Origin of the sequence: Sphingomonas kyeonggiensis (assembly GCF_014196745.1) — a bacterium.
Classification (GTDB): Bacteria; Pseudomonadota; Alphaproteobacteria; order Sphingomonadales; family Sphingomonadaceae; genus Sphingomonas; species Sphingomonas kyeonggiensis.
On sequence record NZ_JACIEH010000002.1, the window covers coordinates 804,880 to 1,035,565 of the forward strand.

Genomic DNA, 230,686 nt, shown 5'->3' on the forward strand with positions numbered 1-230,686 from the left:
ACCACGCCCGAGAAGGTCGCGAAGTTGCCGCTGGTGACCTTGACGGTGTCGCCGATGTCGTAATCGACCTTGACCTTCGCCTTGGGCGCGGCGGTGGCCGCCTCGTCCTTGGTGTTCAGGATGCGCGCGGCCTCGGCCTCGCTGATCGGCTGGGGCTTGCCCGACGAGCCGAGGAAGCCGGTCACCTTCGGCGTGTTCTTCACCAGGTGATAGACGTCGTCGTTCATCTCGAGCTTGGCGAGGACATAGCCCGGGAAGAACTTGCGCTCGGACTGGATCTTCTTGCCGCGGCGAACCTCGGTGACGGTCTCGGTCGGCACTTCGACCGATTCAACCAGGCGATCGAGGCCCATGCGGGTAGCGTCGGCCAGGATCTGGTCGCGGACCTTGCCCTCGAAGCCCGAATAGGCGTGGATGATGTACCAGCGCGCCATGCGTTCGTTCTTTCCCTAGTTTCTGTTCTTAGCCGCGCTGCGACAGGCGCAGCAGCGAATTGACGATGAAGTCGAAGATGGAATCGATGCCGAAGAAGAACACGCCGAGCAGCGTGGTCATGATCATCACCATCACGCCGGTCATGATCGTCTCGCGGCGCGACGGCCACACGATCTTGCGCGCTTCGGTCTGCACCTGCTTCACGAATTCGGTCGGACTGGTCTTCGCCACTGGGGCCATCCTCGCTTCAAAGTTCGCCGGCCGCGGGGCACGGGTCCGCTGCCCGGTCCTTCCTGAAGGAACCGGTGCTTTCCCACCCACGCTGTCGGATTGGGTGCTGTATCTAGCGAGTCGCGAGCGAGGGTGCAAGCTGGCGCTGAGAGGAAAAGAAACCGGCGGTTCCGCTCAGAACAGCGCGACTGCCACGAAGCCCAGCACGATCAGCGCCAGGAAGCCCCAGGCGAACAGGTCCAGCCGCTTCTCGACGAATTCCTGCACCGGCGCGCCGAAACGCTTGAGCAGCGCCGCGACGAGGAAGAAGCGCGCCCCGCGGGTGATCGTGGCGAGCAGCACGAACAGCGCGAAGGGATAGTGCGACAGGCCGCTGGCGATGGTCACCAGCTTGAAGGGGATCGGGGTGAAACCCTTCACCAGGATGATCGCCCAGCCATATTTGTTGTACTGGGCGGTGAATTCCTGGAACGCGTTGTGCTTGAAGAATTCGAGCACCTGGTTGGCGAATTCGGTGAGGAAATAGCCGATCGCATAGCCGAACATGCCGCCGACCACCGATCCGAGCGTGCAGACCGCGGCGATCATGTAGGCGCGGTCGCGGCGGGCGAGCACCATGGGCATCAGCATCGCGTCCGGCGGGATCGGGAAGAAGCTGGCCTCGGCGAACGAGACGCCGAACAGGGCCGGCAGCGCGTGGCGGTGGTGCGCCATGCGCAGCACCCAGTCGTACAGAGGTCGGAACATCGGGACCGGGCAACTCTCAGGCGTGAGGGAGGAGGCCGACCTTTATGGGCGGCGCCGGAACTTGTCCATGCCGGGCCAATAGGGTGCGTCACACCGGGCCGTTTCGGGGATAATTCGCGGCGTCTTGCTGCGACCGCGAGGAACTTTCGGGCGACGAGCGGGTTGGTGAGCGGGGTCAGAGACTGGCTCTCTGACTGTTGCGCTGCGTGGGGGAGCGGGTTTGACGCGATTTCGGCATGTCTCGATCCTGACTGCGCTAACCTCCCTCACAATTGCCTGTGCCCCAGCCGCGCATTCGTCGCGCCCGGTGCAGGCAGAGGCGAGCTTCGCGCCGCGCGGCGATCCGGCATTCGGCGATGCAGCGCCAGCGATCCGGCGGCTGCTCGCCGAGGCTGCGCCGCACCCCAAGGGTCCCCAGCATTTCTGCGCGATCGGTTATCGCGGTCCGGAGGGGGCCACGGGCTGGGTGCATTGGCGCGAGGGTGAGCGGCTGATCCTCTGGCTGGGCCGGGGCGACGGCAGTGACTCCGCGGATGCGCTGCTCCGCTCGAACCGCAACCTGAACCTCAAGACCGACGTGGTCGCCACCGAGGCCGATGTCGCGGGCAGCACCTATCTCGTCACCCGCGCCTGGGTCGCCGCGAAGCTCGCCGACTGCGTCGCCAAGGGCGACAAATACACGATCAGCGCGTCCTGAACGGCAGGCGAGGGGAAAGCAAATGGCCGATCTGCAATGGTTGTCCGGACAGTCCGTCGCGACGCCGATCGTCGCGGTGGCGGGCAATTCCCTCAAGCTGAAGGTGTTGCCCGGCCCGGGCGAGAGGCTTCCGCTGACCATCGTCTCGTCCACCCCGGCGGTCGCCGCAGGGGTCGAGGTCAACAACCGGATGGGGCCGAACTTCACCACCTTCATCCTGCACGCAGTGCTGGCCGGCCAGACCAACCTCTCGATCCGCTCGGGCGACGGGGTCGTCTATGGGCCGGTGCCGGTGCAGGTGCAGCCGGTGCTGACCCTGCCCGATCCCACCACGGATGCGGGGCTGCTCGCCCGTCTGCTGCTCGCCGAGGCGCCCAATCCCACGTTGGTGGCGGCCAACGCCCAGGCGCAGCTCGCCGAATCGATGCGGCTGATGCGCGTCGTGGTCGAGAACCGCCGGGCCAAGCCGTCGAACCGCTGGGGATCGCAGGGCGCGACCAGCCTGGGCGACGTGATCCGCGCGCCGGGCCAGTTCCACGGGCTGGGCAGCTATCCGACGATCGCGGGCGACGTCTCGTCCAACATCGCCAATATCTTGCGCCTGGCCAACGAGGCGGGTGACCAGCGCCAGCCGGTGCTGCGCGCGCATGTCGAGGCAGTGCTTCAGATCGCCCGCGGGCCGCGTCCACCCGACCCGACCGGCGGCAAGCTCTACTGGTGGCGCACCGCCGGCAGCGGGGCGCCGAGCAGCGATGTGGTGCTTTACAAGACGCTCGCGGGAAACAGTTTCTATCAGGAGCGTTGAATGTTCCGGTCTCGACACAAACCTGAAAGATTAACTTACTAACAGTTGTGCAGATATCGGGTTATCGCATAGTAAAATAATAATAAATCATAATAGAATCGCGGATTTCGCGGTCGTGGGTTCGTGCGTTCAACAGTGGCGCCTCTCGGGTGTCACAGGCGTTCTAAGGGGAAGCGCGGCGTGCATCGTTCAGGGTGGTTCTATCGTAATGGTTGTGGTGCGAGCGCCTTGCTGGCTGGCCTGCTGTGGAGCGGCGCGGCCGCGGCGCAGACCAATCCGTCGCAGCAGAGCCTGCCGTCGCCCGAGCAGGTGACGCCGCCGACGCCGGAGATCCAGAAGCGCTCGAGCGTCAATGTCGACTCGCGCGGCGCCTTCCAGGCCGAGACCTGCCCGTTCGACGATTCCCCGTTGCGGCTGGATTTGAAGAAGGTCGAGTTCTCGCGGCCCGACGGTTCGGCGCTGCAGCCCGAGATCGCGGCGGCGATATCGGACCTCAAGCTGCCGAGCGGCGACCAGTCGATCCGAGTGGTCTGCGAGCTGCGCGACAACGTCAACGCGGCGCTACGCCGGCGCGGATGGATCGCCTCGGTGCAGATTCCGGCGCAGGAGATCACCGACGGGGTGCTCCGGCTGCAGATCGTCACGGCGCGGATGGTCGAGACGCGAGTGCGCGGCAATCCCGGGCCGTACGACAAGCTGCTGCGCGAGCGGCTGGCCCAGCTCCAGGCCTATGACCCGCTCAACGAGCGCACCGTCGAGCGGCTGCTACTGCTCGCCGGCGACGTGCCCGGGCTCGACGTGCAGCTGGCGCTGCGCCCGGCCGGTGGCAAGCAGGGCGACGTGATCGGCGAAGTGACGATCAATTATCGCCGCTTCACCGTGCTCGCCAATGCGCAGAACTACAATTCGAAGGTGCTCGGCCGCGAGACCGCCTATGTGCGCGGCGAATATTACGGCCTGACCGGCATGGCCGACCTGACCTATTTCGGCGTGTCGAGCACCGCCGATTTCCAGGAGCAGAAGATCCTCCAGGCCGGCCACATCATCGGCCTGGACGGCAAGGGCACCACCTTTGGCGGGCGGGTGAGCTATGCCTGGTCGCGTCCTGATCTCGGCGCGCTCGACTATCGGACCGACACGCTGATCGCCGGTTTCGACCTCACCCGGCCACTGGTCCGCTCGCTCAACACCAATGTCTCGGTGGGTGCCGGCTTCGACTATATCGACCAGTACACCAACATCTATTCGGGCGACGCCAAGCTGCCGCTGACCCGCGACAAGATGCGGATCGTCTATGCCAGCATGAGCGGCGACATGCGCGATCTCCGGCTGGACGGCAGCGTGATCTGGTCGTTGCGGACGGCGGTGGAGTTGCGGAAGGGATTCGAAATCCTCGGCGCGTCGAAGACTGGATTCGTCGATGGGCACGTCCAGTCGCGCATCGACGGCAATTCGGCCGCGTTCGTCGCGCGCGGCAGCGTCGAGGGGATCGTCGGGCCGAGCCCGTGGTTCCGGCTGATCGGCAAGGGCCAGGTACAGTGGACCGACGTCTCGCTGCTCAACTACGAGGAATTCTCGCTCGGCAACCTGACGATCGGGCGCGGCTACGACCCGGGCGCGAACAGCGGCGACCGGGCAGTGGGCCTGAGCGCCGAGGCGGAGTTCACCCTGCCGATCTCGCAGCGCTTCACCGTGCAGCCCTTCGGCTTCTACGACTTCGTCTATCTCGACAATCTCGACCGCGGCGCGACCGAGCGCAACCGCAAGCTCTCCAGCTTCGGCGGCGGCGTGCGGCTGACCCTGCCCGGCATGGCGCTGCTCGAGGTCACCTATGCCCATCCCAAGGACAAGGCGCTGACGATCGACCAGCGGCGCCCGTCCGACCGCCTGCTTTTGTCCCTGTCGCTGCGGTTCAGCGACACCGCCCGCTGATTTTCGCCGGTAGTTCGAGGAGCGTATCATGACGACCAACCCCGGCCAGGCCCGCACCGCGCGATCCTCGACCCTGCGGGCGCTGGCATTGTCCACCGCGCTCGCCGGCAGCATGACGCTGCTGCCGACGGCGGCGCGCGCGCAGAACAACACGCCGGCCAATCCCGGCACCATCACCGTGGGGCCCGGCGGCTCAGCCCCGGTCTTCACCGGACCGACCAACGGCTCCTCGACCAACATGAACGTCGATCTGCGCGCGCAGAGCACGATCATCGAATGGCAGCGGTTCAACATCGCCCAGGGCTCGAGCGTGACCTTCGGCACCGGGCTGGCGGGCGACGTCGCGGTGCTCAACCGCGTGACCGGGGGCTCGCTCAGCACCATCGCCGGCGCGCTCAATTCGGATGCGAACGTCAGCGTGTTCCTGGTCAATCCCAACGGGATCATGGTCAGCGGCACGGGCAGCGTATCGACCGGCTCGTTCGTCGCCTCGACCCGCGACATCTCGAACAGCGATTTCATCAACGGCGCCTACCAGTTCTCGGGCAATGGCAGCAGCGGGATCACCGTCAACGGCAGCATCACCACGCGCGGCACCGGCATCGGCCTGATCCTGCTCGGCGCGCAGGTGGTCTCCAACGGCACGCTCGATTCGGGCACCCAGGACGTCGCGCTGGTCGCCGCCGATGACGTGACGCTGAACTTCACCCCGGGCAGCCCGCTCGGCATCCAGATCACCCGCGGCACCAATGTCAGCCAGGCGATGCAGATCGTCGGCGGATCGATCCAGGGCCGCAACGTCTATTTCGCGATGGCGACGCGGGGTTCCGCGACCAACTCGCTGCTCCGCATCGACGGCGATGTCCGCGCTGTCGCGGGCGACAAGGGCATCGTCATCGTCGGCGGCCAGTCCTCGATCGACCCGGACATCCAGGCGACCGGCATCAACACCAACAACGATGTCGGCGTCACCGTCGGCGGATCGCTGACCTATACCGGTTCGGCCGCCAATGCCGGCGTGCATATCGGCGGAACCGATACGGTTACCGTCGCCGGCACGGTCAGCAGCGGCGGCGACTACAAGGTGCGCGGGCCGAGCGTGACGCTGGGCAAGGCCAGCACCACCTTGCTCCAGCAGGCGCAGGGCGGAGTTTCGATCACCGCCTATGACGGCGACATCACCGGCCTGGGCTCGCTGACCCTGATCGCCGACCGCTCGGGCGCGGGCGGCAGGCCGCTGGTGCTCGATGCCGATGGCGACATAGATTTCGGCAGTGGTACCACGCTGAACGCGGGCGGCTCGAGCCTCGCCTCGGCGGTCAACATCTTCAGCGGCAGCCGCAATGGCAATGTCCGGCTCGGCGACGTCAGCGGGTTGCGGATCGATGGCGGCCTGTCGGGCGGCGCGCTGGAAGGCAAGCTGGTCCGCGCGGCGAATATCCTGGGCAATGGCGGCGACATCACGCTCGGCAACGTGACCCTGGCGGACGCGGCGACGATCGAGGCCGACGACCTGACCCTGACCAGCCTGACCGCGCCGGGCGCGGTGTCGCTCAAGGCGGCGAACGCGCTGCGCGCCGGATCGGTGCGCTCGACCGGCGGCACGGTGACGATGGAGGCCAGCACGCTGAGCGGCGTGCCGGCGGGCAGCCGGGCGAACGTCTCGGCGACGGGCACGGCCACCATCGATGTGAACGGCAGCGCGCTGCTCGGCACGGTGGAGTCGATCGGCGACCTGGTATCGGTCACGGCGGGCTCGCTCGATGTCTCCAGCGTGAGTGCGGCGACCGGGGCAACGCTCATCACCAACACCGGCGACGCGCGGGTCGGCGGGATCAGCGTGTCGGCCGGATCGGCATCGGTGAACGCCGATGACGACGCCTTCGTCACCGGTGCCGTGACGGTTTCCGGCAGCTACAATGTCACCGGCGACGCGGTGACGCTGGCCGGCACCCAGGCGGCGGGCGGCGCGGTGACGATCACCGGCCGCAGCAACGGCACGATCGGCAACAGCGGCTCGCTGAACCTCACCGCCAATTCGGATGGCGTCGGCGCCGAGGCGCTGACGCTGCAGGGGCGGATGAACCTGAACAGCACCAGCACGCTGAATGGCGGCAGTGCCCGGCAGTCGGCTGTGGTGATCTCCACCCCCGCGAACAGCGACATCTCGCTCGGCAACGTCAACGGCGCCTCGCTGGCGATCGCGGGCGGCGCCAACCTCACCGGCGATCTCGTCCTCGGCAACGTCGACACCACCGCCGACTTGAGCTTCGTCTCGAGCCAGTCGATCAGCGCCGGCAACCTGACCAGCGGTGGGCTGGTCAGCCTGCAGGCACCGGTGCTCGTCACCGGAGATATCCAGGCGGCGACCAGCGTGGCGCTGAGCGGCCGCCAGATCGACTTCGGCGCGATCAACGCGGCCAGCGCGACGCTGGCGACGACCGGCACCAGCGGCACGCGGCGCCTCAACGGCCTGTCGATCACCACCAGCGGCGCGGTGACGCTGACCAGCGCGAGCGGCGCGATCACGGTGGATGCGATCACCGCCGGCGGCGGGCTGGGCGTGACCTCGGCCGGTACGGTCTCGTTCAATACCGTGGGCGTGACCGGCGACGCGACGATCACCACCACCGGCGCGAACGATATCGGCCTGACCTCGCTCACTGCGACCGGCGCGGTCTCGCTGACCAGCGGCGACGACATCGCCGCCGGATCGGTGACCAGCAGCGGCGGCACGGTGACGATCAACGCGGCGGACGACCTGACCGGCGTCGGCGGCGGACGGGGCGCCTTGAGCGCAGCCGGCGCGCTGGCGGTGACGGCGGGCGGCGACGCCCGGCTCGGCACGGTCAGCGGCAACACGGTCAACGTCCAGGCAGTGACGATCGATGCGGGCGCGGTGAGCGGCCCGGCGGGGATCACGCTGAACGCGACCGGTGGGACGCTCGATCTCGCCGGCTTGTCGACCACCGCGGGCAATGTCAGCGTCACGGCGAGCGGCGCGGTGACGGTGGACGGGCCGGTTTCGATCACTGGCGATTACGTGGTCAACGGCAGGGGTGTCACGCTGGGCGGCGTCCAGGGGGCGACCGGCGCGGTCGACATCACCGCAAGCGGCGCTGGCAACACCATCTCCAGCCTTGCCGGGCTGCAGCTCACCGCCAATTCCGACGGTTTGGGTACCGAGGCGCTGACCCTGCACGGCGGCGCCAATCTTGGCGCGGACAGCCTGTTGCGCGGCGGGCCGGGCCGCCAGTCGCAGGTCGTGATCGATTCGAGCGCGGCGGGCAATTTCCGGCTGGGCGACGTCGATGCCGGCGGGCTGGTGATCGCAGGCGGCGCACCGCTGAGCGGCAGCCTGACCTTCGGCAACGTCATCACCACGGGCGCCGTGACCCTGGTCGTCGATGGCGGGATCACCGGAGCCGGGATCACCAGCACCGGCGGCGCGGTCTCGCTGAGCGGCGCGGGCGGCGCGACCGTCGGCACGCTGTCTGGCTCCACCGTCGATGTGGCGATGCAGGGCAATGTCAGCATCGACAGCTTCACCGCCACGGCGGGCGCGGCGAACCTGGGCTCGACCGGCGGGATCGTGACGCTGAAGTCGGGCTCCGCGACCGGCGATGTGCGGGTCCAGGGCCTGGGCGCGGTATCGATCGCCGATGCGATCACCGCGGGCGGCGACTACCGGGTGCGCGGCGCATCGGTGGCGCTGGGCGTGGACAATGGCAATGAGATCCAGTCGGCCGGCGGCACGGTGGACATCACCGCCACCAGCGGCGCGATCACCGGCGGCACCGGGCTGACGCTGCGCAGCGGCACCGGCGCGCTGATCCTCGACGGCGCGGGCGGGATCGATTTCGGCGCGGGCGTGCTCCAGGCGGGCGCGAGCGGCACCGGGCAGCTCGGGCTGCGGGCGGGCAATGGCCAGACGATCGACCTGGGCGACAGCGTCAAGGTCGGCACGATCGGTTCGGTCGATGCCGGGCACACGGCGATCGCTGCCGCGCTGACCCATAACGGCAATCTGCGCTTCGGCACGCTCGACGCGGTCAATGCCGTGGACATCCGCCTGACCAGCGGCAACCTGATCGGCACCGCGCTGAACGGCGCGGGCACGGTGGCGATCGATACCGGCAGCGGCGGGATCGACCTCGGCACGCTCCACGGCACCACGCTGACCGTGAACGGCGGTGCGCTGACCGGCGGCTCGTGGACCGCGAGCGGCAATGCAGTGCTCACCGGCGGCACGATCGCCCTGGTCACCTTCGACAGCACCGGCGGCGCGGCCAGCGCCACCACCAGCGCGGGCACGCTCTCGATCGACACCGCCCATGCCGCGACCGACCTGACACTGACCGCCAATGGCGGCGGAGACCTCTCGGTGGGCACCGCGAGCGCGGCCGGCAACGTCACGCTGGTGGCGCTTGGCGGCGACATCCTCACCGACAGCGCCACCGCCGGCGCGACGCTGACGCTGAAGTCGGGTGGCGACATCCTCGGGCGCAGCGGCGCCAATCCGGGTCTGTCGGGCACCGATGTCGTGCTCGAGGTGGTCGGCAACCTGACCACCGGCAGCATCACCTCGCCGGGCGGTCTGAGCATCACCTCGGGTTCGATGAACATCGGCAGCGTGAGTGCCGGCACCGCGCTCAGCCTGACCGCGTCGAACGGCGCGATGACGCTGGGCAGTGCCAGTGCAGGCACCGCGATCAGCCTGACCGCGAGCGGCGCGATCGATGTCGGCACGCTGACCAGCGGCGCGGGCGCGACGCTTGGCGCCGGCGGTGCGCTTTCGGTGCACCAGCTGACCGCGCCTGGGGCGGTGACCGCCACGGCCGGTGGTGCGCTCACGCTCGACACGGTGCAGGCGGCGAGCCTGGCCACCCATGCCGCCTCGGCGACGCTCGGCACGCTCACCCTGGGCACGCTGGCGCTCACGGGCGGATCGGCCAGCATCACCGACGCGACGGTGAGCGGTGCGGTGACCAGCGACCTGACCGGCGCGCTCGACATCGGCACGCTGGGCGCCGCCGACGTGACGCTCAAGGCGGGCAGCGTCCGCGCCGACAGCCTGACCGCCGGCACGCTGGGCGTGACCGCGGGCAGCATCGACCTGACCGATGCCGTCGTGACCGGCACCGCCACGCTGACCGCGAGCGGTGCGCTCGATGTCGATACGCTGAAGGCAGGCAGCGCGGTGCTCCAGGCGGGCAATGCGACCCTGGGCACGCTGACGCTGGGCACGCTCACCCTGACCGGCGGATCGGCGAGCATCGCCAATGCGACAGTCACCGGCGCGACCTCGGCGGACCTGACCGGGGCGCTGGCGATCGACACGCTGACCGGCGCCGGCGTGACGCTCAAGGCGGGCGGCATCACCGCGAACACGCTCACCGCCAGCGGCGTGACCACGCTGACCGGCGGCACGGGCGGCGTCGATCTCGGCCAGCTCAAGGGCACCGGGGCGATCACGATCGGATCGGCGGGCAATGTCTCGGTCGATGGCTGGCAGGCGCCGGCCGGGCTGACGATCACCGCGACCAACGACGTGGCGCTCGGCACCGGCACGGCGAGCGCGCTGACCGTGACCGGACGCGGCATCACCGTCACCGACGCCACGATTGCCGGCGCGGCGACGCTCACCGCGAGCGGGGCGCTGAACGTGCAGGCGCTGCGCGGCGGCAACCTCGCCTTCCGGGCGGCGAGCATCACCGCCGACGGGCTGACCGCCACCGGCACCGCGTCGCTGACCAGCACCACCGGCACGATCGACCTCGGCACGCTGAGCGGCGCCGGCGCGATCACTCTGGGCTCGGCGGATGGCGTCGTGATCGATAGCTGGCAGGCACCGGCGGGGATGACGATCACCGCCGCCAATGCGGTCAATCTCGGCACCGGCACGGCGAGCGCGCTCACCGTGACCGCGGGCAGCATCCAGCTCGCCGACGGCAATGTGACGGGCGACGCCAATCTCACCGCGAGCGGCGCGCTGGGCATCGGCAAGCTGCGCGCGGCCAACGCGGTGCTGAAGGGCGGCAGCGCGACGCTGGGCACGCTGACCCTGGGCGGGCTGACCCTGACCGGCGGATCGGCGACGATCACCGACGCGACGGTGAGCGGAACCGCTTCGATCGACCTGAGCGGCGCGCTCGGCATCGACAAGCTGACCGCCGCCACCGCGACCCTGCTCGCGGGCGGCACCGCGACGCTCGGCAACATCACCGGCACCAGCGCGCTGACCGTACGAGCGGGGGACCTGGTGCTGAACGGCACGCTCAAGGCGCCGACCGTGACGGTGGGCAGCCGCGATGCCGCGGGCGGCCTGCGCCTCGGCGCCGCCGCCGATGCCGCGGGGCCGGGCCTGGGGCTGAGCGAGAGCGAGATCGCGAAGATCGACGCCGATCGCGCGGTGTTCGACGGGGGCAGCGGCGAAGTGCGGGTGGGCACGCTGAAGTTCGGCGCGCAGACCGGGCGCAGCCATGTCGACATCCTCACCACCGGCGACCTGAAGGTGGTCGGCGTGGTCGAAGGCGAGGGGGCCGGGCGGCTGTTCCGCTTCGGCGGCACGGCGACCGACAATACGCTGGCGAAGACGATCCAGATCCTCGCCACCGCCGATGCGGGCGGGCGGCTGTTCTTCGGCAATGCCGACCTCGAGCTGCGCGGCGCCAAGATCGCGCTCGGCCAGAGCGGGCTGCTCGACCTGTTGTTCGCCAATGGCGGCGCCTCGGCCGACCAGGCGGCGGGGCTGATCGGCAATTCCAACTCGCCGCTCTACAGCGCGCTGGCCGGCGGATCGCCCTATGTGCAGGGCGAGGAGACCACGCTCACCGCCGGGCGGCTGACGGTGCGGTTCGACGACTTCGCGCTGTTCCAGAACACCGGCACCCGCGGGTTCAACACCGGCGTGGCGCTGGGCGGCAGCACGAGCGGCGGGGCGACGCTCAGCCTGATCGGTCCGGGCGGCGGCAAGCGGACCGCCTTCGCGATGTTCGGCACGATCAACGGCATCGGCGGCACCTCCACCGCGGTGCTCGGCAACACGGTGATCAATTCCACCGGCATCGACCTGGTCAATGCCCGGGTGAACGGCTGCGTGCTCGGCACCGCGGCCGGCTGCCTGACCACGACGATCTCCCAGCCGACCCTCAACGTGTTCGACCCGGGCCGTCTGGTGGTGTTCCGGGCCGAGGCCGACTTCACCCTGCCGTTCGATCCGGTGATCGGCAGCAACAACGAGGCGCTGTTCGCCGGCGTCGGCTCGATCGCCGAGCCCGGCGAGCCGGGGATCGAGCCCCAGCCCATGCCCCAGGAGCAGAAGTGACGATGCGCATGCCCCATGCCCGCACCCGGCTGGCCGCCACCACCGCGATCCTCGCGATGCTCGCCGGATGCGCGTCCGAAGGTGGGCGACCGCGGACCCAGCTCGACAGCCTGAGCCTGGGCCGCAACACCGCCGACGAGCCCTGCGTCGCCAGCCGCACCTGGCGTGACGCGGGCGCCAAGGACCTGTTCGACAGCGCCTATCTGATCACCTGCCGCAACGTCACCGCCAGCCGGCCGCTCGGCGCGATGCGGGTGGTGCGCGACACCCCCGATGCGCTCAAGGCGGTCGATGCGCTGTTCGATTGCGGCGCCGAGGCGGACGTGACGATCGCCGGGGCGCCGGCCCGGGCGCGACGCTGCACCGACAAGACGCTGGGCATCGAGACCGTGCGCGTGGACGTGCCGATGGGCCGCGACCGGCTGATCGCCAATGCCACGCCTTCGCTGCTCGGCCAGCTCGAGGAAGGCGTCGGCATGCTCACCGGCCGCCGCAAGCTCGACGGCGATCCCCGGCGCGACGTGAAGGCGACGATCGACCTTGCCGCGCTCCCCGCCGGCCCGGACACCGCGCCCGTCGTCGCGGATAGCGGCGGTGAGGCGTTCGACGCCGCCGCCTCGCTGCGCCAGGGCATCCAGCTCAACCACAATGGCCGCTATGCCGAGGCCTCGCGCCTGCTCAACGACGCGATCAGCCGGCTGCCCCAGGGCAGCGATCCGGCCACGCGCACCGAGCTGCTGCTCGAGGCCGGGCTCGCCGATTCCAACGTGTCGTTCAACGACAGCGCCCAGCAGCGCTTCTCCCAGGCCGATGCGCTGATCGGGCAGAGCGAGGGCGAGCGCGCCGCCTATCTGCAGCGCAAGCGCGACGCCTATGTCGCGCTCGACCAGCTCAACCGCCGCCAGTTCGCCGCGGCGCTGACCACGCTCGACCGGCTCGTCTCGGTCGAGGCGCGGGCCGACCAGCCGCTGATGGACGTCTCGACGATCCGCCAGCTCAACCAGTCGCGCCCCGGCAAGGTGAGCAATGCGGTGGCGGTGCCGGATACCCGCCAGCTCTCGCAGCTGGTGATCGATGCCCAGGCCAATTGGGCGCGCAGCGTCGCGCTGCTCGCGCTCGGCCAGGACGACCGCGCCACTGCCGCACTCGACGCCTCGACCCGTGCCTATCGCGCGCTGCTCGGCGAGCCGATCGATCCGACCCAGTCGCTCTGGCTCGGCGCGCGCATCGAGCGCCAGCGCGGCCGTCTCGCCGCACGGCGCAAGGACTGGCCGGTGGCGCTCGCTTCGTTCGACCGGGCGCTGCAATATCTCCGCCGCAGCGCGGTCGGCTCGCTCGGCACCGGTAGCGAGCCGGCGATCGCCGAGGCGCAGCTCGAGCGCGCCGGGGTGCTAGCGCGCAGCGGGGCCTCGGCCGCGCAGATCCGCCAGGAATATGCCGTCGCGGTCGATGCGCTGGTCGCGTCGAACAGCACGGGCAGCATCCTGCCGACGGGGCTGGAGAACTATCTCGACGTGCTGGTCGCCGAGGCGAAGGCCAAGCCGCGCGCGGACACCTATGAGCTGTTCTTCCGCGCCGTGCAGTCGGGCGGGCAGCCGGGCGTGGCGCGCCAGCTCAACCAGCTGCAGAACGTCGTCTCCGCCGATCCCGAGCTGGCCGATCTGGTCCGCAGCCGCGCCTCGCTCGAGCGCGAGATCACCCGGCTGCGCTATGCCATTGCCGACAAGGCGGCGGCACCGGGCGAGACGATCGGCGATCTCAACGATCAGCGCCAGCGCGCCGAGGGGCAGCTGCTGGTGGTCAACGACCAGCTCTCGCGCAACCAGCGCTTCCGGGCGGTCGACGACACGCCGGCGACCGTTGCCGCGATCCGCGAGGCGCTGCGCCCGGGCGAGGGCTATCTGAAGCTCTACCAGCTCAGCAACCGCGTCTACGGTATCTACATCACGCAGCAACAGACCTTCATCTATCCGGTCGTCGCTAGCGCCAAGGAACGCGCCGAGCTGGACGGACTGGCGGACACTGTGCGCCGCTCGATCGACGGGCGCCTCGTCGACGGGCAGCTGGTGCCGTACGACGCGGGCGGTGCGCACGTGCTGTTCCGCCTGATCGCGGGCCCGGCGCGCGAGGCGATGCTCAAGACCGGCTCGCTGGTGGTCGATCCGGCCGGGCCGCTGACCATGCTGCCGATCGGCGCGCTGGTGACCGATTATGATCCCAAGGTCGTCCACGAGGATCCGTTCGACTTCTCGCAGACCGCGTTCCTCGCCGCGAAGACGACGATCTCGACCGCGCTGTCGCCGCGCTCGTTCCTCGTTTCGCGCGGGCTGCCGCAATCGACCGCGCGGCATGCGCTGCTCGGCTTCGGCGCACACATCCCGCCGGTGCAGAATGCCAGCGTCAACCGGATGGTCGATGTCGGCTTCGGCTGCACCGTCGGCTACAACCAGCTCGCCTCGATCTCGCGCGGCTTCGCGCCGATCGACAAGAGCGAGCTGGTCACTGCGGCCCAGGCGCTGGGCGATCCGGACGCGCCTCTGGTCACCGCTGCCGCCTTCACCGACACGGCGATCGAGCAGCGCGGCGACCTGGCCGATTACCAGGTGATCCACTTCGCCACCCACGGCCTGCAGGAAGGGCAATGGGGCTGCAACAAGTCGCCGCCGGCGCTCGTCACCTCGTTCGGCGATGCAGGGTCGGACGGGCTGCTGAGCTTCTCGGAGATCGCCCAGCTCCACTTCAACGCCAATCTCGTCGTGCTTTCCGCCTGCGACACCATCAGCGGCGTGCGCGACCAGAGCCTGGCGCGTGCATCGGGCCAGGAGGAATCGGGGACCACCCTTGAAGGCCTCGTCCGCGCCTTCCTCGCCGCCAATGCGCGGTCGGTTATGGCGACCTATTGGCAGGTCTCGGCCGAGCAGGAATCGCAGGACCTGATGCGCACCTTCTACGGCGCGGCACGCACCCAGACGATCGGCCAGGCGCTGCGGAGCGCGCAGCAGAGCCTGATGCGCGACCCGAAATACTCGCATCCCTTCTACTGGGCGCCCTATTTCATCGTCGGCGACAGCACCAAGATGATGCTGTCGGCCGGCCCCAAGGCACCCGTGGTGGCTCGCCGCTGATGGCCGGACCCGGCACCGGCATGCGCGAACAGATTGCGGCGGCGGGATCGCTGGTGGCGGGGCTCGGCCTGATGGCCGCGATCCTGCTCGCCGGCCCTGGCCTGGTCGCGCCGATCGTGCCGGCGGGCTGGTCGCAAGCCGGGCAGGAGACCGCGTTCGTCCTCCTGCTCTACGGCGCGATGGTCGTCGTCGCGCTGGCTGCCGGTGCGGTGCTGCACCACAAGGTCGTGGCGCTCGGCATCAGCCCGGGCTGGCGGTTCGCCGCCGGGTTGAGCCTTGGCCTGCTCGGCATCTGCCTGGCCACTACCTTCGCGACGATCGCGGGCGGACTGCGCTTCGGCGAAGGTGGCGGCGGCGCGACCGTGCTGCTCCTCGGGCTGGTGCTGGTGTTCTTCCAGGCCGCTGCCGAGGAACTCTATTTCCGCGGCTGGATCCAGCCGGTGCTGGCGCGTGCCTGGGGCGTGCTGCCGGCGATCGGGGTGACCGCGCTGGGGTTCGCCGCGCTCCATATGCTGGGTGCCGCCGTCGCGCCGCTTTCCTTCCTCAACCTGCTGCTCGGCGGGCTGTTCTTCGGCACCCTCGCCGCGCAGGGCGGGGGACTTGCCGGCGCGATCGGCGCGCATTTCGCCTGGAACGGCACCGAGCAGCTGGTGCTCGGGCTAGATCCCAATCCCGGTATCGGCAGCTTCGGTAGCCTGTTCGATCTCGACCTGGCCGGCCCTGCCGCCTGGGGCGGATCGGCCGAGGGGCTCAACGCCAGCCTGGCGATGGCGATGGCGCTGGTCGTCGTGCTGGTCCCGCTCGCGATGCTGGCGCGCACCGCCGCGCCTGCGCCCGCGGTCAGTTCGAGGTAGCGGCGCGTTGCTGGTCGATCCGATCCCGTTCCTTGCGGAAAGCCGCGAGCGCCTTGCCGGACAGGGATTGGCCGGTGCCGGTCGGGATCGTCATGGGATCGACCGGCTGGCCGTCGATATGGACTTCGTAGTGCAGGTGCGGCCCGGTGGAGCGGCCGGTGGTGCCGACCTCGCCGATCTGCTGGCCCTGCGAGACGTGCGCGCCGGCGGTGACGCCGGGCAGGATGCGGTTCATGTGCAGGTACAGCGTCTCCCAGCCATTGTCGTGGCGCAGGCGGACGAAATTGCCGTTGGCGCCCTTGGGGCCGGAGAACTCCACCACGGCGCTGCCCGAGGCGAAGATCGGCGTGCCGGTGGGCGCGGCGAAATCGGTGCCGCGGTGCATCTTCTGGTAGCCCAGGATCGGATGCTCGCGCATGCCGAAGCGCGAGGTGATGCGGGCGGAATCGACGGGCGTGCGCATCAGCGAGCGGATGGTGCTGAGGCCGTTGCCGTCGAACCAGCCGGCCTCGCGCTCGCCGGGCGGGGTGAAGCGGTAGAGCGCACGCGACTTGGCCGCGGTGCGCAGCGAGACATAGACCAGCCGCGGCACGCCCACCGCCTCGCCGGCGGGGTTGTAGGCCTGTTCGAACCCGGCCTCGAAGATGTCGCCGGGCGCCACTTCGCGCTGCATGTCGAAATCGAAGCTGAAGGCGTTGGCGAAGTCGCTGATCAGGCTGTCGGTCACGCCCGCCGCGACGGCCGAGCTGTAGAAGCTGTTGCTGTCCAGCTCGCCGCGCACGACGGTGACCCGGGTCTTGAGCGCGGCGGTGAGCTTCTTCGCGTCGAAGCTGCCGTCCGCGGCGCGGCGCAGGACCAGGCCCGCGCCATCGGCCCGGGTCGCCTCCAGCGAATCCAGCTGTGCCGCACCGGGCTCGCCGTGCAGGTCGAAGATCAGCCGGATTTCGCCGGGGGCGGTGCCGAGCGCCTCGCGCGCGTGGCGGGCGGCTTGGCTCGCCTCGGCCGGAACGATGCCGCCGGAGCGCAGCGTGTCCTCGATCTCTGCCGGGCCGGCGAGGACGAGGGTGCGCCGGCTCGACGTGGCGAGCGGCTGGGCGGGCAGGGCCGCGCTCGCCTCGGCCTTGGGCGGTGCGATCTGGGTGCTGCGATTGGCGAAGGCGATCACCGCCCCGGCCAGCGCCAGCGCCGCGCCGGTGCCGAGCGCGATGCCATAGCGGCGGAGGTTCGGGTCGATCGGCGCGCGCGGGGGCCGTGGCGGCGCGGGGGGCGGAGTGGGGCCATTGCCCCAGCTGCGCACGTCGAACGACGCGTCCTGCGCGGCGGCGACCGGCCTGCCGGAGCCCCAGGTCCTCGGGTCGAACGAAGGCTCGTCACGATCCTGCATCTACGCGCCCTGTCTCACGCGCGGGCGCCGCTGCCCGCAGGGGCACCAGATAACCTTGCTTTATGGGAATCGGAAGCTGTGCTTAAACAAAGCCCTCTGCTCGAAGGAGTGGGATATGGCCGGAAATAACCGCGTCGCCTGGCGCGAGGGCATGTTCCTGCGGCCGCAGCATTTCCAGGCGCAGGACCGCTATATCGACGCGCTGGTGCGCGCCCGGGTGGGCAGCGTCTCGCCCTGGCCCTGGGGCTTTACCGAGCTGGTGATCGACGAGGATCTGGCCAGCCTCGGCAAGTTCGGCGTGGTCCGCGCGACCGGGGTGCTGCCCGACGGCACGCCCTTCGCCATCCCCGACGACATGCCGCCGCCCGAACCGCTCGACGTGCCGGCCGAGGCGCGCGATTCGGTGATCTACCTGACGTTGCCGGCGCACCAGGACGGCGTCACCGAGTTCCGCGATGCCGAGACCAACGCGCTCGACGCGCGCTTCCTGGTCGACGAGCGCGAGACGGCCGACGCCTTTTCTGACGACCGCACCACCGAGGGCATCGACTATGGCCGGCCGAACCTGCGCTACGGCATATTGCGCGACCAGATCTATGGCCGGGTGACGCTCGGCGTCGTGCGGGTGCGCGAGGTCCACAACAAGCGCGTCATGTTCGACGACCGCTTCATCCCGCCGACGCTCGACAAGAACGCCTCGCAGCGCCTGCGCGGGGCGGTGACCGATATTCTCGGCCGCGCCGAGCAGCGCGCCGAGGAGCTGGCGATCCGTGCGGTCGAGGCGACCGATGGCGGCGCCGAGACCTTCGGCAGCTTCCTGCTCCTCCAGTCGCTCAACCGCTGGGTGCCCGTACTCCAGCATGCCGAGCGGCTGCCGATGCTCCACCCCGAGCGGCTCTACGAGAATTTCGTCGCGATGGCCGGCGAGATCGCCACGATGATCCGCCCCGAGCGCAAGCCGCCGCCCTTGCCGCGCTACGATCACGAGCATCCCCAGACCTGCTTCGATCCGGTGCTCGACCTGCTCCAGTCGATGCTGGCGGCGGTGTTCGACCGCTCGGCGATCCAGCTCCCGCTCGATAATGCCGGGCCCGGCGCCTACGTCTCGAAGATCACCGACCACAACCTGTTCCAGAACGGCTATTTCTACCTCGCCGTCGCCGCCTCGGCGCCGTTGGAGGAGATACGCGGCCTCTTCCCCTCGGTCGCCAAGATCGGCGCGATCGGCAAGATGCGGCAGATCGTCGACAGCGCGCTGCCCGGCGTACCGCTGCGCCACACCCCCACGCCGCCACCGCAGATCCGGGTGCTGCCCGGCTTCGTCTATTTCGAGCTCGACCGCGGCGCCGCCGACTGGCGCGACGTCACCACTGCGCCGGCGCTCGGGCTGCACGTGGCGGGCGACTGGCCGCAGCTCAAGCTCGAACTGTGGTGCGTGAAGAGGTCCGGCCGATGACCAACGGCAACGGAGATAATGGCGACGGCAACCGCACCGTCTTCCGCCCCTCGCCGTTGCAGGGGTTGCGCGGCAATGAGGGGCAGGGCGGCTATGATCCCGCTCCGCCGCTCTCGCGCACCGGCCAGGGCCAGCAGGGCGTCCGTCTCGATCCCTCGCGCCTGGCCGAGGACGACGTGCCCCGGCCCGCGAAACCGCGCGCCGTCCGCAACGTCATGCTCACCGAGGCGGCGCCGGTGCTCGCGCTCGCCGCCGGCATCCGCTCGGGCCGGGTCCGCGCGCCGATGCCGCAGTTCCACCGCGAGGCGACCCAGCTGATCGCCTCGTTCGAGCGCGCGATCGCCCAGCATTACCCCGAGGAAGTCCGCCAGCGCGCCAAGTATGCGGTCTGCGCGACGATCGACGACATCGCCCAGAACCTGCCCAATATCGGCACCGACGGCGCCGAATGGGCGCGCCGCTCGATGGTCGTCCAGTTCTTCCAGGAGAATATCGGCGGCGACCGCTTCTGGCAGCTCACCGACGACATGCTGCGCGCGCCGGCCGACAATCTCGACATCATCGAGCTCTACCATGCCTGCCTCGCCGCCGGGTTCGAGGGCCGCTTCCGGGTGATGCCCGACGGCAAGCGCCGGCTGCACGAGATCATGGCCAAGCTCCAGGGCGCGCTCACCCACACGCGGTCGCTCTCGCAGACCGAGCTGGTGCCGCATTGGCGCGGCGTTGCCGCACCACTCAAGCGCCTCGGCCTGTGGAACCTGATCGCGCTCGCCGCCGCCGGCGCCGCGGCGCTATTGCTACTCGTTTTCATCATTCTGCGCCTGATCCTGATGTCGAGCGGCGAGGCGCCGTCCTCCGCGCTGGCCTCGGTCTCCCCCGGCGCCCCGCTGACCCTGTCGCGCCCCGCGGCCGCGCTCCCGTCCACCGGCAGCGCCCAGGCCGAGGGGCTGCGCAAATTCCTCGAGCCCGAGATCCGCGAGCATCTCGTCACCGTCGAGGAAGACGCCCAGACCGTCCGCGTCCGCACCACGGTCGGCCAGCTCTTCCAGTCCGGCTCGGACCAGCTCGAAGCCGGTCGCGAGACGCTGTTCAGGCGGATCGGCGACGCGATCGAGAAGGAGAAGGGCGCGGTCACGATCGAGGGCCATGCCGATAGCGACCGGGTCGCGACGCTGAGCTTCCCCGACAATATGGCGCTGTCCCAGGCGCGCGCCGAGACGGTCGGCACGATCATCCGCGCGTCGCTCAGCGACCCGAACCGCGTCACCACCAAGGGGCTCGGCGAAACCGTCCCGATCGCGTCGAACGACACGGCGGCAGGCAAATCGAAGAACCGGCGCGTCGAGATCATCGTGCCGCGGCGTTATTGAGCGGAGCAGAGCGAATGCGTCGTCTCTTCAAGAACTGGTGGTTCGTCACCATCGCCTGCGCGCTGATCGTCGCGCTGCTGCTCGCGCTCGGCCTGCCGATCTTCGTCAAGTTCCTGCGCCCGCTCTGGGTGCGGATCCTGTGCGTGGTCGTGGTCGCGTCGATCTGGGGCCTGTTCGCGTATCTCCGCCATCGCCGGCACAAAAAGGCCGCCGATGCAATCGCCGCCGAACTCGCCGCGCCCGACCCGGCCGGCGAGGAGAGCAAGGCCCTCGGCCAGCGGATGCGCGAAGCCGTCGCCCAGCTGAAGTCCGCCTCGGGCAAGCAGCGCAACTATCTCTACACGCGCCCCTGGTATGTGATCATCGGCCCGCCCGGCGCCGGCAAGACCACCGCCTTGCTCAACTCCGGCCTGCGCTTCCCCTTCGGCGACACCGCGATGAAGGGCGTGGGTGGCACCCGCAACCTGGATTTCTGGTTCGCCGACGAAGCGGTGATGGTCGACACCGCCGGCCGCTATACCACCCAGGATTCGGACTATCAGGTCGACAGCCGCGGCTGGACCTCGTTCCTGTCGCTGCTCAAGAAGAACCGCCCGCTCCAGCCGGTCAACGGCGTGATCGTCGCGATCGGCGTGGACGAGCTGCTCGCCAGCGATTGCGCGAAGATCGACGCGCACGCCGCCGCGGTCCGCCGCCGGCTGGTCGAGGTGCGCAAGACGCTCGAAGTCGCCGCCCCGATCTATGTCCTGCTCACCAAGGCGGACCTGCTCGCCGGCTTCACCGAATATTTCGATGATCTCGACGTCGAGGGCCGCCGCGCCGTGCTCGGCCACAGCTTCGATCAGCCGCGCGGTCGCCCCAGCGCCGATGACGTCGCCAGCGCCTTCGACGAAGTCACCCAGGCCGTCGCGGATCGCCAGGCCAAGCGCCTCTTCGACGAAGTCGATCCGCTCCGCCGCGCGCTGCTGCTCGGCTTCCCCGCCCAGCTCGGCTCGCTCCGCGCCCGGGTCGCACGCTTCCTCGAAGGCGCCTTCACCAGCGGCGACGAGCCGAGCGGCCAGCTGCGCGGCTTCTACCTGACCAGCGGCGTCCAGCAGGGCGCGCCGCTCGACCGCATCCTGGCGGGCATGGCGGACATCTATGACCGTCCCGCCCAGCCGGCGCAGGGCAGCGGCAGCTCGGGCCGTGCCTATTTCCTCAACCGGCTGCTCGGCGACGTCATGTTCGGCGAGGCCGGGCTGGTCACGATGGACCCCGCCGCCCGCCGCCGCCAGCGCGCCCGGCTGGTCGCGGGGCTGGTCGGAATCACCGCCGTCGTGCTGCTCACCTTCACCGCCTGGGGCGTCAGCTTCGCCAATAATCGCGGTTTCCAGAACGACCTGCTCGCCAAGACCGAAGCCGCGCGCGCCCAGTTCCGCGAAGCCGGCATCGACCTCCAGCAGGTCCGCGAAAGCGACGGCGACCTGCGCGCCGCGCTGCCCGGCCTCAACGCGCTGCGCACCCTGCCGCGTGGCTATGCCGATCGCCAGAAGGGCGGCCCGCCGCTGATGATGACCTTCGGCCTCTACGAAAGCGGCCTCAGCAGCCAGGCCGAGGAGACCTATCGCGAGGCGCTGCGCCGGGTGATGCTCCCCCGCCTGATGCTGCGGATCGAGCAGTATATGCGCGGCCATGGCGGCGACGCGATGGCGCTTTACGAGCCGCTAAAGGTGTATCTGATGCTCGGCCAGCAGGGCCCGATGGACGCCAAGACGGTCAAGCGCTGGATCACCACCGACTGGGCGACCGAAGTCTATCCGGGCTCGGACAGCAATGCCGAGCGCGGCCAGCTCGCCCGTCACCTCGATGCGCTGCTCGAGGACAGGAACCTCGCCGGCGTCTGGGCCGATCGCAAGCCGCCGCTAGACGGCGCGCTCGTCGCCAGCGCCCGCGCCGCGATCGGCACCCTCTCGCTCGCCGACCGCGCCTATGCGGTGATGAAGCAGAAGGCGGCCACCGCCGGCGCCGATTGGGAAGCCGCCAATATCCTGTCGCAGGGCGATGCCATCGCCTTTGCCGATCGCGAGAAGGTGCTGTCCACCCGCGTGCCCTATTTCTTCACCCGCGACGGGTTCGAGAAGAGCTATACGCTCGGCCTCGCCACCGTGCAGGAAGACCTGAAGCGCGATCTCTGGGTGCTCGGCGGCGATGCCGATACCGGCGGCGTGCGCGACGAGATGAGCAATATCCGCCCCGGCGTCGCAGGCCTCTATGCCAAGGACTATATCGCCGCCTGGGAAGGCGTGATCGCGGCGATGCAGCCGGCGGACTATTTCCGCGATCCCTCCGCGTTCGGCGCGATGACCAAGAGCCCGTCGCCGATCAAGCGTGTGCTGCTCGAGTTGCGCAAGAACACCATCTTCGCCGGGGGTGCCCAGGCGGTCGGCAAGCGGGTCGTGCAGGACCGGATCAACCGCTCGCGCTTTGGCCGTTATGCCGGCGACGCCACCAATGGCCGTGCCGCGGGGCTCGATGCCGGCGAGGAGATCACCGCCTATTTCCAGCCGCTCCACGACTATGTCGGCGACGGCAAGGGCTCGGCCCCGATCGACGAGTTCGTCGCCGCGGTGAAGCAGGCCGGCCAGGCGGTGATCGCCGCCCAGTCGGTCGGCGGCGGCGGCGGATCGGATGCGACCCAGGCGCAAATGGCCACTGCCATGGCCTCGGTGAAGGCGGCCGCAGCGGGCGCACCGCCCCAGCTCCAGGGCTTCGTCAACGCCGCGGCCGGCGGCGGATCGGCGGCGCAGATCAGCGCTGCCAAGGGCGCCGTCTCCGAAGCCTATGCCCAGGCGGTCCTCCCGGCGTGCCAGGAGGTCGCGCAGGAGCATTTCCCTTTTTTCGGGGCCGCCGCGGCCAAGGATGCCCCGGCGGTTGATGTGCTCCGCGTGTTCGGCATGGGCGGCACGCTCGATGGCTTCGTCCAGCAGCGGCTGAAGCCGCTGATCGATACCAGCGGCCCGGTCTGGCGCTGGAAGCAGGACGATCCGATCGCGCGCACGCTCGATCCCGGTAGCCCCGAGCAGCTCGCCAAGGCCGCGCAGATCCGCGACCTGCTCGCCGGCGGCCTGCCGATCAAGGTGTCGATGGCGAGGTTCGGCCCCGGCGTCACCGCGGTCGAAGTCTCGAACGGAGGCTCCACCTACAAATTCGACGCGACCAACAACCTGCCCAAGCCCTTGCTCTGGTCGGTCTCGGGCGGCCTGCCCGAAGCTTCGGTTGTGTTCTACCAGGCCGATGGCAAGGAGTTGCGTCGCTTCGAGGCGGAGGGTCCCTGGGCGCTGTTCCGACTGATGGGCCAGGCGCAGGTGGAGAATGCCGGCGCCCAGGCGATCCGCGCCACCTTTGGCGAAGGCACCGGCAGCGCCACGCTGGCGATCCAGCTGCCCAGCCAGCGCAACCCGTTCAGCCGCGGCGACCTCTGGTCGTTCCGCTGCCCGGCGGCGCTATGAGCGGGACGGTGAGTGGCGCCCGCCTGTTCGGCAAGCTGCCAGCGCATGGCGATTTCGTCGCGCGCGGGCTCGGTGCGGCGGAGCGCGACGCGCTCGATGCCTGGCTGTCGGGCGAGATGCTCGCGGCGCGCGCGGCGCTCGGTAGTGATTTCGAGGAGCGCTATGACCGCGCGCCGCCCTGGCGCTTCGCCGGGCCGGACGGGGCCGGGGTGCTGGTCGCCTCGGTCGACGGGGTGGGGCGCCGCTTCCCGCTCTACCTGGCGCTGGCCGGCGCAGGCGACGACACGACCGAGCAGGTCGAGGATCTCGTCTACCGGGCGTTCGGTGAAGGCTGGGATGTGGATCGTCTGGTCGCGGAAGTTGGCACGCTCGTTCCGGCGGGCGAATCCGGCGCTTCGGCGTCGCGCTGGTGGACGCTTGGCGGCGAGGGCTTCATGCCTGCGTCCTGCGAGGGCGAGCGTCCTGAGGGATTGCTCGCCAAGATGTTGAGTTCCGAGGTGAATGCATGAGCGCGCAGCTGCGTCTCGACGGGGTGGGCGGCACCCATGTCGGCCGGGTCCGGACCAATAATGAGGACAGCTATGCCGTCCGCCCCGAACTCGCCTTCTGGTCCGTAGCAGACGGTATGGGCGGGCATGAGAACGGCGAATGGGCGTCGTCCGCGCTGACCGAGGCTGTGGACGCGCTCGACCTGCCCGCGGATTTCGACCAGGCCTGCACCGCGATCGCCGACATGATCCATGCGACCAATGCCCGCATCCACGAAGAGGCGGTGCAGCGCGGCATCCAGATGGGCTCTACCTTCGTCGCGCTCCATTTCAACGAAACCGCCTTCGCTTTGTTCTGGGTGGGGGACAGCCGCGGCTATGTGCTGCGCGACGGCGTGCTCCACCAGCTCACCCGCGACCACAGCCAGGTCCAGGCGATGGTCGATCGCGGGCTGATCCGGCCGGAAGAGGCAGCAGGCCATCCGATGTCGCATGTCCTCGCGCGTGCCGTGGGGGCGCAGAGCGAGGTCGAGGTCGATGTCATCGTCGATCAGGCGCAGCCGGAGGACGTGTTCCTGCTGTGCAGCGACGGCCTCACCAACCGCGTCTCCGATGCCGAGATCGCCGAGGCGCTGGACGGGCACGGCCACCGGGAAGCGCTGGACTGGCTGATCGCGCTCACCCTGGAACGCGGCGCGCCGGACAATGTCACGGCGGTCATCGTCGGCGTCAGCGAAACAACCCAGCTAAGCTTTGCCTCTACCGGTATGGCGCGATGAGCGACCCGAAGGACGATCCCAAGACGGTGTTCGTGCCGTCCACGCCCGAGCCGGCGCCTGAACCGGCGCCCGAACCGGCGACTGCGTTCCAGCCGGGCGCTCCGGCCGAGCCCGCCACCGAGTTCCAGCCCGGTGGCGCGGGGACCGGCTTCGCGCCGCGCGGCGAGGGGACGACGATCCAGGTCGGCGACGTGCTCAACCACCTGTTCGAAGTGAAGCGCTTCATCGCCCGGGGCGGAATGGGCGAGGTTTTCGAGGGTGTGAACATCAACACCGACGAGCGCGTCGCGATAAAGGTGATGCTCCCCGCGCTCGCCAAGGATCCGAACGTCGTGTCGATGTTCCGGCGCGAGGCGCAAACTTTGCGCCGGCTGCGGCATGATGCGCTGGTCCACTACATCGTGCTCGCTGAGGAGCCGCAGCTCGGCGTGCTCTACATCGTCACCGAATTCATCGACGGTGCAAACTTGTCGCTCCAGATGAGACAGTTGAGTCCACAACAGGATGAACTGGTCGCGTTGTTGAAGCGCCTGGCCGCCGGACTCGACACCGCGCACCGCCTTGGCGCCATCCACCGCGACATCGCACCCGACAATATCCTGCTCGAGGACGGCAAGCTCGACCGCGCAAAGATCATCGACTTCGGGATCGCAAAGGAGATGGATCCCGGCACCGCGACGATCGTCGGGGAGGGGTTCGCGGGCAAGCTCAACTATGTTGCCCCCGAGCAGCTCGGCGACTTCGGGAGGTCGATCGGTCCGTGGACCGACGTCTACAGCCTCGCCCTGGTGATCCTCGCCCTGGCCCAGCGCGGCGACGTGAAGATGGGCGGCTCGCTGGTCGATGCGGTCGACAAGCGCCGGGCGGGTCCGGACCTGAGCGCGGTCGAGGAGCCCCTGCGCGGGGTGCTGGCCAGGATGCTCGCCCCCGATCCGGCCCAGCGCCTCCCGTCGATGGAGGCGGTGCTGGCCGAGGTGGCGAAGATCGAGGCCGTAACCTCTTCAAAAGCCGACCCGAAACGCTGGTGGCTGATCGGCGGCGGGGTCGGAGCGCTGGCGGTGGTGCTGGCCGGTGCGGGCCTGATGCTGACGCCGCGCGGGCCGGCGCCCACGAAGACCGAGACTGCCACCGCCGCCTCGAACGATCCCGTTCAGCTCGCTCGCGCGGCCATCGACGCGGCGCTGCCGTCGGTCGGCTGCACCTGGCTGCAGATCGTCGAGGTGACGCCGGGCAAGCCCGGGCCGATCGCCAAGCTGACGGGTGTCGCGGGCAACCCCTCCGCGGCGCAGAACGAGATTTCCCAGGTACTTGCCCAGCGCAAGATCGAGGGCGCGAGCATCGATTTCAGCGAAGTCGCCCAGATCACCCAATCGGGCTGTGCTGCGCTCGACACCTATCGCCAGGTCCGCGCGCCGGACTCGCACCAGCTCGGCGTGCCCCAGCGCAAGTTCGAGATGCGGATGCAGCCGGCGGATCCGTCGCTGAGCGGCTATCCCGGCGAGAATGCCGCGAACGTCGTCCTGCAGATCGCCATCGCCAATCCCAAGGACGATATCGCGCTGATCGGGCTCGAGCCCTCGGGCGTGATCGATCCGGAATTCTCGGGCCCCGGCACCGGCGTGTTGGGCCGCGACGGGCTGAAGAAGCTGGCCGGGCAGACCCGGATGGTCACCGATCGCGGGGGCGACCGCTTCCAGATCCAGCTCGACGTCAACCATCCCGGCTGGTCGGGCGTGCTCATGATCAGCGGAAAGGGACCGTTCGACCAGACGCTGATCGCCCCGCCGCTGGGCGGGCGTGGGCCGGAATGGACGAACAAGTTCGTCTCCCAGGCGGCTGCGAACGGCTGGCAGACCCAGATGGTGTGGTTCAAGGTGGTGGACGAGCTGAAGGAGTGATCAGCGCTGCCGCTGCGCGCGCGACTGCTCCTCATAGGCGCGGCGGAATTCCTTGGCGAAGACGTCCATGAACGCTTCGTCCGATCCTTGCGCGACTCCGCCGAACTCCTTCTCATAGGCCTGCCACAGCGCGGCATCGCGTGCGCCGGGCAGGATCCTGGCGAGCAGCCCGCCACTCTCCGCACGCTGGCGGATCGCATTGGGGGAGAAGCGGTCGAGCGTCGCCCGCAGCGCGCCCTGCATCGCCCGCAGGGTGGCGATCTGGTGCGATTGCAGGTCGAAAAAGGCATTCTCGATCGCCGGGCCGGCATCCTGGAAGCCGCGTGCGGGCGGATTGAGCAGGGCGGCGATCGCCTCTTCGGGGGTGCGGGCGAACTTGATCGGGTTGTTGCCGTCGACTTCGAACGCAGTCGATTCCGCGCCCATCTGCGACTTGGCGCGCGCCCGCGCCTCCAGCATCACCACCAGCCCGGCGACGAGGCGGTGCAGCACCTGGCCTGCGCGATCGAGCAGGGCCGGGTTGCGCTGCTTCACGCTGCCATCCACGCCGGCGGCGCGCAGGAATGCCTCGACCAGGGCATAATCCGGGGCGGGAGCCGAGGGTGGCGGCGCCACCGGCGGCTGCGGCTGGGTCGCGCCATTGGCTCCGGCGACATGGGTCGCGGGCATGGCGAAATGCTGCTCTGCCACCGGCGCGCCGATCGGCGTGGGGGCGGGGATGTCGCGTGCGCCGAAGGGGCGGGCGGGGGCGACGCCGAGCGCCTGTTCGGTGCCGACCGGACGGATGCCGAGCGGGTCGCTGTTCTCCTGGATCGGCTGGCCGAAGCCGCCGCGTGCCCAGTCGACCACGTTCCCCTCGGCGAGCCTGCCCCAGATGTCGTCAGGCGCCGGCGCGGGCGGGCGGTCCGGTGCGGCGCTCGACCAACCCGAGGCGGGCTGCGCGTCGGGCGTGGGGCTGTGCCAGGCGGAGGCGACCGGGTCCTCGCGCTCGGCTGGGGCGGGTGCCCAGCCTTGCGCGCTGTCGGAGCGCGGGCCCCAGCTGTCATTGTCGCCCGGTGCCGAGGCGATCGGCGCGGCACCCCAATTGCCCGCGGCGGGTGGCGGGTCCCAGCCGGTGGCGGGCTTGTGCTGGTCGCCGTTCGCCGGCGCGGGAAGCGGCGTGGCGGGCGCGGGCGTGTTGCCCCAGCCGTCCCATTGCGAGGTCGCATGGGCAGAGGCATGGACCGGCGCGGCGGCGCCCAGTGTCGCGCGGACCTCGTAGCCACCGATCGTCAGCACGTCGCCGTCCGCCAGCCGGTGCGGCTGGGTGAGGCGTTCCTGGCGGCCGTTCACGAAGGTGCCGTTCATGCTCAGGTCGCTGAGCAGATAGGCGCCGTCCTGATAGCGGATCTCGCAGTGGCGCGACGAGATGTGGTTGCGCGGATCGGGCAGGCACCAGTCGCAATTGGGCGAGCGGCCGATCAGCGCGCCGCGTTCCTGCAGTACGATCTCGGCGGGCACGCCATTGTCGAGTGCCGAGCGGCCGAGATTGGCGATGGCGAGGCGAAGCGTCATTTGCTGGGCTGGATCCCGTGCTCGGCGATGGCTTCGGCGCGTTCGAGCGCCTGGGCGAGGAAGCCCTTGGGGTCGGTGCTGCGCCAGGCGGCCTGGACGACCGCGACCACCGCGAGCCGATTGGCGAGGCCTGGGGCGGGCTGGACGGGCGCGACGCCCTCCGGCGCGATCGAGCCCCCGCTGTAGAAGATCGCCGTCGCCAGCGACCGTTCGGGTGCCTCGCGGTCGGCGGACTGGGCCGCGGCATAGGCCTGGCGGCGCTTGTCGTCGTCGGGTGCATCCAGCCAGAGACGTGCGCTATCGAGCGTGGCGCGTTCGGCGGGGGCGTTCTCGCTCAGCTTCGGATCGATCAGGCCGGCCGCCCAGTGGATGGCCTCGCGCCGGGGCAAAGCGTGGCCGATATAGGATACCGCCTTGGAGGGATTCGAAGCGCGCAGCGTCTCGTAGTGCGCGCGCACGGAAATATCGGGGGAAGGGAGCTCCGCGCCGCGCAACTCCATCAATTCCCCGACCTGCCGCGCCTTGGTGAGATGCACGCTACGCCACGGCTCCATTGCCGGCCCCCTAGTTGATCTTCACCAAACCCCCGGTGAGCGTCAGCGTTCCCTTGCCATCGACCGAAGTCTCCGGCGAATTCATCGTCACCGAGCTGTTGCCGTTCACTTCGATCACCGGCGAGGTCATCGAGATCGAACCCGGCTTCATCTCGATCTTCGAATTGCCGACCTGCAGCACGATGCTGGTGTTGGCGGTGAGCTTGAACGACTGGGTGACGTCGACGATGTCGTCCTTGCCCACCTTGCTGTGGCGCTGGGCGACGATGGTGAGGTTCTGGTTGTTGCCGATCTCGACCGTCTCGTCATTGACCACGCCGCGGGTGCGGTCGTGCCCGACATTCACCGTCTGGTCCTGGCCGACATGGTGCGTCTCGGCCAGGCGGATGCGCGTGTTCATGTCGCGCTCGGCATGGACGTAGATCTCTTCCGCACCGCCCTTGTCCTCGAAGCGGATTTCGTTCGCGCCGGGCGCGCCGCTGTCGAGCGGCTGGGCATTGGGATAGTCGCCGGTCTCGCCATAGCGCTTGGTACGCCACAGCGCCCGGGTCTTGTTCCCGGGCAGGTCGTAGATCGGCATGTGGTTGGCGTTGAACACGCGGCCCACCACCACGGGGCGATCCGGATCGCCACCGAGGAAATCGACCAGCACCTCGTGCCCCACACGCGGCAGGATGAGGTTGCCGAGGCCGCCGGTCTGCGAGACGCGGATCCAGCAGGTGGCGGATTCGCCCGGGGTCGGGCCGCGGTCCCAGTGGAAGCGGACCTTCACCCGGCCGTACTTGTCCGTGTAGATTTCCTCGCCCGCCGGGCCGGCGACGATGCCGGTCTCCAGCCCCTGGACCACCGGGCGGGGAGTCGACTGGGTCGGGTGGAAGCGCGTCTCGGCCGGGATCGCCTCGAAGCGCACGTTGAACGACGTCTCGCGTGCGCTCTGGCCGCTGCGATAGCTCTCGGCGACGATGCTGTGATAGGCCGAGGTGATCAGATAGTCGCCGTTCATCCGGCCGACGTGATGGTTGGCCACGCTGACCTTGAAGCCGGTCGACAGGCCCGCCGATTGCGAGGAGCCGGTGAACACCCGCCGCTGCGCGCGCGCGCCTGCCAGCATCGTGTCGCTGCGCTCGCCGCCATGCGTCTCGACCGAGCCCGGATCGATCGACTCATGGTAGAAGCGGCCGGGATAGACATAGATTTCGCGGTCGTCCCGCTCGTGCTGGCCTTCGCTTTCCGACTTGGCCTCGACGAAGCGGTTGGGTGCGCGGAAGTCCCAGTCGCGCACCGTGACCTTCGAGCCCGCCTGGGTGCTCACCCGCTCGTGCCAGCTCTGCAGGTAGAATTTGCCCTGGCTGGCGCGCTCGCCGGAATCGGCGGAGAAGACCGAGACCGAATTGGGCGCATAGGTGATGCTCGGCGGGTTGCCGACGGTGTGCGACGACGGGGCGTCGCAGATCACCATCACATGGCTGTCGGCCGAATGGCGGAAGAAATAATACCAGCCCTCCTCCTCCATCAGCCGGGAGGCGAAGGCGAAGTCGCTTTCCTGATACTGGACGCAATAGGTGCGCGGACGCGGCGTGCCGGACAATTTGAATTCGAAATCCGAGATGCCGGCGTTCTGGAACACCTGCTTGATGATGTCCTGCGCGGTCAGATCCTGGAAGATCGCCATCGATCGGCCCTGCGCCAGGAAGAAGCTCCAGGGCTTGAGCACCAGCCGGTAGCGGTGCCCGGTGGGCGATTCGTCGATATATTCGCCCGAGATCACCAGCCCGTGGAAGTGGCGGCGCAGCTCGCCGTCCTCGCTCACCTTCAGGCCGCAGGGTTTCCCCAAATGTGGCTGAATGTCGACCTCTAATGGCGAGAATATGTCGACGGTTATGGTGAAAGGAGAACTAAGGGTCTCCATGGAGTCGATTCGTTCGAGCTCAACCTGCTCGTCCCCCAAATCGATCGTCATTTCGGAAAGTCTTGACGTGCCTGACAACGCGGCCTCCGACCTTACTCTTGCCCAATGCTCTTACGCTTGGGACGCGAAACGGTTCAAGTCTGAGTGATAAACCGTTCCACCTTCATTTCGACCGTTCTATCGTAACGGCCCGTCGGAAGCCGGCTTGTGAACGTTACGGACCCATTTTAGAGTTCATGCGTTCTCCGGGGGTAGGGGTAAGCCAGCGAGGACGTGCATGCGTATTGCGTACCTGTCGACGATTGCCGGCACTGCGTTGCTCATGGGCGCTCCGCCCGCGGCTGCGCAGCAACAGGCGGAGCCGACCGTCGAGGGATATCTCTGCACCTTTGCCGGGAAATGCGGAAACGCGCCGGCAGTCGAGCAGCCGACTCGGGCTGCGCCGGCGACCAAGGGATTCCGCATCGCGCGGCCGGGTGCGCCCGCGGCTACCGCGACAAAGCCCGCCGTCCGTGCCGCCAGCAGCGACTATCGCGCCCCCCGTGCGAACGTGGCGCCGCCGCGTCGTGCCGGTGCCGGCTATTCGAGCTACACCCCGGCCTCGCGCGTGTCCGAAGGGCCGCGCGCCGATCTGATGATCGGGTTCGAGCTCAATTCCGCGCGGCTGACCGCCGACGGCATGGCCAAGGCCCGGATTTTCGCGCGTTCGCTGGTGATGCCCGAGCTGCGCGACAAGCGCTTCCTGATCGAGGGACACACGGATTCGCTGGGCGGCGTGCCGTTCAACATGGAGCTGTCGCGCCGCCGCGCCGAGGCGGTGGCGGCCTATCTCTCCAGCCAGGGTGTAGAGCGCAGTCGCGTGGAGATTCGTGGTTTCGGGCCGAGCATCCCGCTGCCCGGACGCCGGGCCGACGACCCGAATAATCGTCGTGTGGAGGCCAAGCTGATTTCCTGATCCCGTTGCGGCTTTCGTTTGATTTCGAAGGAGAGGGATTTGTCGGGAATGCGCAGGTGTTGATGCCGATTGGCGAGCTGCTCGCCCCCGTCTCGGAGGAGTCTCCGGGCGGGCTGGACCTCTATGACGATCCCGAGCGCCAGCAGATCGAGCAGGCGTTCGAGGAGGAGCCCTCGGGCGTCGACTGGCGCGAGATCGTCTCGAAGATCGAGGCGCAGAGCCAGCGCACCAAGGATCTGTGGCTGGCCGTCTATCTCGCCCGCGCCGGCGCGCGGATGGGCCGGCTCGACGTGGTCGTCATCGGTTGCGAGATGCTGGCCGGGCTGCTGGAGTCCTATTGGGATGTCCTCCATCCCTCGCTCGACGAATATGGCCTGCAGGGGCGCAAGGCACCGTGCGAGTCGCTCACTCGGATCGGCACATTCCTGGGGCCGCTCAAGCGGATCGCACTGATCGAGCATGCGCGGCTCGGCGACTATAGCGCCGAGGATCTCGAGCGGTTCGAGAATGAAGGGGAGGGTGCCGACGGGTTCGGCATGTTCCGCCATGCGGTGAGCGAGCTGCCGGCTGATGCGCTCGCGGGCACGATGGTATCGCTGCGCGCGATGCGATCGGCGATCGAGCGCGCGGACCAGGCGCTGATGGCGCATGCCGAAGGCGATACCGGCACGGACTTCAAGCCGGCCTATCAAGTTATCGATAACATGCTGAGATGGATAACGCCTTATTCGGCAAATCCTGACGAGGAGGCGTCCGCGGCGGACATCGATTCCGGAAACGAATCGGACACTATTTCCGCACCGCAGCGAAGTTTCGGGCGGGTGGAATCGCGCGAAGACGTTGCGCGTGCGCTGGACGCAATCGTTGAATATTACGCACGCAGGGAACCAACGAGCCCGATACCCGTTGCACTCCGTCGAGTACGGGGGTGGATAAACATGGATTTCCTCGCAATTCTACGGGACATCGCGCCGGGCGGCATGCACGAGGCCGGTTCCGTATTGCTTGCGCGTCCGGAGGAAGAAAACTCCGGATACTGAATAGATCCCTCAAATCCCTGACTTTTTTGGATGGTGCCCGAAAAGGGCGACGAAAGGCGGATCCGATGGTTGCTAAGAGTGGACAGCGTTTCATCAAGGAGAACCGGGCGCCGCGCGTCCATATCGAGTACGAGGTCGAGACCTACGGCTCGCGGCAGAAGATCGAACTGCCCTTCGTGATGGGCGTGCTCTCCGACCTTTCGGGCAAGAGTCATGTCGAGAAGAAGGATCTGTCGAAGCGCGACTTCGTCGAGTTTGACATGGACAATTTCGACGAGCGCATGGAGGCGATCGCGCCGCGCGCGGCCTTCACCGTGCAGAATACGCTGACCGGCGAAGGCAAGTTCGGCGTCGACCTGACCTTCAAGTCGGTCAACGACTTCACGCCCGGCGAGGTCGTCAAGAACGTGCCGGCGCTCGCCCAGCTGCTCGAGGCGCGCCAGCAGCTCCAGGACCTGCTGATCTACATGGACGGCAAGGAAGGCGCGCAGGACCTGCTCGAAAAGGTGCTGAAGGACCCCGCGCTGCTCTCGGCCCTGAGCTCGGCCAAGGCAGCGGCGAATGACGAGACCGTGAGCGCCGCTCCGGTCGAGCAGGCTTGAAAGGGAAGATAGGCAATATGGCGCAAGAGGCACTTCAGCAGGCGCAGCCCCAGGCCGAGGCCGTCCAGTTCGACGAATTTTCGGCACTTCTCCAGAAGGAGTTCAAGCCCGCCGACGACATCCGCAAGAACCGGATCGAGGAAGCGGTGCAGACGCTGGCGCAGCAGGCGCTGCAGGACGCGGCGATCATCGGCGACGACGTCTATGCGACGGTCGACGCGATGCGCGCGGCGATCGACCGCAAGCTGACCGAGCAGGTCAACCAGATCATCCACCAGGAGGAGTTCCAGGCGCTCGAGAGCGCGTGGCGCGGCCTCCACTACATGGTGATGAACACCTCGACCGGTAAGGACATGAAGATCCGGGTCATGAACATCTCGAAGGAGGAATGTCGCAAGATGTTCCGCCAGTATCGGGATGCGGCCTGGGATCAGAGCCCGCTGTTCAAGAAGGTGTACGAGAGCGAGTTCGGCCAGCTCGGCGGCCAGCCCTATGGCGCCTTTGTCTGCGACTATTATTTCGACCACACCGCGCCGAACCTGGAAGTGATGAAGGGCCTCGCCAAGATCGGCGCGGCGGCGCACGCGCCGTTCATCGCTGCCGCGGCGCCGCCGCTGTTCGGCATGGAGAGCTGGACCGAGCTCGCCAATCCGCGCGACCTGGGCAAGCTGTTCGACGCGCAGGAATATATGGCGTGGCGCTCGTTCCGGAATTCGGAAGATGCCCGCTACATGGCGCTGACCATGCCGCGCTTCCTCGGTCGTCCCGTCTATGGCGCGAAGACCGAGCCGGTCGACGAGTTCGACTTCGAGGAAGAGACCGAAGGCGCGCACGACCAGCATCTGTGGCTCAACGCCTCCTATGCGATGGGCACGCGGATCACCGAGGCGTTCAACACCTATGGCTGGTGCACCCGCATCCGCGGCGTGGAATCGGGCGGCACGGTCGAGGACCTGCCGACCGCGACCTTCCCGACCGACGAGGGCGGCATCGACCAGAAGTGCCCCACCGAGATCGCGATCTCGGACCGGCGCGAGGCCGAGCTGTCGGCGGCGGGCATGCTCGCGCTGATCCATCGCAAGAACACCGACCAGGCGACCTTCATCGGCGCGCAGACGCTGCACCGGCCGAAGAACTACGAGAATGTCGACGCGACCGCGAACGCCAATCTCTCGGCGCGCCTGCCGTACATCTTCGCGAGCTGCCGCTTCGCGCACTATCTGAAGTGCATGGTGCGCGACTGGGTCGGCGGCAATCGCGAGGCGGACCAGCTGCAGCGCGACCTGCACAACTGGGTGCTCCAATATGTCGACGGCGCCCCGAACTCTTCGAGCGAAGAGACCAAGGCGCGCCTGCCGCTCAAGGACGCCAAGATCGAAGTGACTCCGGATGAAGAGAATCCGGGTTACTACAAGGGCAAGTTCATGTTCGTTCCGCACTATCAGCTTGAAGGAATGGATATTGCTCTGAGCATGGTTTCCAGACTCCCACGGGCCAACTGAACTTTAGGTCATTTGGTCGCTGGGGCGTTGTACTGAAACGTATCTGCAATAGTGCAAGTAAATATACGTCACGCAAGTCCGCGTATCTATGGAGGTAGGTGATGGCAGTTGATTTGTTCCTGAAGATCGATGGCATCGAGGGTGAGAGCCAGAAAAAGGGCCATGAGAAGGAGATCGACATCGTGTCGTTCAACTTCGGTGCGGCCCAGCATGGCTCGTTCCACACCGGCGGTGCTGGCGGTGGTTCGGGCAAGGCCGAGATCCGCGACATCTCGATCGTCAAGGAAGTCGACAAGTCTTCGCCCAAGCTGTTCAGCGCCTGTGCTTCGGGCAAGCACATCAAGGAGATCATCATCTACTCGCAAAAGGCGGGTGATGATCAGCAGCCGCTGACCTATTACAAGATCAAGCTGGAAGACGTGATCGTCTCCTCGGTCGACAACCAGGGCGCGAGCCATGGCGATGCGATCATGGAATCGATCGTGTTCAACACCGCCAAGGTGACCTTCGACTATCAGCCGCAGGGCAAGTCGGGCGCCAAGGATGGTGGTGTCGTCACCGCCAGCTACGACATCCGGCAGAACATCGCCGCCTGATCCCGAAAGGTTCAGCGACGATGTCGGATGCCGACACGCTGCTTCGTTCCGGCGATCTCGACGGTGCGCGCTCCGCGCTCGTCGAGACCGTCCGGGCGGAGCCCGCCAACCAGCAGGCACGTATGTTCCTGTTCCAGCTGCTCGCCGCGGCGGGGGAATGGGACAAGGCACGGCGCCAGCTCGACACCCTCGCACAGCTCTCCGGCGAAGCGCAGATGCTCGCAGTGGCCTATGGCCAGGCGATCGATGCCGAGCGTGAGCGTGCGGAGGTATTTGCCGGCCGTGCCCGCGCGCGCCAGCACGTCGCCAGCGACTGGCTCGAAGGCGTGATCGACGCCATCGAGCATTTCGCCCAAGGCCGCATCGCACAAGGCGAGGGCGCGCGCGACGTTGCCTTCGATGCCGCGCCAGGTGTCGCGGGCAGCTTCAACGACATTCCCTTCGACTGGATCGCCGACGCCGATGCGCGCTTCGGGCCCAGCTTCGAGGCGATCATCGGCGGCCGCTATGGCCTCCAGGCTTTCGACCAGGTGGCCAGCATCACCAGCGAAGGGCCGCGCGACCTGCGCGACCTGATCTGGTATCCGGTGCAGATCGCCTTCCGCTCCGGCCAGTCGGTGGCCGGCTTCCTGCCTGCCCGCTATCCCGGTTCCGAGACCGCGAGCGACGTCTCCGAGCGGCTCGGCCGCGCGACGTCTTGGCGGGATGCCGAATGGGGGCAGGCGGGATCGGGCCAGCGGCTCTGGACCCTGTCCGATGGCGAGGATCAGGCGCTGCTGTCGCTGCGCGCGCTGAGCTTCGGCTGAGCCGATGGCTGTCCGCCAGCGCCTCACGCCCACTTTGTTCGACAAGCTGGTCGCCGATATCGAGATATCGGGGCTGCGCGACATGGAATCCGAGACGCCGCAGGTCTCGCGCGAGAAGTTCCGCCATTATGCGGTGCCGAAGCTCGACCGTTTCAACGAAGCGGCACTGCGCGCGACGATCCGGCGCGAGCTGGCCTGGCTGCTCAACACCACCAATGTCGAGGCGCTGCACGACCTAGAGCCCTATCCGCAGGTACAGAGTTCGGTGCTCAACTATGGGCTTAGCGACCTGGCGGGCAAGGCGCTGACCCGGCGGGCGATCCTCCAGCGCGCCCGCGAGATTCGCAAGGCGATCCGCCGGTTCGAGCCGCGGCTGGCCGGGGAGACGCTGACCGTCGAGCCCGCCGAGAATCCCGACAAGCCGAACACGATCACCTTCGTGATCCGCGGCGACATCACCGCTGCCGCGCATGCCATGCCGGTCAAGTTCCGCACCGAGGTCGATCCCGAGACCGTCGCTGTCGACGTGACGGAGTAGCGCGCAATGGATCCGCGCCTGCTGCGCCATTACAATGACGAGCTGGCCTATTTGCGCGAAGCCGCGCGCGAGTTCGGCGAGGAGCATGAGGAAGTCGCGGGCCGGCTGGGCCTGAAGACGCCGACCGATCCCGATCCCTATGTCGAGCGCCTGCTCGAGGGCGTGGCGTTCCTGGGCGCGCGGGTGCAGCTCAAGCTGGCCGACCAGTATCCCGAGTTCACCTCGCACCTGCTCCACGCGATCCAGCCGCATTACCTGGCGCCGATGCCGTCGATCTGCGTCGCCGGCTTCGATCCCAAGGAAGGCGACCAGGTGCTGCTCAAGGGCCACAAGGTCCCCCACGGCACCCAGCTGACTGCCTTTGCCGCCGGGCAGGACAATGCGCCGGTGATCTTTCGCACCGGGCACGACGTGACCTTGTGGCCGATCAGGCTGGCCGAGGCGGAGTATCTCTCCACTCGCGCGGCGGTGGCGCCCTATGCGGCTGCGGCCAATGTCCGCGCCGAGGCCGGTCTCCGCCTGCGCTTCGTGGCGACGCCGGGCGCGGAGCTGCCCAAGGTGCCGGTCAAGGAACTGCCGCTCTATCTCCACGGCGCGGAGGCGGTGCCGAACGAGCTCTATCGCCAGCTGATCGGCGAGACGCTGGCGGTGCTCGGCCGCTCGGCGGATGCGGTGCCGAATGCGCCCTGGGTCTCGCTGCCGGTGCCCGAGCAGGTCGGCTTCTCCGACGAGGAGGCGCTGCTTCCTGCCGACCAGCGCGCCTTTCGCGGCTATCGGCTGCTCTCCGAATATTTCGCCTGCCCCGAACGGTTCCTGTTCGCGAAGCTGCGCGATCTGCACCGCGCCTTCCAGTCCTCCCCGCGCGCCTGCGACGTTGTCCTGCTGTTCGGCCGCTCCTCGCCGGCGCTGGCCCGGGCGGTGGACGCGAGCAATTTCAAGCTGTTCGCAGCGCCGGCGATCAACCTGTTCGAGAAGCAGCTCGACCGCGTCCAGGTCCGCCCGCACGAGCATGAGCTGCACGTCATCCCCGATCGCACCAAGCGCTACGATTTCGAGGTGTTCCGGCTCACCGAAGTGAAGGCCTATGCCCGCGACAATGTCGATGCGCGCACGGTGGCGCCGCTCTACGCGTTCGGGGCGCTGCTCTATGACTGGCGCGAGGCGCTGTTCTATTCGACCCAGCTGCGCCCCCGTCGCCTATCCACCCGCGAGCAGCGCCTGCGCCGGCGCAGCGAATATGTCGGCACCGAGACCTGGATCAGCCTGACCTCGCCCGGCGACGCGTCGCGGCTCGACGACGTCCACGAGCTGGCGGTCCGCGGGCTCGTCACCAATCGCGAGCTGCCCGAGCTGCTCACCTTCCGCGGCGACAAGCATTTCACCGTCTCTGGCGTGCCCGCCCGCGCCGTCTCGGTGCTCCGCGCGCCGACCCGGCCGCGCCCGCCGCTCGGCCTGGGCGACGCCGCCTGGCGGGTGATCGCGCACCTGACCCCCAATTACGTCACGCTCGCGCCCGAGGATCATGACGATCCCTCGGCGCTGCGTGACCATCTCGCGCTCTATGGCCGCCAGGACGATGCCGTGCTCCGCCGCCAGATCGATGGTGTGCTGGGCATCAGCTCGTCCAAGGTCATGCGCCGCGTGCCGGGGCTCGACCGCATGGCGCTCGCCCGGGGGCACAAGATCCGCATCAAGCTGGACGATGCCGCCTTCGACAAGGGTGGCATGTTCCTGTTCACCGCCGTGCTCGAGCGTTTCATGGCGGAGTTCGCCAGCATCAACGCCTTTACCGAGTGCAGTTTCTTCAGTCCGAACGAAGGGGAATTCGCGCAATGGCCGCCGAGGATGGGGCGCCAGCACAACATCTGAGCTTCCTGCGCCGCGTCGGCGAGCAGGCACGGAAGTTCGGAATGTTCCCCGCGGTTCGTGGGGCGGAGGCGCGTGCTCCCCATCTGCCGCGCCTCGGTCGCGCGCGCCGGCCGAACCAGAGCATCGTCGACCTGGCCCAGGTGCCGGCGATGCACTTCCCGGCGCCGACGCTGCATTCGGCCGAGCCGCGCGGCGAGCGCATCCAGCTCAACGGCTATTGGCTGGGGCTCACCGGTCCCAACGGCCCGTTGCCGATCCACCTCACCGAATTCGCGACCTTCGAGCATCGCTATGCCAAGCAGCGGCCGTTCGGGCGCTGGCTCGACGTGCTGGCCAACCGGATGCTGCAATTCTTCTACCGCGCATGGGGGGATTCGCAGCCCGTCGTCCATGCCGATCGGCCTGCGGACGATCGCTTCGCCGCCTATCTTGCAGCGCTCTCCGGGGCGACCGAGGGCGTGTCGCCCAAGGCGTTGTTCACCGGTCCGGCCCGCGTCCATTATGCTGCCCTGTTCGCCTCGCGGCGCAGCGCGATCGGCATCGAGGATGCGCTGGGCCATCTGCTCGGCCAGCCGGTGCAGGTGATCGAGTATCGCCCGAGGTGGCGCGACATCCCGACGGAAGATCGCAGCCGGCTGGGTCGCAGCTTCGCGACCCTGGGTGGCGACCTGGTGCTGGGCGACCGCATCCGCATGGCCTCCGATGCATTCAGCGTGGTGATCGAGGCGCGCTCCTTCGCCGAGTTCGAGAAGCTGCTGCCCTCGGGCCCGCGCTTCGCCATCGCTTCGGAAGCGCTCGATGCCTTCGCGCCGAGCCATCTCGAATGGGACATGCGGATCGAAATCGCCGAGCGGAACGTTCCAGCCGCGCGGCTGGACGGACGCACGCGACTGGGCTGGACGGGCTGGATAGGCCCGCAGCCGAGCGACCGCATCCGTTCGGACGCGCATCTGCGGCGGCTCAAGCCCGCCCATGCTGCTCTTGGGGGACTTTGATGACGGAAATCAGCCGCTCTGCACTGTTCGGTCGCCTCGGTCCGGTGCCGCTCAAGGCGATCGAGACCGCGACCAGCTTCTGCAAGATGCGCGGCAATCCCTATGTCGAGCTGGCGCACTGGATGCACATCCTGCTCCAGGATCCCCGCAATGATGTCGCCGCGATCCGTACCGCCTTCGGCCTCAATGACGGCAAGCTGATCGAGGACACCGTCGCCGCGCTCGACGCACTGCCGCGTGGCGCGACCGCGATCTCGGACTTCGCGCCGCAGATCGAGGAAGCGATCGAGAAGGGCTGGCTCTACGCCTCGCTCCAGTTCGGCGCGGGCCGGGTGCGCAGCGGCCATCTGCTCTACGGCATGCTCAAGACGCCGACGCTGCGCAATGCGCTGTTCGCGCTGAGCGCGGAGTGGCGCAAGGTCCAGGCCGAGAAGCTGGGCAGCGACTTCGATCTGGTCGTCCAGTCCTCCGCCGAGACCACCCAGCGCGACGCGGCTCCGGCCGCCGCAGGTGGTGAAGACGCCCCCGCCAGCACCGGCGTCGCCGGGCCGGGCGAGGCGCTGGGGAAGTATTCGATCGACCTCACCGCCAAGGCGAAGGCGGGCGAGCTGGACAAGATTGTCGGTCGCGACGCCGAGATCCGCCAGGTGATCGACATCCTGCTGCGCCGCCGCCAGAACAATCCGATCCTGGTCGGCGAGGCCGGTGTCGGCAAGACCGCGGTGGTCGAGGGCTTCGCCCGCCGTATCGCCGATGGCGACGTGCCGCCGGCGCTGCAGGGCGTGGCGCTGCGTACCCTCGACATCGGCCTGATGCAGGCCGGCGCCAGCGTGAAGGGCGAGTTCGAGAAGCGCCTGCGCCAGGTGATCGACGAGGTCGAAAGCTCGCCGACCCCGGTGATCCTGTTCATCGATGAGGCGCACACGCTGATCGGTGCGGGCGGCCAGGCGGGGACGGGCGATGCCGCCAACCTGCTCAAGCCTGCACTGGCGCGCGGCCGGCTGCGCACGATCGCGGCGACCACCTATGCCGAGTACCGGCAATATTTCGAGAAGGACCCGGCGCTCACCCGTCGCTTCCAGACCGTCGATGTCGGCGAACCCGAGACCGACAAGGCGATCGACATGATCCGCTCGGTCGCGCCGATGATGGAGGCGCATCACCGGGTGGTGGTGCTCGACGAAGCGGTGTCGGCGGCGGTGACGCTGTCGCAGCGTTACGTCCCGGCGCGCCAGCTGCCCGACAAGGCGGTGAGCCTGCTCGACACCGCCTGCGCCCGCGTCGCAGTGTCGCAGCACGCCACGCCCGCCGCGGTCGAGGATCGCCGCCGCAAGGTCGAACTGCTCGAGGTCGAGCGCGAGGTCGTCGCACGCGAGGCGAGTGGCCAATATCGCGCCGACGATCGGCTGGCGAAGATCGACGAGGAACTGGCCGAGGCGCGGGCATCGCGCGATGCGGTCGAGACCAAATGGAAGCGCGAGGAAGAGGCGCTGGCAAGCGTCGTCCAGGCCCGTACGGCCCTGCGCGATGCCCGTGCCGAAGCCGCGGGCGAGCCGGCCAACGAAGCCGAACTGCGCGATGCGCTCGACGTTGCGATCGCCACCCTGCGCGAGGCGCAGGAGGATACGCCGATGGTGTTCGGCGTGGTCGATGCCGATGCGGTTGCCGCCGTGGTCGGCGACTGGACCGGTATTCCCGTCGGGAGAATGGTCAAGGACGAGATCCAGAGCGTGCTGACCATCGCCGACAAGCTCAAGGCGCGGGTCGTCGGCCAGGATCATGCGATGGACGCGATCGCCAAGCGCATCCAGACCAGCCGCGCCAAGCTCGACAATCCCAACAAGCCGGTCGGCGTGTTCATGCTCTGCGGCCCTTCGGGCGTCGGCAAGACCGAGACCGCGCATGCGCTGGCCGAATTGCTGTTCTCGGGCGACGATTCGCTGATCGTCATCAACATGAGCGAGTTCCAGGAGGCGCACACCGTCTCCACGCTCAAGGGCGCACCGGCGGGCTATGTCGGCTACGGCCAGGGCGGCGTGCTGACCGAGGCGGTGCGGCGGCGGCCCTATTCGGTGGTGCTGCTCGACGAGGTCGAGAAGGCGCATCCGGACGTCCACGAGATGTTCTTCCAGGTGTTCGACAAGGGGTTCATGAACGACTCCGAGGGGCGGTTCATCGACTTCAAGAACACGCTGATCCTGCTCACCTCGAACGTCGGCACCGACCTCGTCATGAACCTGTCCGAGGATGACGAGATGAAGCCCGAGCCGGAGGGGCTGGCGACAGCGCTGCGGCCCGAGCTGCTCAAGGTGTTCCCGCCGGCGCTGCTCGGGCGCCTGCTCGTGTTGCCCTATTATCCGCTGAGCCCGGCGATGCTCGCCGGCATCGTCAAGCTCCAGCTCGGCCGCATCGTCCGGCGCCTGGCCGACAATCACAAGATCCGGTTGAGTTTCGCGGACTCGGTGGTCGACCTGATCGTCTCGCGCTGCAACGAAGTCGCCTCGGGCGGGCGCGTGATCGATGCGATCCTGACCAACACGATGCTCCCCGAAATGTCGATCGCGCTGCTCGAGCGGCAGATGCGCGGCGAGGATGTCGAGGCGATCCATGTCGATGCCGGGGCGGACGGGTTCAGCTACGGTTTCGAAAGCGGGCGCGATAAGAAGCCGCAGTCGATCGACCAGAATAACGATGCGGTGGAACGAGTTCCGGAAGCGGTGAATGAGGGTTGAGTAACATTTCGTGCAGTAGATAGTCATGTCACTGCAAGATAACGCAAAGAAGCATATCTAATAATGCCATCGGCATTCAGTAGGGAGTAGGGGTATGTCAGCGGCTCTGCAGGGTTCGGTCGGATTGAATGGCAATAATGCGCGCGGCGATACCATCGCGGTGCAGAGCCTGCTCACCCGTGCCGGGATGAAGCTCGGCCTGATCGACGGTCGATGCGGGCCCAAGACGATCTCGGCCATCGTCAACTATCAGCGCAACCTGATGCGTAATCCCGATGGTCTCGTCGAGCCCAATGCGACGACCTGGAAGCATCTGACCGGGCAGGGTAGCGCGGCGCGTACTGCTGCGCCGGGTCCGACCCGCAACGTCACGCCCGTCCGCACGCCACCGCGTGTTGCGGCCAATGGCGGTGGCGGTGCACCTGCGATCGTCGGACGAGCAGCGCCGCCGGTTGCTGCAGCGCCGACCCCGGGGAACAGCTCGACTTCGTACACGACGCTGGTGCCGCGCCCGGATCGCACGACGCTGAACCGTGGGCTCACCTCGCCGTCAAACCGCGTGCTGCTCGCCAAGCTCGGCGCCCCGCGCGAGAATTACAGCCAGAACGACCAGCCGATAACCAATGCCAAGCTGGCGGCGATGATGAGCACGGAATCGGTCGGCCCGTTCCGCGTCACCGGCCTGCGCCCGGCGGTGGCCAGCCTGCGCGAAGTGATGCTCGACGTGCAGCGCTCGATCCCCGATCTCTACAATTCGCTCAGCTCGGCGGGGATGAAGGTGGTCCGCAACGTGCGCGGATCGTCGACTTCGATCTCGAACCACAGCTGGGGCACCGCGATCGATCTCAAGATCAACGGCAAGCTCGACGTCCGCGGCGACAACAAGGTCTATCACGGACTGGTCCTGCTCGCTCCCTTCTTCAACGCCCGCGGATGGTATTGGGGGGCGGGTTTCCGAACGGAGGATGCAATGCATTTCGAATGTGGCGCCGCACTCATCGCGACTTTCCCCAACCCATGAGCGCGCGTCTCCTGTTCGGCGGCATCGCCGCCATCGCGCTGCTCGGCTGCCATCCGGTCGTCGCTTCGGGCAACGATCAGGCACCGGCGAACGTCGCGGAAGCCTCCGTTGCAGCCGTGCCGGCAAACGCATCGGCCGCTACTGACGGCCAGTTGGTCTGGTCTCAGGACCCGGGCAGCAAGTGCCGCTTCGTCGCGCCCAAGTCGCTGACCGCGGGGCCGACCAACTGGATCGGCGAATGCCCGGCCGGCAAGGCATCGGGCCTGGGCGTTCTGGTGCGCCGCGATGGTGGCAAGGCGACCGCCACCTTCTATGGCGAGCTGCGCGACGGCGTGCCGGTGATCGGTGCGATCAATGTCGATGGCGGCTATGTCGTCGGCAAGTTCACCGGCGACGACCTGGTCCAGGGCGATCTCGAGCCGCAGGTGCGGATCGACTCGTTCAACGTCGCGGCCAAGGCGGCGCGTGCGGCCAGCGCACGGTTCCAGGCCCAGAAGAACGCCGCCTCGGCGCGCTTCTATGCCGATGCGGCCAAGCAGCTCGACCTGCAGGTCGAATGAGCGAAGCCGCGCCCACTGCCTATGACGCGGTGGCCTATCCCAGCGCGATCTTCAGCCAGACGGCGCCCGACCGTCTGGCGGTGATCGCGCGGCTGGCCGGCTTGTCGCCGCCGCCGATCACCCGTGCACGCGTGCTGGAGATCGGTGGGGGCGACGGGATGAACCTGCTCGCGCTCGCCGCGGCCTGGCCCGAGGCGCATTTCACCAATTTCGACCTGGCACCCACCGCGGTTGCGCGGGGTGAGCGCTGGCGGGCGCTCGCCGGCATCGAGAATGCCGAGATGCGGGTGCTCGACATCCTAACCGCCGCCGAGCATCTCGACGGACCGTACGACTATATCGTCGCGCACGGCGTCTATGCCTGGGTGCCGCCTGCGGTGCGCGAGGCGACGATGGCGCTGATCGGCAAGCTGCTGTCGCCGGACGGTGTCGCGTTCGTCAGCTACAATGCGATGCCGGGCGGCCATATCCGGCTGGTGCTGCGTGATGCGCTGCTGCTCCAGCTCGAGGGACTGGAAGGCGCCGAGCGCTGGCAGGCCGCGCGCGACTATCTGACCGCACTCGCCGCCGAGCCCGAGGGGCGCGAGAACCCGGCCCAGGCGGCGCTGCGCGATGCCGCGAAGCACACGCTCGACAAGCCCTGGTCGGTGCTCTGCCATGACGAGCTGGGCCCGTTCTTCCATCCCCAGTCGCTGGCGGATGTCGTCTCCGCGGCGGCCGCCAATGGCCTGCAATTCCTCGGGGATGCCGATCGCGAGCGAATGGGGGACGCCTTCCTGCCCGACGAGGTCGCCGCCGAAGCCGACGCGACGCGGCAGCTGGTCCGGCTGCTCCAGGCGCGCGACTTCCACGACTTCCGCTTCTTCCGCCAGACCCTGCTGGTGCGCGACGGCGTCCGGCCGAAGCGGCGCATCGATCTCGACGCGCTGGGCACGCTCTATGCCGTCACCCGCTGCCACCGCGATGTCGAGGGCATGTTCCGGATGAACGCCAATGTGTTCGAGGTGCAGGACGCCCCGCTCGCCGAGGCGCTGGGCCGGCTGGTCGATGCGCGGCCGGCGCGGATCCGGGTGGACGAACTCGTCGATACCCCGGCGCGCAAGCTGGCGCTGTTCGAGATGTTCGACGCCGGGCTGATCGACCTGTGCACCACCCCGGCGCCCTATGCCGCCGAGGTGAGCGAGCGGCCGCGTGCCAGCCCGCTGATCCGCGCGATGCTGGGCGAGGGGCTGGAGAATATCTGCACGCTGGACCATCGGCTGATGACCATTCCCGAATTCGGCCCGCGCCATGTGCTCGCCCATCTCGACGGCACTCGCGACCGTGCCGCGCTTGCCGCCGTGGCGCGCGAGGCGGGGCTCGACAGCGACGAGGCGCTCGACAAGGGCCTGCGCACCTTGGTGACCGAGGGGCTGATCGCGGCATGATCCTGACCGCGCTTCTCGCCCTGGCGCTGACGCCGCAGACCCTCCCGAGGGAGGTCCGCGCCTATGTCGCGCGGCGGGACAAATGCGACCATTTCCGCGGCGAGGACTCGCCGGACGAAGCGCGGCAGAAGGAAATCGAGGCGGCCACGATACGGTTCTGCACCGGAGCGGACCGGCAACTGGCCCGCCTGAAGCGCATCCACGCGCATAACCGCGCAGTGCAGCGCCGGCTCGGCCGCTACGACCCGCGGATCGAGGACTGACCGTGCCGATCACCGGATCCGTAGGCCGTGGCGGCGCCAATGTTCCCGCCGATGTCGCGCAGGTGCAGGAGCTGCTCAACCTGCGCGTCGGCGAGATGGGCGTGCAGCCGCTGCCGACCAATGGCGTGATCGACAACGCAACCATGGCGGCGATTGGCCGCTACCAGTCGCTGGTGCTGGGCGGCCGATCGGACGGGCGGGTCGATCCCAATGGCCGGACCTGGACCGCGCTGGCGGATACCCAGCCGACCTCGCTGCTGCGCGACCGGTTGCGTGCCCAGGCGGCGCTGCCCAGGCTCAGCGGTGCGGCCTGGTTCAATGCCAATGAGGCGCGCTTCCCCAACAGCGACCGGGTGGCCGATCTCGCCCCGGCCTTCGCCACCCAGGCGAGCAGCTTCATCGCCGCGCTCCAGCGGGCCGGTGCGACCGTCAGGGTGAGCGCGACGCTGCGCAATCGCAACCGCGCCTGGATCATGCACTATGCCTGGCAGGTCGCCCACGGCGCGGTGCAGCCCGGCGCGGTGCCCGCCAATCCGGAAGTCGACATCCTCTGGGATCACGGCGACCCGACCGTCTCGCGCCGCGCGGCCCAGGCGATGGTCAACCTGTTCCACATCGCCTTCAAGCCCTCGCTCACCTCGAACCATATCCAGGGCACGGCGATCGACATGACGATCGGCTGGGACGGGCCGATCGATATCCTCGACGCCGCCGGCCAGACGCACCGCATCGACCAGCCGCGATCGGGCAACACCAACGCCGATCTCCACGCCGTGGGTGCGACCTATGGCCTCCTCAAGCTCGCGAGCGATCCGCCGCATTGGTCCGCCAATGGCCGTTGAGCGTTCGTACCCCGTCCCGCGTATCTGGGAGTAAGATCATGCCGCCCGCCGCACGGATTACCGATACCGAAGCTTGCCCGGTCAAGAACAAGGGCACGATCATGACCGGCGAGAAGTCGGTGCTGATCGTCGGACTGCCTGCCGCGCGCAAGGGCGACACGCTCGATTGCGGCAGCCCCAGCCAGATCGAGAGCGGCTGCCCGACGGTGAAGATCGGCAACAACGAAGCGGCCCGGATCGGCGACAGCACCTGCCATGGCGGCAAGATCGCCACCGGCGCGCCGACCGTGCTGATCGGCGACGGCGCCAAGGCGCGCAGCTCCACGCTGGGGAGCGCGCACGACAGCGGCGCGCCCTTCGTCACCGAATAGCGCATGGCCAGCGCCGCGCCCCCGATCCTGTTCGCGCCCGTCGCCGCGCGCGACGTCGCCGGCTGGGCGGCGGCGGGGCAGCTCTATGCGCTGGTCGATGGCTGCATCTCGCCCGACATTCCCGCCATGGCCCAACAGGCGGGGCAGGGCAGGGCGGCCTGCCTCTATCTCGGCCGCGCGGCGATCAACTATCGCGAGCAGGCGCCGTACCTGTTCCGGGTCGATCCCGCCCAGGCCGAGGCACTGGCGACGCGTTTCGATGGCGCGCCCTGGGGCGTGTTCCTCCTCTCCAGTGCAGGCTTCGACGCGACCCGGCGGCACCTGCGCCGTTTCCTCAAGGTCCGCTCGCCCGAAGGGGCGGGCTGGCTGTTCCGCTTCTACGATCCGCGCCTGCTCCCTGCCTTCCTGCGCAGCTCGACCCCGGAGGAGCTCAACAGCTTCTTCGGGCCGGTCCAGGCCTTCCTGACCGTCGATACCCGTGGCGACGGGATGATGGCATACCGCGCGCCGGAGATCGTCCGCGCCGCGCCGCGCCCCGCCGTGGGCGCCCGGCATCGGATAAGCGAGGCCAATGTCACCGCCTTCCGCCGCCGCGCGCTCGGCGACCGGATCGCGGAGAGCTTCGAGGGCACACCGCAAAAGGCACGGCGCGAGCCGCAATCGGACGATGTGCTGGTCACCAACCCCGATGGCGGTGTCATGCGGCTGGGCTTCGGGGCGAGCGGCATGCTCGACCGCGTCACCAGCCCGCTCGGGCGGCAATGGCGGGTGGCCAGCAACGAGCGCGGCCAGCTCAAGGGGATGAAGCTGCCTTCGGGGCTGGCGCTCGGCCTCGACTATGACGCGGCAGGGGACATCACCCATGTCTCGCGGGGCGGCGAGACCCGGTTCCGCGCCGGCTATGACGACCAGCACCGGCTTACCCGCATCGACTTCCCCGACGGCAGCTTCTCCGGCATCCGCTACCGCGACACCGGCATCGAGGCGTCTCGCGACACCCGGGGCAAGTACATCACCGCCCAGCGCGACCGGGTCGGGCGGGTCGAGCGCTACGACTATGACGGCGACACGCTCGTCGCGATGATCGACGGCAACGGCAATGCCACCCGCTTCGACTATGGCGCCGGCGAGCGGCCCGAGGCGCTGGTCCAGGCCGATGGCAGCCGCGAGGCCTATGCCTTCGATCCCGCCGGCCGGCTCCAGCAGATCACCCGTGCCGATGGGCATGTGCTCGATGTCATCCAGGACGAGACGGGCCGGGTCACGCGGCTGGCTACCCCCGATGGGGACGTCGCGACCTTCACCTATGACGAGAAGGGGCTGCTGGTCGCCGCCAAGAACGGCGATGCCGCGCTCGCCTGGGCCTATGACGAAGGCGGCCGGCTGATCGAGGAGCGGCAGGGCGACCAGAACGTCGCCTATGTCTATGACGATGCCGGCACGCTGACCGGCCTGACCTACCCGACCGGCGAGACGATCCGCTACACGCGCGACGCCGACCTTCGCCTGTCGAGCATCACCGACTGGGCAGGGCGCCGCCACGCGATCGACTATGCGCCCGAGGATGCCGGCTGGCGGCTGACTTCACCGGAAGGGCTGGCCACCAGCAGCTTCCAGAACCCCATAGGCCTCACCACCGGCGTGCGGGTCGAGGCGGCGGGCAAGCCGGTGTTCGAACAGGGCTTCGCCTGGGATGGCGACGACCGGCTGGTCGAGCAGCGTGACACCCGGCTGGGCGCGACGCGCTTCGGCTATGATGCGGAAGGGCAGCTGCTCGCGGTCGAGCGCTCGAACGGCGCCGGCGAGGCCTTTGCCTATGACGGCGCCGGCAACCGCGTCTCGGGCCCGGCCGGGACTGCGCAGTTCGACTCGCTGAACCGCATGATCGGGCAGGGGAGCGAGCGGTTCGACTATGACGGGCGCGGCAACTGCATCGCCCGCAGCGGCGGTGCGCATGCCTGGCGCTATGCCTATGACGGGTTCGACCGGCTGGTCCGCGCCGAGGACGATGGCGGCCGGGTGGTTCGCTTCGGCTATGATCCGCTGGGGCGGCGGATCTGGAAGGAAGTCGGCCAGGGCGGCGAACAGCGCATCACCCGCTATGTCTGGGCCGGCGAGCAGCTGATCCGCGAGATCGAGCAGGTGCACGGCGATGCCGGCTCGGACTGGCAGGGCGGCGGCCCCGAGCGCACCCGCGACTATTGCTACTGGCCGCAGACCTGGAAGCCGCTGTTCCTGCGCGAGGGCGGCGCGATCCACCAATATCATTGCGACCCGCTGGGCGTGCCGATGCGGCTCACCGATGCGGGCGGCCGGGTTGTGTGGGAAGCCGAGCGCAGCGGCTTCGGCGCTATGGCCGCGCTGCCCGGCGGGATCGACCAGCCGCTGCGCCTGCCGGGCCAGTATCACGACGCCGAGACCGGGCTGCACTATAACCGCTTCCGCTATTACGACCCGGCGCTCGGCCGCTATCTAAGCCGCGATCCGATCGGGGTGGCGGGCGGGCTCAATTGCTATGCCTATGCCGGCAATGATCCGGTCAACCGCGCCGACCCGACCGGCCTGTGGTGGAAGGCCGCGCTGGCGATCGTCGCCGCGGTCGCCGTCGCGGCGATCGTCGTCGCCACTGCGCCGATTTCGGGACCCTTGCTGATCATCGCGGCGGGTGCGGCCGCGGGTGCAACGGGCATGATGGTCAACGAGGCGCTCAACCAGGAGCATTTCTGCCTCTCCTGCATCCTGCTGGCGGGCCTGAAGGGCGCGGTGGTCGGGGCTATCGCCGCGGTGCCTTTCGTGTTCCTGCCGGCGACCGCGGGGATCGCCGCCTTTGCCGGGGTCGGCGCGGGCAGCGGCTTCCTGAGCTATGCCGCCGACTGGGGCATCGACCGGCTGATGGGCAAGGACCGGCCGTGGAGCTGGAAGGATGCCGCGATCGCCACCGGCATCGGCGCAGTCACCGGCGGGCTCGGCCGCTTCATCAGCGGCAGCGGCGGCATTCCGCCGGGCTCGTTCCGCATGCCGGTGCCCCAGCCGGCCTATGCGGGCATCCCAGTGGCAGCAGAAGGTGCTGCGATCACCACGCCGGGCGTCACCGCCGCGCAGATGGCGGCGGCGGGCAGCGGCGTGTCGGCGGCGAGCGGCGCCGCCGGTGCGACCGCCGCGACCGGCGGTGGAGGCGGGGGCTCGAACAACGACGATGATGACCAGGAGCCGGATGACGACTGGCAGAAGCCCAAGGACCAGGGCGATGCCTGGAAGAATCCGCCCAACCCGGACAAGTGGCGTGCCAAGGGCGGCAAGATCTATCCGCAGGAAGACGGCTCGACCATCTATGAGAACGCCTCCGGCACGCGTGTTACCTATAGCGCTGACGGCTATCCCGATTTCGGGCCTTATACGGTGAGCGAGACCGAGCTGCCGGGCGGATTCCAGGGGCGCAGCCAGGATTTCCGCGCGGCGAACAACGCAACCGGGCGAAGCGAATATGGCGACAAGTCGCCGCCGGGCTATACATGGCATCACCACGAGAACGGCACGACGATGCAGCTTGTCCCGCGCAGCATCCACAAGCAGTTCACCCATGCGGGCGGCATCGCCGGCACACATTGAGCAAGGACCCCGATGGACTATCGATCCCGCATGATGATGGCGAACCCCCCGGCCAGCGAGGCGGACATCGATGCGCTCTCGGCCCATGTCGGCGCGGCCCTGCCCGAGGACTACAAGGCGTTCCTGCGCCAGGCGAGCGGGGGCCGGGTCCGTGACGACAAGGTAAGCGTACCGAAGAGCGGAGACACGGTGCTCAACGACCTCGCTTCGGCGACGCCCGGGACCGAGCCCAATATCCTCGAAGACTATGAGATGCTGCGCGACATGGATCGCATCCCGGCCGCGAGCCTGCCGATCGGGGACGATCCGGCGGGAAACGCCTTCCTGCTCAGCCTCGAGCCGGACAGCCATGGCGCGATATTCTTCTGGGATCACGAGCGGGAAGCGCCCGATGGCGGGAGCCGCTTCGCCGATTTTTCCAATGTCGAGAAGATCGCCGGGTCCTTCTCCGACTTCATCAACGCGCTGCGTGCCTGAGGATCGCCGAATGACGCTTGCCGACTATCTCGCTTCCCTTCCGCGCCGCACGGCACAGGCCGAGGTGCTGCGCCAGAGCGAGGCGCTGGGCGCCGCGCCGCGCCACGCCCGCGACACCGGGGATGGCGGGAAGGTGATCGAATATTACGGGTTCGACGCGCTCGCCACCAAGGTGTTCCTCGAAAAGGGCGTGGTGAGCGGGATCCGCTACAGCAGCGGCTTTCCCGATGCGGTGCGCGGCGTGCGCATCGGCATGCACGGGCGCGAGGTCGTCGCGGTGCTCGGCCGGGCCCAGCGTCCCTGGCCGATGCCGCATCCGAACATCATCCTGCTCTATGACAAGCCCGAATTCCTGCGCATCGACGTGGATCGCGACAGCGAACGGGTGATCGACATCTATCGATAGGCCGCGGGCTCGCCGCCGCCAACACCGTCATGGAAGCGCGGATTTACGGCCTCTGAGGCACGCTCGCGGCCCCTTACGCCCAAAATAGAGGGCCCGCCTTCCGGAGAAGACGGGCCCAGGGGCTAGTCGTGAAAAACTAGATCAGAAGTTGATCGTGGTGCCGATGGCGACCTGGCGACCCAGCGAGTCGTAGCGGGCCGACAGCGTGTTGTTGCGCGACAGGCCGTAGTTGTACGAGTTCGGCAGGATCGGCGGGGTCGTGTCGAGCAGGTTGTTGACCGCGAGACGGACCGAATAGGCCTTGTTCACGCGCACCGCGAGCGACAGGTCGAAATAGTCCTGCGCGTCGATGCGGTAGAAGGTCGCGCGGTTGTCGCCCGGGTTCCACTGCAGGTTGGGATCGTTCGAGTTGGTCACGTTGGTCAGCGGACCGAGGTGACGCCAGTTGAACGATGCGCTGAAGATGTCGTCAGCGGTCGTGTAGGTGGTGCGCAGGTTGTGCGACCACTTCGGGATCAGCTGACCGCAGCCCGAGCCGTAGTAGCCGGCGCAGTTGTACTTCTTCAGGATCGGCGAGTCCTGGCCACCGGCATAGGTGGTCAGCGAGGCCGAGAAGTCGAAGCCGAGCGTACCGACCTTGGCGAGGTTCAGGTTGTACTGGCCCTGGAAGTCCCAGCCCGCCGACTTGCTGCGATAGTAGTTGGTGGTGCCGCCGCGGATATAGCCCGAGGTCGGGTTGCTGTTCGGCGTGCTGAACAGCGTGCCGTCGGCGTTACGGACGAACTTCGAGCAGAAGAACTCGCTGCCGGTCTGGGCGCAACCATTCGAGAAATAGTCGTAGCCGTTATAGCCGATCGAGTCCTTCAGGTTGATGATGAAGCGGTCGGCCGAGAAGGTGAAGCCCTTCAGGAAGCGCGGCTTCAGCACCAGGCCGAAGGTCTTGGTGTAGGCGGTTTCCGGATCGACCGGGAAGCCGCCGCTGCGGAAGGTGCAGCCAGCCTGGCCGGCCGGGAGCGTCGCACCGTCGCCGCACAGCAGCGTCGCGCTGCCGTACAGATTGTCCGCCAGGCCGGTCGCGCGGCAAGCCTCACGCGATGCCACCGGCGCGCCGTAGGTCACCGGGCCGCCGGGCGTCGTGCTCGGGATCACGGTCGGGGCGCAGATGTCGTTATAGGCGGTGGTGATCCGGCTCCAGCTCGAGTTGCTGCCCTGATAGGCCTCGACGACCGTCGGGGCGCGCTGGGCGCGGTTGATCGATGCGCGGAAGGTGATGTCCGGGATCGGGGCCCAGATCGCCTCGCCCTTCCAGGTCGAGAACTTGTCCGGGTTGCTGCTGTACTTCGACACGCGGTACGCGCCGTTGAGCTGCAGCAGGTGGGCGAACGGCTTGCGCTGTGCGAGCGGCGCCTGCACTTCGACGCTGCCTTCCCACACATGCTGGCCCAGATTGGAGTCCGTGCCGCCATTTTCCGCGCGGTAGATATCGTCGGCAAAGCCGCGCAGCTTGTCCTCACGATATTCGGCGTTGAACGCCACGGCCAGGCCGTCTTCCGCGAACGGGCTGGTGATGCCGTACTTGCCGAGATCGCCCTGCACGGTCGCGATCGCGTTGTAGAGCGTGTTCACGGTCGTGGTGGTGCCGTTGCGGCCGGTCAGCAGGTAGTTGGCGAGGGCGGCGTTGTTGTTGTTCGCGCTGAACGCATCGAACGGAACGCAGCTCGGGTCGGTGCCATCGACCACCGACTGGCAGGTCGGGGTGCCGTTGACGTTCACGACGTTCAGCGAGCGGTTGATCTTGGCGAAGTCAGGGAAGTTGCTGCCGGTATAGTCCTGACGGTTGCGGGCGTAGACGCCGCCGACGTCATAGCTCCACGCCTCGGCGAAGTTGCCGCGGATGCCGGCCGAGATGCGGGTACCCTGGTTGAGGTACACGTCTTCGGCCTGGGCCAGGCCGTTGAAGCGGTAGCGAACGTCCAGATCCGCCTTGGCGGTGGCGCTGCCGGCGTTGACGCCGCAGAGCGCGGTGGCCTGCGAGGTGGACAGGAACGGGTTGTTGCAGTTCACCTGGTAGGGCGTGCTGCCATAGGCGGTGTAGCTGTAGACACGTGCCGGGAACGGGTTGCTCGAGCGGTCGCGGAACCACATGCCGTTCACATAGAGCTCGGCAGCGTCCGACAGGTGGAGCGAGGCGAAGCCGCCGGCATTCCAGCGCTCGTTCTCGCGCTGGAACGAATAGCCGTCATACGGATTGGCGGCGTTGCCGACACCAGCGCCGTACGGCACGAAGGTGCGCGTGCCGTTCGGGTTGTTGACATACTGGGTGCCGCTGTTCGGGCCGCTGCGCGGCGAGACATAGCCGCTCGGCGAATAGGTCGACACCGAGCAGGTCAGCGGGCCGTCCTTGACGCTCTCGACCAGCTGGCAAGCCGAAGTCTCACGCGCCGAATAGGGCACGAGCTCTGCCTTGCGGTAGTTGACATAGCCGTTGAGGCTGAGGTTGCCGTCGAAGAACTTCTTGCCGGCGGTCAGCGAGATGTCGGCGCGGCCACCGTCGGTGGTCAGGCCCTTGGGCGTGCCGAAGGCATAGGGGCCGGCGACCTTCGAGACGAGGCCCGGCTTGTTCTCATGCGCGTAGAAATTGTAGTTCGCGTTGAGCTGAAGGCCTTCGAAGTCCTTGTTCATGATGAAGTTCACGACGCCCGCGACCGCGTCCGAGCCGTAGACTGCCGAGGCGCCGCCGGTCAGCACGTCCACGCGCTGGATCAGCGAGGTCGGGATCATGTTCGCGTCGAGGCCGTTCATCGTGCCGAGGCGCTTGCCGTCGACCAGGATCAGCGTGCGCTCGAAGCCGAGGTTGCGCAGCTTGATGCGCTGGCGGCCGTCCGAATCCTGATAGTTCTGCTGGCTGTCCGGCGCGACCTGCGGGATGCGGTTCATCACTTCTTCGATGTTGACCGCCGCCTGGGCGCGGATCGACTCCGAGGTAACCGAGGTGATCGGCGATGCCGCCGTGGTGTTCGGCCGGTTGATGCGGCTGCCGGTGACGATGATCGCACCGGTGTCCTGCGTATCCGCAGCCGCTGCTGCGGTGCTGTCCTGTTCCGCTTCCTGCGCCATGGCAGGCGCAGCGATCAACACCGCGAAACAGGTGGAACTCAACAACAAGGCATTGAACTTCTTCATTAATTCCCCCTTGGAAAACCAGGAATGGGTGAGGATTACTTGGAGGCCGCGGGCTTCTTTAAGCTCTCGGAGGCCAGGACTTGGGTTCGTCCCTCGAGGTCGGTCACTGCGTAGGTGAAGCCGGGCTGGAGCGCGAAGGCGCCGATCTCGCCGCGATGGTTGATCGCCAGGAAGCCGACCTGCGCGTCGCGCACGGCGTCGCCGCGCAGCTTGAGGATGTGGAGCACGGCTTCGCGGCAGGCGGCCTGGGGCGACATGCCGGCGCGCATCGAGGCGACGACGCGAGCCGATCCGGCAATGCGGGTGACTTCCTCGCCCACACCGGTGGCGGTGGCGCCGCCGACGCCGGCCTCGACGAACAGGCCGGAGCCGGCCTGGGGCGAATCGCCGACGCGGCCGCGCAGCTTGAACGCCATGCCCGAAGTGGTGCAGGCGCCAGCAAGCTGGCCGTCGGGTGCGCAGAACAGCATGCCGATCGTATCATGGTCGAGCGCCGAGCCGCGCTGGTTCTCGATGTTGACGATCGGCTTGTACTTGGCGGTCTTGAGCCAGTCGCGCCACGCCTTCTCGGCCTCGGCGGTCGGCATGGCGACCTTCTCGAAGCCTTCGGCTTCGGCGAACTGGTGCGCGCCTTCGCCGACCAGGAAGGTGTGCGGCGTCTTCTCCATCACCCGGCGCGCGACGGAGATCGGATGGGCGAAATCCTCGAGCGCGGCCACCGCGCCGACATTGCCGCGATCGTCCATGATGATCGCGTCGAGCGTCACATGGCCGTCGCGGTCGGGATAGCCGGCAAAGCCGACCGAATGATTCTTGGGATCGGCCTCGGGCACGCGGGCACCGGCTTCGACCGCATCGAGCAGGCTTCCGCTCTTCTTCCACTGCGCAAAGGCCGCGGCATTGGCGGGCGCGCCGAAATCCCAGGTCGAGAGAATAAGGGTACGGTTAGCGGGGCGGGCGAGCGCCGGCGCAGCAACGCCGAGGGCCGCGCCTCCGATTCCCAATCCCATAGCGCCGCGGCGAGACGTTTTCATCGACAAGCACCACCCAATGACCCGGCCGCCTGAAGGCGGTCTCCATGTGTCCGGGTCTTATCTGCAGACCCTCGACTGCAATGAAGTTGTCATAGGTGAAAAATCACTTCAATACCAAAAACGCATTTGGTGCTATGTGTCGTGAGCATCTTGCGTACCAGTTGCAAAATTACGTCACTCCGGCGCGGCGCGCCTGGCTCACAACGCACAACGCGCCACAGGACGAGCGGGTTGCTCGCCATGTGACGCGTCGTGCGGCTTGGTTGAGAGGGGTTAGCGGGCGGGCGTGAAGCCGCCGATGCCCGCGATCGCGAGACGGCCGGCCGGCACCGCAGTCTCGGCGAAGCTGATCCGCAGGTAGCGCGAGAGGCGCGGCTTCGCGAAGGCGATCCGCTGGGTCGAGAGCGCATAGGCGATGTTCGAGAACTCGCCGCTCGCCGCTGGTTCCCAATTGGTACCGTCGCGGCTCGTTTCCGCGACATACCCACGTGGCGGCGCGGCGCCGGTCATCACCTGGCGCGAAGGCGTGAGGCTGAAGCCGGCGAGATCGGCGTCGCCGCCGAGATCCACCGTCACCCTGGCGGGCTTGCCGGCGGTGGGGCTGGGCTGCACCCAGATCGTGCTTGCCTCATTGTCGAGCAACTTCTCGGCACTGGGGGCACTCGCCTCGACCACCTTCCATTTGGTCACGTCGAGCACGGTCGGGTCGGTCGAGACGATCACCGGTACCGGCACCGGCGCGACCGAGGCGAACAGGGCGAACTCGCTGATCGCCGGGCAGGCCGGCGCCTCGAGGATGCGCAGACGCACCCGGCGCGGGGCGATCGGGGCGGTCAGGCGGATAACGCGCTGGGCCGAGATGCATTCATGCTCGGCCAGCGTCTTCCAGACGCCGCCGATCTCGGCATCGACCGCGAAGCGGGTCACGCGCACGCCGAGCGGGAGATACTCGCGCAGCCGGATCACGTCGAAGCGGGTGCCCGGCTTGAGGTCGAGCGTAAGGCTGGGCGTGGTCGCCTGGTCGGGCGTGGTCCAATAGGTCTCGCGATTGCCGTCGAGCACCCGCGCCGGCGCGAAGCCCGGACGGGCGTGGCTGGCATGCGCCACGGCACCCTTGGCGAGATCCTTCGCAAAGGTCGCACGGATGGCGTCGCCGAACGACTTGAGGATCTTGAAGTCCTGGTCGGGAATCCGGCCGCGGCGATCGGGCGGGAGGTTGAGGTTCAGGTTGGTGCCACGGCCCACCGACTCGTCATACAGGCGGATCAGCCGCTCCGGGCTCTTCACCTTGGAGTCCTCGTCGGAATGGTAGAACCAGCCCGGACGGATCGAGACGTCGGTCTCCGCCGGCCACCAGATCGCGCCGCCGCGCACGCCGGCATTGCCGTTCTTCTGGTCATAGGGCTCGTCCGGCATGGTCGGCCAGCACGGATCGCCGGCGACGCCGTCCTCATTGCCTACCCAGCGGATATCCGCGCCGAGCGGATCGAAGGTGCAGGCGTTCGGCTGGAGCTTGTGGACCAGCGCGACGATCGACGGCCAGTCATAGTAGCGCGGCGCATCGATCTTCCGTGCCTCGCGCGCGCCGCCATAATAGCCGTCGCCGCCATTGGCGCCGTCGAACCACACTTCGAACAGGTCGCCATAGCGGGTGCACAGCTCGGTCAGCTGGGCGCGGTAATAGGCGACATAGGCCGGGCGGCCATATTCGGCATGGTTGCGGTCCCAGGGCGACAGATACAGGCCGAAGGGCAGCTTGGCGCGGCGGCAGGCATCGGCCATCTCGCGGACGATGTCGCCCTTGCCGTTCTTGTAGGGGCTGTTGCGGATGCAATGCTCGGTGAGCATCGTCGGCCACAGGCAGAAGCCGTCATGATGCTTGGCGGTGAGGATCAGCCCCTCGAGCCCGCCGGCCTTGGCCGCCGCGACGATCTGGTCGGCGTTGAAATCACTCGGGTTGAACAGCTTGGGGCTCTCGTCGCCGAAACCCCATTCCTTGTCGGTGAAGGTGTTGATCGAGAAATGGACGAAGGCGTATTGCTCGCGCCCGTGCCAGCGCCACTGGCGCGGGCTGGGCGTAGCGCCGAAGGGCTTCGGCATGTTGGCAGGCGCGGCGGCCTGGGCGGGAACGGCAGGCAGCGCGCCGGCGGCGAGGCCGGTGGCGAGCAGGGTGCGCCGGGACAGATCGGTCATCATTCTCTCCAGGATCAGGCGGGGCTGCGGCCGAACGACGGCGGCCGGTCGGCGCGCGCGCGGCCAAAGGCGCGGTTGGGTTTTGCGGACATGGTGAAGCGCAGCGTGCCGCCGGCGGCGATATCGCGGTGCGAGATCCAGCTCTTGCGCCACGGGCGGCCGTTCCACGTCACCGCGGCGACATAGGGGGTGTCGGCACGGTTGCCGGGGGCCTCGACCACCAGCTTGCGGCCCTTGCCCAGCTGCATCTCGGCACGCTCGAACAGCGGCGAGCCGAAGACATAGACGGCCTCGACCGGATCGACCGGGTAGAAGCCGAGCGAGGAGAGGACGAACCAGGCGCTCATCTGGCCGCAATCGTCATTGCCGATGATGCCGTCGGGGTCGTTCTTGTACATCTCGGTGCATAGCCGGCGGATCATCGCCTGCGTCTTCCAGGGTGCGCCGACATAGCTGTAGAGATAGGCGGCGTGCTGGTCCGGCTCGTTGCCATGGGCGTACTGCCCGACCAGCCCGGAGATGTCGGGCGGCGCATTGTCTGGCAGGGTCGAGGGTGCGGTGAACAACGCGTCGAGCTTCGCTTCGTACGCGGCGTCGCCGCCCATGTGCGCGATCATGCCATAGATGTCGTGCTGGTTGAGGAAGGTCGCCTGCCAGCCATTCGCTTCGGTATAATCGCGCCACCACGGCTTGGGCATGTGGCCGAGCTGGACGGGATCATAGTCCTTCCACCACTGGCCATTCTCGAAGCGGGGGCGGGCGAAGCCGATCTTGCCGTCGATGACGTTGCGCCAGTTGCCCGAGCGCTTGTGCAGCCGCTCGGCATCCTCGGTGGCACCGGCCACGCGTGCGAGATGCGACGAGGCCCAGTCGTCATAGGCATATTCCTGGGTACGGCTGACGCTCTCGAACACCTTGTCCGCCGGGACATAGCCGAGCTTGTCGTACAGGTCGCGGCCAAGGCTGTTGTCCTTGTCCGGTGCCGAGAAATCGAAGCTGCACTTGCGGATCGCCGGCCAGGCCGCGGCATAGTCGGCGGGGATGCCCTTGGCATGCGCCTCGGCGAGCGGGACGACGCCGTGCCAACCGATCATCGTGCCGGTTTCCTTGCCCTGCAGCGGCCAGACCAGCGGGCCGAAGCGCGACTGCGCCGTCTGGCGGATCATGTCGTCGATGAGCAGCTTGGTCTGATCGGGCGCGACCAGGGTGAGCAGCGGATGCAGCGCGCGATAGGTGTCCCACAGCGAATAGGTGCTGAACGCCGCACCGCCCGCGGGCACGGTCTGCGTCTTGCCGTCCATGCCGGGATAGCGGCCATCGACGTCGGACACGAGCGTGGGCGCGAGCTGCGCGTGATAGAGCGCCGAGGAGAGGATCGTCCGCTGGTCGGGCGTGCCGCCCTCGACCTTCACGCTGCCCAGCGACTTGCTCCACAAGGCAGCGGCGTCGCGGCGGACCCGGTCGAAGTCCCAATGCTTCGCCTCGGCGGCGAGGTTGGCGCGGGCGCCATCGGCATCGACCGCGGAGATGCCGCAGCGGATCACCAGCGGCGCGCTGCCCGCATCGTCATAATGGAGCACGGCCTTGAGCCGCTTGCCCGCGACGCGGGTGGTGCCCGCCGGCTGGGCGACATCGTCGTCGCCGATGAAGGTGATGCGGTCGGGCTTCCGCGACAGCTGCATAGCGAAGAAGATCCGCCGGCCCTTGGCCCAGCGGAACACGCGGCGCGTGCCGCTGAGCGTGCCGTCCGCGGCGAGCTCCAGCAGCGCCTCGTCAACCAGCGGCGGCGAGTCCGACTTGTCGAGGATGAGGTGCGACAGGTCGATCAGCACATGGCCCTTGCCCGCCGGGAAGCGATAGCGGTGCCAGCCGGTGCGCTCGGTGACGGTCAGTTCGGCCTGGACGCCGGTTTCCAGCGCGACCCGGTAATAGCCCGGCTCGGCATGCTCGCCCGAGAAACGCTGGCGATAGCCTGCGTCGGGGTTCTCGGGTGTGCCGGGCTGGAGCTGCACCGGGCCGGTTGCCGGCACCACCAGCACATCGAGCATGTCGCCGATGCCGGTGCCGGAGAGATGGGTGTGCGAGAAGCCGAGGATCGAGGTGTCGGTCTTGTAATAGCCCGAGCAGGTTTCCCAGCGCTCGACGCCCGTATCGGGGCTGAGCTGGACCATGCCAAAGGGCAGGGTGGCGCCGGGATAGGTATGGCCGGTGCCGCCGGTGCCGATGAACAGGTTCGGCTCGACCGGCGGGGCCGGCAGGCGGGCATGGGCGGGGAGGGCCGCGGTGGCAGCAAGGCCGAGGCCGGTGGAAGCGAGGAGTTGGCGGCGGGTGGGGTTCACAGCGTTTCTGCCAGCAATTGGGGACGGGTATCGGCGAGGTGGACGATGAGTTCGCCGAACAGGCCATTGGCCCAGGCGAACCACTCGCGGGTGAATTTGGCGGGATCGTCCTGATCGACCGCCTCATGGATGAAGCCGGTGCCGCCATCGCTGTCGCGGATCATGCGCAGGCACTGGCGGATCGTCGCGTCGTCCGAGGAGGAGAGCGCGCGCATCACCAGCGACATCGGCCAGACCTGGCCGAGCCCGACATGCGGGCCGCCAATGCCTTCGACGACCTTGCCGCGCGACCAATAGGGGTTGTTGTCGCTCCACGCCGCATCGGCGGTGCGGCGCCAGAGCGGGTCGGTCGCCGCGAAGCAGCCGAGATAGGCGAGGCTGGAGAGCGAGGGGACGTTGGCGTCGTCCATGAAGATCGTATTGCCGAAGCCGTCGACTTCGAACGGGATCACCTCGCGCCCGTCGGGCAGGCGCATGCGGGCATATTGGCGCAGTGCCGCGTCGACTTCATCGGCCAGCGCTACGGCGTCGGTAGCCAGGGCTGCGTCGCCGCGTGCGGCATTCGCGACCACCGCCAGTTCACGCAGGGCGGTCACCGCGAAATAGTTGGACGGGATCAGGAAGGGATAGACGCAGGCGTCGTCCGAGGGACGGAAGCCGCAATGGATCAGCCCGACCGAACGCGAGGGCGCGCCATAGCCGTCGAGCATCAGCGATTCGGTGGGGTTGTTGCTCCTGCGCTGGAAGCGATAGGGGCCCTTTCTATCCTTGCGCTGCTGCTCGCGGAAGGTCGCGATGCTCAGGCGCGCGGCTTCCGCCCAGAGCGCGTCGAACGGCGTTTTGTCGCGCGTCGCCTGCCAATAGCCATGCGCGAGACGCATCGCATAGCAGAGCGAGTCGATCTCCCATTTCCGCTCGGCGACCCCCGGCTTGAGCGGGAAGCGATCGTCGAGCGACCAGCTCAGATTGGTCCTGGCGGCGGGATCCTCCATGAACGCATTGGCATAGGGATCGATCAGGATCGAGCGCGACTGGCGGGCGATCAGGCCGTGATAGAGCCGGCGGAGGTCGGCGTCCTCCTTCGCGAGATGCAAATACGGCTTCACTTGCGCCGAGCTGTCGCGCAGCCACAATGCGTTGATGTCGCCGGTGCGCACGAACGCGTCGGGCGCGCCATCGATGGTGCGCATCGCCACCGTGGTGTCGAGCGTGTTCGGATAGCAGTTGCCGAACATCCAGCGCAGCTTCGGATCGCCGATCTTCTTCGAGACGCGGACGATCTCACGCTCGACCGACTTGCTGACGAACTTGCGGTCCGCAGGCGCGGGGCGGTGGCTGACGAAGCCGGTTGCCTTCTGGGCGAGGGCCGGTGTGGCGACGAGCGCGATGCCGGCGCCGATCATCGTACGACGGTCGATCATTCCCTTGGCGCTCATTTGGGCAGCTCCTGCGCTTCGCCGGTCAGGGTGAAGTCGGTCCATAGCCCCGGCGCGGTGCCCGGCTGGCCGCCGCCGATCCACAGGCGATAGGCGCCCGGGACCACCTGGCGGGTGCCGTCGCGCGACACGGAGCTGATGCTGCGCGGATCGAGGCTGAAGCGCAGCGTACCCGCCTTGCCCGGCTTGAGCGCGATGCGCTGGAAGCCGACCAGCTCGCGCTGGAGCACCGGGGTGGTCATACCGTTGCCGCGCGCCTTGCTCGCCGGCGGCACCAGATAGGCCTGGACCACTTCCTCGCCCGGCCGCGCGCCGCTGTTGCGCACCCGCACAGTGACGTCGACCGGAGCCGCGGTGCTGCCTGCCTTCGCGCTCAGCTGGTCATAGGCGAAGCTGGTGTAGCTCAGCCCGTGCCCGAAGCCCCAGAGCGGCGTGCCGGTGAAGAAGCGATAGGTGCGCTCCTTCATGCCGTAGTCGATGAAGGCGGGCAGGTCGTTGGTCGACTTGTAGAAGGTGACCGGCAGGCGGCCCGACGGGTTGTTGAGCCCGGCCAGCGTCTCGGCGATCGCCGTGCCGCCGCTCTCGCCCGGATACCAGGCGGCGAGGATCGCATCGGCGAGCGAGGGATCGACCGAGACCGCGCTGCCGCTGGTCAACACCACTACCACCGGCTTGCCGGTATCGCGCAGTGCCTGGAGCAGCCGCTGCTGGACGAGCGGCAGGGCGATGTCGGTGCGGTCGCCACCGACGAAGCCGGGTACGGTCACCTGCAGAGCTTCGCCTTCGAGGTCGGGCGAGAGGCCGAGCACCGCGACGACCACGTCGGAGTCCTTCGCTGCGCTCACCGCCTGAGCCAGCAGCGGCTCGGCGGGCGGGAGCCACATCAGGCGCAGGCCTTCATCCTCGCCGGCATGGTCGATCTCCATGCGGAAGGCGTGGCGGTTGCCGTCGCTGGTGAAGGGCAGTTCCACACGGCCCTTGCCGAGCAGGCCTTCATGCAGCGGCTTGTCGTCGATCCACAGCCGCACGCTGTCATGCGTCTTGCAGTCCTTCCAGCAGGCCGGGATGTCGATCGCCAGCGTGTAGCGGCCAGGCCCTGGCGGCACGATCTCGCCCGACCAGCGGACGGCGAAGCCCTTTGGATCGAGCTGCGGCAGAGGCGCGACGCGGGTATAGTTGAAGTCGATCCGGCGATCCTGGCGCGTGACCACGGGCGTGCCGGTCACGGTCGGGCTGGCGAAATATTCGGCCTTGAGCCCCGGCTTGCCATCTGCGGAGAACGCCGTCTCGGGCATTACGACGGGCGCGCCATCCGCGAGCACCGATCCCTGCGCATAGACGATGTTGGCCGCGCCGAACTGGCGGCGGATGCCGTCGAGCGGGGTCACCGGCGCCTGCGCGGTACCGTGGTAATTGCCTTCGAGCACGCCGAGATCGTCAGCGTCGGCGCCGATCACCGCGATGCGGCTGCCGGTCTTGAGCGGCAGGCGATCGGCATCGTTCTTGAGCAGCACGATCGCCTTGCGGGCGGCGTCGAGCGCCAGTGCGCGGTGCGCCGGCGTGCCGACTTCGCTTGGCTTGATCTGGCTCCATGGGCTGGTCGCGCCGAAGATCGTGCCCAGCGCCTGGCGCGCCGAAAGCGAACGGGTCAGCGCGGTGTCGATCTCGGCTTCGGTTACCAGGCCGCGCTTCACCGCCTGGGGCAGTGCGGCGTAGGTGGTGCCGCAGTTGAAGTCGTTGCCGCCCTTGATCGCCGCTGCCGCTGCTGCGGCAGCGTCGAGCTTGTAGTGGTGGAACATGTGGATGTTGGCGACGGCATCGCAGTCCGAGACGGTGAAGCCGTTGAAGCCCCAGTCCTTGCGCAGCCGCGTGTTCATCAGGTCGGACAGGGCACAGGCCGGGGTGCCGTGGATCGAGTTGTACGCGCACATCAGCGAGCGCGCCTTGCCCTCGGTCACCGCGAGGCGGAAGGCGGGGAGATAGGTGGATTCCAGATCCTGCGGGCTGGGATCGACGTCGAAGCCGTCGCGCCCCGCTTCCGGCCCGCTATGCACCGCGAAATGCTTCGGAGTGGCGATCACCTTCGGATATTTGGGATCGGGCCCCTGCAGCCCCTTGATGAAGGCGACGCCGAGATGGCCGGTGAGGTACGGATCCTCGCCATAGGTTTCCTGGCCGCGGCCCCAGCGCGGATCGCGGAAGATGTTAATGTTGGGCGACCAGATCGTCAGCCCCTCATAGATACGCCGATTGGCGCCCATCGGCTTGGCGTTGAACTTGGCCCGCGCCTCGGACGCGACGACATCGCCGACCTGGTTCATCAAGTCCACGTCCCAGGTCGCGGCAAGGCCGATCGCCTGGGGGAAGACAGTGGCATAGCCATTGCGGGCGAGGCCGTGCAGGCCCTCGTTCCACCAGTCATAGGCGGGGATCTCCGCCTGGGTGTCGGCCGGCGCGGTGCTCTGGAGCTGCGCGGCCTTCTCCTCGACCGTCATGGTGGCAATCGCGCGGGCGACCGCATCGGGATCAGGGTCGGCGGCGGCGAGAAGCAGGAACGGAATCATTTACTTGGTCCCCAGGGTACGCAGGGTCAGGGCATTCTGCAGCGCTTCGGCAGAGGCATCCGATCGAACCTCGATCGTGACGCTCTCGCCGGGCAGAAGGTCGAAGCCGTCATCGCTCGGATGCGCAGCGATGGTGCCGAAATCGAGCATGACGGCGCGGGCCAGCGCGCTGGCGGTGATCGTCACTCGCTTGCCGTCCCAGCGCGTGCTGAGGCCGGGAGCGGGATAGGCCATATCCTTGGGCAGGGCGCGCTCGACGATCGTGCGCGACACTGCGCGGCCGTCGATCAGCAGCTCGGCGACGGCATAGCTGGCCCCCGGAGCGGCGCCGGCGAACAGGTCGGCATCGGCGATGCCGGCAGCTTCCTGCGCGCCGAGCGGGGTGAGCGAGACCCTGTCGCCGCGTTCGCCCAGCGGCTTGCCCGCCATGTCGAAGGCGCGGATCCGCCATTCGGCTGCGATCGGCGTAGTCGCATCCGAGACCAGTGCGACGCGGGTGGCGCCGTCCTTGTGCTCGGCAACGATCGCCTGGGGCGCGAAGAAGCGCTTTGCCGCATATTGGAGCAGCTTCCACTGGCCATCATAGGAGATGCTCGCCCAGGAGATTGCGGGCCAGGTGTCGTTGATCTGCCAGTAGAGCGAGCCCATCGTCACCGGACGGCAGGCGCGGTGATGGCGCGCGGCCATGTCGATCGCCTGGGCCTGGTTGACCTGGGTGAGATAGACCAGGTCGGCAAAGTCCTTTGCCGGGCGCAGCCGCTGGTCGAGATAGAGCTGCAGCCGGGCATTGCCCTCGCCCGCGAGGAAGCGCTGGTGCGCCTTGAGCACCGGGCTGTCGATCGCGAGTGGCCCGTCACCCGCGAAGTCGCGGATCGTCGACAGGTCCGGCATCGCCTGGAAGCCATATTCGGACATGAAGCGCGGGCAGGAATCGAGATAGCGTTCGACCGGCTTGGAGCCGGACCAGACGTCCCAGAAATGGCGGTCGCCATCCTTGTCGGTGTCGGTCGGAGCCTCATAGTCGGTGGCGGGCGAGTTGTTCCAATAGGGCGTGCCGGGCGCGCGGGTGATCACTGCGTCACGCAGCACGCGATCGAACAGCACCGCCATGCCGACGCCGATCCGCTCCTGCTCATCGGCACCCACGCGCCGCTTGAACGCCTTGCGATCGGACCAGTTCTCCCAGCCGGCCAGGATCTCGTTGCCGCCCGACCAGGCGATCACCGACGGGTGCGGCTGCAGACGCTCGACCTGCTCCTCCGCCTCGATGCGGACATTGTCGCGGAACTCGGCATCGGGGGGCGTGATCGATCCGCCGAACATGAAGTCCTGCCAGATCATCAGGCCGAGCTGGTCGGCGATCTCGTAGAACGCGTCATCGAGATAATAGCCGCCGCCCCAGACGCGGATCATGTTCATGTTGGTGTCGCGGGCGCTCTGCAGCACCTGCTGCATCTGGGCGCGAGGCACACGGCTGGGGAAATTGTCGAACGGAATCAGGTTGGCGCCCTTGGCGAAGATCGGGATGCCGTTGACCTTGAAGCCGAAGCTGCCGTCCTTGCGGATCAGCTCGACGGTACGCAGGCCGGTCTTGCGAGCGATGCTGTCGGCGGTGCCGCCGGCATCCGAAAGCTGGCCAGAGACGTCGTACATCGGCTGCGCGCCATAGCCGACGGGCCACCAGCGGCGCGGGGATGCGACGGTCAGCGGAACGCTGACCTCGTTGACGCCGGGTGCGACGGTGAAGCTGCGGGCAACCATCTGCTTCTTGCCGTCCGGGCCGGCAAGAGTGGTGCGCAGGGTCAGCTTGCTGCTGGCGCCCGCGACGATGCGATAGCGGGCGACCAGCCGGGCCTCGGTGTCGTTCAGTGCTTCCTGATCGACGCGCAGATTGTCGATCCGGGCATTGTCCCAGGCTTCGATCCGGGCGGGGCGCCAGATGCCGATGTTGACGAGGCGGGGACCCCAGTCCCAGCTATACTGGTATTTCGGCTTGCGGATGTAGGGCGAGGTCTGCTTGCCCTTGGGCTCGTCGCCGAACTCTGAATCATATTCGCCGGGCAGCGGATTGGCCTGCGCGAGGACCATCGGCTGGAGCGTGCGGATCGGCGAGGCGATCGCGATCACCAGCTCGTTGCGGCCGAGCTTGAGCGCGGATTTGGCGTCGATCCGCCAGCGGCGATGCGCGTTGGCGGTGGTGAGCAGCTTCTGCCCGTTGAGCGAGACGGTGGCGAAGGTATCTAGCCCGTCGAACACCAGGTCGAGGTGATCGCGCTTGAGCATCGCCGGGGTGACCTCGATCACCTTGCGGAACTGCCAGTTGGTGAGACCGGCCCATTGGATCGGCGCCTGGTTGATCCCCTTGAACGGATCGGGCGCGCGGCCGGAGCCGATCAGGTCCTGCTGGACGCTGCCGGGCACGCGCGCGGCGAACCAGCTCGCTTCGCGCGGATGTGCTTTTGCAGCTTCGGCGTCGGTGGGGTCGATGCGGACTTCCCAGGCGCCGTCGAGCGACACCGTGTCACGCGGGCCGGCCCAGGCGGCGGTGCTGGCGAGGAGCAGTGGCAGCAGCAATGCACGCTTCACTTGGTGGCCCCCTCGGTCAGCACGACCTTCTCGACGGTGTAGAAGGGGGCGGATACCGGCGAAGTGAACTGGAAGCACAAATCCTCGTCTCCCTGCATCTGCGGGAATGTACCCGAGAAGCTGAACTGGGTGGGCGCCGTGGCGGGATCGGGCAGCGCGAAGCTGCCGATCACGATCGGCTTGATGGTCTTGTCGTTGGCGGCGGCGGTGCAGCGGGCGGTGATCACCAGTTCGCCATGCATGGTCGCCGGATACTGGTCGCGGCGCTTGCCGGTCTCGTGCGCCAGGCCCCAGTGCCGGGCGAGGCGCGCGACGCTGACGGTGAAGCCCCGGGCGATGTCGAGCGGCGCCGCGGGATAGGCGGTGCAGGTGTTGAACAGGTCGATATTGTAGACCGGCGCATTGGCGGTCGCGTCCGGCGTGAGCGGCACGCGCAGATAGAGCGAGCCACCCGGGCAGGCCGTCATTTCCGAGGTGGTGCGCGTCAGCAGCGCGGCGCGGCTGGTGTCGAAGGCGCGGGCCGCCGCGGTGAGGTTGCCGCTCTTGTCGAACGCGGCGGCGCGGATCGTGACGCCCGGCTTGAGCGTGAGCGGTGCGCTATAGGCTGGCGACTTGGCGGTCGGTTCGCGGCCATCGAGGGTGTAGCGGATCGTGCCATAGGGCGCCTGGGTCGCCAGCGCGACCGTGGCCTTGTTGGCGCGCAGCGCATCGCCGCGGCTGCCCTGTAGCGTATAGCCGACCGCGAACGCGCCGTCGGCCACTTCCATCCCCGAGCGGCGCCAGCGTGCGATCTGCGGCTGGACGCGGTCGAGGAAGCTGGCGAAGTCGCGCCGGTCCTTGGCCGACCAGGTCATCTCGGCGATCGCCGCGGCGCGCGGGAAATAGGCGTGCTGCACCTGCTGCGGCGTGATCAGATACTCGCTCCAGGCATTGCCCTGCGCGCCGAGTACGTGCTTGGCCTTTTCGGCATTGATCCCGGCGGGCACCGGCTCGTATTTGTAGATCTTCTCGAGCGACTGCACCGCGAGGCGGCCGTTCAGCTCGTCGCCCAGGTTGCTCTGCAGCTGGTCGAGATAGAGCAGGGGGGCGGGGCTCAGCACCACGTCATGCCCCTGGTTGGCAGCTTCCACCGCGCCCTTCTCGCCGCGCCACGACATCACCGAGGCCGAAGCAGGCAGGCCGCCTTCGAGGATCTCGTCCCAGCCGATGAGGCGGCGGCCCTTGCCGGCGAGGTAGGTGCCGAACTGGTCGATCATCCAGCTCTGCAGCTGGTTCCCGGTCTGGAGGCCGAGCGCCTTGATCTGCGCCTGCACCTTGGGCGAGCGCTCCCACTGGTCCTTGATCGCCTCGTCACCGCCCAGATGGATATAGGTGCTCGGGAACACCTCGATCAGCTCGTCGATCACGTTCTTGATGAACGCAATGCCCTCGGGCGCCGGGTTGAACAGATAGGGCATCACGCCCCAGTCGTGGCCCACCTCGGGCGAGTCCGCGAACACGCTGAATTCGGGATAGGCAGCGGCGAGCGCCTGGGCGTGGCCGGGCAGGTCGATTTCGGGGACGATCGTCACGCCGCGTTCTGCGGCATAGGCGACCAGCGCCTTGAGCTGGGCCTGGGTGTAGAATCCGCCATGCCTGGGCCCGACCGGGCCGCCGCTGGAAGGCGGCGTGCGCCAGGCGCCCACTTCGGTGAGCTTGGGATAGCGTTTGACCTCGAAGCGCCAGCCCTGGTCGTCGGTGAGGTGGAGGTGCAGCGTGTTGAGCTTCACCGACGCCATCTGGTCGATGACCTTGTAGACTTCCTCGATCGGCTGGAAGTGGCGGGCGACGTCCATCAGCAGCCCGCGCCAGTGGAAGCGGGGTGCGTCCTCGATCGTCGCGGCACGTACCCGGACGGGCTTGCCGTAGGCGCGATCGGGGCTGAGCAACTGGGCCAGCGTCATCGCGCCATAGACCAGGCCGCTGTCGCTGGCGGCGGCGATACGGACGCCCTTCGCATCGACGGTGAGACGATAGGCTTCGTCACCGGCAACCGATGCGTCGCGGATCAGCTGGATAGCAGCGGCACCCGGCCGGGGCGCGAGGGTGATGCCGCGCTCGGCCTTGACATGGGTGGCGAGAAGGCGGGCCGCGGAAGCGGCGCCGGCATCGCCTTCGGGTATGCCGATCGCGGCGCCGTCGCGTACGGTGAAGTCGCCGGTCCCGAGCGTGACCGAGGCGGGAAGCGGGGTGATCGGAAGGTCCTGGGCGAAGGCTGCGGGTGCTGCCAGCAAGGCTGCCCAGGCAAGGTGGCGCGTCCGCCGAACCGCTAGCTTTTCCATCTCTTCCTCCCGCTCGTGCCGCTGATTGCTGTCAAAGCGGTGTAACCAATATAAGTCCTGTGGCACAATAGCGTCGTTTGCGCGGAGGCCGTAGCGTCAGGTTATGGGGGATCGGCAGACGCGCAAAAATCCGGCTCTCCTTGGCGTTCTCCGCATTGCCGGGCGGTGACCAGCGGGCGGACGAGACATTCCAATTCCATTAGATACCAATATAAATCCACATCATGCCATTGCCCCGGCAAGACGGGTGCGATAGTTTTGCCGCCAACGGAGCGTGCAGGGGACGCAGCCGGGGAGGATTAATTGGGATTTTCGGACCAGCTAGGGCGTTTCCGCAAGGACAATCCCGCCCCGCTCTACCTCCAGTTGCAGCAGCTCATCCGCGATGGGATCGGCTCGAACGTGCTCGGCCAGGGCGACGCGATCCCGCCGGAGCGGGACCTGGCGATCGAATATGACGTGTCGCGCATCACCGTGCGCAAGGCGATCGGCGGGCTGGTCGAGGAGGGGTTGCTCACCCGGCGCCGCGGCGCGGGCACCTTCGTCGCCGGGCGCGTGGAGAAGAGCTTCTCCAAGCTCTCGTCCTTCACCGAGGACATGGCGGCGCGTGGGCGCAAGGCGAGCAGCAGCTGGATTTCGCGCGCGCCGGGCCAGGTGAACCCCGAGGAAGCGATGATGCTCGGCCTGTCGCCGGGTGCGCCGGTGCTGCGTTTCGCACGCATCCGCTATGCCGATGACGAGCCGATGGCGCTCGAATTCTCGACCATCGCCGGCTATTGCCTGTCCTCGGTCGATGCCGTGAAGGACTCGCTGTACGGCGCGCTCGACAAGGTCGGCAACCGCCCGGTGCGGGCACTACAGCGGCTGCGTGCGGTGCCGTTCGGGACCGAGCATGCCAAGATGCTCGGGGTCGATCCCGGCCATGCCGGACTGCTGATCGAGCGTCGCGCCTTCCTGCGCGATGGCCGTCCGGTCGAAGTCACGCGCTCCTATTATCGCGGCGACGCCTATGACTTCGTGGCCGAGCTGAGCGACATCTGACCCTTCCTGCCCATTGCCATCGGGCCGGCCAGCGCTGCGGCCCCAGTCGGAGTATTGCCATGGATCGTCGTCAACTCCTGCGGGGGAGCGTCGGCGTCGGCGCGATGCTGGCGGCTCCGATCGGTACGGCAGAGGCTGCGACCAAGGGCCCAGGCGATGGCGATGGCTTCCCGATGCCGCAGCCGCTCGCCACGCTGGCGCCGCGGCTGCCCGAGGGCGATCCCTCGCGCACCCTGCTCGAGCTCGGCTGGCGCTTCCATGAGGGCGATGTGCCCACGCCGGAGCCGCAGGGACATCACGAGACTTATCTGAGCGTCAAGGCGGGCAATGCGCTCGGCGCGGCGGCGATCGCCTATGACGACAGCGACTGGCGCGACGTGCGGCTGCCGCACGACTGGGCGGCGGCGCAACCCTTTGTCGAGACCGCCAATGTCTCGCAGGGCTATCGTCCGCGCGGGATCGGCTGGTATCGCCGCAGTCTGCGCCTCGACCCGACGGACCGGGGCAAGACGCTCGAGCTGCATTTCGACGGCATCGCCACCAACGCGACTATCTGGATCAACGGCAGCACGGTCGCGCACAACTGGTCGAGCTACAACAGCGTCTATGTCGACCTGACGCCGTTCGCGCGCTTCGGCGACGAGACCAATGTGATCGCGATCCGCGTCGATGCCGATGCCAAGGAAGGCTGGTGGTACGAAGGCGCGGGGCTCTATCGCCATGCCTGGCTGGTGCGCCGCGCGCCGGTGGCGATCGTCAGCGACGGGGTGCACTGCGATCCGCGCTTGGTCGATGGGCGCTGGCAGGTGCCGGTGACCGTGACGCTGGGCAACGTCGCCCGTTCGGCGGCGGCGGTCACGGTCGAGACGGTTTTGCTCGGTCCCGACGGTCGCGAAGTCGCGCAGGGCGAGACACAGGTTACCGTGCCGGTGCTCGACAGCGCCGATGCCGTGCTTCGGCTCGATGCGGGATCGCCGCGGCTGTGGTCGGTCGAGGAACCGACGCTCTACACCGTGCGCACCCGGGTGCTGCAGCAGGGTTTGGCGATCGACGAACGGCGCACCGCGATCGGCTTCCGCACGATCCGCTTCGATGCCGAGCAGGGGCTGTTCGTCAACGACAAGCACGTCAAGCTGAAGGGCGTGTGCCTGCACCAGGACCATGCCGGCGTGGGCGTGGCGGTGCCGGACTCGCTGCACCGCTGGCGGCTCGAGCGGCTGAAGGACATGGGCTGCAACGCTATCCGCATGTCGCACAACGCACCGACCGCCGAGCTGCTCGACTGGTGCGACCGGATGGGCTTCCTCGTCATGGACGAGAACCGCCTGTTCAACCCGGCCCCCGATTACATGGCCCAGCTCGAATGGCTGGTCCGGCGCGACCGTAACCACCCGAGCGTGATCCTCTGGTCGGTGTTCAACGAGGAGCCGATGCAGGGCACCGGCGCGGGCGTCGAGATGGTCCGGCGGATGATTGCGGCGGTGAAGAAGCTCGACGACAGCCGGCCGGTGACTGGGGCGATGAACGGGTCTTTCTACAACGAGGTCAGCGTTGCCGGCGAGTTCGACGTGATGGGCTTCAACTACTACCAGGCCGATTACGACAAGTACCACAAGCTCCACCCGAACCAGCCGATCACCAGTTCGGAGGACACCAGCGCCTATGAGACGCGCGGCGCCTTTGCGAGCGATCCGGCCAGGCACGTCATCACCTCCTACGACACCGAGGCGACGAGCTGGGGGGCGACGCATCGCGACACCTGGAAGAACATCGCCGAGCGACCGTTCGTCGCCGGCGGGTTCGTGTGGACCGGGTTCGACTATCATGGCGAGCCGACCCCCTATGCCTGGCCGACCATCGCCAGCTTCTTCGGCATCCTCGACCTGTGCGGTTTTCCCAAGACCGCGTTCGACATCCACCGTGCGCACTGGATCGACGACCAGGACGTCGTGGCGATCGCGCCGCACTGGACCTGGCCGGGCCGCGAGGGCGAGCCGATCAAGGTCTTCGTCAGCTGCAATGCCGAGACCGTCGCGCTACGGCTGAACGGGCGCGAGCTCGGCGTGCAGAAGGTCGAGCGCATCATGGGCAATGAATGGACCGTGCCCTATGCCCCCGGCCGGATCGAGGCGGTGGCGATGCGCGGCGGCAAGGTCGTCGCCCGGGCGGTGCAGGAGACGGCGGGGGCACCGGTCGCGCTGCGGCTGACCCCGGCGCGCAGCGTCATGGCCGGCGACGGCGAGGAGTGCCAGGCGATCACCATCGATGCGGTCGATGCCAAGGGGCGGCACGTGCCGACTACGAACCTGATGACCCGCTTCACCGTCGAGGGCGCGGTGATCCTGGGCGTCGGCAATGGCGACCCGAACAGCCATGAGGCGGAGCAGGTCGCGCCGGGCGCCGGATCGCGCTCGCTGTTCAACGGACTGGCGCAGCTGCTGGTCCGTGCCGGCACCGACCGGGGGCGGATCACCGTGCGGGCGCAGGCCGAGGGTCTGTCGCCGGCGGTGCTGACGATCGCGCGGGCCGATGTGGCGCCGCGGGCGCAGGTGGCGGTGGTGCCGCAGGTCCAGGATCTGCGCGACTGGCGGCGCTCGCCGTTGCTTGCCGAAAAGCCAGCACCGACGCTGGCGCCGGCGGACGGCGACAACAACAGCTGGGACTTCGTCCGCAGCGGCGTGGCGACCCCGGCCGAGGTGCGGCCGGGCTGGCGGGTCTATCGCACCCGGGTGACGCCGTGGAAGCGGGTTGCGGCCGAAGGCGGCATGATCGCCTTCGAGGCGATCGGCGGCAGGGCCGAGCTTTGGGTCGACGGCAAGCAACTGGCGACGAAGGCAACCGCCGCGCCGGGGCCGCTCAGTGCGACGCTGCCGGCGGGCAAGGGGCCGCGGGTGGTGGTGCTGCTGGTCGATGCCGCGGCGGGGACGGCTTCGGGGGTGCTCGGCACGGTGTCGATCACGACGCGCTGAGGCGACGAAGAACGCGAGGGCCACGCACGGCGCACTTTCCTACAAAGTGCGCCGGGGCGCTTCGCCAAAGTTCACTAAGTTCGTGCCCAGCGCGGATTTTCGCCGCGCTGAAGTTTGCCAAGATTGCGGGGAACCTGCGTATCGCGCGCGCATGCTTGCGCCCGCCTGATCCTATCTTTCCTACCGGGTCAAAGAGCAGCCGGGCCGGTGACTCGGCTGCGTGAGCCAAGCAGGCGAAATCCTACATTGCAATGGCTTCGGCAATGCAGGTGGCGGCATGGAACCCCCGGGCCCCGGCTTTCGCCGGGGAACCGAAGATGGTCAGGCCGCGAGCAGGCCCTTTGCCGCGCCCGACGCGAGCAGCAGGTGGACCACCCCCTCGGAGGGATGCGCGACGGTACGGACGCCGAGCGCGGCCAGCGCCGGCTCGCCCAACTTTGCGGGCTCGCACAGCTCGACGCGCAGGCGCGTGCCGAGCAGGCGGGCGCCTAGGACGTTGTCGGCACCGCCGAGCGCCGCCAGCGCGGCGGGGGTGAGCTGTGCCTGTTCGGCGGGGGCCGCGATGGGGGCCGGAGCGAGGGCAGTGCCACCCATCGCCAGCGCGTCGCGGATCTCGACCGCGACCGAGTCCGCGATCGGGCCGAGCACGACCTGGAGCGCGTTGGCCGAGGGGCGGATGACGCCGCGCGCGCCGAGCGCCTTGAGCGCGGGCTCGTCGACCTGGGCATGATCCTTGACCATCAGGCGCAGGCGGGTGGTGCAGGCATCGATGCTGGTGATGTTCGCCGCGCCGCCGAGCGCCTGGGCGAAGTCGGCACCACGCTTGCCGGTGGCGGCGATCGAGGAGGGTGCCGCTGCCGCCTCGGGCTCGCGGCCCGGGGTCTGGAGGTTGAAGCGGCGGATCACGAACGAGAAGATACCGTAATAGAGCCCGAAATAGACGATGCCGACCGGGATCAGCAGCAGCGGGTTGGTCGCCTTGCCGTAGTTCAGGACATAGTCGAACAGGCCTGCCGAGAAGCCAAAGCCGAGCTTCACGTTCAGCAGATCCATCACCACCATAGCGATGCCGGTCAGCACCGCGTGCACCGCGAACAGCGCAGGCGCGAGGAACATGAAGCTGAATTCGATCGGCTCGGTGACGCCGGTCAGCGCCGAGGTGAGCGCGAGGCTGAACAGCATGCCGCCCACAGCCTTGCGGCGCTCCGGACGCGCCGCGCGGTACATGGCGAGGCAGGCGGCGGGCAGGCCGAACATCATCACCGGGAAGAAGCCGGCCATGAAGGCGCCCGCGCTGGGATCGCCGGCGAAGAAGCGACGGAGGTCGCCATTGGCGCCGTGATAGTCGCCCTGGACGAACCAGAAGACGTTGTTGAAGATGTGGTGGAGGCCGGTGACGAGCAGCAGGCGGTTGATCAGGCCGAACAGGAACAGGCCGATCTCGCCCGCGCCGGTGATGCCGTGGCCGAGCCCGTCGATCCCGGCGCTCAGCTGGGTGAAGCCCAGGCCGATCAGGCCGGCGATGAGGACGCCTGCAAACCCGCTGACGATCGGCACGAAACGGCGGCCGCCGAAGAATGCGAGATATTCCGGCAGCTTGATCGTCGAGAAGCGGTTGTAGAAATTGCCGCCGATCAGGCCCGACAGGATGCCGATCGGCACGTCCAGCCGGGCGATCGCCTTGGCCTTCCAGGCGGCAGTGGTCAGCTCGAGCAGCGGACCGTCCATGCCGGCGATCACGTCAGCGGGCACGGTGAGCAACACCTTGGCGGACTCGGTCGCGACCAGGAAGCAGGTAATGCCGGCGAGCGGCGCAGCGCCATTGCCGTCCCGGGCATAGCCGGTGGCGACGCCGATCGCGAAGAGCAGGCCGAGATGCGAGAAGAGCGCATCGCCCGCGGCGCTGATGAAGGCGATGTTCAGCAGGTCGGGCTGGCCGAGGCGGAGCAGCAGGCCGGCAACCGGCAGCACCGCGATCGGCAGCATCAAGGCGCGGCCCAGCGGCTGGAGCAGTTCCAGGATCGACTTCATGCGGTGAACTCCCGGGCAAGAGCGCGGACATCGGCAGCGGTCGCGCAGGCGAGCGCGGCCTGGGCATGGGCACGGACGGCGTCGAGGGTAAGGCCGGAGACCAGCGCCTTGATCTCGGGGACCATGGCGGCGGTGGAGGACAGCTCGGTGACGCCGAGGCCGATCAGGATCGGCACGGCGAGCGGATCGGAGGCGAGGCCGCCGCACACGCCGGTCCAGCGGCCCTTGCTGGCAGCACCGCGGCAGGTGTCGGCGATCAGGCGCAGCACGGCGGGGTGGAGCCCGTCGATCGCGCTCGCCACGCTCGCATTGCCGCGGTCCATCGCCAGCGCATATTGGGTGAGATCGTTGGTGCCGACCGAGAGGAAATCGGCCTCGGCGGCGAGCAGGTCGGCGGTGACCGCCGCTGCCGGGGTCTCGACCATCACGCCGAGTTCGACCTTCTCGGTGATGCCGAGTTCGGCGCGCACCCGATCGAGGACTTCGCGGACGCGGCGCAGCTCGTCGACGCCGGCGATCATCGGGATCATGATGCGGCACTGGCCGATCGGCTGGACGCGCAGGATCGCGCGGATCTGATCCTCGAGCAGCTGCGGATGGGCGAAGCCGACGCGGATGCCGCGCAGTCCGAGCGCCGGGTTCTCCTCCGCCGGGATCGGCAGATAGGGCGCCGGCTTGTCGCCGCCGACATCGAGCAGGCGGACGATCAGCGGGCGGCCGGCAAGCGTGTCGGCGATCGCCTGGTAGTCGGCAGCCTGTTCGTCGACGCTGGGTGCGGAGCCGCGGTCGAGGAACAGGAATTCGGTACGCAGGAGGCCCGAGCCCTCTGCGCCATTGGTGATGGCCAATTCTGCGTCTGCCTGCGAGCCGAGATTGGCGAAGACTTCGATGCGCGTGCCGTCGGCCATGTGGCAGGGCCGGGCGGCGGCGGCGAGCGCGGCGGCGCGGCGCTCGGCACGTTCGGCGACGGCCTGGTGCGCCTCGGCGAGTGCCGCTTCGTCAGGGGCGACATGGAGCCGGGCGAGGCCGGCATCGAGGATCAGCGTGGTTTCCTCGTCGATCTGGCGCAGCACCGGGCCGAGCGAGACGAGCATCGGCAGGCCGAGCCCGGCGGCGAGGATCGCGACGTGCGAGGTCGGTCCGCCGCGCTCGACGCAGATACCGACGACCTGGGCCGGATCGAGCGCCATCAGCTGCGAGGGAAGCAGGTCCTCCGCGATCAGGATGGTGCCGGGCGGAAGGACCAGCGGGGCGTCTTCGCTGCCGGCGAGGACGAGCAGGACGCGGCGCTCGAGGTCGCGCAGATCGTCGGCGCGCTCGGCGAGGCGGGTGTCGCCCGAGGCGGCGAGTGCCTCGGCCTGGGGCGCGATCACGGCGCGCCAGGCCTGGCCGGCGCTGGCGCCGCCCTGGATTGCGACAGCGGCGGCGGCGAGGAGGCCGTCATCGTCGAGCATCGCGCTGTGCGCCTCGGCGATGGCGCGCTGGGCGCCATGGGCATGGCCGATCTCGCCGTCGAGCCGCGCGGCGAGGGTGGCACGGGCGGCGTCGAGCCGAGCCTGCTCCTCGGCCGCGCCCTTGCTGACCGTGTCGACCTGGACTTCGGGAAGGCGGAAGCGACGGGCCTGGCCGACCGCGAGGCCGGGAGCGGCGGTGACGCCGCTGAGCTTGCCGTCGGTGGGGAGGGTGGTGGTCTGCGGCGCGGGGGCGACGGGCGCGGCCGGCTTGGCGCCGGCATGGCCCTTTTCGCCCATGCCGCTCTCGATCAGCGCGGCGAGCGCCGTGGCGGCCTGCTCCGCATCCGGGCCGGTGGCGGTTATGCGGACTTCGTCTCCGAACGCGATCGCAAGTGTCAGCAGCCCGACCGGGCTGCGCGCGCTGGCAGTACGGTCCTGCTTGGTCAGGGTGACTTCGGCGTCATGGTCCGCGAGCAGCTCGCGGATGCGCGCGGCGGGGCGGGCATGGATGCCGTGGACGAGCGGCACGGTGACGATGCGCTCGACCGTCTCGCCGGTTTGCGGCGTGGCGGCGGGCGTATCGGCGCCGAGGCGGGGCTCCAGCGCGAAGATCGTATCGCCGACCTGGATCGGGCCGTCCGCACGGGTGCGGACCAGCGCGTGATTGGGGGTCTCGAGCAGCAGCACCGGCGTGATCGCCGAGGGGGTCGCGCAGACGATCGTGTCGAGATCGAAGCGGATCAGCGGATCGCCTTGGGCGACGCGGTCGCCGACCGCCACACAGGGGGTGAAGCCCTCGCCCTTCAGCGCCACCGTATCGAGGCCGATGTGCATCAGGATCTCCACGCCTTCGGCGGCGCGGATCGTGATCGCGTGGCCGCTCGGCTGGAGCACGGCGACTTCGCCGTCACAGGGCGCGTGCAGGCAATCGCCGGTCGGGTCTATCGCGATGCCGTCCCCCAGCATGCGCTGGGCGAAGACGGGGTCCGGAACTTCGTCGAGACCGGAAAGCCAGCCGGCAAGCGGGGCCGCGATGGCGATGTGCCCCGCGGGAGTGTCGTCGAGCGGCGGCAGCGATTGCGTGGGCAGGGCTTGTCTCCCGAGGATCAGGCGATGCGGGTTCCGGCGATCCAGGTGCCGACGGGCGCGAGATCGCGCGTCAGCTGGACCCAGTCGGCGACCAGTCCGGGGGCGAGCGCACCGCGCTCGTCGCCCAGGCCGAGAAAGGCGGCGGGGCTGGTCGCGGCCATCATGGCGGCGTCCGCATGGGACAGGCCGATCCGCTCGACCGCGTTGCGGAAGGCGCCGGCCATGTCGAGCGAAGAGCCGGCGAGCGTGCCGTCCTCGCCCAGGCAGCGCCCACCCTCTACCAGGATGCGACGGCCGTGCAGGTCGAACTCGGCGACGTCGGCGCCGACACAGGGCATCGCATCGGTGACGAGCAGGAAGCGGTCGTGCGGCCGCGCGCGCATCGCGATGCGGACCGGGGCGTCATGGACGTGGAAGCCGTCGAGGATCAGCCCGCAATAGATGCTCTGGTCCTCCAGCGCCGCGCCGACCACGCCGGGCGCGCGGTGGAGCAGGGGGGACATGGCGTTGAACAGATGGGTGACGCCGGTCATGCCCGCGGCGATCGCGGCCTTGGCGACGTCGTAGCTGGCATCGCTATGGCCGATGCTGAGGATCACGCCGGCTGCGTGGAGCCGGGCGATGTCCTCGAGCGAGACCATCTCCGGCGCGAGGGTGAGCATCACCTTGCCGCGGCGCGGGCGGGTGAGCAGCGCGAGGAAGTCCTCGTCGAGGCGGCGGAACTTCTCGGCGTCGTGGATGCCCTTGCGGGTGACGCTGATGACCGGGCCTTCGATATGCACGCCGATGACGCCGGGCACGCCGGCCTCGATCGCTGCGTCGGTGGCGTCGAGCGCACGGGCGACGATCTCGACGGTGTCGCTGATCAGGGTCGGCAGGAAGGCAGTGGTGCCGTAGCGGGCATGCGCCCGGCCGATCGCCGCGATGCCGTCGACATCGGGCGAATCGTTGAACAGCACGCCGGCGCCGCCATTGACCTGGGTGTCGATGAAGCCGGGGACGATCCAGCCGCCGTTGAGGTCGATGGTCTCGTCTGCCGGGCCGTCAGGGGAGATCGCGGCGATGCGACCGCCGGCGACCGTGAAGGTCGCGCGATCGAGCATGCCGCCGGGCGTGACGATGTGCCCGTTGGTGAAGGCGAAGGCAGTCATCGCGTCTCGGTCACCTTCTTGAGGTAGAGCGGGCGATCGGGATCATGGCCGCGCGCCAGCGAGAGCGCATTGGCCATGTGGTAGAAGCTCTGGACCATCAGGAGCGGCTCGATCGCCGGGTGGCCGGCAAGCGCGGGCAGGCTGCCGCTGCCCTTGGCGTCGGCCAGGCAGATGCGGGCGCCGCGCTCGGCGAACTCGGCGGTGGCTTCGCGGACGCTGTCGCCCGCGGTGTCGGAGGTGGCGAAGGCGAGGATGGGGAAGCCTTCCCCGACGATCGCCATCGGGCCGTGACGGACTTCGGCGGCGCTGAACGCCTCGGCATGGAGCCCGCAAGTCTCCTTGAACTTGAGCGCGGCTTCCTGGGCGATGCCGAAGCTGTAGCCGCGGCCGATCACGAACAGATTGGTCGCATCGCGGAATGCGGTGACGGCGTCGCTCCAGTCGAGCGTGCGCGCCTGCTCGAGCTGGTCGGGCAGGCCGGCCAGCGCTTCGGCCAGCGCCTCGTCCCCGGACCAGCCGGCGACCAGCGCGACGAAGGCGGCGAGCGAGGCGATATAGGATTTGGTCGCGGCGACCGAGCGCTCCGGGCCGGCCTTGAGCCCGATGCAGGTGTCGGCGAGTACCGCGAGGGGCGAGGTCTCGTCGTTGACGAAGGCGACGACATGGGCTCCGGCTTCCTGGTGCGCACGGACGGTGGCGAGCAGGTCGGGGCTGCGGCCGCTCTGCGAGACTGCGATGCACAGCGCCGAGCCGGGCGCGACCGGGGCGGCGAACACCGACGCCACCGACGGGGCGGCCGAGGCGACGGGAATGCCGATGAAGGTCTCGATCAGATACTTGCCATAGCTCGACGCATGGTCCGACGAGCCGCGGGCGCAGGTGACGATGCGCGCGGGCGGGTTGGCCCGCAGCCGCGTGGCGAGCGCCGCGAAGGCGGGCTCGTTCGCGGCGATCAGCCGGCGCACGACCTGCCCGGCCTCGGCCGCTTCGGTCTCCATGAGCGTGGCGGTGGTTTCCGCCTGCGGCTCTTCAGCCCCCATCATACAACTCTGCCTTACTGGTTAAGTGGACGGCGATAAGTCATATATTGGTATTGTTCAAGGTTCTATGGCCATCGAGAATCCGGCGCAGCGCGGATACCTTGGCCGGGTCCGTAGCGAGGCTCGGGCCGGCCTGGAAGCCGAAGCGCTGCTCGGCTTCGCCGGGGGCGCCAGCGGGGCTGCGGCACGACGCATGGACCTCGGGCACGCCGGTGGCGAGGATGGCCGGCAGATTGGCGGCGTCGACGCCGCTGCCGGCCAGGATTCCGATGCGGCCATCGGCACGGCGGACCAGTTCGGCGAGCGTGTCGAGCGCATCGGCGGCTTTGGGCTGGCCTCCCGACGTCAGGATCCGGTCGAAGCCCAGCGCGATCGCCGTGTCGAGTGCTTCGAGCAGGTCCGGGCAGAGATCGAAGGCGCGGTGGAGGGTGAGGGAGAGGGGCCGTTCCCTTTTGGCGCCCTCGGCACGGGCGTGCGCGACCCAGGAGGCGAGGAGATCGGCATCGAGGCGTCCGGCGGCATCACTCGCGCCGATCACGACGCCGGCGAGCCCGGCCTCGGCGGCGAGGCGGATGTCGTCGGCGACCAGCGCGGCCTCGCCGGCATCATAGCGGAAGTCGCCGTCGCGGGGGCGGGCGAGCAAGTGGGCGGGGATCGGCGCGGCGGCGGCGCGCAGGACCAGCGACTGGGGCGGCGTAAGCCCGCCGACCGAAAGCGCGGCGCAAAGCTCGAGCCGATCGGCGCCGCCGGCGATGGCCGCGTCGATCCCGGCGAGCGTGTCGATGCAGATTTCGAGCATTGGGCTCCGCGTCCTCTCGATTGGGCCGGGCCGGTCGCGGCGAAGCGGCCGGCCCGGTTCCATGGTTCAGGCGTCGATGACTTCCTGGCGCTGCTCGCCCAGGCCGGCGATGCCCAGCGCGACCCGGTCGCCCTTGTGCAGCCATACATTGGGAGTCTGGCCAAGGCCAACGCCCGGCGGCGTGCCGGTGGTGACGATGTCGCCCGGCTGCAGGCTCATGAAGCGGCTGAGATAGGACAGGATGAAGGCCGGACGGAAGATCATCGTCGAGGTCGAGCCGTCCTGGTAGCGCTTGCCGTTGACCTCGAGCCACATGTGCAGGTCGCTGGTGTCGCCCACTTCGTCGGCGGTCACCAGCCAGGGGCCGATCGGGCCGAAGCTGTCACACCCCTTGCCCTTGTCCCAGGTGCCGCCGCGCTCGAGCTGGAACGCGCGTTCGGAGACGTCGTTGCAGACGAAATAGCCGGCGATCGCGGCCTCTGCCTGTTCCTCGTCGACATAGCGGCATTCGGTGCCGACGACGAAGGCGAGCTCGACTTCCCAATCGAGCTTGGTGGCGTCGCGGGGCTTCACGATCGGATCGTTCGGGCCCGAGAGCGCGCTGGTCGCCTTCATGAAGAGGATCGGTTCCTCGGGAATCGCGGCGCCGGTTTCGGCCGCATGATCGGCATAGTTGAGGCCGATGCAGATGAACTTGCCGGGACGCGCGACGCAGGCGCCGAGGCGCGGATCGCCCTCGACCAGCGGCAGGCTCGACGGATCGATCGCGCGGAGCCGTTCCAGGCCCTCGGGCGTGATCGTGCTGCCGTCGATGTCGGACACGATCCCGCTCAGGTCGCGGATCTTGCCCTCGGCATCGACGAGGCCGGGCTTCTCGGTGCCGTTCGGGCCGAAGCGCAGCAATTTCATATCAAAGCTCCTTCAAAAACCGGGATCAGTTGGTCCAGCCGCCATCGATCACATGGATCTGGCCGGTGGTGAATGCGGACTCGTCCGAGGCGAGATAAAGGGCGAGCGCGGCGACCTCGGCGGCCTGACCAAGCCGGCCCATGGGCTGGCGCGCGATGAAGGCGGAGAGGGCGCCTTCATAGTCGCCGGTATCGCGCAGGCGCTCGTGCAGCGAGGGCGTCTCGATCGTGCCCGGGCAGATCGCGTTGCAGCGGATGCCCTGGGCGACGAAATCGGCGGCCACCGCCTTGGTGAGCCCGATCACGGCCGCCTTGGTCACGCCATAGGAGAAGCGGTTGGGCACGCCCTTGATCGAGCTGGCGACCGAGGACATGTTGACGATGCTGCCGCCGCCGCGCGCGATCATCGCGGGCAGGGCGGTGCGGATGATCCGGTACATGCTGGTGACGTTGAGGTCCTGGGCCAGGTCCCATTGCTCGGGCGTGCAATCGAGGATCGTGCCGCCCGGCACTGCGCCGGCGCAGTTGAAGATGACGTCGAGCGGCCCGGTGCGATCGAGCGCCTCGGCGATCGAGCCTTCGTCGCGTACGTCCAGCCGCGCGGTCTGGCAACCGGCGATGTCGGCCAGGCCGTCCAGGTTGACGTCGGTCGCCCATACCGTGGCGCCCTCCGCTGCGAAGAGCTCGGCGGTCGCCCGGCCGATACCCTGTGCCGCCGCGGTAACCAGCGCGGTCTTGCCCGCCAGCCGGCCAGCTTTACTCATCTTTTGTCTCCGTCAGAGCTGATAGATTCGTGCCGCATTGGCACCGAAAATGGCCTCGCGTGCCCGGGAATCGAAGGCGGCGAGAAGCGTGTTGGTGATGGCGATCCAGTCGGCATAGCTGCCGGCGGTGGTCACGACCGGCCAGTCGCTGCCCCACAGGATGCGCTCGGTACCGAAGCTGGATGCGACATGGTCGAACCAGGAGGCGAGGGTAGTTGCGTCGGCGTGCGGCGGCGCCTCGGTGAGCAGGCCCGAGAGCTTGATCGTCACATTGGGCATGCCGGCAAGGGCGGCGATCGCGTCGCGCCATTCGCTGTCGGGCGCGTCCTCGATCCGCGGCTTGCCGAAATGATCGAGCACGATCGACAGGCCGGCATGCCGGGTGGCGAGGGTGAGGATCGCGGGGAGCTGTTCCGCGCGGACCAGCGCATCGAAGACGAGGCCGTGCTCTGCCATCGCGTCGAGCGCGGGACGGACCGCGTCGCCCAGGATCCAGGCGGGATCGTCCAGGTCCTGCAGCATCGGGCGCAGGCCGAGGATCTTGGGCGTTTCGGCAAGGGCGGCGATCCGCGCCGGGGCGTCATCGGCGGCCAGGTCGGTCCAGCCGACGACGCCGGCGATCCAGGGACGGCTTTCGGCATGATCGAGCAGGAAGCGAGTTTCCGCCTCGCTTGGGGCGGCCTGGACCAGGATCGCGGCTTCGATGTCGTGCGCCACCAGCAGGGGAGCGAATTCCTGCGGCTCATAGTCGCGGTAGAGGGCGCCGGTGGCCGGCGTCAGCCAACCATAATCGCCGCGGGCCGGGCGCCAGAGGTGGAAGTGGGCATCGACGCGCATCTAGCGATCCGTCGGGATGGGCGCGTCTTCGGCGATCAGGCCTTCGCCCCGGAGGTCGAGCCAGAATTGCGCGGGGATCGGGAAGGCGTGAAGCCTGATCGTCTCCTCCACCTGGCCTGGCGCGCCGAGGCCGAGCAGGACGCTGGCGACAGCGGGGTGGGCGAGGGGAAACTGGAGCGCGGCGGCGGCGAGCGGCACTTCGAACGCGCGGCAATGGGCTTCCAGCCTGGCGACGCGCGCAACGATTTCGGGAGGCGCTTCGCCATAATCGTAGCGCAGGCCGGTTCCCTGCGCGGTGCCGGTGGCGAGGATGCCGGAATTATAGGCGCCGCCGATGATCACGCCGACCTGGCGATCGTGGCAGAGCGGCAGGAACTCGGTCAGTGCGCCCTGCTCGAGCAGGGTATAGCGGCCGGCGAGCAGCATCGCGTCGCAATCCGCGTGGCGGAGTGCGTCAAGGCCGACCTGCCATTCGTTGGCGCCGATGCCGAAACCGGCAATGGCCTTCTCGTCGCGCAGGCGCTCCAGCGCCTTGAAGCCGCCGCCCTGGGTCAGCTGGTCGAAATAATGGGCATTGTCCGCGCCGTGCGTCCGGGTGCCGATATCGTGGACATAGAGCAGGTCGATGCTGGCCAGGCCGAGCCGCTGCAGGCTGTCCTCATAGGAACGCAGGATACCGTCATATGTATAGTCATAATGACGGGCAAAGGGCAGCGGGGAGCGGAAGCCTTCCCGCTCGGAATCGTCGCCGCGCAGCGTGGCGTCCGCGCGGAGCAGCCTGCCGACCTTGGTCGACAGCACAACGCCTTCGCGTTCGCGCAGGGCGTCGCCGACGCGGCGCTCGCTCAGACCGTGGCCGTAGTGCGGCGCCGTATCGACATAGTTCATCCCCGCCGCGAGCGCGCGCTCGAGCGTGGCCCTGGCTTCGATATCGGTGATCGGCTGGTAGAGATTGCCAAGCGGCGCCGCGCCAAATCCGATCTCGCTGACCTTGATCTTCGCGCGGGGAATCGTGCGGACCGGAATCATGCCGCAGGCTGCTCGTCGAGCGCGAAGATGCGGGTCATCGGCAGCCATTTCGGGCTGCCGGATGCGATCGGGCGCTGATAGGCGTCCATCTCGGATTCCCACTGGTCGATGATCGGCTGGAGTTCGGGGGCCGAAGGGGTGAGGCCCTCCGGTACGATTTCGGCGAGCATGACCAGGCGATTGGCGACGCGCCAGATCTCCATCTCGCGATAGCCGCGCTGGCGGATGTCATGCACGATCTCAGGCCATACCGATCCGGGCGCGTGGCGCGCTTCATAGGCGGCGATCAGCTCGGGATCATTGTCCAGATCGAGGGCGAACAAGGCGCGGGTCACTGGGTACGTCCTTCGCGGAGCCGCTGCACGGCAAAATAGAGCACGCCCGCAAAGGCGAGCATGGGCACGAGCATCATGTGGTGGACGCCGCCGACCCGTTCGGAGACCAGGCCCATCAGCGGCGGGAACACCGCACCGCCGATGATCGCCATGATCAGGAAGGCAGCACCGCTTTCAGTCTCCTCGCCCAGGCCCTCGACGCCGAGCGCGAAGATCGTCGGGAACATGATCGACATGAAGAAGCTGGTCAGCCAGAGCGCGCCGACCGCCGGCATGCCGGTGGCGAAGGCGGCGAAGCCGCAGAGCAGCACGTTCGCCACTGCGTAGAGGAGGAGCAGGCGCGCGGGCGCGAAACGCTGCTGCAGGAAGGCGCCGCTGAAGCGGCCGATCATCAGCATGCCGAGGCTGGCGGAGAGCAGGAAGGCAGTCGTCTGCTCGCTGAGCTGCGGGGCCTGGCTCTTGGAAAAATCGATGAAGAAGCTCCACACGCCGACCTGGGCGCCGACATAGAGGAAGAGCGCGAGGATGGCGGCGCGCAGCCGGCGGTGGCGCAGCACGGCGAAGAGCGGGCGGCCATTGCCGGCGGTCTTCTTCGCCTGTTCGAGGACCGGGAAGCGCGTGCAGGCGATGAGCAAGGCGAGGAGGCAGACCGCGACGCCGATCGCGAGGTACGGGCCCTGCACCGCAGTTGCCGCCGCGGACCGCCAGGCGGCGCGCTCGGCCGGGGCCATTGCGGCGATCTGCGCCTGGGTCCGCTCGTCCGAGGAGAAGATGAAGAGCCCGCCGATGATCGGGCCGATCACCGCCCCGATCCCGTAGAAGGACTGGGCGAGGTTGAGGCGCGAGGACGCGGTCTCGGGCGCCCCGAGGATCGTCACATAGGGGTTGGACGCGGTCTCCAGGAAGGCGAGGCCGATGGCGATCACGTACAGGGCGACGAGGAACAGGCCGTACTGTTCGCTTGCCGCTGCGGGATAGAAGAGGAAGGCGCCGCCGGCGTAGCAGGCCAGGCCGATCAGGATGGTGTTCTTGTAGCCGAGGCGGCGGATCAGCAGCCCCGCCGGGATCGCGGCGCAGAAATAGCCGACATAGAAGGCGAACTGGATCAGGCTCGCTTCGGTGCGGGTGAGGTCCAGCGCCTTCTGGAACTGGCGGATCAGCACGTCATTCAGTGCGGCGGCCAGTGCCCAGGAGAAGAAAAGCGAAGTGACGAGCGCGAAGGCGACCGCATAGCGGCGCTCGATGATCGGCGGTGCGGCAGCGGACGCGCGACTGGCCATTTTCAGATTTCCTCCCCCCGCTGAGCGGGATGTGGTCTTTGTATAATTGCGTATTTAAAATACAAGTTCACAGGAAAAAATGAGCCAGGGGCCTCGGGCATCCGGCGGTGATTTCCGGCTGGTGTCGTCGTGCTTGTCCCTGCGCTATCCATCCCTGTGCTGAACGGGGTCGGCACGATATCGTCAAGGCCGATCTGGTGCCGACCGTATATCATTCGGGCCGGAGCTTCCTGCAGAACCTGGCCCCCAGGGCGAGATCCATGTCTCGCCCCACGGTTCAGGCGGCCTGCTCGCGGCCGGGCTGGTGCCGGTAGCGGGTGAGCGTCTCCGGCTTCATCTCGATCGAGAAGCCTGGGCGCTCGGGCGGCATATAGGCGGCCGAGCGGATCACGCAGGGATCGAGGAAATGCTGGTGCAGGTGATCGACATATTCGATCACGCGGCCGTCCCGCGTGCCGGCGAAGCAGAGATAGTCGATCATCGCGAGATGCTGGACATATTCGCACAGGCCGACGCCGCCAGCGTGGGGCCAGACCGGCAGGTCGTACTTCGCTGCCATCAGCAGCACCGCCAGCACTTCGTTGACGCCGCCCAGGCGGCAGGCATCGATCTGCACCACGTCGATCGCGCCGCTCATGATGAACTGCTTGAAGAGGATGCGGTTCTGGCACATCTCGCCGGTCGCGACCTTCACCGGTGCGATGCCGGCGCGGATGCGGCCATGACCGAGCACGTCGTCCGGGCTGGTCGGCTCCTCGATGAAGAAGGGCTTGGCGAAGGCGAGGGCGTTGACCCATTCGATCGCTTGGTCGACTTCCCAGACCTGGTTGGCGTCGATCATCAGCGTGCGATCGGGGCCGAGTACCTCGCGCGCGATCGCGACGCGGCGGATGTCGTCCGCCAGGTCGACGCCGACCTTGAGCTTGATGTGACGGAAGCCGGCGTCGATCGCCTCCTGCGCCAGGCGGCGGAGCTTGTCGTCGTCATAGCCGAGCCAGCCGGCCGAGGTGGTGTAGCAGGGATAGCCCTCGGCGCGGAGCAGCGCGATCCGCTCTTCCTTGCCGACGGCGCGGGCCTCGAGCAGCGCGAGTGCCTCTTCGGGCGCGACGCAGTCGCTGATGTAGCGGAAGTCGATCGTCCGGACGAGCTCGGCCGGGGACATGTCCGCGACCAGCTTCCACACCGGCTTGCCCTCGGCCTTGGCCCAGAGATCCCAGACCGCATTGACGACCGCGCCGGTGGCGAGGTGGATGGCGCCCTTGTCGGGGCCGATCCAGCGCAGCTGGCTGTCGCCGGTGATGTGGCGCCAGAAGGCGGCCGGCTCGGCACGGATCGTGTCGAGCGACTGGCCGATCACCAGCGGGCGCAGCGCTTCGATCGCGGCGACGCAGATCTCGTTGCCGCGGCCGATGGTGAAGGTGAGGCCATGGCCGCTGAGGTCGGGCGTATCCGTTTCGAGGATCACATAGGCGGCGGAGTAATCCGGATCCGGATTCATCGCGTCGGAGCCATCCAGCGAAAGGCTGGTGGGGAATCGGATGTCCAGCACGCGCAGGCCGGTGATCACGGTCATTGGCGATTTTCTCTGTGACGGAAGGAACAAGTGTCAGGCACTAATGTGACTTGTTCTTATTAAGCCGTGTTCATTTTGTATATGGAAATATCATTTCCAGATGAAATTTACCTGTTTTCCCGTCGTTGCGCGGCGGGCGGGCGCGGGCACGGAGAGCGCAGGCGAACGCACTATGTCCAGGCGGTTTCTGTCAAGCGATGGTCACGCGTAGATGCGTCCGCAAGCGGTGCCGGATGGTCCCGGTGCCGGCGGCGATGTGCATCGGAATCGGTGCAATTTGTTGGGCGGATCAGCCCGCCTTGCGGGTCCGGCGGGCGCGTTGCGGTTCGGGAACCGACAGGGTGGGCACCACGGGTGCTTCCTCGCGATCGTACCAGCCGAGCACGGTCGAGATGTCGAGCGCGGCGGCCTTGAGATGGTCGAGCGTCTCTTCCACCGAAAGGTGCGGCGCGTCGTCTATCACCGCCAGGTACGGAATGGTGAGCGCCGCGACGACATGGCCGTTGAACCCGAAGATCGGGCAGGAGAGATCCGAGACGCCGGCCAGTCGGGAGCTGGCGATGGATTCGTAACCCTGGGTGCGGACCGCTGCCAGGCGCTTGGAAAGCGTGCGGGAGAGCTGTTCGCCGAGCACTTCCGCGCGGCTGGCCTCGTCCATGAAGGCGAGCAGCACGTGACCCGAGCAACTGTTCGCGAGGGTGATCTCGGTACCGAGGCGCACCGCGAAGCCCGTGGGGCCCGAGCTTTCCTGGCGCGCGACGATCAGGCCGCGCGCGCCGTTGATGACCGCGAGGTGGCAGGACTGCATGGTGGCCGCGGCGAGGGCGTGCATGCGCGGCGCCGCGACATAGGTGAGCTCCTGTGCTGGCGTGGCGCGATGCGCGAGCTCGAGCAGCTTGTAGGTGACGCGGTAGCGGTCGGTCGCGGCATCCTTGTGCAGCCAGCCGCGCCGATCGAGCGCGACGACGACGCGGAACAGCTCGCTGACCGAGCGGCCGAGCCGCTGTGAAATCTCGGTGATGGTGAGCCCGAACGGCTCGTTGCCGAGCAGTTCGATCACGTCGATGCCCTTCTCCAGGGCGGGCGCGCTATAGTTGGGGGAGGCCGACTTGCCGTCTGTTTTGGCTTTCTTGGCGTCCGACTTGATCTGCGATGCTGGCTTTGACGGCATCTGACAACGCTAGCCTAGCGCAAACGGCTTGTCATGATCTTCTGCGCGGAGTGAAGATCAGAGGTCGGTGAGCTCCGCGACGAAGTCATAGGCGTCGCCGCGATAATAGGATTGGGTGTACTCGACCGGCCGGCCGTCGCGCAGGAAGCCGCAGCGCTCGATCAGCAGCCCGGGGGTTCCGGCATCGACCTGCAGCAGCCGCGCCTGGGCGCTGGTGAACGGTACCGCGCGCAGCCGCTGCAGCGCACGGACCGGGCGATGATCGGTATGGGCCAAGGCGGCGTACAGCGATTCCGACACGTCGTGGATGCTGCCCAGGCAATAGCCGGGAACGGTCGAGAATTCGAGCGCCATGGGCGCATCGTCGGCGATCCGGACGCGGTGGAAGCGCATCACCGGAGCACCGGGCGACAGGTTCAGCTGCATCGCCTCGGCGGGCGTGACGATGCCCTGCGCGCGCAGGATCCAGCTGCTGCTCGCCACTTGCCCGCGCGCCGCCATCTCCTCGGAAAAGGAGCTGATCCGCGAGAAATTCTGCTCGATGCGGCGGGTGACCGTGGTGCCCGCACCCTGCTTGCGCGTCAGCAGCCCGTCTTCCGCCAGCTCCGCGATGGCGCGGCGAATCGTGATGCGCGACACGCCATATTCGGCGGCGAGATCGCGTTCGGGCGGCAGCGCGGCGCCGGCTTCGAGCCGCCCGTCGGTGATCGCCTTGCGCAGCAATTGCGCAAACTGGGCATAGAGCGGCCGGTGGTCATGGGTCGGCAGATCGCCCAGCCAGGCGCTGTCCGAACGGGTGCCCGAGGCGCGGATTGCGGTGCTGTAGGTCATGCCGAGTTTCGACTCCCATGGCTCCGAAGCGACCTGCCCATCCGTGCAGGCAAGAGACCAATTGCATCAACTGCGCACGCGGCAGCGGCTGGTTTCGATCGCGCGATCCGGAGCGGCGCGCATGTGCCCATAGCGTTCATTTGCTCTCCTATCCGGCTCGATTTGCTCGGCGCAACATCAGGGGCGTCCGCTCAAATGTCACGCTTCATTTTCATACGCAAAACAAATTTCCAAAAACTATTGCGTGATTGGTTCGATCATGGTTACACACTGGTCCCAAGGCGCCCCGATGCCCGGATTCGCAAAGAATCGAGCGGGAGAGGCGTTCGAGAGACGTTGTGTATCCGCAGGAAGATGCGGGCTGGCTGGGCCAGTCCGGCGATGCAAGCGACGGGGGATGGACCAATGAATCTACGACTTAAGTTCCTGACCGGTACTGCGCTTATCTGTGCCGCGCTGCCGGCCTATGCGCAGGATGCCGTTCCTTCGCAGCGCGACGACGGTTCCAATGGCGAGATCGTCGTCACCGGCATCCGCAAGAGCCTTCAGGACGCAATCCAGACCAAGAAGCGCGCCGACTCGATCGTCGACGTGATCAGCGCCGAGGATGTCGGCAAGCTGGCCGACAGCAACGTCGCGGAATCGCTCTCGCGCCTGCCGGGCGTGACCGTCGACCACCAGTTCGGCGAGGGCGAGCAGCTCTCCATCGCCGGTGTCGAGCCCGCCCTGAACCGCCTGACCATCGACGGCCATTCCGTCGCTTCCGCAGACTGGGGCGGCAACCCCTCGGATCGCTCCAGCCGCTCGTTCAACTATTCGCTGCTCTCACCGACGATCATCAGCCAGGCGGTCGTCTACAAGACCCCCGAGGCACGCCTGCAGGAAGGCGCGATCGGCGCGAGCGTCGACATCGTCACCCGCAAGCCGCTCGACCTCGCCCCCAACACCGTCGCGCTGACCGGCGGCGGCGAGTACAACAGCCGTGCCAAGCGCGGCAGCTTCCGCGGCTCGGCGCTGTACAGCTGGCACAATGCCGACGACACGATCGGCTTCCTCGGCGCGGTCAACTACGACAAGGAGCAGCTCAGCCGCGCCGGCTCGGCGGTCTATTGGTACCGTACCGGCGATGCACTGCTCGACCGCTATGCCAAGGATACCAACGGCAACATCATCTATGGCGCGGACGGCCGCGTCACCAGCGGTCCGACGCTGAACGGCCAACTGCCCAATGCGGCGATGATCGCCGACTTCAGCAAGGCCCGCGTGGCCTCGTTCCTTGCCCGCGAGTTCTTCAAGCAGGAGCGTGAGCGCATCGGCTTCTCCGGCGCGCTGCAGGTTCGCCCGGCCGACAACCTGACGCTCACCGGCACCGCGCTGGTGATCCGTGGCAACTACGACAACCTGTCGAACTCCGAATATACCTATGGCTATGAAGGCTCGCTGCTGCAGAGCGCGACCTATGCGAACGGCATGGTCACCTCGGCGACCTTCTCCGGCATCACCAGCGGCAACGGTGCGACCGGCCAGCTCGACACCAATTTCCGCCGCACCCGCGTCAAGAATGACTCGCTCACCTTGATGGTCGACTGGAAGCCGGGCGACTGGGTGATCACCGCGAACTTCGGCGGGACCCGCGCCTCCGGCGGCAAGGACCCCGAATATCTGCTCGATTTCCGCACCAAGCAGGGGTTCACCTCCGGGACCAACGGCAAGGAAACCTATGTCAACTGGCAGTATCCGGCGAGCGACCCGTCGCGCTGGCTGAGCAACTACACGGCGCTCGGCGGTGAGAACCAGACCGAAGCGGCGGTGCGCGCGGCCAATGGCGGCAATCCGTTCTTCGGACGCCAGATCGGCGGCATCACCTTCGCCGAGAAGACCCGCGACAAGGAGCTGTTCGGTCAGGCGGACGTCGCACGCGCCGTCAATCTCGGCCCGATCAACAAGATCCTGTTCGGTGCGCGCTTCGCCAGCCACACCAACAGCAACACGACCGTTGGCGGCGCGACGTTCACCAACCGGAACTTCACGCTCGCCGATCTCAACCCCTATGTCCTCGACAGCAACCTGTACGACGGCCTGGGCGTGAGCGGCAACGGCACGCCCTATGCCACGCTGGATGCCGATGCGATCCGTGCGACGCTGGAGAAGTACGGCAACATCAATGTGAGCCGCGGCCTTTCGAAGGACCAGTATTTCCACGTCAAGGAAACGATCGTCTCCGGCTATGTGCAGGCCAATTTCGAGGCTGGCCGTTTCCGCGGCAATATCGGTGGCCGCTACGTCTTCACCCGCGACCAGTCGCAATTCTACGTGCAGAGCGGCGGCGTGTTCGCACCGACCCAGGTGACGACGGACGACAACCGCTTCCTGCCGGCCGCCAACCTGATCTTCCAGGCGGGCGAGAATGTGATGCTGCGTGCCTCGGCGGCGAAGGTGATGGCGCGTCCGCGCTATTCGGATCTCGCCGGCTCGCTTTCGCTCGACGACACCACCCGTTCGGGCAGCGGCGGGAATCCGGACCTGAAGCCTTATGCGGCGACCAATTTCGGCCTCTCCGCCGAATGGTATTTCGCACCGGCGAGCTACATCTCGGGTGAAGTCTTCTACCGTGACGTGTCGAACTATATCGGCAACCAGGTGGAGGACAATGTCAGCCTCACCAACACGGTGACCGGCCGGACGCTGATCTATTCGATCTCGCGCCCGGTGAACGGCGGCAAGGCGAAGGTCACCGGCTTCTCGCTCACCGCGAACGCCAATCTGTTCTGGGGCTTCGGCATCCAGTCCAACTACACCTTCACCGATGCCGATACCGGTTCGCCCACGGGCCTGCCCTATCTGTCGCGCGATACGTTCACGATCGTGCCCTATTTCGAGAAGGGGCCGTTCCAGGCGCGCGTCAGCTTCAACCGTCGTTCGAAGTATTTCTATCGCTTCGGCCGCCAGCAGTCGCAGGATTACACAGACGGCTACAGCCAGCTCGACGCATCGATTTCGTACAACATCACCGACAAGCTGCAGGTCAGCGCATCGGCGTCGAACCTGCTCGACGAGACCTATTACCAGTACAGCTCGGATCCGAGGTTCCCGACCGCGGTGTACAAGAACGGCCGCGTCTACTCGCTGAGCGCTTCGTTCCGGATGTAAGCTTGTTTCCGGGCGCGGCGGCGTACCTGCCGCGCCCGGCCCCTCTTTCGCGGTGCCGGGGTCTCTCCAAAGTCTGGCACCATTTCCTTGCCGCCCGCGCCCTGTCGCGGGCGGCGTTTTTGTGCCCGGGTCAGAGGGTTTCCAGCAGCGTGATCGCCTGATCGACCAGCTGCTCGATCCGCCGGCGATCGAGTTCCCGGCGCAGCAACGCGACATGGTAGATCACGCTGCCGACCAGCGTATGGATGATGAAGTCGAGGTCAGCCGGCTGCGTCTGCGGTCGCAGGCGCAGCATTTCGCGCCGGTAGAAATCGAGCTCGTTCTCGATCTGCCCGGCGGTCGCCTTGCCCAGCGCGTCATTGTCGCGAAGGACCGCGTCCAGCTTGAGCAGCGCCCGCCCGTAATTGCCGGCCATCAGCGTGTGGCATGCGCTGGTATGGGCGATCAGCGCGTCGCGCGGTGTCATCTCGGGCCGGATCACCGGTTCCACCGCGCGGGAGGATTCATCGAGGATCGTCGCCACCAGCGCGTCCTTGGAGGCGAAGCGGCGGTACAGGGTCGCGCGGCCGCACCCCACCGCCTCGGCCAGCGCCTCGAAGGTGAGCCCCTCATAGCCATGATCGGCGAGCAGCGCCCAGGCGGCCTCGCGGATATTGGCGTCGATCCCCCCGTCGCGCGGTCTTCCCCTGCCGCGCAGCACTTCATTCCCGGCGTTCAAGATTCTTCTCGCTCCTGCAGCAATTCTGTCACGGAATATCGATACGTGACCGTCTCATAAATAGTCGGGGGTTGGAAGCATGTATAAATTTCTACTCTGTTCCAGCATGTTGGTTCTTGGTGCGACGCAGGCGCATGCCCAGGCTACCGGCGAATCCGCACGCGTCGATGCGCCGGCCAAGCTGGCACAGGATCGCGCCGCGGCCCAGTCGCCGAGCGATGGGGATGACACCGTAATGGGGGACGACATCGTCGTTACCGCCCAGAAGCGCGAGCAGCGGATCACCGACGTGCCGATGGCGATCAGCGCGTACAGCGCCGACGCGCTCGAGCGGATCGGCGGCACCGAGCTGAGCAAGGTCTCGGCGATCACGCCGGGCTTCGTGATCCAGCTGCAGGACAAGTTCGCGCCGGGATTCTCGGTGCGTGGCATTACCTCGAACGACTTCCAGCCCCAGGCCGAGCTGCGCGTCGCGGTGTTCCAGGACGGCATGCCGGTCACCCAGGCGACGGCTTCCTATACCGAGATCTTCGACGTCGACCGGATCGAAGTGGAGCGCGGCCCGCAATCGACGCTGCACGGCCGCTCGGCGCTTAACGGCGGGGTGTCGATCTACCAGAAGCGCGCGGCCGACACGTTCGGCGTCGAGGCCAAGGTGGCCGGCGGCAACTACAGCTACTGGTCGGCTCAGGCAGTGGTGAACCTGCCGGTGAGCGATACCCTGGCGGTCCGCATCGGCGGGCTCGCCCGGCAGCGCGACGGTTTCGTCTCGGATACCCAGTCCGACCGTACCTACAATGCGGTGAACGCCCAGGCGCTCCGCTTCGCCGCGCGCTGGACGCCGAGCGCCGATTTCGAGATGAATCTGATCGCCACCTATGACCGCGACGACACCCGCGGCGGCGTGCCGTTCAAGTCGCGGACCTTCCTGCCGCTCGACCAGAAGACTGGCGCGATCGTCGGCGACCTGAACTTCTGGACGCCCACGCATCTGGATACGTTCGGCAGCTTCCGCGAGCCGATGTTCAAGCGCGACATCGTCAACATCAGCAGCACGCTGGACTGGCAGCTGAACGATCGGCTGAGCTTCACCTCGGTCACCGGCTTCCGCTGGGCCGACGCGTTCCAGTCGGGCGACAATGACGGCACGCCGACCAACATCATTGCCTATGAGCAGCGCAACTACGGCTATCAGGTGTCGCAGGAGCTGCGGCTGAACTTCAAGGATGTCGGGCCGTTCCAGGGCTTTGTCGGCGCCAGCGCGTTCCGTGCCGACAACGGCATGGACTTCAGCCTGGGCTATGACGAGCGGGCGATGGCGCTGCTGCTCGGCGGCCAGCTCCAGGCGCTCGCGCCGCGCGGGCTGACCAACGCGCAGATCAACGCGCTGCTCGGGCCGACGGCGGCGGCGCTCAAGCCCTTCCATATCGACCAGCAGGTCTCGCACGCGAAGATCATGACCTATGACGTCTTCGCCGACGTCACCGCCGATCTCGCGCCCGGGCTGCAGCTGTTCGGCGGCGGCCGCGTGACCTTCGACAAGAAGGAAGCGTCGCTGCAGGGGCTGACGCCGCTGGGGGTGAGCCGGCTCACCGGCCGCGGCTTGCTGCTGCAGCCGACGCCGGGTGGTGCGGTGGTCGCGGGCGAGAACCGCTCGAACACGCTGACCGGCCGCGCCGGCCTGCGCTATTCGGTGACGTCCGACGTCAACCTCTATGCCGTCTACGGCATCGGCAAGCGGCCCGAGGTGGTGCAGGTACTCAACACCGGGGTGGTCCAGATCATTCCGGCGGAATCGCTGCAATCGGCCGAAGCTGGGATCAAGACCCGCGCGCTGGGCGGGCGGCTGACCGGCGACCTGTCGATCTATCACTATCGGTACAGCAACTTCCAGACGCTGGGCACGGTCAACGGCACGATCGGCACGATCAACGCCGGCAAGGCGGACGCGACCGGCATCGAGGCGCAGCTGAGCTACACGCCGATCAACGGCATCCGCCTGTTCGGCAGCTATGGCTGGAACAAGGCGCGCTTCAAGAACGGCGTCTATGACGGCAACCGCTTCCGCAACAGCCCGGACAACAAGTATGCGATCGGGGCGGACTTCTATGCCGATGTCGCGGGCGGGCGGTTCAGCTTCGCGCCGCTCTACAGCTGGCAGTCGAAGATGTTCTTCGACGACAACAACGACCGCCCGGACCTGCAGGTGCGCACGCCGGCGGCTTATAGCGACCGGGTCGTCGACGAATATCAGGGTTCCTTCGGCCTGCTGAGCGCGCGGCTTTCGTTCACCGGCACGGGCGAGCGCTGGAGCTTCGCGCTGGTGGGCGACAACCTGACCGACGAGAAGTTCATCGTCGATGCCGGCAATACCGGCGACAATTTCGGCATCCCGACCTTCATCGCCGGCACCCGCCGCACCTATCGCGCCGAATTCGGCGTGAAGTTCTGACCCCGCATCTCAGGAGCAAGACCATGCGCAAGACCGCAGCATTTCTCGCCGCCGTTACAGCCCTTTCGGGGGCGGCGGTGCCGGCCCTGGCCCAGGACCGCAGCTTCACGATCGCGGCGATCTCGGACACGCAGAACTATACCGACTACACCCACCAGACCGCCGAGGGCTTCAAGTTCGACGCGGACCGGATGTTCCTCGACCAGATGGCGTACATCGCCGCCAATCTGCGCTCGAACGGCGGCGACATCGATTTCGTCACGGCGCTGGGCGATGTGTGGCAGCACCAGACGCTGACGATCGATCCGGGCCATGCCGCGCGCGGCTTCAAGCGTGTCGCCAACCCGATCCTCGACGCGCATTTCGCGCCGACGCCGAAGGTGACGACCGTCGAGATCGCCACGGCGCGCAAGGGATACGAGATGATCGCCGGCAAGGTGCCGTTCTCGGTGGTGCCGGGCAATCACGACTATGACGCGATGTGGACCGACTCCAGCCACCCGCCGGCGGCGAAGTTCACCGACATGTCGAGCCTGGGCATGCTGCATCCCGGCGGGCTGAACAATTTCCGCTCGCTGTTCGGTGCGGACAAGCCCTTCTTCAAGAACAAGCGCTGGTATGTCGCCAGCCATGACGGCGGTGCCGACAGCGCCCAGATCTTCAAGGCGGGCGGCTATACCTTCCTGCACATCGGCCTGCAGTTCGACGCCCCTAACGCCTCGCTCGAATGGGCGGCCAAGGTGATCGCCGAGCATCCCGGCCTGCCGACCATCGTCTCCACGCACGACTACATGACCAAGGAAGGCGAGCGCGTTCCCAATCCGATCATCGACGGCCACGCCGTGGACGCGGAGGACAACAGCCCGCAGATGGTGTGGGACAAGTTCATCAGCCAGCACGACCAGATCTTCCTGGTGCTGTGCGGCCATGAGCATGGCCAGGCGATACGCGTCGACAACAACCGCGCCGGCCACCCGGTGTGGCAGGTGCTCGCCGACTATCAGGACCGTCGCCAGAGCGCGATCGATGCCGGCGCGAAGATGGGCCCGGGCGAGGGCATCGGCGACGGCTGGCTGCGCCTGATGCGCTTCGACATGGGCAGCGCGACCCCGACGATCCAGGTGCGCACCTATTCGACGCACTACAAGAAGCAGAGCCGCGACACCGCCGAATATGCCGCCTGGTACAAGGCGGCGGAGAAGCCGAAGCTGAGCGACGAAGCCTTCCACGGCGAGGACGATTTCAAGATCGACCTGACCGGCTTCCGCAAGCGCTTCGGCAATCCGCGCTGATCTGGGCAAAGAAGATCGGGCCCGATCCTCCCGGGTCGGGCCCTCAGCGCCGCGCGGCCCAGCGGATCGCGCCCGAGATCAGCGTGCGGTGCAGCGGCTCGGCATAGGTCTCCGCCTTGTGCCCCAGCGCCGAGAAGAACACCCGGCCCTTGCCGACGCACCGCGTCCAGATCAGCGGATGCTCCTTGCCCATCCGCACGCGCTCGGGGAACGGCTCGTAGCTGGTCTCGTCGAGCGTCGCGAGGATGCGGGTGCAGTTGCCTGTCGGCACCTTGTCGAACGAATACCATTCCTCGGTCCGCACCCATTTGGCGGGCAGGTCACGGGTGGCGGGATTGCTGCGGTCGATCACGTCGATGCTGCCCTGCTGGAACTGCTTGGGCCGCCCGGTATGGCCGATGAACTGGGCGCCGATCAGCACCTCGGGATACCAGCGCCAGTCATATTGCGGATCGCCGCCGGCGCCGTGCAGCAGAACCACGCCGCCGCCCTTTTCCACCCAGTTCCTGAACGCCGCGCGCTGGCTTTCGTCGAAGATGTTGCCCGAGGTGCTGTTGAGCACCACCGTCGAGAATTTGGCGAGATCCCGCGGGTTCATCACCGCGGCATTCTCGGTCTCGAACACGTCGCGACCCTGCTTGCGGACGATCTCGGCGAGCGTGGCGTTGGCGGCGTCGATCTGCTCGGGATCGCGGAAGCCGTTGGTCTTGGACAGGACGAGCACCGCACCGCGCCGGAGCGGCGGCAGCTTGGGCGCTACCGTGTCCATCACCGGCGCCGGCCAGTTGCGCGGATCGCGCGGCGGGGGCGTCGCCGATTGCTGCGTGGCGGGGGCGGTCTGGGCGAGGAGGGCGAGGGCGATCAGGCTAAGCGGCATCCAGTCTCTCCGATCAATCTTGGTCGAGGCCGAATTCGGCGACGATCGCTTCGTTATGTTCTCCGACGTGCGGGGCGCCGACCGGATTGCCGGCACGCGCACCGTCGATACGCACCGGGCTTCGGGTGGTCGTTACACCGCGCCCGATTTGCTGGAGCATTTCCAGCCGCTGGAATGCGTCTTCGGCGAGGAGGCGGGGCCAGTCGTTGACCGGCGCGCACCAGATGTCGTGCGGGTGCAGCCGATCGATCCAGCTTTGGGTGCTAGCCTCGGCGAGGCGGCCGGCGATCATCGCCTTGATCGTGTCGCGTTCGGCAAAGGCGTCGCGGCCGACAAGGGGCAGGTCCAGCAGGGGGGCAAGGGTGTCGAGCGGGGTCATCGCCAGCGCGAGCCAGCCGTCGGCCGTGCGATAGCTGCCATAGGGCGCGGCGAGATAGGCATGGGCATTGTCGACCGCCGCGCGCCGGGGCAGGCGCCCGCCATCGTTCAGATGGGTGGTGAGCACTTCGAACTGCAGGTCGATGAGTGCTTCTAGCAGGCTCGTCTCGACATGCGCGCCTTCGCCCGAGATCCCGCGGCGGACGAGCGCGGCCAGGATGCCCTCGACCAGCACATGCCCTGCGAGCATATCCGCTACCGAGAGGCCGAAGGGCACCGGGCCGTCGGCGGCGTCGCCGTTCAGCCACATCGCGCCGGACAGGGCCTGGGCGAGCAGATCCTGGCCCGGCAGCGTCGCCCAGGGGCCATCCTCGCCATATCCCGAGATGCTGCCGACGATCAGTTGCGGGTTCGTCGCACGCAGTGCCGCGGGGCCGAAACCGAGCCGGTCGGCGACGCCGGGGCGGAAGTTCTGGATGACTATGTCGGCGCGGGCGATCAGCCGGTGAACGCGTGCCGCGTCGCGCGAGTCCTTGAGGTCCGCGGCGAGGCTCTGCTTGTTGCGGTTGATCGCGTGGAACAGGGTGGAGTCCCCGGCGATGTCGGTGTCGCTCAGGTAAAGCGAGCGGCAGATGTCGCCGCTCTCCGGCCGCTCTACCTTGATCACGCGTGCACCGAGGTCGCCGAGCCGCAAGGCTGCCGAGGGGCCCGACAGGAACTGGGCCATGTCGATGACCAGCAGGCCCTTGAGCGGGGCGTCGCTCATTTCGATGCCGCGTAGAGCTGGTTGAGCGCGGCGATGACACGCGCGCCGTCCTCGCCGGTGCGCAGCCCGTGGTTCAGGCGCTCCGAGGCGGCATGCTGGAAGTCCATGTAGCCGGCATGGCGCGGGCGAACCCAGGCATTGTCGAGCGTCGCACGGGTTGCGCGGTAGAAGTCGTGCGTGGCGGCATTGGTGCTGGCGTCGATCCAGGCGTCGGCATGGCCGGCCTGTCCGCCATGGGTGGCGATCAGGTCGCGTTGCGCCGCGCCGCCGGCAACCCAGGCAGCGAATGCGGCGGCGCCCGCCGGGTCCTGGGCATAGGCGGAGACCGCGATCCCGGTGCCGCCCAGCGCCGATCCGCGCGGGCCGTGGCCCAGCACCGGGATGTCGGCGAAGCGGATGCGTGTGTCGCGGTAGCCGGCGAGCGCGTAGTTCACATAGCCATAGATCAGCGGGATGATGGCGAGGCGGCTGTCGGGACTGGCCATCGCCTCGAACATCGCGATCGGATCCATCTCGAACGCGGCGGGATCGGCCAGCGCTGCGAGAAGATCATGGGCCCGCGCCGCTTCCGCCGGGAAGAGGCCATTGTCGGTGTCGTGCAGCGTAATCCCGGCTAGTCCGCACAGAGTGAACAGGCTCATCAGGCTGTGCGGCGGCCGCAGCGGCAGCGATGCGCGGCCCTCGGCAACCAGCGCGGCAAGATCGCTCCAGCGCGTCAGCGGCCCGGCGATCCGCCCGGGCACCCAGGCCTGGACCTGCGCCGCGGCATCGATGGGCAGGGCCCATTGATGGCCGGCCCAGGCATAGCTCGCATGGGATCCGCCGACCGATCCTCCGGCGATCTCCGCGAGCGTCGCGGCATCGATCGCCTCGTCCAGCGGCAGCAGGCAGCCGCTGTCGGCGACCTGGCCGACATGCGGATGATCGATCACGATCAGATCATAGCGCCGGGCGAGTTCCTCGACCGGATAGCTCTCGAAATCCTGGAGCGAGCGGCGGTCCCAGGCGATCGCCTGTCCGGTCCGCGCCTCCCAGGCGGAGGCCGCCGCCACCAGCGGATCATGGCCGCGCGAATGGTCCCAGGTCATGCCGCGCACGACGCTCTCTCCCGTTTGTCCCGCTTCCCGGGAAATCGTTTGACTCGGCATAGCCGCGACAATAGCGTCAGGGCAATAATCATATTAGAATATTATATGGAGCGGGTGTGGGAGAGGGTGACCACAGCGGGATCGCAGCGGCCGAGGCGCCGCTGACCGGCGTTACGGTGCTGGATTTCAGCCAGTTCCTCGCCGGCCCGTCCTGCGCGCTGCGCCTCGCCGACCTCGGCGCGCGCGTTATCAAGGTCGAGCGACGCGAAGGGGGCGATGCGAGCCGCGGGTTGTTTCTTGCCGACATGGCGTTCGACCAGGACAGTGCGCTGTTCCACGCGATCAATCGCGGCAAGCAGAGCTATGCCGCGGACCTCAAGGACCCCGGCGACCTCGAGGCGGTGCGCAGGCTGATCGCCCGTGCCGATGTGCTGATCCACAATTTCCGCCCCGGCATCATGGAACGGCTCGGGCTCGGCTGGGACGAGGTCTCGGCACTCAACCCGCGGCTGATCTATGCCGGCGTCAGCGGCTATGGGCCCGAGGGCCCGTGGCGGGACAGGCCGGGGCAGGATCTGCTCGTCCAGTCGCTGTCGGGCATCGCCTGGCTGTCGGGCGAGGGCAGCGGGCCGCCGGTGCCCGCCGGGCTTTCGATCACCGACATGATGGCCGGGGCACAGCTCTGCCAGGGTATCCTTGCGCTACTGGTGCGGCGGGGCATCTCGGGGAAGGGCGGCCGCGTCGATGTCAGTTTGATCGAGACGGCGATCGACCTGCAGTTCGAGCATCTCTCGGTCCATCTCAACCGGGACGAAGCGATGCCCCCGCGCAGCGCGGTGTCGAACGGCAATGTCTATCTCGCCGCGCCTTATGGCATCTACCAGACCGCGGATGGCTGGCTCGCCCTGGCGATGGCGCCGGTCGACAGGCTCGGCAGCATCCTCGGCCTCGACGCACTCGCCCGCTTCGCGCCCGCCAGCTGGTTCGCCGAGCGCGACGCGATCAAGGCTCTGATCCGCGACCATTTGACCGCCCGCACCACCGCCGAGTGGCTCGCCTTGCTCGAACCCGCCGGCATCTGGGCGGCGCCGGTGCTCGACTGGCCAGCGCTGCGGGCCGAGCCTGCCTTCGCTGCGCTCCATGCGACCCAGATTGTGCGCTCGCCCAACGGCGCCGAGCTCACGCTCACCCGCTGCCCGATCCGCATCGACGGCAGCATCCTCACTTCGCCGCGCGCCGCGCCCCGCCTCGGCGCCGACCGCACCGAAATTGACCGGGAGTTTGCCGCATGATCATCGAGCAATATTTCGAGGACTATGAGATCGGCGCCACCCGGACGAGCTTCGGCCGCACGATCACCGAGACCGATTTCGTCGTCCATGCCGGCCATACCGGCGATTTCTTCCCGCACCACATGGATGCCGAATGGTGCAGCACGCAGGAGATCGGCCAACGCATCGCGCACGGCACGATGATCTTCGCGATCGGCATCGGGCTCACCGCCACGGTGATCAATCCGCACGCCATGTCCTATGGCTATGACCGGCTGCGCTTCATCCGCCCGGTCCATATCGGCGACACGATCACGACGATCACCCGCATCGCCGACAAGCGCGATCACCCCAAGCGCACCACCCACGGCCTGGTTACCGAGGCGGTCGATATCCGCAACCAGCGCGGCGAGACCGTGCTGGCCTGCGAGCATCTCTATCTCGTCGCCCGGCGCGAGCTGGCCTGAGCGGCGATGCGGCTGCGCCCGATCCCCTTGCTGCTGGCGCTCTGCGTCGTCGCGGTCTCGGCAGCGTCGCTGGTCGGCGTGCGCAACGCTGCGCGTGCGGCCAATGGCGCGGTGGCGAGCAAGGCGGGCAGCGGTCCGCGCTACGGCCTGTCCACTGTCGGCCTCAGCTATCCGTTCGCCGCCGCCATCGCCAAGGGCTTCAGCGATGCAGCCGCGAGCGCCGGTGCCCGTGCGGTGGTGCTCGACGCCAAGGGCGACGTGCAGAAACAGGCCAACGACATCGACGACCTGATCGCCCAGAAGGTCGCGGGTGTCGCGGTGATGCCGATCGACTCCGTCGTGGCACAGGGCTGGGTCCGCCGCGCCAACGCCCAGCATGTGCCGATCGCGGCGGTGGCTGCGCTGGTCGGGGATCCGCGGACGCGGGCGATCGACGACGTCTATCCGGGGCTCGTCGCATTGGCATCGCAGGATGAGGTTGCGGCCGGCCGCGCGGCGGGCACCCTCGCCGCGACCTGGTTGCCCCGTGACCGGGTCGCGCGGATCGCGATCATCGAAGGCGCGGCGGGTTTCCCCGAAGTCGAGCAGCGCGCCCGTGGCTTCCGCCTGGCGCTCGATGCCGCCGGCCTGCGCTACCGCATCGTTGCCTCGCAGCCGGGCAACTGGACCAGCGAGGGCGGGGAGGCGGCCTGCCAGAACATCCTTGCCGCGCGGCCGGACATCGACCTGTTCTACAACGAAGCCGACGATATGGTGATCGGCTGTGCCCGCGCGGTGCGGGCGGCGGGTTCCTCTGCCCGGTTGCTCGGCGTCGGCGGCTCGAAGCTCGCCATCGCCTCGATCAAGGCCGGTGCGGTGGACGGCACGGTATGCTTCAAGCCCGAGGCGCTGGGCGCGCTCGCCTTCGAGGCGCTGCACGCAAAGGCCGAAGGCGCGTCGCGCTTCCGCACCTATCCGATCCCGGCGGTGACGCGGGCGACGGTCGGCGAATGTGTCGGCCAATGGTAGGGGCGCCGCTCCTCCAGCTGGCCGGGGTCGAGAAGATCTGGCCGAACGGCACCGTAGCGCTGCGCGGGGTCGACCTGACCCTGCACGCCGGCCGGGTGCACGGGCTGCTCGGTGCCAATGGCGCGGGCAAGTCGACGCTGATCAAGGTGCTGGCCGGTGCGATCCCGGCGAGCGGCGGCACCGTCGCCTGGCGCGGCGAGCTGGTGCGTTGGGCCAGCCCGCGTGCGGCGCGGGCAGCGGGCGTGGCGACGATCTACCAGCATATCCCGCTGGTGCCGACGCTGTCGGTGGTCGAGAACATGCTGCTGGAGCGGGCCGGCGGCTGGCGCGCGGATCGAGCCGGGTGCGCCCGCGCGGCGCAAGTGGCCAGCCTGCTCGACAATCCATTCGATCTCGATGCGCTGGTCGGCGATCTGCCGATCGGCACGCGCCAGATGGTCGCGATTGCTCAGGGGCTGATGGCCGATCCGGCGCTGCTCATCATGGACGAGCCGACCGCTTCGCTCGCCGGGCACGAGCGCGAGCGCGTCTATGCGGTGGTCCGCCTGCTCGCCGCGCAGGGCCACGCGGTGCTGTTCGTCTCGCATTTCCTCGACGAGATCCTGTCGCTCACCGACGAAGTCACCGTGCTGCGCGATGGCCGCGCGGTGCTGCATGCGCAGACCGCCGATCTCGATGAAGCCGCGATCGCGGCGGCGATTGTGGGGCGTTCGGTGACGGCGCTGGAACGGCGCCCGAGGGCAGCGCGTGCCTTCTCAAATCCTCCCCCGGAGGGGGAGGGGGACCAGCCGCAGGCTGGTGGAGGGGTACTCTCTACCAGCGATGAAGCCCGGGGGGCGCTACCCCTCCACCACCGCCTTTGGCGGCGGTCCCCCTCCCCCTCCGGGGGAGGATTGATTGAGAACCCACCCGCTCTCGAACTCCGCGACCTAGGCTCACCCGGCAAGCTCGCCCCCACCAGCCTCACCGTCGCAGCCGGCGAGATTGTCGGTATCGCCGGCATGCTGGGCTCGGGCCGCAGCGAGTTGCTCCACGCGATCTTCGGCGCCGATCCCGCCGCGCGCGGCGCGGTGCTGCTCCACGGCAAGCCGATCGGGCGCACGCCCGAGGAGGCGGTGGCGGCGGGCGTCGCGCTGGTGCCGGAGGACCGGGCGACGCAAGGCTTCGTCGCGGGCATGAGCGTCGCGGAGAATATCGCGCTGCCGCGCACCGGCCTGTTCCAGTCGCCGGTGCAGGAGCACGAAGCCGCATTGGCGGCCATCGAGCGGCTGGCGATCAAGGTGCAGGGCCCCGACGCGCCGGTCGGCGAGCTTTCGGGCGGCAATGCGCAGAAGGTGGTGATCGCCAAATGGCTCACCCCCGATACACGGCTGCTGCTGCTCGACGAGCCCACTGCCGGTATCGATATCGGCGCGCGTACCGACATCCTCCGGCTGATCCGCGGCCTCGCCGATGAAGGCTTGCCGGTGCTGCTGGTCAGCTCCGAGTTCGAGGAGCTGATCGGCGTGTGTGACCGCATCCTGGTGATGCGAGACGGTCTGGTGATCGCCGAAGTCGATCCCGAAACCACCGACGAGGCGGCGCTGATCCAGCGCGCCAGTGGCAATTTCCCAAGCACAGGAATGGCTGCATGATGCAGACGACAGACTGGCGCGCCGGCCTCGGGCTGCGCAAGGCCGGCATTTACTACGCGCTGCTGATCCTGCTCGCGCTGCTTGCCGGCATCGCACATTCGCGCGGGCTGCCGGCCTATCTCTCGGCGCAGAATCTCGGCAACATCGCCTATCAGGCCTCGCTGGTCGGGATCATGGGCGTGGCGATGACGGTGATGCTGATCACCGGTGCCTTCGATCTTTCGGTCGCCTCGGTCGCGGCGCTCGCGGCGGCGGTGCTGGTCGGGCTCGCCCCGAGCATCGGCTTTCCGCTGGCCGCGCTCGCTGCGATCGTCACCGCGGTGTCGGTCGGCATCTTCAACGGCGCGATCGTCCAGTTCGTCGGCATCAATGCGTTCATCGTGACGCTCGGCACGCTCACGGCGGTACGCGGGCTGGTGCTGGTGCTCACCGACGGCCGCTCGCTGATGGTCGAGCAGCCCGAGGTGCTCCAGCAGATGCTGGCCTTTGAGAGCACCCGCGTGCCGCTGTTCTGGCCACTGCTCGCGCTCGCCGTGGCGCTGTCCGCCTGGGCCGCCTTCCGCCGCCGGATCCTGATCGGGCTGGCCGGCCTGGTCGTCGCGGGGCTGGCGTTGCTTGCGGGGCAGGGCTTCGCGGTGGCCGCGCCGGTGGTCTATCTCGCCTTGTTCACGGCTCTGGTCTGGGCGGTGCTGCGCTTCACCGTGGTCGGCCGGCGCATCTATGCCGTGGGCGGCAATGCCGAGGCGGCGCGGCTGTCGGGCGTCAACGTCCATGCCTACAAGCTTGGCGCCTTCATCCTGTCGAGCGCGGCGGCGGGCTTTGCCGGGGTGCTGTTCGGCTGCCGGCTCGGCGCTATCAACCCGACCGCGCTGCAGGGTGCCGAACTCACCGTCATCGCCTCGGCGATCCTTGGCGGAACCTCGCTGTTCGGCGGGGCGGGGAGCGTGCTCAAGACGGTGGCGGGGGCGCTGCTGCTGTTCACCCTCACCAACGGCTTCAACGTGCTCGATCTGGGTGCGAGCTATCAGGGGCTGATCGAGGGAATTGTGGTGATCGCCGCGGCTGCGATCTACACCGTCGGCGGTAACCGGCGGCGCGCGGCATGACGACGCTGCGCATCGCCGTCCGCCGCTTTGGTCCGTTCGAAAGCGCGATTCGCAAGCAGTTCGACGACTTCGTGCGGACGACCGGCCGCGAGGCCGAGCTCGAAGTCGTGCCGATGGATCTCAATCCGCTCCACGAAAGCGCGATTGACGGGCGCGGGCTGGCCAGTGGCGCATGGGACATCGCCTTTCTCAATACCGACTGGCTGGCGGAAGCCGTGGCCGACGATCTGCTCGAGGATCTGGCGCCGCATCAGGCGCGCACGCCGATCCCGGACTGGCCCGATGCCTGGAGCCCGTCGCTCACCGGCCTGCAGCAGTTCGGCGGCGGGCTGTGGGCGATGCCCTATCATGACGGGCCGGAGTGCCTGGTCTATCGCAAGGACCTGATCGCCGAGCCGCCCGCGACCTGGGAGGAATTCCACGCCCTCGCTCGCGCGCATCACGTGCCTGAGGAAGATCGCTACGGCACGGTGCTCGCGCTCTATCCGGACGGGCACAACAGCTTCTACGATTTCTGCATCCATGTCTGGTCGCGCGGCGGCGAGGTGTTCGACAATTTGGGGAGGCCCGATCTCGCCTCGCCCCAGGCGCACGAGGCGCTCGATTTCCTGCGCATGCTGGCCCGCGACACCGGTGCGATCGCGCCCGATTGCCGGTCGCTCGACAGCGTCGCCTCGGGCGGGCTGTTTGCGGAGGGCAAGGTTGCGCTGATGGCCAACTGGTTCGGCTTCGCGGCCTATGCCGACACCGCGCCTGAGAGCCGGGTACGCGGGCTGGTCGATGTCGCGCCGCTGCCGGCCGGGCCGGGCGGGTGCAGCGTGTCGCTCAACGTCTTCTGGGTGCTGGCGATCGGATCGGGTTCGCGCAACAAGGGGCTGGCCTGGGATTTCCTGCGCCACTGTGCGACCGCGCCAATGGATCGGCTGACCACCAGCGAAGGTGCGATCGGCGTGCGGCGCTCGACCTGGCTGGATGCCGAGATCAATGCGCGCCTGCCCTATTATCACCGGCTCGAATGGCTGCACGCGCATGCCCGTTCGATGCCGATCACGCCCGATCTCGCGCGGATCAGCCATATCGTCGACGATCTGATGACCGAAGCGGTCACCGGGGATCGCCCGACCGCTGAGCTCCTCGCCGAAGCGCAGAGCCGCGCACTCCAATGAATGCTCCGATGAACCACAAACTGCAGCAAAGCTGGCCGATGCCTTCGGCGCCGCGCCCGATCGTCATCCTGGGCACCGGCGGGATCGTCGCCGATGCCCATCTGCCCGCCTATCGCAAGGCGGGCTTCACCGTCGCCGGGCTCTACGACCTCGATCGCTCGCGCGCCGAGGCGCTGGCGGCGCAATGGAACGTGCCGCAGGCCTTCGATACTGTTGAGGAAGCCGCGGCGGCGGATGCGGTGTTCGACATCGCCGCGCCGCCGGTCGCGCACCGGGAAATCCTCGAGAAATTGCCGGAGGGCGCGGCGGTGCTGCTCCAGAAGCCGATGGGGCTCGACCTCGCCGCGGCGACGGCGATCCGCGACATCTGCCGGAAGCGGAAGCTGACCGCCTCGGTCAATTTCCAGCTGCGCTATTCCGCGATGATGCTGGCGATCCGCGATGCGGTTCGCCAGGGGCGCCTGGGCACGCTCACCGAGATCGAGGTGCGCATCAACCTGGCGACGCCCTGGCACCTGTTCCCGCACCTGAAGAGCAACAAGCGGGTCGAGATCGTCAGTCACTCGATCCATTATCTCGATGCGATCCGCGCGCTGGTCGGCGAGCCCGAGAGCGTGTTCGCGCGCAGCTTCGATCATCCGTCGGGCGAGCTGGCCGATACGCGGACCTCGATGATCCTCGATTATGGCCCGACGCTGCGCTGCCTGTTGTCGATCAACCATCAGCATGACTTCGGCCGTCGCTTCCAGGAGGCGAGTTTCCGGGTGGAAGGCCTGGAGGGCGCCGCGATCGCCAAGCTGGGCGTGCTGCTCGATTATCCGGCCGGTGAGCCCGACGCGCTTTGGCTGGTCGAGCGCGGCAAGGACTGGGAGCAGGTGCCGCTGGCCGGCACCTGGTTCCCCGACGCGTTCATCGGCCCGATGGCCAATCTCCAGCGCTTCGCCGCGGGCGAGGACACGGTGCTGTCCACCCATGTCGAGGATGCGTGGCGGACCATGGCGCTCGTCGAGGCCGCTTATCGTTCGGGCGACCAGTCCGGCATGTCCATTCCCAGACCCTGAAGGACCAATTGTGATCGACCTTACCGGAAAGACCGCGCTCGTGACCGCCGCCGCCCAGGGCATCGGCCGCGCTTCGGTGCTCGCCCTTGCCGCTGCCGGCGCGCGCGTGATCGCGACCGATATCGACGAAGCGCGGCTCGAGGGACTTGCGAGCGACCGCATCGAGACGCGCCGGCTCGACGTGCTCGATCCCGCCGCCGTGGCCGCGCTTGCCGATGAGACGATCGACATCCTCTTCAACTGCGCCGGCGTCGTCCATGGCGGCACGGCGCTGGAGACCAGCGACGCCGATCTCGATTTTGCCTGGCGGCTCAACGTGATGGCGCAGGTCCATACTTGCCAGGCGGTGCTGCCCGGCATGGCCGCGCGCGGGGGCGGGGCGATCATCAACATGTCGTCGATCGCGTCGAGCGTGAAGGGGGTGCCCAATCGCTTCGCCTATTCGGTGACGAAGGCGGCGGTGCTCGGCCTCACCAAGTCGATCGCCGCCGATTTCGTGGACAAGAACATCCGCGTCACTGCGATCTGCCCGGGCACGGTCGATACGCCCTCGCTGCAGGAGCGGCTCGGGGCGGGCGGAGACTATCAAAGCACGCGCGCGGCCTTCGTCGCGCGTCAGCCGATCGGCCGGCTCGGCACGCCGGAGGAGATTGCCGACCTGGTCGTCTATCTCGCCGGCGCGACCTACACCACCGGCCAGGCGCATGTCATCGATGGGGGCTGGGGCATATGACCATGGACCGGCGAACGCTGCTTGGAAGCAGCGCGGGCGCGTTGCTGCTTCCGGGAGCCGCAAGGGCAGCCACGCGAGATCCTCTCACGCCCTATCGGACGCCGTACAAATATCCCAAGTTGATCCTCGGCGGATCGGGCGTGCCCGGCAGCTTCGACGAGAAGGCCGTCGACTGCCCGTTCGTCTTTTCTGCCAACGGCAAATTCTACCTGACCTATGTCGGCTTCGACGGCACCGGCTATCAGACCGGCATCTGTGAATCGACCAACCTGGTCGACTGGACTCGCAAGGGCGTGATCCTCGCGCGCGATCCCTCTGATCCGATCACCCGGTTCAATATCGCCTGCGCCTCGATCCTGCGCGAGAACGAGCTGCAATCGCCTGCCCGGCTGGTGAAGGTCGGCGGACGCTATGTCGCCGCGTGGCATGCCTATCCCAATGCGGGCTACGAAGAGGGTGCCGCGGTGATCGGGCTCGCCTGGAGCGACGACCTGTTCCACTGGGAGCGCGGGCCGGTGATCCTGCGTGCCGAGGACGGCGCCGAATGGGAACGCGGCGGGCTCTACAAGCCCTATCTCGTCAAGATCGGCGACACCTTCCACCTCTACTACAATGCCAAGACTACTGGCACGCCGTGGAAGGAGCAGACCGGTCTCGCGATCTCCAAGGACCTCAAGGCCTGGACGCGGCACCCGGCCAGCCCGCTGATCCGCAACGGGCCTGAAGGCGCGCCTGACTTCCGCTTCGCCAGTGACCCGGTGGTGGTCTCGCATCGCGGGCAATGGGGCATGTTCTATTTCGGGCTCGCCAAGGATGGTTTCGCGAGGGACCTGTTCGCGTTTGGTAACAGTCCGAGCAGCTTCACCAAGGCGGACGAGGTGCTGATCGACGTCGGTGCGCCGGGCGCGATCGACGAGAAATTCGCGCACAAGCCCGCGGTGATCTTCCACGACGGTGCGCTCTACCATTTCTACTGCGCGGTGAGCGGCAAATGGCCGAACGATGTGCGCGGGCTCGCGGTGGCGCGTTCGAAGCCCTGGTGATCGATCAAAATATTTGATCCCGAAAAACTTGTTTGACTCGGAAAAACTGCAGCAATAGCTTTGCTGAATAATCATATTAGAATATTATTGATGCGGTGATGTGGGAGCCGGTGCCCAGCGAAGAGCGGGTGCCGAAGAGCGTTCCCACGCGGGCTGCCGCGCGAACAGGGAGAGGGATGATGGCACACGCCCAATGGCGGTGGAGGCCGCTGCTTGTCTGCTTGAAACTCGCTGCTGCGCTGGCCGGTATCGGTGGCGGGTGCGTTGCCGCTTCGGCGGCGACGGTGGAAGGCACGCTCCAGCAATGGCGCGATGTACGGTTGAGCTTTGCGGGGCCCAAGACAAGCGAAACCGCCGAAACCAATCCCTTCAGCGACTATCGGCTGAACGTCACCTTCACCAACGGCAGCAAGACCTATGTCGTACCCGGCTATTTCGCCGCGGACGGCAATGCCGCCGAGACCAGTGCGACCGAGGGCAGCGTTTGGCGCGTCCATTTCGTGCCCGACGAGGCGGGCACCTGGACCTATCAGGTATCCTTCCGCACGGGGAAGGACGTAGCGGCCAGCCAGGATCCCGGCGCCGGCACCGGCGTCTCGATCGATGGCGAGAAGGGCACGCTCCAGATTGCAGCGGCGGACAAGTCTGGCCGCAACAAGCTCGACAACGGCATGCTCCAATATGTCGGCCAGCACTTCCTGCGCTATTCGGGAAGCGGGAAATATTTCGTGATGGCGGGTTCGCAGAGCCCGGAGAATTTCCTCGCCTATTACCAGTTCGACAACACCAAGGATTTTCGCGGGGCGAAAGGCTTCGCGACCGAGGACCAGCTCCACCATTACGACCCGCATGTTCGTGACTGGAAGCCCGGCGATCCGACCTGGCAGGGCGGCAAGGGCAAGGGGATCATCGGCGCGCTCAACTATCTCGCGTCGAAGGGGATGAACTCCTTCTACACGCTGACGATGAACAACTACGGCGATGCCATGGATATCAATCCATGGGTCTCGTACGACGCGCATACCCGCTATGACGTGTCGAAGCTGGCCCAGTGGGAAATCGTGTTCTCGCACATGGACCGGCTGGGCATGCAGGTCATGCTGATCACCCAGGAAGAGGAAGGCGAGCAGACGCTCGGCAAGCTCGGGGTGGAGCGGCGGATCTATTATCGCGAGCTGATCGCACGCTTCGCGCATCATCGCGGCGTGATCTGGGATCTCGACGAGGAGATGGACCGGTTCCGCTATTTCACGACGCAAGATATCGAGGAAATCTCCAACTACATCAAGGCGCTGGACCCCTGGAAGCACCCGATCCAGTATGTCCAGTGGAAGGCGGAGATGATCGCCGACGACAAGACCTATGGTCGGCTGCTCGGCTTCAGGAATTTCGACGCGACCGCGCTCCAGCACGATCCCGAGAACACCCATGCCGAGACGATCAAGTGGCTCGACAAGTCGGCTGCTGCCGGACACCCATGGCTGGTCCAGCTGATCGAGATGAACCCGGGCGTGCGCACCGATATCGAGGATCCCGGACACGACAAGGTGCGCAAGCTGGCGATCTGGGGCCATTACATGGCCGGCGGCACGGGGACGATGTTCTTCTTCACCGACCCGATCGGCGATCTCAACATGGAGGATTTCCGCAGTCGCAATCAGCTGTTCGATCTGATCCGGTACGCGCATGATTTCGTCAGCACCTATCTGCCGGTCACCGAGATGAAGCATGCCGACGCGCTGACCCCGGCGACCGATGACTATGTGCTGGCCAAGCCGGGCGCGGTCTATGCGGTCTATCTGCCCGAAGGCGGCACGACCACACTGGACCTGTCGGCGGCAGCGGGGTCGTTCGAAGTCAAATGGTACAATCCGCGGACTGGCGGCGCGTTGCAGAATGGCAGCGTGCGGACCGTCCAGGGTGGCGCTGCCGTTGCGCTCGGCACCGCGCCGAAGGGCGCCGCCGGCGACTGGGCCGTGCTCGTCCGCAAGACCGGCAAGCGCTGAGGAGATCAGGGACATGAACAGGCATCTACTCACGCTCGGAGCCCTGCTGCTCTCGCCTGCGGCCTTCGCGCAGGAAGGGGGTGGCGGCGCGGAAGTCGTGTCGCCGATGAACAGCAGCATGCTGGTCAAGATGAACACCTCCATCAGCACGACCAGCAGCAAGCCGGGTGACCGGATTACCGGCATGCTGATCGATCCGCGCGAGCTGCGCGGCGTGGTGATCGAGGGTAAGGTCGATCGCGCCGATCACGCGATCCTTGGCTTCTCATTCGATCGGATCATCGTCGGCGGGAAAGTGATCCCGATCCAGTCGCACCTCGTGTCGCTCACCAGCTCGAAGGGCAATGAAGGGCGCGACGATCTCGATAACCGGATCCGCATCGAAGGCGTCGGCATCATCGCCTTCGGCACTGCCACAGCAGTCGATGAAGGCGCGGAAGTTCGCATCACCGCGTGGAAGCGGTGAGCTACAGGATCATGGAGAAGACCAGGATGATATCGGGCAAGCGCGTGTTCGGCGCATCGGTGGCGATGGCCGCGCTGGCACTGGCGGTGCCTGCGGAGGCGCAGGTGCCGGGCTATGAAGCCAAAGTCGATGCCAAGCTGAAGCAGGTAAAGGCGGGGATCGCCAAGGGGCCGTTCAAGTCGGACTGGGACGCGCTGCGCGGCAAGTATCGCACGCCCGACTGGTTCCGCGACGCCAAGTTCGGCATCTTCATCCATTGGGGGCCGTACTCGGTCCCGGCATTCGCCAATGAATGGTATTCGCGCAACATGTACGTGCCCGGCAACGCCGCGTACAAGCATCATGTCGAGACCTACGGCCCGCAGTCGAAGTTCGGCTACAAGGACTTCATTCCGCAGTTCAAGGCAGAGAAGTTCGATCCGGCGGCTTGGGTGAAGCTCTTTCAGCAGGCCGGCGCCAAATATGTCGTGCCGGTCGCCGAGCATTGCGACGGCTTTGCGATGTACGCGTCCGACTTCACCGAATGGGACGCCTCCAAGATGGGGCCCAAGCGCGACACCACCGGCGAGATCGCCAGGGCGGCGCGGGCCGCGGGCATGCATTTCGGTCTGTCCTCGCACCGCGCCGAGCATTGGTGGTGGTACTATATGGGCCGCACCTTCGATTCCGACGTGAACGACCCGAAGAATGACGGCCTGTACGGCCCCGCGGCGCCGATGGGCCTGCCGGCCGACAAGCCGGAGAGCTGGCCCGATGGCGGCCAGCTCCAGACCTGGATGCCGCCGAACAAGGCGTTCCTCAACGACTGGATGGCGCGTACCTCGGAGCTGGTCGACAAGTACAAGCCGGAGCTGATCTATTTTGACTGGTGGACTGCGGCGCCTTCGTTCGAGCCGCTGATGCGCGACACCGCAGCCTATTACTACAACCGCTCGGCGGGCTGGGGCCAGCAGGGGATCATCGCGTACAAGGGCGGCCAGTTCGCCGAAGGCAGCGCGCTGTTCGACATGGAGCGCGGCAAGACCGATGCGCTCAAGCTGACGCCCTGGCAGTCCGACACCTCCGTGAGCGTGCACAGCTGGGGCTATGCCAAGGATGACAGCTACCGCACGGCGCAGTCGCTGATCTCCGACCTGATCGACATCGTCAGCAAGAACGGCAATCTGTTGCTCAACGTAGGCCCCAGGGCCGACGGGACGATCCCCGACGAGATCGCCCAGGTGCTGCAGGGCATGGGCGGCTGGCTGAAGGTGAATGGCGAGGCGATCTACGGCACGCGCCCGTTCCAGTTCTTCGGCGAGGGGCCGACCAAGTCGGGCCAGGTCCGCGTCGGTGGGCAGGTCGAGGAATCGGCGGTGAAGGGCTACACACCCGCCGACATCCGCTTCACCACCAAGGGCGACAATCTCTACGCGCTGGGGCTGTCGCGGCCGCAGGACGGCGCAGTGCTGATCAAGACGCTCTACGCCGGCACGCCCTATCTGGCGGCACCGATCAAGAGCATCGCACTGCTGGGTGGCGGCAAGGTCGAGTGGGAGCAGACCCCCAAGGGCCTGCGCATCACGCTGCCGGCGGTTGGCGACGGGGCCTATCCCTACGCGCTCCGCATCCGCACGCGCTGAAATCAACGAAAGGCACGGCCGGGCCAAGCGCACCGGCCGGCCGACAATCAGGGGAAGATATCATGAAGCGGTTCGCCTGCCTGTTCACCGCCGCCGCACTTGCGGGAACGGCGCTCACTTCGCCTGCCTCGGCGCAGGACATTCCGATGCAGCCCTTCCCGGTGGATCATGAGGCGCGGGTAGATTCCGGCGCCGATGCCCGCTTCCTGCTCGATGGGCCGGCGGGGAAGTACGGCTTCATCAAGGCGCGCGACGGCCATCTCTATCGCGGCGACGGCAAGCGCTTCCGCTGCTGGGGCGTCAACCTGACCGGCTGGACGATCGGCGGCGAGGAAATCCCTTCGCACAAGGATGCAGAGACCTATGCCAATGCACTGGCGCGGCTGGGGGTGAACTGCGTCCGCATGCACTTCCTCGACCGGCCCGACACGCCGGACCAGATGCGCAACGAAGGCACGGGAGGCCCGGTCACCCACGGCCCGCGCGGCCTGATCCGCGGCGATGTGAACAATAGCCGGGAGATCAATCCCGAGCGGATGGAGCGGCTCGATTACTGGTTCGCGCAGCTCAAGAAGAACGGCATCTACGTCAACTTCAACCTGAATGTCGGCCGCGTCTTCAAGTCGGGCGACGGCGTGCCCGACGTCGATCTGATCAACAACGCCAAGGCCTTCACCTATTTCGGCCCGGAGCTGGTCGCGCTGCAGAAGGAATATGCAAAGCAGCTGCTCGGCCACACCAACCAATATACCGGGCTGCGCTACGCCGACGATCCGGCGGTGATGACCGTCGAGGTGGTCAACGAGAATTCGGTGCTCGAATTCTGGATGCGTAACTGGCTGCGCGGCGAACGGGTGAAGGGCGGGGCCAACTACCAGCTCGACATGACGCCGCATTACCAGGCGCTGCTGGTGAGCATGTACAATAGCTGGCTCGCCAAGAACCGCACGGCTGCCCAGGTCGCCGAGCTGCACCGGATCGCGGGCGTTACGGCGGACAAGCCGGTACCGTTCATGCGCCGCGGCGATCACCCTGACGCGCCGCGCCTGCGGCTCGATGCCGAGCTGGCCTTCCTGACCCAGGTCGAGATCGACTTCCACGCTGACATGAAGCACTTCCTGAAAGACGAGCTGGGCGTGAAGTCGCCGATCGTGCCGATGGCGGACCACACTTATTTCATCGCCAACCAGCCGCTGATGCGCACTGCGCTCAAGGGCGACATCGTCGATGCGCATGTCTATTGGCAGCACCCCGCGATCTATGGCCGGCGCAACGAGCCGATGGTCAACAGCCCCGAGCTGTCGATCATCCAGAAGCTCGCGCGCAGCACTGCTGTCGGCAAGCCGTTCACGGTCAGCGAGGTCAACCACCCGTTCCCGAGCGAATATGGCTCGGAGATGATCCCGATCCTCGCCTCCTATGCGGCGCTGCAGGATTGGGACGGGATCTTCTTCTACACGTTCGAGACCAAGATCAGCGGCGAGTGGAAGCCGGCGATCGCCGACCATTTCGACATGACGCTCGATCCGGTGAAGATGGCGCAGATGCCGGCGGGGGCGATGATCTTCCTGCGCGGGGACGTTTCTGCGGCGAAGACGGTGCTGACGCGCTCCTATTCGACCGACCAGATCAGCGAGGCGTCGCGCCTGCCGCGGGCGGAGATGCCCTATTACACGCCGGGCTTCGACAAGATGATCCCGCTGGTCCATGGCTCGCGGGTCTCGTGCCTCGATTGCAAGCCGAGTCTGCCCGCGCCGCTGCCGCCCGCGAACCCTATCGTGTCGGACACGAAGGAGCTGAGCTGGAAGACCTCGGACGGCAAGGACGGAATCGTCAGTGTCGATACGCCGCGCAGCCAGGCGCTGGTCGGCTTCGTCCGTGACAATGCCAAGGTGCAGACCCGCAACCTCTCGGCCGAGATCAAGAACGACTTTGCGACGATCACTTTGTCGTCACTCGACGGCAAGCCGATCAACCTGTCGAACCGGCTGCTGCTCACCACCACGAGCCGGACCGAGAACACCGGCGCGAAGTGGGACGAGCGCGGCGCGATGCTGACCGAATGGGGCACCGCGCCGACGCTGATCGAGCCGGTCACCGGCTGGATTCAGCTCAAGGACCTGGAAGGCGCGATCGGGGTGTTCGCCCAGCCGCTGGACGGGGCGGCGCGGCCGATCGGCAAGGAGATCTCCGGCAAGATGATCGAGCCGGGCTGGGAGATCCGCGTGGGGGCGCCGGCGACGACCAGCTACCTGATCCGGGTTGAGCGCTGAGGCTCGAAGCCCTCTCTCCAAAGGGGAGAGGGAGAAAGATGCCCAGCTAGCGGCAGCCCTGCTTCAGGATCTGGGGCAGGGCCGTTTTCGCCATGCGGGTATAGCCTGCGTCGTTCGGGTGGAGATGGTCGCCGATCTGCTCGGCCAAGCGCATCGTGCCGGACTGGCCCGGTTCGTCCATTGCCTTGTCGAAGTCGATCAGGCCGTCGAAGCGCGCGGCATTGGCACGGATCCAGGCATTGACCGTCTTGCGGCGCTGCTCGCCAGCCGCATCGGCATAGGCGGCGCCCTGATAGGGCAGTAGCGTGCCGAAGATCACCTTGAGGCCGCGCGCCTTGGCGCGGACCAGCAGCTGCTCATAGGCGGCGATCAGGCTGGCGGCCGGCGGCTGCCAGTCCTTGCCCGGGTTCTTGACCGTGCCGATGTCGTTGATCCCCTCGAGGATCACGACATGGGTGGCGCCCGGCACCGACAGCACGTCGCGATCGAAGCGGGCGAGCGCGCCGGGGCCACGGCCCTGGCTCAGCAGGCGGTTGCCGCTGATCCCGGCATTGGCGACCGTCCAGCAGCGGCCCTGCGGACTTGCGGGGAGCAGCCTGCCGAGCTGGTCGGGCCAGCTCATCGCCTTGGACGCACCGGCGCCTTCGGTGATCGAATCTCCGAAGGTAACCAGCACCTTGGTCGCCACGGTGCCCGACAGCTCCAGCGCGCTGACCACGCCCGAGGCGCGGGCGTGACGGGGGCTGGGGAGGGTGAGTTCGGCAGTGGCGTCGCCGCTGGCGATATCGACCATCTGCGCGTGGGTGGGCGGGGCCACCTCGTCGGGGAAGTAGAGCGAGACAGCGAGCCGCTCGCCGGCCGCTACCGGATAGGCAAGCGGATCGGAGAGCATAGGCGCGCGGGCGGGGATACGGACATCCCGCGTACCGCTGAAAGTAAGCGTGCGCAGACTGCCGGGAATCGGCTTGCCCTCGGCATCGAGGCGGAGGATCGAGGCGCCGCCGATGCGCAGCGCCTCGTCGGCCAGCTCGTTGCTGAGGCGCACCCGCAGCGTCTTGCCGGCAATGCCCGCGCGCAGCTCCTGGCGGACCGTCTCGGCCTCGAACGGGCGGCCGAGCGCCTTGCCGTCGCGCGTATCGGGTTCATAGCCGATCGGCGGGCCCGACCAGGCGGGCACCCAATGATCGGGACCGGTTGCCGCGCCGGCGAGGAGCAGGGCGGCGAGCGAGAGCGTCAGCGGCTTGATCATTTGGCATCTCCCAGCGTGAACCACGCGATGCCGTGGGCGGCGATCTGGCCATCCGCCCAGTCTCCGCCGGCCGGCTTCGCGCCGGCGGGGAGGGCGAGGGGATGAGGCTGTTTGCCGTGGTTGATCGCGATCAGCACGCGCTTGCGGCCGCCGGCGCGGACGGCGATCTCGAGATCGGGGTCGGCGCCGGGGAGGATCGGCCTCACCTTCGCATCGGCGAGCAGGCTGGTGGCGAGCTGGGCCATCGCCGCCGGATCGAGCCACGCGCCGACATAGGTGATGCTGCCCTTGCCGACCTTGCGGGTGACGATCGCGGGCTTGCCGTCGAGCCAGCCGCCTTTGTCGGCATAGGTGGCGCGGACCTGCACGCCCTTGGCCAGGGGCGTGATGTCCTCGGCCCAGATCGTCGCCTTGCCCGCGACCGCACCGGTTACGCCGACGCTCTCGTCCAGCGCATAATATTGGGCGATTTCAGCGCCGAGCAGGGTGGCCAGCGGTCCCGGCTGCTTCTGCGGCCAGAGCGCATTGGCATCGTCGCGCATGCCAGAGCGCGGACCGAGCACGAGGTTGCCGCCGCTGCGGACATAGCTCTCCAGCGCCTTCGCTTGCCCCTCGGTCAAGACCATCAAATTGGGTGCGACCACCAGCTTGTAGCGGGCGAGATCGGCTTCGGGGGCGACGACGTGCACGCCTTGCGCCTGGGTGCGCAGCGGGCGGTAGAAGTCGGTGAACGCCTTGATCGCGTCGAAGTCCTTGTGATGGCGCTGGATATCGATCGCCCAGCGGCTGTCGTACGAGAAGAGCATCGCGACATCGGCGCTGGGCGCGGTGTCGGCGAGCAGGGGCGCGGCGGCGACGAGATCGGCGGCGGTGCGGGCGATCTCGGGCTGGATCGGGTTGGGCTTGCCGTCCTGCCCCAGGACCGCGCCGTGATAGGTTTCCTGCCCGTTGGCGGCGGGGCGCCACTGCCAGTAGAGCACCGCATCGGCGCCGTGGGCCACGGCCTGCCACGCCATTTCGCGGACCTGGCCGGGGTCGAGCGCGCGGTTGACCGGGGCCCAGTCGACGCGGCCGGGCTGGGTTTCCATCAGCCAGAAATTGCGCTGCTTGTAGCCGCGGACGAGATCGTGATTGGCGCCGTTCGCCACCCAATCGGGCCGGCCTTCCTGGATGTAATTGTCCCAGGAGGCGATATCGAGATCGCGGTGCATCGCATAGTGATCGAAGCCCGCATTCCAGAACATCGTGTTGGTGGTGACGAAGGCGCGGGGATCGATCAGCGGGCGGATCGCGCGGACCTGGTTCTGGACATAGTCGGTCCAGGTCGCGGTGGTGAAGTGCTTGAAATCGAGCAGCAGGCCCGGGTTCTGCTGGCCGGTGGCGCGCAGCGGGACCTGGCCGAAGTCGTTGTAGTGCTGGCTCCAATATTCGGTGGTCCAGCGGCGGTTTAGCTCGTCGATGCTGCCGTAGCGCTTCTGCAGGAAGGCGTGCCAGGCGGCGACCGATTCGGGATCGAACGAAGGCGGGCCGACTTCATTGTCGATCTGCCAGCCGACCACCGAGGGATCCTTGCCGTAGCGACGCGCCATCTCGACGGCGATGCGGCGGGAGAAGTCGCGGTAGCGGGCGCTGGCGAAGGAGAAGTGGCGGCGGCCGCCATGGCCGGCGCGGGTGCCGTTCTCGTCGACGCGCAGTACCTCGGGATATTTCTGGGTGAGCCAGGCGGGCGGGGCGGCGCTGGGGGTGCCGATCACCACCATCATGCCGTGCTTCTTCGCCGCTGCGATCGCGCGATCGAGCCAGGCGAAATCGAACTTGCCTTCCTCCGGCTCCATCCGGCTCCAGGCGAACTCGCCGACGCGTACCGTGTTGAATCCCGTGGCTTTCATCAGCGCGAGATCCGTGTCCCAGCGTGCCTCGGGCCATTGCTCGGGATACCAGGCGACGCCGACCGCGATGGCCGGCTTGTCGGCAAAGGCGGTGGCGCGGTTGAGGCTGCCTGCCTGTGCCAGCGCGGGGGCGGCGCTGCCCAGTGCTGCTGCCAGCAAAGCCCATCTTGCCCAGCGTGCCATCCTCATCCTCCAGACTGTTCTGTTTGCAAAGGTGATGCCGGGAGAAGATCGGCATGCCAAGCCTATTTATCGTTTTATATGATATTTTAGCCTGCTAGGCTGTGGCAAAACGATAGTCGGGAGAGGGATGGACATGGCAGGCATCGGACGGTGGCTGGCGGGGTGTGCGCTGGTGATTCCGGCGGCGGGGGCGATGGCGCAGGAGGCGCCGGCTCCGGACGCGGCGGCGCAGGGCAAGCCGAGCCCCGAGGCGTTTCGCGATCCGCCGGCCGAGGTGCGGCCCGGCACCTTCTACCACTGGATGAACGGCAACGTATCAGCAGACGGTCTGGACGCGGATCTTGGCGCGATGCGGGAAATCGGCATCGGCAGCGTGATGGCGTTCGACGGGAGTAGCGACGTGCCCAAGGGGCCGGTTGACTATCTCAGTCCAGACTGGTTGCGGCTGATGACGCACATGATGGCGAAAGCCGACCAGCTGGGCATGAAAGTGGGGCTGCACAATGCGCCGGGCTGGTCGTCCTCGGGCGGCCCTTGGATCACCCCCGAGCGATCGATGCAGCAGCTCGTCTGGACCGAGGCGACCGTGGCGGGCGGCAAGCCGGTCGCGGTGAAGCTGGCGCAACCCTATACGAAGCTTGGCTATTATCGTGACGCGGCGCTGATTGCCTTCCCGGCGAGCGCGGGGGACGACAGCGTGTATCGCGACGCGGTCGCCGAGATGCGGACGGCGAGTGCGGTCGCCCCGACGCTGCTGACCGACCGGGACTTGAACACTGGCACGAATGCAACCCCCGACGCGCCGCTGATCATAAGGATGAAGTCGCCCTTCACCGCGCAGGCAGTGACTTTGTACAGCGACGCGCATGCCGGGCCGTTCAGTGCAAACATCGAAGCCTCCAGCGATGGCAAGAGCTGGACGCGGATCGGCCAGGTCAGCGCGCCGGCGCAGCATGAGCGCGGGATCGAGGCGCCGGGCACGATCAACTTCGCGCCCGTCACTGCGAGCTGGTTCCGCGTCACGCCCAAGGGCAAGCTGAAGCTTACCGAGGCGCTGTTCCACGCGACGCCGCGGATCGATGGCTGGGATTTGAAGGGCGAACATCTGTTCCGCGCCTCGCCCGCAGTCGAGCCGCACCCGAGCGATCTGCGCAAGGCCGATGCGATCGACCCCGCGAAGGTGATCGACCTGAGCGGCAAGCTCGACGCGAGCGGTACGCTGCGCTGGACGCCGCCGGCGGGGCGCTGGACGGTGCTGCGGCTGGGGCACACCAGCACCGCGCATCTGAACGTCGCGGCATCCGATGCCGGGCGGGGGCTTGAGGTCGACAAGCTCGATCCCGATGCGGTGGACTTCCAGTTCCAGAGCAGCGTCGGCAAGCTGGCCGAGGCGTCGGGCGGCTATCTCGGCAAGACTTTCAACATGATGATGATCGACAGCTATGAGGCCGGGCTGCAGAACTGGACGGCGAAGCTGCCGCAGTTCTTCGCGAAGCAGAAGGGCTATGCGATCACGCCTTGGTTGCCGGCGCTGACCGGGCGGATCGTCGGCGATGTCGACCAGTCCGACCGCTTCCTGTTCGACTTCCGCGATACGCTCTCGGACCTGATGGCGGACAATTATTATGGCCGGATGCAGAGCCACGCGAACGCGATCGGCCTGCATTTCTATGCCGAGCCGTACGGGCCCGGCGCGTTCGATACGCTGCAGGTTTCGGGGCGGACCGAAGTGCCGAGCAGCGAATTCTGGACGCGCACGCCCTGGACCGACAACCGATCGATGAAGATGGTGACGTCGGCCGCCCATGTGTACGGCAAGCCGGTGATCGCGGCGGAGAGCTTCACCGGCGAGGCGCAGACCAGCCGCTGGCAGGACTATCCCTATGCGATGAAGGCGCTGGGCGACCAGATGTTCGCGCTGGGGCTCAACCAGATCATCTTCCACCGCTATGCGCACCAGCCCAATCCCAAGGCAGCGCCGGGAATGGTGATGGGGCCTTGGGGGATCAACCTCGACCGATCGAATACCTGGTTCGCGCAGGCGAAGCCGTGGATGCAGTATCTGGCGCGCAGCCAGTATCTGTTGCGGCAGGGCATCTATGTCGCGGACGTGCTGTTCTTCACGGGGGAGGAGACGCCCTATCAGGCCGAATATGCGCGGCCCGATGTGTCGCCGGACAGCAACCCGAAGATCGGGCAATATTTCGAGCCGCATATCCCGCCGGGCTATCAATATGACCTGGTCAATGCCGAGGTGCTGCTGACCCGGGCGAGCGTGAAGAACGGGCGGATCGTACTGGCGAACGGGGCGGAGTATCGGCTGCTGGTGCTGCCCGCGACGCTTTCGAGCATGACGCCGCAGCTGGCGAGCAAGCTGCATGCATTGGTGGAGCAGGGCGCAGTGATCCTCGGGCCGCGGCCGGTCCATTCGATGACGATGACGGGAGACGAGGATTTCCGCGCGGCGACCGAGGCGCTTTGGGGTGCAGGAGATGCGCCGCGCAAGGTCGGCGCGGGGATGGTCTTCCCCAAGGGCAGCGTGCTGGAGGCGATGGACGCGCTCAAGGTCGGGCCCGATGCGCGGTGCGACACGCGGACGCCCGACGGGCAGGTGGTGTGGCTGCACCGCAAGCTGGCGGGCAGCGACATGTATTTCGTCGCCAATCGCCAGCGCCGCGCCGAGACGGTGACGTGCAGCTTCCGCGTCGGCGGTGCCGCGCCGTCGCTCTGGGATTCCGAGACGGGGACGGTGTCGCGCCCGGTGCTGTTCGCCAGCGATGCGGCGGAGACGAAGGTGACGTTCGACCTGTCGCCGGCGGGATCGACCTTCGTGATGCTCGATCCCGACAAGGGAGAGAAGCGCACCGGCTGGATCGCGCGCGACGGCAAGCGGGTGGCGGAGCTTGATGCGCCGGTTGCGGTGCGGGCCGCGGCGCCCGAGGGCAGCTTCACCTTGTCGCTCTGGGCCAAGCCGGACATCGATTTGCGCGTGCTGCCCGACGAGAAGACCGAGGGGCGGATCAACGAGACGGGCAAGAACTATCTGATCAACGCGCGCTCGGGGCGCGACCTGCACGGCGAGGGCAGTGCGATCGCCGGGCTGGCGATCGGCCGCAATGGCGCGATGGTGATCGAGCGGGCGAGCCCGGACAGCGTGCCGGCGGTGCTGGTGAGCCGCACGCCGGTCTCGGGCTGGACGCATGTTGCGCTGGTCTATGACCAGGGGACGCCGAGCCTGTACCTGAACGGCAAGCTGGTGCGGACCGGGCTGCGCAGCGGGCGGCGGGTGTTCGCCGGCGGCAGCGATGCGCCGCAGCCGCTGGGCGTGAGCTATTTCTTCGAGGGCAATTCGACGCCGCTCAAGACAGTGGCGCGGGCACTCAGCGCGGACGAGATCGCCGCCGAAGCGGCGGGTGCGCCGCCGGTGGCGCCGATCGCGGCAACGCCGGTGACGGTGGAACGCGACGAGGCGGGCGGGCTGCACGGGCTCGCCTGGGCGAGCGGGCGCTATACGCTGGAGGGTGGCGGCGGCTTCACCGCCAAGGTGCCCGAGCCGGTGACGGTGGCGGGGCCATGGACGGTGCGCTTCCAGCCCGGGCGCGGGGCGCCGGAAAGCGTGGTGCTGCCCAGGCTGGAATCGCTCAGCCATCATGCCGATGACGGGGTGCGGCACTTCTCGGGCACTGCGACCTATCAGCGCAACATCGACGTGCCGGCGAGCGCGCTGGGCAAGGGGCGGCGGGTGTATCTCGATCTGGGCCGGGTCGAAGTGCTGTCGGGCGTGACCGTCAATGGGAAGGACCTCGGCGTGGTGTGGAAGGAGCCCTACCGCGTCGACATCACCGATGTGGTGAAGCCGGGGGCAAACAGGGTCTCGCTCGCCGTGACCAATCTCTGGGCCAACCGGATGATCGCCGATGCGGCGCTGCCCGAGGAGGGCCAGTTCGTCGATGCCGAATGGCAGGTCGGCGAGAAGCTGGCGGCGGACGGCAGGAAGGTGCCGGTGATGGCGCGCAAGATCACCGCGCTGCCCGACTGGTACAAGGCCGGCGAGGCCAAACCGGCGGGCGGGCGGGTGAGTTTCACGCCCTGGACCTTCTATTCGGCGGACGAGCCGCTGCTCGATTCCGGGCTGCTCGGGCCGGTGCGGCTGGTGTTCGCGCAGGAAGTCTCGGTGAAGCGGGAGCGCTAGGCGATGCACTATGCTCTGCTCGGCAATAGCGGGCTGGTCGTCTCGCGGCTGGCGTTCGGGGCGCTGACGCTGACCCGGGACGATCCGATGCAGGGCCTTGCCAAGGTGCGCGGGGCGGATGCCGATGCGCTGGTCGGCCAGGCGCTCGATGCCGGGATCAACTTCTTCGACACCGCCGACATCTATGCGGGCGGCCAGTCCGAGGAAGTGCTCGGCAAGGCGCTGGCGCCGCACCGCGACGGGGTGGTGATCGCGACCAAGGTGATGGGGCGGATGGGCACGCCGCTGGTCCAGGCGGGGCTTACGAAAAGGCACATCGCCTGGGCGATCGACCAGAGTTTGCGCCGGCTGGGGACGGACTGGGTCGATGTCTATATCGCACACAACGAGGATGCGCGGACGCCGCTGGAGGAGACGCTGGAGGCGCTCGACGGGGTCGTCCGCGCGGGCAAGGCGCGCTATCTCGGCTTCTCCAACTGGTCGGCTTGGAAGGTCGCTGCCGCGCTCGAGCTGCAGCGGGCCAATGGCTGGGCGCAGTTCACCCATGGGCAAATGTATTACTCGCTGCTCGGCCGCGACATCGAGCGCGACCTGATGATGATGCGGGGGCGCTACGGGATCGGGGTGACGGCATGGAGCCCGCTCGCGGGTGGCTTCCTGTCGGGCAAATATGACCGCAATCGGCCGGGGGCGGAGGGCGATCGGCTGGCGGCGACGGGGTATATGCCGTTCGACCGGGAGCTGGGCTTTGCGCTGCTGGATGCGTTGCGGGAGATCGCGGGCGAGCTGGAGGCGAGCGTGGCGCAGGTGTCGCTGGCCTGGCTGCTCGCCAAGTCGGTGGACAGCGTGATCCTGGGGGCGTCGCGGCCGGAGCAGCTGGCCGACAATCTGGGGGCGGCGGCGCTGATGCTGCCCGATGATGTGGTGGCGCGGCTCGATGCGCTGACCGCGCCGGCGGAGCTCTATCCGCACTGGCACTGGCGCAATGCCGCGGATGGGCCGCTGGAGGCGGCGCTTTCCGGGCATGGGAGATAGCACCGGAACCGCGACGAGGGGCTGGCCACAAATACTATTATAACTGTAAGGAAGTGGATTGGCTGGCTATTCCAGCCTCCCGGAGAAACTCGAAATGCTGGCCCGCCCGAACTTCAGCCGTTTTGCAGAGACAGCGCTGTCGAGCCACGACCAGGTGGCGCGGACGCTGGGCGGCGAGATCCTCGCGGGCGTCTATCCGCCCGGCGGCAAGCTCCCGTCGGAGGCGGACATGCTCGCCCGTTTCGGCGTGTCGCGCACCGTGCTGCGCGAGGCGTTCAAGACGCTGACCGCCAAGGGGCTGATCGTGTCGCGCACCCGGGTGGGGACCACCGTGCTCGACAGCGCGCACTGGAATTTCTTCGATGCCGATGTGCTGACCTGGAAGGTTGCGCAGGGCTTCGACATGGCGTTCGTGCGCGATCTCGCCGCGATCCGGCTGGCGATCGAGCCGGCGGCAGCGGAGGCGGCGGCCGAGCAGGCGACCGAGGAGGACATCGCCCGGATGCGCGACTGCGTGGCGCGGATGGGGGATGCGCCGGGGGATGCGGGCGAGTTCGCGACGGCCGACCTCGAATTCCACAAGGCAGTTGGGCAGGCATCGGGCAATGTGCTGATGCGCTCGCTTTCGGCGGTGATCGAGACCGCGCTGCTCGCCTCGTTCCGGATGAGCTCGCCGGTGCGCGAGGCGGAAGTGCACGAGGAGAGCGTTGCCGGGCACAGCCGGATCGTCGACGCGATCGAGGCGCGCGACGGCGCGGGCGCGGCGCAGGCGATGCGGGACATCATCGGACACGGCTTTGCCCGGCTGGAGCGGGCGGGGACTGGCGGGACGAAGAAGAAGCGCAAGGATTGAGGCTTCAATCCTCCCCCGGAGGGGGAGGGGGACCGCTGGCGCAGCCAGTGGTGGAGGGGTAGCGCGCCTCAAGCTGTATCGCTGGTGGAGAATACCCCTCCACCAGCTTCGCTGGTCCCCCTCCCCCTCCGGGGGAGGATAAAGCATTACAAAGTTTGTCCGGTCTTGCGCCGTTGATTAGTATTATTATAAGCCTAGCGATAACGGTCGGCACGCTGCGGAGCAGTGGCCGATTCCATGTGAGAGGATCGCTATGAAGGGCTTCGAAAAGGCCGGGATTTCGCGTCGCGAGTTCGTCCATTGTGCTGCGTGCGCGACTGCCGCTGCCGGCACGACGATGGCGAGCCCTGCAGCGCTGGCGGCCGCCGCCGCGGTGGCGGGCGGCAAGGAAGCCGTGCACGAGTTCGCCTATGGCAAGGTCCGGCTGACCGGCGGGCGGATCAAGCAGCAATATGACCATATCCAGTCGCATTACCTGGCGCTCGACAATGACCGGGTGCTCAAGGTGTTCCGCGAGAATGCCGGGCTGCTGGCGCCGGGCCCGAACATGGGCGGCTGGTACGACAAGGACGGCTTCGTTCCCGGGCTGACGATCGGCCAGTATATCTCAGGCCTCGCCCGGCTTGGCGCTACGACCGGCGACAAGGACATCCACGCCAAGGTCGCAGCCCTCGTCCAGGGGTTCGGCGAGGCGTTCGTCAAGGGCAGCAACCCCTATGCCGGTCCCAAGGCGCAGGACCAGTGGGCCGCCTATGTGATGGACAAGTACGTCGTCGGCATGATCGACGCGTACCGGCTGTCGGGCGTCGAGCAGGCCAAGAAGCTGCTGCCGATCATCATCGAGAAGTGTCGGCCCTATATCTCGCCGGTCTCGCGCGATCGCATCGGCAAGGTGAATCCGCCGTACGACGAAACCTATATCATGTCGGAGAACCTGTTCCACGTCGCCGACATCACCGGCGACCAGAAGTATCGCGACATGGCGGTGCACTACCTGCTCGACAAGGAATGGTTCGATCCGCTCGCGGCCGGGCAGGACGTGCTGCCGGAGAAGCATGCCTATAGCCACACGATCGCGCTGAGCTCGGGCGCGCAGGCCTATCTGCACCTGGGCGACGACAAGTATCGCAAGGCGCTGGAGAATGCCTGGAAGTTCATGGAGCCGCAGCGCTTTGCCTCGGGCGGTTGGGGGCCCGAAGAGCAGTTCGTCCATCTCCACCAGGGCAAGCTCGCTGCGAGCCTTAAAAGCTCCAAGGCGCATTTCGAGACGCCGTGCGGCGCCTTTGCCGACCTGAAGCTGGCGCGCTACCTGATGCGCTTCACCGGCGACGCGCGCTATGGCGATGGGCTGGAGCGGACGCTGTACAACACGATGCTGGCGGTGCGCCTGCCCGACAGCGACGGCGGCTATCCCTATTATTCGGACTACGGCGCGGCGGGCGAGAAGCGCTATTACCACCAGAAATGGCCGTGCTGCTCGGGCACGCTGGTGCAGGGCGTCGCCGACTATGTGCTGAACCTCTATTTCCATGACGACGACAGCCTGCTGGTCAACATGTACGCGCCGTCCGAAGTCAGCTGGGATCGTGCCGGCGGCACGGTCGAGGTGGTGCAGGAGACCGACTATCCGGCGCGCGACACGGTGAAGCTCAAGGTGCGCAAGGCCGGCAATGGCCGCTTCGCGATGAAGCTGCGCATCCCGGCCTGGACCAAGGGCGCGACGCTCAAGGTCAATGGCGTGGCCCAGCCGGCCACGGCCGGCCAGCTCGCGGTGGTCAAGCGGACCTGGAAGGCCGGCGACGTGGTCGAGCTGACCATCCCGCAGCCGCTGCGCACACTGCCGATCGACGACCAGAACCCGAACCTCGCCGCTGTGATGCGCGGCGCGGTGATGTACGCGGGCATCAACCCGTGGGAGGGGATCGACAATCAGGCAATCGCGCTGCCGGGCGCGCTCGAGGCGATGCCCGACCAGGACCAGGCGTACCGCGTGAAGGTCGACGGTCGGAACCTCGTCTTCATCCCTTATTTCAACGTCGATACCGAGCGTTCGACCACCTACTTCAAGACGGCCTGATCGGATGGAACCGCGGATCTACGCCACCTACTGGATCGAAACCGCCTTTCCGCTCGCCCAGGCGGCGGCGACGATGGCCGGCGAGCAATCGACCGGCACCTTCGTCCGCGTGCCGGGCGAGACCGACGAACTGCGCGAGGCCCATGCGGCCCGTGTCGAGGAGCTGACCGAGCTGGGCGAAGTCGCGGTGCCGTCGCTGCCGGGATCGGGGCTGCCCAAATCGGGCGACGCGACCCGGCGGGCGGCGCGGGTGGTGCTGTCCTGGCCGGTGTCGAACATGGGGCTGTCGCTCCCCAATTTGCTGGCGACGGTCAACGGCAACCTCAGCGAGCTCAAGGCATTCTCCGGACTGCGGCTGCTCGACCTGAAGCTGCCGCCCGAGTTCCTCACCCGCTACCAGGGGCCGCAATTCGGCGTGGAGGGCACGCGCAAGCTTGCGGACGTCTACGGCCGGCCGATCATCGGCACGATCATCAAGCCGAGCGTCGGGCTCGGGCCCGAGGCAACCGCCGAGCAGGTGCGCGGGCTGGTCGAGGCCGGGATCGACTTCATCAAGGACGACGAGCTCCAGGCCGATGGGCCGCATTGCCCGTTCAACGAACGGGTGAGCGCGGTGATGCGGGTGATCAACGAGCATGCGCAGCGCACCGGCAAGAAGGTGATGTACGCTGCCAACCTGACCGGCGAGATCGACGAGATGCTGGCGCGGCACGATCATGTGCTGGCCGAGGGCGGCACCTGCGTGATGGCGAGCATGAACTCGATCGGCCTGCCGGCGATGAAGGTGCTGCGCGCCCATTCGCAGCTGCCGATTCACGGGCACCGCAACGGCTGGGGCATGCTCGGCCGCTCGCCGGCGATCGGGATGAGCTATATCGCCTTCCAGAAGCTGTGGCGGCTGGCGGGCATCGACCACACGCACGTCAACGGCATCGACAACAAGTTCTGCGAGACCAATGAGAGCGTTATCGCCTCGGCCCGCGAGTGCCTGACGCCGATGTTCGACGCACCGAACAAGGGCTGCGAGATCATGCCGGTCTTTTCCTCGGGCCAGTCGGCCCGGCAGGCGGCGCCGACCTATGCCGCGCTCGGATCGGTGGACTGCATGTTCGCTGCCGGCGGCGGGATCATGGCGCATCCGGGCGGCCCGGCGGCGGGCGTGCGTGCGCTGCGCCAGGCCTGGGACGCGGCGGTTGCCGGGGTGCCGGCCGAGCAGGCCGCGAAGGATGCGCCCGAACTCGCGGCGGCGCTGGGCGCTTTTGGGGGATGATCCGCCACCAACGTCATCCCGGCGAAAGTCGGGATCTCGTGCGGCTCTTGTCCCGCGCCTTCGCCTGAGATCCCGGCTTTCGCCGGGATGACGGATGAGAGTGAAATGACCAAACTCCTCTACAGCTTTTACGGAGACGATTTCACCGGCTCCACCGATGTGCTCGAGCAGCTTGCCGAGGGCGGGGTGCCGGCGGTGCTGTTCCTGCGCGCGCCCGATGCTGCGCTGCGGGCGCGCTTCGCCGATGCGCGCGCGATCGGCATTGCCGGGGACAGCCGCAGCCAGTCGCCTGCGTGGATGGACGCGCATCTTCCCCCCGCCTTCGCGGCGCTGGGGGAGGGAGCGACGGTCCATTACAAGACCTGCTCGACCTTCGATTCCAGCCCGACCACCGGATCGATCGGCCGCGCGATCGAGCTGGGCCGAGCGGCGTTTCCGGGCAAGGCGGCGATCCTGGTCGGCGCGCCGCACCTGCGCCGCTATGTCGCGTTCGGGAACCTGTTCGCGGCGGCAGGCGCCGAGGTGTTCCGCATCGACCGCCACCCGACCATGGCGCGCCATCCGGTCACGCCGATGCACGAGGCCGACCTGATCCGGCATCTTGCCGGGCAGAGCGAGGCACGGGTCGCGCTAGTTTCGCTGGAGGCGATCCGGGCCGGGCAGGCGGAGGCGGAGTTCGACGCGGCCGATGCCGATGCGGTGCTGTTCGACGGCGTTGCGATGGAGGATCTGGCGGCGGCGGGCGACGTACTGCTGTCGCGCGGGGTGCGCTTCGCGGCGGGCAGTTCGGGCGTGACCCGGGCGCTGGTGCTTGCCTGGCAGGGGGCGGGGCTGATCGACGGGCGGCCGGCGGAAGTGCGTGCGCAGGCGGTGGACCGGTTGCTGGTGGTGAGCGGGAGCTGTTCGCCGGTGACTGCGCGGCAGATCGTCCGGAGCGCGGCGGATGGGTTTGCGGCGACGCTGGCCGATGTCGGTGCGCTGCTGGAGGGTTCTTCGGCGGAGGAGGCGCGGCTGGCCGATGCGGCGGTGGCGGCGCTGGCCGGGCAGGGCAAGGCGCTGATCCATTCGGCCGAGGGGCCGCTGGATGCGACGGCACCGGCGGCGGGCGAGAAGCTGGGGCAGGCGCTGGGCCGGGTTGCCGGGCAAGTGGTGCACCGGGCCGGTTTGCAGCGGCTGCTGTTCGCGGGCGGCGACACGTCGAGCCACGGCGTCGCGCAGCTCGGCATCGATGCGCTGACCTGGGCCGCGCCGATCGAACGCGGCGCGCCGCTGGTGCGGGCGCATGCCAGCGATCCCGCCGTGGATGGGCTCGAGCTGGTGCTCAAGGGCGGCCAGATGGGCGGGGACGGGTTCTTCGAGACGGTGCGGCTGGGGGGATAGGGTTGGCTCGGGCCTTCACGAGCTTCCCCAGGACGCCGCGTTAGCTTGGCCTTGGGCTGGGTCCATCAGGCAACGTGCGGACCTTCAGCTGCGCAGCAAGCGCAAGTCGACACTGTCGCACCACTGGTCGCCTATCAACCAGGTGCGCTCCCGACGGCCGATTTCGATGAAGCCGAGCTTCGCGAGCAGCCGCAGCGATGCGGCGTTCTTCGGGTCGACATCCGCTTCGACAGCCTCGAGGCGGTGCACCTGGAAAGCCCTTTCGAGCACGGGCCGCAAGGCTTCCTCCGCGAACCCGCAGCCCCAGGCGCGAGGATGCAAGATGAAGCCAATCTCCGGAAAGCGGAAGAAGCCAGCTTTGCCTATGGCGCGGCCTTGATGCTCGACAACGAAGTCCTCGCCTTCCCCAGGCGGGATATCGACCATGCTCTGCAACCATTCGCGCGATTGCTCGACATCGCTGTGCGGCGGCGTCGACCAAAACGCCGTTGCTTGCGGGTCGCTGAGGATCGAGTGGAACGCGGCAAGATCGTCCATGGTGGCGCGCCGCAAAAGCAGCCGTTCGGTTTCAATTTCCAGCATGCGGACAGACTAGCGAGAACGGCCGCGTTCCAAAACGCCGAATTTGAAGGCGAACGGCGGCAAGTGGGGCGTTTGCCAACGGGCCGCCGATCCCGCCGTGGATGGGCCCGAGCTGGTGCTCAAGGGCGGCCAGACTGTTCTTGGAGCGGTGGCGGACCAAAGCGAACATCCAATTCGGCAGCCGCGCACCCTTCCGCCGGCCACGCGATATCGAAGGCAAGCTATCTCGCTAATCCATTGCTCCATCGACGGTGCTCGCGCGTTTTTCTGAAGCGGCAGCATCCCGCTCGAGCGCGATCTTCAGATCAGCCGGGCGCACTAGCCTCGAAGTGCGGACTCCGTTGGTCTCGACGATGAGCTCCACTTCAACCGCGACATAGACGGGGTCAAAACTTCCCCCGTAGGTGTCCTCATGAGTGAAGATCGAGTAAGTGCCCGCCGACAGCTCGCGAGCGTCCTTGCCCAAGAGAAACGGAAAATCGAACGAAACAGTGGAGGCCGTTGTGCGAGCCCCTGCGATGGCGAGGGTCATGACCACCCCTTCGTAGTGAATGGGGTGCGCTGTACTGCGCCAAGCAGCAACTTGGATTCGAATATGCGCCGCATGAGAGCGGCACCGTCGCTGCTCACGAGGACTACTCGGGTACCACCTGACGGCAAAGACTCACTGGTGCTCACCGCGGCGCCCTGTTCGGCACACGCTGCGAGCACATCAGGCTGCTTCAGGTCGACGTTTATTGCTCGGGACATGGGCGCTCCTCCAGCGGGAGCGCAACGTCTCTCAGCCGAACCAATGCTGAGGTTGCCGATCCGGTTATATGGATATGGGACGTCCGCTATTATAAACAAGCAGCTGCCACGGGGATCTCAATCCCCTCCTTCGTCCGCGAATTGTAGCTCGCCTCCCAAACCGGATCACCTTTTCGCTAAACGGCGGTTCCCGGGCCGTCGATTTTGCTGCGCTTGCCGACAGGCCGGGTTTATTGGTCTACGGCATAAGTGCGGCATGTCGCGAGACCTGATGGTCTTCTCCCGCAAGGGGAGAAGGCGTTATTGGCGCTGCAGCACCGCCACGCCTTCGCGGCCCAGCACCACCTTGCTGATCTTCCCGCCCGCCAGCAGGTCGGTCATCGCCGTAGGCAACACTACCTCACGGGTCTCGCGGCCATGGTTGACCAGAATGACGATGCGCTTGTCCTGGCCCTCGCGGGTCATCAGTTCGACATCCTCGGGCACGGCGAAGTCGCGCGAAACCCTGGCGTCGGCGAGTGCGGCGTCGATCAGCCCCTTCATTACGCCGTCGTCAACCAGCGCGCCGACATAGGTGATGCTGCCCTTGCCGACCTTGCGCGAAATCACGGCGGGCTTGCCGTCGAGCCAGCCATTTGCCTTGCCGTAGCGCAGCAGCACCTGGGTGTCCGGCACGCTGGTCGAGAGCATTTCGGCCCAGATCGTCGCCTTGCCGGTTCCGACTTCTACGGGCTCGTCGAGCGCGTAGAATTGCTCGACCTGGCCGCCGAGCAGCTCGGCAAGCGGGCCGGGCTGGCGGACGGTGTCTAGGCGGTTGTATTCGTCCTTCATGCCCGAGCGGGGCCCAAGGATCAGGTGCCCGCCGCCGCGGACATAGTCGGTCAGGCGCTTTGCCGTCGCATCGGTGATGACGTTGAGGCTGGGGGCTACGACCAGCTTGTAGCCCGATAGCGGGGCTTCGGCGGCCTCGACCACATCGACGGCGCCCAGCGCGTCCTTGAGCGGCTGGTAATAGTCGAGCAGCGTCTCGATCTGGTCGTAATCCTTGTGGTGGAGCTGGAAGTCGATCGCCCAGCGGCTGGGATAGTCCTGGAGGATCGCGACCGGGGAGACCGGGGTGGTGCCCGCCAGTGCCGGCGAGGCGGCCTTCATCTCGCGGCCGATCTGCTGGATCTCGGGATAGACGGGCAGTGGCTTGCCGTCGGGGCCGACGATCGAGCCGTGCATCGTCTCCTGGCCGTTCAGCGCGTTGCGCCACTGCCAGTAGAGCACGGCGTCGGCGCCGTGGCCGACCGCCTGCCAGGCGACTGCGCGGGTCTCGCCGGGATAGAGCATGTTGCTTACCGGCGCCCAGTTCACGAAGCCCGGCTGGGTTTCCATCACCCAGAAATTCTTGCGCTTCCAGCCGCGGACGAGGTCGTGGGTGGCGCCCATGCGATAGGGCTTCACATGGCCCATGCCGACATATTCGTCCCACGAGGCGAAATCGAGGTCGCGGTTCATCTCGTAGCGATCGAAGCGATTGGCCCAGCCGAGCCCGCCGAAGTTGATCGTGATGAACTGCCTGTCGCCGACGACGGCGCGGACCGCGTCGATCTGGTTGCGGTGGAAGGCGCGCCATTGCGAGGTGATGAAGCGCTTGAGCTCGAGCATCCAGCCGGGATTGGCCTTGTCGCTGTTGAACGGCACCTGATCCCAGGCGGTGTAGGTCTGCGACCAATATTCGGTGGTCCAGGCGGCGTTGAGCTTGTCGAGCGTGCCGTAGCGCTGCTTGAGCCACGCCACCCAGGCGGTGCGCGCTTCGGGGTCATAGCTCTCGTCGGTCGGCTCGTTGCCGATCTGCCAGCCGATGACATTGGGCTCGTCCTTGAGCGCCTGCGCCATGCGGGTGACGATGTCGCGGGCGAAGGCGCGGTAGCGGCTTGAGGAGATCGAGAACTGGCGGCGGCCGCCATGGCCGATCTGTTTGCCGGTGCCGTCGATCTGGAGGGTGTCCGGGTATTTCTGGGTCATCCAGGCCGGGGGCGTGTCGGTCGGCGTGCCGATCACGACCTTCATGCCGTATTTGTTGGCGAGCCGCACGGCGCGGACCAGCCAGTCCATGTCGTACTTGCCTTCCTCCGGCTCCATCTTGCTCCAGGCATATTCGCCGATGCGGACGACATTGGCGCCGTGGCCCTGCATCAGGCGGAGATCCTCGGCCCAGGCGCTTTCGGGCCATTGCTCGGGATACCAGGCCGAGCCGATGTACAGGCGCTCATGCGCGACCCTGGCGGCGGCGGGGGAGGCTTTCTGGGCCTCGCCCTGCTGGGCGAGCGCGGGCAGCGGTGCGGCGGCGCCGGCGAGCAGGAGGGCGGTGGCGAGGGCGAAGGTCTTCACTGGTTATTCCCCTTGGCGTCGTCGAGCACGAGCGCCCAGTCATTGCCCGGTGCGGTCTTGCCGGGTGGCGTGAACAGGCGGACGCCCGTGTTGGCGAAAGTGCCGATCGGCGTGCTTGCCCCGGTGCGCGGATCGAACCAGGCGGCGCGGACGCGGGTGCCGCTGATCTTGCCCATCCGCACATGGAAGGGGCGGCCGGTATAGGTATAGGCGATCGCGTAGCTCTTGCCGCGGGTGGCGGCGACGCGCTCGTAGCGCGGGCCGCTGTCGGTAATGAGCGACTGATCGGGCACGCGCTCGAAGAAGGGGCGCGAGAGGATCAGGTCCTTGAGGTGGTGCATCTGGCTGCCGCCGGGGGCGTCTAGCCCTTCTTGCCAGGAGAGCTTGGGCCAATAGGCGTTGGCCTTGGTGCCCGGCGTGAAGAACTGCATGACGCTGTTCTCGCCATAGGTGTGGCCGAACGCGCCGGCCAGGACCGACCACCAGGCATAGCGGCGTGCGTCGGCGGCGCCCCAGCGGGGCTCGGGTGCGCGGTCGAGTCCGTGGGGGATGTTCTCGTAGCTCGGCTCGGCGTCGATCGTCGGCTTGGCCGGGCTGCGCGAGAGATCGTCGGTGGTGTAGACCCAGTTGTCCTCGCCGCGCGCGTTGAGCTGGTGGTCCTGCGCGTAGCTCTGGTGGCCCGACTGGTACATGTTGAAATCGAGCCAGGGCGCGTCGTGGAACATCCAGGACGAGCTGGCGCGGCCGGCCGGGTGGTAGGTCATCAGATGATTGGGGTCGACCGCGCGGATCGTCTTGCCGAGGATGTCCCAGGCGAGCGGGGAGAGCTCGGGATAGCGATCGCCGCCATTCACCCAGATCAGGTTGGGCTTGTTCTTGTAGCGCTCGGCGGCGAAGCGGCCGATCACCGGGGCGGTATCGGCGTTGAGCAGGCGGAAATCGGCGAAGTCGCCCCAGACCGGCACCAGCGCGATGTAGAGGCCGTGCGCGGCGGCGCGATCGAACACCCAGTCGAGATGGTCCCAATAGTCATATTCGCCGGGCTTGCTCGGATCGTTGCCCGGGGTGACGCGGGGGCGGGTGAGGTCGCCGTCGACCAGGGCCGGGCCGGCGACGGGGTTCTCCATCTTCGGCCCGTGCAGCATCATCACCTGGATGACGTTGTAGCCCTGGGCTTCGCGTTTGGCGAAATAGGCTTCGGTTTCCTCGCGATTGAGCTTGCCGAGCAGCAGCCAGCCGGTGTCGCCCAGCCAGAAGAAGGGCTTGCCGTTCGATTCCAGATAGCGGCCGTTCGCCGATACCTTGAGCGGCGGCGTGCGGTCCTGCGCGGACGCGCCGGATGCGGCGAGCGCGCATCCGGCGGCGACGGCGGCGATCAGCCAGCGCATGGTTTCCCTCCTCAGATCGACTTCTTGTGGTCGAAGCCTTTGGTGCAATCGATGGTCGCGAAGATCATAGCTGCCAGCACCACCATCAGCGCGATACCCTGCAGCGGCAGGTTATAGTTGCCGGTGGCGGCGACGACGTAGCCGAACGCGACCGAGCAGACGAAGCCGCCGAGATTGCCGGCAGTGTTCATCACGCCCGATGCGGTGCCGCCGTAGCGGCCGCCGATCGACATGCACATCGCCCAGGCGGCGGGGAGCATCAGGTCCATCACCATGAAGGCAGCGCCGGCGAGCAGCACGATCGCGAGCTTGCTGGTGGCGAGGCTCATCGCGACGAGCAGCGCGGCGGTGCCGACCAGGCAAGTCGAGGCGATCAGGCGATAGGCGTTGCGGTTGCCGATGCGTGCGGCCAGCCGGTCGCACAGCACGCCGCCGGCCAGATTGCCGACCACGCCGAGCAGGAACGGGATCGAGCCATACAGGCCCATCTCGTCAACGGTGAAGCCCGCGCCCTTGACCATCCAGGTCGGGAACCAGCCGAAGAAGAACCAGCTGCCGAACGCGTAGAACAGATAGGCGATGGAGATCAGCCAGAGCTGGGGCAGGCCGAACAGCTGCTTCCACGGGGTGCCGCTATGGCCGGCATGCTCGTCGCTGCCGATCTCGGCGACCTCGGCCGCGGTGATGCCGGGCTGCTCGGCGGGCTTGTCGTGGAACCATTTCCACCAGGCGAGCGCCCAGACCGCGCCGATCACGCCGAGCAGGACGAACACCGCCTGCCAGCCGAGATGCTTGTTGGCGGGGACCAGCAGCAGCGGGGCGAGCGCGCCGCCGAAGCGGCTGGCGGCCCAGATCACACCCTGGCCGCGGGCACGCTCGCGCGCCGGCAGCCAGCGATAGAGCACGCCGGTCATGTTGGGATAGGCACCGGCGGCGCCGAGGCCGAACAGGAAGCGCGCGGCGGCGAGCTGCCAGAAGTTGCGGCACACCGCGGTGATCGCGGTGAAGAAGGACCACCAGACCGTGATCCGGGTCAGCTCCTTGCGATAGCCATGCTTGTCGCCCATCGCGCCCGAGGGGATCTCGAACACCGCATAGGCGATGACATAGGCGCTCAGCACCCAGCCCCATTCGGCGGGGGTGATGCCGAGATCCTTCTGGATCGACGGGCCGGTGACCGCGATCGCCAGCCGGTCGATAAAGGTGATGATCGATAGGGTGGCGAGGAAGCCGAGGACCAGCCGCCGCTTCTTCACTGGCCGAGGCCTGCCAGCACGGTGCGCGCATGCTCCATGCCGAGTTCGGGGCTCGCATAGACCGGCGCCGAGACCGCGCCCTCGGGCAGGCTGGCGACGACGCGCGCCATCGATGCCTGGGCGAGGACGATCGCGTCGACACCCTTCATGCCCTCGGTGAGGCCTTCGCTCACGATCCGGTCATGCTTGGCGCCGTCGCCGGCCATCACGGCCTGGAACGCGCCTTCGCAGAGATGCTCGACGATCTCGATCGCCTTGCCCTGCTCGGCGGCGACGCGGCGGACGAGGTCGGCGGTAGGCTGGAGCGTGGTGGGCAGCGTGGCGACCACGCCGATGCGGGTGCCGCTGGCGACGGCCTTCTCGGCCATGGCGCGATCGACGCGGAGTACGGGCTGGTCGTAAAGCTCGGCCGCCATCTCGACTGCCTTGCCGATCGACGAGCAGGTGACCATCGCGACGTCGCAGCCGGCATCGAAGGCCGAGCCGACCAGCCGGACGACCTGACGCATCGTCGACTTCTGGAGATGGCCGGCGGCGATGGTGTTCTTGATCGTGCTCTCGTCGACGAAGTGGAGCAGCTTGACGTCGGCCGGCATCACCCGCGCCGCGATCTCGGTGAAGATCGGCACCAGCGTTGCCGAATTATGGATCAGACCGAGGGTAGGCATCGTCACTCTCCGGATTTCGTGAATGCATGGGTGCCGGCGCCGACTTCCGTACGGCTGTCGACCGGCGAACCGCCGAGGCGCCAGCCGCTTCCGGGCAGGTCGACTTCGGCGATGGTGTTGGCGGGGATGGTGAGCGTGAAGCGGGTGAGGCCGCTCGCATCGCCATCGGTTTCGGCGGCGATCAGGCCGACGACGGACTCATAGCGCGCCGAGACCCGGCCGATCGCCGGATACCAGAGCGGCCGTGCGGCGATGCGGCGGAAGCCGGGGGCGGCGGGGGCGATGCCGGCGAGGCGGCGATAGAAGAAGCCGACAATCGCGCCGAACGCATAGTGATTGTAGCTGTTCATCGACAGGTCGCCGGTGTCGCCGTTCCAGCGTTCCCACATCGTCGTGGCGCCCTGCGACGGCATATAGCCCCAGCTCGGATAGCCGGTCTGGAGCAGTAGTCCCGAGACTTCGTCATGCCGGCCGGCATCGGCGAGCACATCGAGGATATAGGGCGTGCCAAGGAAGCCGGTGGACAGCTTCATGCCGCGTGCGCGGATGTCGCGGGCCAGCACTTCGGCGGCACCGGCGCGGCGGTCCTCGGGAACCAGACCCATGAACAGCGCGAGCACCTGGCTTGCCTGGCTGCCATTGCCGGCGGTGCCGTCCGTGGCGACGAACTCGCTGGCGAAGGCGGTGGCGATTTTCGAATGGAGATCCCGCCATTCGCTCGCGTCGCGGCCGCTGGCCTCGGCCATCTCGGCCATCAGCTCGGCGCACCAGGCCCAATAGGCCGTCGCGCAAAGGATGCGCGGGGTGGTCTCGTCATCGGGCTTGATCGCATCGACCGAGAGCCAGTCGCCGAGATCGAGCCCGCGATCATTACGCCAGATGCCGTCGGGATTGGTCCGCGCGACAAAGGCCATCCAGCCCGCCATCGCGTCCCAATTCTCGTCGATCACGGCGGTGTCGCCGTAACGCTGCCAGAGCTGCCAGGGCAGGATGATCCCGGCTTCGCTCCAGCCCGCCGTAACCACATCGGGGAAGGAAAGCGGCTGCGGCACCACGATCGGATAGGCGCCGTCGGGGCGCTGTGCCGCGCGCGCTTCGAGCAGGAAGCGGCGGAGAAAGGGATCGACCTCCATGTTGAACGCGGCGGCGTCCGCGAACACCTGGATGTCGCCCATCCAGCCCATGCGCTCGTCGCGCTGCGGGCAATCGGTGGGCACCGCGAAGAAGTTCGAGCGCTGGCTCCACAGCGCATTGTCGAAGATGGTCTGGAGCAAAGGCGCATCGTGGAAGGTCACCCCGCCGGTCTCTCGGCAGGCGCTGTGGACAACAATGCCCTCGATATCGTCGAGGCTTGGCACGCCGGGATAGCCGGCGATCTCGACATAGCGGAAGCCGTGATAGGTGAAGCTCGGCTCGAAGACCTCCTCGCCGGTGCCGGCCAGGGTGAAGCTGTCGGTCGCCCTGGCGAGGCGGAGATTGGCGAGATCGGCAGTGCCGTCCGGATTGAGCAGCTCGGCGAACTTCGCGGTGATCGTGGTGCCAGACGGGCCGGTCGCGCGGATGCGGACCCAGCCGGGGAAGTTCTGGCCGAAGTCGAAGACATAGCGGCCGGGCAGCGGCTCGCTCACGCTGCGCGCCTTGAGGCTGCCGGTGCGTTCGAGCAGGGGCGACGTCTGGGCGATCAGGCGGGTGTCGAGGTTCTGGCCGCGCTTCGCCGTGGCCCAGCCCGAGGCGTCGAAGCCGGGCAGATACCAGCCGGGCTGCTCCTCGCGGGCATCACGGGTCTCGCCATCATAGATTTCGGATTTGGAGATCGCCGAAGGGGCGAGGCGCCAGTCGGGGCCGGTCTCGACCCAGTGGCTGCTGCCATCGGCGTAATCGAGACGAAGCTGGGCGCGGAAGCGGCGCGGGGCGGGGCCGAAGCCATAGCGCTCGATCCGCCAGCCGAACGGGCTGGCATAGAAGCCGTCGCCGACCGTTGCGCCGAACGCATTGGCGCCCTGCTGGATCAGGTCGGTGACGTCATAGACCTGGTAGAGGACATGATCGGCCGCGACGCTGATCTCGGGGGCGAGGATCGCGCCGGAGACGGGCTGGCCGTTGATCCGCGCGTCATAGGCGCCGAGCGCGGTCGCATAGAGTCGGGCCGCGACCACCGGCTGGTCGGCGGTGAACTCGGTGCGCAGCTGCATCGCCGGTTCGCTGGGACGCGGATCGTTATGGACGTTGGCGCCGCTCGGCACGGGGGCCGCCCAGCCGCTCGCGTCGAAGCCGGATGTCGTCCAGCCCTCGGGCGGGGACGGCATCAGGCGGAAGGCGCTGCTGACGATGCGATCGACGCTGCCATCGGCGCGGTAGAGGCGGATCAGCGCGGCAAAGGCGCCGCCATCGACCGGGAAGAAGCCGGTGGTGTCGGCCTCGACCAGTGCGCAGACGCTGTTGCGGCCCGGCTTCACCTCGCCGGCATAGGGCGCGAGCGTGCCCCAGAAGGGGAGATAGGTGTCCCAGTCGAAATGCCAGTCGAGCGGCGACTTCTCGCCATTGACCCAGACGCCGCGCAGATGGTCCTTGCCGGCGACCAGCACCTCGGCGCGGACCAGATCTTCGGGGGCATCGAAATCGAGGCGGAAGGCGTGGGGGCGGTCGTCGAGCGCGGTTTCGCTCCACACCCAGCTGACGCCTGCGGCGCGCTCGGCGGCGGCGAAGTCGTCCTCGGCCTCGATCCAGTCGGCGCGCCAGTCGGTGGGGGCGAGCAGGCCGGTCTCGAACCAGGTGGGGGCGGATTGGGCGATATTGCCTTCGCCATCGGTGACTTCGACTGTCCAATCGACGCGCAGCATCGAGGTGAGCACCGGCCCCTCATAGGCGATATCGAAGCTGGCATCGCCCGCGACGTCGCCGCTGTCCCACAGCATTTCGCCGCCGGAAGTGGCGCGGATGCGGTAGCGCGCCTGCACCGTGCCCGGCGTGTCGCTCTCGATCCGCCACGACAGGCGAGGCCGCTCGGCCTCGGTGCCGAGCAGGTCGACGGTGTTCTCGGTACGCAGGTCGACGACGCGCAGGGTCATAGGGTCAGGCCCAGACGGTAGAGGCGGTTGGCATTGCCGGCGAACAGCGCGAGGCGCTCGTCCGCCGAGAAATCGAAGGTGATCGCGTCATAGGCGCCGAGATGCCGGTCGAAGCTGCCGAACAGCTTGTCGGTGGGGAAGTTGCTGGCGAACATCGCCCGGTCGGTGCCGAACAGCTCGATCGTCTCGAGCACATAGGGGCGGGCGCGGTCGAGGTCCCAGGGGCGCCAGGTGAAGCCCATGCCCGAGATCTTGACCGCGACATTGGGGAGGGCCGCCAGCGCCGCCATGCCATTCCGCCAGACAGCCCAGCCGTCCGCGTCGCCGGGGATCGCCATGCCGGCATGATCGATGATCACCTGGATATCCGGGTGCCTGGCGATCAGCCCGGCGAGATGCGCGAGCTGGCCGGGATAGGCCTGGAGATCGAAGCTCAGGCCGTATTTTGCGAGCAGGCCGAAGCCGCGCATCCATGCGTCCGAGGTGGTGATGTCCGCCGGGGAATAGCTGCGCTGCGGATCGGGATGCCAGTTCACGATATGGCGGATACCGCGGACATTGGGGTGCGCGACATGGGCGCCGAGCAGGCCCTCGAGCGTCGGACTCTCCAGCGCGGCGAAGGCGACGATGCCGTTCGGCATGCTGCTTTGGTCGGCCATGGCCTGGAGCCATTCGGTCTCGCGGAGCGCGTCGTCCGGATGCGCGCCCGCATCGATATGGACGATCCCGCGCACGTCCCAGTCGCCCGCATCGGCCAGATACTCGTCGAGCCCATAGTCGGAGGCGATGGGCTCGACGCTGCCATTGGGCCCGTCCTCATTGAACGGCGGCATCAGCCACGGATAGCGGATGTGCGACAGGTTCCAGAGATGGACGTGCGGATCGATGAAGGGCGGGCGCTGGGGCATCAGAAGGTGGTTCGGCCGCCCGAGGTGTCGAAGGTCGAGGCGGTGGTGAAGCTGCACTCCTCCGAGGCCATGAAGCACACCATCGCGGCGGATTCCTCGATCTGGCCGAGCCGGCCCATCGGGATCTTCGAGCGCATGTAGTCGACCTGGCTCGGCGGCAGCTGGGCGAGGATCGGGCTCTCGAAGGTCGCCGGGGTGAGCGCGTTGACGATCACGCCCTTGCCGGCCAGTTCCTTGCCGATCGACTTGGTGAAGCCGATCACGCCTGCCTTCGACGCCGAATAGGCGCTGGCATTGGGATTGCCTTCCTTGCCGGCGACCGAGGCGATGTTGACGATGCGGCCATAGCCGTTCGCGAGCATCAGCGGCACGATCGCGCGGTTGCAATAGAACAGACCGTTGAGGTTGATGTCCATCACCCGCAGCCAGCTGTCGACCGGGAATTCGTGCGCCGGCACGGTCGCGCCGGTGATCCCGGCCGAGCAGACCAGTATGTCGATCCTGCCGAGGATTTCGGCGCTCGCCTGGGCCGCGGCCTCGACCGCGGCGAGGTCGGACACGTCGAGCGCCTGGACGCCGATGGCGCCGGTCTCGGCCTGGGCAGCTGCCAGCGCGTCGGGGTTCAGGTCCCAGAGGACGACCTGGCCGCCCTCTTCGACGATCCGCTTGGCCACGGCCTTGCCGAGGCCCGAAGCGCCGCCGGTGACGACGGCGCTGCGGCCGGCATAGCGTCCCGCGAACACGCTCACTTGGCGGCCTGCCATGCGACGAACTCCTGGCGCTGCTCGCCGAGCTTCTCGATGCCGAGCTCGACCACGTCGCCGGCCTTCAGATACCAGGGCTCGGGCTTCTGGCCGAGGCCGACGCCCGGCGGGGTACCGGTGGTGATGACGTCGCCGGGCAGCAGCGTCATGAACTGCGAGCAATAGGCGACGATCTGCGCGACGGTGAAGATCATCGTCTTGCTGTTGCCGTTCTGCATCTTCTTGCCATTGACCGACAGCCACATGCCGAGATTCTGCGGATCGCCGACTTCGTCCTTGGTGACCATCCACGGGCCGATCGGGCCGAAGGTGGGGAAGCCCTTGCCCTTGTCCCAGGTCAGGCCGCGCTCGACCTGCCAGTGACGCTCGGACACGTCGTTGACCACGCAATAGCCGGCGACGTAATCCAGCGCGTCTTCCTCGGAGACATAGGAAGCGGGGGTGCCGATCACGACGCCGAGCTCGACTTCCCAATCGGTCTTCTTCGAGTCCTTCGGGATGGTGACGGGGTCGTTCGGGCCCTGGATGCAGCTAACCCACTTCTGGAATACCACGGGTTCCTCGGGCACCGGCAGGTTCGATTCCGCGGCGTGATCGGCGAAGTTGGTGCCGATCGCGATGAACTGGCGGGTGCCGGTGACGCAGGCGCCGTAGCGGACATCGCCTTCGACCAGCGGCAGGCTGGCGGGATCGATCGCGGCGAGCTTGGCGAGGGCATCCTTGCCGAGCGCGTCGGGGCCGATATCGGCGATGTGCGCGGAGAGGTCACGGATATGGCCATCGCTGTCGATCAGGCCGGGCTTCTCGGCGCCCGGGGCGCCATAACGGCAAAGCTTCATGGGTTCGGTTCCTTAGCGGGAATAGGGGCGGTGAAGGGCGATATCGCGGTTGAGTTCGACGCCGAAACCCGGCTTGTCGAGTTCGCTCGCGCGGATCTTGCCGTTGACGGGCACCGGCTCGCCGAGCAGCTGCGGCGCGAACATCGGCACCACTTCGGTCGGCCCCGGATGCATCATCAGGAACTCCGCGAAGGGCGAATTGTGGCGGGTGACGACGAAGTGGTAGCTGTACACCGACGAGCCGTGCGGGACCATCATCACGCCCTTTGAATCGGCATAGTTGGCGATCTTGATCAACTCGGTCACGCCGCCGCACCAGCCGACATCGGGCTGGATGATGTCGCAACATTCCATGTCCATCAGCATGCGGAAGCCCCAGCGGGTCGCCTCATGCTCGCCGGTGGTGACGAGCAGGCCCTTGGGGGCATTCTTCTTCAGCTCGGCATAGCCCCAGTAATCGTCGGGGCTCAGCGCCTCCTCGATCCACTTGAGGCCGCACTCGTTCCAGGCGCGATGCGCAAGGCGGGTGGCATAGTCGATGTCGAGCGACATCCAGCAATCATACATCAGCCAGAAATCGTCGCCGCACTTGGCGCGCATGTCGGCGAGCAGGGCGATGTTCTTCTCCAGCCCCTCCAGTCCCTCGGCCGGGCCGTGGTGGAGCGGCAGCTTGCCGCCGATGAAGCCCAGTTCCTTGGCGACATCGGGACGCGAACCGGTCGCGTAGAATTGCAGTTCGTCGCGCACCGCGCCGCCGAGCATGTGATAGACCGGCTCGCCGCGCAGCTTGCCGAGCAGGTCCCACAGCGCGAGGTCGACGCCCGAGATCGCGTTGATCACCAGGCCCTTGCGGCCATAATATTGCGTCGAGAAATACATCTGGTCCCAGATCTTCTCGACCTCGACCGGATTGCGCCCCTCGAGGAAGCGGGCGAGGTGCTTCTCGACGATATAGGCTGCGGGCTCGCCGCCGGTGGTGACCGCGAAGCCGATCGTGCCGTCCTCGGCCTCCAGCTCGACGACCAAAGTGCCGAGCACGTTGATGCCGAAGCTCTGCCGCGAGGCGCGGTACTCGGGATAGCGCGCCATCGGCGTGGCGATGTGATCGTCGATCCAATGGCCGGAGCCCTGGTCGTGATAGTCGCCGCCACCGCCGCGCGCCACGAAGGCGCGGACGTGCTTGATCTTCGGCAGGCTCATGCGCATTCCCTTATTGACCCGCGCGCGGCGTGCGCGCGTCGTCGAGCACCAGCACCCAGTCATTGCCCGGCGCGGTTTCCCCCGGCGGATCGAAGCGGTGCTGGCCTGTGTTGTTGAAAGTCCCGATCGCCACCGACTGGCCGTCGCGCGGTGAGTACCAGTGCGCGCGGACCTGCTTGCCCGTGATCGCGCCGAGCCGAACCGAGAACGGGCGGCCTGTATATGTATAGACAAAAGCATAGCCCTTGCCGCGGCTCGCCAGCACGCGGTCGTAGCGGGTGCCGTTGTCGATGATCAGCGACGGGTCGGGCACGCGCTCGAGCATCGGGCGCGATTCGATCAGGCGGCGCAGATACTGCATCTGGTTGGCGCCGGGCGCCTCGATCGCCTGCTGCCAGGGCGTGATCGGCTCGAAATTGGCCGTGTCCGCGCCGGGCGTGAAGAACTGCATGACGTGGTTCTCGCCATAGGTGTGGCCGAAGGCGCCGGCCATCACCGCCCACCAGGCATAGCGGCGCGCGTCCGGCGCCAGCCAGCGCGGCTGGTTCGCTTCGTGCAGGCCGTGCGGAATGCCCTCATAGGAGGGCTCGCCGTCGATCACCGGCTTGGTCGGCAGGCGGATCCAGTCGGTGGCGACATAGCGCCAATTGTCCTCGCCGATCGCGCTCGCGCCTTCCTGGGCGTAGGAGCGATGGCCCGACTGGAACATGTTGAAATCGAGCCAGGGTGCGTCGTGATACTGCCAGGAGGAGTCGGTGCGGCCGATCGGATGGAAGGTCATCAGATGGCCGGGATCGTAGCGCTTGATCGTCGATCCCAGCGCGTCCCACACTGCGGTGCGCATCTCCGAGCGGGTGTCGCCGCCGTTGAGCCAGATGATGTTGGGCTGGTTCTTGTAGCGCTCGGCGAGGAAGCGGCCATAGGCGGGCGCGTTCTGCAGGTTCAGCTTGCCGCCGTCTGCGATCGAGCCCCAGGCCGGGACCAGCGCGAGGTAGATGCCGAGTTCCTCGGCGCGCTTCGCCACCCAGTCGAGATGATCCCAATAGTCATATTCGCCGGCCTTGACCGGGTCATTGCCCGGTGTGGTGCGCGGGCGGCCGGGATCACCATCGACCAGTGCCGGACCGGTCGCCGGGTTGGTCATCTTCTCGGTGTGCAGCACCATGATCTGGACGACGTTGAAGCCCTGGCGCTTGCGGGTGAGGAGATACTGCTCGGCCTCGGCGCGGCTGGTGCGGCTGAGCAGCAGCCAGCCGGTGTCGCCCATCCAGAAGAACGGCTTGCCGCCGGCGAGCAGATAATGGCCGTTCGGCGCGACCGAGAGCGGCGGCGTCTGCGCGGCGGCCGGCGCGGCGACTGCCGCAGCGGCCGCGAGCGCGGCCAGCAGAATCGAGCCGGCGTGCATCAGACGTTCCTCTCCCGAAGCGCGGGAATCGTGGCGCCCGCTGTCTGACGTTCATTGTATAATAGTATTATTCAAGTCAATCGTCGTTGCGCGCTTGTGCTGATAATTGCTGCGGAATCGGGCCGCCGGTGGCCCAGTCGAGCAGCTCGACGGTGTGCACCACGGGCACGCCGGCGCGCGAAGCGATCTGCATCGCGCAGCCGATATTGCCGGTGGCGATCACATCGGCATTGAGGCGGGCGAGGTTTGCCGCCTTGCGGTCGCCGAGCTGGCCGGCGATTTCGGGCTGGAGGATATTGTAGGTGCCCGCCGAGCCGCAGCAGAGATGCGCCTCTGCGGGCGTGCGCACGGTAAAGCCGGCCTGGGCGAGCAGCTTCTTCGGGGCGTCGGTGACCCTCTGGCCATGCTGCAGCGAGCAGGCGGCGTGATAGGCGACGGTGAGCCCGTGCCCGTTGCCGGCGGGTAGTTCGATTTCGGCGAGCAGCTCGCTCACGTCCTTGGCCAGCGCGGAGACCCGGGCGGCCTTTTCGGCATAGACGGGATCGTCCCGCAGCATGAAGCCGTAATCCTTGATCGTCGTGCCGCAACCCGATGCGGTGACGAGGATCGCAGCAAGCCCGCCGGCCTCGATCTCGCGGGTCCAGGCATCGACATTGCGGCGGGCGGCGGCGAGGCCGTCTTCCTCGTGGCCCATGTGGTGGACGAGTGCGCCGCAACAGCCTTCGCCGGCGGCGAAGATCACGTCATAGCCGACACGGTTGAGCAGCCGGATCGTCGCGGCGCGGAATTCGGGGCGCAGCACCGGCTCGGCACAGCCCTGGAGCAGCGCGATGCGGCCCTTGGCTCCGGGGACGAGCGAGTCGCGGGTGGGGGCAGGCGCAGGCAGATCGCGCGGCGCGAGGGCGAGCATCGCAGCAAGCGGCTTCAGCGCCTTCACCTTGCCGAGCAGCGGCGCGAACGGGCGGCCCAGCTTGGCGGCGGTCAGTGCGAGGCGGAAGCGGCCGGGATAGGGCAGCACCCAGGCGAGAATGCCGCGCAGCATCCGCTCGTGCCAGGGGCGCCGGTAATGGTCGTGGATATAGGCGCGGGCATGATCGACCAGGTGCATGTAGTTCACGCCCGAGGGGCAGGTGGTCATGCACGACAGGCAGGACAGGCAGCGGTCGACATGCTTGACGACCTCGGCGCTCGGCGCGCGTTCATGCTCGAGCATGTCCTTGATCATGTAGATCCGCCCGCGCGGGCTATCGAGTTCGTCGCCGAGCAGTACATAGGTCGGGCAGGTCGCGGTGCAGAAGCCGCAATGGACGCATTTGCGGATCACGCCTTCGGACGAGGCCATGGCCGGATCGGCGAGCTGGGCGGGGGTGAAGCTGGTCTGCATGCTAGAAGCGCCCCGTCTCGAACAGGCCCGCGGGGTCGAATGCGCGCCGGACTTTCGTCTCCAGCGCGGCGAGGGGGGCGGGCTGAGGATGGAGGGCGGGCACGGCCGCGCGCATCGCGGCGTCGGCGCGGATCAGCATGGCGTGGCCTCCTGCATTGGCGGCGGCGATGCGGATCGCCTGCGGGTCTGCGTCGCTCGCCAGCCAGACCAGGCCGCCGGCCCAGTCGAACAACCACTCCGCGCCGGGCAGCGCGGCGATCAGTGCAGGCGCGTTCCGGCCGGGCACGATGATGCGCCAGAGCGGCTTGTCGCGGGGAAGGGGAGCGGCATCGCGGACCGCGTCCCATAGCGGCGCATCGTCCTCCAGCGGCTCCAGCCCGTCGATCAGGCGGTGGAGCGTTTCCGCGCGGGCGCGGATCGAGGCGGGGAAGCCGTCGAGCCGGAGCGCGGTGACCGCGCCGCCTTCCCAGGCAGGCAGGTGTGCCGCCGCAGATACTTCCGCGGCCGATCCCATTGCGCGCGCCATCGCCGCCGCTGCCGCGACGGGATCGAGCCCGCGTGCCAGCAAGGTCGTGCGGGCGCGCGGTGCCGGCAGCACCTTGAGGGTCAGTTCGGTGATCGCGACGAGGCGGCCCCAGCTGCCGGTGATCAGCTTGGGCAGGTCGTAGCCGGTCACGTTCTTGACCACCTTGGCGCCGGCGACGAAGCGCTCGCCGCGCCCGGATACGCCGGTGAAGCCGAGGAGATGGTCGCGCGCCGCACCGCGGCTCAGCCGGGCCGGGCCGGCGACGCCTGAAGCGATCACGCCGCCGATCGTTGCCAGGCCGGGCGTGCCGCCGAGCAGCGCGGCATGGTCGAACGGCTCGAAGGCGAGCATCTGGCCCTCGCCGGCGACCAGCGCCTGGATTTCGGCGAGCGGGGTGCCCGCGCGTACCGTGAGCACCAGCTCGGGCGGGTCATAGTCGACCACGCCGGCAAAGCCGCGCATGTCGATCACTGCCGCATCGGTGGGCGATCCAATCGCGTCCTTGCTGCCACCGCCGCGCAGCCGGAACGGGCCGCCGCTGCCTGCGATGATCTCGCACAATTGAGTGATGTCGGCCGGACGCAGCATCAGAAGCGGGGCAGTTCGGGGAAGGGCACGGCGCCGCCATGCACATGCATGCGGCCGAGTTCGGCGCAGCGGTGCAGCTCGGGGAACATCTTGCCCGGATTGAGCAGCAATTCGGGATCGAAGGCACACTTCACCCGCTGCTGCTGGGCAAGATCGACGGGGCTGAACATCACCGGCATCAGGTCGCGCTTCTCGACGCCGACGCCATGCTCGCCGGTGAGCACGCCGCCCACCTCGACGCAGAGGCGCAGGATGTCGGCGCCGAACGCCTCGGCGGTTTCGAGCTCGCCCGGCTGGTTCGCGTCATAGAGGATCATCGGGTGGAGATTGCCGTCGCCGGCATGGAAGACGTTGATCACGCGCAGGCCATATTGCTCCGAAAGCACGCCCATGCGGCGCAGCACGTCGGGCAGGCGGCGGCGCGGGATCGTGCCGTCCATGCAGTAGTAATCGGGCGAGATGCGGCCGGCGGCGGGGAAGGCTGCCTTGCGGCCCGCCCAGAAGCTCGCCCGCTCGGCATCGCTGGCCGAGGCGCGGATCGAGACGGCGCCGTTGCTGCGGGCGATCGCCTCGATCTCGCCGATCAGATGCGCGCATTCGCCCTCGGGCCCGTCGAGCTCGACGATCAGCAGCGCCTCCACGTCGAGCGGATAGCCGGCATGGACGAACGCCTCGGCGGCGTGGATCGCGGCGCGGTCCATCATCTCCATGCCCGCCGGAATGATGCCGGCGGCGATCACCTCGGCGACGCATTGCCCGGCAGTCTCGATCTCGGCGAAGCCAATCAGCAGTGCCCTGGCGGTCTGCGGGCGCGGCAGGATGCGGACGGTGACTTCGGTGACGACGCCGAGCAGCCCTTCCGAGCCGACGACGAGGCCGAGCAGGTCGAGCCCCGCCGATTCCAGCCCGCGCCCGCCGAGGCGGAGCACTTCGCCCTCGATCGTCACCAGCTCGACGCCGAGGACGTTGTTGGTGGTCAGGCCGTATTTCAGGCAGTGCACCCCGCCCGCATTCTCGGCGACATTGCCGCCGATCGAGCAGGCGATCTGGCTCGACGGGTCGGGGGCGTAATAGAAGCCTTGCTCCTCGACCGCGCGGGTGATCGCGAGGTTGGTGACACCGGGCTGCACCACGGCGATACGGTCGGCATAGTCGATGTCGAGGATGCGGTTGAGCTTCGACAGGCCGAGCAGCACGCCGTCCGCCAGCGGCAGCGCGCCGCCCGACAGCGAGGTGCCGGCGCCGCGCGGCACCACCTTCACGCGATTGGCGTGGCACCAGGCGAGCACGCGCGCGACCTGCTCGGTGGTTTCGGGCAGCACCACCACCAGCGGCGGCTGGCGATAGGCAGTCAGGCCGTCGGCCTCATAGGCGCGCAGGCCGTCGGGATGATCGATCACGCCCTCGCCGGGGACGATCGCGCGCATCGCGGCGACGATCTCCCTGCGGCGTGCGAGCACGCCTGCATCCGGCTCGGGCATGCACAGCGACATTATTGCAGGTTCACGAACATGCCCCCGTCGACCAGCAGCGCGGCGCCGGTGACATAGGCTGCCATGTCGGAAGCGAGGAAGACGATCGGCCCGGCGAGATCCTCGGGCATGCCGAGCCGGCCGAGCGGGGTACGCTCTTCCATGTGATGGCGCTTGACCTCGTCGGCGAGGTCGTCCTTGTTGATCTCGGTCAGGATCGTGCCTGGCAGCACGCTGTTGCAGCGGATGCCGTGCTTGCCGAGCGCAATCGCGGCCGACTGCATCAGCGAATGCACGCCCGCCTTGGTCGGGGTGTAGTGGGTCTGGAACTCGCCGCCGACCAGCGCCGAGATCGACGAGACCGCGACGATCGCGCCGCCATGGCCCTGCTTCACCATCTGGTTCGCTGCGGCCTGCACCATGTAATAGGCGCCGTGGAGGTTGACCCGGAAGGTGCGGTCGACCGTCTCGACCGGCATGTCGAGGAACGCGTGGAACGGGCAGATGCCGGCGTTCGAGACCATCACGTCGACCTTGCCGAACGCCTCGACCGCCTTGGCGACGAACTCGGTCGCGGTCTCCGGCAGCGCGACATCGCCCTTCACCGCGATAGCCTTGCGGCCCAGCGCCTCGATCTCGGCGATGCAGGAATGCGCCTTCTCGTCGCTCGCCACATAGTTGATCGCGACGTTGGCGCCGTGCTGCGCTGCGCCGATCGCCGCCGCGCGGCCGATGCCGGTCGAGCCGCCGGTTACCAGCACGGTCTTTCCATCGAGAAGCTTCATCACTTGTCCCCTGCGAGGATCGAGCGATCGATCGCTTCGATCCGATTGACTCCGGTCAGCGTCATCGCGACCGTCATTTCCTTGGCGATCAGCTCGAGCAGCTTCGCCACGCCGGCCTCGCCCTGGGCGGCGAGGGCGTAGACCCAGGCGCGGCCGAGCAGCACGCCGTGTGCGCCGAGCGCGAGCATCCGCACCACGTCGAGCCCGTTGCGCACGCCGCCGTCCGCCAGGATCGTCAGCTGGTCACGCACGGCGTCGGCGATCGCGGGCAGCGCCCGGGCGCTCGACAGCACGCCGTCGAGCTGGCGGCCGCCATGGTTCGAGACGACGATGCCGTTGGCGCCGATCGCGGCGGCCTCGCGTGCGTCTTCGGGATCGAGGATGCCCTTGATGATCAGCGGGCCATCCCAGGCGGCGCGGATCCATTCGAGGTCGCGCCACTGGATCGACGGATCGAAATTGGCGCCGAGCCAGCCCATATAATCGTTGAGGCCACTATCCTTGCCGAGCACGGGCAGCAGGTTGCCGAGCGTGTGCGGGCGGCCTCGCAGGCCGACGTCCCACGACCAGTGCGGCTTGCCCATCGCCTGAAGCACGCGGCGCAGCGGCGCATTGGGGCCCGACATGCCGGAATGGGCGTCGCGGTAGCGTGCGCCGGGTACCGGCATGTCGACGGTGAACACCAGTGCCTTCGCTCCGGCCGCCTTCGCCCGGGCGATCAGGTCCTTCATGAAGCCGCGGTCGCGGATCACGTAGAGCTGGAACCAGAAGGGGGCGGCGGCCTGGGCAACCTGCTCGATCGGGCAGATCGAGACGGTGGACAGGCACATCGGCACGCCTGCGGTCCGCGCCGCGCGCGCCGCCTGAAGCTCGCCGCGCCGGGCATACATGCCGCTGATCCCCACCGGGCCAAGGCCGACCGGCAGCGCGATCTCGCTGCCGAACAGGCTGGTGGTGAGGTCGATCGACGCGACGTCCTTCAGCACCCGCTGACGGAGCGCGATGCCGGAAAGGTCACTCACGTTGCGGCGGAGCGTCTCTTCGGCATAGGCGCCGCCATCGGCATAGTCGAAGAGGAAGCGCGGCAGGCGGCGGCGGGCGGCCTCGCGGAAATCGCTGGCTGAGGAAATGATCATGGCCATGCCTTATGGCGTCCTGCACGCCCGTGGGAAGTGGATTGCGCGATCATCGGCCATGCATTTTCCGACAAGCGTGAGGCGCGCGCGAAGGGACGGCCGTCGCTCTCCGCGAACCTGTACGACTCGCGCATTTCCGCCATTTTGGTTCCTGAAATCTGCCTATGCGACCGCATGGCGGCGAACCCTCTCCGGCCTGTCCCGACCCTTCTGATATTGTCATTTCTTGCGCTAAGCGATGGAAAACAAAAAAGATCGTAACCCACATACGAAGCAGATTGAAGATATTATAGTACTAATCGTTGCAATTGTCTCCCCCTCCGGCTAACCAATGGAAAGGAGAGATGAATGCATAACCTGGAAAGGCCGGGTGCGACGGGAGCGAATCCTGCGCATCTGGACACCCGTGCAACCCATGTCCGCGAGCGCGCCAACTGGATGCGCCGCCGTCTGTTGCGCATGATCGTGGAGGCCGGGCAGGGCCATCCGGGCGGCGACCTGTCGGCCGCCGACATCATCGCGTCGCTCTATTTCGATATCCTTCGGATCGATCCGAAATCGCCGGATGCACCGGATCGCGATCGTTTCATTCTCAGCAAGGGCCATTGCACCGGCGCGCTCTACACAGCGCTCGCGGGCGCGGGCTTCTTTCCCGAGGCCGATCTCGACACCTATCTGAAGCCGGGATCGCGGCTGAACGGCCACCCGAATCGCAACTATCTGCCGGGCGTCGAGACCAATACCGGGCCGCTCGGCCACGGCTTTCCGGTCGGTGTGGGCGTCGCGGTGGCGGGGCAGATCGACCAGGCGGACTACCGGGTCTTCGTGCTCACCGGCGATGGCGAGCTGCAGGAAGGCAGCATGTGGGAAGCGGCGATGTTCGCCGGGCACCGCGGGCTGGGCAACCTCACCGTGATCGTCGACCGCAACCGGCTGCAGCAAGGCGCGGGGACCGAGGATACCAATTCGCTCGAGCCGCTCGCCGACAAGTGGCGCGCGTTCGGCTGGGACGTGGTCGAGCTCGACGGCCACGACCATGAAGCCCTGCTCGCCGCGTTCGACGCGGCAACCGAGCCGCGCGACAAGCCGCGCGTGCTGATCGCCAACACCCACAAGGGCCAGGGCGTCAGCTTCATGCGCGACCAGGCGAACTGGCACCACGGCGTGCCCAATGCCGAGCAATACGCCCAGGCGATCGCCGAGCTGGAAGCGGAGATGCGCGCGTGAAAGACGTGATCGCACCCGACATGTTCGATTGCCGCGACGCCTATGTCGGTGCGTTGCAGGAGCTGGCGGCGGCGGACGATCGCATCGTCGCGGTCGTCAATGATTCGGTCGGTTCGTCCAAGCTCGGCAAGTTCCGCGAGCGCTTCCCGGCGCGGCTGATCAATGTCGGCATCGCCGAGCAGAACATGGTCGGCGTCGGCGCGGGCCTGGCCAATGGCGGCAAGATCCCGTTCGTGAGCGGCGCCTCCTGCTTCCTCACGGCGCGCGCGATGGAGCAGATCAAGGTCGACTGCGCCTATAGCGAAGCCAATGTGAAGCTGTGCGGCATCTCGAGCGGAGTCGCCTATGGCGAGCTCGGCGCGACGCACCACAGCATCGAGGATGTCGCCTGGCTGCGCGCCATCGACAAGCTCACCGTGATCGTGCCGTCGGATCCCTGGGAAACCGCGGCGGCGATCAGGGCGGCAGCGGCGCATCAGGGCCCGGTGTACGTGCGGATCAGCCGCATGCCCGTGCCGGTGCTCTCGCGCAGCGAGGATGCGGTCTTCACGATCGGCAAGGCGGAGCTGCTGCGCGACGGTAGCGACGTGGCGATCATCACCAATGGCACGCTGGTGCACCGGGCGCTCGACGCGGCCCGTATGCTGGCGGGCGAAGGGATCGAGGCGCGCGTGGTCAACATGGCGACGGTGTCGACGCTGGATGGCGAGGCGATCCTGGCCGCGGCGGCAACCGGCGCGATCGTCACGGCCGAGGAAGGCCTGGCGACCGGCGGGCTCGGCGGCGCGGTCGCCGAACATTGTGCGCGCCATCTCCCGGTACCGATGCGGATGCTGGGCTTCCCCGGCTTCCTGCCGACGGGTTCGGCCAGCTGGCTGATGGAACAGTTCGGGCTCACCGCGGAGGGCATCGCCGATGCCGCCCGTGAGCTGGTTGCGAGGAGGGGCTGATGGCGGCGCCGTCGGAATCGGATCGCAAGGGGGCGGAGGGCTTCGCGCTGACGCCGAAAGGAGACGCGACGGAGCGGCTGTGGGGCCGCACCGAATGACGTGACGTGCTTGGGCACGAGAAAATAAGGGAAGGGAGTGGAAATGAAAAAGGCATTCAAATCAACGCATACCGCGCCGCTGCTGCGCGGAATGCTGCTGACCGGGGTCAGCGCCATGACGCTCGTCGTCGCGCCTGCCGCCTTCGCGCAGACTGCGCAGACGCCGCCGCAGGACACCACTGTCAGCGAGACGCCGCAGGAAGCGACGACCCAGAACGACGCGATCGTCGTCACCGGCAGCCGCATCAAGAGCCCGACGCTGACCTCGCCGTCGCCGCTGCAGGCAGTCACCGCCGAGACGATCCAGAACATCGGCGCGACCAACGTCCAGGAAGCACTCGCCCAGATCCCGGCGGTCGGCGTGCCCGGCCAGACCCGCGTCAGCAACGCCGGCGATACCAATCCCGGCCTCGCCACCGTCAATCTGCGCAACCTGGGCGACAACCGCACCCTGGTGCTGATCGACGGCCGCCGCTCGGTCGCCGGCATCCCGGGCACCTCGACGGTCGACCTGTCGATGATCCCGACCTCGTTCGTCGAGCGCGTCGACGTGCTGACCGGCGGCGCCTCGGCCGTCTATGGCTCGGACGCGATCGCGGGCGTGGTCAACTTCGTCTACAAGAAGAACTTCCAGGGCTTCCAGGCGAACGCGCAGGCCGGCATCTCGGAGCTGGGCGACGACAAGCGCTATTCGATCAACGGGACCTTCGGCCAGAACTTCGCCGACGGCCGCGGCAACGTGATGATCTTCGCCGGGTACAATCACGAAGGCGACGTGCCCAACTACAAGCGCGAGCGCACCTCCGCGGGCTATAGCAGCCTGGGCAACACGCAGCGCGTCGGCGGCAACAGCGCTGCGAACCTGACCGCTGCGCAGAACCTGTTCACGCGCTTCTACCAGCCGTCGAATGTCGGCCCGGGCGGCGTGTTCAACTTCGGCGGCGTCGGCAGCCGGCTGATCCTGCCGGACGGCACGCTCGACACCTATCCGGCGGTGAACGGGACGAACTACAACGATCCCACGGTCGTCGCGAAGATCAACAAGTACGGCTACAACGCTGCCGCGCTCGGCCAGCAGGCGTCGCCGTCGAACCAGATCACGATCGCCACGCGCGCCAATTACGATGTGAGCGACAGGCTGAACCTGTTCGTGGAATCGACCTTCTCGAACTACAAGACCAAGGGCCGCCGCGAAGCCTCGCCGATGCGCACGGACAGCGCGCTGGGCGCGTTCAACGGCACCAACGGGTTCTTCCCGATCCAGTACCAGGTCGTGAACCCGACCAACCCGGCCGACGTCCGAATCCTCACCAACCCCTTCGTGCCGACCGCGGTGTTCAACGCGGCCGACAATCGCGCCAACAACGACGCGATCGCTTCGAAGGACGTCAGCTTCCTGCTCCGCACGACGATGTTCGGCGACGGCACGCGCAGCACCCCGACCGAGCGCGACAATTTCCGCGCCGTGGTCGGTGGCACCTACAAGATCGGTGGCGACTGGACGGCCGACTTCTACTATCAGTACGGCTTCACCAAGCAGCGCCAGAGCATGACGGGTCTCGCCGACCTCAATCGTCTCGCCCAGGCGGTGCAGGCGATCCCCGACGTGTTCGACTATGACAAGGACGGCAACACCACCGAGGCCGTCTGCGTCGACGCGACGGCGCGTGCGAACGGCTGCGTGCCGATCAACGTCTTCGGCCTGAATGCGGACGGCAGCTCCAAGGTCTCGAAGGAAGCCGCTGCGTGGCTGATGACCGAGATGAGCCGCTATTCGAAGCAGGAACTGCAGACCGCGGCGATCAACGTCGGCGGCACGCTGTTCAACCTGCCGGCCGGCCCGGTGCAGGTCTCGGTAGGTGCCGAGTGGCGTTCCGAGTACAGCATGGACGACTTCGATCCGCTGACCAACACCGCGCGTAACGGCTATGTCCAGCTGCTCGACACCAAGGGCAAGTTCAACGTCAAGGAAGCCTATGGCGAGCTCGTCGTGCCGATCCTGCGCGACACGCCCTTCTTCCAGAACCTGACGCTGCGCGGTGCGGCGCGCCTGTCCGACTATTCCACGGTCGGCAGCTTCTGGGCCTGGAACGTCGGCGGCGAATGGGCCCCGGTCGAGGACATCCGCTTCCGCGCGGTCTACGCCCATGCCGTCCGCGCGCCGAACATCGGCGAGCTCTATGCGGCTGCGGCGGCCGGCATCATCACCATCACCGATCCGTGCCAGGGCGTGACGCTCGCGGCGAGCACGGCGGTGGCAGTGAATTGCCGCAAGGATCCGGGCGTAGTCGCGAACATCAACGCGAACGGATCGATGACGCTGACTTCTTCGGATACGGCGGGCGTCGGCAGCATCACCGCGAGCAACCCGGGCATCCAGCAGGAGACCGGCAAGACGATGACGTTCGGCGTGGTGATCAATCCGCGCTCGATCCGCGCGCTGCGCGGGCTGACGATCACGGCCGACTATTACGACATCAAGCTCGAGAACGCGATCAACCGCCTCGCCGCGGCGACCGTGCTCAACAAATGCTATGTCTCGGGCCTGCCGGAGTTCTGCCAGTTCGTGACGCGCCGTCAGCAGCCGTCGGGCGCGTTCAGCGTCGGCTCGGTCGAGCAGGTCGTGCGCGGCCTGGTCAACAGCGGCGGCCAGTTCACCCGCGGCATCGATATCACGCTGAACTACAGCCACAAGCTGTTCGGCGGCACCGCGACCTGGTCGGGCAGCTGGACCCATCTGCTCAAGCAGGGCATCGTTCCGCTGACCGGCGACGCCTATGACAACACCATGGGCGAGATCGGCACGCCGCGTGACTCGGTCAACTACGGCGTGACGTGGGAGAATGACTCCTTCGGCTTCACCTTCAGCGGTGACATCGTCGGCTCGCAGATGTTCGACTACGAGAACTACCAGACGACGTTCCGCCTGGCGGATGGTTCGCTGCCCGACAAGAAGTACTTCACGATCGGCGCGAAGAACTACAACAACGCCCAGATCCGCTACAAGGGCCTCGAGAATTTCGAGCTCTATGCGGGCGTGAACAACCTGTTCAACGTTCAGCAGCCGCCGCTCTGGACCGGCACGCCGAACGGCAGCCCGAACGCGATCTGGGACATCATCGGCCGCCGTTACTATGCGGGCGTCCGCCTGAAGTTCTGAAACGGCTCCCCCAAGGTTGCCTCCTGCTGGGGCGGTGCGAAAGCGCCGCCCCATTTTTGTGCGTGGCGTAGGGGGAGGGGGCACCCGCAGCAGCGCTGGATAGGCGATGTCCAAGCTTCCTCCGTCATCCCCGCGAAGGCGGGGATCCAGGGTAGTTCGGGGAAGGCGATGAAATCGGGCCGACGATTGCCGGATATGGCAAGGCGTGCCCCGCGATCCTCGCTCTTGACGCTGGATCCCCGCCTGCGCGGGGATGACGGTTGAATGTGGGAAGGGCGCCGGGTCGATCCGGGCGAGCGTCTCTGTGGCAACTTGAAATGCGGTGCACAGGACGAAAAAAGGGGCGGTCCCCATCCGGAGACCGCCCTTTCGAAGATACCGGCGGGCCGAACCAGCGGCCCGCTAACGGATCATGCCGTGAGCTTCGCCTCCAGCTCCTCGAGCGACTTGCCCTCGTTGCGCGGTGCGCCGAGCATGCCGATGATGCCGCTTGCCGCGAGGAAGCCGGTGAGGATCCAGGCCAGGGTGGTGAAGCCGGTCGCGGTCAGCACCGGGACGAAGAAGCTCCAGATGCCCAGGCCGATGCGCACCACCGCGAACATCAGGCCCTGCGCGGTCGAGCGCAGCAGCGTCGGGAACATCTCCGAGCTCCACAGCTGGAAGAAGGACTGGGCGCCGAAGCCCTGACCGAACGCCATCAGGAAGACGTGGAGGATCGCCAGCGGCAGGGTGAGCGGGAACAGCGCGAGCAGCGACATGCCGACCACCTGGATGATCGCGGATACGAGGAACATCGTGCGCTGGTTCAGCCGATCGGAGAACTGCATGAACACCAGCCAGATCGATAGCATGCCGACCAGGAAGCTGAGCGTCTGGATCGCCACCGCGGTCGCCTGGCTGGCATCGCCGACGGTGCGCAGGATATAGGGGAAGAAGAAGCCGTTGGTGCCGGCCCACAGGTTCCACATGCCGTACATGCCGATCAGGAACGCCATCGAGCCGAGATAGCGCGGTGCGAACAGCGCGCTGATCTTGGCCGGCTCGATCTGCTTGTGCTCGTCGGCGGCCTGCGCCTCGAGCCAGCGCGGCGATTCCTGCATGCGCGAGCGCAGGAAGGTGAGGCCGAGGGCGAGCAGGGCGAGGTGCGCGAAGACGATGCGTGCGCCGAGCAGGCCGAGCGGGGTCAGCACCAGGAACAGCAGCAGCACGACGACCGGCCCGAGATACCAGAGCACCTGCGCCACGCCGCTATGCTTGCCGCGTTTCCCCTTGGGTGCCATCTCGGCGATGATCGACCAGGAAGCGGGAATGTCCGCGCCGACCGCGAGGCCGACCAGGAAGAAGCCGAGCACGACCATCCAGGCGTTCATCGCAAACACCAGCCACAGCATGCCGAACGCGTAGAACAGCATGTCGTACTGGTAGATCTTCTTGCGGCCGAACAGGTCGCACAGCCGCCCGCCGATCAGCGCGCCGATGCCGGCCGAGATCGCGTTCGGCCCGAAGGCGCCGATCAGGCCTATCGTGCTGTTGCCGAGATGATAGGCTTCCTGCCACAGCGCCAGCGCCACCGATCCGGCGACGATCGATCCCGCGTCGATATAATTTGCCAGGCCGGCGAGGATCGTATTCCGCCAATCGTCCCGGTCCTGCGCATTCGTGCTGGTCATCGACCGGCTCCTCCCCTTGACTGCATATGATAGTATTATTTGAGGTGCAGCCTAGCGGCGCGGGGAGGCGGGGGCAAGCGCTTGCGGCGCCCTTTGGACGCCTTAAGCATGGTTGTGCGCCCGATGATTTCTAGTAAGATAATATTATTATAAAGATCGCGCCTCTTCGGGGTCGCGCGACCAATCTGGAGAGGGTTCGGAATGAAGATCACGCGACGGAACATGCTCGCCCAGACGATGGCGATCGGTGCCGCCACGTCGGCCCCCGCCATCGCCGCCGCGGCGCCGCGCACGGTCGAGCGCTGGGGCGTGTTCGAGATCGCGCTCGAGGGCCCGCGCGAGGGCAACCCGTTCGTCGACGTGACGCTCGCCGCGGTCTTCGAGGGCGCGGGCAAGTCGATCCGAGTGCCGGGCTTCTATGACGGCGACGGCGTCTACCGCATCCGCTTCAGCCCGCCCGAACTCGGGACCTGGCGCTGGCGGAGCGAGAGCAGTGCCGGTGTGCTTGCCGGCAAGACCGGTGAACTCACTGCGGTCGCGCCGGGCAAGGGCAATCGCGGGCCGGTCCGGGTGTCGAAAGACGGCTATCACTTCGCCTATGCCGATGGCACGCCGTTCCGCCAGATCGGCACTACCTGCTACAGCTGGGCGCTCCAGTCCGATGCGAAATGCGCCGAGACGCTGAAGACGCTCGCCGGCGCGCCGTTCAACAAGATGCGGATGCTGGTCTTCCCCAATGTCCCGTCGGTGGCGACCAATCCGTTCGCGCGAACCGGGGACGGGCCGCGCGACTGGGATTCGGCGCGGTTCGATCCCGCCTATTTCCGCCGCTACGAGGATCGCATCCAGAAGCTGGGCGCGCTGGGGATCGAGGCGGACGTGATCCTCTATCACCCCTATGACGAGAAGCGCGGCTATTCGGACATGAAGCGTGCCGATGACGAGCGCTATCTGCGCTACGTCGCCGCGCGCTTCGGCGCCTATCGCAACGTCTGGTGGGCGATGGCGAACGAGTACGACAACATCGAAACCAAGACGATGGAGGACTGGGACCATCTCTTCCAGGTCCTGGTCGCCGCCGATCCGCACGACCGGCCGCGCTCGATGCACCAGATCAACACCTATTACGACCATCGCAAGCCGTGGATCACCCATGCCAGCGTGCAGAATGGCGCGGCCGTGCTCGACGATCTGCGCGCCGAGCTGCACCGCGCCTTCGCGCTCAAGCCGGTGATCTTCGACGAGGTCGTCTATGAAGGGAACATCGCCAAGCGCTGGGGCAATCTGAGCGCGGAAGACATGGTCCAGCGCTTCTGGTTCGGGCTGATCGGCGGCTGCTATGTCGGGCATAGCGAGACCTTCGCGGCGGATCGCAACGCCGATGGCTCCTGGCTGGGGCAGGGCGGCAGCCTGTCCGGCCACAGCGCGCCGCGGCTCGCCTTCCTGCGCAGGATCATGGAGGAGGGGCCGGTGCCGGGCGTGGAGCCGATCCAGGCCTGGTGGAACTACCACCTCGGCGGCCAGCAGAACGCGTACTATCTACGCTATTTCGGCGCCGAGCAGCCGACCGAATGGCCAGTGGTGCTGCCCGGCAAGGGGCCGGAGTCGCTGCAGAGCTACCGCGTCGACATCCTCGACACCTGGAACATGACGGTCACCCCGGTCGATGGCGTGTTCAGGATGGCAAAGAAGAACGACTACGACGTTCAGGATCCCGCACGGCCGACCGTGAAGCTGCCGGGCAAGCCTTGGATCGCGCTGCGGCTGGTCAAGGTGCAGGCATAGTCGTGGCGGCAATCCGGTATGCGCGCCTCGTTGCGGCGGGGCTGCTGCTGTTCGCCGTGCCCGCCGCCGCGCAGAGCAATCGGGAGGCGTGGATCGACGCGTATCAGTCGAGCCCAGCAGACTATGACTTCGTCATCCCCAAGGAGATGAAGCTCCCGCCCGAGACGCGCGAGCGGCTCCGCGACCGGCCGCCGGTCACCGGCACCTTGCGGATGCGCATCGCGGTTGCCGCGGGCGGGCGCGAGGTTCGCATCCGCCTGACCAACGAAGACGGCACCGCGCCGCTGACTATTGCGGCGGCGAGCGTCGGACTGGCCGCGACCGGTTTCGACGCGCGCCCCGGCACGCTGCACAAGCTCAGCTTCGGCGGCGCGGACAGGGTGACGATCGCGCCCGGTGCGCCGGTGTTGAGCGATCCCGTCGAACTGTCCGTGCAGGTGCTGGGCGATCTGGTGGTGAGCGTGCACATTCCGCAGGGTCTGAAGCTCAAGGGCTTCGGCAACGCGGCGATGGCGATGGGCGAGGGGGACCAGACGCTGTCTCCGGCGCTTTCAGGCGCCGACACGATCATCGGCCGGCCGCCGGTTAGCGGGGTGATGGTGCGCGGTGCGAACCCGCCGCGCGTGATCGTCGCGCTCGGCGATTCGATCACCGACGGCAACCGGCCGGCCCTCGGGCAACTGCATGGATGGCCGGAGCGGCTCCAGCAGCGCATCGCCGCCAGCCCGAAGCGTCCGGCGCTGGCCGTGATCAACGCCGGCATCGGCGGCAATCGCGTGCTGTCGACCAGCTGGGGCAAGGCGGCGCTCGCCCGGTTCGACCGCGATGTCGCGCGGATTCGGGGCGTGTCCCACGTCATCCTGTTCGAAGGCATCAACGATATCGGCAATGGCGGATCGAGCACGATGTTCGGTACCAATCCGCCGCTCGACGTGAACGACCTGATCGCCGGCTATCGCCAGATCATCGCGCGGGCGCATGCGGCCAATATCAAGGCCGTGATGGGAACGCTGACGCCGTTCCAGGGCGCGACCTCGTACAGTGAAGCGCGGGAGGTGCAGCGTCAGGCGGTCAATCGCTGGATCCGGACCTCGGGTGAGCCGGATGCGGTGATCGACTTCGACAAGGCCGTCCGTGATCCGGCGGTGCCGCTGAAGCTGCGGCCGGACTATGATTCCGGGGATCACATCCATCCGAGCGAAGCGGGCTATCGCGCGATGGGCGACAGCATCGATCTGGCGCTGTTCCGGTAGCAGCTTGGAGTTCCCCGCATCCGGCTCCCTTCTTCGTCATCCCCGCGAAGGCGGGGATCCAGGGTGGTTCGGGATGCGCGATGAAATCGGGCGTGGAGATGCCGGAGAGGGCGGCGCGAGCCCTCCGTTCCCGGCTCCTGGCTCTGGATCCCCGCCTTCGCGGGGATGACGGGATAGGTGCGGCGCTGCTTTGACGTCGATAGCTTAGACGTTCGTCCCCGCCGAGGCGCTGACCGCCTGGCGCCAGCGCGCCATCAGCTCGGCGCGGGCGCTCGGGTCGATCCCCGGCTCGAACCGGTCCTGCGCGACCGGTGCCCAGGCGGACCCGCCCAGCTTTCCGGCGGCGAGCTGGGCCACGCCGCGCGCGCCCAGTTCGAGCTGACGCGGTCGGAGCACCGGCCGGTCGATCACATCGGCCAGGATCTGGACGAGCAGGTCGTTGGCCGCAGCGCCGCCATCGACCGACAGCACGTCCAGCGGCGTGCTGAGATCGGCGTCCATCGCGAAGACGATGTCGGCGATCTGCAGCGCGATGCCTTCGAGCACGGCGCGCGCGACATGGGCCGGGCTGGTGCCGAGCGACATGCCGCTCAGCAGCCCACGCGCTTCCGAGCGCCAGTGCGGCGCGCCGAGCCCCGCCAGCGCAGGCACGAAGGTGACACCCTGGCTGTCCGGCACCTCGGCGGCGAGGCGAGTGAGCTCGCCTTCGTCGCGCAGATTGAGCAGGCGTACGCCAAAGGCCGCGGCATGGCCCGATACGGCGACATTGCCCTCGAGCGCGTGGAAGACGTCGTGCCCACGCGCCCAGGCGATCGTGCTCCACAGACCGTGCGAGGACGTAACGCGGGCCGGCGTAACCGCCATCAGCGAGGAGCCGGTGCCGCAGGTGACCTTGGCCTGGCCCGGTGCCGCGAAACCATGGCCGAGCAGGGCGGCGTGGGAGTCGCCGAGCAGCACTTCGATCGGAAGCCCCGCGGGCACGCCGCTGGCGGCGGTGATGCCGAACTGGGCGTCGGACGGGCGGATCGTCGGCAGCATCAGCCGCGGTATGCCGAACAGATCGAGCATCGCGCGATCCCAGTCGAGCGTATCGAGTGACATCAGCTGGGTGCGTGAGGCATTGCTGACATCGGTCGCGTGCTGGGCGCCGTTGGTGAGCTTCCACAGCAGCCAGCTGTCGATCGTGCCGGCGCGGAGCAACCCGGCTTCCGCCTTGGCGCGCGCGCCCGGCGTCTCGTCGAGCAGCCAGGCCAGCTTGGTGCTGGGCGCCAGCGGGTCGATGCCGAGACCGGTTGCGGCGATGATTGCCGCCGCGTGCGGCGCCAGTGCGGCGCAGCGATCGGCGGTGCGACGGCATTGCCAGCTGATCGCGGGGGCGACGGCTTCGCCACTCTCGGCGTCCCACAGCACGATCGTCTCGCGCTGGTTGGCGATGGTGAGCGAGGCGACTTCGGCGCCGGGCGTTGTCGCGATGACTTCGCTGATCGCGCCGGCGACGCTGCCCCAGATCGCCTCGGCCGATTGCTCGGCCCAGCCCGGGCGCGGATGGACCACGCCCAGCGGATGCGACGCCCGGCCGAGCACTTCGCCGGTGTCCGCCGCGAACAGCAGCGCCTTGGTGTTGGTGGTTCCCTGGTCGACCGCCAGGATCGCCGGGCGTGCCATCAGCCGCGCTTTTCGAGGAGTTCGCGCGCCGCGGCGGCGATACCTGTCGGGGTCAGCCCGTGCCGTTCGAACAGCCATTCGGCCGAGCCAGTCTCCAGGAAGCCAGGGAAACCAAGAACGCGCATGGGAACGGGCCTTTCCTCCACAACGACTTCCGCCACGGCACCGCCAAGGCCGCCGCGCACGACATGTTCCTCGGCGGTGACGATCGCGCCGGTGCCGGCCGCGGCGACGATCGCCTCGCGGTCGATCGGTGCTACCGTGGCCATGTTCAGGACGCGAGCGGAAATGCCTTCCGCCGCCAGCGCCTCGGCGGCGTCGAGCGCGCGGTGCACCAAAGTGCCACAGGCGATGATCGCGATGTCGTCGCCTTCGCGCAGGATCTCGGCCTTGCCGGGGGTGAAGCGGGCGCCTTCCGGACGGGCGAGCGCCGGCACTGCCATGCGGCTGATCCGGATGAAGACCGGGCCGTCATGCGCCGCGGCCCAGCGGATCGCTTCGGCGGTTTCCCAGGGGTCCGCGGGCACGATCACCGTCAGGCCCTTCATGGCGCGCAGCCAGGCCAGGTCCTCGATGCTGTGATGCGTCGCGCCGAGCTCGCCATAGGCGACGCCGCTCGAGATGCCGCAGAGCTTCACGTTGACGTTGCTATAGGCGATGTCGGCCTTGATCTGCTCGAGCGCGCGGCCGGTCAGGAAGCAGGATGCGCCGCTGACGAACGGCACCTTGCCGCCATTGGCGAGGCCCGCGCCGACGCCGACCATGTTCTGCTCGGCGATACCGACATTGACCAGCCGCTCGGGGAACTGGTCGCGGAACTTGTTGAGCTTGGACGAGCCGACCGAGTCATTCACCACCGCGACGATACGCGGGTCCTCGGCTGCCAAAACCTCCAGAGTCTCGACATAGGCATTCCGGCAATCGAATCCCTTGCCCGGGGAAGCGGCGCTCATGCGGCAAGCTCCGCGTCGAGTTCGGCAAAGGCCTGGGCCAGTTGCGCGTCGCTGGGCGTGCCGTGATGCCAGCCGGCCTGGTTTTCCATGAAGCTCACGCCGCGTCCCTTGATCGTATGGGCGATAATGCAGAGCGGCTTGCCGTCCGCGCCGCGCGGGGCGGACAGCGCCGCGTACAGGGCATCGGCATCATGGCCATCGATCTCGGCGACGTCCCAGCCAAAGGCCGCCCATTTGTCGGCCAGCGGCTCGAGCGAATTGGTGTCCTCGGTCGAGGCGCCCTGCTGCAGGCGGTTGCGATCGATGATGACGGTGAGGTTGCCGAGCCTGCGGTGGCCGGCGAACATCGCCGCTTCCCACATGCTGCCTTCCTGCAGCTCGCCGTCGCCGGTGAGCGCGAAGACGCGGTAGTCCGCTTGGTCGATCTGCCCCGCCACCGCCATGCCGACCGCGACGGGCAGGCCGTGCCCGAGCGGCCCGGTGTTGGTCTCGACGCCCGGCAGATAGTTGCGGTTCGGATGCCCGTTCAGCTGCGAGCCGGGCTGGAGATAGGTCTCGAGGTCCGCCTCGGGGAAATAGCCCGCGCCGGCGAGCGCCGAATAGAAGGCGCCGGTGCAATGGCCCTTGCTCATCACGAAGCGATCGCGGGTGGGGGCCTGCGGCTCCGCTGGATCGAAGCGCAGGACGGCGAAATAGAGTGTCGCCAGGATGTCGGCGCACGACATGTCGCCGCCGGGATGCCCCTGTTTCGCGCGGTGCGCCATGGTTAGCGCGTGGCGACGGATTCGGTTTGCGCTGCGGCGAATCTCCGCCACGCGTGCGCTGGCATATTCCCTGGATGCTGTTGCTGTACCCATGGCCAGGAGGCTTAGCCGAGGGCGGCGGCAGGCATCAACCGATTACTTACGATTATTTTCGTTTTCCTCCATTTGTGAACGAATCGCTGTTCGTTCGTTGACACTTGGTTCCGTTCGCGATTACCGTTCGATGGAAGCAGGCAAGCAGAACTGCGATCGGAAAGGGACAGGCTGTGCAAGGCTCCGGCGCGGAACATCGTCTGCAGACATGCGCGGTTCCCGCCGATCCGGCGCGCGCCATCGGACATCGGATTTATGCGGCCGGCGGCACCATGCTAGAGCCGCCGCAGCTCCGCATATCGCGCGGCGGTTGGAGACAAGCATGAACGTTCGGACCGGAACCCCCGGATTGCTCGGCGAAGCGCGCCGGATGAAGATCCTGGAATGGCTCCAGGAAGAGGGTGCCGCCCGCGTGCGCACCCTGGCCGATGCCTTCGGGGTATCCGAAGTGACGGTGCGCCAGGACCTGGAGAAGCTCGAGGCGGAAGGCCATGTCGTGCGCGAGCATGGCGGGGCGTTCCTCAAGTCGGTGCCCCAGCAGGTGCGCGCGATGGCACTGCACCACATGGTCCACATGGACGCGAAGCGCCGCATCGGCCGGGTGGCGGCGGCGCTGGTCCAGGACGGCGAGACGATCATCCTCGATTCCGGATCGACCACCACCGAGATCTCGACGCACCTTGCCACGCGCAGCGGGCTGACGGTGATCACCAACGCCCTCAACATCGCGCTGGCGCTGGGCGGTCTGCCCGGGTTCGACGTCCATATGCCGGGCGGCCATTTCAAGGCGCCGACCCTGTCGCTGAGCGGCGAGCGCTCGGGCGACTATTTCCGCGGGCTGTTCGCCCAGAAGCTGTTCCTGGCGACTGCAGCGGTTTCGCTCGACGCCGGCCTGACCTTCCCGTCGCTTTCCGACATCACCGTGAAGCGCGCGATGATCGAGTCCGCCGCCGAAGTGATCCTGGTCGCCGACAGCAGCAAGATCGGCCACCGCTCCTTCTCGTCGCTGGGCGGCATCGAGCTCGTCCATGTGCTGGTGACCGATGACGGGATCCGGGACGAGGACCGGGCGGGGTTCGAGGCGGCAGGGGTCAAGGTGCTCATCGCCTGAGGAACAGGCTTCCGGCCAGGCGCGAAAACGCGACGGCCCAATATTTCGCACCCGGCAGAGAGCGGGGTCGCAACTTCGAGAGGTACTGACAATGGCGAGCGAGCAGAAATACGGGGCGGGGATCTGGCATTTCGCGACCTATGTGGATCGCTATGCGACCGACGGGTACGGCCCGGCCCGCTCGCTGATCGAGATGATCGACCTGGCCGGGGAGGTCGGCGACCTGTCGGTGGTCGACATCAACTATCCCTTCCCCGGCGGCGAGACCGATTTCGCCGCGGTCGAGGCGGCGCTGAAGCGCAACAACCTGTCGGTCATCGGCATCACGCCGGAGATCTACACGCGCAAGTTCGCCAGGGGCGCCTTCACCAATCCCGATCCGGGCATCCGCCGCGAAGCGCATGCGATGGTCACCGAGGCGGCCGGCGTGGTCCGCCGCTTCGGCGCCAATTATGTGAAGCTGTGGCCGGGCCAGGACGGCTGGGACTATCCCTTCCAGGTCGATCATGGCGATCTGTGGCGGATGAGCATGGACGGTGTCGGCCAGCTCGCCTCGGAGAATCCCGACCTCAAGTTCGTGATCGAGTACAAGCCGCGCGAGCCGCGCAACCATATGAGCTTCGACAGCGTCGCGCGCACGCTGCTCGGCATCGAGAAGATCGGGCTGCCCAATATCGGCATCCTGCTCGACTTCGGCCACTCGCTCTATGGCGGCGAGAGCCCGGCCGATGCCGCCCAGCTCGCGATCGACCATGGCCGGCTGTTCGGCATGGACGTGAACGACAATCTGCGCGGCTGGGACGACGACATGATCGCCGGCTCGGTCCACCCGATCGAGCTGTTCGAGTTCTTCTACACGCTGCGCAAGAACAAGTGGGAAGGCGTCTGGCAGCTCGACCAGTTCCCGTTCCGCGAGGATTGCGTCGGCGCCGCCAAGAGCGCGATCGGCTTCCTGAAGCATATCGAGAAGGCGCTCGACCGGCTCGACTTCGATGCGATGCGCGCCGCCCAGGCGAAACAGGACGCGGTCGAGACGCTGCGCCTGGCGCGCGAGGCGCTGTTCGCTTCCTGAATTGAGGCTGGCGAGGCACCCTCGGTACCGGTTCGCATGGATCGGTGCCGGGGTGTGCACGCCTGACTTTAATTGCTATTGCTAATCGTTATCAATTATGGGAGTGCCCGTCCAAGGGAGTAGCCCAGTGTATCAGGCCCAATTTTCCGCCGTGGCGCTCGATCTGGACAAGGCCGCGTTCGTATCGCTGCTGCGTGCCTGGCGCAGTGCGCGGGACGAGGGGCTGGCGACGATGCCGGCGATGGCGAAGCTGGCGCCCGGACACGACGGCGCGATCCTCGCGCCGGTTATCGACAGCCTTGCCCGTCTCTTCGAACTGGCGCTCGGCCGGCCGCTCGGCATCGGGCGCGATGAGATGCTGAGCCCGGATGAGCATCTGCTCCTCGATGCGATCGGGCGGCAGGGCTGCCGGCCGGATTGGGCGGGTGAAGGCGTGTCCGGCACGCTGATCGGCGCCATCCGGTCCGCCCGGATCATGCTGGCACTGGCCACCAGGCGGGAAGCGCCGCGCGCGAAGCTGCGGCCGTAACGCGCATTTCCGCTTGGCGTCGCTCGATCGCTTCCAGATACTGCGCGTGCGCCAGGCTTCGCAGGAGGCCGTCACGCAGATTTCACCTGCCGGTGCTTCGGTGGGTTCCTGATCTTTCCTGGGGGTTTCCATGGTCCGTATTATCGTTCTCGGCGCAGCCGCCGCCGTGCTTCTTCCCGCCGGCAGTGCCGCCGCCCAGTCCGTCGGTGGCGCCACGCCTGCCCAGGCCGCGCCGCAGGGGCAGCCGCTCGGCGGCCCGGTGATCCCCGGCGTCTGCCTGCTCTCGCGGGAGGCGATCTTCGCCAACGCCGCGGTCGGCAAGGCGGCGAGCGCGCGGCTGAATGAGCTGACCCAGGCAGCGCAGAGGGAAGTCGACGCGCAGCGCACGCCGCTGGAGACCGAGACGCGGGCGCTCGAGGGGCAGCCCGACAACGCCCAGACCCGCCAGCGCCGCGACCAGCTCGCCCAGCGCTGGCAGACGCTGCGCGCGCTAGCGGCGCACAACAGCCAGGAAATCGAAGCCACCCGGGTCAAGGCGATGGGTCGGATCGCCGGCGAGGCCCAGCCGCTGATCGCCCAGGTCTATGGCCAGAAGAAGTGCGGCCTGCTGCTCGATCGCAGCACCGTTCTCGGCGGCAATTTCGCCAACGACCTGACCGCCGATACGGTCAAGGCGCTCGATGCGCGGATCCAGACCATCACCTTCGAGCGCGAGCGCCTGCCGCAGCAGGCCGCCGCGCCTGCGGCACCGCGCAAGCCGTGATGCGTCGGGGAAGGCCGTGGCGGCAGCGTTCGCGCTGTTCGCCCGCCGCGGCGGCCTTCGCCGGCACCTGACCTGTTCGTCGTCCGCACGCTGCTTCGCCGGAGCGCCGTCCCGTTCCCGGAACAGGGCGGTGCCGGGGGAGGTTGACCGGGAGGACAGACGTGAAACGATAGAGAAAAATCGTTACGCCCATCGACCAGGTCCATGAGCGCGATCCGCACCTGCGCGGCGTTAATCATGATTTTCTTCCAGGGGCTTGGAAAAAACTCCTGTGAATATTCAGGCCCACCGCCCTCATGGAGCCGCGTGGCAGCCCCCATATGGTATATTGACTTAAGCGCGCGCTCGGTCCTCGGTTTTTCCGAGGGGAATCAACATGCCGAGCAATATCGAGTCGTTTGCGATCTTCAGCGCTGCCAGGAAGCGGTTGCGTAAATCGAGGCGGTCGATCCGCTCGGCCACCGCCCTGACCGGCGGCCTGGCCGCGCTGCTGATCGCGGCGCCGGCCTTCGCCCAGCAGGGCGGCGCTGGTGGTTCGGGCGGCTTCGGCAACGGCGGTGCCGGCGGCGACGCGGGACAGCCGGGCGGCGCGGCGACCTGCTCGATCACCCCCTCTACCGGTTGCCTGACGGCGGGCGGCGCTGCCGGTACCGATCCCGGCGGGGACGGCGCCAATGGCAACGTCAATCCCGCCGGCCCTGGCGGCGGCGGTGGCGGTGGCGCCAACGGATCCCTGGCTGCCCCGGTCGGCGGCAATGGCGGCAATGGCGGCAATGGAAACGCCGGCAATTACAGCACCGGCGGCGGAGGCGGCGGCAGCGGCGGCAACGGCGTGGTCCTGACCGGGCCGCTGACCAACAGCGCGACCGTGGCCGGCGGCAATGGCGGCAATGGCGGAGCCGCCGGCGCGACGTTCTTCTCCGGCGGCCCCGCCAATGGCGGCGCGGGCGGCGGCGGCGGTGCGGGCATCGTCGCCAGTGCCGGCGCGGTGATCACCAATCTGTCGGGAGGATCGATCACCGGCGGCTATGGCGGCCTGGGCGGTGCGGGCTCGAACGGTGGCGGCACTGCGGGCGCCGGCGGCGCCGGCGGTGTCGGTATCCGCGGCGCGGACATCACGATCGAGACGGCCGGCAGCATCGCTGGCGGCACGGGCGGCGACGGCGTGACGCGCGCCTATGCGCTGCACTTCACCGGCGGCAGCAACACCCTCAGCCTGCTCGCCGGATGGAGCATCACCGGCGGTATCCAGCTCGACAGCGGCAGCAGCCTCGGCTTCGACGTGGGCGGCACCGAAACACTGGGCAATGTGATCTCCGGCGGCGGATCGATCGGCAAGGCCGGCGCCGGCACGCTGATCCTGACGGGCACCAACAGCTATTCCGGCGAAACGGTCCTGGGTGGCGGCACGCTGCAGATCGACGCGCCGGCCAGCATCGGCAGCGGCGCGATCAAGCTCAATATGGGCACGCTCCGTACGACCTTCGACGGCGCACTCGGCAACCATCTCTTCTGGGAAAGCGGCGCGACCGGCACGCTCGCTGCAGCGACGGGCACGACGCTGACGCTCACCGGCACGCTGAACTATGGCGGCGATACGGAAGTCCGCTTCGGCAGCGCCACCGACACCGGCACGATCATCGCTTCCTTCTTCAGCGGATCGGTGAGCGGGGGATCGCCGAGGCAGGCCATCTTCGGTGGCGGCATTTTCCGGGCGGGAACCGGATTCATGAGCCTCGCGCTGGGCGCCTTCGATTCGGTGCAGATCGATGCGGGCGCGACGCTCGACATCAACGGCGTGCAACCCAGCACGACGCTCAATATCCTCGAAGGTGCCGGCACGCTGCTGAACGACGGTGCCTTCACCATCATCGGCAGCGGCGATTTCGCCGGAATGATCACCGGGTCCCAGAACATCGTCAAGGTCAGCGGCGATACGCTGATCCTCAGTGGCGACAATGACTATAGCGGCACCACCGAGGTCGCTGTCGGCGCGCTGCAGATCGGCGCGGGCGGCAGCAGCGCGACCAGCGGCACGCTGGGAACCGGCAATGTCACCGTATCGAGCGGCGCCAGCCTGATCTTCGCGCGTGCCGATGCGCACACCGTGTCGAACGCAATCGACGGCGACGGATCGGTGGAGCAGGCCGGACCCGGCGTGCTCGAACTGGCCGGCGCCAACAGCTATACCGGCGGCACGCGGATCACCGGGGGGCTGATCAGCTTCACCGGCTCCGGCAATTTCGGCACCGGCAACATCACGCTGAACGGCGGCGGGCTGCAATGGGCCGCCGGCAATACCACCGACATCTCCGCGCGGCTGGATGCGATCGGAGCTGCCGGCGGCGTCTTCGACACCAACGGCAATGACGTGCTGCTGATGAGCGCGCTCTCGGGCAGCGGGCTGACCAAGACCGGCAGCGGGACCCTTACGCTGGCGGGCAGCAACAGCTTCACCGGCACGGTGACGATCAACGACGGCACCCTGTTGCAGAGCAATGCGAACGCCCTTGCCGGCGCGGACGTCGTGCTTGGCGGCGGCACGCTCGACATCGGCAATTACGATCTGCGGCTCGGCCAGGCCCTGGGCATCACCGGCACGGGGACCATCGAATCGTCGGGCACCGGCGGCCTGACGACGGTCAGCGGCGAGGAGGCGGTGTTCGGCAGCAACGGCGGCACGATCACGTCCTCGCTGGGGCTCTCCGTCATCAGCGGCAGCACGCTGACGATGTTGGGCAACAACCTGCTGAGCGGCGGCATCCTGGTGGACGGCAAGCTGGTGATCGGCGAGACCGGTGCGGCGGGTGGCGCGGGCAATATCATCGGCACGATCGGTTCGGTGATCAGCTTCGCCGATGGCGTCGACAATGCCGCGACCATCCTGATCGCCTCGGACACGACGCAGTTCGAAGTGCTGGGCACCGATGTCGCGACGCAGAGCGGCACGATCGCGCAGGACCATGGCGGGCGCGGTTTCGAGAAGATCGGGGGCGGCACGCTGAACCTGACCGGCGCCAATGCGATCGACGGGGCCATCCTGGTCTCGGGCGGCACGCTGGGCTTCAACCAGCAGGGGCTGGGCTCGGTCGTGACGCTGGGGATCGACAATGGCGCTGCGGTCCGTCTGCTCGAGGACGTCGACCATAGCGGCGGCGTGACGATCGGGGCGCTGGGCGGCACGATCGATACCGATACCTATCGCTTCACCGTGTCCGGCGCCGTCGATTTCCAGGGCGAGCTGACCAAGACGGGGTCGGGCACGCTGCTGCTCACCGATCTCAATGAGGCCAGCACGGGCGCCGGCGGCATCAGCGTTTCCGCTGGCACGCTGGCGCTGGCCAACGGCACTGCGCCCGGCACCGGCACGATCAAGCTGGCGGACGCCACGATCCTGCTCAACGCTTCGTGCGGCTGCAGCCTGCTGACGCTGACCAACGCGATCCAGGTCGCGCTGGGCGGCACGGCAACGATCGACGCCGATGGCCATGAGACGGTGCTGGCCGGCACCCTGACCGGCGGCAACCTGATCTTCGCGGACAGCAATGGCGGCGGCACCACGATCCTGAGCGGCACCAACAGCTATGGCGACACGAGCGTCGGGGGCGGCGCCACGCTCCTGGTCGGCGATGGTGGCACCACCGGCACGCTCGGCACCGGTACCGTCACCACCGACGGCATGCTCGCCTTCAACCGTTCGGACGAGGTCACCCTGGCCACCGCGATCGGCGGCAGCGGCCTGCTCGGGCAGTTCGGTACCGGCAAGCTGATCCTCACCGCCGACAACAGCTATTCCGGCGGTACGCTGATCCTCAATCCCGACGGCACGATCCAGGTGGGCGACGGCGGTACCACCGGCAGGCTCGGCACGGGCGCCATCGTCCTTGGCGGCGGCAGCCTGATCTTCAACCGCTCGGACGACATCACCGTCGCGGACAGCATTGCGGGCATCGGCCAGATCACCAAGCTCGGCGCGGGCATGCTGACGCTCAGCGGAGACAATCTCGACAGCCAGAATATCGGCGTCGGCCCCTATGTCGGCAACATCTCGATCCTGGCCGGCACCCTGGCCGTCGGCGAATTCGGCCTTGGCGGGAGCGAACTGGTCGAGATCGACAATGGCGCGACGCTGAAGGCGCTCAAGGACGCCTTTGCCGGCGACATGGCGATCCTGTCGGGCGGCGGCACGATCGATACCGGCAACTTCACCCTGGAGTTGTTCGGTTCGATCGACTTCCAGGGCGAGCTGACCAAGACCGGCTCGGGCACGCTGCTGATCGACGACAGTTTCGAGGAAGGCATCGGTGCCGGTGGCATCAACGTCACCGCGGGCACGCTCGGCCTCGGCAGCGACTTCGCGGCCGGTACCGGCCTGATCAAGCTGGCGAACGGCACCACGCTGCTCAATGCGGCCTGTGGCTGCTCGCGCCTCGACATCGACAACGAGATTCAGATCGCGCTCGGCGGGGCGGTGACCTTTGACGGCGGGGGCAACAATACCGACCTGAACGGCGCGATCAGCGGCGGCGACGTGCACTTCACCACCAGCGTCTCCGGGCCCTTTGCCGGGAGCATCTTCCGGCTCAACGGCGCGAACAGCTATGGCGAGACGCGGATCGGGCCCAATGTGGCGCTGATCGTCTATGACGGGACGCTGGGCACCGGCAACGTCACCTTCGACGCCGCCGCATCGGACCCGACCACGCCGGCCGCGCTCGTCTTCCAGAACGCCACCGACTACAGCTTTGGCGGCAAGATCATCGGCGCGGGCATCGTCAGCATCGAGGCCGATTCCGGCAGCTCGGTCACGTTGACCGGCTCGAACAGCGCGACCGAGAATTTCACCGGTGCGGTGGAAGTGCTCAGCGGTCGCCTCGTGCTCAACGGGGATTTCGGTGACGTGGTGGGCAACACTGCGACGCTGCTGATCGACGACAGCTGCTTCTGCGGCGGCACGGCGCCGTCGCTGGGCGGCAGCGGTGTCTTCCATGGCAGTATCGACCTGGGCAACGCCGAACTCAATCCCGGCAACAGCCCGGGCACGCTGGTCATCGCGGGCAATCTGAACCTGGGCGCCGGCACGATCCTCAACTTCGAGCTGGGTGAGCCCGGCAAGCCGGGCGGGACCAGCAACGACCTGGTCACCGTCGGCGGCAACCTGGTGCTCAACGGCACGCTCAACACGATCGCCTCGGGCGCGGGCTATGGCCCCGGCTATTATCGCCTGTTCAACTATGGCGGCACGCTGACCGACAACGAGCTCCTCATCGGCTCGATCGCCGGCGGTCTCGATGCGCAGGTCCTGACCAACATCAACGGCCAGGTGAACCTGCGCCTGGGCGGCGCCCAGGCCATCCAATATTGGGATGGGGCAGACACGGGCGCCAGCGCCGCGACGGGCGGCAATGGCGGCGCGGGTACCTGGAACGGCACCAGCACCAACTGGACCGGCCCGACCGGCTACGCGATCAACGACAGCTGGAAGAGCCAGGTCGGCGTGTTCGCCGGTGCGGCCGGCGGCATCGTCACCGTCGAGGGCACGCAGAGCTTCGAGGAACTGCGCTTCGAGACCAACGGCTATGCGCTGCGCCCGTCCAATGGAAGCGCGCGGCTGAACACCACTGGCGGCTTCTCGATCATCGATGTCGCGAGCAGCATCACCGCCGATATCGGCGTGACCATCCAGGGCGGCGCTGGCCTGGACAAGACCGGCGCGGGAACGCTGATCCTCTCCGCCGTCAACACCTATAACGGCGCCACCGACATCGCCGCGGGCACGCTCAGGCTGGGCATCAACAACGCGATCTCGAACCAGTCGGCGCTCAACGTCCAGGCGGGCGCGACCTTCGACCTCGCAGGTTTCCAGACCTCCGTCGGTTCGATCCAGGGCGCAGGCGATATCACCCTTGGCGGCGGCCGGCTCGCGGTCGGCTATGACAACAGCTCGACTCTCTTCAGCGGCACGATCACCGGCCCCGATGGCGGCGCTTCCACCCTCATCAAGAACGGCAGCGGCACGCTGACCGTGGATGGCAGCATCGCGCTCGGCATGAGCGGCGGGGTCAATTCCTTCCTCCAGGTCAACAACGGCACGCTCCGGATCGCCGGCACCGGCAGCCTCAGCGGGGACTTTGTCCAGAGCTTCTCGACGATCGAGAACAACGGCACGATCACCGCCCAGCTTCAGAGCTTCGGCAGCCTGACCAATGCCAGCACCGGTGTGATCCATGGGCTCACCCAGAGTTTCTCGGCGTTCGACAATTACGGGACGATGGGTGCGCTGGTGTCGATCACCGGTACTGCGGTCAACCACGGCTCCGGCGTGATCAACGGCTCCGTACAGACCTTCGACGACTTCACCAGCACCGGCATCATCAACGGCGCGATCAGCAACTTCGGCAGCGCGCATATCGCGAACCAGGTCAACGGCGATATCCTCAACCTGCAGCCCGGCGCGATCGTCACGCTCACCGGCACGGTGAGCGGGATCGCCAATTATCAGGGCGCGCAGGGCTCGCTGCTCGATCTTGCCGGTTTCGACACCACGGTCGGGTCGCTCCACCATAATGACGTTGGTGGCGATATCCAGCTCGGTACCGCCACGCTGACGATTGGCGGTACGCGGCCGAGCGCGTCGTTCACCGGCGCGATTCACGGCAGCGGCGGCCTGATCAAGACCGGCGCGGGCGAACAGATCCTGGGCGGGCTGAACGACTATACCGGCACCACGGTGATCAGCGGCGGTACGCTGCGCCTGATCGATGGCGGTGCGATCGGCGCGGGCGCCGTCACCAACAATGCGACGCTCGCATTCGACGGCACGCTCGACCGGGTGTTCGCCAACACGATCCAGGGCAGCGGCGGCCTGACCAAGACGGGCGCCGGCATGGTCGCGCTGACCGGAGCCAACAGCTATGCCGGCACCAACGCGGTGCTCGGCGGCACGCTCGGCTTCGACAACGCCCAGGCGCTCGGCACCGGCGCGATCACGCTGGACGACGACACCCGGCTGCGCAACCTCCAGGGCGTTTCCGCCATCTCGCTGTCGAACACCATCCAGGTTTCCGGCATGGCGACGCTGCAGGGCGTGGGCGGCTCCAGCACGACGTTCAACGGCGCGATCAGCGGCGACACGGTGCGCTTCGGCCTGTCGGGTGGCGGTGCCACTTCCTTCACGCTGGCTTCTGCCAACAGCTATGGCGATACCCGGATTGGGGGCGGCGTGGCGCTGACCGTGGGTGCGGGCGGCTCGCTGGGCAGCGGAAACACCGTGTTCGAGGCGAACCCGACCCCCGCTTCGCTGACCTTCGCCAACAGCAGCAACTACAGCTATGCGGGCGTGATCTCGGGCGCCGGTTCGATCCTGGTCAATACCGCAATGCCAGGCACTTCGGTCTCCCTGACGGGCTCGAACACCGCCAGCGACAATTTCACCGGCGCGGTGACCGTCGACAGCGGCAAGCTGGTGCTGGGCGGCGATTTCGGCGACGTGGTGAACAACGGCGCCAGCCTGACGCTGAACGGCGGCTCGCTGGGCGGCAGCGGCACCTTCCATGGCGATGTGACCTTCGGCAACGCGTCGCTCAATCCGGGGAACAGCCCGGGCACGCTCACCATCGCCGGCAACCTGACGCTCGGTGCCGCGACCATCCTCAATTTCGAGCTCGGCGAGGCGGGCACCGTCGGCGGGGTCAACAACGACCTGGTCAATGTCGGTGGCAACCTGACGCTTGACGGCACGCTCAACGTCATTGCCCAGCCGACCTTCGGCGAGGGCTATTACCGGCTGTTCAACTATGGCGGGTCGCTGACCGACAACGGGCTGAACCTTGGCGCGCTGCCGGGGGGCTATTCTCCGACCTTGCTCACCAACATCGCGGGCCAGGTGAACATCCTGTTCTCCAGCAGCCCCCAGGCGATCCAATATTGGGATGGCAGCGACCTGACCGGCAGCTCGACCGCGGCCGGCGGCAATGGCGGTGCGGGCATCTGGAGCACAGGCGGCACCAACTGGACGGCACCGACCGGCTATGGCGTCAACGACAGCTGGCGCAGCCAGGTCGCGGTGTTCGGCGGTGCGGCGGGTGGTGCCGTCACCGTGCAGGGCACCCAAGCCTTCCAGGAGCTGCGCTTCACCACCACCGGCTACACGATCGCTGGCGCAACCGCCGCGAACGGGCTGGCGACGACGGGCGGCTTCTCGGTGGTCGATGTGTCCACCGGCGTGGCCGCGACGATCAACGCCGCTATCTCGGGCACCGGCGGGCTGACCAAGACCGGCACCGGCACGCTCAGCCTGGGCGGGGTCAACAGCTATGCGGGCACCACCACGGTCTCCGCTGGGCAGCTCAATCTGCTCGCGGGCGGATCGATCGCCGGCAGCGTGGTCAACCAGGCGAGCTTCGCCAATGCCGGCACGGTGACTGGCGCGGTGCAGAACGATGGGACCTTCACCAACAGCGGCACCGTGACCGGAGCCGTGCAGAACAACGCCACGCTCACCAGCACCGGCGCGCTCGCCGGCGGGCTGGTCAACAGCGGCACCGCGACCCTGGCTGGCACGGTAGGCACCGGGATCGTCAACAACGGGGCGGTGACCTTCAGCGGCGCCGCGACGGTTGCCGCCCTGCAGCAGGTCGCCGCTGGGACGTTCAACCTGGCCGGCTTCGGCGTGTCGCTCGGCACGCTCGGCGGATCGGGCGCGATCAGCCTGGGTGGCGGTGCGTTGAGCGTGGGGACGGGCAACGGCAATTCGTCCTTCGCCGGCACCATCTCGGGTGCGGGCAGCCTGACCAAGACCGGCACCGGCACGCTGGTGCTCACCGGCACGGCCAGCCAGACGGGCGGCACGACGATCTCGGGCGGCACGCTGCAGATTGGCACAGGGGGCACCACCGGCGCGCTCTCGGGCGCGATCACCAACAACGGCGTGCTGGTGCTCAACCGCAGCGATGCGGTTACGCTGGCCAATGTGATGTCGGGCACCGGCGGCTTCGTCCAGGCCGGGACCGGGACGACCACGCTGACCGGCGCCAACAGCTATGGCGGCGGCACGCTGGTCTCCGCGGGCAGGCTGCGCGGCGACACGGCCTCGCTGCAGGGCGCCATCCGGAACGACGGAACGCTCGAGTTCGCCCAGACCGGGGCCGGCACCTATGCCGGCAGCCTGTCGGGCGCGGGCCTGCTCGAGAAGACCGGCACCGGTACGATCAGCTTCACCGGCAACAGCGCGACCTTCACCGGCGCGACCAGCGTACTTGCCGGCACGCTGGCGCTGAACGGCCTGCTCTCGCACTCGACGATCACGGTGCGCAACGGCGCGACGGTGATGGGCACCGGCACGGCGGGCGGGCTCGTCGTGCAGAGCGGCGGCACGATCGCGCCGGGCAACAGCGTCGGCACCTTCAATGTCGCCGGCAATGTGCTGTTCCAGGCGGGCTCGCTGTTCGCGGCCGAGGTTCAGGCGAGCGGCGCCGACCGGATCCAGGCGACCGGCACCGCGCAGCTGAACGGCACGCTGCAGATCATCAACCTGGGCGGCAACTACGCGATCAACAGCAGCTTCGTGCTGCTCCATGCCGATGCCGGCGTTACGGGGACCTTCACCGTCAGCGGCCTCAACGGCTTCGGCTTGGCCTATCGTCCGAAGATCATCTACACCGCCAACGAGGTTCAACTGCTCCTCGCGCCGAACCAGCTCTCCGCGGTCCTCGGCACCGGCGTTCCGCTCACCTACAACCAGCTGAGCGCGATCAGTCGCCTCGACGCTGCCGTGGTGACCGGCGGCTATGATCCGACGCCGCTGAGCGCGCTCTACAGCCTCGCTCCCGCGGCGATTCCCGCGGCGCTCGACCAGCTTTCCGGCGAGATCTATGCCGACGCCACGCGGGCGGCGCTGGAGGACGAGCGGGTGGTGCGCGAGGCGGTGGTCGGCCGGCTCGCGGATGCGGCCGATGCCGGGCTTTCGGGCAATGGCGCCTGGGGCCAGGTGATCGGCAGCTGGGGCAGCGTCGACAGCGACGGCAATGCCGCCGGCTATGACGTGAACCGCGCCGGCATGATCATGGGCCTGGACGGCGGCTCGGCGACCGAGGACGGATCGGTGCGCGCCGGTGTGATGGGGCATTATACCCGCATCACCGTGCCTGCCGACGCGCGCGGCAGCCGTGCCACGATCGACCGGACGGGCGGGGGCTTCTACGCCGGCGCCGCGATGGGCGGCCTGCGCGTCCGCGCCGGCGCATCGCTCTCATTGCTCGACCTCAAGGCGAAGCGCCAGATCGCGGTGCCGGGCCTCACCGCCACCGAACGCGGCAAGGCGCAGGGTGTGATGCTCCAGACCTTCGGCGAGATCAGCTACCGGATTCAGGCTGGCGCGGGCAGCTTCGTCGAGCCCTATCTGGCCGGCAGCGCCACCCGGGTGCGCTTCAACCGCTTCGCCGAGAGCAGCGGCCCGGTGGCGCTGATCGTGCGCGAGCAGAAGAGTGTGCTCGGCATCGCCGAGCTGGGCCTGCGCGGCGAAGTGCCGCTGGCCGGTGGCGATACCGGCGGCGTGCGGCTGGGCGGCAATCTCGGCCTGCGTACCGCCTTTGGCGATCGCGCCGCCAACCCGGCCATCGCCCTGACCGCGGCGGCCGGCCAGGCGTTCAACGTGCGTTCGGCGGAGATCGACCGCTTCGCGGCGGCGGCGAACCTGAACCTCAGCGCCGATCTGAGCGACACGCTGAGCCTGCGTATCGGCTATAGCGGCGTGCTGGGCGGAGGTGTCCGGGAGCATGGGGGGCGTGGGACGCTCAGCCTGCGGTTCTGATCGCGGCGGTTGCCGATGTGAAATGGGGCCGTCACCCTCGGGGTGGCGGCCTCATTGCCGTTCAGCCCGGCGATGGGGGCGGTGAAGTCGGCCAAAATGCCGCTTCTCCTTCGCCAAGTTTTTAATTCATAGCGAATCGATGGGATTTATGTTCACATCCACTGCCTGAGGCTTCGGCAGTGAGAGGTGTGACATGCGTTTTGTCGAGGATGGTCCGATCAAGCTGCTCACCGTACCGGGAATTGACGGGTCGGGAGCCAGGCATTGGCAGAGCGCCTGGGAGCGCGACCTGGAGGATTGCTACCGGGTGGACCTTGGCTGCTGGGACGATCCCATCCGCAATGTCTGGATCAGCCGGCTCGACCAGGCGGTCCACGAAGCCCGCGGCGAAGTCGTCCTGATCGCGCATAGCCTGGGCTGCCAGACGGTTGCGTGGTGGGCGCGGCTGCTGGGGCCGAGCGGGGTGTCCTCGGTTCGGGGCGCGCTGCTCGTGGCGCCGCCCGATGTCGACTTCCAGGAGGTCGATCCGAGGCTGGATCGCTTCGCCCCCAATCTCGATGTCGCCTTTCCGTTTCCGGCACTCGTGGTCGCGAGCCGTGACGATCCCTATGCCACGGTTTCACGCGCCCGCGAGATCGCTGGTCAATGGGGCGCGGCGTTCGTCGATGCCGGCGAGCTGGGTCACATCAACGCCAATTCGGACATTGCCGACTGGACCGAGGGCCAGGCGCTCGCCGAGCTGGTCGCCTCCGGGATCCGGGACCATTCCCAGATCGAGCGGCTGGCAGCCGATCTGCTGGCCGTGCCTGCAGGACCTGGCCGGCGGCAGAGCGGCCTCTCGGCATTCGAACCGCGGAGCGCGGCCTGAGGCGGGCGCGCGGAATCCTTTCCATCCTCAATGATCGAACGGAGCCATTCATGAAATCCTTGCCCGTGCTGGCGGTTCTCGCCGTGCCGTTCCTGCTCGCCGCTGCCGCGCCCGATCGGGCGCCGCACGTGCCGATCACGTCGTTCGAGCAGTTGCCCAAGCCGTTGCCGCTCCCCTATGACGAGAGCGCCAATGCCGACCAGGCGGTCGCGGCGGCGAAGCTGCGGGCCAAGCGAGCCGGCGAGCGGCTGATCATCGACCTTGGCGGCAACTGGTGCCTCGATTGCCGATTGCTCGCGGGCACGCTGGAACTGCCGGCGCTGAAGGGCTGGCTCGCCAGCCGCTATGAGATCGTCACGGTCGATATCGGCCGGTTCGACAAGAACCTGCAGATCCCGGCGCATTACGGCATCCGCTCGCGGCTCGAAGGCGTGCCCGCGCTGCTGATCGTCGATCCCGGGACCGACAAGCTGGTCAATGGCCGCAGCATCGCGGCGCTGGCGGATGCGCGCAGCCTGACGCCGCAGGCGCTTGCCGACTGGCTCGCCCAATGGTCTCCCGAGCGCAGATAGATCGGGGACGAACGGAGGGAAGCGGACGGGCAGGTGCCCGCCCGCTTCTTCTTTGCCTCAGAAGTTCAGATTGGCGTTGATCCCGACATAGCGGCTGTTGTCACGCGGCACGAAGCGCGACACGCCCGCTACCGCGCCATAGCCGATCGCCGGTGAATAATGCTGGTTGGCGATGTTCTTGATCAGCGCGCGGATCTCCCAGCCCTTGCCGGCATCGCTCACCAGCCCGATCGAGGCGTTCCAGATGCCATAGGCCGGCTGGACCGTGTCGGGGGTCTGGGTGATCGAATATTGGGTGTCGTCCTTCCAGCTGAAATCGCTCTGGAGGTCGATGCCGAGCGTGTCGGTGACGGGCACCCGGTAGCTGCCATCGACATGGAACTTCCACTTGGGTGCGAAGGGCAGGGGCTGCCCGTCGACATTGGCGCAGGCGCCGCCGGCCGAGGCCGGGCAGAGGAATTGATCGATATGCGCGTCGTTGTACGCGAAGGCGCCGCTCAGCCGCAGGTTCTGCACGGGCCGCAGCGTGATGTCGCCCTCGACACCCCGGGACGAGACGTCGCCGGCGTTGATCAGGCGGGTGACCAGCGTGCCGAGATAGGTGTCCTGGAAATTCGCCTGGAAGCCCTGGAACTTGGTCAGATAGGCAGCCAGGCTGTAGGTGACCGCGCCGTTGCCGCTGCTGCCCTTCAGGCCAGCCTCGAAGCTGTTCGAGGTCTCTGGCGCCAGCGGGTTAACGTCGAACGCCTGCATGTTGAAGAACACGTTGTAGGCCGGGCCCTTATAGCCGCGCGAATAGGTGGCGTAGAGGTTCAGGCGATCGCTCAGGTCGTACTGGAGGCCGGCGCGCAGGCTGAAGTCGGTCCGGTTGGTATCCCCCGAGCTCGAATAGGAGGGGCGGATGCCCGCCACGCCGGTGGCGGTGGTCGCCACGCGGGCGTGCTCGTACGCGAGATCGTCATGGATCAGCCGCCCGCCCAGGATCGCGCGGAACCGGGGCGTGAAGTTGATATTGGCCTCGCCGAACACCGAGTAGTTGTCCAGATCGGTGCGGTAGTTTGCGACACCCAGGTCGAAGACCGGTGTGCCGGCGACGAGGCGGGTGACGCCGCGCTGGTAGCGCTCGCGGGCGACGGTGTGGAAATAATAGAGGCCGACGACATAGTCGATCAGCTTGCCCTTGGGCGAGGTGAGGCGCAGCTCCTGCGAGAACTGGTCGGAATCGACCTTGCCGATATCCTCGCCCCTGGCGGTCGCCGCGGTGAGGGGCCCGACCGAGTCCCAATCCTGGTGCTGGCGGTTCTTCCAGCCACGATAGGCGGTGATCGAGGTCAGCGTGTGATCGCCGATGCCGATCTCTGCGGTGAAGGAGCCGCCGTAATTCTTGTCGCGCACGTCCGCGTCGAAGCTCGGCGCGACCCGGGTGTTGTTCGCGCCCGGCACGATGCCCGACGCGGCGAGGATCGCCGCGAGATCCGCATTGGGCGTCACCGTGCCGGAGGGATAGGCGACGCGCGAGGTGGAGACGAACACGCCGGTCGGCACATTCTCGTAGGTGAAGACATAGTCGCCGGCGAGGGTGAACTTGAGGTTGTCCGCCGGCCGGTAGACCAGCTTGGCGCGGCCGCCCTGCCGATCATAGCCGTTGACCCAGTCACCGGTGGTGACGTTGCGGACATTGCCCTTGAACCCGCCGAGCAGGCCGGTGACCGCGAAACCCCAATCGTCGCCGATCGGGCCGGAGGCGCCCAGGCGGACACGGTATTCGCCGCCCTCATAGATGCCGAGCTGTGCGTTGAAGCCGAGCTGCCTGGCGGGCTCCTTGGAGACGATGTTGATCACGCCGGCCGAGGCGTTCTTGCCGAACAGCGTGCCCTGGGGCCCGCGCAGGATCTCGACGCGCTCGATATCGAGCAGGTCGAGCGTGGACTGGCCCGGGCGGGCGAGGACGACGCCGTCGATCACCGTCGCCACCGAAGGCTCGACGCCGGGCGAGGTGGTGATCGTGCCGATGCCGCGGATGAAGGTCGAGCGGTCCTTGTTCGACGATCCCGCACGGAAATCGAGCGTCGGCACCGTCTGGGCGATGTCCTGCAAGGTATTGAGATTCTGGGCCGCGAGCGTGTCACCCTTCAACGCGGTGATCGCGATCGGCACATCGGTGAGAGACTCCGTGCGGAAGCGCGCGGTGACGACGATCTCGCCATTGTCCTGCGCTGCCGGGGTACCGTTGGTCTCCTGCGCATGCGCCGGCGCGAGGGCCGCCAAGGCGCTCCCCGCCAGCATGGCAAGGCGCGACGCCGAGCGGACGCGTCCGTATCCTTTTCTTTGCATTGTTTACTCCCTGAGCTTCCGGGAGAGGATATCCTACCAATTTGGTGGGGAAATAAACTTTTGCTTTGCGGGACAGCGGGCCGGGCTTCGGGTCAGGGCCTGGGGGGCTGGAGGAAGCGCGGCGGGAAGGGTGCACCGACAGATCCCCTTGCATTCCGAAGTTCATTCCGCCCGCCGGAATCGACGCTGAGCGGGATCTGCATGCCGCCGGTTTCCTCGAGGATCCGGAACAGCCGCTCGCTCATCCGCTGGGCGAGCGCCTCATGGCCCGGGCGGGCCAGGAGATTGTCGGTCTCGTGCGGATCGGTGGCCAGGTCGTACAGCTCGTCCAGGTCCCAGATGCCGTGGAAGTGCATGTATTTGTAGCGGTCTTCGCGCAGCGCATGGACAGTGGGGGTCTGGGGGAAATTGCGTTCCCAATAATATTCGTAGAGCAGCTCGCTGCGCCATGGCACGGACTGGCCGCGCGCCAGCGGCAGCATGTTCGCGCCGGCCAACCCTTCGGGCGCCTCGAGCCCGGCCGCCGCCAGCATCGTGGGGGCAATGTCAATATTGGCGACCACTTGTTCCACTGCGCCATGCCCGAACAGCGCCGGGCAGCGCGCCAGCAGCGGCACGCGCATCGATTCCTCATAGGCGGTGCGCTTGTCGATCAGCCCGTGCTCGCCGAACATGAAGCCGTTGTCGCCCATGTAGACGATCAGTGTGTCGTCGAGCTCGCCGCGCTGCTCGAGCAGGTCCAGGATCCGCGCCAGCCCTTCGTCGACGGCCAGCAGCGTCTCCATGTAGCGCTTGTAGTAATCGGCGATGTCGAGCGTGCCGTGATAGGCGAAATCGACCCCGTGCCAGCTGTTGCGCTGGTTCTCGACCCACATCGGCCGGCCGGGCGCGCCCGGCTGCATCGAGGCGGGATAGCGGAACGTCTCCCCCGCATATTTCCCGGCATGTCGGGGTGCCGGAATGAACTCGGAATGCACCGCCTTGTGCGCGAGGTGCATCATCCAGGGGCGCTTGCCGTCGCGCTTGCCGATCCAGTCGAGCGCGTACTCGGTGAGCTCGTCGGTGATGTAGCCCTTTTGCGGGACGTTGCGACCATCGACGTTCAGTCCGTTCGCATCGGGCAGGTAGCTGCCCTGGCCCTTGAAGCTCACCCAATGATCGAAGCCCGGCTGGGGCGCATCGGTCTCCGCACCCATGTGCCATTTGCCGATAAAGGCAGTCTCATAGCCCGCCTCGCGCAGATACTCCGGATAATAGACCAGGCCCGGCGGGATCGGGTGGTTGTTGTCCACCACCCGGTGCTGGTGCGCATAGAGGCCGGTGAGGATCGAGGCGCGCGAGGGCGAGCAGAGCGCGGTGGTGACGAAGGCGTTGCGGAAGTGCACGCCTTCACGCGCCAGACGATCGAGCGTCGGCGTCTCGCCGAAATCCTGGGCCTTCATGAAGCCCATCGCGTCGTAGCGATGATCGTCGGTCAGGACGAAGAGGATGTTGCGCGGCTTCACGCCAGGCACCCGTTTCAGACGCCGTTGTTGGCGCTTCTCCCGGCGGCTCTGCTTCGCCTCGGCCTGCCACGAATAGAGCCCGAACGCGCCGCCGCTTCCCGCCAGCAGCACCCCACGGCGATCGATATTGTCCGTCATCCTGTCACCTCAGTTGTGCGTGCTGCGGAAAGCGTATCAATGCGCCACAACGACCTCTGCCCCGGCATCGGGCTCGGCGCGCCGGATGCGCGGCAGCAGCAGATGGATCCAGCCGAGCGCGAGCAGATAGGAGATGCTGGCGAACAGGAAGAGCGGCAGATAGCCGAGCCCTGCGGCCAGCACCGCGCCCGCCACCTTCACGATCACCATGCCGCCGATATTGCCGCAAAAGGCACCGAAGGCAGTCACCCGGCCGACCTTTGCGCGCGGCGTCAGGTCGGCGATCGTCGCGAACAGGGTGGTCGAGAAGGCCTGGTGCCCTGCCATGGTCAGCGCGAGGATCGCCGTCGCCTGCCACAATTCGCCGGTGTAGAGCGCCAGCGGCACCGGCAGTACCAGCAGGCCGGAAACCAGCATCGCGCCCTTGCGCACCCGGTCCAGTTCCCATCCGCGCACCAGCAGCCGGCTGGCGAGCGTGCCGGCGACCATCGCGCCGATCGCCGATCCGGTATAGGCGATCGCGAGCGGCGGACCGAGCGCGGTGCCCTCCAGGCCGAACTGGCGGTGGAAGAAGTCCGGCATCCAGAACAGCATCAGCCACCAGGTGGAGTCCGACAGGATCTTGGCGACGGCGATCGCCCAGGTGCGGCGCTCCCTGAGGATCGGGCCATAGACCGGTGCGTCCGCCTCGGCGGCAGGGGCGGCGGTGTCCCCGAACTCCACGCCGCGGACCGCGAGCAGCCAGGCACCCGCCCAGACCAGGCCGACCACGCCGGCGAACACGAACGCCGCGCGCCAGCCATAGCCGGCGGCGAGCAGCGGGATGAGCAGGGGCGCGAGGATGCCGCCGAAGCTGTTGACGCCGTTGCCGATGCCATAGCCGGTCGAGCGCAGATGCGGCGGGAAGATCGTCGCGATCGTCTTGATGCCGCTGGGCGTGCCCATCGCCTCGGTTGCGCCCAGCGCCGCGCGGACAAAGGCGAACTGGCCCATCGTCGCAGCCCAGGCATGGCCGATCGCCGCGACGCTCCATGCCGCCACGCCGAGCGGATTGGCCCATTTGACGCCGGCCTTGTCGACGATCCAGCCGGTGAACAGGAAGGCGACCGCCGCCGATCCCTGGAACCAGGCGGCGAGCGTGCCATAATCATTGTCGCTCCAGCCGAGATCGGCCGAGATCACCGGCTTGAGCACCGAGATGATCTGGCGATCGACCAGGTTGAGGATGCCCGCCACCAGCAGCAGCGCGAACAAGGCCCAGCGGCGCCCCGGCGACAGCGTCATGCGAAGCTCACCTGGCGGCCGCCCTGGACGAGCGGGATGGCGTTGCGGCGCAGCTGCTTCGTCCCGGGGTTGAGCATCGCCTCGGCCGTGTACTGCGCGAGATAGACGCGCCTTGGCCTGTCGGTGCGGTTGGTGCCGGTCGCGTGCAGCGTCAGGCTGGAGAAGGCGACGATGCTGCCCGCCGGCACTTCGATCGCGACGCTTTCCGCTTCATCGACTTCGGCGGCCAGGTCGTTGCTGCCCTCGCGCTTCGCATGGGGAACGATGCCGCGCAGATGGCTGCCCGGCACCACGCGTACCGTGCCATTGTCGATCGTCGCATCGTCGAGCGGGCACCAGCAGGTGAGATAGGGCAGGTGGTCCGCCGGACCGCCATAGCCGACGACATAGCCCGAATCCTGGTGCCAGCTGAACGGCAGGCCACCCTCGGGGCCCTTCACGACATATTGGTCGAAGAAGAAATAGGCGGTGTCGCCGAGCGTCGCCCGGCACAGCTCGGCCATTTGCGGGCTGAACAGCATGCGCCGCAGGGCGGGCTGCTCGCGCTGGCATTCATTGGCGAAATAGCGCCGGCCGCGATGGCTGATGCCGAGCGTATCGGTGCCGGCGGCGTCCATCCGCGCGACTTCCCGCGCGACAAAGGCATCGCACTGCGCGCGCAGCAATTCGAGCAGCTCGCCCTTCAGCACCCCATCGAACACGGCATAGCCCTGTTCCGCGAACTGCTCTGACTGGCGCGCATAGCTCATGGGGCGGATGCTAGGCTGCGCCGGCCGCGGGGCCACCAAGAAAATCTATCAATCCCTAGTTGTATGGTGGGGATTGCGTGGAGGGCTGTGGGAGGGAGAGGCGGGAGCGGAGCGATTGGCTTATCCCAGTGGCCCGTGATCGAGCCGGGGCAGGACGTGGCGGGCGAACAGATCGGCCTCGGCGGCGTGGGGATAGCCCGACAGGATGAACGCCTCGATCCCTTCCGCCTGATAGGCCTGGAGCTTGGCGAGCACCTGGTCCGGATCGCCGACGATCGCCGCGCCGCAGCCGGAGCGGGCCCGGCCGATCCCGGTCCAGAGATTGTCTTCGACATATTCGCCGCCCGCCGCCTCGCGCAGCTCCGCCTGGCGGCGCACGCCCGCCGAGCTGCTGTCGAGCGAGTTGGCGCGGATCCGGGCGCCGGTGCCGGCATCGAGATGCGACACGAGGCGGTCGGCGGCGGCGCGGGCTTCCTCCTCGGTCTCGCGCACCACGACATGGACGCGGTAGCCGAAGCGCAGGCTGCGGCTCTCCCTGGCGGCGCGGGCGCGCAGATCGGCGATCGTCTCGCGTACCGCCGGCAGCGTGTCCGGCCACATCAGATAGACGTCCGCGCCCTTGGCAGCGGCGTCGCGCGCGGCTTCGGAGAGTCCGCCGAAATAGAATTGGGGCGCGCGGCCCGACACCGGGGCGATGCGCGGCGGCTTGAGCTTGAGGTTCCAGAACGCGCCCTCATGGTCGAGCGGCTCGCCGTTGAGCAGCGTGCGCAGGATCTCCATCGCCTCGACCGTTCGGGCGTAGCGCGGCGCGCTGTCCAGGGTTTCGCCAGGCAGGTCGCTCGAGATGATGTTGATCGCCAGCCTGCCGCCCAGCATCTGATCGATCGTCGCGATCTGGCGGGCGAGCTGGGGCGGCCAGTTCTCCCCGATCCGGACCGCCATCAGCAGGCGGATGCGCCGGACCCAGGTGGCGATCGCGGCGGCGAAGGCCGTGGTGTCGATGCCTAGCGCATAGCCCGAGGGGAGCAGGATATTGTCGAAGCCGAGGCTTTCGGCCTGGAGCGCGATGTCGCGGCAATGTTCCCAGCTGGACTGGAGCCTGGGTTCGGGTACGCCCAGGAACTCGTAATCGTCGTCGCACAGCGCGGAGAACCAGCTGACTTCACACTTGGCCATAGAAAATCTTCTCCCGTCGTCCGCCGCGCTACTCTTGCGCTCGTTCGGCGGTTCGCGCCAAGAAGTTTAATCCCAGCATTGGCATAGGAATTATGGTCGAGACAATCCGCTACGGCATCGTTGGCACCGGCATGATGGGCTGCGAGCATATCCGCAACATCCGCCTGATTCCGGGCGCGCAGATCACGGCCATCGCCGATCCGGTCGAGGCGTCGCTGGGCTGGGCCGATGCCTTTCTGGGGGAGGCGCGGCCCGCCCGGTTCCGATCGGTCGAGGAACTGGCGGAGAAGGGCGAGATCGACGCCGTCGTCATCGCTTCGCCGAACAACACCCACCGGCAGGTCCTGCAGCCGCTGTTCGATCGGGGCGTGGCGATCCTGTGCGAGAAGCCGCTGGCCACCACGATCGAGGATGCGCGCTGGATCGTCGAGCAGGCCGAAGGTCGCGCCGCGCCGTTCTGGACCGGCATGGAATATCGCTACATGCCGCCGGTCGCGCGCTTCGTCGAGCAGGTCCATGGCGGCCGCGTCGGCAAGCTGCAGATGGTCTCGATGCGCGAGCATCGCTTCCCGTTCCTCCCCAAGGTCGGCGACTGGAACCGCTTCTCGCGCAACACCGGCGGGACGATGGTCGAGAAATGCTGCCACTTCTTCGACCTGATGCGGCTGATCACCCGCAGCGAGGCGGTGCGCGTCTATTGCTCCGGCGCGATGGACGTGAACCACCGCGACGAACGCTATGACGGCGAGACGCCCGACATCATCGACAACAGCTTCACCATCGTCGATTTCGCCGATGGCACGCGGGCGATGCTCGACCTGTGCATGTTCGCCGAGGGCGTGGAGCATCAGGAAGAGATATCGGCGACCGGCGACCGCGCCCGGCTCGACGTCCTGGTGCCGCCGGGCGAGCTGGTCTTCTCGCCGCGTGTGCCGCTGCGTGCGCCGAAGCAGGTGGAGCGCGAACTGGTGCGCGTCGACGAAGTCGCGATGGCGGCGGGTTCGCATCACGGCGCGACCTTCCACCAGCACGAGGCCTTTGCCCGGGCGGTGCGCGGGGAGGGCAAGGTCGAGGTCTCGGCGCGGGACGGGCTGCAGGCGGTGGCGATCGGTGCCGCGGCGGAACGCAGCGCGCGCGAGGGCCGGGCGGTGGAACTGCGCGAGATACTGGGCGAAGGCTGAGCCGGCGGGCGGCTAGCCGATCAGCCTGGTGCTGGATCGGACGACGAGCTCGTGCGGCAGGGTGATCTGGCTCACCGGGCTGTCGCCGCCCTGCAATATGTTCACGAGCAGCTCGACCGCCTGCTGGCCGATGCGCCCCTTGGGCTGGGCGATGGTGGTGAGGCCGGGCTGGAAGAAGCGGGCGAGCGGCAGGTCGTCGAAGCCGATGACCGAGATGTCATCCGGGCACGAGAGGCCCGCCTGGCGGATTGCGCTGATTGCCCCCATCGCCATTTCGTCGCTGAAGCAGAACAACCCGGTCACGCCCTGCGCGACGAGGTCCGGGACATGGTCGGCGGACGACTGGGCGGAATAGTCGCCGACGCGGACCTGCAGCCGGTCGCGAAGGCCATGGCGTTCGGCCGCCTGCATCGCGCCGGCGAGGCGATCGCGGCTGATCGGGCTGACATGCGGGCCGGTGACGAGGCCGATGTCGTGATGCCCCAGTCCGATGAGATGCTCGACCGCGTCGCAGCCGGCGGCGGCATTGTCGATGTGCACGCTCGGCACGCCGATATCGGGGCTGTACTCGCAGCCATTGACCACGGGCGCGCGGGCGCCCTGCATCGCCATCAGCGGGCGCAGATTGTCCGGCAGGCGATGGCCGAGGAAGATCAGCCCGTCGACCTCGCGGCTGGACAGCATGTCGGCATATTGATCCTCGATCGACGGATCGTGCCGCGTATCGCCGACGACGACCGCATAGCCGGCATCGCGCGCCGCTTCCTCCGCGCCGCGAATCACGCTGGCGAAGAAGGGGTTGGAGATGTCGGGGACGGTCACGAGGATCTTGGCGGCGCGAAGTGTGCGCAGCGTGCGGGCGGCGACGTTCGGCTTGTAGCCCAGCGACTCGACCACCTCGAGCACGCGCCGGCGAGTCGCCTCGGCGACGCGGTCGGGGTGGCTCATGACGCGCGAGACGGTGGCCGTGGAGACGCCCGCCATCGCGGCGACCTGGATGATGGTCGGCATTGACATCGATGTAACTCGTTACACGGTCCTGTCGAGCGATGTAATCCTTTACATCGACTTTCGACCTGCGTAGCCTGAGTCCCGGCAAGCAGGAAAACTGCAGCGGAAAAATGGGAGAGGGGCTTCATGGCCACGTTGGGCAATGATGCGCTTGCGGCATCGCAGCGTCCGGTATCGGGGCTGCTCATGGGGCGCCTCAGCGCGCTCATGTTCATGCAGTTCTTCGTCTGGGGCGCGTGGAACGTCACGCTCGGCCTGGTCATGCAGACCGTCGGCATCGGCAGCCTGATCGCCAATGCCTTCTCGGTCGGCCCGATCGCCTCGATTGCGGGATCCTTCCTGCTCGGCATGGCGGCGACGCGCTATCTGAGCCCCAAGGCGCTGATGGTGATCCTGCACCTGGTCGGCGGCGCGATCCTGCTGGTGATGCCCGCGCTGGTGACGCCGGAGAATGGCACCACCTTCGTCTGGGTCCTGCTCGGCTACATGGTCCTCTACATGCCGACCGTGGGCCTGGCGAACACGATCGCACTGAAGAGCTTCGGCGAGCGCGCGGACCGCTTCCCCTTCGTCCGCGCCTTCGGCACGCTGGGCTGGATCGTCGCGGGCCTGATCATCGGCTGGGTCGGCCTGTCGGCGAGCCCGGAGATCTTCCGCGTCGCCGCGATCGTCTCGATCGCGCTCGGCCTCTACAGCCTGACACTGCCCAACGTCGCCCCCGACGCGCCACGTGACGAGAGCCTGGTGCGCCAGGTGCTGTGCGTCGAGGCGTTCGGCCTGATGCGGCAGCGCTCCTATCTGATCTTCATCCTGGCGGCGACGCTGATCTCGGTCCCGCTGGCGATGTACTATGCCTATGCCTCGGCCTATCTCGGCGTGGCGGGCATCCAGAATGTCGGCGGCACCATGGCGATCGGGCAGATGTCCGAGCTGGTGTTCATGTTCTCCATGCCCTGGCTGTACCGCCGCTTCGGGGTGAAGCCGCTGCTGCTGGTCGGCATGATCGCCTGGGCGCTGCGCTATGCGCTGTTCGCGATCGGCGACGGCGGGAGTTCGCTCTGGGCGATCTATCTCGGCGTGGCGCTGCACGGCGTGTGCTACGACTTCTTCTTCGTCGCCGGCGCGATCTATACCGGCACCATCGCCTCGCCCAAGGGCGTCAACGCCCAGGCGCAGGGCATGCTGACCCTGTTCACCTACGGCGTCGGCATGCTGCTCGGCTCACAGATCGGCGGGCTGCTCTACGCGCAGCTGCCCCAGGCCTCGACCATCGCCGACTGGCACCAGATGTGGTGGTACCCGGCGATCGCCGCCGCCGTCATCGCCGTGCTGTTCCAGCTCTTCTTCCGCGACGACAGCCGGACGGAGGCCGCAGCATGAAGGCGATGAAGGGTCCCGCGATCTTCCTGGCCCAGTTCCTGGGCGACACCGCGCCGTTCGACACGCTCGACGGCCTTGCGGAATGGGCCGGTGCGCTCGGCTATGTCGGCGTCCAGATCCCCTGCGATCCACGGCTGATCGACTTGAAACTGGCGGCCGAGAGCAAGGCCTATTGCGACGACCTGCGCGGCCGGCTCGCCAAATTCGGCGTCGAGCCGACCGAGCTTTCGACCCACCTGCAGGGCCAGCTCGTCGCCGTGCATCCGGCCTATGACCAGCTGTTCGACGGCTTCGCCCCGGCCGAGCTGCACGGCAAGCCGGCCGAGCGCCAGGCCTGGGCGGTAGAGCAGGTCAAGCTCGCCGCACGGGCAAGCGCCAATCTCGGGCTTAACGCCCATGCGACCTTCTCGGGCGCGCTCGCCTGGCCCTATGTCTATCCCTGGCCGCAGCGGCCGGCGGGACTGGTCGAGGAAGCGTTCGCCGAGCTCGCGCGGCGCTGGATTCCTATCCTCGACGTGTTCGAGGAAGCGGGCATCGACTGCGCCTATGAAATCCATCCCGGCGAGGACATTCATGACGGCGCGACCTGGGAACGGTTCCTCGCGGCGGTCGGCAACCATCCCCGCGCGCGCATCCTGTTCGACCCGTCGCACTATGTGCTGCAGCAGCTCGACTATCTCGACTTCATCGACCGCTATCACGACCGGATCTCGTGCTTCCACGTCAAGGATGCCGAGTTCAATCCGACCGGGCGGACCGGCGTCTATGGCGGCTATGAGAGCTGGGTGAACCGCGCCGGCCGCTTCCGCTCGCTGGGCGACGGCCAGGTCGATTTCGTCGGCATCTTCAGCAAGATGGCGCAATATGGCTATGCCGGCTGGGCGGTGCTCGAATGGGAGTGTGCGCTCAAGCGGTCCGAGGACGGCGCGCGCGAAGGCGCTCCGTTCATCCGGGATCACATCATCCGCGTAACCGACCGGCCCTTTGACGACTTCGCGGCGAGCGGCGTCGATCGGGCGGCGATCCGCGCGCTGCTGGGGCTTTCGCCGCAGCAAGACTGAACTCGAACTCGTCGGTTGAGGGGATAGGCGTTCCATGGTTCGACACGCGCTTCGGCTCGGCATGGTTGGCGGCGGGGAGGGTGCCTTTATCGGCGCGGTCCACCGCATGGCCGCGGCGCTGGACGGCGACTGGCGGCTCGTGGCGGGCGCGTTCAGCACCGATGCCGGGCGCAATCAGCGGACCGGCGACGCGCTCGGCCTGGCATCGCAGCGTGTCTATGCCTCGTTCGACGCGATGCTCGCGGGCGAACGGGAGCTGCCCGAGAGCGAGCGGATCGATGCGGTTGCCGTCGTGACGCCCAATCATCTCCACGCCCCGATGGCGATAGCCGCGCTGAATGCCGGCTTCCACGTCTTCTGCGAGAAGCCGATGGCGATGAGCGTGGCCGAGGCTGAGGCAATTGCTAACGCCGCGCGGGCAAGCGGCAGGCACTTCGCGCTGGCCTTCACCTATAGCGGCTATCCGCTGGTCGAGGAGGCGCGGGCGCGTATCGCGCGCGGCGACCTGGGCGCGATCCGGCTCGTCCAGGTCGAATATCTCCAGGGCTGGCTCAGCCTCCCCATCGACAGCGCCGGCAACAAGCAGGCCGAATGGCGCACCGATCCGGCGCGTGCCGGGCTTGGTGGCTGCCTGGGCGATATCGGCACGCACGCCTTCCAGCTTGCGGAGCGTGTTTCCGGGCTGCGGGTGGAGACGGTATCCGCCGAGCTGACCACCCATGTGGCGGGCCGCAGGCTCGACGACGACGTCAGCGCGCTGCTGCGCTTCGCCGGCGGGGCGCGCGGCGTGCTCAAGGCGAGCCAGGTGGCGGCGGGCGAAGAGAATGGGCTCAAGCTGCGCATCCATGGCGAGCGCGGCGGCCTGGAATGGGCGCAGATGGAGCCCAACACGCTCACGCTGCGCTGGCTCGATCGGCCGGCCGAGATACTGCGCGCCGGCGGGCCGGGACTTCAGGAGAGCGCGACAAGGCTTCAGCGCACCCCATCGGGCCATCCCGAGGGCTATATCGAGGCCTTTGCCAACCTCTATCGCGCCTTTGCCGCAGCGATCCGCGGCGGTGGCGACCGCTGGTTCCCCGGCGTCGCCGATGGACTTCGAACAATGCGTTTCATCGAGGCCGTCATCGCCAATGCGGCGGCGGACCAGAAATGGACAATGGTTGATCCGGGAGAGAAAGAATGAAGCTTCTCGTGTGCCTGGGAGCGTTGAGCGTCGCTGCGGCGGCCCAGTTCTTCGCCAGCGTACCCACTGTCGCCCAGACCGCGGCCCCCGCGCCGCCGCCGGCGTTCAATGCCTGCCGTGCCTGCCATACGGTGGAGAAGGGCGGCAAGAACGGCGTCGGGCCCAATCTCTACGGCGTGGTCGGGCGGACTGCCGGCACGACGCCGGGTTTCAATTACTCGCCGGCGATGAAGGCGTCGAAGCTGCGCTGGGATGAGGCGACGCTCAACGAGTATCTCGCCGGGCCGGGCAAGAAGGTCCCCGGATCGCGGATGCCGATCGGGATGCCCGATCCGGCGAAGCGTGCCGCGATCATCGCCTATCTCAAGGCGGGAAGCGGCAAGTGACCGGCGCCGTCACGCGTAGGACGGTGCTCGCCGCGGGTACGGTGGGCGCGGCGTCATCGGCGATGGCGATGGGCGGAAGCAAGGGTAGCCAGGGCTCGAACGCCGCGCGCTTCTCGCTTGGCTATGCCCCGCACGAGGGCAGCTTCGCCAGCCGCGGCGACCTGTTCGAGCAGATCGCCTATGCCGCCGACCAGGGCTTCACCGCCTGGGAGGACAATGAGGCGCGCAGCCGGTCGGTGGCCGATCAGGAGAAGATGGCCAAGGCCTTTGCCCAGCGCGGCATGAAGATGGGCGTGTTCGTCGCCAGCATGCCGAAATGGGCGCAGTCGCGGCCGCTGCTCGGCGGCAATGACGATGCCGAGCGCGAGGCGTTCCTCGCCGATATCCGCACCTCGATCGATGTCGCCAAGCGGCTCAATGCCACGCGCATGACGGTGGTCACCGGCTTCCTCGATCAGAAGGTGCCGCTCGACATCCAGACCGCGCGGGTCATCGACGTGATGCGCAAGGCCGGCGACATCGTCGCGCCGCACGGGATCGCGATGGTGATGGAGCCGCTGAACACGCGGACCAACCATCCGGGCGTGTACATGCAGACGATCGCGCAGGGCTTCGCGGTGGCGCGCGGGGTGAACAGCCCGGCGGTGAAGATCCTGGCGGACCTCTATCACGAGCAGATCCAGTCGGGGAACCTGATCCCCGCGCTGGAGATGTGCTGGAGCGAGGTCGGCTATATCCAGTTCGGCGACAATCCGGGCCGCAACGAACCCGGCACCGGCGAGATCAACTATGCCTCGGTCGTTCGCTGGCTCCGTGCGCGACGCTATGACGGGGTGATCGGCATGGAGCATGGCAATTCGGTGAAGGGGCGCGCCGGCGAGGACCGCCTGATCGCCGCCTATCGCAAGATCGATTCACAGGGAGAGGGACTATGACGCGCATGCGCATGGCGGGATATGCTGCCGCCGGCCTGATCGCGATCACGGGCGCATTCGCCTTCGCGCAGCAGAAGCCGGGCTTCAAGGACACGCCGCAGCTGCCGGGCGGCCAGTGGTTGGTCCATGATGCGGACCGGCCTGCGCCCACGGTGACCACGCCGGCGGCGGCGCCGGGTGGTGCACCTTCGGACGCGATCGTGCTCGCGCCCGATGCGTGGCAGGCGGAAGCTGCGCCCTGGCAGGTGGCGGGCGGCGTGATGACGGTACCGGCGCGCGCGCAGGGCGCCAAGGAGAGCAATCTCGTCTCGAAGCAGAGCTTCGGCGACGTCCAGCTCCATCTCGAGTTCCGCTCGCCCAATCCGCCCAAGGGCACGTCCCAGGACCGTGGCAACAGCGGCGTCTGGTTCATGCAGCGCTACGAGGTGCAGGTCCTCGATGGCTATCAGAACCCGACCTATGCCGACGGGACGGTCGGCGCGGTCTATGGCTGGAAGCCGCCGCTGGTGAATGCCGTGCGCAAGCCCGGTGAATGGCAGAGCTACGACATCGTGTTCGAACGGCCGCGCTTCGCGGCGGACGGGAAGCTGGTGCGTCCCGCCTATGTCACTGCCTTCCTGAACGGGGTGCTGGTGCAGAACCACCAGGCGCTGCTCGGCACCACGATCTACCGCAAGGTCGCCAGCTACCAGGCGCATGGCGATGCGGCGCCGCTGCAGCTGCAGGACCATGGCTCGCCGGTCTCGTTCCGTAACATCTGGGTGCGCCCGCTGCCCGAGGCGGCGATCGCCCAGGACCTTCCGGGAGGTGCCAAGTGATCGATCGCAGAACTGCGCTTGCCGGCGTCGTCGGCATGTTCGGCGCCGCGGCCTTCGCGCCGCTCGCTCGCGCTGCCCAGTTGGGCAAGGCGTCGGGCATCCCGGTGATCAGCGAGGGGCCGCCGAGCGTGGCGGTGTTCAACCCCGCCCAGCGCGCGCTGATGACCGCACTCAGCGAGCGCATCCTGCCGACGACCGATACACCGGGCGCCATTGCCGCCGGCGTGCCGGCATTCATCGAGAAGATGCTGGCCGATTGGGCGCGGCCGACGGACCGGGTGCCGATCCTCGCCGGGCTCGACGCGATCGAGGCCCGCAGCCAGCAGGATTACAAGGTCGCGGGCGCGCAGGCGACCGCGGAGCAGCAGGATGCGCTGCTCACCCTGGCGATGAACGGCCAGCTGCCCTCGGGCGGCGTGTTCTTCGAGGCGTTCCGCCAGCTCGTCCTCGCCGGCTACTACACGTCCGAGATCGGCATCACGCAGGAGCGTGAATATCTGCCGGTGCCGGGCGAGTACAACGGCGAGTTCCTCTATTCCCAGGTCAACAAGGTGTATTCCGCATGATGATCAGCCGTAGAAACCTGCTCGCTGGCGCGGGCGGCGTCGCCGCGCTTTCCCTTGCCGACCTGGCGATCGCGCCGGCCTTCGCCGCGCAGCTGGGGGCGATCGGGATCCAGCTCTACACGGTCCGCGACATCTTCCAGAAGGATCCGGTCGGCACGCTCGAGCAGATCGCGCGGATCGGTTATCGCGAGGTAGAGTTCGGTGGGGGCGGCTATGACGCCATGGACCACGCGCTGCTGCGCAAGACCATGGACCGGCTCGGCCTCAAATCGCCGTCGCTGCACATCGGCTATGACGCGCTGCTCGGCCAGTTCGACAAGTCGGTGACGATGGCGAAGACGCTCGGCGCCGATACGGTGGTGCTGCCCTACATGACTGACGAACACCGCACCGAGCAGGGCTGGAGCGCGGCGCTGCCGAACTTCAATCGCTTCGCCAAGGACCTGAAAAAGGCCGGGCTCGGCTTCGCCTATCACAACCATGATTTCGAGTTCACGACGAAGCCGGGTGGCGTCAGCCTGTACGAGCGGTTCCTCAAGGAGACCGATCCCGCGCTGGTGAAGGTCGAGCTCGATCTCTACTGGGCGGCGCATGCCGGCGAGGATCCCGGCGCGTGGATCGATCGCCTGTCGAAGCGGCTCTATGCCTATCACGTCAAGGACATGCGTGCCGATCGCAGCATGACCGCGGTGGGGCAGGGGACGATTGATTTCGCGGGGCTCTTCAAGCGCAAGGGCAGCGCGGGCGTTCGCCACTTCTATGTCGAGAACGACCAGGCGCCCGCGCCTTATCTGCCCGACATCACCACCAGCTTCCAGACGCTGCGCGCGCTGCGTTTCTGATCAGTTTTCGGGAGGGAAGAACATGGCTTCGACCAACAGGTTCGATGCGATCGTCATCGGCTCCGGCGTAAGCGGCGGGTTCGCCGCCAAGGAGCTCACCGAGAAGGGCCTGCGCGTCCTCATGCTCGACCGCGGCGTGATGGTCGAGCATGGCGAGGGCTATGCCTATGACGGCAAGCCCGCCTATGAGGTCCCGGCGCGCAACATGATGCCGCCCGGCCTGCGCGACAGCGACTATTTCATCGCCAAGCACGGCTATGTCCAGCCGAGCAACCGGGCCTTCTACAATGACGACCGGCTCAACCCCTATGCCTTTGACGAGGGCAGCAAATTCTACTGGATCCGGCCCGGTGCGGTCGGCGGCAAGTCGCTGATCTGGGGGCGGTGGAGCTTCCGCTGGAGCCCGGCCGATTTCGAGGCGAACAAGCGCGACGGGATCGATGGCGACTGGCCGATCCGCTATGACGACCTCGCGCCTTGGTACAGCTATGTCGAGAAATATATCGGCGTGTCCGGCTCGCGCGAGAACCTGCCCTATCTGCCGGACAGCGAATTCCAGCCGCCGATGCCGATGAACATCGCCGAGAAGTGGCTCAAGCAACGGCTCGAGACCGAGTTCCCCGGCCGCAAGCTGATCAACACCCGCCTGTCCAACATGACCGAGGACAAGCCCGAGCAGAACCGGACCAAGTGCCAGTTCCGCAACCAGTGCGGCAATGGCTGCTCGTTCGGTGCCTATTTCTCGACCCAGGCGGTGACGCTGCCGGCGGCGCGGGCGACCGGGCGGCTGACGCTGCGCGCGGACGCGGTGGTGACCAACCTCGAATATGACGCGGCGAAGAAGCGCGTCACCGGGGTCCGGTTCATCGATGCGAAGACCGGGCAGGCGGAAGTGGTCAATGCCGGGCTGGTGTTCCTCTGCGCCTCGGCCATGGCGTCGAACCAGATCCTGCTCAACTCGCGGCCGGCGGGCAGTGGCCGCAGCCATTTCGACAGCAGCGGGACGCTCGGCAAATATGTGATGGACCACATCTTCCGGGTGTCGATCGACGGCGACATCCCGGGGATGGACGAATATATCGAATATGGCCGCCGGCCCGGCGGCGTCTACATCCCCCGCTTCCGCAACAATGGCGGCGACGAGGGCGTCGGCTTCAAGCGCGGCTATGGCTATCAGGGCAGCGCGCGGCGCGAGCCGGCGCCGCCGGTGGGATTCGGAGCTTCGATGAAGCACGGGATGCGCAAATATAGCGGGTGGAAGTTCGGCATGGGCGCGTTCGGCGAATGCCTGCCCTATGAGGACAACCACGTGTCGTTGCATGCCGACAAGGTCGACCGTTTCGGGGTGCCGCTGATGCGCTTCGACGTGCGCTTCCGCGAGAACGAGCTGCGGATGATGGCGGATGCGCGGACGCAGGGCGAGGCGATGCTCAAGGCGGCGGGGCTGACCAACGTCACGAGCAGCGAAGGCGATCACGTGCCCGGCGACGCCATCCACGAGATGGGCGGCGCGCGCATGGGCGCCGATCCGCGTTCCTCGGTGCTGAACAAGTGGAGTCAGGCGCACGACGCCACAAATCTCTACGTCACCGACGGCGCACAGATGGCCTCGGTCTCCTGCGTAAACCCGTCTCTCACCTTCATGGCGCTGACTGCGCGTGCCGCCGATCACGCGGTCAAGCAACTCGCCAGCGGGTGAGGGTGCTGCCTCAGGCCTTCGCGACGCCGCCAGATGGGGCGCTAGAAGGCTTGTCCATCGACTGATCCGTGCCGGTTCGCTTCCATGAGGCGGGCCGGCACGAACGTATCGGGGTGCCATATCGCGGCGCCGAATCCCGCGCGTCCTTTGCGGGAATGTCTCCGTGATCCGATTCTTCGCGGCGTGTTGGAAATTCGATCGAATTGACCCGCGAAACCGGCGACGAAAATGATCGCCGAAACGCATTTTTGCATCGATCTGATTTATCAGGAAATTTGGCTGAAACCCGTGCCTGCGCGCGTTGCCGGGGTGTGTCCAGCTGTTGCTCGACGCGCGCGCCGCACAGCCAGAATGCCGCAGTTCATTTGACAAAATGATTTATTTAATCAACATCACGACTCGTGACCGCCAGCATAGGCGGCATGCGAAAGACGGGCGGTGCAGGCCGCCTAATTGGAGAGGGTGAATGGGGGTTTCCAACCCGCGGCCCAAGGATCGCGCGCGTCATATTGCAACGCGCGTCATCGCGCTGGCCGGTGCTGCTTCGCTGTTGGGTATCGCGTCTGCCATCGCGCAGACTTCCGGGAATACGGCGGAGGATCGTGCGCCCGTTGATGTCGCCAATCCGTTGGTGGGCACGGCGCCGCTCGACAAGCCCGAATTCATCGGCAACGCGCCGCCTGCGGGCGAGCCGCTCTATTCCGGTTTGACTTCGCCCGGCGCACGACTGCCGCACAGTGCGGTCGAGGCCGCGCCGGTCAATTCGAATGTCGAGCTGAGCTATCCCTGGGGCGTTGCCACCCCGTATTATTATACCAATCCCACGATGATCGGTTTCACCGGCGGCGGCGGCCCGACCTATGGCGCGCGCGCAACGCCGATGCTGATGCCGATCGTCGGCGATTGGACGGTGCCGCCAGTCTATACCGAAGCCTGGTACGACAAGGCGCATGAGATCGCAGCGCCGGGCTATTATTCGGTGTTCCTCGACAGCTTCAAGACGAAGGTGGAGCTGACCGCGACCCAGGCGACGTCGCTGATGCGCTTCACCTTCCCGGCGACCGAGCGTGCGCACGTCATCCTGAACCTGCAGGGGCGCGGCGGCCAGGTCGAAGTGGTCGGCGACCGGACGGTGCGCGGCATCATCGGCGCGAACCGCGACAATGATGCGCGCGACGGAAGCTATTTCGTCGCGGAGTTCTCAAAGCCGTTCAAGCGCTTCGGCACATTCCGCAAGGCGCCGGGCGATGCCCGCGGCTATGGCATCGGCGACAAGGACGTGCAGCCGGATACCCGGCAGATCGAAGGCGCGTTCGCTGGCAGCTATGCCGATTTCACGACGCGTGACGGCGAGCAGGTGCTGATCCGGATCGCCTATGGTCCGAGCTACGAAGCGGCCACGAAGCGACTGCGCGAGGAGAGCCCGGACTGGAATTTCGACCGCATTCGCGGTGCGGCGCGCGCCGAATGGGCGAAGCTGCTCGACCGCGTGCAGGTTAGCGGCGGTACCGAGAAGCAGCGGATGCTGTTCTACTCGACGTTGTTCCAGTCCTTCGCCAGCCCGCGGCTGGTGGCGCGCAAGGGCGAGCATTTCACCGATACGAACGGCAAGACCCAGGTCGCCAGCTATGATCGCTACGGCCCGGTGCCCTTCTGGGATACCGGCCGCAACCAGATCGTGCTGCTCGAACTGCTCGAGCCCGAGGTTACCCGCGACGTGATGCAGTCCGAGTTGGACATGGCCCGCGAACGCGGGTTCATGAACACCTCGTTCCACGGCGACAATGCCGTGTTCCTCTATCTCGGCGCGATGCGGCGCGGCATCGAGTTCGATTATCCGGCCGCCTACGCGTATCTGCGCAAGAACGCGCTGGACCCCAAGGGGCCGCGCCACTTCCTCGACGAATATATGGCGCGCGGCTGGATCTCGGACGTGGTGCCGGATCGCAACCCGAGCCCGCCGCATGCCGATGGCAAGGCGGGTGCTGCCAAGACGCTGGAATATGCCTGGGACGACGCCGCGCTCGCCGATATGGCCGAGCGGCTGGGCAACCCGCAGGACGCCGCGCTGTTCCGCAAGCGGTCAGGCAACTGGCGCAACGTGTTCGACCGTTCGATCGGCTTCGTCCGGGGGCGGACCGAAGACGGCAAGTGGTTCACGCCCTTCGATCCGGCCGAGCCCTATTACAACCACATGATGAAGGAGGCCTCGGGCTGGTCGACCCTGTGGCTGGTGCCGCAGGACGTGCAGGGGCTGATCACCGCGCTGGGTGGCCGGGCCGCGTTCAACGCCAAGCTCGATGAATTCTTCACCAAGCCGTACAACCCCACGGGCATCTGTCGCGACTGCACCGGGGTGATCGGCCAATATGTGCAGGGCAACCAGCCCGACCAGCAGGCGCCGTATCTCTATGCCTGGAGCGGCCAGCCCTGGAAGACGCAGGAACTGTCGCGCCGCATCCTGCGCGATCTCTATGGCAGCGATGCCGCCGGCTATGGCTATCCCGGCATGGACGACCAAGGGGCGACCTCGTCCTGGTACGTGCTGAGCGCGATGGGCTTCTACACGGTCGATCCGTCGAGCGACGTCTATGTGCTGGGCAGCCCGATCTTCGATCGCGCCGCGCTCAAGATGGGCAATGGCAAGACGTTCGAGATCGTCGCGAAGAACAATTCGGCGGCGAACCTCTACATCCAGTCCGCCACGCTGAACGGCAAGAAATGGACCAGGCCCTGGTTCCGCCACGCCGACATCGCGAACGGCGCCGTGCTGGAGCTGACCATGGGCGCGAAGCCCAATCCGGCCTGGGGCAGCAGCCCGGCCGATGCGCCGCCTTCGCTGAGCCGGCACTGAGGAACTTGACGATGCGAACCATGATGCTTGCCCTGCTGCTTTCCGGCGCGGCGACCGAAGCCCTGGCCCAGCAGGCACCGGCGACCCGAGCGGATGCCACCTATACCGGTGGCGACATGATCACCCGCTGGGGCCGTGAGGTGACGCCCGAGAATGCCTGGCGCAGCTATCCGCGCCCGCAGCTCGAGCGGGAGAAGTGGCTGAACCTCAACGGCCAGTGGGACTATGCCATCACGAAAGCGGCGGCACCGATGCCGCAGCCGACGCAGATGGACGGTAAGATCCTGGTGCCCTTTGCCGTCGAATCCCGCCTGTCGGGCGTGGCGCGCAAGGTGCAGCCCGAGGACCGGATCTGGTATCGCCGAAGCTTCAGCGTGCCCGCCGACTGGGCCGGGCAGAATGTGATGTTGAACTTCGGCGCGGTCGATTTCGAGGCGCATGTCTGGGTCAACGGCGCGGTCGTCGGGGCGCACAAGGGCGGATCGAGCCGCTTCGGCTTCGACGTCACGCCCTATCTGAAGCCCGGCACCAACGAGCTGGTGGTGCAGGTGGCGGATCCGACCAGCGCCGGCAGCCAGCCGCGGGGCAAGCAGCTGCTGAACCCGGACGGCATCTGGTACACACCGGTCAGCGGCATCTGGCAGACCGTATGGCTGGAGCCGGTGCCCGCGCTCCATATCGCCGATGTGCGGGCGACGCCGGACATCGATCGCGGCACGGTGGAAGTCGATGTCGCGCTCTCGGCCTGGGCGAGCGATACCGATGCGGTGCGCCTCAGCGTGCGTTCTCAGGGCAAGACGATCGGATCGACGATCATCCGCGCCAATCGCCATGCCAGCATCGCGATCCCCGATGCGCATCTCTGGTCGCCCGAGGACCCGTTCCTCTACGACCTGGTCGCCGAGCTGGTGACGGTGCGCGATCCCTGGGCCGACCGGAAGGAGCGCGACCGCGCCGCCTATGACTCGCGTTTCACGGTGGGCGAGAGTGCGGCCTATGCCGCCGCGCAGGTCGACGGCGCCGCCCGCGACACCGCCAAGGCCTATTTCGCGATGCGCAAGGTCTCGGTCGGGCCGGGCAAGGTGCATGGCCAGCCGGCACTGCTGCTCAACAACAAGCCCTATTTCCACAATGGCGTGCTCGACCAGGGCTGGTGGCCGGACGGCCTGCTGACCCCGCCGTCCGAAACCGCGATGCGCTACGACCTGGAGTTCCTGAAGAAGGCGGGCTTCAACATGGTCCGCAAGCACATCAAGGTCGAGCTGGACCGTTATTATTACGACGCCGATCGCATGGGCATGCTGATCTGGCAGGACATGCCCTCGGGCGGTGGCGAGGACCAGTTCCTCGCCGGCACCAGCCAGAGCCAGGCGGTGCTGTCCTCTGATGTGATGGCCCAGCAGCAGTTCGAGCTGTCGCACATGATCGGCGATTTGCGGGCATTTCCGTCGATCGTTCTGTGGGTGGTGAACAACGAGGGGTGGGGGCAGTATGATTCCGCCACGCTCACCAAGTTCGTGCGCGGCATGGATCCCAGCCGGCTGGTCAATTCGGACAGCGGCTGGCTGGACGTGGCGGGCCGCGACTCCGACGTGTTCGACATCCACACCTATGAGGACGTGCCGCACACGCCGGCACGCCACAGCGACCGCGCCATCGTGCTCGGCGAATATGGCGGCGTCGGCTGGCCGATCGAGGGGCATCTGTGGCGCAACGACAAGCGCTGGAGCTACCAGGTCACCACCGATTCCAACGACTATCTCGCCCGCTATCGCCGCAAGTTCGACGAGGTGGTGCGGCAGGCCAGGGAGAACGGCCTGAGCGCGTCGGTCTATACCCAGACGACCGATGTGGAAGGCGAGATCAACGGCCTGCTCACCTATGACCGCGCGGTGGCGAAGGCCCCGGCCGAGGCGTTTGCCCGGATGGCGGCACCCTTGTGGGACAAGCCGGCCGCGGCGGCCAAGGAAGTGCCGCCGCCCAGGAAGCGCAAGCGCGGCTCGTAAGGGCGCAAACGTGCAACAGCTGGTCGGGATAACGCCACCAGCGCAACCGGATACAATTGACAAATTGATTTTAGTATTCTGATTTTGGAGCGCCTCAAGGGAATACCCAGGGCGCATAACCTCGGGCCAGAGTCTGGCCCGAACTGGAGAGGGAATAGGGGATGACTTTTCGCGCACGCACGCCATTGGCCGGTCGTAACCGGCTGATATGCCAATTGCTTGCATCGGCCAGCCTCGCGATCATGGCGAGCGGTGTGGCCCATGCCCAGGATGCCGCCCAGGCCGGGCAGGATGCCGGGCAGGCGCAGCAGGATGCGGGTGCCCAGGCTGGCGACATCGTCGTCACCGGCTATCGCGGCTCGATCGAGAAGAGCCTCAACCAGAAGCGCGAGGCCAACGCGTTCGTCGACGTGATCACTGCCGAGGACATCGGCAAGTTCCCGGACAAGAACGTGGCGGACTCGCTGCAGCGCGTCCCGGGCATCATCATCGATCGCGATGGCGGCGAAGGCAGCCGGGTGAGCATCCGCGGCCTCTCGTCCGACCTGACGCTGACCGAGCTCAACGGGAACTTCATCGCCTCGGCCGACAGCGGCGATCCCTCGCGCTCGTTCAACTATCTGCTGCTGCCCTCGACGCTGATCGGCAGCGTGGAAGTGTTCAAGTCGCCCGAGGCGCGCCTCGATGAAGGCGGCGTGGGCGGCGTCATCATCAACCACACCCGCAAGCCGTTCGATCTCGCGCCCTGGTCGGGCACCGTCTCGGCCGAAGGCACCTATGCCGACGTGACCAAGAAGGTGGAGCCGAACGTCTCGGGCCTGCTTTCCTGGCACAATGAGGAGAAGACGCTCGGCTTCCTGGTCGGCGCCACCTATCAGGTGCGCACCAACCGCTCACTGAGCTCGTCGGGCGACAGCTGGCAGTGGTGGACCGACAGCAAGGCCGCCGACCCGGCGACAGACGTCAACGGCAAGACCTTCGCCAATGATTCCGCGATCTCCTATTGGAACAGCGGCAACAATGCCGGCCAGACCACGCGGGACGGCAAGCACTATAGCGGCTATTGGGCGCCCCAGTCGGTCGCCGAGACGATCACCGACCAGAAGCGCAAGCGGCTGGGCATCCAGGCGACGGCGCAGATGAAGCCGTTCGACAATTTCGAGGTGACCGCCAATTATTTCCGCTTCCAGCTGAACGGCGACTACACCCGCAGCACGATCAAGATCCCCGAATGGGGCTTCGGCAATTTCTTCACTGGCGCGACGTTCGACAAGAGCGGCACGATCATGACCGGCGCGAAGTTCGAGGTCCCTCCCGAGGGCACGGGTTGCCGCGTTCCGGGCAACATGTGCACCATGGAAACCCCGGCGCCGCAGGATACCTATGTCCGCGAGAAGAGCGTCTCCAACACCTATGACGTGCGCGGCAACTGGGAAGTCGGCCACCTGAACGTCGACTTCGTGTTCGGCAAGACCAAGGCCACCGGCGGTCCGTCGTTCCAGTTCTACGCCCAGGCCAAGCCGCGCAACGGCACGGTCAACGGCAACGCGCTGAGCGCGTGGAACTTCACCGATCAGTCGATCGCGATGCAGTTCTCGCCCAACGTGATCCAGAACATGCTGAACGGCGTGGCGCAGATCGACCTTGGCTCGACGGGCTCGGGCTTCACCAACAGCTCGATCTCGCAGCGCTATGCGCAGGTCGATCTCACCCGGAAGTTCGACTCGCCCTTCTTCGACTCGATCCAGCTCGGTGCGAAGTGGCGTGACGGCCGGGTCCACCGCGAGACCGGCCGCTTCGAATGGTATTCGGACGCGGCGAACACGCTGCGCTTCCAGGATACCGCGGGCGGCGCGCTGGCGAAGCCCGAGATCTTCTACCCGGGCTCGCTCGGCAACATCGCCGGCGGCTTCGAGACGACCGCCTTCCCGGCGATCAACATCCGCAAGTACATCGACTATCTGAACGCGACCTATAACGGCCCGGTCCGCGTGCCCGAGCCGCAGAACCTCTACGACATCCGGGAGCGGATCTGGGCGGGCTATGGCCAGCTGAACTTCAAGACCAGCAACATCCGCGGCAATATCGGCCTGCGCGTGGTCAACACGAAGCAGGACGGCACCTCGACCGACCGTATCACCTATGAGAACGAGTATTGCGTGAACGGACCCGGCGGCCCGTTCGACCCGAACAAGCCGGTGGGCGCCGATGGCAACTGCTCGGTGATCCCGGAATCGCAGCGCCAGGTCCGCGTGTTCAGCCCCAATTCGGAGGGCAAGAGCTACACGGACTTCCTGCCGAGCTTCAACATCTCGTGGGACGTGACGCCGAACCTGCTGCTGCGTGCGGCGGCATCGAAGGTGATCGCACGCCCGGGCTATGGCGATCTGGCGGGTGCACGCTCGCTGACGTTCAACTCGGACGCGTTCGTGTTCGACCGTGCCCAGTTCGGCGCCCGTGCCGGCTGGTTCGGTGATGGCGGCAACTTCAACCTGAAGCCGTTCAACGCCTGGCAGTATGACTTCGGCGTGGAATGGTATTTCCACCGCGGCTCGGTGCTGGGCGCGACGCTGTTCCGCAAGGACGTGAAGGACTTCATCGTCCCGGTGGTGATCGACCTTCCGCAGGAAGTCGCCGGCCAGACCGTGACGGTGCAGCAATATGCCACCCAGGCCAATGGCACGAGCGCGGTGTCGCAGGGTGTCGAGCTCTATGCCCAGCACACGCTGGACTTCGGCCTCGGCGCGCAGGTGAACTTCACCTACAACGACACCTCGCAGGCAGACGTGTCGCTGAACGGCACCAAGCTGGGTGAATCGGCGCTGGTCGGCAGCGCCAAGACCCAGATCAATGCGTCGATCTTCTACGAGCATGGCCCGATCCTGGTCCGCGCCTCGTACAATCGTCGCGGCGAAGTGGTGCGCGGGTTGTCCTCGGGCCTGAACGTCTATGACGATCCGTACGAGCAGGTCGATCTCAACGCTGCGGTCGACGTGTTCAAGAACTTCCAGATCACCGGTTCGGTCATCAACCTGACCAAGTCGGAACAGCGCCAGCACCTGGGCAACGACACGAAGGACCGCTTCATTTCGAACGTCTATTCGGGGCGCCGCTTCTATCTGGGCATGGCGTACAAGTTCTGATCATCGAGTGAGTCAGCCCCCTGACTCAGGAGGTGGCCCATCCTCCCCCCGGGCCACCTCCACCCCCCTTACCGGGGAGCGAGACGAGGGCGACAATCATGCTGCCGCTGGACCTCACGGGGCCCGGCGGCACATGATTAGGGGGATCGAAAAGGGGATCGTCGCGTGAACAAGATTCGGGCGGGCATCATCGCCGCCACTGCCATGCTGAGCGCGGGGCTCGCCTGGGCGCAGAACCCGATCGTGCCGGGCTGGTATGCCGATCCCGAGATCCGGGTGTTCGACGGCAAATACTGGATCTACCCGACCTATTCCGACGATTTCGGCACGCCCGACGTGACGAAGCGCTTCACGCCGCACCAGACGGAGTTGCGCAAGCAGAAGACAGTGCGCCCGTCCTATGTGCAGCAGACCTTCTTCAACGCATTCTCGTCGCCCGACCTGGTCAACTGGACCAAGCACAGCCATGTGCTCGACGTCGAGAATGTCGCCTGGGCCGGCTATGCGATCTGGGCGCCCACCGTGCTCGCACACAAGGGGCGCTACTACATGTTCTTCAGCGCCAACGACATCCAGAGCGATGCGGAGGTCGGCGGGATCGGCCTGGCCGTGGCCGACAAGCCGCAGGGGCCGTTCAAGGATGCGCTGGGCAAGCCGCTGATCGGCAAGTTCCACAATGGCGCGCAGCCGATCGATCCGTTCGTCTACCGCGACGACGACGGCAAGGTGTACCTGTTCTACGGCGGCTGGAAGCACTGCAACGTGGTGCAGCTGAGCGACGACCTCCACTCGGTCGTCCCCTTCGCGGACGGGAGCACCTATAAGGAGATCACCCCGCCCGGCTATGTCGAGGGATCGTTCCTGATCAAGCGCAAGGGCGTCTATTACCTGATGTGGTCGGAAGGCGGCTGGACCGGCCCGGACTATAGCGTGGCCTATGCGACGGGGCCGACCGCGCTCGGGCCGTTCACGCCCAAGGGCAAGATCCTCGAGCAGGACTTCAAGATCGCGCGCGGCGCGGGACACCATTCTGTGGTCAACGTGCCCGGCACCGATGACTGGTACATCGTCTATCATCGCCGTCCGCTGGGCGACGAGAAGGGCGAGCATCGCGAGATGGCGATCGACCGGATGGAATTCGCCGCGGACGGCTCGATCAAGCCGGTGGTGATGACGAATGAGGGCGTGAAGCCGCGGCCGTTCAAGGCGCGGTGATCAGCGCAGCTACGAAACAGAGCAGGGGAGTATCGGATTGTGAGGAAGTTCATCGGCGCGTGCTGCATTTCGGCAATGCTGCTCACCAGTGCGCTCGGCACGACCATGGTACCGGCGCTGGCACAGACGGCGGAGCCCGCCCTGGTCGACCTGATCAATCCGCTGATGGGCACCGACAGCAGCTATGAGCTGTCCTATGGCAACACCTATCCGGCGGTGGCCGTGCCCTGGAGCATGAACTTCTGGACGCCGGTCACCGGCAAGATGGGCAATGGCTGGGGCTACACCTACAGCGCGCACAAGATCAACGCGATCAAGCAGACGCACCAGCCCAGCCCCTGGATGAATGACTATGCCGCGTTCGGCCTCTTCGCCGAGACCGGCCCGCTCAAGGTCAAGGAAGAGGAGCGCGCCTCCTGGTACAGCCACAAGGCCGAGGAAGCCCGCGCCTATGGCTACAAGGTCTATCTCGCCGATTATGACGTGACAGCCGAGGTCACGCCGACCAACCGCGCCGCCAGCTTCCGCTTCACCTTCCCCAAGTCCGACGATGCGCACATCCTGATCGACGGCTATGCTGGCGGATCGATGGTGAAGATCGATGCCGCGAACCGCCGCATCATCGGCTATGTCCGCAACAACCACGGCGGCGTGCCGGACAATTTCCACAGCTATTTCGTCGCGCAGTTCGACAAGGATTTCGAAGTCAGCCGCACCTGGGACGACAATGGCCAGGTCTCGGGCGCCGCTGCCAGCGAAGGCGATCATGTCGGCGCGGTGGTGAGCTTCAAGACGCGGGCTGGTGAGCAGGTCAACGTCAAGGTCGCGTCCTCCTTCATCAGCCCGGAGCAGGCGGCGCTCAACCTCGACCGCGAGATCGGCAAGGACAGTTTCGACCAGACCCAGGCCAAGGCGCGCGACGTGTGGGAGAAGGAACTCTCCAAGGTCCAGGTGAGCGACCCGAACCTCGACAATCGCCGTACCTTCTACTCGGCGATGTACCGCATGTTGCAGTTCCCGCGCATGTTCCATGAGGTCAACGCGGCAGGCAAGACCGTCCACTACAGCCCCTATGACGGCAAGGTGCACGACGGCTTCCTCTATACCGACAACGGCTTCTGGGACACGTGGCGCGCGGTCTTCCCCTGGTTCGCGCTGATGAACCCGGAGCGGGACAGCGAGATCATGCAGGGGCTGGTCAACACCTACAAGGAATCCGGCTGGCTGCCCGAATGGGCGAGCCCGGGGCACCGCGACGTGATGATCGGCTCCAACTCGGCGAACCTGATTGCCGACGCCTATCTCAACGGCGTGCGCGGCTTCGATGTCGAGACGCTGTACGAGGCGATGGTCAAGAACGCGACCACCTCGGAAGGACGCCCCCGCGACAAGCGCGGCAACGTCGTCGGCGCGGTCGGACGCGAGGGTGTCGAATATTACAACAAGCTCGGCTACGTCCCCTATGACGTGGGCATCAATGAGAATGCCGCGCGCACGCTCGAATATGCCACCGCCGACTTCTCGCTCTCGCGCCTCGCCGCCGCGCTGGGCAAGACCGAGGATGCGAAGAAATACGCCGCGCAGGCGCGGAATTACCGCAAGCTGTTCGACCAGGAGAGTGGCTGGATGCGCGGCCGCAACCAGGACGGCAGCTGGTCCACGCCGTTCAATCCCTACAAATGGGGCGACGCGTTCACCGAGGGCAATTCGCTCCACTATAGCTGGTCGGTGATGCAGGATGTGCAGGGCCTGATCGACCTGATGGGCGGCGACCGGAAGTTCACCGACCGGCTGGATTCGATCTTCTCGACCCGGCCGATCTTCGACGACAGCTATTATGGCCAGGTGATCCACGAGATCCGCGAGATGCAGATCGTCAACATGGGCCAGTACGCCCATGGCAACCAGCCGATCCAGCACATGATCTACCTGTACGACTGGGCCGGCCAGCCATGGAAGGCGCAGGCGCATGTCCGCGATGTGATGAAGAAGCTCTATTCGGCTGCGCCCGACGGCTATCCGGGCGACGAGGACAATGGCCAGACCTCGGCCTGGTATGTCTTCTCGGCGCTGGGCTTCTATCCGGTGACGCCGACGTTGGGGCAATATGCGATCGGCAGCCCGCTGTTCCGCAATGTCCGCCTGACGATGCCGGGCGGCAAGGTGCTCAACATCGAGTCCGCCAACAACAGCGACAAGAATGTCTACATCCAGTCGGTCACGCTCAACGGCAAGGCGCACGACAAGCCCTGGTTCTCGCGCGAGGAACTGCAGGGCGGCGGCACGCTGCGCTTCGTGATGGGGCCGAACCCGAACACCAAATGGGGCATCGCGAAAGCCAATGCGCCCTTCTCGATGAGCGCACCGGTGGCGCGCTGAACAACCAGAACAGGAGAGGGTGATGAAGCGTCGTGAGGTGATGATGGGGGCAGGGGCGCTGGCGATGTCGGCGGCCCTGCCGATGCGGGCAATGGCGGGGGTAGGGCAGGCGGAGGGATTCGAATCGAAGCGGCCGCCGGTCGGTCAGCGCGGGTTCGTGAGCAAAGCGGTAGAGGCCGAGATCAAGGCGGTGAAGGCGAAGATCGCCGATCCCGAACTCGCCTGGCTGTTCGAGAATTGCTACCCGAACACGCTCGACACCACCGTCCGGCTCGGCACGGTGGACGGCAAGCCCGACACCTTCGTCATCACCGGCGACATCGATGCGATGTGGCTGCGCGACAGCTCGGCGCAGTTGCAGACCTATGTCCATCTGACGCCCAAGGACGCCGATCTGCGCCGCGTCTTTCAGGGCGCGATCCAGCGCCAGGCGCGCTGCATCCTGATCGATTCCTACGCCAACGCCTTCACCCCGGACCCGACTGCCAAGTCGAACCTGTCGGCGGTGAACGACAAGACCGACATGAAGCCGGGCGTCGCTGAGCGGAAATGGGAGATAGACTCGCTCGCCTATACGATGCGCCTTGCCCATAGCTACTGGATCGCGACGCGCGACAAGACGCCGTTCGACGCGCTCTGGGCACAGGGTGCGGCGCGGGCCGTTGCGACCTTCCGCGAGCAGCAGCGCAAGGACGGCCCCGGTCCGTATCATTTCCAGCGCGTCGATCCTTCGCCGACCGAGACGCTGATGTTCGGCGGCTTCGGCGCGCCGACGCGCAAGGTCGGGCTGATCCATTCGGGCTTCCGCCCGTCGGACGACGCCTGTGTCTTCCCCTTCCTGATCCCGTCCAACCTGTTCGCGGTCTCCGCGCTCAAGATGCTCGCCCAGGTGCACAATGAGGCCCGCGGCGACACCGCGGCCGCGCAGGATGCGCTGGCGCTGGCGAACGAGGTGCAGGCTGCGCTCGACGCCCATGGCAAGATGCCGGACGGGAAGGGCGGCGAGGTCTGGGCGTTCGAAGTCGATGGCTATGGCAATGCGATCTTCATGGACGATGCCAATGTCCCGAGCCTGTCGGGCCTGCCGCTGCTCGGCGCGGCCGACAGGCGTGACCCGCTCTATGTCCGTACCGCCGCGCTCGCCTGGAGCGATCGCAATCCCTATTTCTTCAAGGGCAAGTTCGGCGAAGGGATCGGTGGGCCGCATATCGGCATGGACATGATCTGGCCGATGTCGCTGATTACGCGAGCCCTCATCCATGACGATGACGCGACCGTGATGCAGTGCCTCAAATGGCTCAAGGCCTCGCATGGCGGCACCGGTTTCATGCACGAGAGCTTCCACAAGGACGATCCGGCCAATTTCACGCGGAGCTGGTTCGCCTGGGCCAATGGCCTGTTCGGCGACCTGATCCTGGACGTCGCAAAGCGCAAGCCCGCGCTGCTCGCGCAGAAGCTGTAAGGAAGGGCAGGAACCCATGATCACCGCAAATCGCCGCCAGTTGCTCGCCGGAGCCGGCACCCTCGCCCTCGGCACCGCGCTGCCGCATGTGGCCAGCGCCCAGGGCGCGGCCGGGCCCGGCAAGCCGAACCTGTTCATCGGTACGGGCGGGCACGGCCATACCTTCCCGGGCGCCTCGCTGCCCTTCGGCATGGCGCAGCTGAGCCCGGATACCGACAATGCGCGCTGGGATGCCTGCTCCGGCTATCATCGCAGCGACACCTCGATCATGGGCTTCTCGCACACGCATTTGTCAGGCACCGGCATCGGCGACATGCTCGACGTGCTGGTGGTGCCGACGCGCGGGGCGCTGCAGCTCGATCCGGGCACGCTCGAGAACCCGGACACGGGCTATCGCCAGCGCTTCTCCGAGGAAGCGGCGGAGCCCGGCTATTACCGGGTGAAGCTGGAAAGCGGCGTGCTCGCGGAGCTGACGGTGACCGAGCGCACCGGCCTGCACCGCTATCATTTCCCCCAGGGCGCCGGGCACATCCTGATCGACTTCGCGCACATGATCCGCGACGTGTGGGACAAGGGCGTCACGCTCGACAATGCCTCGCTCGCGATCGATGCCAACGGCATGCTCACCGGCAGCCGCCGGGTGCACCGCTGGGCCAAGGGCCGGATGATCCACTTCGCGATGCAGCTGTCGCGCAAGCCCGACCGGGTCGAGTTCTTCGGTGACGACAACAAGCCGGCGGCCAAGGGGGCCGCTTCGATCGAGGGCAATCGCCTGAAGGTCGCATTGTTCTTCGACGAGGCGGGCGGCGCGCCGATCCAGATCAAGACCGGCATCTCCGCCGTCGATGTGGCCGGGGCCAAGGCGGCACTGGCCGGCGAGGCGCCGGGCTGGGATTTCGATGGCGCGGCGACCAGGGCGCGGCGCCTCTGGGCGAAGGAACTCGACCGGGTCCGCGTGACGGGCGGCAGCGAGGACCAGCGCACGATCCTGACCAGCGCGCTCTACCACTGCTTCCTCGCGCCGACGCTCTTCACCGATCGCGATGGCCGCTATGTCGGGATGGACGCGCAGGTCCATCAGGTGCCGGCAGGCGAGTCCTCGTTCAGCACCTATTCGCTGTGGGACACCTATCGCGCGCTGCATCCGCTGCTGACCCTGGTGCAGCCCGATCGTGCCGCCACCTTCACTCGCGACCTGATCCGCCAGACCCAGCAGAGCCCCTATGGACCGCCGGTCTGGCAGCTCCAGGGGATCGAGACCGGCTGCATGATCGGCTGGCACTCGGTCTCGGTGCTGGCCGAGGCGCATGCCAAGGGCATCAAGGCCGATTACGCCGCCGCCTGGCCGAACATCCGCCGGCGCGCCTTCGATCGCGACTTCAAGGACAGCGACGGCTCGCTGGGCCGCGGCTATTATTACGACCTGGGCTATATCCCCGCCGAGAAGATCTGGGAGTCGGTCAGCCGCACCCAGGAATATGCCTATGACGACTGGGCAATGGCGGTGCTCGCCGATGCGGCGGGCGCGAAGGACGACGCGGCGGCCCTGCGCAAGCGCAGCCTGAACTATCGCAACGTGCTCGATGCCTCGACCCGCTTCGCCCGGCCGAAATTCTCGGATGGCAGCTGGTGGGCCAATTACGACCCGATCCAGATCGGCCACGACGTGAAGAAGCACCGGGATTACACGGAGGCCAATGGCTGGCAGGCGACCTTCCTCAACCAGCATGACGTGCACGGCCTGATCGCGCATTTCGGCGGCGATACCGCGTTCGTCGAAAAGCTCGACGCGTTGTTCAACGCGCCCTCCACACTGCCCGAGAATGCACCGCCCGACATTTCCGGGCTGGTGGGGCAATATGCGCACGGCAACGAGCCGAACCACCATGTCGCCTATCTCTACGCCTATGCCGGCGCCCCGGCGAAGACCCAGGCGATGGTGCGTCGCCTGTGCCTCGAGATGTACAAGAACGATCCGGACGGCGAGATCGGAAACGACGATTGCGGCCAGATGAGCGCCTGGTACGTCTTCTCGGCGCTGGGCTTCTATCCGGTCGATCCGGTCAGCGCGCTCTATGTGTTCGGTTCGCCGCTGTTCGACCGCGTTGAAGTCGCGCTGGGCGGCGGCAGGACGCTGCGGGTAGTGGCGAACGGCAATGGCGCCGACCGGCCGTACATCCAGTCGGTCCGCTGGAACGGCAAGCCGTGGACGAAGAACTGGATCGCCCATGCCGATCTGGCGAAGGGTGGCGAGCTGGTGTTCGAGATGGGCGACAAGCCGTCGCGCTTCGGCACCGCCAAGGCCGATCGGCCGCCGTCCTTTGGACGGCCGGCCTAAAGCCTAGGCGTCCATCTCCGCGTCGGCGCTGCCCTGTGCCTTCCACAGGGCGCCCGGCTTGGGCAGCAGGAAGTGGCTGAACGGCAGGATCGCCGCGCCCACCGCCGGCGCATCCTCCGACAGCGCGGCGCGGGCCACCGGCGCCACCGCCGGCAGCTGCGGCGCGCGTTCGCGCATCAGCGCGTCGGTGCGGGCCGCCAGCGCATCGAGCTGCGCGGTGGGAAGGCGCCCGCCGAGCAGCACCACTGCGGGGTTGATCAGGCAGTTCACCGCGTCGAGCGGCACGGTGAGCTGGTGCGCGGCACGCTCGGTCCAGTCGGCGATGCAGTGCTGCACCGAGGCCTCGGGCGCGCGGCCCCGCGCATCGGCCAGCGTGTGGCCGGCCGCCTCGAGGCTGCGGGTCAGGCCGGAGAGGGAGACCAGCGACTGGATCTGCTCGCCGGTCTCGCCCTGCGCGCGCATGAAGCCCAGCTCGCCGCTGCGCCCGTCGGCACCACGGATATAGGTGCCGTCGATCACCAGGCCGCCGCCCAGGCCCGATGAGAGCAGGATGTAGAAGAAGCTGTTGTTGCTCTGGCCATGGCCGAGCTGCATTTCGCCCATCGCGGCGGCGGCGGCGTCGTTCTCGACGAATACCGGCAGGTTGAACGGCTCGTCGAACAGCGCGGCGATGTCCGTGCGTTCCCAATCGGCATAATTGGCCGGGCGGCCGGGCAGGTCGACCAGCCCGAGATCGTCGGGCATCGCCACGCCGAGGCCGACGACCTTGGTCACGTCGACATCGACGCGGCGCAGCATGTTGCGGATCGAGCGGCGATAGAGCGCGCGCACCTGGGCGGGCAGGGCGAAATCGACTTCCTCGGTCGTGCGGGTCAGCGTCTCGCCGGAGAAGTCGACCAGCACGATGGTGATGTGATCGCGGTCGATATTGACGCCGATCGAGTAGCAGGCGTCGCGCTTCACCACCAGGGCGGTCGGCGGCTGGCCGCGCCCGCCGCGGCGCTGGCCGGCTTCCTCGATCAGCCCGTCCTGCAACAGCCGCTTGGTGATGTTGGCGATTGCCGGGCCGGTGAGCCCGGTGATCCGCGCCAGCTCGACGCGGGTCAGCGGACCCAGAACGCGGATCGCGTGGAGCGTCACGCGCTGGTTGTGATCGGCGGCACGTTCGAGATTGGTACCGGAAAGGCGCGGCCTGGCGCGGCGGGCATTGCTCGTCATGCCAAGCTCATTTCCATCACGTGCCATCATTTCCCTTCGAGCGCCCCCTCCAGCCGCTCCAGCGAAATGCCGCGCGTTTCAGGGAAGTATCGCCAGACTATGACAAACTGCACCAGCATTGCAGCGGCGAACAGCCAGAAAGGCAAGGCCTGCGTATATTGTGCGACAATCGGGAAGCCGAAAGCGAGAAGCGCGTTCATGCCCCAATGGGTCGCGCTGCCGATCGCCTGGCCCCGGGCGCGCACCGCGGTGGGGAAGATCTCGGACAGATAGACCCAGATCACCGCGCCCTGCGACACCGCGAAGAACAGAATGAACAGGATCAGCGCGGGCAGCAGGAATATCTGCCCCTGGCCGAGAGTGTAGATCGTCGCGACTGCCGACAATGCCACTGCGGTGCCGATCGCGCCGATCAGTAGCAGGAGCTTGCGGCCGACCCGGTCGATCACCGCGAGACCGAGCAGCGTCGCGAACAGGTTGGCGACGCCGATCGCCACCGCCTGCAGGTCTGCCGACACCGCGCTGAACCCCGCGGCGGCGAAGATGTCCCCCAGGTAATAGAGGATCGCGTTGATGCCCGAGAGCTGGTTGAACAGCGCCAGGGCGATCGCGAGCAGGATCGGACGGCGATGTAGCGCCCAGCTGATCCGGGCAGGGCCGCTCGGGGTAACCGCAGCGGTGAACTGGGCGAGGAGCGTTTCGGGATCGCCCATCCGCAACGTGCGGATCGCGGCACCGGCCTCCGCCAGGCGTCCGCGTTGTGCAAGCCAGCGCGGGCTGTGCGGTATGCGGAGCAGAAGCAGCAGGAAGAGCAGGGCGGGCGCGGCGGCCACGGCCAGCTTGATCCGCCAGGCCAGATCGCTGTCGATCGCGCGGGCGATCAGGAAGTTGCTGACATAGGCGGCAAGGATACCGATCACGATGCTGAGCTGGAACAGCCCGACCAGTTGCCCCCGCCGTTCGGCCGGGCTGACCTCGGCGATATAGACCGGCGCGAGCACCGAGGAGCCGCCGATCGCGAGCCCGCCGACGAAGCGGAAGGCGACGAGCATCGCCAGGCCGCCTGCCGCTGCCGAACCGACGGCCGAGACGATATAGGCGCCGGCGATCCAGTAGAGCATCGTGCGGCTGCCGAAGCGGTCGCCAGGCGGCCCCGCACCCAGCGCGCCGACTAGGGTGCCGACCAGTGCGGCGGAGACCGCCGCGCCCAGTTCGGCTGCGCTCAGGTGGAAATTGTGGCGCAAGGCATCGGTAACGCCGGCGATGACCGCCGTGTCGAAACCGAACAACAGGCCGCCCAGGCTGGCAGCGCCCACGGCCGATCGATTGAGCGTGCTCGCTCCCTTATCCATCGCAGACCCCTCTCCGGATCATTGAATTATCTAATTTGAAATATTAATGCAGCGGGAGCGCGTGACAATAGCCTTGTATAGATATGCGCCAAGTTATTGATAGGAGAGGGGAATGCAGTCGCTATCCGGTCTGGGCGCAGCAGCGCGGGCTTTCTTGGCGTGACGATTCCCGATGCGCGATCGGTGCTTCGGGCCGGAATCGAACTGGGCGGAACCAAGTGCGTAGCCACATTGGCGAGCGGTCCGGACGACATTCGCGACCAGCGCACGGTGCCGACCACCCGGCCGGACGAGACGCTGCCGGCGATCCTGGCGATCCTGCGCGAGTGGGACGCGGGCGAGGGTTTCGCCGCGCTGGGCATTGCGTCCTTCGGGCCGATCGACCTCAACCCGCATTCCCCCAGCCACGGCCAGATCCTGGCGACGACCAAGGCGGCGTGGCCGGGCACCGATGTGCTGGGCATCCTGTCGGCCCCCTTCGATGTGCCCGTGGGCTTCGACACCGATGTGAACGGTGCGGCGCTCGCGGAGATGGCCTGGGGCTGCGCGCAGGGGATGGACGATTTTGCCTATGTGACGGTGGGCACCGGCGTGGGGGTCGGCCTGGTGGTGCACGGCCTGCCGACGCGCGGCTTCGCGCATAGCGAGATCGGGCACATGCGCGTGCCGCGCCTGCCCGGCGACGACCAGCCGAGCTTCTGCAGCTTCCATGACGATTGCGTGGAGGGGCTGGCCTCGGGCTCGGCGCTGAAGCTGCGGCTGGGCGGCCGGCCGGCGAGCGAGGTGGGTGCGGACGATCCCGTCTGGGCACCGGTCGCCCACACGCTGGCGATGATGTGCCATGCGATCGTCTCCTCGACCGCGCCGCATCGCATCGCGATCGGCGGCGGCGTGGTGACCGGGCAGTCGCACCTGCTCGGCCGTATCGAGGCCGATCTCCGCGCCAGCCTCAATGGCTACATGACCTTGCCGGACGACGGGCCGTACATCGTGGCACCCGCGCTGGGCGACAAGGCGGGGCCGCTCGGTGCCATCGCCGTCGCCGATCTGGCACTTTCCAAGTCGAGGAAATGAGGTTCGAGGGTCGGGCCTTGCCCTGACCTGAGCCTCCAGTTGCGCGCGGCGATCGGCCTTGGGCGCCGGCCAGTCGCGGAACAGGCCCGGCGCCTTGGGCTCCAATGTGCCCGGTTTGCCGGCGGCTCGGCCGCGCCCACCTTTTTCGCAGGCCCGCCTCTCGTTAACGCCGCGACGCATTTCAGCGCGCAGTGCTTCTCGGGCCCGGCCGACGTGGCGCTCGACCGATGATCCTATTTATCATATGAAGCGATTGGGGTGCACGACACTCCCCCAACCAAGACAATGATGGAAAGGATCATGATGCCGGACAATCTCAAGCGGATGTCGCGCGGCCGTGTCGCCCTGGCGAGTTGCCTGCTGGCAGGCAGCCTGTGGGCGCAGGCTGCCTCTGCGCAGACCACGCCGCCGGTCGCGGTGCCGCCCGGTGCGCCCGAAACCCCCTATGTCGATCCCGACAAGGCCTATCTGTTCGCGCACATGACCAGCGAGCATTACGGCGTGCTCTATTATGCGGTGAGCATCGACGGGCTGCACTGGCGCGCGCTCAATGGCGGCCAGCCGGTGTCGCAGGATTATCATGGCCACGCGTCGATCGCGAAGGGGCCGGACGGGCGCTATTATCTGGTGGGAAACAGGAGCGACGGCGACAAGCTGATCCGCTTCTGGAGCTCGACCGACCTGATCCACTGGACGCCCTACGGCACCTATGAGCCCAAGCTGTCCAACATCCCCGGCCTGCCCAATGCCCTGCAGCGCATCGGCGCGCCGAAGCTCTATTTCGACGCGCCCTCGGGCAATTTCCTGCTGACCTGGCACACGCCGACCGTGCCGGGTGTTCCCGACGATCCCGAGCGCTACTGGGCGAGCCAGCGCACGCTCTATGTGCAGTCCAGGGACCTCAAGACCTTCGCCGCGCCGCCCAAGCGGCTGTTCAACTGGGACATGGCGACGATCGACACGTTCGTGCGGCCCAATGACGACGGCAAGGGCTATTGCGCGATCATCAAGGACGAGCGCTATCCGTCGTACAACTGGACGACCGGCAAGACGGTGCGGATCAGCTGCGGCCCCACGCTGCTCGGTCCCTATCCCGAGCCGGGCGCGCCGATCAGCCCGAACTTCCGCGAGGCGCCGACGCTGATCCGCGCGCCGAACAACCAGGACTGGCTGATGTATTACGAGCAATATGCCGGGGCGAGCTATGGCCTGTCCAAGGCGCCGCGGCTCGAGGGGCCCTGGTACCAGGTCTCCGGCAATTCGCGCGTGCCTGCATGGGATCGCTTCTCGATGCCCGAAGGCTTCCGGCACGGCTCGATGGTGGAGATCAGCCGCAAGGAATATGACGCGATCGTCGCGGCATTCCCCGAGAATGCGCCCGGCAAATAGGCAAAAAATACCCCCGGGCGGCGGTGCCGTCCCGGGGGTAGTCAGGGATAGGATTTTCCGGATCAGTTGTAGAGCGTCACCTGCGTGGTCACGCTCGTCTTGATCGCGGCGTTGGTCGTGTCGGTCGCCGTGATCGTCGCGGTGTATTTGGTGGGAACCGGCGGCGAGACGATCGCCCCCGCACTGTCCCCCCTGCTGGCGTTGCCGCACCCGGTGAGCGCCAGGACCGCGGCTAGCGACAGTACGCCGACCGCGCTGCGCAGCGCCGAGAAGAGCAGCATCAGCGGTGCGGCGCCGACCAGCGCCAGGGCGGGCATGCTCGCAAAGCCGAAGCTGCCGCCCGACGACGATGCCGACGACGATGCCGACGCCGTGCCGGTGCCCGAGCGCAGGGTGAGCTTCGCCGTCTGCGCCGCGGCGCCGGCGAAGGTCAGCGTGTCGCGATCGAAGCTCGCGGTGCCGTTGAAGCCCGGGATCGAGACGGTGAGCTTCAGCGTGCCGAGATAGCCGCCATTGGGCGTGACGGTGACGTTGCCGGTCGAGCTCTGGTTGAGCGAGACGCCGATCGCGTCGGCACCCAGCACCAGCGTGGGCGACGAGGCATAGGTCGGCACCTTGCCGAAATAGACGCGGCAGACATTGGACGAGTCATAGTCGGTCGTCAGGCCGAACAGCGTCGTGCCACCCGCGAGCGGCAGGAGTGGCGGCGAGTAGTTCTGGCAGACATTGCTGGTGCCGGTGAGGCCGGCGATGGGGGCGGGGGCCGCCATCGTCTTCCACTTGCCGCTGCCGTCGGCGGTATCGTTGTAGAACACCACATTGCCGTTACCCGAACCGATGCCCGAGGCACCGCTTTCGATCTGGCCGATCAGGAAGATGCGGCCATTGGGCAGGCCGGGAACGGGCGCCCAGGCGACGGTGGGCGTGTGGAGGAACCAGTGGCCGTCTTCGCTCTCGACCCGGGTGCCGACGCTGCCCGCCGGGGTCCAGTTGATGCCGTCGGGCGAGGTCTTGTAGAACACGGTGCAGCCCGCCGGACCGCACAGCTCGAAGGTCATGAAATAGCGGCCGCTGGGCAGCTTGCGGACCACCGCCATGCCGGGGCGATCGGCCTGGACGCCGCTGGCCACGGTACGGACCGGGGCGCTCCAGTTGATCCCGTCGGTCGACGTGACCTGCTGGAGCATCTGCGAGAAGCCGGTGACGGTCTCGTCCGAGTAGAAGCAGACCAGCGCGCCATTGGCGGCGATGGTGAATTCCGGCTCCCACAGGCCGCCGCCCGAGCGGTTCACGGTGCCGGTCGCGCAGTTGGAGAGATAGGACCAGGTCGCGCCGCGATCGGTGCTCTTGTAGATACGGAGCTGCATCGGCTGGGCCGGGGTGTCGCCACCCACCGAGCCGGCCCAGAGCAGGGTGCCCGCGGACAGCGCGCCGACCGTCTGGGGAAGCTCGTAGAGCGTGCCGCAGCACAGGCCGCGGGCGAAGAGCGGATCGGTGATCGTGCCGATCTGGTTGAAGGTGGTGCCGTTATCGTCGCTGGCATAGATCGGCTGGGCGCCGACGCCGCCCGGGAAGGCAGTGAAGCTGACGACGATCCGGCCGTTGTTCGCCGGGGTCGCGTTGTGACTGAGTTGCACGGCGCGCGGATACATGCCCTGGGCGAGCATGGTGCGCTGGGCCAGCGCGGGCATGGCCCAGCCGGCTGTGAGGAACGCCAATATACACAGGAGTCGCGGCAGCATGCCGCGCAGCAATGACCTCATGGGTTTTCTCCCCTCCATCCGGCTTGGGCCGGCTCTGTTGGTTCCGCGCACACGAGGGAATCGCCGCCCGCTAGCGCGGCCGACTAAGTGCGCCACAAAGAAGCGTGCGTCAATAAATATGCTAAATAGGATAAACCCGTGTAATCCGTTTTAACCCAGGTAAGGGACAGTGTGTGTCCTGCGTGCCACAGAGGGGAGGGCTCGTTCCCCCTCCCTCAAGAAATGGGCTTGTGGGCCGTTTTGTGGTCCGCTATTTATGAATGATAATATTAATGAGGGCACGAGCAACCCGTGCCCACGCTCCGGAGGGGAAAAAGACATGAAGTCCCGTTCTATCGCCTTGAAATCAGCCACTGCGATCGCGCTCGTCCTGTGCGCGGCGCCCGCCTTTGCGCAGGACGCGAGCAGCCAGAGCGCGCTGCAGGCCGAGTCGCAGGACGAAGGCGAGATCATCGTCACCGGCCAGCGCGCCAGCCTCGGCGCCGCCGCCAAGATCAAGCAGGACTCGGCCAATGTGGTCGACTCGATCGTCGCCGACGATATCGGCAAGTTCCCGGATCGCACCGTCGCCGGCGCGCTGCAGCGCGTTCCTGGCGTACAGGTGACCGTAGGCGGCAACAACGAGATCGTCGCGCCGATCATCCGCGGCCTTGGCGACATCCTCACCACGCTCGACGGCCGCGAGATCTTCACCGGTGTCGGCCGCGGCTTCGCCTATCAGGACCTGCCGGCCGAGGCGCTGGCTGGCGCTGACGTCTACAAGACCAGCTCGGCCAATTTGATCGAGGGCGGCGTGGTCGGCGCGATCGACCTGCGCCTGCACAAGCCGTTCGACTTCAACGGCTTCACCATCGCCGCCAATGCGCGCGGCATCTATTCGAAGAACACCAACGAAGTCACGCCGATCGCCGGCCTGCTCGTCTCGGATCGCTGGAACACCGGCATCGGCGAGATCGGCGCGCTGCTCGACGTTTCCTATGCGAGCACCGACTTCAACCGTCCGATCGCGTTCAACTGCGACTATCGCAGCGGCAATCACGGGCCGAACCCGGTCGCCGGCGGCTCGGCCGGCCTGGCGGCGCCGACCTGTGTCGGCGGCCTGAACAACGAAGGCAATTACCGCCGCATCCAGACCAACGGCGCGATCCAGTGGAAGCCTTCCGACAACTTCCAGCTCGACCTGACCGGCCTCTACACCAGCTATGTCTCCAAGTGGGCGAGCATCTTCCTGATCGACGACCTGTTCGGCGGGCCGTTCAGCAACGTCCAGGCGACCAGCGACTGCAACGCCTATGATGTGGGCGCCGACGGCTTCTACGCCAATCCGTACAAGGCCGATGGCACTCCCAATCCCGCCGTGCACCGCGAGAATCTGTGCACCGTGAAGAGCATGACCGTGGGCAGCCATGGCGGCTTCACCAGCACCCAGGCGCACAACGACCGCACCGACCTGTACCTGCTCGCCCTGGGCACCAAGTACACCGTCGGCGCGCTCGAGCTGAAGGGCGACATCTCCTATCAGAGCTCGAACATCCGCAACCAGAACTTCATCCTGGACACGCTCAAGGTGGGCGGCGGCATGGTGAGCACGATCACCAATCTCAACGACAATGGCGGCACGGTCTATTCGTCGCCGGGTCTGAGCAATCCCGTCGGTTTCGGGCTTTCGCCGCTCAACCAGGATTCGATCCGCGACAAGGGCAGCGCGTTCGCCGCCAAGTTCGACGGCACCTGGAAGATCGGTTCGTTCCTCAAGGAGATCCAGTTCGGCGCGCGCTATGCCGATCACAAGGCGGACCACCAGCAGGCCGTGATCGGCACCTGCGGCACGGTTTGCGGGACGCTGATCACCGCGGTTCCGTTCCTGCCGGCCGACTTCATGATCCACAGCTCGGGCATTCCCAGCGTGAACAACGGTCTTGGCGTCGTCGCGCCCGACCAGGACATGCTGCGCGATCCGAACATCCAGAACCAGCTGCGCAAGCTCTATGGCCTCGCCGAGGGTTGGCCGGCCTTCCAGCCGGAACGCGCCTTCAGCGCCCAGGAGAAGACGCTCTCCGGCTATGTCCAGCTGGCCTATGACATCCCGCTCGGCGGCGCGCTGTCGATCGACGGTCTCGTCGGTGCGCGCTACACCCACACCAGCCGCGACATCAACGGCGCGGCACTGGTGACGCCGGCGGCGACTCCGGCCAACCCGACCCCGGCGCCGGTGGTGACGCCCTACAGCGCCTCGACCGACGACAACGACTTCATGCCCAATGCCAGCGCCCGCATCCGCTTCGGCGGCGGCCTGCAGGCGCGCCTGAGCTATGCCAAGGCGATCGCGCGTCCGTCCTTCGGCTCGCTCAACCCCGGCCTGAGCTATCTGATCTCGACCAACATCCTGATCCTGCCGGCCGGCAGCGGCGGCAACCCCGACCTGAAGCCGCAGAAGTCGGACAGCTTCGATGCGACGCTGGAATATTATTTCGGCCGCGACAGCTACATCTCGGTGGCGGGCTATGCCAAGGACATCACCAACCGCGTGATCAGCCAGAGCCAGGTCGAGACGATCAACGGCTTCGACTACAACATCACCCGCCCGCGCAACGTCGGCAAGGTGACGCTGAAGGGCATCGAAGTCGCCGGCCAGGCGTTCCTCGACTTCCTGCCGGGCCCGCTCGGCGGCCTGGGCATCATGGCGAACTTCACCCTTGCCGACAGCGAGATCAAGAAGGACGTCGATGCCCGCATGATCGGCCAGGCGATCGGCGGCGTCTCGAAGTACAACTACACGGTCGGCGCGCTCTACGAGAAGTACGGCGTCACCGGTCGCGTGGTCTACACCCACCGTTCGAGCTATTATGACGAGATCTATGGCGGCACCACGATCCGCCCGGCCACCGGCCCGATCACGTCGCTCCAGCCGAACCCTCTGGTGCTCAACATGGTCCGTCCGGGCGGCCGCCTCGACGCCAGCCTGGGCTTCGACGTCGCCAAGGGCATCACGCTGAGCGTCGACGCCACCAACATCACCAAGAACAACTATCGCAGCTATTATGGCCGCCCGGAATTCCCGCGCGACCGCCGCTATGACGACACCACCTATTCGGTCGGCGTCTCGGCGAAGTTCTGATCCTCAAGACGAAGCCGGCCCTGCGCCGGCTTCCCCTGGCAAAGGCTGCGCCGGCGATGCTGGCGCAGCCCTTTTTTATGTCGGTGGTGCTGCGCGCTCAGGCGTTCTCGGGGTGGAACAGCCGGGCGAACTGCTCGCGCAGCTGCTTCTTCTGGATCTTCCCCATGGTATTGCGCGGCAGCTCGGGCAGGAAGACGACGCGGCGCGGCTGCTTGAACCGGGCGAGCTGCCCGGCGAGCGCCGCGAGGATGCCCGCTTCGTCCAGGGCGGGATCCCGCGCCTGCACCACGGCCACGATGCCTTCGCCCATGTCTGCGTGCGGTACGCCGATGACTGCGCTCTCGGCGATGCCGGGAATGGCGTCGAGCAGCGCCTCGACCTCGGCCGGATACACATTGTAGCCGCCGCAGATGATCAGGTCCTTGGCGCGCCCGACGATCGAGACATAGCCGCGCGCATCGATCATCCCCAGGTCGCCGGTGATGAAGAAGCCGTTTTCCCGCAGCTCCTCGCGGGTCTTCTCGGGCTGCTCCCAATATCCCTGGAATATGTTCGGGCCGCGCACTTCGATCATGCCGACATCGCCTTGCGCGACTTCGGTGCCGGTCTCCGGATCGGTGATCTTCAGCTCGACGCCGGGAAGGGGACAGCCGACGGTCCCGGCCACGCGATCCCCGTCATAGGGGTTCGACGTGTTCATGTTGGTCTCGGTCATGCCGTAGCGCTCGAGGATGGCATGGCCGGTGCGCGCCGAGAATTCCTTGTGCGTCTCGGCGGACAGTGGCGCGGAGCCGGACACGAACAGCCGCAAGTGGCTCACCAGGTCGCGGGTGAAGGCGGGATCGGACAGGAGCCGGGTGTAGAAGGTGGGGACGCCCATCATCACGGTGGCGTCGGGCAGCGCCTGCAGGATCTTGCGCAGGTCGAAGCGGGGCAGCAGCTGGATCGCGCTTCCGGCCATGATCGTGGTGTTGGTCGCGACGAACAGGCCGTGGGTGTGGAAGATCGGCAGGGCGTGGAGCAGCACGTCGGACGCGGTGAAGCGCCAGTAATCCGCCAGCGTCGCCGCGTTGGACGCGAGGTTGCCATGGGTGAGCATCGCGCCCTTCGACCGGCCCGTCGTCCCGGAGGTGTAGAGGATCGCGGCGAGGTCGTCGGCATTTGCCTGCCACACCTCGGACTGGGGCGATTGCGCGTCAGCACCTTCGGCGAGCGTGCCGCGGCCGTCCGCGTCCAGCGTGAGCCTCTCCGGCACGCCCAGCTCCGCGCAGAGCGCGGCCATCGCGGCTTCGTCCTCGGGGCGGTGGAGGAAGAGGGCGGGGCGGGCGTCGCCGAGGAAATAGCGGACTTCCGCCGGGGTATAAGCCGTGTTCAGCGGAAGATAGACCGCGCCGATCCGCAGCGCGGCGAGATAGGTGAGCAGCGCCTCGGCGCTCTTCTCGGCCTGGATGGCGATCCGGTCGCCCGGCTGCACGCCGCGGCTGCGGAAGAGGTTGGCGATCCGGGCGGTGCGATCGAGCGCCGCCGCATAGCTGAGGACGGTCCCGTCTTCGAGGCGGAGGAACGGCGCCTGGGGTGCGTGGTCCGCACGCGACTGGAAGATCGGGAAGACGCCAGGGTTCATCGTTGTCCTCGGGGAAGTTGGGGGCGCTCGGCGGATCGCTGCGAGCGAAGAAGTGCGGTTGTCACATCCCCTAGTGTATGCAAGATCGTTTCTCCAGCCATTTCCCGCATGCAGGACGAGATGATGTCGAGTGACGACGCGAACCCGAACCCGCTTCTGTCGGAGCGCATCCGCATCGCGCTCGCCGACGAGATCACGGCCGGTACGCTGGTCGCGGGGCAGCCGCTCGACGAGCAGCAGATCGGCGACCGGTTCGGTGCCTCGCGCACGCCGGTGCGCGAGGCGCTGCGCCAGCTCGCCGCGGCCAGCTTGGTCGAAATCCGGCCGCGGCGCGGCGCGATCGTCGCCGGCTTCACCGCCGAGCGGATCGTCGAGATGTTCGAGATGACCGCCGAGATCGAGGCGATGTGCGTGCGCCTCGCCGCCTGGCGGATGACACCGATCGAGCGGAGCCGCCTCGCGCGGCTGCACGACGAGTCCGAGGAGATGGTCGCGAACAACGACATCGACGGGTATGACCGGCTGAACTGGGAGTTCCATCGTACGATCTACGAGGGAACGCACAACAGTTTCCTGGCCGAGCAGGCGATCGCGCTGCGCGATCGCATGGCGGCCTTCCGCCGTACCCAGCTGCGCGAGAGCGGCCGCCCGGTGCGCTCGCGCGGAGAGCATGAAAAGGTGCTCGAGGCGATTATGCGCGGCGATGGTGAGGAGGCTGCTCGCTGCATGCGCGCCCACATGTTCAATGCGTCGATCGCGTTGGAGCGGCTCACCGCGAAACGCGAGCCGACGTCCAACAACTAACCATATAAAATCAGGGGGGAATGCATGGCGATCTTCGGGACGGCGCTGCTGGCGCTGTGCACGCTGCTGGGCGTCGCACTGGGTGAGGGGCTCGGCCGGCTGCTGCACGTGAAGGCGAATGTCGGCGGGGTCGGGATCGCGATGCTGCTGCTCATCCTCGCCAAGATCTGGCTGACGCGGCGCGGCAAGCTCACGCCGGGCATGCGGCTCGGCGTCGAATTCTGGGCGATGATGTACATCCCCATCGTCGTGGCGATGGCGTCGCAGCAGAATGTGCTGGCGGCGGTGGAGGGCGGTCCGATGGTGCTGCTCACCGGCGTGCTCGTCGTGGCGACCTGCTTCGGCCTGGTCGGCCTGCTGGGCCGCACGACCGGCGGTGCCCGATGATCGGGATCGTTGAGAAGATCGCCGAGGAACAGGCACTCGTCCTCTCCTTCGCGCTGGTCGGCGCGTTGATGTGGCTGAGCGCGCTGCTGTCGCGCCGGCTGACGCGCGGGCGGATCCATGCGAGCGCGATCGCCATCGTCGCCGCACTGGCCCTGGCCTGGTGGGGCGGGGTGGTGACCGGCGGCAAGAAGGGGCTGGCCGACATCCCGGCCTTTGCCGGCCTCGCCCTGATGGGTGGGGCGATGCTGCGCGACTTCGCCATCGTCGCCACTGCGTTCGAGGTGGACGTGGTCGAGGCGCGCAAGGCGGGGCTGCTCGGTGTCGTCGCGCTCGCGCTGGGCACGATCGTGCCCTTCGTCATGGGCGTGATCATCGCCTGGAGCTTCGGCTACCGCGACGCGGTCTCGCTGACCACGTTGGGAGCGGGAGCGGTCACCTATATCGTCGGGCCGGTGACGGGCGCGGCGCTCGGGGCATCCTCGCCAGTGATCGCGCTGTCGATCGCGATCGGCGTGCTCAAGGCCGTGCTGGTGATGGTCGCCACGCCGATGGTCGCGCGCTTCATCGGTCTCGACAATCCGCGCAGCGCCATGGCCTTTGGCGGGCTGATGGGCACGGTCAGCGGAGTCGCGGGTGGACTGGCTGCCACCGACGAGCGCCTGGTGCCCTATGGCGCGCTGACGGCGACCTTCCACACCGGGATCGGCTGCCTGTTCTGCCCGTCGCTGTTCTTCCTGATCGTGAGCGCCATCGCCTAGCCGCGTGCTTTCCGCCGACCGCGTGACCCCCGGCTGGCCCGGAGGGTTGCTGCGCGCGTCCCGCAAATTCCCCGCGAATGCCTTGTGTACAAGAATCAATTCCTCGTTGCGATGCGTATATTATCTGATAAGTGGGATAGATAATCGACATACAAAGGGGAGGAATCATGGCCGTTCGCAGTCATTTTCTATTGATGGGGGTATCCGTTCTAGCGCTCGCCATGCCGGCGGTGGCTGCCGCGCAGACGGCATCGCAGGCCGGACGGGATGGCCCGCAAAGCGTGCCCGAGACGGCTAGCGAGGCGGACGGGGACGGCATCGTCGTCACGGCGATCCGCCGCAGCCTGGAGACGTCCCAGGCGATCAAGCAGGACTCCGATCAGATCGTCGACTCGGTCGTTGCCGAGGACATCGGCAAGCTGCCCGACGTGACGGGGGCGGAATCGCTCGCGCGCATCACCGGCGTGCAGGTCGATCGCGGGGGCGGCGAGGCGTCGGGCGTGCGCGTGCGCGGTCTGCCCGACCTCACCACCACCTATAATGGCCGCGAGATCTTCACGGCCGAGGGGCGCTCGGTGGCGCTCCAGGATTTCCCGTCGGCCAGCATCGCCCGGATCGACGTGTACAAGTCGGCCAGCGCCAATCTGGTCGAGCCCGGGATCGCCGGCCTGATCGACGTGCGCTCGCGCATGCCGCTGGACTTCAAGGGCAGCCGGATCGCCGGCGGCATATCCGGCGTGCACTGGACCCAGTCGCAGAAGATCGGGATCGACGCGAACCTGCTGCTCAGCACGCGCTGGCACACCGGCCTCGGCGAGATGGGCTTCCTGATCGAGGGCTCCTACGCCGATGTGAACTTCCTCGATTCGGCGCGGGTGGTCAGCCAGGGGATCCTGACCCGCACCGGGGTGCCCGGCACGACCGGCGCGATCCGCTATCCGAACAACATCAACATGACCTATTCGCCGGGCGATCGGTATCGCCCCTCGGTGCACACCGCCTTCCAGTGGCGGCCGAGCGGCAACCTCGAAATCTATGCCGACGGCCTGTACCAGGGCTTCCGCAGCGATGACGCGGGGCGCAACCTGACCGTCAACAACGGCGCGGCGGCGACGCTGACCAACATCACCTTCTTCCCAGGCACGAATCTGGTCCGCAGCTTCACCGCGACGGGCGGTACCTTCCCCACGGGTCAGCAGAATGCGATCAAGGGCAAGACCGACACCTATCAGGCCGGCGGCGGCTTCATCTGGAAGCCGGGCAAGTGGCGCATCACCGGCGACGCCGCCTATACCGACTCGACCTACACGCAGCTCAACCAGTCGTTCGTCTTCACCCAGACCCGGGTGCAGCCGACCCGCAACTTCAACTTCGACTCGCCGGACGGTGCTGGCGGCGGCTCGGTCACCGTGTCGAACTACGACCTCTACGATCCCCTGAACTACCGGATCACCGCGTTCAACGAATCCGGTCGCCGCGCCAACGGGCGCGACATCCAGGCCCGACTGGACATCGAGTATCCGCTCGAGGGCTGGCTGACCAAGATCCAGGGCGGCATCCGCTTCAACACGCGGGATGCGAAGCTGCAGACCTATACCCAGAACGGGAATGCCCCTGTCGGGTACAATTATTCGGTGCTGCCGCTCGACTTCACCAGCAACTTCGCGGGCCGCCGGGGCGACGAGGTGAACTCGATCGTTTCCTGGATCTCGCCGACGCCCGAGAGCATCCGCGCGAACGCCGACTATCTGCGCACGCTGGTCGGCAAGGCAAAGGGACAGCCGGCATTCCTGGCGCCGACCTTCCGGGGCACGGAGAAGGGCTATTCCGCCTATCTGCAGGCCCGCTATGCGCTCGACCTCGGCGTGCCGGTGGATGGCTTGATCGGCATCCGGGCGATCCGCACCGAGGACAATATCAACGGCTTCACCACCGTGCCGGGGCCGACCGCGGGCTCGACGGTGGACGTGCCGGTGATCCGCGACAACGCCTACACCGACTATCTTCCCAATGTCAGCCTGCGCGCCAAGCTGACCCGCGAGCTGCAGCTGCGCCTTGCCTTCACCCAGACGCGCACCCGCCCGGCATTTGCGAGCCTGAGCCCCTCGATCACGGTGGGCGTCCCGTCGGACATCTGCTCGACCGACCCGACCAATGCCGACTGCCTGCGCGTGGCGTCCGGCGGCAACCCCGATCTGAAGCCGACCAAGTCGACCAACTATGACGCGTCGCTGGAATATTACTTCACCCGCGACGGGTCGATCACGGTGGGCGCCTTCTATCGGGATCTGACCGGCTTCATCAACACTACCACCACGACGATCATCGATCCGGTCTACAACCGTCTGAAGATCACCCGCCCGGAAAATGGCGGCAAGGGCCGGATCCGCGGTGTCGAGGCGGGCTTCCGCACATTCCTGCGGGCGCCGTGGCTGCCCAATTGGATGCACGATTTCGGCGTGCTCGCGAACTACACCTATCTGGACCACCAGTCCGAGCTCGCCCCGGCGCTCGCGGCGACGCTGCCCGGGATGCAGCCGATCTCGGGCGTGTCGGCGCACCTCGTCAACGGATCGGTGTTCTACGAGAACCGCTTCATATCGCTCCGCGCGGCCTATAATTACCGCTCGAGTTTCCAGACCTACAGCCAGGTCGTAAATCCGACGACGAACATCCTTGGGCCAACGCTGCCGACCATCGAGAAGGGCCGCGGCACGCTCGACCTGTCCGGCACGATCAATCCACGCGAGAACATCAGCGTGAACTTCAGTGTCGCGAACGTCCTGGGTTCGGTTGCCACCAACAG

At 67.4% G+C, this 230,686-nt stretch carries 158 protein-coding genes (2 of these 158 running past the window's edge); 92 read left to right on the plus strand and 66 right to left on the minus strand.

Annotated elements, in window-relative coordinates; all coding sequences use genetic code 11:
* The 3 genes from nusG to GGR46_RS12755 form a co-directional block, all read right to left on the minus strand.
* Window positions 1-434: the 5' portion of a transcription termination/antitermination protein NusG gene (nusG, locus tag GGR46_RS12745; RefSeq protein WP_183998241.1), read on the minus strand. The gene continues 106 nt to the left of window position 1, outside the view; only the first 434 of its 540 coding nucleotides appear in the window; its start codon is at window positions 432-434; its stop codon lies beyond the left edge, outside the window.
* A gap of 28 nt (window positions 435-462) precedes the next feature.
* Window positions 463-666, minus strand: coding sequence for a preprotein translocase subunit SecE (secE, locus tag GGR46_RS12750; RefSeq protein ID WP_183998242.1), 204 nt, complete (start codon window positions 664-666; stop codon window positions 463-465).
* Window positions 667-840: 174 nt separating this feature from the next.
* Entirely contained in the window at window positions 841-1,413 is a 573-nt protein-coding gene (locus GGR46_RS12755) for a YqaA family protein (RefSeq protein WP_183998244.1), read from the minus strand.
* Between the two features lie 307 nt (window positions 1,414-1,720).
* Between GGR46_RS12755 and GGR46_RS12760 the strand changes: the two genes are divergently transcribed.
* The 6 genes from GGR46_RS12760 (at window position 1,721) to GGR46_RS12785 (ending at window position 16,153) form a co-directional block, all read left to right on the plus strand.
* Window positions 1,721-2,110, plus strand: coding sequence for a hypothetical protein (locus tag GGR46_RS12760; RefSeq protein WP_183998246.1), 390 nt, complete (start codon window positions 1,721-1,723; stop codon window positions 2,108-2,110).
* Between the two features lie 22 nt (window positions 2,111-2,132).
* Entirely contained in the window at window positions 2,133-2,915 is a 783-nt protein-coding gene (locus GGR46_RS12765; RefSeq protein ID WP_183998248.1) for a hypothetical protein, read from the plus strand.
* Between the two features lie 228 nt (window positions 2,916-3,143).
* Entirely contained in the window at window positions 3,144-4,847 is a 1,704-nt protein-coding gene (locus GGR46_RS12770; RefSeq protein ID WP_183998251.1) for a ShlB/FhaC/HecB family hemolysin secretion/activation protein, read from the plus strand.
* Window positions 4,848-4,875: 28 nt separating this feature from the next.
* Window positions 4,876-12,174 (plus strand): two-partner secretion domain-containing protein, encoded by a 7,299-nt coding sequence (locus GGR46_RS12775; protein ID WP_183998253.1) that lies wholly within the window; start codon window positions 4,876-4,878, stop codon window positions 12,172-12,174.
* Window positions 12,175-12,176: 2 nt separating this feature from the next.
* Window positions 12,177-15,299, plus strand: a complete 3,123-nt coding sequence (locus tag GGR46_RS12780) for a CHAT domain-containing protein (protein WP_246426138.1) — start codon at window positions 12,177-12,179, stop codon at window positions 15,297-15,299.
* Complete coding sequence (locus GGR46_RS12785) at window positions 15,299-16,153, plus strand: type II CAAX endopeptidase family protein (protein ID WP_221262717.1); 855 nt, start codon at window positions 15,299-15,301, stop codon at window positions 16,151-16,153. The genes GGR46_RS12780 and GGR46_RS12785 overlap by 1 nt, the downstream gene beginning before the upstream one ends.
* On the opposite strand, the gene GGR46_RS12790 is transcribed toward GGR46_RS12785, so the two are convergent.
* Window positions 16,140-17,537, minus strand: a complete 1,398-nt coding sequence (locus GGR46_RS12790; protein ID WP_183998259.1) for a M23 family metallopeptidase — start codon at window positions 17,535-17,537, stop codon at window positions 16,140-16,142. The two genes, GGR46_RS12785 and GGR46_RS12790, sit on opposite strands and share 14 nt — an antisense overlap.
* Window positions 17,538-17,652: 115 nt before the next feature.
* On the opposite strand from GGR46_RS12790, the gene tssK reads away from it, so the two are divergent.
* The 6 genes from tssK to GGR46_RS12820 are packed head-to-tail and all read left to right on the plus strand — an operon-like array spanning window position 17,653 to window position 27,016.
* Window positions 17,653-18,993 (plus strand): type VI secretion system baseplate subunit TssK, encoded by a 1,341-nt coding sequence (gene tssK, locus GGR46_RS12795; RefSeq protein WP_183998266.1) that lies wholly within the window; start codon window positions 17,653-17,655, stop codon window positions 18,991-18,993.
* Complete coding sequence (gene icmH, locus GGR46_RS12800) at window positions 18,969-20,363, plus strand: type IVB secretion system protein IcmH/DotU (RefSeq protein WP_343058141.1); 1,395 nt, start codon at window positions 18,969-18,971, stop codon at window positions 20,361-20,363. The genes tssK and icmH overlap by 25 nt, the downstream gene beginning before the upstream one ends.
* Window positions 20,364-20,377: 14 nt before the next feature.
* On the plus strand, window positions 20,378-23,851 hold the full coding sequence (gene tssM, locus GGR46_RS12805) for a type VI secretion system membrane subunit TssM (RefSeq protein ID WP_183998277.1): 3,474 nt from the start codon (window positions 20,378-20,380) through the stop codon (window positions 23,849-23,851).
* An 8-nt stretch (window positions 23,852-23,859) separates the two neighbouring features.
* Window positions 23,860-24,360 carry a type VI secretion system-associated protein TagF gene (gene tagF / locus GGR46_RS12810; RefSeq protein ID WP_183998279.1) on the plus strand — a complete coding sequence of 167 codons (501 nt, stop codon included), beginning with the start codon at window positions 23,860-23,862 and terminating at the stop codon, window positions 24,358-24,360.
* Complete coding sequence (locus tag GGR46_RS12815; RefSeq protein WP_183998282.1) at window positions 24,357-25,118, plus strand: PP2C family protein-serine/threonine phosphatase; 762 nt, start codon at window positions 24,357-24,359, stop codon at window positions 25,116-25,118. The genes tagF and GGR46_RS12815 overlap by 4 nt, the downstream gene beginning before the upstream one ends.
* Complete coding sequence (locus GGR46_RS12820; RefSeq protein WP_183998284.1) at window positions 25,115-27,016, plus strand: serine/threonine-protein kinase; 1,902 nt, start codon at window positions 25,115-25,117, stop codon at window positions 27,014-27,016. Before GGR46_RS12815 ends, GGR46_RS12820 begins: the two co-directional genes overlap by 4 nt.
* Here GGR46_RS12820 and tagH read toward each other — a convergent pair whose 3' ends face one another.
* The 3 genes from tagH to GGR46_RS12835 are packed head-to-tail and all read right to left on the minus strand — an operon-like array spanning window position 27,017 to window position 31,084.
* Complete coding sequence (gene tagH, locus GGR46_RS12825) at window positions 27,017-28,570, minus strand: type VI secretion system-associated FHA domain protein TagH (RefSeq protein ID WP_183998286.1); 1,554 nt, start codon at window positions 28,568-28,570, stop codon at window positions 27,017-27,019.
* Window positions 28,567-29,124 carry a DUF6931 family protein gene (locus GGR46_RS12830; RefSeq protein ID WP_183998288.1) on the minus strand — a complete coding sequence of 186 codons (558 nt, stop codon included), beginning with the start codon at window positions 29,122-29,124 and terminating at the stop codon, window positions 28,567-28,569. The genes tagH and GGR46_RS12830 overlap by 4 nt, the downstream gene beginning before the upstream one ends.
* Before the next feature lie 10 nt (window positions 29,125-29,134).
* The gene (locus tag GGR46_RS12835; protein ID WP_183998295.1) at window positions 29,135-31,084 is read right to left on the minus strand and encodes a type VI secretion system Vgr family protein; all 1,950 of its coding nucleotides are present in this window, start codon (window positions 31,082-31,084) and stop codon (window positions 29,135-29,137) included.
* Window positions 31,085-31,310: 226 nt separating this feature from the next.
* Here GGR46_RS12835 and GGR46_RS12840 point away from each other — a divergent pair, with 226 nt between their 5' ends.
* From GGR46_RS12840 to GGR46_RS12930, 19 genes are all read left to right on the plus strand, one after another.
* Window positions 31,311-31,988: an OmpA family protein gene (locus GGR46_RS12840; RefSeq protein ID WP_183998297.1), complete on the plus strand. Its 678-nt coding sequence runs from the start codon at window positions 31,311-31,313 to the stop codon at window positions 31,986-31,988.
* A 62-nt stretch (window positions 31,989-32,050) separates the two neighbouring features.
* Window positions 32,051-33,028 carry a type VI secretion system protein TssA gene (locus tag GGR46_RS12845; protein ID WP_183998820.1) on the plus strand — a complete coding sequence of 326 codons (978 nt, stop codon included), beginning with the start codon at window positions 32,051-32,053 and terminating at the stop codon, window positions 33,026-33,028.
* Window positions 33,029-33,093: 65 nt separating this feature from the next.
* Window positions 33,094-33,630 carry a type VI secretion system contractile sheath small subunit gene (tssB, locus tag GGR46_RS12850; protein WP_183998305.1) on the plus strand — a complete coding sequence of 179 codons (537 nt, stop codon included), beginning with the start codon at window positions 33,094-33,096 and terminating at the stop codon, window positions 33,628-33,630.
* A 17-nt stretch (window positions 33,631-33,647) separates the two neighbouring features.
* Entirely contained in the window at window positions 33,648-35,132 is a 1,485-nt protein-coding gene (tssC, locus tag GGR46_RS12855; protein ID WP_183998313.1) for a type VI secretion system contractile sheath large subunit, read from the plus strand.
* A gap of 101 nt (window positions 35,133-35,233) precedes the next feature.
* Window positions 35,234-35,728 (plus strand): Hcp family type VI secretion system effector, encoded by a 495-nt coding sequence (locus GGR46_RS12860; protein WP_183998315.1) that lies wholly within the window; start codon window positions 35,234-35,236, stop codon window positions 35,726-35,728.
* Window positions 35,729-35,748: 20 nt separating this feature from the next.
* Entirely contained in the window at window positions 35,749-36,534 is a 786-nt protein-coding gene (locus GGR46_RS12865; protein WP_183998317.1) for a type VI secretion system accessory protein TagJ, read from the plus strand.
* 4 nt (window positions 36,535-36,538) lie between these two features.
* The gene (gene tssE, locus GGR46_RS12870) at window positions 36,539-37,072 is read left to right on the plus strand and encodes a type VI secretion system baseplate subunit TssE (RefSeq protein ID WP_183998319.1); all 534 of its coding nucleotides are present in this window, start codon (window positions 36,539-36,541) and stop codon (window positions 37,070-37,072) included.
* A gap of 6 nt (window positions 37,073-37,078) precedes the next feature.
* Window positions 37,079-38,941: a type VI secretion system baseplate subunit TssF gene (tssF, locus tag GGR46_RS12875; protein WP_183998328.1), complete on the plus strand. Its 1,863-nt coding sequence runs from the start codon at window positions 37,079-37,081 to the stop codon at window positions 38,939-38,941.
* Complete coding sequence (gene tssG, locus GGR46_RS12880; protein ID WP_246426060.1) at window positions 38,905-39,936, plus strand: type VI secretion system baseplate subunit TssG; 1,032 nt, start codon at window positions 38,905-38,907, stop codon at window positions 39,934-39,936. The genes tssF and tssG overlap by 37 nt, the downstream gene beginning before the upstream one ends.
* Window positions 39,936-42,668: a type VI secretion system ATPase TssH gene (tssH, locus tag GGR46_RS12885; protein WP_183998330.1), complete on the plus strand. Its 2,733-nt coding sequence runs from the start codon at window positions 39,936-39,938 to the stop codon at window positions 42,666-42,668. The genes tssG and tssH overlap by 1 nt, the downstream gene beginning before the upstream one ends.
* A 94-nt stretch (window positions 42,669-42,762) precedes the next feature.
* Complete coding sequence (locus GGR46_RS12890; protein WP_221262719.1) at window positions 42,763-43,689, plus strand: M15 family metallopeptidase; 927 nt, start codon at window positions 42,763-42,765, stop codon at window positions 43,687-43,689.
* Entirely contained in the window at window positions 43,686-44,249 is a 564-nt protein-coding gene (locus GGR46_RS12895; RefSeq protein WP_183998332.1) for a hypothetical protein, read from the plus strand. The genes GGR46_RS12890 and GGR46_RS12895 overlap by 4 nt, the downstream gene beginning before the upstream one ends.
* Entirely contained in the window at window positions 44,246-45,676 is a 1,431-nt protein-coding gene (locus GGR46_RS12900) for a class I SAM-dependent methyltransferase (RefSeq protein WP_183998334.1), read from the plus strand. The genes GGR46_RS12895 and GGR46_RS12900 overlap by 4 nt, the downstream gene beginning before the upstream one ends.
* Window positions 45,673-45,939 carry a hypothetical protein gene (locus GGR46_RS12905; RefSeq protein WP_183998336.1) on the plus strand — a complete coding sequence of 89 codons (267 nt, stop codon included), beginning with the start codon at window positions 45,673-45,675 and terminating at the stop codon, window positions 45,937-45,939. Before GGR46_RS12900 ends, GGR46_RS12905 begins: the two co-directional genes overlap by 4 nt.
* A 2-nt stretch (window positions 45,940-45,941) precedes the next feature.
* A complete protein-coding gene (locus GGR46_RS12910; protein WP_183998338.1) occupies window positions 45,942-46,781 on the plus strand; it encodes a peptidoglycan-binding domain-containing protein in 840 nt (279 codons plus the stop codon).
* Window positions 46,782-46,819: 38 nt separating this feature from the next.
* Window positions 46,820-47,152 (plus strand): PAAR domain-containing protein, encoded by a 333-nt coding sequence (locus GGR46_RS12915; protein WP_183998340.1) that lies wholly within the window; start codon window positions 46,820-46,822, stop codon window positions 47,150-47,152.
* A gap of 3 nt (window positions 47,153-47,155) precedes the next feature.
* Window positions 47,156-50,761, plus strand: coding sequence for a DUF4123 domain-containing protein (locus GGR46_RS12920; RefSeq protein ID WP_183998342.1), 3,606 nt, complete (start codon window positions 47,156-47,158; stop codon window positions 50,759-50,761).
* A 12-nt stretch (window positions 50,762-50,773) separates the two neighbouring features.
* The gene (locus tag GGR46_RS12925) at window positions 50,774-51,238 is read left to right on the plus strand and encodes an SMI1/KNR4 family protein (RefSeq protein WP_183998344.1); all 465 of its coding nucleotides are present in this window, start codon (window positions 50,774-50,776) and stop codon (window positions 51,236-51,238) included.
* A 10-nt stretch (window positions 51,239-51,248) separates the two neighbouring features.
* The gene (locus GGR46_RS12930) at window positions 51,249-51,644 is read left to right on the plus strand and encodes a hypothetical protein (RefSeq protein ID WP_183998346.1); all 396 of its coding nucleotides are present in this window, start codon (window positions 51,249-51,251) and stop codon (window positions 51,642-51,644) included.
* A gap of 141 nt (window positions 51,645-51,785) precedes the next feature.
* Here GGR46_RS12930 and GGR46_RS12935 read toward each other — a convergent pair whose 3' ends face one another.
* The 8 genes from GGR46_RS12935 to GGR46_RS12970 all read right to left on the minus strand — a co-directional run bounded on the left by GGR46_RS12935 (window position 51,786) and on the right by GGR46_RS12970 (window position 69,300).
* Window positions 51,786-54,827 carry a TonB-dependent receptor domain-containing protein gene (locus GGR46_RS12935; RefSeq protein WP_246426061.1) on the minus strand — a complete coding sequence of 1,014 codons (3,042 nt, stop codon included), beginning with the start codon at window positions 54,825-54,827 and terminating at the stop codon, window positions 51,786-51,788.
* 35 nt (window positions 54,828-54,862) lie between these two features.
* A complete protein-coding gene (locus GGR46_RS12940) occupies window positions 54,863-55,861 on the minus strand; it encodes a glycosylasparaginase (protein WP_183998348.1) in 999 nt (332 codons plus the stop codon).
* Between the two features lie 273 nt (window positions 55,862-56,134).
* The gene (locus GGR46_RS12945; protein WP_183998350.1) at window positions 56,135-58,054 is read right to left on the minus strand and encodes an alpha-L-fucosidase; all 1,920 of its coding nucleotides are present in this window, start codon (window positions 58,052-58,054) and stop codon (window positions 56,135-56,137) included.
* Window positions 58,055-58,068: 14 nt separating this feature from the next.
* Complete coding sequence (locus GGR46_RS12950; RefSeq protein ID WP_183998352.1) at window positions 58,069-60,393, minus strand: GH92 family glycosyl hydrolase; 2,325 nt, start codon at window positions 60,391-60,393, stop codon at window positions 58,069-58,071.
* Complete coding sequence (locus GGR46_RS12955; protein WP_183998824.1) at window positions 60,390-61,814, minus strand: glycoside hydrolase family 125 protein; 1,425 nt, start codon at window positions 61,812-61,814, stop codon at window positions 60,390-60,392. Before GGR46_RS12955 ends, GGR46_RS12950 begins: the two co-directional genes overlap by 4 nt.
* A gap of 11 nt (window positions 61,815-61,825) precedes the next feature.
* Window positions 61,826-64,393, minus strand: a complete 2,568-nt coding sequence (locus tag GGR46_RS12960; RefSeq protein ID WP_183998354.1) for a glycoside hydrolase family 3 C-terminal domain-containing protein — start codon at window positions 64,391-64,393, stop codon at window positions 61,826-61,828.
* Complete coding sequence (locus tag GGR46_RS12965; RefSeq protein WP_183998356.1) at window positions 64,394-66,979, minus strand: glycosyl hydrolase 2 galactose-binding domain-containing protein; 2,586 nt, start codon at window positions 66,977-66,979, stop codon at window positions 64,394-64,396.
* Window positions 66,976-69,300, minus strand: a complete 2,325-nt coding sequence (locus GGR46_RS12970; protein ID WP_183998358.1) for a beta-N-acetylhexosaminidase — start codon at window positions 69,298-69,300, stop codon at window positions 66,976-66,978. The genes GGR46_RS12965 and GGR46_RS12970 overlap by 4 nt, the downstream gene beginning before the upstream one ends.
* A 303-nt stretch (window positions 69,301-69,603) precedes the next feature.
* On the opposite strand from GGR46_RS12970, the gene GGR46_RS12975 reads away from it, so the two are divergent.
* Window positions 69,604-70,341 (plus strand): GntR family transcriptional regulator, encoded by a 738-nt coding sequence (locus GGR46_RS12975; protein WP_183998360.1) that lies wholly within the window; start codon window positions 69,604-69,606, stop codon window positions 70,339-70,341.
* Between the two features lie 59 nt (window positions 70,342-70,400).
* Window positions 70,401-73,310, plus strand: a complete 2,910-nt coding sequence (gene galA, locus GGR46_RS12980) for a beta-galactosidase GalA (RefSeq protein ID WP_183998362.1) — start codon at window positions 70,401-70,403, stop codon at window positions 73,308-73,310.
* Between the two features lie 321 nt (window positions 73,311-73,631).
* Here galA and nagE read toward each other — a convergent pair whose 3' ends face one another.
* The 14 genes from nagE to GGR46_RS13050 all read right to left on the minus strand — a co-directional run bounded on the left by nagE (window position 73,632) and on the right by GGR46_RS13050 (window position 89,602).
* Window positions 73,632-75,341 (minus strand): N-acetylglucosamine-specific PTS transporter subunit IIBC, encoded by a 1,710-nt coding sequence (nagE, locus tag GGR46_RS12985; RefSeq protein WP_183998364.1) that lies wholly within the window; start codon window positions 75,339-75,341, stop codon window positions 73,632-73,634.
* Window positions 75,338-77,836, minus strand: coding sequence for a phosphoenolpyruvate--protein phosphotransferase (gene ptsP, locus GGR46_RS12990; protein WP_425506566.1), 2,499 nt, complete (start codon window positions 77,834-77,836; stop codon window positions 75,338-75,340). The genes nagE and ptsP overlap by 4 nt, the downstream gene beginning before the upstream one ends.
* A 65-nt stretch (window positions 77,837-77,901) precedes the next feature.
* Window positions 77,902-79,035 (minus strand): N-acetylglucosamine-6-phosphate deacetylase, encoded by a 1,134-nt coding sequence (gene nagA, locus GGR46_RS12995; protein ID WP_183998366.1) that lies wholly within the window; start codon window positions 79,033-79,035, stop codon window positions 77,902-77,904.
* Window positions 79,032-80,075: an SIS domain-containing protein gene (locus GGR46_RS13000; RefSeq protein WP_183998368.1), complete on the minus strand. Its 1,044-nt coding sequence runs from the start codon at window positions 80,073-80,075 to the stop codon at window positions 79,032-79,034. Before GGR46_RS13000 ends, nagA begins: the two co-directional genes overlap by 4 nt.
* A 40-nt stretch (window positions 80,076-80,115) precedes the next feature.
* Complete coding sequence (locus tag GGR46_RS13005) at window positions 80,116-80,874, minus strand: copper homeostasis protein CutC (RefSeq protein ID WP_183998370.1); 759 nt, start codon at window positions 80,872-80,874, stop codon at window positions 80,116-80,118.
* Window positions 80,875-80,940: 66 nt separating this feature from the next.
* Window positions 80,941-81,783 carry a fumarylacetoacetate hydrolase family protein gene (locus GGR46_RS13010; protein ID WP_183998372.1) on the minus strand — a complete coding sequence of 281 codons (843 nt, stop codon included), beginning with the start codon at window positions 81,781-81,783 and terminating at the stop codon, window positions 80,941-80,943.
* 25 nt (window positions 81,784-81,808) lie between these two features.
* Window positions 81,809-82,546 (minus strand): SDR family oxidoreductase, encoded by a 738-nt coding sequence (locus GGR46_RS13015; protein WP_183998374.1) that lies wholly within the window; start codon window positions 82,544-82,546, stop codon window positions 81,809-81,811.
* A gap of 12 nt (window positions 82,547-82,558) precedes the next feature.
* The gene (locus tag GGR46_RS13020; protein ID WP_183998376.1) at window positions 82,559-83,383 is read right to left on the minus strand and encodes an amidohydrolase family protein; all 825 of its coding nucleotides are present in this window, start codon (window positions 83,381-83,383) and stop codon (window positions 82,559-82,561) included.
* The gene (locus GGR46_RS13025; RefSeq protein WP_183998377.1) at window positions 83,384-84,412 is read right to left on the minus strand and encodes an aldo/keto reductase; all 1,029 of its coding nucleotides are present in this window, start codon (window positions 84,410-84,412) and stop codon (window positions 83,384-83,386) included.
* Complete coding sequence (locus GGR46_RS13030; protein ID WP_183998378.1) at window positions 84,409-84,747, minus strand: L-rhamnose mutarotase; 339 nt, start codon at window positions 84,745-84,747, stop codon at window positions 84,409-84,411. The genes GGR46_RS13025 and GGR46_RS13030 overlap by 4 nt, the downstream gene beginning before the upstream one ends.
* Window positions 84,744-86,027, minus strand: a complete 1,284-nt coding sequence (gene fucP, locus GGR46_RS13035) for an L-fucose:H+ symporter permease (RefSeq protein ID WP_183998379.1) — start codon at window positions 86,025-86,027, stop codon at window positions 84,744-84,746. Before fucP ends, GGR46_RS13030 begins: the two co-directional genes overlap by 4 nt.
* A 277-nt stretch (window positions 86,028-86,304) precedes the next feature.
* A complete protein-coding gene (locus GGR46_RS13040) occupies window positions 86,305-87,600 on the minus strand; it encodes an L-fuconate dehydratase (RefSeq protein WP_183998380.1) in 1,296 nt (431 codons plus the stop codon).
* A 289-nt stretch (window positions 87,601-87,889) separates the two neighbouring features.
* Window positions 87,890-88,771, minus strand: a complete 882-nt coding sequence (locus tag GGR46_RS13045; protein WP_183998381.1) for an IclR family transcriptional regulator — start codon at window positions 88,769-88,771, stop codon at window positions 87,890-87,892.
* A 57-nt stretch (window positions 88,772-88,828) separates the two neighbouring features.
* Window positions 88,829-89,602, minus strand: a complete 774-nt coding sequence (locus tag GGR46_RS13050) for a GntR family transcriptional regulator (RefSeq protein ID WP_183998382.1) — start codon at window positions 89,600-89,602, stop codon at window positions 88,829-88,831.
* Between the two features lie 405 nt (window positions 89,603-90,007).
* On the opposite strand from GGR46_RS13050, the gene GGR46_RS13055 reads away from it, so the two are divergent.
* On the plus strand, window positions 90,008-92,752 hold the full coding sequence (locus tag GGR46_RS13055) for a TonB-dependent receptor (RefSeq protein WP_183998383.1): 2,745 nt from the start codon (window positions 90,008-90,010) through the stop codon (window positions 92,750-92,752).
* A gap of 130 nt (window positions 92,753-92,882) precedes the next feature.
* Here GGR46_RS13055 and GGR46_RS13060 read toward each other — a convergent pair whose 3' ends face one another.
* Window positions 92,883-93,470 (minus strand): TetR/AcrR family transcriptional regulator, encoded by a 588-nt coding sequence (locus GGR46_RS13060; RefSeq protein ID WP_183998384.1) that lies wholly within the window; start codon window positions 93,468-93,470, stop codon window positions 92,883-92,885.
* Window positions 93,471-93,576: 106 nt separating this feature from the next.
* Between GGR46_RS13060 and GGR46_RS13065 the strand changes: the two genes are divergently transcribed.
* Both GGR46_RS13065 and GGR46_RS13070 read left to right on the plus strand, forming a co-directional pair.
* Window positions 93,577-95,922, plus strand: a complete 2,346-nt coding sequence (locus tag GGR46_RS13065) for a TonB-dependent receptor (protein WP_246426062.1) — start codon at window positions 93,577-93,579, stop codon at window positions 95,920-95,922.
* Between the two features lie 23 nt (window positions 95,923-95,945).
* Window positions 95,946-97,214: a metallophosphoesterase gene (locus GGR46_RS13070; protein WP_183998386.1), complete on the plus strand. Its 1,269-nt coding sequence runs from the start codon at window positions 95,946-95,948 to the stop codon at window positions 97,212-97,214.
* 43 nt (window positions 97,215-97,257) lie between these two features.
* Here the strand turns inward: GGR46_RS13070 and GGR46_RS13075 are convergent, their stop codons facing one another.
* From GGR46_RS13075 to GGR46_RS13085, 3 genes are read right to left on the minus strand one after another with little or no spacing between them, the layout of a single operon-like run.
* A complete protein-coding gene (locus tag GGR46_RS13075; protein ID WP_183998387.1) occupies window positions 97,258-98,091 on the minus strand; it encodes a ThuA domain-containing protein in 834 nt (277 codons plus the stop codon).
* Between the two features lie 13 nt (window positions 98,092-98,104).
* Window positions 98,105-99,235, minus strand: coding sequence for a CaiB/BaiF CoA transferase family protein (locus GGR46_RS13080; RefSeq protein ID WP_183998388.1), 1,131 nt, complete (start codon window positions 99,233-99,235; stop codon window positions 98,105-98,107).
* Entirely contained in the window at window positions 99,232-100,323 is a 1,092-nt protein-coding gene (locus GGR46_RS13085; protein WP_246426142.1) for an extracellular solute-binding protein, read from the minus strand. The genes GGR46_RS13080 and GGR46_RS13085 overlap by 4 nt, the downstream gene beginning before the upstream one ends.
* A 116-nt stretch (window positions 100,324-100,439) precedes the next feature.
* On the opposite strand from GGR46_RS13085, the gene GGR46_RS13090 reads away from it, so the two are divergent.
* The 13 genes from GGR46_RS13090 to GGR46_RS13150 all read left to right on the plus strand — a co-directional run bounded on the left by GGR46_RS13090 (window position 100,440) and on the right by GGR46_RS13150 (window position 116,179).
* On the plus strand, window positions 100,440-101,615 hold the full coding sequence (locus GGR46_RS13090; RefSeq protein WP_343058143.1) for a CaiB/BaiF CoA transferase family protein: 1,176 nt from the start codon (window positions 100,440-100,442) through the stop codon (window positions 101,613-101,615).
* Complete coding sequence (locus tag GGR46_RS13095) at window positions 101,612-102,061, plus strand: MaoC family dehydratase (protein ID WP_183998390.1); 450 nt, start codon at window positions 101,612-101,614, stop codon at window positions 102,059-102,061. The genes GGR46_RS13090 and GGR46_RS13095 overlap by 4 nt, the downstream gene beginning before the upstream one ends.
* A gap of 6 nt (window positions 102,062-102,067) precedes the next feature.
* A complete protein-coding gene (locus GGR46_RS13100; RefSeq protein ID WP_183998391.1) occupies window positions 102,068-103,069 on the plus strand; it encodes a sugar ABC transporter substrate-binding protein in 1,002 nt (333 codons plus the stop codon).
* The gene (locus GGR46_RS25430) at window positions 103,063-104,703 is read left to right on the plus strand and encodes a sugar ABC transporter ATP-binding protein (protein WP_246426063.1); all 1,641 of its coding nucleotides are present in this window, start codon (window positions 103,063-103,065) and stop codon (window positions 104,701-104,703) included. The genes GGR46_RS13100 and GGR46_RS25430 overlap by 7 nt, the downstream gene beginning before the upstream one ends.
* On the plus strand, window positions 104,700-105,809 hold the full coding sequence (locus GGR46_RS13110; RefSeq protein ID WP_246426064.1) for an ABC transporter permease: 1,110 nt from the start codon (window positions 104,700-104,702) through the stop codon (window positions 105,807-105,809). The genes GGR46_RS25430 and GGR46_RS13110 overlap by 4 nt, the downstream gene beginning before the upstream one ends.
* A complete protein-coding gene (locus GGR46_RS13115; RefSeq protein ID WP_183998392.1) occupies window positions 105,806-106,975 on the plus strand; it encodes an extracellular solute-binding protein in 1,170 nt (389 codons plus the stop codon). Before GGR46_RS13110 ends, GGR46_RS13115 begins: the two co-directional genes overlap by 4 nt.
* 8 nt (window positions 106,976-106,983) lie before the next feature.
* Window positions 106,984-108,036 carry a Gfo/Idh/MocA family protein gene (locus GGR46_RS13120; RefSeq protein WP_221262720.1) on the plus strand — a complete coding sequence of 351 codons (1,053 nt, stop codon included), beginning with the start codon at window positions 106,984-106,986 and terminating at the stop codon, window positions 108,034-108,036.
* Between the two features lie 10 nt (window positions 108,037-108,046).
* On the plus strand, window positions 108,047-108,769 hold the full coding sequence (locus GGR46_RS13125; RefSeq protein WP_343058144.1) for an SDR family oxidoreductase: 723 nt from the start codon (window positions 108,047-108,049) through the stop codon (window positions 108,767-108,769).
* A gap of 119 nt (window positions 108,770-108,888) precedes the next feature.
* On the plus strand, window positions 108,889-109,812 hold the full coding sequence (locus GGR46_RS13130) for a glycoside hydrolase family protein (protein ID WP_246426065.1): 924 nt from the start codon (window positions 108,889-108,891) through the stop codon (window positions 109,810-109,812).
* Between the two features lie 221 nt (window positions 109,813-110,033).
* Window positions 110,034-111,818, plus strand: coding sequence for a DUF5060 domain-containing protein (locus GGR46_RS13135; RefSeq protein WP_183998395.1), 1,785 nt, complete (start codon window positions 110,034-110,036; stop codon window positions 111,816-111,818).
* Between the two features lie 13 nt (window positions 111,819-111,831).
* Window positions 111,832-112,284, plus strand: coding sequence for a hypothetical protein (locus tag GGR46_RS13140; RefSeq protein ID WP_183998396.1), 453 nt, complete (start codon window positions 111,832-111,834; stop codon window positions 112,282-112,284).
* The gene (locus GGR46_RS13145) at window positions 112,281-113,906 is read left to right on the plus strand and encodes an alpha-L-fucosidase (protein ID WP_343058146.1); all 1,626 of its coding nucleotides are present in this window, start codon (window positions 112,281-112,283) and stop codon (window positions 113,904-113,906) included. The genes GGR46_RS13140 and GGR46_RS13145 overlap by 4 nt, the downstream gene beginning before the upstream one ends.
* Window positions 113,907-113,968: 62 nt before the next feature.
* Complete coding sequence (locus tag GGR46_RS13150; RefSeq protein ID WP_183998397.1) at window positions 113,969-116,179, plus strand: hypothetical protein; 2,211 nt, start codon at window positions 113,969-113,971, stop codon at window positions 116,177-116,179.
* Window positions 116,180-116,225: 46 nt separating this feature from the next.
* Here GGR46_RS13150 and GGR46_RS13155 read toward each other — a convergent pair whose 3' ends face one another.
* Together GGR46_RS13155 and GGR46_RS13160 are read right to left on the minus strand one after the other, a co-directional pair.
* Window positions 116,226-117,428, minus strand: a complete 1,203-nt coding sequence (locus GGR46_RS13155) for an SGNH/GDSL hydrolase family protein (RefSeq protein WP_183998398.1) — start codon at window positions 117,426-117,428, stop codon at window positions 116,226-116,228.
* The gene (locus tag GGR46_RS13160) at window positions 117,425-119,500 is read right to left on the minus strand and encodes a beta-galactosidase (protein ID WP_246426066.1); all 2,076 of its coding nucleotides are present in this window, start codon (window positions 119,498-119,500) and stop codon (window positions 117,425-117,427) included. The genes GGR46_RS13155 and GGR46_RS13160 overlap by 4 nt, the downstream gene beginning before the upstream one ends.
* A 133-nt stretch (window positions 119,501-119,633) precedes the next feature.
* Between GGR46_RS13160 and GGR46_RS13165 the strand changes: the two genes are divergently transcribed.
* From GGR46_RS13165 to GGR46_RS13190, 6 genes are all read left to right on the plus strand, one after another.
* Window positions 119,634-123,692, plus strand: a complete 4,059-nt coding sequence (locus tag GGR46_RS13165; RefSeq protein ID WP_246426067.1) for a glycosyl hydrolase — start codon at window positions 119,634-119,636, stop codon at window positions 123,690-123,692.
* Window positions 123,693-123,695: 3 nt separating this feature from the next.
* The gene (locus GGR46_RS13170) at window positions 123,696-124,727 is read left to right on the plus strand and encodes an aldo/keto reductase (RefSeq protein ID WP_183998400.1); all 1,032 of its coding nucleotides are present in this window, start codon (window positions 123,696-123,698) and stop codon (window positions 124,725-124,727) included.
* Between the two features lie 58 nt (window positions 124,728-124,785).
* Window positions 124,786-125,580: a FadR/GntR family transcriptional regulator gene (locus tag GGR46_RS13175; RefSeq protein WP_246426068.1), complete on the plus strand. Its 795-nt coding sequence runs from the start codon at window positions 124,786-124,788 to the stop codon at window positions 125,578-125,580.
* Between the two features lie 253 nt (window positions 125,581-125,833).
* On the plus strand, window positions 125,834-127,657 hold the full coding sequence (locus GGR46_RS13180) for a beta-L-arabinofuranosidase domain-containing protein (protein ID WP_183998401.1): 1,824 nt from the start codon (window positions 125,834-125,836) through the stop codon (window positions 127,655-127,657).
* Between the two features lie 4 nt (window positions 127,658-127,661).
* Window positions 127,662-128,927, plus strand: coding sequence for a ribulose-bisphosphate carboxylase large subunit family protein (locus tag GGR46_RS13185; RefSeq protein ID WP_183998402.1), 1,266 nt, complete (start codon window positions 127,662-127,664; stop codon window positions 128,925-128,927).
* Window positions 128,928-129,032: 105 nt separating this feature from the next.
* Window positions 129,033-130,307 (plus strand): four-carbon acid sugar kinase family protein, encoded by a 1,275-nt coding sequence (locus tag GGR46_RS13190; protein WP_183998403.1) that lies wholly within the window; start codon window positions 129,033-129,035, stop codon window positions 130,305-130,307.
* Between the two features lie 84 nt (window positions 130,308-130,391).
* Here GGR46_RS13190 and GGR46_RS13195 read toward each other — a convergent pair whose 3' ends face one another.
* The 17 genes from GGR46_RS13195 to lldD all read right to left on the minus strand — a co-directional run bounded on the left by GGR46_RS13195 (window position 130,392) and on the right by lldD (window position 151,405).
* A complete protein-coding gene (locus GGR46_RS13195; RefSeq protein WP_183998404.1) occupies window positions 130,392-130,889 on the minus strand; it encodes a GNAT family N-acetyltransferase in 498 nt (165 codons plus the stop codon).
* Between the two features lie 229 nt (window positions 130,890-131,118).
* On the minus strand, window positions 131,119-131,421 hold the full coding sequence (locus GGR46_RS13200; protein WP_183998405.1) for a hypothetical protein: 303 nt from the start codon (window positions 131,419-131,421) through the stop codon (window positions 131,119-131,121).
* Window positions 131,422-131,939: 518 nt separating this feature from the next.
* The gene (locus GGR46_RS13205) at window positions 131,940-134,018 is read right to left on the minus strand and encodes a beta-galactosidase (RefSeq protein WP_183998406.1); all 2,079 of its coding nucleotides are present in this window, start codon (window positions 134,016-134,018) and stop codon (window positions 131,940-131,942) included.
* The gene (locus GGR46_RS13210; RefSeq protein ID WP_183998407.1) at window positions 134,015-135,406 is read right to left on the minus strand and encodes a glycoside hydrolase family 140 protein; all 1,392 of its coding nucleotides are present in this window, start codon (window positions 135,404-135,406) and stop codon (window positions 134,015-134,017) included. The genes GGR46_RS13205 and GGR46_RS13210 overlap by 4 nt, the downstream gene beginning before the upstream one ends.
* A gap of 11 nt (window positions 135,407-135,417) precedes the next feature.
* Window positions 135,418-136,662 (minus strand): MFS transporter, encoded by a 1,245-nt coding sequence (locus tag GGR46_RS13215; protein WP_183998408.1) that lies wholly within the window; start codon window positions 136,660-136,662, stop codon window positions 135,418-135,420.
* Window positions 136,659-137,330, minus strand: a complete 672-nt coding sequence (locus tag GGR46_RS13220; protein WP_183998409.1) for an aspartate/glutamate racemase family protein — start codon at window positions 137,328-137,330, stop codon at window positions 136,659-136,661. The genes GGR46_RS13215 and GGR46_RS13220 overlap by 4 nt, the downstream gene beginning before the upstream one ends.
* Window positions 137,331-137,332: 2 nt before the next feature.
* Window positions 137,333-140,398, minus strand: a complete 3,066-nt coding sequence (locus tag GGR46_RS13225; protein ID WP_183998410.1) for an alpha-L-rhamnosidase — start codon at window positions 140,396-140,398, stop codon at window positions 137,333-137,335.
* Complete coding sequence (locus GGR46_RS13230) at window positions 140,395-141,306, minus strand: amidohydrolase family protein (RefSeq protein WP_183998411.1); 912 nt, start codon at window positions 141,304-141,306, stop codon at window positions 140,395-140,397. The genes GGR46_RS13225 and GGR46_RS13230 overlap by 4 nt, the downstream gene beginning before the upstream one ends.
* Entirely contained in the window at window positions 141,306-142,055 is a 750-nt protein-coding gene (locus tag GGR46_RS13235; protein ID WP_183998832.1) for an SDR family oxidoreductase, read from the minus strand. Before GGR46_RS13235 ends, GGR46_RS13230 begins: the two co-directional genes overlap by 1 nt.
* The gene (locus GGR46_RS13240; protein ID WP_183998412.1) at window positions 142,052-142,909 is read right to left on the minus strand and encodes a fumarylacetoacetate hydrolase family protein; all 858 of its coding nucleotides are present in this window, start codon (window positions 142,907-142,909) and stop codon (window positions 142,052-142,054) included. Before GGR46_RS13240 ends, GGR46_RS13235 begins: the two co-directional genes overlap by 4 nt.
* Window positions 142,910-142,921: 12 nt before the next feature.
* Complete coding sequence (gene rhmD, locus GGR46_RS13245) at window positions 142,922-144,109, minus strand: L-rhamnonate dehydratase (protein ID WP_183998413.1); 1,188 nt, start codon at window positions 144,107-144,109, stop codon at window positions 142,922-142,924.
* Between the two features lie 10 nt (window positions 144,110-144,119).
* Window positions 144,120-145,514, minus strand: coding sequence for a glycoside hydrolase family 140 protein (locus GGR46_RS13250; RefSeq protein ID WP_183998414.1), 1,395 nt, complete (start codon window positions 145,512-145,514; stop codon window positions 144,120-144,122).
* A gap of 76 nt (window positions 145,515-145,590) precedes the next feature.
* Complete coding sequence (glcF, locus tag GGR46_RS13255; RefSeq protein WP_183998415.1) at window positions 145,591-146,898, minus strand: glycolate oxidase subunit GlcF; 1,308 nt, start codon at window positions 146,896-146,898, stop codon at window positions 145,591-145,593.
* A 1-nt stretch (window position 146,899) separates the two neighbouring features.
* Entirely contained in the window at window positions 146,900-148,012 is a 1,113-nt protein-coding gene (gene glcE, locus GGR46_RS13260; RefSeq protein ID WP_183998416.1) for a glycolate oxidase subunit GlcE, read from the minus strand.
* A complete protein-coding gene (locus tag GGR46_RS13265) occupies window positions 148,012-149,493 on the minus strand; it encodes an FAD-linked oxidase C-terminal domain-containing protein (RefSeq protein WP_246426069.1) in 1,482 nt (493 codons plus the stop codon). Before GGR46_RS13265 ends, glcE begins: the two co-directional genes overlap by 1 nt.
* An 11-nt stretch (window positions 149,494-149,504) precedes the next feature.
* Window positions 149,505-150,269, minus strand: a complete 765-nt coding sequence (gene lra1 / locus GGR46_RS13270) for an L-rhamnose 1-dehydrogenase Lra1 (RefSeq protein ID WP_183998418.1) — start codon at window positions 150,267-150,269, stop codon at window positions 149,505-149,507.
* The gene (gene lldD, locus GGR46_RS13275) at window positions 150,269-151,405 is read right to left on the minus strand and encodes an FMN-dependent L-lactate dehydrogenase LldD (RefSeq protein WP_183998419.1); all 1,137 of its coding nucleotides are present in this window, start codon (window positions 151,403-151,405) and stop codon (window positions 150,269-150,271) included. Before lldD ends, lra1 begins: the two co-directional genes overlap by 1 nt.
* Window positions 151,406-151,753: 348 nt before the next feature.
* Between lldD and GGR46_RS13280 the strand changes: the two genes are divergently transcribed.
* The 3 genes from GGR46_RS13280 (at window position 151,754) to GGR46_RS13290 (ending at window position 156,840) form a co-directional block, all read left to right on the plus strand.
* Window positions 151,754-152,632 carry a transketolase gene (locus GGR46_RS13280; protein ID WP_183998420.1) on the plus strand — a complete coding sequence of 293 codons (879 nt, stop codon included), beginning with the start codon at window positions 151,754-151,756 and terminating at the stop codon, window positions 152,630-152,632.
* Window positions 152,629-153,582 carry a transketolase family protein gene (locus GGR46_RS13285; protein ID WP_343058150.1) on the plus strand — a complete coding sequence of 318 codons (954 nt, stop codon included), beginning with the start codon at window positions 152,629-152,631 and terminating at the stop codon, window positions 153,580-153,582. The genes GGR46_RS13280 and GGR46_RS13285 overlap by 4 nt, the downstream gene beginning before the upstream one ends.
* 141 nt (window positions 153,583-153,723) lie before the next feature.
* Complete coding sequence (locus tag GGR46_RS13290; protein WP_183998421.1) at window positions 153,724-156,840, plus strand: TonB-dependent receptor domain-containing protein; 3,117 nt, start codon at window positions 153,724-153,726, stop codon at window positions 156,838-156,840.
* A 410-nt stretch (window positions 156,841-157,250) separates the two neighbouring features.
* Here GGR46_RS13290 and GGR46_RS13295 read toward each other — a convergent pair whose 3' ends face one another.
* Complete coding sequence (locus GGR46_RS13295; protein ID WP_183998422.1) at window positions 157,251-158,510, minus strand: MFS transporter; 1,260 nt, start codon at window positions 158,508-158,510, stop codon at window positions 157,251-157,253.
* Between the two features lie 201 nt (window positions 158,511-158,711).
* Here GGR46_RS13295 and GGR46_RS13300 point away from each other — a divergent pair, with 201 nt between their 5' ends.
* Both GGR46_RS13300 and GGR46_RS25840 read left to right on the plus strand, forming a co-directional pair.
* Window positions 158,712-160,295: a DUF5060 domain-containing protein gene (locus GGR46_RS13300; RefSeq protein WP_183998423.1), complete on the plus strand. Its 1,584-nt coding sequence runs from the start codon at window positions 158,712-158,714 to the stop codon at window positions 160,293-160,295.
* Window positions 160,296-160,297: 2 nt separating this feature from the next.
* On the plus strand, window positions 160,298-161,548 hold the full coding sequence (locus GGR46_RS25840; protein WP_183998424.1) for a GDSL-type esterase/lipase family protein: 1,251 nt from the start codon (window positions 160,298-160,300) through the stop codon (window positions 161,546-161,548).
* A 204-nt stretch (window positions 161,549-161,752) separates the two neighbouring features.
* Here the strand turns inward: GGR46_RS25840 and GGR46_RS13310 are convergent, their stop codons facing one another.
* The 3 genes from GGR46_RS13310 to GGR46_RS13320 are packed head-to-tail and all read right to left on the minus strand — an operon-like array spanning window position 161,753 to window position 165,023.
* The gene (locus GGR46_RS13310; RefSeq protein ID WP_183998425.1) at window positions 161,753-163,213 is read right to left on the minus strand and encodes an FGGY family carbohydrate kinase; all 1,461 of its coding nucleotides are present in this window, start codon (window positions 163,211-163,213) and stop codon (window positions 161,753-161,755) included.
* Entirely contained in the window at window positions 163,213-164,166 is a 954-nt protein-coding gene (locus GGR46_RS13315) for a transketolase family protein (protein ID WP_183998426.1), read from the minus strand. The genes GGR46_RS13310 and GGR46_RS13315 overlap by 1 nt, the downstream gene beginning before the upstream one ends.
* Window positions 164,163-165,023 (minus strand): transketolase, encoded by an 861-nt coding sequence (locus GGR46_RS13320; RefSeq protein WP_183998427.1) that lies wholly within the window; start codon window positions 165,021-165,023, stop codon window positions 164,163-164,165. The genes GGR46_RS13315 and GGR46_RS13320 overlap by 4 nt, the downstream gene beginning before the upstream one ends.
* A gap of 322 nt (window positions 165,024-165,345) precedes the next feature.
* Here GGR46_RS13320 and GGR46_RS13325 point away from each other — a divergent pair, with 322 nt between their 5' ends.
* From GGR46_RS13325 to GGR46_RS13360, 7 genes are all read left to right on the plus strand, one after another.
* Window positions 165,346-166,134: a DeoR/GlpR family DNA-binding transcription regulator gene (locus tag GGR46_RS13325; protein ID WP_183998428.1), complete on the plus strand. Its 789-nt coding sequence runs from the start codon at window positions 165,346-165,348 to the stop codon at window positions 166,132-166,134.
* A gap of 91 nt (window positions 166,135-166,225) precedes the next feature.
* Window positions 166,226-167,206 (plus strand): sugar phosphate isomerase/epimerase family protein, encoded by a 981-nt coding sequence (locus tag GGR46_RS13330; RefSeq protein WP_183998429.1) that lies wholly within the window; start codon window positions 166,226-166,228, stop codon window positions 167,204-167,206.
* Window positions 167,207-167,333: 127 nt separating this feature from the next.
* A complete protein-coding gene (locus GGR46_RS13335) occupies window positions 167,334-167,735 on the plus strand; it encodes a hypothetical protein (protein ID WP_183998430.1) in 402 nt (133 codons plus the stop codon).
* Window positions 167,736-167,865: 130 nt separating this feature from the next.
* Entirely contained in the window at window positions 167,866-168,498 is a 633-nt protein-coding gene (locus tag GGR46_RS13340; RefSeq protein WP_183998431.1) for an OmpH/Skp family outer membrane protein, read from the plus strand.
* A 376-nt stretch (window positions 168,499-168,874) separates the two neighbouring features.
* Complete coding sequence (locus GGR46_RS13350) at window positions 168,875-179,308, plus strand: autotransporter-associated beta strand repeat-containing protein (RefSeq protein WP_221262723.1); 10,434 nt, start codon at window positions 168,875-168,877, stop codon at window positions 179,306-179,308.
* A gap of 193 nt (window positions 179,309-179,501) precedes the next feature.
* Window positions 179,502-180,176: an RBBP9/YdeN family alpha/beta hydrolase gene (locus GGR46_RS13355; protein ID WP_183998434.1), complete on the plus strand. Its 675-nt coding sequence runs from the start codon at window positions 179,502-179,504 to the stop codon at window positions 180,174-180,176.
* 50 nt (window positions 180,177-180,226) lie between these two features.
* Window positions 180,227-180,748 (plus strand): thioredoxin family protein, encoded by a 522-nt coding sequence (locus GGR46_RS13360; RefSeq protein ID WP_183998435.1) that lies wholly within the window; start codon window positions 180,227-180,229, stop codon window positions 180,746-180,748.
* A 57-nt stretch (window positions 180,749-180,805) separates the two neighbouring features.
* Here the strand turns inward: GGR46_RS13360 and GGR46_RS13365 are convergent, their stop codons facing one another.
* The 5 genes from GGR46_RS13365 to GGR46_RS13385 all read right to left on the minus strand — a co-directional run bounded on the left by GGR46_RS13365 (window position 180,806) and on the right by GGR46_RS13385 (window position 187,934).
* Complete coding sequence (locus GGR46_RS13365) at window positions 180,806-183,016, minus strand: TonB-dependent receptor (protein ID WP_246426072.1); 2,211 nt, start codon at window positions 183,014-183,016, stop codon at window positions 180,806-180,808.
* Window positions 183,017-183,174: 158 nt separating this feature from the next.
* Window positions 183,175-184,725 (minus strand): sulfatase family protein, encoded by a 1,551-nt coding sequence (locus GGR46_RS13370; RefSeq protein WP_183998436.1) that lies wholly within the window; start codon window positions 184,723-184,725, stop codon window positions 183,175-183,177.
* A gap of 36 nt (window positions 184,726-184,761) precedes the next feature.
* A complete protein-coding gene (locus GGR46_RS13375) occupies window positions 184,762-186,009 on the minus strand; it encodes an MFS transporter (protein WP_183998437.1) in 1,248 nt (415 codons plus the stop codon).
* A complete protein-coding gene (locus GGR46_RS13380) occupies window positions 186,006-186,758 on the minus strand; it encodes a phytanoyl-CoA dioxygenase family protein (RefSeq protein ID WP_183998438.1) in 753 nt (250 codons plus the stop codon). Before GGR46_RS13380 ends, GGR46_RS13375 begins: the two co-directional genes overlap by 4 nt.
* Before the next feature lie 120 nt (window positions 186,759-186,878).
* Complete coding sequence (locus GGR46_RS13385) at window positions 186,879-187,934, minus strand: LLM class flavin-dependent oxidoreductase (RefSeq protein ID WP_183998439.1); 1,056 nt, start codon at window positions 187,932-187,934, stop codon at window positions 186,879-186,881.
* Window positions 187,935-188,026: 92 nt separating this feature from the next.
* Between GGR46_RS13385 and GGR46_RS13390 the strand changes: the two genes are divergently transcribed.
* Window positions 188,027-189,115 carry a Gfo/Idh/MocA family protein gene (locus GGR46_RS13390; protein WP_183998440.1) on the plus strand — a complete coding sequence of 363 codons (1,089 nt, stop codon included), beginning with the start codon at window positions 188,027-188,029 and terminating at the stop codon, window positions 189,113-189,115.
* Window positions 189,116-189,127: 12 nt separating this feature from the next.
* Here GGR46_RS13390 and GGR46_RS13395 read toward each other — a convergent pair whose 3' ends face one another.
* Window positions 189,128-190,126: a LacI family DNA-binding transcriptional regulator gene (locus GGR46_RS13395; RefSeq protein WP_183998441.1), complete on the minus strand. Its 999-nt coding sequence runs from the start codon at window positions 190,124-190,126 to the stop codon at window positions 189,128-189,130.
* A gap of 186 nt (window positions 190,127-190,312) precedes the next feature.
* Here GGR46_RS13395 and GGR46_RS13400 point away from each other — a divergent pair, with 186 nt between their 5' ends.
* The 17 genes from GGR46_RS13400 (at window position 190,313) to GGR46_RS13480 (ending at window position 214,393) form a co-directional block, all read left to right on the plus strand.
* Window positions 190,313-191,506: an MFS transporter gene (locus GGR46_RS13400; RefSeq protein WP_246426073.1), complete on the plus strand. Its 1,194-nt coding sequence runs from the start codon at window positions 190,313-190,315 to the stop codon at window positions 191,504-191,506.
* On the plus strand, window positions 191,503-192,567 hold the full coding sequence (locus tag GGR46_RS13405; protein WP_183998442.1) for a sugar phosphate isomerase/epimerase family protein: 1,065 nt from the start codon (window positions 191,503-191,505) through the stop codon (window positions 192,565-192,567). Before GGR46_RS13400 ends, GGR46_RS13405 begins: the two co-directional genes overlap by 4 nt.
* Window positions 192,568-192,601: 34 nt before the next feature.
* The gene (locus GGR46_RS13410; RefSeq protein WP_183998443.1) at window positions 192,602-193,750 is read left to right on the plus strand and encodes a Gfo/Idh/MocA family protein; all 1,149 of its coding nucleotides are present in this window, start codon (window positions 192,602-192,604) and stop codon (window positions 193,748-193,750) included.
* Window positions 193,747-194,136, plus strand: coding sequence for a c-type cytochrome (locus GGR46_RS13415; protein ID WP_183998444.1), 390 nt, complete (start codon window positions 193,747-193,749; stop codon window positions 194,134-194,136). The genes GGR46_RS13410 and GGR46_RS13415 overlap by 4 nt, the downstream gene beginning before the upstream one ends.
* Complete coding sequence (locus tag GGR46_RS13420) at window positions 194,133-195,071, plus strand: hydroxypyruvate isomerase family protein (protein ID WP_343058152.1); 939 nt, start codon at window positions 194,133-194,135, stop codon at window positions 195,069-195,071. Before GGR46_RS13415 ends, GGR46_RS13420 begins: the two co-directional genes overlap by 4 nt.
* On the plus strand, window positions 195,068-195,889 hold the full coding sequence (locus GGR46_RS13425; RefSeq protein WP_246426074.1) for a 3-keto-disaccharide hydrolase: 822 nt from the start codon (window positions 195,068-195,070) through the stop codon (window positions 195,887-195,889). The genes GGR46_RS13420 and GGR46_RS13425 overlap by 4 nt, the downstream gene beginning before the upstream one ends.
* Window positions 195,886-196,455 carry a gluconate 2-dehydrogenase subunit 3 family protein gene (locus GGR46_RS13430; RefSeq protein WP_183998445.1) on the plus strand — a complete coding sequence of 190 codons (570 nt, stop codon included), beginning with the start codon at window positions 195,886-195,888 and terminating at the stop codon, window positions 196,453-196,455. Before GGR46_RS13425 ends, GGR46_RS13430 begins: the two co-directional genes overlap by 4 nt.
* A complete protein-coding gene (locus GGR46_RS13435; protein WP_246426075.1) occupies window positions 196,455-197,297 on the plus strand; it encodes a sugar phosphate isomerase/epimerase family protein in 843 nt (280 codons plus the stop codon). Before GGR46_RS13430 ends, GGR46_RS13435 begins: the two co-directional genes overlap by 1 nt.
* Before the next feature lie 22 nt (window positions 197,298-197,319).
* Window positions 197,320-198,996, plus strand: a complete 1,677-nt coding sequence (locus GGR46_RS13440) for a GMC family oxidoreductase (RefSeq protein ID WP_183998447.1) — start codon at window positions 197,320-197,322, stop codon at window positions 198,994-198,996.
* A 228-nt stretch (window positions 198,997-199,224) separates the two neighbouring features.
* The gene (locus tag GGR46_RS13445; protein WP_183998448.1) at window positions 199,225-199,365 is read left to right on the plus strand and encodes a hypothetical protein; all 141 of its coding nucleotides are present in this window, start codon (window positions 199,225-199,227) and stop codon (window positions 199,363-199,365) included.
* Between the two features lie 97 nt (window positions 199,366-199,462).
* A complete protein-coding gene (locus tag GGR46_RS13450) occupies window positions 199,463-201,850 on the plus strand; it encodes a GH92 family glycosyl hydrolase (protein WP_183998449.1) in 2,388 nt (795 codons plus the stop codon).
* A gap of 11 nt (window positions 201,851-201,861) precedes the next feature.
* Window positions 201,862-203,856 (plus strand): glycoside hydrolase family 2 protein, encoded by a 1,995-nt coding sequence (locus tag GGR46_RS13455; RefSeq protein ID WP_246426076.1) that lies wholly within the window; start codon window positions 201,862-201,864, stop codon window positions 203,854-203,856.
* Between the two features lie 161 nt (window positions 203,857-204,017).
* Window positions 204,018-206,999: a TonB-dependent receptor gene (locus GGR46_RS13460; protein WP_183998450.1), complete on the plus strand. Its 2,982-nt coding sequence runs from the start codon at window positions 204,018-204,020 to the stop codon at window positions 206,997-206,999.
* A 165-nt stretch (window positions 207,000-207,164) separates the two neighbouring features.
* Window positions 207,165-208,214: a glycoside hydrolase family 43 protein gene (locus GGR46_RS13465; protein ID WP_343058154.1), complete on the plus strand. Its 1,050-nt coding sequence runs from the start codon at window positions 207,165-207,167 to the stop codon at window positions 208,212-208,214.
* A 36-nt stretch (window positions 208,215-208,250) separates the two neighbouring features.
* Complete coding sequence (locus GGR46_RS13470) at window positions 208,251-210,593, plus strand: GH92 family glycosyl hydrolase (RefSeq protein ID WP_425506568.1); 2,343 nt, start codon at window positions 208,251-208,253, stop codon at window positions 210,591-210,593.
* Window positions 210,594-210,615: 22 nt separating this feature from the next.
* A complete protein-coding gene (locus tag GGR46_RS13475; RefSeq protein WP_183998451.1) occupies window positions 210,616-212,055 on the plus strand; it encodes a glycoside hydrolase family 125 protein in 1,440 nt (479 codons plus the stop codon).
* Window positions 212,056-212,071: 16 nt separating this feature from the next.
* Window positions 212,072-214,393, plus strand: a complete 2,322-nt coding sequence (locus tag GGR46_RS13480) for a GH92 family glycosyl hydrolase (RefSeq protein ID WP_183998452.1) — start codon at window positions 212,072-212,074, stop codon at window positions 214,391-214,393.
* Window positions 214,394-214,396: 3 nt separating this feature from the next.
* Here the strand turns inward: GGR46_RS13480 and GGR46_RS13485 are convergent, their stop codons facing one another.
* Together GGR46_RS13485 and GGR46_RS13490 are read right to left on the minus strand one after the other, a co-directional pair.
* The gene (locus GGR46_RS13485) at window positions 214,397-215,611 is read right to left on the minus strand and encodes an ROK family transcriptional regulator (protein WP_183998453.1); all 1,215 of its coding nucleotides are present in this window, start codon (window positions 215,609-215,611) and stop codon (window positions 214,397-214,399) included.
* Window positions 215,612-215,637: 26 nt separating this feature from the next.
* Window positions 215,638-216,963, minus strand: coding sequence for a sugar porter family MFS transporter (locus tag GGR46_RS13490; protein WP_183998454.1), 1,326 nt, complete (start codon window positions 216,961-216,963; stop codon window positions 215,638-215,640).
* Between the two features lie 159 nt (window positions 216,964-217,122).
* Between GGR46_RS13490 and GGR46_RS13495 the strand changes: the two genes are divergently transcribed.
* The gene (locus tag GGR46_RS13495; protein WP_183998455.1) at window positions 217,123-218,037 is read left to right on the plus strand and encodes an ROK family protein; all 915 of its coding nucleotides are present in this window, start codon (window positions 217,123-217,125) and stop codon (window positions 218,035-218,037) included.
* Window positions 218,038-218,325: 288 nt separating this feature from the next.
* The gene (locus tag GGR46_RS13500; RefSeq protein WP_246426077.1) at window positions 218,326-219,426 is read left to right on the plus strand and encodes a glycoside hydrolase family protein; all 1,101 of its coding nucleotides are present in this window, start codon (window positions 218,326-218,328) and stop codon (window positions 219,424-219,426) included.
* A 62-nt stretch (window positions 219,427-219,488) separates the two neighbouring features.
* On the opposite strand, the gene GGR46_RS13505 is transcribed toward GGR46_RS13500, so the two are convergent.
* Window positions 219,489-221,144 carry a sialidase family protein gene (locus GGR46_RS13505; protein ID WP_183998456.1) on the minus strand — a complete coding sequence of 552 codons (1,656 nt, stop codon included), beginning with the start codon at window positions 221,142-221,144 and terminating at the stop codon, window positions 219,489-219,491.
* Window positions 221,145-221,508: 364 nt separating this feature from the next.
* Between GGR46_RS13505 and GGR46_RS13510 the strand changes: the two genes are divergently transcribed.
* Window positions 221,509-224,307 carry a TonB-dependent receptor gene (locus GGR46_RS13510; RefSeq protein ID WP_183998457.1) on the plus strand — a complete coding sequence of 933 codons (2,799 nt, stop codon included), beginning with the start codon at window positions 221,509-221,511 and terminating at the stop codon, window positions 224,305-224,307.
* A gap of 97 nt (window positions 224,308-224,404) precedes the next feature.
* Here GGR46_RS13510 and GGR46_RS13515 read toward each other — a convergent pair whose 3' ends face one another.
* The gene (locus GGR46_RS13515; RefSeq protein WP_183998458.1) at window positions 224,405-225,931 is read right to left on the minus strand and encodes a malonate--CoA ligase; all 1,527 of its coding nucleotides are present in this window, start codon (window positions 225,929-225,931) and stop codon (window positions 224,405-224,407) included.
* 123 nt (window positions 225,932-226,054) lie between these two features.
* Between GGR46_RS13515 and GGR46_RS13520 the strand changes: the two genes are divergently transcribed.
* From GGR46_RS13520 to GGR46_RS13535, 4 genes are all read left to right on the plus strand, one after another.
* The gene (locus tag GGR46_RS13520) at window positions 226,055-226,735 is read left to right on the plus strand and encodes a GntR family transcriptional regulator (protein ID WP_221262726.1); all 681 of its coding nucleotides are present in this window, start codon (window positions 226,055-226,057) and stop codon (window positions 226,733-226,735) included.
* A 24-nt stretch (window positions 226,736-226,759) separates the two neighbouring features.
* A complete protein-coding gene (gene madL, locus GGR46_RS13525) occupies window positions 226,760-227,122 on the plus strand; it encodes a malonate transporter subunit MadL (RefSeq protein WP_183998460.1) in 363 nt (120 codons plus the stop codon).
* A complete protein-coding gene (madM, locus tag GGR46_RS13530; RefSeq protein ID WP_183998461.1) occupies window positions 227,119-227,880 on the plus strand; it encodes a malonate transporter subunit MadM in 762 nt (253 codons plus the stop codon). The genes madL and madM overlap by 4 nt, the downstream gene beginning before the upstream one ends.
* Before the next feature lie 167 nt (window positions 227,881-228,047).
* Window positions 228,048-230,686: the 5' portion of a TonB-dependent receptor gene (locus tag GGR46_RS13535; RefSeq protein ID WP_183998462.1), read on the plus strand. It continues 91 nt past the right edge of the window; 2,639 of the gene's 2,730 nt are visible here — the first part of the coding sequence; it begins with the start codon at window positions 228,048-228,050; the stop codon falls past the right edge of the window.

Coding starts and splice junctions, on each gene's coding strand:
- GGR46_RS12755 (WP_183998244.1), bottom strand. CDS start 1,413: ATGTTCCGACCTCTGTACGACTGGGTGCTGCGCATGGCGCACCACCGC.
- GGR46_RS12765 (WP_183998248.1), top strand. CDS start 2,133: ATGGCCGATCTGCAATGGTTGTCCGGACAGTCCGTCGCGACGCCGATC.
- GGR46_RS12775 (WP_183998253.1), top strand. CDS start 4,876: ATGACGACCAACCCCGGCCAGGCCCGCACCGCGCGATCCTCGACCCTG.
- GGR46_RS12780 (WP_246426138.1), top strand. CDS start 12,177: ATGCGCATGCCCCATGCCCGCACCCGGCTGGCCGCCACCACCGCGATC.
- GGR46_RS12785 (WP_221262717.1), top strand. CDS start 15,299: ATGGCCGGACCCGGCACCGGCATGCGCGAACAGATTGCGGCGGCGGGA.
- GGR46_RS12790 (WP_183998259.1), bottom strand. CDS start 17,537: ATGCAGGATCGTGACGAGCCTTCGTTCGACCCGAGGACCTGGGGCTCC.
- tssK (WP_183998266.1), top strand. CDS start 17,653: ATGGCCGGAAATAACCGCGTCGCCTGGCGCGAGGGCATGTTCCTGCGG.
- tssM (WP_183998277.1), top strand. CDS start 20,378: ATGCGTCGTCTCTTCAAGAACTGGTGGTTCGTCACCATCGCCTGCGCG.
- GGR46_RS12815 (WP_183998282.1), top strand. CDS start 24,357: ATGAGCGCGCAGCTGCGTCTCGACGGGGTGGGCGGCACCCATGTCGGC.
- GGR46_RS12820 (WP_183998284.1), top strand. CDS start 25,115: ATGAGCGACCCGAAGGACGATCCCAAGACGGTGTTCGTGCCGTCCACG.
- tagH (WP_183998286.1), bottom strand. CDS start 28,570: ATGACGCTTCGCCTCGCCATCGCCAATCTCGGCCGCTCGGCACTCGAC.
- GGR46_RS12830 (WP_183998288.1), bottom strand. CDS start 29,124: ATGGAGCCGTGGCGTAGCGTGCATCTCACCAAGGCGCGGCAGGTCGGG.
- GGR46_RS12835 (WP_183998295.1), bottom strand. CDS start 31,084: ATGACGATCGATTTGGGGGACGAGCAGGTTGAGCTCGAACGAATCGAC.
- GGR46_RS12840 (WP_183998297.1), top strand. CDS start 31,311: ATGCGTATTGCGTACCTGTCGACGATTGCCGGCACTGCGTTGCTCATG.
- GGR46_RS12845 (WP_183998820.1), top strand. CDS start 32,051: ATGCCGATTGGCGAGCTGCTCGCCCCCGTCTCGGAGGAGTCTCCGGGC.
- tssB (WP_183998305.1), top strand. CDS start 33,094: ATGGTTGCTAAGAGTGGACAGCGTTTCATCAAGGAGAACCGGGCGCCG.
- tssC (WP_183998313.1), top strand. CDS start 33,648: ATGGCGCAAGAGGCACTTCAGCAGGCGCAGCCCCAGGCCGAGGCCGTC.
- GGR46_RS12860 (WP_183998315.1), top strand. CDS start 35,234: ATGGCAGTTGATTTGTTCCTGAAGATCGATGGCATCGAGGGTGAGAGC.
- GGR46_RS12865 (WP_183998317.1), top strand. CDS start 35,749: ATGTCGGATGCCGACACGCTGCTTCGTTCCGGCGATCTCGACGGTGCG.
- tssE (WP_183998319.1), top strand. CDS start 36,539: ATGGCTGTCCGCCAGCGCCTCACGCCCACTTTGTTCGACAAGCTGGTC.
- tssF (WP_183998328.1), top strand. CDS start 37,079: ATGGATCCGCGCCTGCTGCGCCATTACAATGACGAGCTGGCCTATTTG.
- tssG (WP_246426060.1), top strand. CDS start 38,905: ATGGCCGCCGAGGATGGGGCGCCAGCACAACATCTGAGCTTCCTGCGC.
- tssH (WP_183998330.1), top strand. CDS start 39,936: ATGACGGAAATCAGCCGCTCTGCACTGTTCGGTCGCCTCGGTCCGGTG.
- GGR46_RS12890 (WP_221262719.1), top strand. CDS start 42,763: ATGTCAGCGGCTCTGCAGGGTTCGGTCGGATTGAATGGCAATAATGCG.
- GGR46_RS12895 (WP_183998332.1), top strand. CDS start 43,686: ATGAGCGCGCGTCTCCTGTTCGGCGGCATCGCCGCCATCGCGCTGCTC.
- GGR46_RS12900 (WP_183998334.1), top strand. CDS start 44,246: ATGAGCGAAGCCGCGCCCACTGCCTATGACGCGGTGGCCTATCCCAGC.
- GGR46_RS12905 (WP_183998336.1), top strand. CDS start 45,673: ATGATCCTGACCGCGCTTCTCGCCCTGGCGCTGACGCCGCAGACCCTC.
- GGR46_RS12915 (WP_183998340.1), top strand. CDS start 46,820: ATGCCGCCCGCCGCACGGATTACCGATACCGAAGCTTGCCCGGTCAAG.
- GGR46_RS12920 (WP_183998342.1), top strand. CDS start 47,156: ATGGCCAGCGCCGCGCCCCCGATCCTGTTCGCGCCCGTCGCCGCGCGC.
- GGR46_RS12925 (WP_183998344.1), top strand. CDS start 50,774: ATGGACTATCGATCCCGCATGATGATGGCGAACCCCCCGGCCAGCGAG.
- GGR46_RS12930 (WP_183998346.1), top strand. CDS start 51,249: ATGACGCTTGCCGACTATCTCGCTTCCCTTCCGCGCCGCACGGCACAG.
- GGR46_RS12935 (WP_246426061.1), bottom strand. CDS start 54,827: ATGAAGAAGTTCAATGCCTTGTTGTTGAGTTCCACCTGTTTCGCGGTG.
- GGR46_RS12940 (WP_183998348.1), bottom strand. CDS start 55,861: ATGAAAACGTCTCGCCGCGGCGCTATGGGATTGGGAATCGGAGGCGCG.
- GGR46_RS12945 (WP_183998350.1), bottom strand. CDS start 58,054: ATGACCGATCTGTCCCGGCGCACCCTGCTCGCCACCGGCCTCGCCGCC.
- GGR46_RS12955 (WP_183998824.1), bottom strand. CDS start 61,814: ATGATCGACCGTCGTACGATGATCGGCGCCGGCATCGCGCTCGTCGCC.
- GGR46_RS12960 (WP_183998354.1), bottom strand. CDS start 64,393: ATGATTCCGTTCCTGCTTCTCGCCGCCGCCGACCCTGATCCCGATGCG.
- GGR46_RS12970 (WP_183998358.1), bottom strand. CDS start 69,300: ATGGAAAAGCTAGCGGTTCGGCGGACGCGCCACCTTGCCTGGGCAGCC.
- galA (WP_183998362.1), top strand. CDS start 70,401: ATGGATCGTCGTCAACTCCTGCGGGGGAGCGTCGGCGTCGGCGCGATG.
- nagE (WP_183998364.1), bottom strand. CDS start 75,341: ATGAAGTCGATCCTGGAACTGCTCCAGCCGCTGGGCCGCGCCTTGATG.
- nagA (WP_183998366.1), bottom strand. CDS start 79,035: ATGACTGCCTTCGCCTTCACCAACGGGCACATCGTCACGCCCGGCGGC.
- GGR46_RS13000 (WP_183998368.1), bottom strand. CDS start 80,075: ATGGGGGCTGAAGAGCCGCAGGCGGAAACCACCGCCACGCTCATGGAG.
- GGR46_RS13005 (WP_183998370.1), bottom strand. CDS start 80,874: ATGCTCGAAATCTGCATCGACACGCTCGCCGGGATCGACGCGGCCATC.
- GGR46_RS13010 (WP_183998372.1), bottom strand. CDS start 81,783: ATGAAATTGCTGCGCTTCGGCCCGAACGGCACCGAGAAGCCCGGCCTC.
- GGR46_RS13015 (WP_183998374.1), bottom strand. CDS start 82,546: ATGAGTAAAGCTGGCCGGCTGGCGGGCAAGACCGCGCTGGTTACCGCG.
- GGR46_RS13020 (WP_183998376.1), bottom strand. CDS start 83,383: ATGCGCGTCGATGCCCACTTCCACCTCTGGCGCCCGGCCCGCGGCGAT.
- GGR46_RS13025 (WP_183998377.1), bottom strand. CDS start 84,412: ATGATTCCGGTCCGCACGATTCCCCGCGCGAAGATCAAGGTCAGCGAG.
- fucP (WP_183998379.1), bottom strand. CDS start 86,027: ATGGCCAGTCGCGCGTCCGCTGCCGCACCGCCGATCATCGAGCGCCGC.
- GGR46_RS13040 (WP_183998380.1), bottom strand. CDS start 87,600: ATGACCGTGATCACCGGCCTGCGCGTGCTGGACATCCGATTCCCCACC.
- GGR46_RS13045 (WP_183998381.1), bottom strand. CDS start 88,771: ATGCCGTCAAAGCCAGCATCGCAGATCAAGTCGGACGCCAAGAAAGCC.
- GGR46_RS13050 (WP_183998382.1), bottom strand. CDS start 89,602: ATGACCTACAGCACCGCAATCCGCGCCTCGGGCACCCGTTCGGACAGC.
- GGR46_RS13055 (WP_183998383.1), top strand. CDS start 90,008: ATGAATCTACGACTTAAGTTCCTGACCGGTACTGCGCTTATCTGTGCC.
- GGR46_RS13065 (WP_246426062.1), top strand. CDS start 93,577: ATGTTGGTTCTTGGTGCGACGCAGGCGCATGCCCAGGCTACCGGCGAA.
- GGR46_RS13070 (WP_183998386.1), top strand. CDS start 95,946: ATGCGCAAGACCGCAGCATTTCTCGCCGCCGTTACAGCCCTTTCGGGG.
- GGR46_RS13075 (WP_183998387.1), bottom strand. CDS start 98,091: ATGCCGCTTAGCCTGATCGCCCTCGCCCTCCTCGCCCAGACCGCCCCC.
- GGR46_RS13080 (WP_183998388.1), bottom strand. CDS start 99,235: ATGAGCGACGCCCCGCTCAAGGGCCTGCTGGTCATCGACATGGCCCAG.
- GGR46_RS13085 (WP_246426142.1), bottom strand. CDS start 100,323: ATGACCTGGGACCATTCGCGCGGCCATGATCCGCTGGTGGCGGCGGCC.
- GGR46_RS13095 (WP_183998390.1), top strand. CDS start 101,612: ATGATCATCGAGCAATATTTCGAGGACTATGAGATCGGCGCCACCCGG.
- GGR46_RS13100 (WP_183998391.1), top strand. CDS start 102,068: ATGCGGCTGCGCCCGATCCCCTTGCTGCTGGCGCTCTGCGTCGTCGCG.
- GGR46_RS25430 (WP_246426063.1), top strand. CDS start 103,063: ATGGTAGGGGCGCCGCTCCTCCAGCTGGCCGGGGTCGAGAAGATCTGG.
- GGR46_RS13110 (WP_246426064.1), top strand. CDS start 104,700: ATGATGCAGACGACAGACTGGCGCGCCGGCCTCGGGCTGCGCAAGGCC.
- GGR46_RS13115 (WP_183998392.1), top strand. CDS start 105,806: ATGACGACGCTGCGCATCGCCGTCCGCCGCTTTGGTCCGTTCGAAAGC.
- GGR46_RS13120 (WP_221262720.1), top strand. CDS start 106,984: ATGAACCACAAACTGCAGCAAAGCTGGCCGATGCCTTCGGCGCCGCGC.
- GGR46_RS13140 (WP_183998396.1), top strand. CDS start 111,832: ATGAACAGGCATCTACTCACGCTCGGAGCCCTGCTGCTCTCGCCTGCG.
- GGR46_RS13150 (WP_183998397.1), top strand. CDS start 113,969: ATGAAGCGGTTCGCCTGCCTGTTCACCGCCGCCGCACTTGCGGGAACG.
- GGR46_RS13155 (WP_183998398.1), bottom strand. CDS start 117,428: ATGATCAAGCCGCTGACGCTCTCGCTCGCCGCCCTGCTCCTCGCCGGC.
- GGR46_RS13160 (WP_246426066.1), bottom strand. CDS start 119,500: ATGGCACGCTGGGCAAGATGGGCTTTGCTGGCAGCAGCACTGGGCAGC.
- GGR46_RS13165 (WP_246426067.1), top strand. CDS start 119,634: ATGGCAGGCATCGGACGGTGGCTGGCGGGGTGTGCGCTGGTGATTCCG.
- GGR46_RS13170 (WP_183998400.1), top strand. CDS start 123,696: ATGCACTATGCTCTGCTCGGCAATAGCGGGCTGGTCGTCTCGCGGCTG.
- GGR46_RS13180 (WP_183998401.1), top strand. CDS start 125,834: ATGAAGGGCTTCGAAAAGGCCGGGATTTCGCGTCGCGAGTTCGTCCAT.
- GGR46_RS13185 (WP_183998402.1), top strand. CDS start 127,662: ATGGAACCGCGGATCTACGCCACCTACTGGATCGAAACCGCCTTTCCG.
- GGR46_RS13190 (WP_183998403.1), top strand. CDS start 129,033: ATGACCAAACTCCTCTACAGCTTTTACGGAGACGATTTCACCGGCTCC.
- GGR46_RS13195 (WP_183998404.1), bottom strand. CDS start 130,889: ATGCTGGAAATTGAAACCGAACGGCTGCTTTTGCGGCGCGCCACCATG.
- GGR46_RS13200 (WP_183998405.1), bottom strand. CDS start 131,421: ATGACCCTCGCCATCGCAGGGGCTCGCACAACGGCCTCCACTGTTTCG.
- GGR46_RS13210 (WP_183998407.1), bottom strand. CDS start 135,406: ATGCGCTGGCTGATCGCCGCCGTCGCCGCCGGATGCGCGCTCGCCGCA.
- GGR46_RS13220 (WP_183998409.1), bottom strand. CDS start 137,330: ATGCCTACCCTCGGTCTGATCCATAATTCGGCAACGCTGGTGCCGATC.
- GGR46_RS13225 (WP_183998410.1), bottom strand. CDS start 140,398: ATGACCCTGCGCGTCGTCGACCTGCGTACCGAGAACACCGTCGACCTG.
- GGR46_RS13230 (WP_183998411.1), bottom strand. CDS start 141,306: ATGCCCCAGCGCCCGCCCTTCATCGATCCGCACGTCCATCTCTGGAAC.
- GGR46_RS13240 (WP_183998412.1), bottom strand. CDS start 142,909: ATGAAGCTTTGCCGTTATGGCGCCCCGGGCGCCGAGAAGCCCGGCCTG.
- rhmD (WP_183998413.1), bottom strand. CDS start 144,109: ATGAGCCTGCCGAAGATCAAGCACGTCCGCGCCTTCGTGGCGCGCGGC.
- GGR46_RS13250 (WP_183998414.1), bottom strand. CDS start 145,514: ATGCACGCCGGCTCGATTCTGCTGGCCGCGCTCGCGGCCGCTGCGGCA.
- glcF (WP_183998415.1), bottom strand. CDS start 146,898: ATGCAGACCAGCTTCACCCCCGCCCAGCTCGCCGATCCGGCCATGGCC.
- glcE (WP_183998416.1), bottom strand. CDS start 148,012: ATGCTGCGTCCGGCCGACATCACTCAATTGTGCGAGATCATCGCAGGC.
- GGR46_RS13265 (WP_246426069.1), bottom strand. CDS start 149,493: ATGCCCGAGCCGGATGCAGGCGTGCTCGCACGCCGCAGGGAGATCGTC.
- lra1 (WP_183998418.1), bottom strand. CDS start 150,269: ATGAAGCTTCTCGATGGAAAGACCGTGCTGGTAACCGGCGGCTCGACC.
- lldD (WP_183998419.1), bottom strand. CDS start 151,405: ATGATCATTTCCTCAGCCAGCGATTTCCGCGAGGCCGCCCGCCGCCGC.
- GGR46_RS13280 (WP_183998420.1), top strand. CDS start 151,754: ATGCATAACCTGGAAAGGCCGGGTGCGACGGGAGCGAATCCTGCGCAT.
- GGR46_RS13290 (WP_183998421.1), top strand. CDS start 153,724: ATGAAAAAGGCATTCAAATCAACGCATACCGCGCCGCTGCTGCGCGGA.
- GGR46_RS13295 (WP_183998422.1), bottom strand. CDS start 158,510: ATGACCAGCACGAATGCGCAGGACCGGGACGATTGGCGGAATACGATC.
- GGR46_RS13300 (WP_183998423.1), top strand. CDS start 158,712: ATGAAGATCACGCGACGGAACATGCTCGCCCAGACGATGGCGATCGGT.
- GGR46_RS13310 (WP_183998425.1), bottom strand. CDS start 163,213: ATGGCACGCCCGGCGATCCTGGCGGTCGACCAGGGAACCACCAACACC.
- GGR46_RS13315 (WP_183998426.1), bottom strand. CDS start 164,166: ATGAGCGCCGCTTCCCCGGGCAAGGGATTCGATTGCCGGAATGCCTAT.
- GGR46_RS13320 (WP_183998427.1), bottom strand. CDS start 165,023: ATGGGTACAGCAACAGCATCCAGGGAATATGCCAGCGCACGCGTGGCG.
- GGR46_RS13325 (WP_183998428.1), top strand. CDS start 165,346: ATGAACGTTCGGACCGGAACCCCCGGATTGCTCGGCGAAGCGCGCCGG.
- GGR46_RS13330 (WP_183998429.1), top strand. CDS start 166,226: ATGGCGAGCGAGCAGAAATACGGGGCGGGGATCTGGCATTTCGCGACC.
- GGR46_RS13340 (WP_183998431.1), top strand. CDS start 167,866: ATGGTCCGTATTATCGTTCTCGGCGCAGCCGCCGCCGTGCTTCTTCCC.
- GGR46_RS13350 (WP_221262723.1), top strand. CDS start 168,875: ATGCCGAGCAATATCGAGTCGTTTGCGATCTTCAGCGCTGCCAGGAAG.
- GGR46_RS13355 (WP_183998434.1), top strand. CDS start 179,502: ATGCGTTTTGTCGAGGATGGTCCGATCAAGCTGCTCACCGTACCGGGA.
- GGR46_RS13360 (WP_183998435.1), top strand. CDS start 180,227: ATGAAATCCTTGCCCGTGCTGGCGGTTCTCGCCGTGCCGTTCCTGCTC.
- GGR46_RS13370 (WP_183998436.1), bottom strand. CDS start 184,725: ATGACGGACAATATCGATCGCCGTGGGGTGCTGCTGGCGGGAAGCGGC.
- GGR46_RS13375 (WP_183998437.1), bottom strand. CDS start 186,009: ATGACGCTGTCGCCGGGGCGCCGCTGGGCCTTGTTCGCGCTGCTGCTG.
- GGR46_RS13380 (WP_183998438.1), bottom strand. CDS start 186,758: ATGAGCTATGCGCGCCAGTCAGAGCAGTTCGCGGAACAGGGCTATGCC.
- GGR46_RS13385 (WP_183998439.1), bottom strand. CDS start 187,934: ATGGCCAAGTGTGAAGTCAGCTGGTTCTCCGCGCTGTGCGACGACGAT.
- GGR46_RS13390 (WP_183998440.1), top strand. CDS start 188,027: ATGGTCGAGACAATCCGCTACGGCATCGTTGGCACCGGCATGATGGGC.
- GGR46_RS13395 (WP_183998441.1), bottom strand. CDS start 190,126: ATGCCGACCATCATCCAGGTCGCCGCGATGGCGGGCGTCTCCACGGCC.
- GGR46_RS13400 (WP_246426073.1), top strand. CDS start 190,313: ATGGGGCGCCTCAGCGCGCTCATGTTCATGCAGTTCTTCGTCTGGGGC.
- GGR46_RS13405 (WP_183998442.1), top strand. CDS start 191,503: ATGAAGGCGATGAAGGGTCCCGCGATCTTCCTGGCCCAGTTCCTGGGC.
- GGR46_RS13410 (WP_183998443.1), top strand. CDS start 192,602: ATGGTTCGACACGCGCTTCGGCTCGGCATGGTTGGCGGCGGGGAGGGT.
- GGR46_RS13415 (WP_183998444.1), top strand. CDS start 193,747: ATGAAGCTTCTCGTGTGCCTGGGAGCGTTGAGCGTCGCTGCGGCGGCC.
- GGR46_RS13425 (WP_246426074.1), top strand. CDS start 195,068: ATGACGCGCATGCGCATGGCGGGATATGCTGCCGCCGGCCTGATCGCG.
- GGR46_RS13435 (WP_246426075.1), top strand. CDS start 196,455: ATGATCAGCCGTAGAAACCTGCTCGCTGGCGCGGGCGGCGTCGCCGCG.
- GGR46_RS13440 (WP_183998447.1), top strand. CDS start 197,320: ATGGCTTCGACCAACAGGTTCGATGCGATCGTCATCGGCTCCGGCGTA.
- GGR46_RS13445 (WP_183998448.1), top strand. CDS start 199,225: ATGATCGCCGAAACGCATTTTTGCATCGATCTGATTTATCAGGAAATT.
- GGR46_RS13450 (WP_183998449.1), top strand. CDS start 199,463: ATGGGGGTTTCCAACCCGCGGCCCAAGGATCGCGCGCGTCATATTGCA.
- GGR46_RS13455 (WP_246426076.1), top strand. CDS start 201,862: ATGCGAACCATGATGCTTGCCCTGCTGCTTTCCGGCGCGGCGACCGAA.
- GGR46_RS13460 (WP_183998450.1), top strand. CDS start 204,018: ATGACTTTTCGCGCACGCACGCCATTGGCCGGTCGTAACCGGCTGATA.
- GGR46_RS13475 (WP_183998451.1), top strand. CDS start 210,616: ATGAAGCGTCGTGAGGTGATGATGGGGGCAGGGGCGCTGGCGATGTCG.
- GGR46_RS13480 (WP_183998452.1), top strand. CDS start 212,072: ATGATCACCGCAAATCGCCGCCAGTTGCTCGCCGGAGCCGGCACCCTC.
- GGR46_RS13485 (WP_183998453.1), bottom strand. CDS start 215,611: ATGACGAGCAATGCCCGCCGCGCCAGGCCGCGCCTTTCCGGTACCAAT.
- GGR46_RS13490 (WP_183998454.1), bottom strand. CDS start 216,963: ATGGATAAGGGAGCGAGCACGCTCAATCGATCGGCCGTGGGCGCTGCC.
- GGR46_RS13500 (WP_246426077.1), top strand. CDS start 218,326: ATGGAAAGGATCATGATGCCGGACAATCTCAAGCGGATGTCGCGCGGC.
- GGR46_RS13510 (WP_183998457.1), top strand. CDS start 221,509: ATGAAGTCCCGTTCTATCGCCTTGAAATCAGCCACTGCGATCGCGCTC.
- GGR46_RS13515 (WP_183998458.1), bottom strand. CDS start 225,931: ATGAACCCTGGCGTCTTCCCGATCTTCCAGTCGCGTGCGGACCACGCA.
- GGR46_RS13520 (WP_221262726.1), top strand. CDS start 226,055: ATGTCGAGTGACGACGCGAACCCGAACCCGCTTCTGTCGGAGCGCATC.
- madL (WP_183998460.1), top strand. CDS start 226,760: ATGGCGATCTTCGGGACGGCGCTGCTGGCGCTGTGCACGCTGCTGGGC.
- madM (WP_183998461.1), top strand. CDS start 227,119: ATGATCGGGATCGTTGAGAAGATCGCCGAGGAACAGGCACTCGTCCTC.